This window comes from Clostridium thermobutyricum, assembly GCF_000371465.1.
GTDB lineage: Bacteria > Bacillota > Clostridia > Clostridiales > Clostridiaceae > Clostridium > Clostridium thermobutyricum.
In genome coordinates, this window is the sequence record NZ_KB850956.1 from 319,203 (window position 1) to 549,888 (window position 230,686).

Consider the following 230,686-nt stretch of genomic DNA (forward strand, 5'->3'; position numbering starts at 1 on the left):
AAGTTCCAAAAGAAAACAAAAAAGAAGAAGCTCATTCAGGATGTAATGTTCCGGGAAGAAATAAATATTATATTGAATTAAAAAGTGATAATGAAAAAATAGTTGGAGATATAATTATAAGTAAAGAGGGCGATATTAAGGTCAATAATTTTGAAAATAAATATATAAAAGAAATTAAGGACACTGGAGCTGCCAATAATTTAGAAAAATTAATACAAACAAATATAAATTTATAAGAAGAAGAGTCAAGAAAAATAAATAATTTATTTTCTTGACTCTCTTTTTACTTTAGATATGTAATTATCTAAAATAAGTGGATATTAGTATTCTTTTTCGTGAGGTAGGTTACTTAAGTTGTTGCTTTCGTCATCATCTGGAGTAGATCTTAAATATTCATCTCCATTTCTAGTAACAGAAACAACTACGTCTTTGATTTCACCGTTTTTAGCCATTCTTACGGCTTCATCAACGCTAACTACTTCACCGTTAGATAACTCGTAGCCAGAAGCATATCTTCCGTCTTTAGTCATAACTTTAGTTACGCTTTCTAAGTTTGAACTTTTTTGAGTTTTTGAATTTTTCATAAAAAACACCTCCACTTTCTACACTAATAGTATGTGGAGAACATACGTATATATACTTAGTAATTTATGGTATTAATCTGATGGTCTATTTATATTTTCGTGAGGAAGTTTACTAAAATCACAATTAGAATTTGAATCTCCTACAAGAGTAGTAAATCCTTTTTGATCAATTACAGCTTTAGCATTAGAAATTTTTTGTTCTCTAGCTAATTCTATTGCATCTGCAATTGTTAATTGTTTTCCATTAGAAAGCTCATATGCAAAAGTAACACCGTTATTAGTTAGAATTTTAGTTATTGTTAAGTCTTCCATAAAAACACCTCCATTATGATAGTTTATCAATTTAATGGAGGCTTATTCTAAATAAATATACTATTTAATATATTTCCATCTATGTCACTTGGAACTTTTCCAAGCATATTAAATATTGTTGCTCCTTCATCTATAAGCCTAATAGGTCCTATATCAAAATTCTTTTTTACATTAGGTGCTTTGCAAAAGAATATTGTTTTATAATTATCATCTTTTGGGTTATATCCATGATTTGCAATAGCATGTTTACCTTTTGTTTTTTCTATTGTATTTCCTAAATAATCATTTATAAAGTAATAATTATCATTAGCTTCAAGCATAAATGTACATTTATCACTTGCCCCAAGTTTTTTAGCTTCTTCACTAGAAATAATATTTTTGATGCAGTTATTATTTTCTTTTGAAAAATTGCAAATTAAATCATAAACCATTTTGATCTTATATTTATTTTTTACATAAACATAAGCAGAACCATCACAGAAGTTAAGATAAGCATCATATTCTTTAATAACATTTTTAGAGTTCAATTTAATTAGATCATTTTTTAAAAATAGATTATTAAGTTTAATAACATATTCTGCATCCTTGAAACTATGATCTCCTAATGCAATCAAAGTAGATGAGTCGTATATATTGTTTTCCTTTAGAAATGATATTATTTCCCCTAGTCTTTTATCATGTCTTTTTAAGGATTGAGATATATGATTACTTTTAGTACCAAAAATATGTTTATGAGTATCCGTATCTGTAAAATGAACCATAATAAAATCAGCTAAATCATTTTTTAAAACATACATTAAGGTATTAAAAGTAAAATTATCTAAATAGGGTTGTTCATAGCCTTTTCTTAAATGACTATAGAGCTTTTCTATTTTAGCTTGAAATAATGGACTTCCATTTAGAGCAGAAACCATTATTTGATTTTGCCATTTTCTATTTGGAAAAATTTCTGGGATATTTAAATCAATGCTTTTAGATTTTCCTGTAACTGGCCAAAGTAAAGTACAAGTTTTAAGTCCTTTTTCTTTTGCTATATCATAAATTGTAGATCCATTTATTTGCTTCTTATACCAAAACCAATCTGGATTTTTTCTTTCAGGTTGTATAAGAATATTATTAATTATCCAATGATTAACTGGTAATTTTCCTGTAGCTATTGAAGTATGTGCAGGATAGGTTAATGATGGATAAACAGACTCAACATTATTTGAATAACTACTGTTTTCTTTCAATTCTTTAAAGTTTGGTAATTTTATAAGATTAATAAAATCTTTATTACCAACTGCGTCAAAAGATAAAATTATAAATTTTTTTTTCAATATTTTATTCCTCCTACATAGAGTGAATTTTGCCAATATACTTATGATTTTACTCTTATTATTATGTATATAGCAACACTATTGGAACAAAATGGCTTGTATAAGTTATCAACAAGCTGAAGCTAGTTATTTCAAGGGGTTGTTGAGAAATGTGGATAAAAAGCGTGAAATTGTGGATAACTTTACAAAGTGGATAAAATTGTAAAAACAGATTGTATACACAATATAATAGGGGATAGCTTGTTCGACAAACAATATAGTGCATATTGTAGAAAAATATAATATAAGATAAAATTAATTTAAATATGATGTCGAAAAATACTAACATTATGCACAAAGTTGTGGACAAAATATGTGGATAATGTTGATAACATACAATAAGTGGTAAGTGAGGATATAATATGGAATATATTAAGGAAATAACAGAAGCGGAATTTATAAATAGACCAAATAGATTTAATGCTTTAGTTAAAATAAATGGTAAAGAAGAAATTGTTCATGTACCTAATACAGGAAGATGCAAAGAAATATTAATTCCAGGAACAAAAATATTACTTAGAAAAGAAGATAATCCAACAAGAAAAACTAAATATGATTTAATTTGCGCTTATAAAGGAGATAAATTAATAAATATTGATTCTCAAATTCCAAATAAAGTAGTTATGGAGGCTTTAATAAATAAAAAGGTAGGAAAATTAATAGAATATAATAGTATATTAAAAGAAAAAACTTTTGGGAAAAGTAGATTTGATTTTAAATTAGAAAAAGAAACAGGAGAAGAATATTATTTAGAGGTAAAAGGAGTTACTTTAGAGAATAATGGATATGCAAGCTTTCCAGATGCTCCAACAGATAGAGGAAGAAAACATCTTTTAGAATTAGTTAAAGTAAAAGAAGAAGGAAAAGGTGCTGGGGTTTTATTTCTTATACAAATGGAAGGTATAAAAGAATTTACATCTAATGATGAAAATGATCCTGCTTTTGGAGAAGCATTAAGATATGCTAAAGAAAATGGAGTTGATATTTTTGTTTATTCTTGCATTGTTAGCGAAAAGGAAATAACATTAAATAAAGAGGTAAAATTATCAATTTAACATAGATATTTAAAAATAAAAAAGAAAGGAGTGATGTTAATAAATGAAATTTAAATATTGTCCATTATGTGGAGACGAATTGGAACAAAAATATAGTTATGATGAAGGTGGAGTTCCTTATTGTAAAAAAGATGATAAAATGTTTTTTGATACTCCAAGACCTTGTATTGTAGTTGGTGTAATAAAAAATGATGAAATACTTTTATTAAAACAAAGTTATATATTTAAAGATTCTAAAGTACTTATATCAGGTTATGTAGGACAAAATGAAAGTGCTGAAGAAACTGTATATAGAGAAGTTTTAGAGGAGACTGGAATAAAAGTAAAAAATATATCGTATATTGGTTCTGATTACGTTAAAGATAAAGATTTATTAATGTTAACTTTTATAGCTATTTATAAAGAAGGGGAAATTATTAAATCAGATGAAGTTGAACATGTAGAGTGGTGTAAAATAGATTGTGCATTAGCTCAAATGAAAGAAGATTTAGTAGGAACAAAAGCAGTATCTAAGATAATGGAAATTTTAAAAAATGATATAAATTAATAGAATCATAATTTTATAAATATTATATAAGTTAAAAACAAATATACTGTAGTCTTAATAAGATAGGATTTTATAAATAATAGCCCTAAGAATTTTCTTAGGGCTAAAATATTATGTTTATAACTACAATTAATATAGTAGTATTTATACTGATTAAATGATAGATTTACGTTGTAACTTTATAAAAAGAGTATTATTATTGTAATCAATAAATGCCTCATCTATCATCATTCCTACAAGAGTTAGCTCACTATCAAACTCACATTCACCACCAAGTTGCCAATAATATTGTTCAACTTCTCTTTGTCTAGGAGTATTTAAAGCCTTGTTTAAACTTTCAAAAGCTTCTTTAGGAAAATTTTCAATTATAGCTTTTATTTCTATATAAGATATATCTTCTAAAGTTTTTATATTAACACTAATATTATTAGTATTAAAATGATAGCAATATGCCATTATTTCATTTACGATTTTTAGATTTTTTTCCGTTTTAAAATTCATCTTGTCTAACCTCTCTTTTGAATGTAGTTATTAATGGGACTAATATCATTGCTACGAGTCCACCTGCAAAACCATTATTATAAAGGTTTAGTCCACCATGTAAATATCCAACATTAACTCCTAAACAAACATGTAAGAATCCTGCAAGTATTCCTACCCAAAATCCAAATTTACCAGCTATAGGAGCTAAACATGTGCTAAATAAAATAGCAAGTATTATACTTGGGCTTGTTAAAGGGTTTATATTTATAAGAGCTGCTAAAGTAGCTCCTATTAATATGGGAGTTATATTTTTTAAATGCTTACCAAAACATCCAAATCCAATAATATTAAAGATTCCGCCAAGAGTTGGTCCATTTAAATCTCCACCTATAAGTAATAAAAATAATGTTGAGAACAAGCCTAGTATTCCCATATTTATATATGTAGTATCTCCATATAATAAATAAAAATCAGAAACAAGTTTACCAGACTGATTGGACAAATTATTAAGTTTTTTTATATTATCTTTGCCAAAATAAATTCCAACACTTATTAAATAAATTGAAATAAACATCATAAAAAAGAGCAAGAATTTATTGCTTCCAGTATGCCAAAGAAGTCTAGAATCAAAGTCAATTCCAAAAGAACGTAAGATAGACATTAGTAATGTTGCAATTAATCCACCTGCAAAACCAATATTATATAGATTGTATCCAGAATGAGCTAAAATACAGTGGCTAGCTATTGGAGTTAAAATAAAACCTGTTATTACACCAATTATGGCACCTAAAATCATTCCAAGTGGAATATTGTCATAAGTAAAACTAAGTTGACTAACAGTAGGTGCTAAAGCAGTAGATAATAACATAACAAGACTATAGTTTAGAAGTGGTTGTTTTTGATATTTAGAAAAAAGATAAACGCCAAACATGATTGGCCAAATATTCAAAAGATTTTTACCAAAAAAAGCAAAACCGGTCATTAAAAATAATGCCATTATAGTTGAACCATTTGGTTTAATTTCTAAACGTATAAGCATTAAAATACTTATGATACTAGTAATACCCGCATTAAAAAGAGCGCTTGATATTCCACCAACAGCAATATAATCTGTTATTAAAATATCAGGAGCAAGTAAAATTTTCTTTAAACCATTTAAAATTTCAGAAGGAGAACTAATTAATAAAGCAGCTATTAAAAAAAATAGATACATAACCAAAAGAATTTTATAAGGTCTAAAAAAGTTCTTTTTCTTTAGCAAAATTTTCACCTCTCAAAATTAAATTTATAATTTATACCTAAATTAATAAACTTAAAACTCAATTTTATTATATTATAATGAATATAAACTTTTCTACTAAAAAATAGAAAAAATGCTAGAAAATATTTTCAAAAATTTTAAAAAAATATATAATTAAGAATAGTAAGAAGTTTTTGGGGAGGATTAAATATGAGTAATGGTATTAAATATGTTCCAGAAGTAATGGGAGTATTAAGAAGTCATATAGTAAAGGTTCCAGATGTAATAAGAAATTGTTCTGGGATAAGAATATTTGGAAAGAGGATAAAAAGTATACTATTTTCTACAGATGTTGCAATGATAAAAAATACAAATGCGGATGCTATTATGGCAGTATATCCTTTTACTCCTCAGCCAAAAATAACAGAGGCAATAGTAACTGCTGCTGATGTTCCGGTTTTTTGCGGAGTTGGGGGAGGAATAACTCAAGGGATAAGAGTTATTAATCTTGCATTAGATGCTGAATTTAAAGGAGCTATAGGAGTTGTAGTAAATGCACCTACATCTAATGAAATTGTTAAAAATATAAAGGAAACTATAGATATACCAGTAATAGTAACAGTATGTTCAGAAGAAGAAAATATAGAAGAAAGAATAGAAAGTGGTGCAACAATTTTAAATGTATCTGGAGGAAAGGATACAATTAAAATTGTAAAAAAAATAAGAGAATCACATCCTACATTTCCTATAATAGCAACTGGAGGCCCTACTGAAGAGAGTATAAAAGAGACAATAGAAGCAGGAGCAAATGCTATAACATATACACCTCCATCAGGGGCAGATAGAATGAGTGAATTAATGGACATATATAGGGAAAGAAAGGGACAAAAATAAAACTGTTAAAATAAAACCTTTATTTAAAGGTTTTATTTTTTTATCAAATTAGTAACAAAAAATTCCTATTGAAATATTATAAAATAGATGAGATTATTATATAAATATAATCAAAAGGATAAGAAAATAAGTAAGATAGTTAAGAATTTGATATAAGTAATAAATTGTAAAAATTTATTTCAGAAAAAAGTAATAAAAAATATTGTATTTTTTTTTAAATATGATATTATATTTATAAAAAAAGTTAGAATAAAATGGAAAAAGACAAAATACAGGGTAGAGGCGCCAGTGTAAAGAGTATTTATTAGGAGCTGCAAGCTATGATTAATAAAGAAAGGTGCAATGGCCGAAGTTAGCTGACCGCAAGAAGGCTTTCTGGGTATATGTATAATATGCATATAACTGTCACATAACGTGGAGTGCTACAACTGAGTTTAGTTTTTTTAGGGATAAGTCTATCCTTTTAAGCTATACGAAGATATAAATCAATTACACGCTATTACCCGTCACAGAAATTCTGTGGCGTTTTGTTTTACTTAAAATAGTGGAGGAATGAAAAGATGAAATTATTTGGCAGCATGATTGTAGAAGAAAATGTATTAAGTGTTGGGGGAATAAAATTAAGTAAACTAGCAGATAAATATGGAACACCTTTATATGTAATGGATGAGCAATTATTAGAAGAAAATTGTAGAGAATATTATAGAAATTTTAAATGTGAAGATAAAGGTAATAAAGTTGCTTATGCTGGAAAAGCATTTTTAACTTTAGCTATGTGTAAAATAGTAGAAAAAGAAGGTTTATATCTTGATGTAGTTTCAGGAGGAGAATTATATACAGCTTATAAAGCAAATTTTCCATTAGAAAGAGTATTATTTCATGGAAATAATAAAACTTTAGATGAAATTGAACTAGGAGTTGAACTAGGAGTTGGAACTTTTGTAGTAGATAACTTTTTTGAAATTGAACATTTAAATCATATAGCAAAAGAAAAAGGAAAAATACAAAATATTTATTTAAGAATTACACCAGGGATAGAAGCTCATACTCATGAATATATAAAAACAGGACAAATAGATTCTAAATTTGGTTTTGCACCTATAGGAGACAATATAATAAATGCAATAAAGAAAGCTATAAATTTAGAAAATGTAAATCTTTTAGGACTTCATTGTCATATTGGTTCTCAGATTTTTGAAATTGAGCCATATGAAGATGCAACAGAAATAATGCTAAAACTAATAAAAAGAGTTAAAGATGAAACTGGATATTTAATAAAAGAATTAGATTTAGGTGGAGGTTTTGGAATATACTATAGTAAAGGTGATAGTCCTAGAGAAACAAAGGAATATTGTCAAGCTATATTAAATAAAGCTGATAATGTATGTAAAGAAATAGAATTAGAAATGCCTAAATTAGTAATAGAACCTGGGAGATCAATTGTTGGTAATGCAGGAATAACATTATATACAGTTGGATCAATAAAAGATATTCCTGATATAAGAAAATATGTTTCAGTAGATGGTGGAATGACAGATAATATAAGACCTGCACTATATCATGCAAATTATGAATGTGTAGTTGTAAATAGAGTTATTCATGATTCAAGAGAAACAGTAACAATATCAGGAAAATGTTGTGAATCAGGAGATATACTTCTTCAAGGAATAAAAATACCATCAGTTTTAAGTGGAGATTTATTAGCAATAATGTCAACAGGAGCATATGGATATTCAATGTCTAATAATTATAATAAAATACCAAAACCAGCTGTTGTTATGGTTAAAGGCGGTAAAGAAAAAGTTATTTGTAAAAGAGAGACATATGCTGATATATTAAGAAATGAAATATTATAGATATTAAAAAATATTAACCTAATCCTTTCATAGACAAAAATGGATAAAATTGGTAAAATGATTATAGAAAGGATTAGGTGATTTTTTATGTGGAAAAAGGTTTTGAGAGAATGGGTATTTTTAATTGCTATAGCTTATGTAATTTCACTATTAATAAATAAATTTTTAATTTTTACGGTTTTTATACCGAGTGGATCAATGATGCCTACTATAAATATTGGTGATAGATTAGTGGCAACTAGAATTCATAATTATGATAATATAAAGCATGGAGATATATTAGTTTTTAATTTTATAGAAGAAGATTCTCTTTACATAAAAAGAGTTATAGGACTTCCAGGAGATAAAATAAAAATAGATGGACAAGCTGTATATGTAAATGGAGAAAAATTAGAAGAGGAATATGTTAAATATCCAGAAGATACTTATGCAGAATATATTGTCCCAGAAAATAATTATTTCTTTTTAGGAGACAATAGAAATGATTCAAAAGATAGCAGATATTGGAATAATCCATATATAGAAGAAGAAAAAATAAAAGGAAAAGCTATTTTTAGATTTTATCCATTTGATTCTTTTGGAAAAGTAAATTAATATATAATATTATGAGCATTTAGAATGATCTAAATGCTATTTTTTTATATTGATTTAAATTATATGTTTTTATAAATGAAAATATGGGTATTATAATTAATATGGACAATGAAAAATATATTCAATAAAAAAATATAGAAAATTTTATATAAAATTAATTAAAAGTCATAAATAATAATATTACATAGTAATATAGATTGATTTTTCTATTAAGATATAATTAATTTACATAACTTTGCAAGAATTTTATGTGATTTTTATGATATACTAATAAAGAATATATGTTCAAGAAAAGTTAGGTGATGATGATAGAGAAGAACAGAGATTTATATATAATGGATAGAAAAGAAAAAGATACTTTTATTTTAGAGAATAAATATGGTAAATTTATAGAAGTTAATAGCAAATTCGTTTTTGATAACATAAAAGAAGGGGATGTTTTAGCTAAGATAAATGGTAGATATTATTTAGATAAAGCTGAAACTGAAAATAGGAGAAAAATTATAGAAAACTCCGTGGAAGGAATGTGGGTGGACGAATGAGTGAAGAGAATTTAACAAATAGACAAGAGATAGAAACTCCTAATACGCATATGAAAAGAAGTATTAGAAATAAAAATGATAAAAAATTAAAAAAAAATAATATATTTTTTGATTGGATACTACCAATATTAATAGCTGTTGCTATTGCATTTTTAATTAATAAATTTCTTATATTTAAGGTTAAAATTCCAAGTGGATCTATGGAACCTACTTTAAATGTAGGAGATAGATTATTTGTAACAAGAGTTTATGAACCTCAGAATTTAAAAGAGGGCGATATTGTGGTATTCTATTCTCAAGAACTTGGTAAAGTTTTAATTAAAAGGTTAATAGGACTGCCAGGGGACACAGTAAAGATAGTAGGAGGAAACGTATTTGTCAATGGTAAGGAGATAGATCAAAGCTATGTCAAATATCCAATGTCAACGTATCAGGAATTTAAAGTTCCACAAGGAGAATATTTCTTCTTAGGAGATAATAGAGCTAATTCTTATGACTCGAGATTTTGGAAAAATCCTTATATTCCAGCAAAGGATATAATGGGGAAAGCAGTGCTGAAAATTTATCCATTTGATGATATTGAGTTTCTGAAAAGATAGAGAAAGGTGAGGTGGAAAGATGGACCAAAAAAACAATCCAAATAAGGGGAATAAAAATTCTAATCCTAATAATATGATGAAAGGGCCAGGAAAGACCATAATTATATATATAGTAATTGCTTTAGCGCTTGTTTTATCAGCAGGATATATTAGAAATACTTCATTAAATGAAGAAATAACATATACAAAGTTCCAACAATTACTTAATCAGAAGCAAATTTCTGAAGTTACAATAACACAAGATGACTTAGTAATTACTCCAAAAGATACTAGTGAGTACAAAGGTAAATCACTTTATACACCGAATATCAATAATCCACAATTAATACAAGAATTAAAAGATGCAGGTGTAACTTTTGTTGGTAAAAATCCAACATATTCACCATTCATTAATACAATTGTAATGTATGGATTAATGTTCCTATTCTTAATATTTATGTGGAAATTCGTATTCTCAAAAATGTCTGGAAAAATGGGCGGAGGTATGATGCCATTTGGTAAGAACAATGCTAAAGTCTATATGGAAGATGAAATTGGAGTAACATTTAATGATGTTGCTGGTCAAGAGGAAGCTAAAGAATCTCTAGTAGAGGTTATAGATTACTTAAATGACCCTAAAAAATACACTGAAATAGGAGCTAAGTTACCTAAAGGAGCTCTTTTAGTAGGACCTCCAGGTACAGGTAAAACTCTTCTTGCAAAAGCAGTTGCAGGAGAAGCAAAAGTTCCATTTTTCTCAATATCAGGTTCAAGCTTCGTTGAAATGTTTGTTGGGGCTGGAGCTAAGAGAGTTAGAGAATTATTTAAAGATGCTGCTGAAAAAGCACCATGTATAATATTTATAGATGAAATTGATGCTGTTGGTAAAAGCAGAGATAGTCAATTACAAAGTAATGATGAAAGAGAACAAACTCTTAACCAATTACTAGCTGAAATGGATGGATTTGATTCAAGTAAAGCAATAGTAATTCTTGCTGCTACAAATAGACCTGAAATTCTTGATAAAGCTTTATTAAGACCAGGTAGATTTGATAGAAGAATTATAGTTGATAGACCAGATCTTCCAGGAAGAGAAGCTATACTTAAAGTTCATGCTAAAGATGTTAAATTAGCACCAGATGTAGATTTAAAAGATATAGCAAAGAGTACTCCAGGTGCTGTTGGGGCAGACCTTGCAAATATAATGAATGAAGGTGCTTTAAGAGCAGTTAGAGAAGGAAGAAAACTTGTAAGCCAAGATGACTTAAGAGAAGCAGTTGAAGATATAATTGCAGGTAAAGAAAAGAAAGATAGAATTCTTTCTAAAAAGGAAAGAGATGCTGTTGCATTCCATGAGGTTGGTCATGCTTTAGTTGCAGGTTTATTAGAGGATTCAGATCCAGTACACAAAATAACAATAGTTCCAAGAACTATGGGAGCATTAGGATATACTATGCAGCTTCCAGAAGATGAAAAATATCTTGTATCAAAAGAAGATTTATTAAATCAAATAACAGTTATGTTTGGTGGTAGAGCTGCTGAAGAAGAAGTATTTAATCTTGTATCAACAGGAGCTTCAAATGATATTGAAAGAGCTACACAAACAGCTAGAAGTATGGTAACTGTTTATGGTATGTCAGAAAGATTTGATATGATGGCTTTAGAGTCAGTTCAAAATAGATATCTAGATGGTAGAGCAGTTAGAAACTGTAGTGAACAAACTTCAACTATTATAGATGAAGAAGTATTAGCAATAGTTAAGCAATGTCACCAAAAAGCAAGAGATATCTTAAGAGAAAATAGAGATTTACTTGATAAGATAACAGGTGTTCTTCTTGAAAAAGAAACTATTTTTGGAGATGAATTCATGGAAATAGTTTATGAAAAATATCCAGAAATGAAGATTAAAAAACAAGAAAGAGATAAGAGAAGAGAAGAAGCTAAGAGACAAGTTGAAGAAGCTAAGAAAAAAGCTGAAGAGTTAAGAAAAGCTAAACTTGAAGAAATAGCTAGAAGAAATGAAGAAAAAGCTTTAGCTGCTGCTAAGGCAGAAGAAGAAGCTAGAAAAGCAAAATTTGCTCCTTTAGATGAAGCTTTAGAAAAAATGAAAATAGAAAAAGAGCTAAAAGGAGAAGATTCAGAAAAAAATGAATCAGAAATAAAACCATCATTAAACATGGAAAAAGAACAAACTTCAGAAGGAAATGAAGTTGAAGTTAAAAAAGATGATGTAAATGATGATCCTCAAAATTAAGAGGAAAAAATAAAATAATAAGGAGATAATCTAGGTGGAACAAAACATAGATTTCTTATTTGAGAGAGAACATTTAGGGGAAACCCTAAATGTTCTTAATCGTGAGATAATAAATTATATTGATAAAAGAAAATATATAACAGATTATATTATAGATTACAGAAAGAAAGTAATTGAAGAATATAGAGATGATGAAGATAAAGTACAAGAATATTTTGACCACGAAGCTTATGTAAAAGAAGAAGCTTTTAGAACTATTGATAGAAAACTAAAAGAATTTACAAAGCTTAAAGAAAGTCCTTATTTTGGAAAGATAAGCTTTATCGAAGATGGTAGTGTTCCAGAAGAGATGTATATAGGAAGATTTGGGTTAACACCGGAAGAAACTTATGAACCTGTAATAGTTGATTGGAGAGCTCCTGTAGCTTCTCTTTTCTACAAAGGTACATTAGGTTCTGCAAGCTATCAATCTCCAGGAGGAGACGTAGAAACAAATATTGTTGGAAGAAGACAAATAATAATAAAAAAAGGTGAATTAAAAGGTGTTTTTGATTCAGCATTAGATGTTAAGGATGAAATACTTCAAATGGTATTAACTAATAACTCTAGTGATAAACTTAAAGATATTGTTATGACTATCCAAGAAGAGCAAGATGAAATAATTAGAGCACCAAAAGATAAAGTTGTAGTTGTAAATGGTGTTGCAGGTTCAGGTAAGACTACAATAGCACTTCATAGGGTTTCATATCTTTTATATAATTATAGAAAGCAGTTTGGAGATAAAGTTTTAATTTTAGGTCCAAATGATATTTTTATGGACTATATAAGTGGAGTTCTTCCTTCACTAGGTGAAGATGGAATTGATAATATGACTTTTGAAGTATTTGCAATAAATGAAATAGGACTTACAGAAGAAGTTCAAGGTTTTTCATATTATATGGAAGAAGCTATGAGCGGAAATGAAATAAACTTAAGAGATTATAAAGAAAAAAGTTCAGAAGAGTTTGTAAATAAACTTGATGAAGTTGTAAAGGAAATGAATGAAAATTATTTCAATATAGAAGATGTAGTATTCTTTAATGAAACTATAATGACTAAGGAAGAAATAAAAGATTTATTCCAAAATTATTATTCTAATATGCCTTTATTTAGAAGAAGTGAAAAGATAAAAAGAATAATAATTTCTAAAATAAAAGATAAGAGAGATGAAAAAGTTTATCTTTTAAATAAAGAAATGGAAGAAAAACTTAAAGAAGTTAAAGAAGAAGATTTAATATTTGAAAAGAATAATATTGATTTCCAAAGAAGATTAAGAATAAGAGAAATTATAAGAGAAGTAATAAATGCTAGAACTGCTCTAAATAGTTGGATAACTAGAGAAGATACAATAGATATTTATAAGAGAGCAGTTAATACAAATAATTTAACTTATATGGATCTTGCAGGAATTCTTTATCTTATGATAAAGCTAGAAGGTAAGAAATCATCTAAAGAATATAAGCATGTTGTAATAGATGAAGCTCAAGACTATAGCTTTATGCAATATAGAATAATAAAAGAAATGACAGGTTGCTCAAGCATGACTATAGTTGGTGATAGCAATCAAAGACTTATAGAAACAGATGAAGAAGTTGCTATGGTAAATCTTCAAAGTATATTTGGAGATAAGGTTATAAATTATTCTTTAAATAAAAGTTATCGTTCAACTCAAGAGATAATGGAATATGCAAGTAAATTCTTACATGAAGAAAGAATAGTACCATTAGTAAGAAATGGAGAAAAAGTACTTGAAGAAGAAGTAACAACTATAGAAGACCAAGTAGAAACTATACTTTCAATAATTGAAGATTATGAAGAAGAAGGACTTGAAAGTATTGCAGTAATAACTAAAAATAAAGAGACACTAAAAGAAATATCACATAAATTAAAAGAAAAAACTAAAATTCTTACTTTTGATAGAAGTGATATAATCTATACTGGTGGAAAAGTTATAATGCCAGCTTACTATGCAAAAGGATTAGAGTTTGATGGTGTTATAATTCTAGAAGAAGAGAAACCTTCTCCAGACTTAGTTAAGTATATTATGTGTACTAGAGCATTGCATAGACTTTCTGTGATAAAGAAAAAATAAATAAAAATAAAAGCTTTCCAAAATAAAGGAAAGCTTTTATTTTTTTGATTATATTTTTAATTTCTCTAATTATAATTTTATTAAGGTTTTAATTTTAAATTAAAGATTCGATTTCTTTAATTAAATCATCATATATAGAATTTACTATATCAAAATCCATATTTTTAACGTAATATTTTTCCAAAGTATCATGAGTTAATTTTGCTTCTGCTATAAGAGATAAGCCCTTGTTTAAAAGAGTATCAAATTCATATTTATTAAAATCAATTTCTTCTTTTAGAATAGAGAGTTTATTAGTGTCGCACATATTATTTAAATTAAATGCAGTACCAGTTAAATTTAATTTATATATTTCATTTTCAGAAAATACTCCAATATTAAGTTCTGGAATTATAATATGAGATATTTTTTTAGGTAATATAGGATTATGATAATATTCTACATTATAACCATAACCAATTGCTGTATTAGCTAAATCTTCAAGTATTTCACTCTTACATAAACCAGTTTCTCCTTTGAGAATATATATAGAATCAAGATTCTTAGTTAAAGTTTCTGTGAATGAAACAACTCCATTAGGACTAAAAGCAGTTGAGAAGAGATGTCTTTCTTTTCCTAAAGGTGCAATTCTGCAATCAGGGAATATCATATCTTTTAAAGATACTTTAAACTTAAATAAAAGATTTTTATCAAGAGCTATTTTATTAAGAGATGCCCAATCTTCATAAATTATACTAGCAGCTTTAAAATATTTATAAGCTCTTTTAAAAAGATTAGAAACAACATTGTTTACAGAAATTATTTCATCTTTATATTGAGCAATTTCTTTTTCATTTAATGCAACTGCTAAATCAATTATTTTATCTACAGCGCCAGGAGTTTTAGGATCTATGCTATGTGGTGAAGTTCCATCTAGAAGTGCAACTTTTAGTTCTTTAATTAATATTCCATCTAAAGATTGGTCATCTGATGAGCAATGGAATTGTTCGATATTAAATCCTTTAGAACCAAAATAGAAAGCAACTTTCTTCATTAGAGAAGACTTACCAGTACCAGGACCACCTTTTAAGCAATAAATTTTAGTAGCATCATTTTGAGAAATTATATAATCAAAAAAAGAATGAAATCCTTCGGAGGTATTTCCGCCTAAAAACATATGACGATCAGTATTTTTTTCCATAACAATCAGCTCCTTTAATTATTTAGCAACAATACAATATATACTACAAAAAGATGAAATGTGATATTGTATAAAACTTAAATGAAAAATTATCAAACTTTATAATAAATATATTAGAAATTTAAAAAGTATTAAATAAAATGATTTTTATAAAGTATAAAATGAAGTTTAAATATAAAATTAATAAATATGCATAAAAAATTACTATATATGCATATTTTTATTTAAGTATATTGAAGTGAGTAATTAATTATATAATATACGTACAGAATATAAGTGGTGTTTTGCTAGGGAGAACAAAAATAAAAAATAGAAAAAATTTTTAAAAAAATATTGCATAAAAATTAAAACTAAGTGTATAATTATACCGAGGTAAAAAAAGGAAATTTAAATATAGCAATAGAGAATTTAGGGGGAATAAATTATGAAAAAAGGGTTTTTAAAAAAGATGATGCTATTAGGTATCACAGGAATAATGATGTTTAGCTTTGCAGGATGTGGTGCAAAAAATGATGATGGAGCTAAAGAAGGGGCAAAAACTAAATTAGAAGAAGTTAAAAATAATAAGAAATTAGTTGTTGGAATGAGTGCTGATTATGCTCCATATGAATTTCATGCAATGATTGATGGAAAAGATACTGTAGTAGGATTTGATGTAGAGTTTGCTAAAGAAGTGGCTAAAGATTTAGGAGTAGAATTAGAAATAAAAGAGATGAACTTTGAAGCTTTATTAGCAGCAATTCAATCAAATCAAATTGATATGATAATTTCAGGAATGAATCCAGATGCTGAGAGAGAAAAAGTTGTAACATTCTCAGATATTTATTATGAAGCTCAACATGGAGTTTTAGTAAATAAAAAAGATTTAGCTAAATTTGAAACAATAGAAGATTTAGAAAACGTAAAGGTGGGAGCTCAAATTGGTTCTACTCAAGAAAAGATAACTAAGGAAGTTATTAAAGCAAAGGATCCAACTCTTATGGCAGATGTAAATAACTTAATTTTAGAACTTAAAACAGGAAAAATGGATGCACTAATTACTGAAGAACCAGTAGCTAAAATGGCAATAAAGAAAAATCCAGAGATGGCATTAGCTGCAATTAAGTTTGAAGCAGATGGAGGTGGAAACGCAGTTGCAGTTAAAAAAGGTGAAACTGAATTAATAGAACAAGTTAATAAAACTATAAAAAGACTAGTTGATAGTGGAGAATTAGAAAAATATATTATAGAAGCAAATGAACTTGCTGCAGAAAATAATAAAAATTAGTTATATAAAGAAAGTAAAAATGATATGATGGATGCACTTTAAGTGCATCCTATATTAATTGTAAAAGGGTGTGAGACTAATGGGATATAGTTTTGATTTTAGCTTTTTGCAAGAATACTTTCCTGTATTTTTAGAAGGGGCTAAATTAACATTAATAATATCAGCAATTTCAGTTTTATTTGGAGCTGTAGCTGGTTCAGTATTATATTTTTTAAAGTCAGTGAACATAAAAATTTTAGGAATAAAACCTCTAAATATAATAGCATCAACATATATAGAAGTTGTACGTGGAACTCCAATGATATTACAAATAATGATGGTTTATACAGGGTCAGCATTATTTTTAGGAATAGATATGAAAGCTTTAACAGCTGCTATAATAGCAGTTTCTTTAAATTCTGCTGCATATGTAGCTGAAATAATAAGAGCTGGAATAGAAGCAGTGGATAAAGGACAAATGGAAGCTGCTAGAAGCTTAGGAATGACAAGAGGACAAGCTATGAGAATGATAATAGTGCCTCAAGCAGTGAAAAATATATTACCTGCTATAGGAAATGAATTTGTAGTTGTAATAAAAGAATCTTCAATGGCTTCAGTTATTGGTGTAAATGAATTAATGTTTAGTGCAACTATAGTAAAAGGTGCTACATTTAAGCCATTTGAACCTTTAATGGTTGTAGCAGCATTTTATTTTATTATGACATTTAGTTTAGGAAGATTAATGAAGTATATTGAAAGGAGGATGAAAGCAAGTGATATGCGTTAAAGAATTAAAAAAATCATTTGGAAATCATGAGGTTTTAAAAGGAATATCAGCAAATATAAAAAAAGGTGAAGTTGTAGTTGTAATAGGACCATCAGGTTCAGGAAAAAGCACTTTTTTACGTTGTCTAAATCTTTTAGAGGTGCCTACAAGTGGAGAAATAATATTTGAAGGAAATAATATAACTGATAAAAAAACAGATATAAATAAGATAAGAGAAAAAATGGGAATGGTATTTCAACAATTTAATCTTTTCCCACATAAAACTGTGTTAGATAATTTAACTATTGCTCAAATTAATGTAAAGAAAAAAAGTGTAGAAGATAGTAAGAAAAAAGCTTTAGAGTTATTAGAGAAAGTGGGATTAGTGGATAAAGCAAATGCTTATCCTAATTCTTTATCAGGAGGGCAAAAACAAAGGATAGCCATAGCTAGAGCTTTAGCTATGGCACCAGATGTTATGTTATTTGATGAGCCTACATCAGCTTTAGACCCAGAAATGGTAGGAGAAGTTTTATCTGTAATGAAATCTCTTGCAAATGAAGGAATGACAATGGTTATAGTAACTCATGAAATGGGATTTGCAAAGGAAGTTGGAGATAGAATTTTATTTATAGATGAAGGTATAATAATGGAAGCGGGAACACCAGAAGAAATTTTTGAAAATCCTAAAAATGAAAGAATGAAAGCATTTTTATCAAAAGTTCTATGATAACTTAAATTTAGATATTTATAAATAAAATCTTATGAGAAATTTAAAAGTAAATATAATTAATTCTAATATAAATTTTTCTAAAAAAATTATTATAATAATTTTTAGTTTTAAAGTTAAATAAAATGAGCTTTAAAGTAAAATCGTTAAGAGCACTAACAAATTAATTTTTGTTAGTGCTTATTTATTTATAAAATTTTAAATTAAATATATTTTATTTTGTCACGAAATAAAAAGTAGATTTGTTATATGAGTAGATGTACATCAAATTATAGAATGGGAGATTATAATGGGTACCAAAATAGAAAGCATTAAATTGTTTGAGAATTCGATAAGCAGTGTAAAGAAAGGTGATTTATCTGAACTAAAAAGGTTATATATAGAAGAAAGAAGAGGAATTTTCTTATTTATTTTATCTATAGTAAAAGATTATGGAGTAGCAGAAGATATTTTACATGATGTTTTTATAAAGATAATTATAAATAGTGAAAAATATAAAAGAAATACAAATGCAAAGGCGTGGATTATGACAATAGCTAGAAACCTATCTTTAAATTATTTAAATAAGAGTAAACATATAAATTTTAAAGAGAATATTGAAGTAGTAGCTAATAATGAATTACAAGAAATTGAAAGTGAAATTGAATTTTTAAGAATGATAGAACCTTTAAGTGAAATAGAAAAACAAATAATAATCCTTAGATTAAATGTAGGTTTTTCATATATACAGATAGCAAAAATTTTAGACATTTCAATTGTAAATGCTAGAGCAAAGTATTCTAGAGGAATAAAAAAGCTTAGATTAAATGAAAAGGATAGGATTTAGTATGTTTAAAAATAGAAAAAGAATTAATGAGTATAAAAAAATAAGTAATTCTGTAAGATTACCAGAATTAAAAAGTAAAGAGAAAAATTTTGAGGTTAGGAGAAAGGAAAAAATGAATAAAAAAGCTATAGCAAGTGGAATATTAGTAGCAACTATTTGTGGGGCAATATTTTTAACAAATATAGGAACTGATTTTAAAGGCATAGAAAATAATGGAGGTAGCTTAATTGTTTATGCTTCAGAAAACAATGGAGCTAATAAACAATTATTTGAAAAAGGAAAAGAAATAGCAATTAATTCAGTTTCAGTTATTACTGATGATAAAACAGGAAAGATGTATAGCGTTAAAAAAGGTGCGCAATTAAGTATTTTATCTGATGATATAAAAAGCTTAAAATTAAGTACAAATAAAGGGGAGTTCATGAATGAATTCCAATTTAATGAAACTAATATAAATAATTTTAATGAAAAATCGATTGGTGAAAAAGTAGACAGCGATAAAAAAGAAAAAATATATGATTATAATGTTTCAAAAGATGGAAAAAGTATTGAAGTAAATAATATAAACAACAAAGTATTAGGAATTGCTTGGGGTTTAAGTCCTGAAATGGAAAAAATGGATAAAAAGCAATTTGGAGAAGTAGAAATAAATATAACTGCTGAATATAAAGATGGTAAAACAGCAAATGAAACAATTGTTTTAACTTTAAATGATAAAGGAATGTTTGTAGGAAAATTAAAATAGAAAAAACACTCTATGAAATAATTAAATTCAAAAAAATATTTAATAACTTATTTTTATAAATTTTATAGATAGGTATTAAGTTAATAGGTATAAAAATAATTAATAAGTTTAATGAAAATAAAAAAAGAGTTTCTACTAATAGGTAAATTATTAGTAGAAACTTATTTTTATATTTTAAGTATAATCATGATCTATTGTAATTATACAATTATATTCTGGGTGAAGTTCTTTTATGGCTTCTATTATGTCATTTTTTAAGGCTTGTTCATCCATTATTTTTTTTAGATTTTCTGAATCAACTACAACATCAAATATAAGATTTTTTTCATCACCCTCTCCAACTATTCTAAAATCATGCATTGATTTTATTAGAGGGTTATATTTTATAATTTTTGATACTTCTGTATAAGCAACTTTTATTTCGTCATCAGAAAGACAAATTGGGTCCATATGAATTACAAGATATAGTTCAAGCTTTTGTGAAATTTCTCTTTCAGCTTTATCTATTATATTATGAATTTCCATTATATTCATATCACTTGGAATCTCAGCATGAACTGAAGCCATACATCTACCAGGACCATAATTGTGAATTATAAGGTCGTGAATTCCAGTAATATGTGGATATGAAAGTATTAAACTTTCTAATTCTTTAACTAATTCTGGATCTGGAGCTTCTCCAAGTAGTGGATTTAGAGTTTCTTTAACTAATGATACTCCTGAATATACAATTATTAACGCAACTACTACTCCAACATAACCATCAATAGGAAAATTAGTAAATTTTGAAGCTAAAAATGATATAGATACACAAGTAGAAGCAAAAACATCTCCAAGTGAATCAACAGCTGCAGCTTTTAATGCTTTAGAATCTATTTTGTTTCCTATGTATCTATTAAATCCAGCAAGCCACAGTTTAAGAAGAATAGAAACTATTAATAGAATGAAAGGTATTATTTCAAAGTCAACCTTACTAGGATTAAAAATTCTTATTGCTGAAGATTTTACAAATTCTAGTCCTACAAGGATTACTAAGAAAGAAACTATTAATGAAGATATATATTCAATTCTTCCATGCCCAAAAGGATGCTCTTTATCAGCAGGCATATTAGATAGTTTAAATCCTGCAATTGTTATTATAGATGATGCAGCGTCAGAAAGGTTATTAAAACCATCTGCAGTTATGGCAATACTTCCTGTAATTAAACCAACAGAAACTTTTATTGCTACAAGAATTAAGTTAACAACTATACCAACAGCACCACCAAGAACACCAAATTTATTTCTAACTTTTTTTTCTTTGGTGTTATTATTATCTTTAATAAAAGTGTTAACTAAAAATTTTGATAACATAAATTACTCTCCTATATTAATATATTAATATTATTCTAACGTATAAGAATATAATAATCAATTTAAAAAAGAATTAGAAATGTGGTAAAATAAGTTTAACTAGACTTAGAAATTAGGAGTGATTCACAATGGAAAAAAAATTAGCTCAAGAGTTAATAAATTTTATAGATAATAGTAAAACAGCTTTCCATGCTGCAAATGAAGTTCAAAATATGCTAGTAAAAGACGGATTTAAAGAACTTTCAGAAGGAGATAGCTGGAATCTTGAAAAAGGCGGAAAATATTTTGTTAAGAAAAATGATTCAGCTGTAATAGCTTTTGTTATAGGTAATGGAGAAATTGAAAAAGATGGATTTAGACTTATAGGAGCACATACTGATGCACCAGGATTTAAAATAAAACCTAATGCAGATATGAAAAGTGAAAATAGATATGTTAAGTTAAATACAGAAGGATATGGTGGAGCTATATTAAGTACTTGGTTTGATAGACCTCTTAGTATTGCAGGAAGAGTTACTTTAAAAGGAGAAAATCCTTTAAAACCTGTTGTAAGATTAGTAGATGTAAATAAACCAGTTCTTATAATTCCTAATTTAGCTATACACATGAACAGAAGTATTAATGAAGGATATGCTATTAATAAGCAAAAAGATACTTTACCTCTATTAGGATTTATAAATGAAAAATTTGAAAAAGACGGATATTTAATTAGTTTACTTTGTGAAAGTTTAGGAGTTAAAAAAGAAGAAATCTTAGACTTTGATCTTTTCTTATATGAATATACAAAAGGATGTTTAATGGGAATTGATGAAGAACTAATATCTATAGGAAGACTTGATGATCAATGGATGGTATTTGCTGGAGTGAGAGCTTTATTAGACAGTAAAGAAATTGATAGTACAAAAGTTATGATTTGTGTTGATAATGAAGAAATAGGAAGTTTAACTTCTCAAGGAGCTAATTCAAGCTTAATAAGAAGATTATTAGAAAGAATAGTAATATCTCAAGGAAAAGGAACAGAAGAGTTCTTTAGAGCACTAGCTAATTCAGTAATGATTTCAGCTGACCTTGCACATGCAGTTCACCCTAATTTAGGAGAAAAACATGATCCAACAAATAGACCAGTATTAGGAATGGGACCAGTATTAAAAATAGCTGCTTCAGGAAGTTATTCAACTGATTCATATTCAGGAGCAATATTTAAATCAGTATGTGAAAAAGCTGGAGTTCCAATGCAAAAATTTGTTAATAGATCAGATGTAAGAGGTGGAACAACTATAGGACCAATGTCAGCTGCTGACCTTTGTATTCCAGTAGTAGATATGGGAGCACCACTTATAGGAATGCACTCAGTAAGAGAACTTGCATCAGTTAAAGATAATTATTATACAGTAAAAGCATTTACAGAATTCTATAATTTATAAAATGTTGAAATAAAAGAAACCACTCGCTATAGAGTTAATAGCGAGTGGTTTCTTTTGTTAAAATATTTCTAAAGGAGAGATTCCATAAAAATCTCTATTCAAATTTAACATAATTTAGATAAAAATACAAGCTGTATAGGCATTAGTAAATTGAACAAGTAATAAATTTTAAGGTTATTGGTAAAACTATATCTTAGAAAATATATGATTTTTAGAGAAAGAGAGAGGTCTTCAAAATGAATGATAAAAAATTAAAAAAAGCTAAAAAAAATTTATTAAAAGATTTAAATAATGCCTATAGTTCTCTAAAGGAATCTTATAAAGTAATACAAAAAGAGATTAAACATGGTGGATTAAAAACTGGAGCAAGTGAATGGATTTTAGATAATACATATCTTTTAGAAAGGGAATTTAAATTTGTAAAAAAGAATTTACCAGAAGAATATCTTTTAGATTTACCAATAGATTTAGAAAGAAGCTATAAATTAGAAAGCAAAGAAGAAAATAGAAAAAAGAAGAAATCTAGTTGTAGTAATAAGTCTGTACTTCCTAGAGTATATACTTTAGTTAAAAAGATTATTGATACTAGAGTGCCTATAAAAGAAGAAAATTTATCAGAGTTTATTTTAGAAAAAAATGATAGTTTAATTTATGGGGAAGTTATTTCAATCCCTATTATGCTTAAAATTTGTCTTCTTATAAAAATTTGTAATGAAGTTAAAAATGTTGAAGAATTTTATAAAAGTAAAGAAGAATATAAAGATATTTTTATAAATGAAAAACTAGAAGAAGAGATTGAAAGAAGCATATCATCCCTTAGAGAGTTGGATAATGTAGATTGGACATATGTTTTTAGAAATATATCAAAACTTGAAAAAACTTTAGAAAAAGACCCTAGTGGAACATATCTTATGATGGAGGAAGAGTCAAAGGATTATTATAGACATAAAGTTGAAGATATAGCTAAGAAAAATGAATTAAACCAACATATAGTTGTTGAGGCAGCTTTAAATTTGGCTAAAAAAGCAAAAGCATCAGGAGGAGAAATTTATACTACTCATATAGGATATTATTTATGTGACGAAGGATATAAAGAGCTTTTAAATGAGTTAAAAATAACAACTATTGAAAATCCAGATTCTGAGGGAAGGTTTATTCTTTGGAATATTTTTGGAACTATCCTTTTAGCTTTAGGAGTAGTTATTTTTAGTGCTTTATTTGAATGGCCATATAATACATTAAGAGATTATATATTGAGTTTTTTTATTATCCTTTTACCTTGTAGCGAAATGATAGTTGCATGGATAAATTATAGAACTCCTAAATCACATAAATTAAATCATATTCCAAAAATTAATTTTGAAAATGGAATAGGAGAAGAAAATAGAACTGTAGTAGTAGTTCCTACAATGTTTGAATCTAAGGAAAAAATAGATAAGTTAATTAAAAATATAGAGGTAACTTATTTAGGAAATAAAGATAAAGAAGCATTTTTTGTTATTTTAGGAGATTTTGAAGATAATAAAAATGAATTTGTAGAGATAGAAGAAGAGTTAAATAACTATGGAAAAGAAAAAATAGATTATTTAAATAAAAAATACATAAAAGACATAGAAAATAGAAATGGAAAAGATATATTTTTTATGGCTACAAGAACTAGAGTTTATGATAAAAGTGAAGAGAAATACATAGGATGGGAAAGAAAAAGAGGAAAGTTAGTAGAGTTTATGAACCTATTAAGAGGTGGAACAAAAACAACCTTTAGTTTTTTCTCAGGTAATATTGAAGATATAAAATCAGCAAAATATTTGATTACTTTAGATACAGATACATTTATGAAAAGAAATACATTAAAAAGACTTGTAGGTGCAATGGCGCATCCTCTAAATAATCCAAAGGTTTCTAATGGAAAAGTAGTTAGAGGATATGGAATGTTACAACCTAAAGTTTCTATTTCTTTAGAGAGTAAAAATAAAACTTATTTTTCTAAAATATTTGCTGGAGATAGTGGAGTAGATGGGTATTCCACAGCTTACTCAGATACATATCAAGATAGATTTAAAAAAGGTTCTTTTACTGGAAAAGGAATATTACATATAAATTCATTTATGAAAACTATAACTAGAAAAATTGAAGAGGATAGTATATTAAGCCATGACTTATTAGAAGGAGAATTAAATAGGTGTGGGCTTATAACGGATTGTGAATTTATTGAAGAATATCCAAAAACATATTTTTCAAGTGTAATTAGATTACATAGGTGGGTTAGAGGAGATTGGCAACTTATAAAATGGATTTTTACTAGAGATTTAAAAGCTATATCTAAATGGAAGATATTTGATAATTTAAGAAGAAGTCTTTTATCTCCTTGGCTTTTGTTTGGATTATGGATTTCATTAACATTTCTAAATAGAGGAAAAGGTGTAGTAACTATATTATTTTTAGCAGTAATAGCACCAATTATATTTAGAGTTACAGATTTTGTGGTAACACCTAAACATAAATTAAATGGTAGTGGAAAAACTTTAGTTCAAGTATTGTTTATATTAAGTTTTATACCATATCAAACTTATATTATGTTAAGTGCAATTTTTAAAACTTTAGGTAGAGTTTTTATAACTAAAAAACATCTTTTAGAGTGGAAAGCTTCTGATATAGCTGATAGAGATGAAAAGACTACTGTAAGTTTTTATTATAGTAAAATGTGGTTTTCTGTTGTTAGTGGAATAATAACTATGATTTTAAGTTTTGTAGCTATGGAAAGTATAGCAGCTTTTACCTTTTGGTTAGGAATATTATGGATTCTATCACCATATTTAGCTTATGCGATAAGTAAAGAAGATGAAGAAGAAGTTTTAAAAACAGAAGAAATGAATTATCTTTTTAATATTGCAAAGGATACATGGAAGTATTATGACGACCTTGTAAATGAAGAAAATAAATGGCTTCCACCAGATAATTATCAAGAAGAACCTTTTAGAGGTGATGCAAAGAGAACATCTCCAACTAATATAGGGTTAGCTCTTATGGCTAATATAGTAGCTTATGATTTAAATTTTATAGGAATAAAAGATGCTGTTTATAGAATAAATAAAACTTTAAAATCAATGGATGAATTAGAAAGATGGCATGGACATTTTCTAAATTGGTATGACATTCAAAATAAAAATCCATTAATGCCAAGATATATTTCAACAGTTGATAGTGGAAATTTACTTTCTTATTTAATGATAGTAAAAGAATTTATTTTAGAAAATGCAAAAGAAGAAAATGAAACTATTGAGCTTTTAAATAAATTTATAGATGAAATGAATTTTAAGGAATTATATGATGAAAAGAAAGATTTATTTTATATAGGATATAACTTAGAAGAAGATAGTTTTGGGAAAGCACATTATGATTTGCTTGCTTCAGAAGCTAGAGTTGCTTCATTTTTAGCTATTGCTAGAGGTGAAGTTGATGAAAGTCATTGGTTTAAATTAAGAAGAGGCTGTAGAAGTATATTTATGAAAAAGACTCTACTTTCATGGAGTGGAACTATGTTTGAATATTTAATGCCTTCATTAATAATGAAAAATTTTAAAGGTAGTGTATTAGATAGTACTTATGAAGGAGTTTTATCAGCTCAGATAAATTATGGAAGAAGAAAAAAAGTTCCATTTGGGATATCAGAATCAGCTTTTTATAAATTTGATTTAGAAAAAAATTATCAATATAAAGCTTTTGGAGTTCCAAGCTTAAGAATGAAAAGAGAAGTTGAAGAAGAGATTGTTGTATCTCCATATTCTTCTTTAATGGGATTACAATTTGAAAGAGAAAAGTGTATAAAAAACTTAAGAGCTATGGAAGATGAAGGTGCTTATGGAAAATATGGATTTATTGAATCTATAGATTATACAGCTCATAGAATAAATAAACTTTTAAAAGAAGAAGTTATAAGTGAAGAAATAGAGAGTATACCTGAAAATAAAAAGAGAAAAAATGGTTTATTAATAAAAACATATATGGTACATCACTTAGGAATGTCTCTTTTAGCTTTAGATAATGTTTTAAAAAATAATATTATGATAAATAGATTCCATAATATTCCAGAAGTTAAAGCCACAGAATTACTTTTAAAAGAAAAGAAAGATAATCTATATGAAGGAGAAAGAGGAGCTTTAATTAATGAAGAGTTTAAAGTTAAGACTAACATCTTTTCTGAAAGAATAATAACAGATTCTGATATATTAGATAAAGATGTAAATATTCTTTCTAATGGAAAATATTCTGTTATGTTAAACACATTAGGAGGAGGATATTCTAAATGTGAAAATGACCTTTTATATAGATGGGGAGGAGACTTTCTTTCAGAAGAAGGTGGAGTTTTATTTTATATAAAAGATATGAAAAATGGAAATGTTCAAAGTCCAACATATTACCCATTTAATAATATAGGAGAAAAATATAAAGTTAGATTTTCATTAGAAAAAAGTGAAATACATAAGATAGAAAATTCTATAGATACAACCTTAAGGATTTTAATTTCTGGAGAAAATGATATTGAAATTAGAAAGTTAAAAATAAAAAATCTTAGAGATGAAAATTTAGAATTAGAAATTACATCTTATTTAGAGCCTATTTTAACTACTTTAGAAGGAGATTTAGCTCATACTACTTTTTCAAATCTTTTTATAGAAACAGAATTTTTAAATGGTGAAAATGTAATTATTGGTAAAAGGCGTGTTAGAAGAAAAGAAGATGATGAAAAGTACATTTTTACAACATTATTTGTATTAGATGAAGATGATGATAAAGAAAGAATACAATATGAAACAAGAAGAGAGAATTTCATTAGAAGAAATGGAACTTTTGAAAATCCAATTGGAATAGAAAAAGATTTAGAGAATGAAGCTTCAGCTCCTTTAGATCCTATTATAGCAATGAGAAGAAAATTAAGTCTTGGAAAAGGTGAAGAAAAAACTATTTGCTTAATAATAGGATATACAAAGGATAAAGGAGAAATAGTCAAAAAAATAAAAGAACATAAATCTTCAAAAGACTTAGTGAGTTTAAAAAGAAAATATAATAAAATGGCTAGTATTCTTTTAAATAAAATTTCTATAAATTCTGAAAAAGCAAATCTATATGAAAAAATACTAAAAGAAATATTGTATATAGGTGGAAACAGAAAATATAGAGAAAGCTTTATAAAAAATATAAATATGCATCAAGAAGATCTTTGGAGATATGGAATATCTGGAGATAAAAAAATTCTTTTATTAAAATATAATAAAAATAAATATTTATTAAAAGATATGGTATCACTTCATTATTATTTAGAGATAAAGGGAGTTGAATTAGACTTAATTATTTATAATAATGAAGAAACTGATTATTATAATACAAATAGAAGAGAAATAGATAGATGGATAAGAGCAATTAGAGGAGAAGAGATAAAGAATATTTTTGTTTTTAATAAAGAACAGTTAGATGAAGAATTCTTTAATTTCTTAATTGGAATTTGTTCTATTTATATTGATGAAGAAGAGGATAAGGATTTAGAAAGAAAGATAAAATTACTTCAAAGATATTCAGATTTAAATAGAGAAATAGAAAAAGATTGCAAATATCTATTACATTTAAATGATATTAAAGTTGAAGAAGAAGAGCTTGATGAAATAAAAGGTGAATTAGAAGATAGTACATCTGATAATTTAGATTTCTTTAATGGTTATGGTGGATTTAATAAAGAAGATGGTAGTTATGTTATAAAGCTAAAAAATAAAGAAAACACTCCAAGACCTTGGATTAATATTTTAAGTAATAAGAATTTTGGAACACATATTTCAGAGTCAGGTGCTAGCTATACTTGGTGTGGAAATAGTAGAGAAAATAAAATTACACCTTGGAGTAATGACTACATAAAAGATCCTATGTATGAAGGAATCTGGATGAAAGATAACACAGACCAAGATTTATTTTCTATATTTAAAAAACCTTTTGATGATGGAGAAGAATATATAGTAAATCATAACTTTGGATTTTCAACTTTTAAGCATAGACATAGATGTATAGAAGGAAGTATAACAGTATTCGTTCCAAGAAATGAAGACTTAAAACTTCAAATAATAAAGCTTAAAAATATAAGTGAAGAAGAAAAAAGTATTTCAGTATTTTATTATAATGAATTAGCAATGAGCGAAAATAAAAGAAAAGATAGTGAAAAAATTTATACAGGAATAAATGAAGAATATGCTTATGGAAAAAATCCTTATTCAAAAAGCTTTGGAAATAAAATAGCTTACTCTACTATTTTAGGAGAAGGTAAAAATTCTTACACTTGTGATATAGAAGAAGCGCAAAAAACTTTAATTGAACCATGGGAAGAAAATTTAAGTGAAAGATGTGGAGGTTCATATAGACCTTGCTTGCTTACACAAAAAAATATAGTTCTTAATATTGGAGAAGAAATTACTTTAATAGGTATATTAGGTGAAGAAGAAAGTTTTGAAGCTATAAATGAAAAAATACAAAAATATAAAAATATCGATAAAGTTTTTGAAGAATTAAATGAATTAAAAGTAGAATTAGATAATTTCCTGGGAAATATAAAAGTAAATACAGGAGATAAGTCTTTTGATTATATGATGAATGGATGGCTTTTATATCAAAATTATAATTGTAGATATTTAAGTAGAACTGCATTTTATCAATCAGGAGGAGCTTACGGATTTAGAGATCAAATGCAAGATTCTTTAGCTCTTGCTATAAGTAGGCCAGAAATACTTAGAGAGCAAATAATAAAAAATGCAAGTAGACAATATATTGAAGGTGATGTTCAGCATTGGTGGCATCCTATTGTTAACAGTGGAATTAGAACAAGATTTTCAGATGATTTACTTTGGATGCCTTATGGAGTTATAGAATATATAAGGTTAACAGGAGATAAAATCATTTTAACAGAAAAAGCTCCTTATTTAGATGATAGTCCACTAAGAGAAGGAGAAGATGAAAGGTATACTGTTGTAAATAATCTTCTTCCAGAAGACTCTATTTATAATCATTGTATAAAAGCAATCGATAAGTCATTAAAATTTGGTTCAAATGGAATTCCATTAATGGGTAGTGGAGATTGGAATGATGGAATGAGTACTGTAGGGAATAAAGGAAAAGGTGAAAGTGTTTGGCTTGGATGGTTCTTAGCTGAAATACTAAAAGAATTTATTCCTATATGTGAATATATGAATGAAGAGGAAAGAGGAAGAGAATATAAAAATATTCTAGATACTTTAGTTCAAAACATAGAGATGAATGCTTGGGATGGAGAATGGTATAGAAGAGCATTTTTTGATGATGGAACGCCTCTTGGATCAAAAGAAAATGATGAATGCTTTATAGATTCTCTTTCACAAAGTTTTTCAATTATATCTGGTCTTGGAAGTAAAGAGAGAGGAAAAAAAGCTATGGAGTCAGTTGAGAAGTATTTAGTAGATAAAGAAAATGGTCTAATAAAACTTCTTCATCCACCATTTGCAAAATCAAAACTAGAACCAGGATACATAAAAGGATATGTTCCAGGTGTTAGAGAAAATGGAGGGCAATATACTCATGCAGCTATTTGGGTTATATTAGCTTTTTCAAAACTTAGAGAAAATAATAAAGCATATGGTTTTTATAGTATGATAAATCCAATAAGCCACACAAAAACAAAAGAAGATGCAGATAAATATAAAGTTGAACCTTATGTCATGAGTGCAGATGTTTATATTAAAAAGCCTTATGAAGGAAGAGGCGGTTGGAGTTATTATACAGGAGCAGCAGGTTGGATGTATAAAGTTGGATTACAAAATATATTAGGATTCAATGTAATAGAAGGAAAAGGATATTCTATAAAACCTAATTTACCAAATTATATAGATGAGTTCTCTATAGAAATAAAAGAAGAGAAATATAAAATACATGTTAAAAGATCAAATCAAAACAAGATTATTATTAATGGTAAAGAGATAAATGGAGATATAATAGAAAAAGGACTAGGAGAGAGTTATATAGAAGTTGAGTTTAAAGAATAAACAATTTATTTTATAAATTAAATAAAAAGTAATAAAGCCAACATTAAAAACATAACATGAAAGTACTATAAAATTGTTATTTATATTAAAAAAGAGCAGTTGAAAGGATTATTAAGTCTGGAAAACTGCTCTTTTTATTTTTGAAATGGAAAATGAATATTTAGGCTAAGAAAAAATCTTAAAAAGACAAAAATAATTTATATAATAAAAAGAGCTATACAAACTATTTATATTAAAAAATAGTTTTATATAGCTCTTATTTTTTATAATTAAATTTTTTAATATGGCTCTTCAGTATAATCAAATTCAGAGTAAGAAATGTTGTTAACAGCTATAGGATCTTCAACTGGATTAGTTCCTTTTGTTTTGTATTCAGATTCATAAGCGTTAGTTAACTCTTCATCTGTTGGATCATAAGCAGTCCTAATTTCTGGTGTATAAACATTCTTTTTTTTACTTTTCATAAAAATCAACTCCTTTATATATAGTTTGTACATATAAGTTAAAATTATTCTGTAGTATTAGAAGTAAATTTTAGGGGGATTTAATTAAGTAAATAAATTAAGCCATTATATATATAATTTAAGTGATTGATTAAATACTTATTTAAATGATTAGAGACGAGAAATTAAATTTAAACATGAAAAATATAGAATAAAGATTTAAATTAAAATTTATTAGTTAAGAATAAGAAAGAAATTGGGGTTAAATTAATTATTGTGATAGGAAATTTTAATTAATTTTGGTGGTTGAAGAATAAGAGAAAATTTATAGTGATTTTCTATTATTTGCTATGTGGACATGCGAATAATATGTTGATATAATTTAAAAGTGTTCAGAAATGAAAAAAGTATTTAAATTAAATGCTTAAATACATGGTTTGCTAAAGATACGGAGGAGAGAGTAACTATGCCAATTAGAATAGCTATATTAGGTGGCCCAAGATGTGGAAAAACAACATTAATACAACAATTATATGTAGATTTAAAAATAAGAGATTTAAATGTTGGAGCAGTAACAGAATATAGTACAGATTATTTAAGAGATAAAGGTATGATAGAAAATATATCAGAACAATATGGTATATATTTAGGGCAAGCTCAAATTGAAGATTCATTAAATTGTTTTGATTATGCATTAACAGATTATGCAACATTTTTACCATATATATATGGTAGATTTATGCTTGGAAATAAAAAGAGAACTAAAAAAGAAATTGAAATATTAAAAGATTTATATGTATTAGCATTAAGGGACTTACAAAAATATGATCATATATTCTTTGTTCCAAGAGAATTTGGATATGAAAAAGATGGAGTAAGATGGCAAGACGAAGATATAGCAATTGCTATAGATAAAGCTATATTATCATTCTTAGAAGCTGAAAATGTTAACTTTACAACTATTTCAGGTTCAACAAAGGAAAGATCAGAAAAAATCCTTAAGCAAGTTGGATTAGATAAAAAAGAAATTAAGTTAGCAATAAAGGAAACAAAAGCAAATTAATTTATAATAAAAGAATATTTAAGTTTGCTTTGTATAAACTAATATTAGAATACAAATTAAAAAATGACAATTTAGTATAAAAGCTAAATTGTTATTTTTTATTTATATAAAAGTAATAAAAAAATTCTTTAAAAGGCAATTAATTCGTGATATAACTAGAATTGTAAAAAAATACTTTTAAAAAATAAGAGAGTTAAGGTGAGGAAAAGACATGATTTATGAGATTTGCGTAGGAAGTTATAAAGATGGAATAGAAGGTTTTAAAAAAGGAGCAGATAGAATAGAATTTTGTGATAACTTAATGGAAGATGGAACAACTCCTAGTTATGGAAATATAAAAAAGATAATTGAAGATGTTGATATTCCAGTAATGGTAATAATAAGACCAAGAGGTGGAAAATTTATATATTCAAAAGAAGAAATTGAAATAATGAAAATGGATATAGAAATGGTAAAAGAAGCAGGGGCTCGTGGTATAGTAATAGGAGCTTTAAATGAAACTGGAATAGATTATGACTGTATAAAAGAACTTTTATCAGTAAAAGGAGATATGGAAACTACTTTCCATATGGCATTTGATGAATTAGATACATTAGAAGAAATGAAAGAAGCTATTGATAAGTTAAGTGAACTTGGAGTAGATAGAATATTAACTAAGGGTGGAAAAAAAGATGCTCTTTATAACTGGAACACTTTAAAGAAACTTGTTGATTATGCAGGTGATAGAATAATAATAATGCCTGGTAAAGGAATAAATAAGAGCAATAGAGATTATATAATAGAAAAAACTGGTGCAAAAGAAATACATGGTACTAGAATAGTATAAGATATAAATTTTATAATAAAATAAGTTTTAAAATGCCTCTAGAAGTTACGATTAACAAAATAATTTAACTTAGGAGGTTTTTTATTTGTTTAAATGACAAAAATATTATATGGAAAAGATTCTAACTTAATTTTATTTTACAATATTGGAATGTTTTCTTTAGAGTAAAATTATAGATTATATTTTGATTAAATAGATTTTTAGAAGATTAAAATTATATTTATAACAAATATAAATTAATTTAAGGAAATTTATAAGCAATAATAAAATTTGAAAATGCAAATTTTGATAGAAGAATAATTTAAAATTTGCAATTAAATACCTAAATGTTAAGGACTTTTACATAGTGAAATACTATGATATAATGAAGAATAGTGAAAATATAAGAAGAAAATTAAACTTTATTATAAATTTAGAGCTTTAGGAGGAATAGTTTTGTCTGATTTAAGAAACGAAATAGAAAAAAGAAGAACCTTTGCCATCATATCTCACCCTGATGCTGGTAAAACAACATTAACAGAAAAATTCTTATTATATGGAGGAGCTATAAGACTTGCAGGTTCAGTTAAGGCAAGAAAAGCTTCTGCACATGCAGTTTCAGACTGGATGGAAATAGAAAAGCAAAGAGGTATTTCTGTTACTTCATCAGTAATGCAATTTAACTATGGTGGACACTGTATAAATATTCTTGATACACCAGGGCACCAAGACTTCTCAGAGGATACATACAGAACTCTTATAGCAGCTGACTCAGCAGTAATGGTAGTCGACGCAGCTAAAGGGGTGGAAGATCAAACTAGAAAGTTATTCCACGTTTGTTCATTAAGAGAAATGCCAATATTTACATTAATAAACAAAATGGATAGAGAATCACAAGATCCATTCCAATTATTAGAAGATATAGAAAATGAACTTGGAATAAAAACATATCCAATGAACTGGCCAATAGGTTCAGGTAAAGATTTCAAGGGAATATATGAAAGAGATAATAATAGAATAATAGTATTTAATGGTGGTAATCACGGTCAAAATGAAGTTGAAACTATTACAGGAGATCCAAGTGATCCTAAATTTAGAGAATTATTAGGGGAAGCTCTTCATGATAAATTAATGGAAGATATCGAATTACTTGATATAGCAGGTGATGAATTTGATATAGAAAAAGTTAGAGTTGGAGAACTTACACCAGTATTCTTTGGATCAGCTCTTACAAACTTTGGTATAGAACCATTTTTAGAGCATTTCTTAGAAATGACAACTTCACCACTTGGAAGAAATTCAAGCATAGGAGAAATAGATCCATTTGATGAAGAATTCTCAGCTTTCGTATTCAAAATTCAAGCAAATATGAATAAGGCTCATAGAGATAGAATAGCATTTATGAGAATTTGTTCAGGAAAATTTGAAAAAGGAAAAGATTATTTCCACATGCAAGAAAATAAAAAAATAAAACTTGCACAACCACAACAATTTATGGCACAAGATAGAGAAATAGTTGAAGAAGCTTATGCAGGAGATATAATTGGGGTATTTGACCCAGGAGTATTCTCAATAGGAGATACAATTTGTACACCTTCAAAGAAATTTAAATTTGAAGGAATACCAGCATTTGCACCAGAACATTATGCAAGAGTAAGACCAATAGATTCAATGAAGAGAAAACAATTCGTAAAAGGTGTTACACAGATTGCACAAGAAGGAGCTATCCAAGTATTTAAAGAATTACACATAGGTATGGAAGAAATAATAGTTGGAGTTGTTGGGGTACTACAATTTGAAGTATTAGAATACAGATTAAAGAATGAATATAATGTTGATATAAAAATGGAAAGACTTCCATATAGATTTGTAAGATGGATAGAAAATGATAGTAATATAGATGTAGATAAGTTAAATTTAACATCAGATACAAAGAAAGTTACAGACTTTAAAGATAGAAACCTATTAATATTCCAAAATACATGGGGAATTACATGGGCATTAGAGCATAATGAAGGAATTGTACTTTCAGATGTAGGTAAAGCAGAATAGAAATATTAAAAAGATAGAGAAATTCCTAAGAAATTTTAGGAATTTCTTTTTTATTTTTATGATATCAAGAAAATATATTAATTTTCTATATTAAATAAGATTTTATAATATTTTTCTGCGCTTATAAAAGACAAAAAAAGAAAAATATGTTAAAATTAATTGAATAAAATGTAAATTTAACTATTTTTTATGAAAATTATAAGGGGAGAATTTATGAAAAAGAAAAAGATTTTAAGTCTAATTATGTTAATAGCATTAGCAAGTAATGTAGTTATGTCTAATAGTATTGCATATGCTAATAACTTAGATAGTACAAGTAGTCAATTAGAAATAAAAAATGAAGATAAGAGTATTATATCTTCTCCAACAGCAACTGTAGAGCAAATGCAAAAATGGGCAAGATCTAAAGGAGCAACTGAAACTTTTATAAGTTTAGCACCTAAATACATGAAATTATATTCATCACATGGGGGGATTAATCCTATAGTTGCATATGCTCAATCAGCTCTTGAAACAGGCTATGGTAATTTTGGAGGAGTTATAAATGAAAGTTATAATAATCCATGTGGAATGAAAACTAAAGAAGGTGGAAATGACAGTGATCCTAATGCGCATCAAAAATTTGATTCATGGGAAGATGGGATTAGTGCTCATTTAGATCATTTAGCTCTTTATGCTGGATCAAATGGATATCCAAGGACAGAAACAAAAGATCCTAGACATTTTTCTTTTATTTTTGGAAGAGCTAAATCTGTATTAGGACTTTCAGGTTCATGGGCAAGTGATAAACAGTATGGAGAAAAAGTGTTAAGAATGACCAAAGAAATTGAAAAAATAGAAAAGGGAGAAAATCCAACAAAACCAGTAGAACCTAAGCCTCCAACAATACAACCAGAAAAACCTATTACACCACCAAATAATTCAGGAAATACTATAAAACCGCCAAGCAATTCAGGAAATACACAAAAAACAGGAAAAGTAACAGCAAGCGCTTTAAATGTAAGAAGTGGAGCAGGGACAAGCTATAAAGTTATAGGTTCATTAAAAAATGGTGCAACAGTGACAATACTAGAAACAAAAAATGGATGGCATAAGATAAAATATGGAAGTAGCTATGGATATGTAAGTTCAAATTATATAAAAATAAGCTCTACTAGCTCAAATGGTTCACAAAATAATTCAGGAAATACTGTAAAACCACCAAGCAATTCAGGAAGTACACAAAAAACAGGAAAAGTAACAGCAAGCGCTTTAAATGTAAGAAGTGGAGCAGGGACAAGTTATAAAGTTATAGATTCATTAAAAAATGGTGCAACAGTAGCAATAGTAGAAACAAAAAATGGTTGGTATAAGATAAAATATGGAAGCAGCTATGGATATGTAAGTTCAAATTATATAAAAATAAACTCTAATAGCTCAAATGGTTCAGGAAATACTGTAAAACCACCAAGTAATTCAGGAAGTACACAAAAAACAGGAAAAGTAATAGCTGATGTTTTAAATGTTAGGTCAGGTAGAGGAACTAATTATTCTAAAATTGGAGCAGTACGAGGTGGATCTAAAGTAATAATAGTAGAAACAAAAAATGGTTGGCATAAAATAAAATATGGTAATGGGTATGGGTATGTGTCAGCTAAATATGTAAGATAAATATTTAGATAGAGTTGAATTAGAGTAAATTTTTGGAGTTTAAATATAATTAAAATAATTAATGACATTAACATAATAATTGTGTTAGTGTCTTTTTTTATAAATTTATTAAAGTAATACATATAAAAATTATATTAGTAAATAGAAGTATATAAAATAGGAAATTTTTTATAAATGAATTACTATAAATGAAAGGATTTTTAATTTTAATTTAAAAAGTTATGAAATACTTTGGATAAATTAATAAAAATTAACAAAATGATTTAAAAAAAACTATAATATTTTGTAAAAGTAATAAAAAAGTCAAAAAATAACAATATAAATTCATTAAATATTTAAAAAAAATTAATTATATGTTACAATAATTTACGAACAATACATAAAATAGGGTGTTGAGAAAAATTAAGTTTAAATTACAACATTATGGGATGAGGTAATAAAATGAGAGAAAATTTAAGGGGAAGGGTATTAGTATTAATGTTAATAGATGCCTTATGCATTAATATAGCATTTATATTAAGTTATGTTTTTAAATATGGTTTAGGAGAAGGAATAAATGAATTTAGAAATGATATGTCGTTTATTTCTTTGGGAATAATAATTTATATAATAAGCTTAAGTTTATTCAATATGTATAAAAGTGTATGGCGAATTGCAGGAATTGATGAAGGAATAAAAGGAATAGGGGCAATTACAATTGGAACATCAATAATACTTTTATTTGCAATTTTAGGAAAAAGTATTCTTGTGGAAAATGTTATTTTATCAGGAATTATAACATTTTTATTAGTGATAGGAATTAGATTTTCATTTAGAGTAATAAGAAGAATTATTATTTATGGGCAATTAAAAATTGTTGATAGAAATGAGAGAGTAATGATAATAGGAGCAGGCTCAAGTGGAAGCTCAATTATAAATGAAATGCTTAACAATAGAAAGTTAAATATGATTCCAATTTGTATAATTGATGATAATAAAAGTAAAGTTGGAAAAGTGCTACATGGAATAAAAGTAGTTGGAACTAGAAATGAAATACAAAATGTAGTTAGAGAAGAAGGAATAACAACAATAATAATTGCTATATCTACAATAAATTCGGAAGAGAAGAGAAAAATTCTTGAAATATGTCAAAAAACAAAAGCTAAACTTAAAATTGTTCCAGGTATAAGTGAAATAATTGAAGGTAAAGTACAATCAATTCAAATGAGAGAAGTTGACATAAAAGACCTTTTGGGAAGAGAAGAAGTAAAACTAGATAAAGAAGGTATTAAAGGATATATAAAAAATAAAACAGTTCTTGTAACTGGAGGCGGAGGATCCATAGGATCAGAGCTTTGCAGACAAATAGCAAAACATAGTCCCAAAAAATTAATAATTTTAGATATATACGAAAATAATGCCTATGATATTCAAAATGAACTTAAAAGAAAATATAGTGATTTAGATTTAAGAACAATAATAGCTTCTGTAAGAGATAAAGATAGATTAAATAAAATATTTGCAGAAGAAAATATAAATGTAGTTTTCCATGCAGCAGCTCATAAGCATGTTCCTTTAATGGAAAATAATTCAGAAGAGGCAATAAAAAATAATGTTATGGGAACACTTAATGTTGCAGAATGTGCAAATGAGTACAATGTAGAAAGATTTGTTCTTATTTCAACTGACAAAGCTGTTAATCCTACTAATATAATGGGAGCAACAAAAAGACTTTGTGAAATGATAATACAAGGAATTGATAAAAAGAGTAAAACAGAATTTGTTGCAGTAAGATTTGGAAATGTACTTGGAAGCAATGGTTCTGTAATTCCATTATTTAAAAAACAAATTTCAGAAGGTGGACCAGTTACTCTTACACATAAAGAAATAACAAGATATTTTATGCTAATACCAGAAGCAGCACAACTTGTACTTCAGGCTGGAGCTTATGCAGAAGGTGGAGAAATATTTGTACTTGATATGGGAAAATCAGTAAAAATATATGATTTAGCTAAAAAGCTAATAAGACTTTCAGGATATGAGCCAGAAGAAGAAATAAAAATAGAAATAACAGGTTTAAGACCAGGAGAAAAGCTTTATGAAGAGCTTCTGATGGATGAGGAAGGATTAAAATCTACTAAAAATAAAAAAATATTTATAGGAGAACCTTCTGATATAGATTTTGAAGATTTAAAAAGAGAAATATTTATTTTAAGAGATGTTGCATTAAATAAAGATAAAGAGGCTTTAAAAGAGAAAATGAAGAGTATAGTTACTACTTATATAGAGCCTGGAGAAGAAGGAAAAGAGATTTTAGAAGATGAAGTTGCAGCAACTTGTGAAGAGGTGAAAATATGAAGAAGGTATTTGATTTAATTAGCAGTTTAATAGGATTTATATTTTTTTTACCACTATTTTTAATAATTTCTTTAATAATAAAATTATCATCTCCAGGACCAATCTTTTTTAAACAAAGAAGGATAGGAAAAGATAATGAAGAGTTTTATATATTAAAATTTAGAACAATGAGAATTGATACACCAAATGTTGCTACACATCTTTTAGAAAATCCAGATAAATATATAACTAAAATAGGAAAAGTTTTAAGAAAGACAAGCCTTGATGAATTACCACAGCTTATAAATATTATAAGAGGTGAGATGAGTGTAGTTGGACCAAGACCAGCTCTTTATAATCAATTAGATTTAAAAGAAATGAGAACTAAAAAAGGAATTCATAAATTAGTTCCAGGACTTACAGGATGGGCACAAATAAATGGAAGAGATGAAATTCCATTAAAAGAAAAAGTTGAATTAGATAAATATTATTTAGATAATAAAACATTTTTATTTGACATAAAAATAATATTTAAAACAATAATTAGTGTAGTAAAAAGTGATGGAGTACAAGAGGGGAAGAACGATGTTAAATTAGATAAAACAAAGGTGAGGCAATAACATGAAGATATTAATAACAGGAGTTTATGGAGTTGTTGGAAGTTTTTTATGTGAAAGTTTAAAGAATGAACATGAAATAATAGGGATAGGACGTAGAGATATTTATGAAAACTGTCATAAATATTATAAATGTGATATTACAGATAAAGAAGAATTGAATAAAGTTTTTGAAGAAAATAAAAATATAGATTTTATAATTCATTGTGCTGCACTTGCTCATAACAAAGGAAATGATTTATCAAAGGATAGATTTATGAAAGTAAATTATGAGGCAACAAAATATATAACAGATTTAAGTAATGAAATTTTAAATTTAAAAAATTTTATATTTATTAGCACAATATCTGTATATGGAGAAAGAATGGATAAAGAGATATATGTAGAAACAGATCAATGTTTTCCCAAAAGTCCTTATGCAGTAGCAAAGAAAAAATCAGAAGAATATATTCAAAAAAATTATAAAGGTAATTTTACTGTTTTTAGACTTGCACCAGTTTATTCAAAGGATTTTATGTTGAATATTCAAAGGAGAACAGAAGTTAAAGGGATACAATATAGAGTTGGAAAAGGAGATACAAAACTTAGTATTTGTAATATAAAGAACATCTTTTTAGCAACTGAATATGTGATAAAAAATTATAAAAAAGAAAATTCGGAAATATACAATATATCAGATAAAAAAGTTTGTAATTTTAATGATCTTATAAATTGTATAGGAAATAAAAAACTTAAGATTATAGTACCGGAAATATTAATAAAAATTATAAGTAATATAAATGAGAGAAGCATAAAAAAGCAGTTTATTTATGAAAATACAATAAAGCTTATAACTGACAATATATATTCTTCTGAAAAGTTAAATAATAAAATAGATATATCATATTCGATTGGAGACATAGATTAACATGAAAATATTAGTGGTAACTCAATATTATTGGCCAGAAGATTTTAGGATAAATGATATTTGTAAAAGTTTTATTGAACAAGGTCATAAAGTTGAAGTTTTAACAGGAATGCCTAATTATCCAGAAGGAAAAATATATGATGGATATTCAAATTTAAAAGTGAAAACTACAATAAAAGATGGGATAAAGATAATGCGAGTACCTATAACTTCAAGAGGTAAAAATAATTCATTAAAATTAGGATTAAATTATTTATCATTTATGATTACAGCGTCAATAAGAGCATTAACTTTAATACATAAGAGATATGATAGAATATTTGTTTTTCAAGTGTCACCAATAACTAGTGCAATACCAGCTTTAATATTATCAAAAATTAAAAAAATTCCTTCATATATATATATCCAAGATTTATGGCCAGAAACATTATATTCAATAGTCAATGTTTCTAATAAGAATATTAGAAATTTAATGAGAAAAATATGTAATAAAATTTATAATGGATTTGATAATCTTTTAATAGCATCAAAAGGTTATGAAGATATTTTATTAAATAATAATTTTAAAAAGGAAAAAATAAAATATTTTCCTCAGTGGGCCGAAGATTTTTATTCTAAAGTCACAGCAAAAGACATAGATGTTCCTAGAGATAATTTTGTAGTAACTTTTGCTGGAAATATAGGTAAAGCACAAAGCGTACAAACTATTATAGAAGCAGCGAATTTAGCAAAAAATTATAAAAATATACAGTGGAATATACTTGGAGACGGAAGTGAATTTGAGAATATTAGAGCTTTAGTTGAAAAATATGATATAAAGTATACTGTTAACCTTTTAGGAAGAAAGCCTTCTACTGATATGCCAAAGTATTTTTCAAAATCTGACGCACTTATAGTTACATTAGGAAATGAAGATATATTAAAAGTTACTCTACCTGCAAAAGTACAATCATATATGGCTTCTGGAAAGCCTATATTAGCGGCAATAAGCGGAGAAGGAAATAGAATATTAAAGGAAAGTAAATGTGGACTAATTTGTGAATCAGAAGACTCATATAAGCTTTTTGAAAATACAATTACATTATATAAAATGAGCAAAGAAGAACGAGAAAAAATGGGTGAAAGAGGGAAAAATTTTTTCGAAGATAATTTTACGAGAAAAAAATTATTAGAAGAATTAAGTATAATAATGAATTTAAAGTAGAGGAGAAAAATATGTTTAAAGATAAAGTACTTTTAATAACAGGGGGAACAGGTTCATTTGGAAATGCTGTTCTTGATAGATTTTTAGATACAGATATAAAAGAAATAAGAATTTTTTCAAGAGATGAAAAGAAACAAGATGATATGAGAAAAAAATATAATAATGAAAAAATTAAGTTTTTCATTGGAGATGTTAGAGATTTAGAAAGTATAAAAAATGCTATGTATGATGTAGATTATGTTTTTCATGCCGCTGCTCTTAAGCAAGTTCCATCTTGTGAATTTTTCCCGATAGAAGCAGTTAAGACTAATATTATTGGAACTGACAATGTTCTTACTGCATCTATAGAAGCAGGAGTTAAGAAAGTTATTTGTCTTTCAACTGATAAAGCAGCTTATCCTGTAAATGCTATGGGAACTTCAAAAGCAATGATGGAGAAGGTATTTATAGCAAAGGCTAGAACAGTATCACCAGAGAGAACTTTAATATGTGGAACTAGGTATGGAAATGTTATGTGTTCTAGAGGATCTGTTATTCCACTGTTCATTGAACAAATAAAAAATGGACAACCATTAACAGTTACTGATCCTAATATGACAAGATATATTATGAGTCTTGAAGAAGCAGTAGAGCTTGTAATATTTGCCTTTAAAAATGCTGAATCAGGAGATATTATGGTTCAAAAAGCTCCAGCTTGTACAGTAGGAGTTTTAGCAGAAGCGTTGAGACAATTATTTGATTCAGGAAATGAAATAAAAATAATTGGTACAAGACATGGAGAGAAGAAATATGAAACTCTTTTAACTAGAGAAGAAGCTTCAAATTCTATTGATATGGGAAATTTCTTTAGAGTTCCATCAGATAAAAGGGATTTAAATTATAATAAATATTTTAATGAAGGAAATGAAGAAATACAAAAAATAGAAGAATATAATTCTGATAATACAGAGATGTTAGATGTAGAAGGTGTTAAAGAAAAACTTCTTACACTTTCATATATAAGAGAAGAATTAAAACTATGGAGGGAAAAAAATGAAAGTTCTTGTAACTGGAGCAAAGGGATTTGTGGGGAAGAATCTAGTAGCTACATTAACAGATAATAGAGATTATGAATTAATTTTAATAGATAAAGAAAATTCAAAGGAAGAACTAAGAAAAGGCGTTATAGAAGCTGATTTTATAATTCATCTTGCAGGGGTTAATAGACCAAAAGATGAAAAAGAATTTTTTGAAGGAAATTCTGGATTGACAGAAGAAATTATTTCATATCTAAAAAAAGAAAATAAAAATACTCCAATATTAATAACATCTTCAATACAGGCTGAACTTAATAATCCTTATGGAAAAAGTAAGAAAGGTTCAGAAGAAGCACTTTTAAAGTATATGACTGAAGAATTAGCAAATATATATATATATAGATTACCAAATGTTTTTGGTAAATGGTGTAGACCAAATTATAATTCAGCAGTGGCTACATTCTGCCATAAGATTGCTAGAGATGAAGAAATATGGATATCAGATAAAAATATAGAACTTACTCTAGTTTATATAGATGATGTAGTAAAAAGTATTATAGAGACTATAGAAAATCCTAAATCTATAAAAGGCTATTTGAAAGTTGACATAGAATATAAAGCAACATTAGGAGAAATAGTTAAAAATATAAGAGAATTTAAAGAAAGTAGAAGTAACTTGAATATACCAAACACTAAAAATGAATTTATAAAAAAACTTTATAGTACTTATTTAAGTTATATTCCAGAGAATGAATTTTCATATCCATTAAAAATGAATATAGATGAAAGAGGGTCATTTACAGAATTTTTAAAATCAAAAGATAGAGGACAAGTTTCTATAAATATTTCAAAACCTGGAATAACTAAAGGAAATCACTGGCATAATACTAAAAATGAAAAATTTCTTGTTGTAAGTGGAGAAGGAATAATTAAGTTTAGAAAATATGATAGTGATAAAGTAATTGAATATAAAGTATCAGGAAAAGATTTAAGGGTTGTAGATATTCCAGTTGGATATACTCATAGCATAATAAATACTGGAACTACAGATATGGTAACAATAATGTGGGTTAATGAAATTTTTAATCCAGAGATACCGGATACTTGTTTTTTAGAAGTATAGAAAAGAGGAATTTGAGATGATAAATAAAATGAAGGTTATGACAATAGTTGGGACAAGACCAGAAATTATAAGATTAGCAGAGACTATAAAAAAATGTGATGAATATTTTGACCATGTATTAGTACATACAGGTCAAAATTGGGATTATACATTAAATGACGTATTTTTTAAAGAGCTAGAGTTAAGAGAACCAGATTATTTTTTAGGAGTTGTAGGAAAAAATCTTGGGGAAACAATGGGAAATATAATAGCAGAAAGCTATAACATACTTATAAAAGAAAAGCCAGAAGCTCTTTTAATATTAGGAGATACAAATAGTTGTTTAAGTGCAATTGCAGCTAAAAGATTAAAAATTCCGGTATTCCATATGGAAGCTGGAAATAGATGTTTTGATCAAAATGTACCTGAAGAAATAAATAGAAAAATAGTAGATGTTACAAGTGATGTTAATTTAGCATATACAGAACATGCAAGAAGATATCTTTTATCTGAAGGAATGAGAAAAGAATATACTTTTGTAACAGGTTCACCGCTGCCAGAAGTATTTCATAAATATATGGATAAGATTAATGAAAGTGATGTATTAGATAGATTAAATTTAGAAAAGAAAAAATTTATATTAGTTTCAGCTCATAGAGAAGAAAATATAGATAATGATGAAAATTTTAAAAATTTAACAGATGCATTAAATGCGATAGCAGAAAAATATGATATGCCTGTTATATATTCAACACATCCAAGAAGTTGGAAAAGAATAGAGGCTATGGGAGTTAAATTTCATAAAAATATACAACAATTAAAACCTTTTGGATTCTATGACTATAATAAACTTCAAAAAGAAAGTTTTTGTGTATTATCAGACTCAGGGTCACTTGCTGAAGAGTCAAATATAATGGGATTCCCAGCTGTATCAATAAGAACAAGTACAGAAAGACCAGAAGCTATTGATAAAGGTTCTGTGATACTTGGTGGTATAACTTTTGATAGTATAACTAGAGCTATAGAAATTATAACCAAGCAAAAAGAGATTGGAGAAGAACTTGTAAAAGTTCATGATTATACAGATATAAATGTATCAATTAAAGTTGTAAATGCTATTCAAGGATATACTGAGATAGTTAATAAGTTTATTTGGAGAAAATAAAATGAAAAAAAAGATTTTGATGATAGGACCATTTCCAGAACCAATAACAGGTATGTCATTAGCCAATAAAATGCTGTATGATGGATTAAAAAAAAATTATAATGTCCAAATTGTAGATACAGATACAGAAAAGAAAATAAATAGTGCAAAATCACAAGGTAAATTTAATTTAAAAAAAGTTATAAATAGTTTTAAACCAATATTATTAGGAATAAATAAAATTTTATTTAGTAATTTTGATGTTATATATATAACTCCAGCACAAAGTTATTTAGGGTTTATGAAGTACTCTTTATTTATAAAAATATCTAAGCGGATGAAAATACCATGTTACATACATTTTCACGGTGGATTTGTTAAGAAAATGTATGATTCTTTAAATTCAAAAAGAAAAAATAGAATAAAAAAATTATTTAATGAAACTAGTGGAGTAATAGTCCTAGGAGAATCTTTGGTATATATGCTAGATGAAATAGTACCAAAAGAAAAAGTATATGTATGCGAAAATGGAATTGAAAGCGAATTTTTGATAAAAGAGGAAGAGTTAGAAGAAAAATTGCGAAAAAAAAATGAATATATAAATATTTTATATCTTAGTAATTTAATGAAAACAAAAGGAATAATTGAATTATTAGATGCAGCTTTAATTATGAAACAGGAAAATATAAAGTTCATTTTAAATATAGCAGGGGTAATAGAAAAAGAAATAGAAAATGAGGTGAAAAATAAAATTAATTTGTTAGGTGAAAATATAAAGTATCATGGAATAGTTAAAGGGAAAGAAAAAAAAAGAACTATTGAAAAAAGCAAATATATTTTGTTTACCAACATATTATCCAAATGAAGGACAACCTATATCTATTTTAGAAGCTATGGGAAATGGAATAGCAATAGTTACAACTTATCAAGGCGGAATAATAGATATATTTAAAGATAGAATAAATGGTATTAGATGTAATGAAAGAGATGAAGTATCTATTAAAAATGCAATTGTTGAAGCTTATGATAAATATAATGAATTTTCCATTGAAAATTATAAAAAATGTAAGGAAAACTATATTTCAGGAAAGTTTGTTGAAAGAATAGAAAAAATAATTTTTTCTAAGGAGAAGTAATATGTTAGTTAGCGTAATTATACCTTGTTATAATTCAGAAAAGTATTTAAAAGATACTGTAGAATCAGTACTTATGCAAAGTTATGAAATGCTGGAAATTATATTGATTGACGATGGAAGTGAAGATAATACTTGGGACATAATTCGAGAGTTAAAGGCAAAAGATAAAAGGATTAAAGGCATTAAGCAAAACAATCAAGGAGTATCAGCAGCTAGAAATAAAGGTATAGATATTTCAAGAGGAGATTTAATAACATTTTTAGATTCAGATGATATTTATGAGAAAGATAAAGTATTAGAACAAGTAAATAAAATAAAAGAATCAGGAAAAAGAGTTTGTTATACAGGAAATAAATATGTATTTAAAAATAAAGAAATTGAGCATGTATATAATTTAGATGGAAAAATAATAGAATATTATATAGTTGATTCGGTAATGATTCATCTAAATGATTGGATGATAAAATCAGAAGTTATAAAAAATAACAATATTAGATTTAATGAAAAATTTAGATATGGAGAAGATGTTAATTTTTTTATGAAAATACTTATGTTAGAAGAAGTTATTTCAGTAAACAAACAATTAACAAAGTATTTTATAAGAAACACATCTAGTTCATTTAATTTTTCAATAAGAGAAAATAATGAAGATAATTATATATCAGATTTTAAAGGATTTATTAAAGAGAATAGGAGTTTTATATACAGTAAAAAGGAAATAGAAAAAATAGAAAGAGCATTAGATACGTTTTTACTCCCTAGAGTTATAATACAGAATATTTTGTATTGTAATAAAAAATTTTCAGAATTAAATGATTTTGAAAAAGATAGTATAAATAAATTTGAATTTAACTTAAAAAATTTAAAATCATCAATTAAATTCAAATTATTGTATCTTAAATTAAGATTAAAAATATAGTTAAATTAGGAGGAAAAAATGTTAATTTATAATTTATTGATATTAGTAATATTAATTTTTTATATATTAGATAAATATTATATATCTGAAAATAAAAGAAAATTTTTAAGAATATCAACATTTTTAACTCTATTTGTAATATCAGCATTTAGATTTTATGTAGGTACAGACTTTAAAGGATATATAGGAGTTTATAACTCTGTAATAGATGGGACTTATGTAAATTATGGATTTGAACCAGGATATGATATTTTAATGAGAATAACAAGTATATTTTCTAACAATAATAGACTGATATTTGTAGTAACTTCTTTTATTATAATAGGGGCTTTCTTCTTAACATTTGAAGATTTTTCAATAAATTATTATATTACAGTATTTTTATTTATAACAATGTATTTTTATTTTAATTCATTTAATATAATAAGACAATTTATAGCAATAGGTATAGTATTTTCATCATTAAGGTTTATTAGAAGAAGAGAATTAATGAAATTTATTATATGTATATTATTAGCAGCTATGTTTCATAAAACAGCGATCATGGCAGTAATTATATATTTTATAAGAGATATTAATTTAAGTAAAAAGAAATATTTTTTAATAACTTTAGGAAGTATTATTTTAGTGCCATTAATACCTATTTTTATGAAAATTTTGGTAATGGTTGTTCCTAAATATAAAGTTTATTTAAATTTTAGTTCTGGATCAGGATTAGGAACAACAAGTATGATAATGCTTATTATATTAGTTATAAGTATACATTTTAAAGATAAATTATTAAATAAGGATAGTTTTAATAATTTATATATAAATACAACGATGATAGCATTTATATTTCAAATATTATCAGAAGCAAATACTTTATTTACTAGAGTAAGTATGTATTTTTATATTTTTACAATAGTGTTAATTCCTCAATTAATAGATATAAGTGAGGATAAATATAAGAAAAAGATAATTATAGGGATAGTAATATTTTTTATTGTTTTCTGTAATTACTTATTAATATCAAATGTTGGAGAGGTTGTTCCTTATAGGATAAGCATATAAAATAAAAGGTTTAGATAACATATGTTTACCTAAGTATTTAACATTTAGGAGAATTGAGAGATTTATGAAAAAAATAATAGTAGATGCATATCTAGCAAAAAATTTTGGGGATGATTTATTTTTATATATTTTGTTTAAGAGGTATAGTAATTCAAATGTAATGTGGATTGTTAATACATATGATATAGATTATATTAATATTTTTAAAGAATTTAGTAATGTAAAGATAAATATTAAAAATAAATTTGAAAAAGGAATATATAAAATAAGTTGTATAAGAAATGTCTATTATAAAAATGAAGCTAAGAATGTAGATGGACTTTTAATAATTGGTGGATCTATATTTATGCAGAATAGTACATGGCAAAATCAATTTAAAAGATTTAGAGATAGATTAAATAATTATAGAAAATTAAATAAAAAAATATTTGTTTTAGGTTCAAATTTTGGACCATTTAAAGATGAAAGGTTTATAGAATACTATAGAACTATATTATCTAAGTGTGATGATGTTTGTTTTAGAGATAGTTATTCTTATAATCTTTTTAAAGATTATAAGAATATTAGATATGCGTCAGATATTGTATTTTCATTGGATGAGAAAATAGATAGTATTAACAGAGATGGTATAGGAATATCTTTAATCGAAATAAATGGGAAAAGTGAATTAGAAAAAAATAGAGAGAAATATTTAAATTATATAATTAATATGATTAATTATTTGAATTTAAAAGGGGAAAATGTAAAGTTATTATCATTTTGTACTGAGCAAGGCGATACTAATATAGCAAAAGAAGTTTACAGTAAAATAGATAATAAAGAAAAAGTTAAGGTATTGAATTATAATGGAGAAATTAAAAATTTCTTATTAGAATTATATAACTTAAAAGGTATTATAGGTACAAGGTTTCACTCTATAATATTATCTCAGGTTTTTAAACAAGGCGTATATCCAATTATATATAGTCAGAAAACAATTAATATGTTGAATGATTTAAATCTTAAAGATTATTATTTAGATTTAAATAAATTAAATGAAGAAATTAATTTAGAAGATATATTTAATATTTTAGAAAATAACAAGATAGATAATATTTATGATTTAAAAAAAGAAGGCGAGAATCAGTTTATTAAGCTTGATGAATTTATAAATAGAGAGGAAATGTATGAGGATAAAAAATAATACTTCTGTAAAATTAGGCATTATGATATCAATAACATTATTAACTCAACTAGTAATAATGATCAGAGCATCTATAATAGCATCAAAATTTGGTACTTCAATAGAATTAGATGCTTTTAATTTTGCAAATAGCATATCTATGATGATATTTAGCTTTATAGGAACTGGAGTTACTACAGTTTTAATTCCTAACTTAGGTAAAAAAGAAAAGAAAAAAGCTGTTGATATATTTATTTTAATTTTATATTTAGGAGCAACAATTTTATTATTTTTAGGATTAATTTTTAATAAGCATATTGTAGTATTATTTTCTGAAAATAATGATAAATATTTTATAGACACTGCATCAGCCGTAATGTCAATTTTATTAATTTCACAATATATAGCTTCTTTTATAGGATTAACTAATTCTATATTACAATTTCAAAATAAATTTAATAGATCTAAATTTGTAATATTTATTTCTAATATAATATTAATTATAATATTGATGTTTAATAAGGAACAAAACATATACTCATATGCAAATGCTATATTGATTTCTACTATTATAAACATATTAATTCAATTTATCCTAGTAATTATAAGTGGATTTAAAATTAAATTTCAAATTGATATTAAAGATAAAGATTTTAGAAATATGATAAGAACATTTTTACCAACTATACTTAGTACTGGATTATATCAAATATCATTAGTTATAGATACTTCAATTGCATCAGGATTAGGAGAAGGAAATATATCTATATTAAATTATTCAAATTATATAATTGGTATGATAAATATGCTATTAATAGTAAATATAACGTCATTTTTATATCCAAAGATAGCTAAAAATATAAAGAAAAATAATTATCAACAAGATTTAGTTAAATACATTTTAATAATAAATGCAATATTATCTTATATTATTATAAGTATAGTAGTTGTAGGGAAAGATGCTATAGAATTGTTATATATGAGAGGTCAATTTGAAAATAGTATTGTAAATATAGTATATATATGCACAATAATTTATATTATATCATTACCAATGTCAGCTATAAGAGATGTTATATATAAATATTTTTATGCTAATAGTGATACATATACTCCTTTTAAAAATAGCTTTCTTATTAGTGTTTTAAATATAATACTAAGTATTATATTATCTAGATACATTGGAGTATATGGAGTTGTAATAGGAACAACACTGACAAGTATAATATCACTCATATTAATAGGAAATAAATTTAAAATTATTTTCGGAATAGAATTTGATTATAAAAAGTTTTTTAGAGAAAATATAAAAATATTAATTTCAAGTTTAGGAACGATTTTAATAGTTATGTATATAAGGAAGTATTTTAAATTTGACTATAATTTAATTAATATATTAGTTTATAGCATTATATCTATTTTAATATATATATTAAATTTAATTATTTTAAAATGCAATATATTTAAGATGAAGATATAAGTGAGGGAATATTATGAAAGTAGCATACTGTGTTTTATGTCATAGAAATTCAATAATATTAGAAGAGTTAATTTATCAATTAAAAGATGAAGATATATATATACATGTTGATAAAAAATCAGATATAAATGAATTTAATTTAGATTCAAGAACAAATAATATTAAATTTTTAAATGATAGAGTAGATGTTAAATGGGGAGATTATTCAACTATATTAGCTATAATTAATTTATTAAAAGAAATAAAAGATAAAAATTATGATTATGTATTTTTATTATCTGGGGATTGTTTACCTCTAAAAGATAAAGAAAGTATAAAAAAATATTTAAGTGATAATAGAGGTAAAGAGTATTTAGGAGTAATAGATATAAATGAGGATAATATAAAAAATATTAAATATTTATATAGAGAATATGCTTTTAAAAAAAATAAAAATATATTTGAAAAAATATTTTTTAAATTTCAAAGAAAGTTTGGATTCCTAAAGACAAATAAATATTTTAAATATTTACCTTCAATAAATAAAGGGTGTCTTTGGTTTACATTAACAGGAGAATGTTGTAAATATATATTAGAATATATAGAAAAAAACCCTAAATATTTAAATGCATTTAAAGGATCTTATTGTGGAGATGAAATGTTTATACAAACTATAGTATGTAATTCAAAATTTAAAAATAGATTAAATGATATAGATTTAAATGACAATTATATGGCATTAAGATATATAGATTGGGAAACAGGACCAGACTTACCAAGAGTATTAGATGAAAGTGATTTTGAAAGAATAATAAGTAGTAATAAAAATGTACTATTTGCGAGAAAATTTAGTGAAGATATAGATATAAAAGAATATAGAGAGTTTTTAGAAGCAAATAGTAATTAAAAATCTTGATAGCTTGTTTTACTATCAAGATTTTTTTGGTAATAAAAAGATATTTTTTAGCTTGTTTAATAAATGGAATATAAATTAAAAAATAAAAATTATATTTGCTATTTATGTAAAAATAATGATTATTTAGAAAAAAATGGACTAAGTTAAGTAAATAATATAAAATATGTAATGTAAGTGTTTTAGGGGGGATAAAATGGGAAATTTAAATGAAAAAATAGCAAAAATAATTTTAGTAATATTTATTGCAGGAAACTTTTTTAATATTACAGTAAATGCAGAAGAAGTTAATAATATTCAAAGTAATATTATTAAAGAAGAAGCAAAAAAAGAAAATAACGTTTCTGATAATAATGAAGATAAAGAATTAGAAAAAGAGAAAATAATAGAAGAAAAAAAACCAGAACTTAAGGAAGATATAATAAAACCAGAAAAAGAAGAAGAGAAAAAAAATAAAAATGTGCAAAAGAAAAAAGAGATTGATTTAAAGGGGAAAAAAATAATAGAGGATAATACTTTCAAAAGTTATTCATCTAGAGCTGCTAAAAAAGAGAGAGAACCTAATGGTAATATGAGCACAGCAAACTTAATAAAAGTAAATAGTGGAGATTATTATACAGGAGATCTTACAGACTATGATTATTACTATAATGATTATGATTATTATAAGTTTACATTAGATTATGATGCAGAAGTAACATTAACTTTTTCACATAATGAAATTCCAGGAGATAGTAATAGATATTTTAATATAAATATTAGAAATTCACAAAATTTTGTTTATTTAGATAAATATTCAAGAGGGTATGATAGAAAACTTGAATATAAAATTGGCTTAAAAAAAGGAACTTATTATATAAGGATAACAGATGGATATTACTATACATCTATGAATTATAATCTTTCAGTAACTGCTACAAAAGGAAATTATGAAAAAGAAGATAATGGAGAAATGACAAAAGCAACTTTTTTAGAAAATAATCAAAAAATAACAGGTAGAATAAGTAGTTACAATGATTACGATTATTATAAATTAACAATACCTAATGATGGAGAATTAACATTAAATCTTGAAACAAAAAATTTACCTGGAGATGAATATAATTATTATCAAGTCAATCTTATGGATTCACAATTGAATAAATATATTTCAAAAAATATAAAGGGAAAAGATGGGGGATATAACGAAAAAATAGGAATAAGAAAAGGAACATATTATATACAAGTTACGTCATATAGCAATACATTAGAAGATGAAGCATATAAGATATCATATATGTTTAAAGCTAATGAAAATTATGAAGCAGAATTCAATGATACAGCGGCCACAGCCAATATTATGAAACTAAATACAAGTAAAACTGGAAAAATAAAGAGTTATTCTGACTATGATTATTTTAAAATAAATTTGAATAAGTCTGAAATATATAAACTTAATTTTTCACATCCTTTAGTTGGAAACTTTGGTAGTTATTATTGGAGAATAAAAATATTAGATTCAAAAAATAAAGAATATTTAACTATGAATTCAAAAGGAGGAGATAGTTCTCTAACAAAAGAAGTATATTTAGATGCAGGAACATATTATATAAAAATTGATAGTTATTATTATGATAATAGTGATGCTCAATATAGTATTAATTTATTTGAACAAAATGATTGGAAGAACCATTGGGCAAAGAATGAAATACAAAGTGCAATGAACAAAGGTTGGGTAGAGAAAGCAGATTTATTTAGACCGGAAGATGCTATAACTAGAGCAGAATTTGTAAAGATAGTTAATAGAGCATTTGGATTTAAAACAAAAGCATCAAATGAACCATTTATAGATGTTCAAACTAATAATTGGTATTATGATGATGTAAGAATAGCAATAAAAGCAGGGTATATAACTACAGCACAAAATAAATTTAGACCAAATGATCCAATATCTAGAGAAGAAGTTGCAGCTATAGTAACAACTATAAAGAAAAATAAAGATAATAATTTAGATAAAATAAAGAAATATAAAGATTATAATAAAGTATCTAAATGGGCATTATCTTCAGTTGAAGGAGCTATTGAAAAAGGATATATGGGACAAGGTTCATTAGAGTTTAGACCAACTGCGAATATAACTAGAGCAGAAGCTGTAGTTACGTTAAGTAGAATAAAATAATATTAATTATAAAAGGATATGATGATTATTTACCATATCCTTTTTAAATAATTTTGTAAAATAATAGGTATAAAAGGAGATATTTATGGAAGTAAATAAGTATGTTAAAAAATTTATTATTTCTTTAGTTATAACTTTAGTAGGAATAATATTAATCCATACTCAAGAAGTACAAGCTATTGATAGAAATGAATATATTAAAAAAATAGAAAATATCAATAAAAAATATAAGGGGAATAATATACAATTTTTAAATGGAATTGTAATCGATATTAATGATAAATTTGATTTAACAGAATATATAAAAGAATATATAGACGAAGAAATTATAGAAAAAGAGCTACAACAAAATAATGTTGTTTCTTTAGAGAATAAATATATTATAGCTAAAAACGAAGGAACTGAATTTATTATATTAAAAGGAAATAAGAATGTTTATGCTTTAGAAATTTTGGTTTCTGGTGAAAATAATTTAAAAAAAGAAAGAAGTACTATTGTAAATAGAGATTACTATAAAGTTTTTATAGACCCGGGACATGGAGGAGAAGATCCGGGAGCAGTAGCGAATGGAGTAAAAGAGACTGATTTAAATTTAAAAATTGCAAAAAAACTTAAAAGTAAACTTGAAAAAAAGAATATTAATGTGCAGATGACCCGAGAAAAAGAAGAAACAATTTCATTGTATGAAAGAGCAAATATGGCTAATAAATATGATGGAGATATTTTTGTTTCAATACATCAAAATTCATTTACATCTGGGAATGCCTATGGAATAGAAACATATTATCATAGAGATAAGAGTCAACATAAAAGCTATGCAGACATAATACAAAAATCATTAATAAAAAATACTAATTCTTTTGATAGAGGAATTAAGACTGCTAATTTTGTTGTATTAAGAGAAACAGTTATGCCATCAGCCTTAATAGAATGTGGATTTATTACTAATTTAAATGAAGTTAATAAGTTAAAGTCTGATGCATATCAAGAAAAAATTGCGGAAGGAGTTTCAAATGCTATATCAGAATATTTAGTAAAAAATATAACACTTACACAAGAAAAGGGTGTTTTTAAAGATACAAAAGGACATTGGGGAGAAGCAGTTATAAAGAAATTTGTTAATAAAGGATATGTAGAAGGATATAAAGATGGTACATTTAAGCCAAATTCAAATATAACAAGGGCAGAATTTATAAAAATAATAAATAGAGTTTTTAATTTTACAAGTGAAGCTGAAGAAGGATTCAGTGATGTAAATAAAAATGATTGGTTCTATAGTGAGGTTAGAAAAGCAGTTAAAGCTGGATATATAAGTATTGCTAATAAACAATTTAGACCTAATGACAATATAACTAGAGAAGAGGCAGCTGCAATAATAACTAATATAAAGAAAAATAAAGATGAAAACTTAGATAAAATAAGTAAATATGAAGATTTCAAGAAAGTTTCAAAGTGGGCTTTACCTTCAGTTGAAGGTGCTATAGAAGCTGGATATATGGGAAAAGGAAGTAAAACTTTTAGACCACAAGATAAACTTACGAGAGCGGAAGCAGTAGCATTATTAGATCCTTTAGTAAAATAAATATATAATGCTAATAACTAGAATATTACAAGTTAAATATATATTTATTAAGAATGAATTATAAAAAAACAGGATTAAATATCCTGTTTTTTTATATAAATTTCTCTATTGCTTTTGCTACACCAGCATTATCATTAGTATCTGTTATAAATTGAGCTTTTTCTTTTACTATATCTAATGCATTTCCCATAGCGACTCCAATTCCTGCATACTCTATCATAGAAAGGTCATTTTCGCTATCGCCTATACAAAGTATTTCTTCTCTTTTTATATCAAATATTTTAGCTAGTTGTTTTACTGCATTTCCTTTAGTTGTTCCAGAATTCATAATTTCAAAATTATATGGGCTAGAGCAAACAACTTCATATTTATTTAGGTTTTCAATTTCTTTTCTAGCTTTTTCAACTTCTTTTATATTTTCTTTTGAATAATCTATGCAAATAGCTTTAAGAATAGATCCTTCACAATCTTTTAAAGTATTAGTTAAATCTTTTTGTACTATAAATTTTGTTTTATCTTCTTCATTTGTAATACCTTTATTACTTATAAGATAAGCATGATTATCTATAAATTCTTCATTTGATATTGCAGTATCCCATGTATTGAAAAATAATTTTAAGTTATATTTTTTTAAAATATTATATATTTCAATTGTGTCTTCTAAAGAAAGAACACTTTCATATATTACTTCTCCAGTATTTCTATCTTTTATATATGCACCATTGGATGATATTATTGGAGCATTTATGCCAACTAATTCTCTATAAAAATTTGCAGAGGTAAAGAGTCTTCCAGTTGATATTGCAACATGTATACCTTTATCTATGGCTTTTTTTAAAGCAATTTTATTTTCGGTACTTACTGTGTGATCTGTATTTAAAAGAGTTCCATCCATGTCTGTGCAAATTAGTTTAATAGTCATTATTATTACCTCCATTGGTTAGATTAATTTTTACCTTTTGTTTTTATATATTAAGTTTAGTCTATCATTATAGATTTTATAAGTAAAGAAAGATAAAAACATAAAATTAACAAAAGGTTAATAAAATATGTATATTATGTTACAATGAGTTTGTTATAATTACTAAATTGTATTTTAGATTTAAAAAAGTGAGGGTGAAATGTACAAGGTAAGTGTTATTATACCAGTTTACAATGTTGAGGATTATTTGAGAGAAACTATAGATTCAATTATTAATCAGACAATGAAAGATTTTGAAGTTATATTTATTGATGATGGTTCAACAGACAATAGTGTTAATATAATAAAGGAATATATCAATACAAATGAAAATATGAGACTTATTTGTCAAGAGAATATGGGTCCAAGTGTTGCAAGAAATAAGGGAATTGAATTAGCTGAAGGGGAATATATTGCTTTTATGGATTCTGATGATAAGCTTCCAAAGGATTCATTAGAGTTAAGATATAATTTAGCTAAAGAGAATGAAGCCGAAGTAATAATATGTGGTACTTATAAATTTGATGAAGAGAAAAAATGGCCAATGATAAAGCATTTTTTAGAAGAGGGAGAAAAGAATATTATTAAAGATGAAGATTTATTATGGACATTAGGGCCTTGTAATAAATTATTTAAAAGTAGTTTTATAAAGGAAAGTAAATTCCCAGAAGATATAAAATATGCAGAAGATCAGGTCTTAGTATTAGAATCATATTTAAAAGCAAAAAAAATTATTGCAACTCAAAAAGTTGGTTATTATTACAGAATAAGACCAGCAAATAAAGAAGGATCTCTTACTTCTCAAATAAAAGATAAATCTCTTAATGTATTAGATCAAGTATATAAATCTTGGACAAGCACATTAGAAAATATAGATAAATATTGTACAGATGAAAAAAAGAAAAATATTCTAAAGACTAACTATTTTTCTAGACTTATAAAAATTGATATTTGGCCACCATTGAGGCATATTATAATAAGTGAAGATGAAGGTATACAATTAGAAGGTTTAGATAAGTTAGAGAAATTAATAAATACTTTAAGTTTATCTACAATAAATTCTTGTGATAATCTTTTATGGATTTTAACTGAAGCATTTATAAGAAACTATAAAAAATTAACTAAAGAAAGTAAAAAAAGATATTTAGAAATATTAAAAATTACTTATGAAAATACTAATATTAAAGGAGTAAAACTTTATATAAAGGGAATAGAGAAAAATAAATTTATATATCCTATAATTTATACATTAATAAAAAAATTTTTTAGAACTATAAAACATATAAGAGAGCACATAAAAATAATATAAATATTTAAAATAAAAAACTTCTTATGATTTTAATAATTATAAGAAGTTTTATTTTATATAAATTCAACTATTTAGTAAGCATATAGATATGGCTAAAATGTTTTTCTCAAAATTTAATATTATTACAATTTAATTAATAAATAATGAATAATAGTTCAAAATATGATATAATTTTATACAGTATAAAACTTTTTTGATAAAAACTTTTACAAGGGATGAGAAATTTTTTAGGAAAATGGGAGAGATATATGTGCAAGATAAGTATTATAATACCAGTTTATAATGTAGAAGATTATATAGAGGAGACTTTAATTTCTATAAAGAATCAAACAATGAAAGATTATGAAGTTATTTTAGTTGATGACGGCTCTACTGATAAAAGTGTACAAATAATAGAAAAGTATATTAATGAAAATATTAAATTAATAAATCAAGAAAATAGTGGTCCAAGTTGTGCTAGAAATAAAGGGATTGGATTAGCTAAAGGTGATTATATTGCGTTTATGGATTCAGATGATACTATTCCAGAGGATTCTTTAGAAATTAGATATAAGCTAGCTATTGAAAATGATGCAGAGATAGTAATAGGTGGAACTTATAAATTTGATGGAAAAGAACAATGGCCAATGCAAAATCATTTCTTATCAGAAGGACTAAAGAATATAAGAAGTGATTATGATATGTTAAAAACTTTAGGACCTTGTAATAAGCTGTTTAAAAGAAGTCTTATAGAAAATATAAGATTTCCAGAAAATATAAAGTATGCAGAAGATCAAGTTTTTGTTATGGAGGCATATCTAAAAGCTAAAAATATATATGCTTCGAAAAATGTAGTTTATTTTTATAGAGTTAGGCCAGAAGAAGCTGAAGGGTCATTAACTAAGCAAATAATTAATAAATCTGATTTTGTTATAAAACAAGTAAATGAATCTTGGAGTAGAACTTTAAAAAATATAGAAACTTACTGTAAAGATGAGTATGAAAAAGATATGCTTAGTTTAAAGTATTTTGAAAGATTATTAGATTATGATATTTGGCCACCTTTAAAAAATGCAGTTATTAGAGGAGAAGAAACTGTAAAAATAAATGCATTAAAAAATATGAATGAAATTTTAAAGGAAATAGATCCTATAATAATAAATAATTCTAGAAAATTAAGATGGATAATGGGACAAGGTATAATAAACAAATATTTGTTTTTAACTAAAAATACCAAAAAAGTATATGTAGAAATTTTGGCTGATTTTTATAATAAATTCAATTCTAATAGTAAAGAGATTTTGGAAAAAGAAAATATTCAATTATATAAGTGTTTAGAAAATGTAAGTAAAAGCAGAAGTTCTTTAAGTATATTTAAATATTTAGTAAGAAGAAGGCTGGGAAGAGTTCTTGGAAAAGTAAAAAATATTTTTAGAAGAAGTGCTAAGATATCATTTAATTTTGGAAAGATGTTATCAATGAATGAAAATTTAGTAATACTTGCTAGTAATAAGGGTGAAGAATTACAAGGAAATTTAAAGTTTATATATGATGAATTGAAAAAAGATAGTAAATATAAAATAAAGCTTTATATGAAAAATGATTCACGTAATTTTAAAGAGCTTGTAGATATGTACTTAGATTTTTCAAGAGCAAAATATATAGTTTTAGATGATTATTATAGACAAATTTATGGATTGAAATTTAGAAAAAAAGCTGAAGTTATACAAGTTTGGCATGCGTGTGGAGCTTTCAAGAAATTTGGATTTAGTTCTATAGGAAAAGGAGATGGAAATCCAAAAGAATTTGAAGAAAGAGCTCATTCAGCTTATACAAAAGTTATAACTAGTTCAAAGAATATAATTCCTAAATATGCAGAAGCATTTAATATATCAGAAAAAAATATATTACCATTAGGAGTTCCAAGAACAGATATACTTTTAGATGAAGCATATAGATTATATAAGAAAAATGATTTAGAAGAAAATTATCCAGAGATAAAAGGAAAAAAAATAATTTTATATGCGCCTACTTTTAGAGGAAATACTAAGCAAAGACAAAATTTTAAATTAGAACTAAACCCAGTACAACTTTTAAAAGGAATAGATGAAGATTATGTATTAATATTAAAACTTCATCCAAGTGTAAAAAATGGGATAAATGATGTCGTAATTCCAAAAGAATTAGAAAATAGAGTTATTAATATGGATAGCTCAACTGAAATTAATGATTTAATTATAGCATCAGAAATTGTAATAACAGATTATTCATCTGTTGTTTTTGAAGCTTCTTTATTAGAAAAGAAAATAATAATGTATGCTTATGATAAAAATGAATATTTAGCTGAAAGGGACTTCTATTATGATTATGATAGCTTTGTTCCAGGATTTATTGCAGAAAAAAATGAAGATATAATACGAATAATTAATGAAAATGAATTTGATTTAAAGAAAGTTAGAGAGTTTAGAGATAAATTTTTTGATGATTGTGATGGACAAGCTAGTAAAAGATTCGTAGAAACTATTTTCAAATAGAAACTGGAGGAAGGTTAATGTTAAAAGAAATAATAAAAGAAAATGCTAAGTATTTAAAGCAAACAATACTTATATCAAAGTTTGATTTAGTAAAATTCTATAAAGGGGCTGCCCTTGGTTATGCTTGGGCAATTATTCGCCCTATGGTTACTATAGGAGTTTATTTATTTGCATTTACAATTATAAGAAATAATCCTAGAATGGGGAATTTTCCTTATTTTCTATGGCTTATTGCAGGGCTTTGTCCTTGGTTCTTTATAAGTGATGCAATAGTTGGTGGAGCAATGTCAATTAGAACTTATAGGCATTTTGTAACTAAGATGAAATTTCCAATTTCAACTATACCAACATTTACAATACTATCAAAATTATATGTTCAATTAATGTTAGTTGGAGCTATTACAGTTGTATTTATGTTATTTGGATTTTTCCCAGATATATATTATCTTCAATTTTTAATATATATACCAATGATGTATTTATTCTTTTTAGCACTTTCATGGACACTTGCTTCATTATCAGTTATAAGTAGAGATTTTGAAAATTTAGTTAAAGCAGCTATACAAGCAATACTTTGGTTATCACCAATTTTATGGAATATAAATGATATAAAATCAAACTTTTTAAGGATTATTTTAAAGTTAAATCCAATAGGATATTTTGTTCAAGGATATAGAGATATATTCTTATATAAAAGATGGTTCTTTGAAAGTCCATATACAATATATATGATATTTGTAATAATAATTTTTGCTTTAATTGGTAGTAGAGTTTATAAAAGAACATATAAAGAATTTACTGATGTTTTATAAAGACAAGCTAAAAAGCTTTATAAGTTAGGAGATTATTATGGAAGATTATGCAGTTAGGTTCAAAAACCTTACTAAGGAATATAAATTATATAAAAATGATAAAGATAGATTTAAAGATTTGCTTTGGGGGAATAGGTATAAACCTTTTAGGGCAATAGATAATCTTACATTAGATTTGCCAAAAGGAGAGGTTATAGGAATACTTGGGAAAAATGGTTCTGGTAAATCTACAATATTAAAAATGGTTACAGGAGTTGTATATCCAACTGAAGGTGAGATTGAAGTTAATGGAAAAGTATCAGCGTTATTAGAGTTAACAGCTGGTTTTGATGGAGAGCTTACTGGAAGAGAAAATATTTTTCTAAAAGGCTATTCTATGGGAATGATAAGAAGTGAAGTTTCTAAAATATTAGAATCAGTAATAGAATTTTCAGAACTTGGAGATTACATAGATCAACCTGTAAGAATGTATTCAAGTGGAATGAAAGCAAGGCTTGGTTTTGCAATTGCAGTAAATATAGATCCAGACATATTAGTTGTAGATGAAGCATTATCAGTTGGAGATGAAATGTTTAGAGAAAAGTGCTTAAGAAGAATGGATAAGTTTAGAGATGAAGGAAAAACAATTCTTTTTGTTTCACACTCACTTCCTCAAATGAGAAATTTCTGTACAAAGGGAGCATGGTTATATCACGGAAAATTAATAGATTATGGAGAAATAGATGAAGTAGCAAATCTTTATAAACATTTTTTAAATGGGGTTTCTATAGAAGATATTATAGAAAATAAGCATAAATATAAAGATTTAGTAGAAATAAAACAAAGTCTTACAGATGTAGATATGACAGAAGAAGAAATAATATTTAAAGGATTTGTTTCTTTAGAGCCATTAAATAAAGAATATAAGATTGATAATATAACTTTAAAAGATGATGAAATTGAATATGTATATAAAGATATAGAATTAGTAAAAAGCACTGAAAAAAATGAAAATAAATATGATTATATATTTAAATTGCCATTTAATGAAATACAAAAGGGGTTCTTTAACTTTGAAATTAATATAGATGTAGATGGAGAAAAATATAATAGACAAGCTTGGTGTGCAAGTAAGTTTGGTCAATTTTTTAATAATGAGCATAATTTAGATATAACGATAAAATCAAATAGAATGAAAATAAGAAAAGAATAATAAAAGACTTGAAGCGTTATTTAGCTTCAAGTCTTCTTTTTTTATTTAAAAAAGGTTTTAATTTTAAAATTTCATTTATTCCAATAGAACTACTACAAACTAATATAGGTAATATACAAACTAAATATCTAGAACGAGCTTCCCATAATATTAAGAATAAAAATACTCCAAATATACAAATATTAAAAAGGAAACCAATTTTATTTTTAGATTTAAATAAACCTATTGAACCAATTAAAATTAAAAATAATAGTAATGAGTGACTAGCTTCTGAAAAAGAAGTAAATAAACTATTTTTATCTCCATAAATGTATGTATGAAGAAAGTTTGGTCTAATTGGCTTTCTAGATAATTTTACAGGAGCAAAATAAGTTCCATCTCCCCAAGTGTATTGTATTTTCTTATATAAGAATTTACTATATCCATCTATTCCGTAATTTTTAAGTCTAGTTTTTATAGTTTTTATATTAAATTCTTGAATTTCTTTTCTTGTTTTACCAGCCTTTTTACTTAAATCAACATCTTCTTTATTAAAACCACCGTTATCTTTAAGACCCATCATAATCCAATGTGTTGATGGAAGACCTGCATCTTTTAAAGGAACAGGAATATATTTTTGACAAGTGGAATTTATTAAAATAGATGAAACAATAAAAGAAATAAGAAAAAGTGATATAAATCTAAAAAATCCTTTTAAATTATCTATTATAAATATTGAAAAAATAGATAAAGCTATAAAACCTATTGATATATTTGTTTTAATTCCTATTCCAAAAGCTAATATAATTCCAATAAATATTGGTAAGAATATATTCTTATTTTTACTTTTAATATAAATATAAAATAATAAGAAAGCTAGTGGAAGAAAAATCATTGTCAAAGTGTCAGTATAAAAAATAGGTGTATAAGAGTAAAAAGGTGTTATTACTATAAATAAAAAAGAAGATATAGTAGCAACTCGTATATTAAATACCTTTTTAATTAATATGTAAGTTATTATTACACTAATTAAAACAACTATTATATTTATGATTACTGAACTAACAATTAAATTAAAACTAAAGTAGTAACATAGTTTATAAAATTTCATCCATAAAACTGTTATAAAAATATTATTTGGATAAAGCTTATAAAAATATGAAGAGAAAAATTCCCATTCATTAGAAGCGACTTTTGTAGCACTGTTAAAAATAGAAATCATATCCCAACTAGGGTTTACCGCAAAGAAGTATCCAAAAAATATTTGAAGTAAAATAAATATAATTAAATTAATAATTGATATTATTAAAAGACTTCTTTTACTTAAATTTTTAGTAATAAAGCATAAAAATAAAAACCCTAAACATAAAAGTAAAAATAGGAAAAATATAAATCCTTTATTAAGATTTTTATTAAAAGGATTTAAAAGAGCAAAATGAAAACAAAAACTAATTACTAATAAAAATATTACATTAAATATTATTAGTAAGGTGTTTTTTAATTTATTTGTCCTCATTATTAAAATTTATTTTATCCTTTATAATATATAATGGTCTATTTTTGCTTTCATCATAAATTCTTCCTATATATTCTCCTATTATACCTAAAGAAAGTATTTGAACTCCACCAAAGAAAGTCATAACAGAAATAAGAGATGTCCATCCAATACTAGCACTAAATACAAACTTACTTATAAGAGCGTATAAAAAAATTAAAAATGAAATAAATATAGAGAAAAAACCAAATGCTGACATAAGCTTTAATGGTTTTGATGAAAATGAAATTATACCATCGCTTGCAAACTTAATCATTTTTGATAAAGGATATTTTGTTTCTCCAGCAAATCTTTCATCACGAGTATATTCTATATATGTTTGATTAAATCCAATCCAACTAATCATTCCTCTTATAAATCTATTTTGTTCAGGCATTTCTCTAAATGCTTTTACAACTGATTTATCAATAAGTCTAAAGTCTCCAGTATCTTTAGGAATTTTTATATCAGACATTTTAGCAAGGAATCTGTAAAAATATTTAGCAGTTATAAGTTTAAATTTACTTTCTCCTTTTCTTTTTCCTCGTTTTCCATAAACAACTTCATAACCTTCGTTCCATTTATTAATCATTTGTGGGATAAGTTCAGGTGGGTCTTGAAGATCTGCATCAATAATAACTACTGCATCACCAGAACAATTAAAAAGTCCAGCAGTAACAGCAACTTGATGTCCAAAATTTCTAGCAAAGTTTATAACTTTAACTTTTTCATTTTCTTTTGAAATATCTTTTAAAATGTCTAAAGTTTTATCTGTACTCCCATCATTTATAAAAATAATTTCATAGTCAAAAGAATCAATAGATTCCATAACAGATTTTAATCTGTTATAACATTCTTGTGCTACAAGTTCCTCGAAATACATAGGAACAATGACACTAATTAAATTTTTATTCAAAAAATCACCCCATAAAATTTTTATATCAAATTAGTTTCTAAACTTTTAATATTATACCATAAATTGAAAATAACATAATAAAAGTAAATAATTTGTAATATTTAAATAAGTTTTCTAAGTTTAATATCTAAAATTAAAAAATATATTATTATTTGAAATTACTTTTTAAATAAATCTAATAGATTAATAAAAATATATTTAGATTAAAATCAAAAACACAAAAAAAATACAAAAATCATAAAAAAATTAAAAAATAAAATAAAATTAAGTAAAAAATACAAAAATATTAAAAGAATATTAAAAAATAATGAACAATATGTTATAATTCTTTGAGTAGAATAATTTAGAAGGGATGGGAATTTTTTAGATGAATGAGGAAAATATAAATATTAGTGAAATATTTCAAGTTCTAAAAATAAAGTACAAGCTTATAGTTGCAATTGTTATTGGGTTTGTCGCAGTTGCTAGTGTTTTAAGCTTTTTTGTGATTACACCGAAATATGAAGCTAAAGTTAAACTTTTTATAGGGAAAGAAGAAAGTAAAGATAATTTAGGATATAACAGTAGTGAAATTCAAATGTACCAAAAACTACTTACTACATATGCAGAAATAATTAAAACAGAAGATTTAGTTCAAGGGGCTGTAACAAAAGCTAATATTGATTTAGGAAAAATGGAAGCAAAAGATGTATTAAATAGTCTTGTTGTTACTCCAAGAAGTGATACTCAAATTTTAGAGATAGTATATAAAGATTCAAATCCACAAAGAGCAGTTGACATAGTTAACTCTATAACAAATGATTTTATAGCAAAATCAAAAAAACTTATAACAAATGGAAATGTTCAAATTATACAAAAAGCAAAAGTTCCAGAAAATCCAGTAAGTCCAAATAAAAAGTTAAATATATTAATTTCATTAGTATTAGGACTTATGGTTGGAGTGGGAATAGTTCTTCTTCTTGAATTTATGGATAATACATTTAAGAGTAAAGAAGATTTAGAAAAAGTATTAGATTTACCTGTAATTGGTGCTATACCAGAATATGATGCAGAATCTATAAGAGGAAATAATCATATTCATAATGGAAGAGCAAATAGAAAAAGTTTAAAAGGTAGTTTAGGAGGAAGAGAAAATGTTTATAGTGGATAAAAGTCCAAAATCTATTCCAGCAGAAAGTTATAGAACATTAAGAACAAATATAAAATATTCTTCCTTTGATGAAAGAGTTAAAAGAATATTAGTAACTAGTTCAGAGCCAGGAGAAGGAAAAAGTACAACAGCAGGAAATATAGCACTTTCTTTTTCTCAAGAGGATAAGAAAGTAGTTATAGTTGACTGTGATTTAAGAAAACCTACAGTTCATAAGAAATTTAATATATCTAATCAAAAAGGATTAAGTGATGCAATTATAAATAAGGAAACTATAGGCGACACAATAAAAGATTATGTTTATTCTTATAATGAAAATTTAGATATAATACCAGCAGGTAAAATACCACCTAATCCTTCAGAAATGTTAAGTTCTAGGGCAATGGAAGAGTTATTAAAAATTCTAGATAGAGAATATGATTATATTATTTTAGATAGTCCACCAGTTCATGCAGTTACTGATGCACAAATACTTTCAACAAAAGTTGATGGAGTTGTTCTTGTAGTTAGGGCTGGAAAAACAAAAAAAGAAAGTGTAGTATCAGCAAAAGCTTCACTAGATAAAGTTAATGCTAAAATAATAGGAACAGTATTAAATGGGTTAGAGCAATCAAAAGAGAAATATTATTATTACTATGGGTAAGGAGGTATAAAGGTGATAGATATACATTCACATATACTTCCAGAAATTGATGATGGGTCTAAGAGTATAGAAGATACACTAGAAATGTTACGTAATGCAGAAAGAGAAGGAACAACAGATATAGTAGCAACACCACATTATTGTATAGGATATGGAGAAGAGACTTATTCAAATGTAAAGAATATGGTAAAAGAACTAAATGAAATTCTTAAAAATGAACATATAGATATAAATGTTCATTATGGACAAGAGGTTTATTATAGTGAGAGGTTGTTAGAGGATTTAAAAGAAGGTGTCATTGGAACCATAAATGGAGGAAGATACCTTCTTATAGAATTTAATATGAGAGATTTTGAAGAAGAGTTATTTGATATAATGTATGAACTAAAAATAAAAGGTATCATACCAATTGTCGCGCATCCAGAAAGATACTCATATATCCAAAGGCACCCTAGTCTCATAAAGAGATTTGTAGAAGAGGGGTGCCTTTTTCAATTAAATTCAGGAAGTATAGAAGGACTTCACGGAAAAGAAGCTAAAAAATGTGCAGAATTATTAATTTCAAAAAAAATATATAGTTTTATAGGTTCAGATGCACACAACAATAAAAATAGAAAAACTGGGATAAGGAAAGGAATTTACGAAGCAGATAAAATTTTTAAAGGATATGAAGATATATTTATTGAAAATGGAGAAAAATTATTGAGAGATGAAGAGGTAGTTTTTGAAGGAGAACTAATAGAGAAGAAAAAGAGAAAAAAGAAGAGTGGGATTTTTTCACTTTTTATGAAATAAAAATAGGGTGGTATAAGGGGATATGAAGAAAGGAAGATTTATAAAAATATGCATTTTATTATTTATAGATATTTTATCAATTAATTTTGCATATTTAGGAAGTTTTACAGTTAGACATGGAATTATAGATGGATTTGAAATTTATAAAGACAATTTAAAAATAATGCCACTTTTTACATTAGCTTATGTAATTCCATTATATGTTTTTAAAATGTATAAAAGTGTTTGGAGGATTGCTGGAATAGATGAAGGAATAAAAGTTTTATTTTGTTCTTTAATTGGAACAGTATTAGCTTCTATATTAAGTGGATTAAGTATTCATTTAGATTTACCAATTATTCTTATGACTGGATTTATAATATTTGTTTTAGCAGTTGGAGCAAGAATGTCATTAAGAGTTATTAGAAGAATATTAGTTTATGGTGACATAAAAGGAAATGACAGAACTGAAAGAGTAATGATAATAGGAGCAGGACTTTGTGGAAGTATTGTAATAGAAGAAATGTTTAAAAACAAAGAATCTAATATGAAGCCAATATGTATTATAGATGATAATCCTACAAAGTTTGGTAAATTTATAAAAGGAATAAAAGTAGAAGGTAATAGATTTGATATTGAAAGAATAGTTAAAAAAGAAAGAATAAACACTATTATAATGGCTATTGCTTCTATTAATGCAGAAGAAAAAAGAAAAATTTTAGAAAGATGTCAAGAGACAAAAGCTAAGCTTAGAATTGTTCCTGGAATTTCTGAAATATTAGAAGATAAAGTACAAGCAACTCAAATGAGAGAGGTTGATATAAAAGACCTTTTGGGAAGAGAAGAAGTAAAACTAGATAAAGAAGGTATTAAAGGATATATAAAAAATAAAACAGTTCTTGTAACTGGAGGTGGAGGATCCATAGGATCAGAGCTTTGCAGACAAATAGCAAAACATAGTCCAAAAAAATTAATAATTTTAGATATATATGAAAATAATGCCTATGATATTCAAAATGAACTTAAAAGAAAATATAGTGATTTAGATTTAAGAACAATAATAGCTTCTGTAAGAGATAAAGATAGATTAAATAAAATATTTGCAGAAGAAAATATAAATGTAGTTTTCCATACAGCAGCTCATAAGCATGTTCCTTTAATGGAAAATAATTCAGAAGAGGCAATAAAAAATAATGTTATGGGAACACTTAATGTTGCAGAATGTGCAAATGAGTACAATGTAGAAAGATTTGTTCTTATTTCAACTGACAAAGCTGTTAATCCTACTAATATAATGGGAGCAACAAAAAGACTTTGTGAAATGATAATACAAGGAATTGATAAAAAGAGTAAAACAGAATTTGTTGCAGTAAGATTTGGAAATGTACTTGGAAGCAATGGTTCTGTAATTCCATTATTTAAAAAACAAATTTCAGAAGGTGGACCAGTTACTCTTACACATAAAGAAATAACAAGATATTTTATGCTAATACCAGAAGCAGCACAACTTGTACTTCAGGCTGGAGCTTATGCAGAAGGTGGAGAAATATTTGTACTTGATATGGGAAAATCAGTAAAGATATATGATTTAGCTAAAAAGCTAATAAGACTTTCAGGATATGAGCCAGAAGAAGAAATAAAAATAGAAATAACAGGTTTAAGACCAGGAGAAAAGCTTTATGAAGAGCTTCTGATGGATGAAGAAGGCTTAAAATCTACTAAAAATAAAAAAATATTTATAGGAGAACCTTCTGATATAGATTTTGAAGATTTAAAAAGAGAAATATTCATTTTAAGAGATGTTGCATTAAATAAAGATAAAGAGGCTTTAAAAGAGAAAATGAAAGAGATAGTTACTACTTATATAGAGCCTGGGGAAGAAGGAAAAGAGATTTTGGAAGATGAAGTTGCAGCAACTAAAATATAGAGGGGGGATAAGAAAATGAATGATATAGTAGAAAAAAAAACAAAAATATATTTATCATCTCCGCATATGGGAGGAAGTGAAAAAGAATTTATAAATGAAGCATTTGATACAAATTGGATTGCTCCTCTTGGACTAAATGTAAATAATTTTGAAAAAGAACTTTCTGATTATGTTGGATCAGAAGGGGGAGTATGTTTATCCTCGGGTACAGCAGCTATTCATATGGCACTTAAAGCAGTTGGGGTAAAGACAGGAGATTTGGTTTTTTGTTCATCTTTAACTTTTTCTGCAAGTTGTAATCCGATAATTTATGAAAATGCTATACCAGTATTTATAGATTCTGAAAAAGAATCATGGAATATGTGTCCAAAAGCTTTAGAGAAGGCTTTTATATGGGCTGAGGAAGAAAAAAAATTGCCTAAAGCAGTAATAGTAGTTCATCTTTATGGACAACCTGCTAACATGGATAAGATATTAGAAATTTGTAATAAATATAATGTTCCAATAATAGAAGATGCAGCAGAATCATTAGGGGCAATATATAAAAATAAGCAAACTGGAACATTTGGAGAGTATGGAATATTCTCTTTTAATGGAAATAAAATAATTACAACTTCAGGTGGAGGAATGCTTGTATCTGATAATTTAGAAAGATTAGAAAAAGTAAGATTTTGGTCTACACAAGCAAGAGAAAATGAAAGACATTATGAACATAAAGAACTTGGATATAACTATAGAATGAGCAATATAGTTGCAGGGATAGGAAGAGGACAGCTTAGAGTATTAGAAGAAAGAATAGAAAGGAAAAAGTGGATTTATGATTACTATAAAGAAGCATTTAAGGATATAAAAGATATACAAATGCAACCAATATGTGATGATAGAAAATCAAATTACTGGCTAAGTTGTATTACTTTAAATGAAAAATCAAAAATTAAACCACTTGATATAATAATTGCTTTAGAAAAAGAAAATATAGAAGCAAGAAATATATGGAAGCCTATGCATATGCAACCTTATTATAAGGATTTTAAATTCTTTAAATTAGGAGAGAAATCTATTTCAGAAGAGATATTCGAAAATGGATTATGTCTTCCTTCAGATAGTAAAAATACCGAAGAAGATATGGAAAGAGTAGTAAAAATAATAAGAGAGTTATTTGAATAGGTGAAAAAATGATAATAAAAAGAGTATTTGATTTATTGTTTTCGATTATAGTTTTATTATTATTAAGTCCTGTGATTCTTATAATTGCAATTTTAGTAAAACTTAACTTAGGAAGTCCAATTCTTTTTACACAAGAGCGTATTGGAAAAGATAATAAAAAATTTAAGATGTATAAATTTAGAACTATGAAAGATGCTGTGGGTAAAGATGGTAAACAACTTCCTGATAGTGAAAGACTAACTAAGTTTGGAAAGATATTAAGAAGTACGAGTTTAGATGAACTTCCAGAACTAATTAATATTGTAAAAGGGGAAATGAGTCTTATAGGACCAAGACCACTTCTTGTAGAATATCTTCCTTTATATAATGAAGAACAAATAAAAAGACACAATGTGCTTCCCGGACTTACAGGATGGGCTCAAATAAATGGAAGAAACGCGATAAGTTGGACAGAAAAATTTAAGTTAGATATTTGGTATGTAGACAATTGGAGCTTAGGACTAGATATAAAAATATTCTTTCTAACAGTTTATAAAGTTTTTAAGAGAGAAGGAATAAGTGCAGAAGGACAAGCTACTGTAGCTTATTTTGATGGAACAAATTAAGGGGTAAAGCTATGAAAAGGATAGTAATAATTGGAGCAGGCGGCTTTGGAAGAGAAGTGGCTTGGCTTATAGAAGATATAAATAAGAAAAAAAAAGAATTTGAGATACTTGGTTTTTTAGATGATAGCATTGAGAAAAAAGATGAAATTATAAATGGATATAGAGTACTTGGTGGGTTAGAAGAGATTGAATTAAAAGATGTATATTTTACATGTGCAATAGGAAATTCAAAAATAAAAAGTAATGTAGTTAAAAAAGCTATAGAAAGAAAATTAAAACCAATAAATTTAATTCATCCATCAGTTAAGACGGGAAAATATAATAAATTTGGTGAAGGTTTAATAATATGTGCGGGGACAATAATAACAGTAAATACTAATATTGAGGATTATGTAACAATAAATCTTAATTGTACTATAGGACATGATACTAAGATAGGTATGTTTACAACTATGTATCCAGGTGTGAATTTATCAGGGGAATGTGTTATTGAAAAAGGAGTTGAATTAGGAACAAATTCTACAATAATACAAGGAAAAAAAATAGGGGAAAATACTATAGTTGGAGCTGGATCAGTTGTGGTTAGAGATTTAATAGAAAATTGTATATTTGCTGGAGTCCCTGCAAAGAAGATAAAAGTTATAGATGAATGATATGAGAATAGTTTTTTTATCTAAGTATTTTGTAAAAGGAGGAACGACTACACATATGCTTACACTAGGTAAAGAGTATGTAAAAAATAATAATAGAGTTAGTTTAATAAGTGGATCTCTTAGAACTAAGGAATAGAAGAAATTAATGGAAATTTTTTTGAATGAAGGAATTGAAGTAAAATTATTAAATTTTGAAGTTGGTAAAAATGCAAATATTATAAATAGGAGTAAGGAATTATTTAAATATTTGATATCAATTCCGAAATCAATTAAATATATAAGAAAATTTAATTCGGATATAATTCATGTTCATTGGACTGTAACACAATATATAGCAAAAATATATAAATTGATATATAAAAAGCCTTTTATTACTATATTACACAAAAAAAATACTAAGAGAAGTATTTTACATCAAAAACCTGATGAAATAATATCAATAAGTCAGATTAGATGCTGAGAAAGTATACAATATGAAAAAAGAAGAAATTTATGATATATGCAATGGGATAGACGAGCATAAATTTTCAAATAAATATGTGAATTTAGAAGAAAAAATAGAAAGAAGAAAAAGTATATTATGTGAATTAGGATTAGAAGATAAATTTAATATATTACAAGGTTCATCTATAAATAAAAGAAGAGGAACTGATATCTTATTAAAAGCATGTAAGAGACTAAAAGATCAGAATAAAGATTTCAATTTAATTTTATTGGGATATGGAGATGAAATTTGGCTTAGAGAAAATATAAAAGAGTTAAATATGGAAAATAATATTAAAAAATTTAAATTTCAAGATCCTAAAAAATTTTATGAAATAGCTGATATAGTTACATTAGCGAGTAGAAAAGAAGGTTTTGTTTTAGTAGTTATAGAAGCGATGGTGATGGAAATTCCAGTAATAAGAAGTAATACAGAAGAGGCATTTGATCAAATTAAACATAGTTTAGATGGATATATATTTGAAAGTGAAAATAATTAGTAAGGATTATAAATAATGAAAATTTTATATTTACATCAATACTTTAAAACAAATGAAGATAGTGGGGGAACTAGATCATACGAATTTGCTAAATATCTTGTTAGTAAGGGACATAAAGTAAAAATAATAACTGGGGAAAAAATAAATATTGATAATATTGATGGCATTGAAATAGTTTCAACTAATACAGAGTATTCTAATAAAATGTCAAAATTAAGACGAATAATTGCATTTTTTCATTATATTTTTAATGCCATAAAAATAGGATTAAGATGTAAAGAAGTTGATTGCATATTTGCAACTTCAACACCTCTTACAATAGGACTTCCAGCTATAGTATTAAAAAAATTTAAAAAATGCAAAATGCTATTTGAAGTTAGGGATGTTTGGCCTGATGTTCCAATTGAGTTGGGATTTATAAAAAATAGAATTTTACAAAACTTACTTAAAAGATTTGAAATGAAGTGCTATAAAGAAGCATTTCATATAATAGCTTTATCAGATGGTATGAGAAAAAATATATTGAAAAAGGGTATACATGAAAGAAAAATCACAACAATAACTAATATGGCAAATTTAGATTTATTTAATATAGATAATAGACATATGGAATGTGATATAAATTTAAAAGACAAATTTATATGTATACATCCAGGTACTATGGGAATGGTAAATGGATTAGAATTTATACTAAATGTAGCTGAACTTACCAATGATGAAGACATAGTTTATCTTCTAATTGGTGAAGGAAAAGAAAAGCAAAGATTAATAAAATTAAAGGAAGAAAAGAATTTAAAAAATGTATTAATAAAAGATTCATTACCTAAAAAAGAGATAGTTAATTTAATAAAGAATAGTCATTTAGGAATAATGTGTGTATCTAATTATAAAATTTTAGAAGATAATAGTGCTAACAAATTTTTTGATTTTTTAGCTGCTGGTTTACCGATTTGTATAAATTATGGTGGATGGCAAAAAGAAGTTTTAGAAAAATCTAAAACTGGATTTAGTTGCAATTACAATGAACCAGAAAATATGGTTAAATTTATAGAAAATATTAAATTAAATAAGAGTCTATATGAAGAGTATAGTACTAATTCTAAAAAATTAGCTAATGTATATTCTGTTGATATTGCATGTAGAAAATTAGAAAGTATTTTAGAAAATAAATAAAGGGGATAAAATAATGAGTTTATATGAGGGAATTTTAAATAAAAAAGAAAAAATATCAGTTATAGGGTTAGGATATGTTGGAATGCCACTTGCAGTATCTTTTGCAAGAAAAGTTGATGTAATAGGATTTGATTTAAATAAGAATAAAGTAAATGAATACTTAAGTGGAATAGATGCTACTAAAGAAGTAGGAGATGAAGTAATAAAAAATACTACAGTTGAATTTACTTGTGATGAAAAGAAAATTAGAGACTGTAAATTTCATATAGTTGCAGTACCTACACCAATAAATGATGATAAAACACCTAATCTTAATCCGGTTATAGGCGCAAGTGAAATAGTAGGGCGAAATTTAACTAAAGGGTCTATAGTAGTTTTTGAATCAACTGTTTTTCCAGGGGTAACAGAAGAGTATTGTGTACCTATATTAGAGAAAGAATCAGGATTAAAGTGTGGACAAGACTTTAAAGTAGGATATTCACCAGAAAGAATAAATCCAGGAGATAAAGTGCATAGATTAGAAACTATAGTAAAAATAGTTTCTGGTATGGATAAAGAAACTTTAGATGATGTAGCAAAAATATATGAATTGATAATAGAAGCAGGAGTTCATAGGGCAGAGAGCATAAAAGTAGCAGAAGCAGCTAAAGTTATTGAAAATTCACAAAGAGATATAAATATAGCATTTATGAATGAACTTTCAATGGTATTTAATAGAATGGGAATTGATACAAATGCAGTTTTAGAAGCGGCAGGAACAAAATGGAATTTCATCAAATTCAAACCAGGATTAGTTGGTGGACATTGTATAGGTGTAGATCCATATTATTTAACATATAAAGGAGAACAATTAGGATATAGATCACAAATAATAAGTTCAGGTAGAAGAATAAATGATGATATGCCTAAATATGTAGTGGAAAATATAATTAAGAAATTAATTGAAGCAGATATAAAAATAAAAAATGCTAATATTGGAATATTGGGAATAACATTTAAAGAAGACTGTCCAGATACTAGAAATTCAAAAATGATTGACGTAATTTCTGAATTAACTTCATATGGAATAAATGTAAAAATTGCTGATTATGAGGCTGATAAAAAAGATGTTTTAGAGGAATATGGAATACATTTATCTAAATTTGATGATCTTAAAAATTTAGATGCATTAGTTATAGGAGTAGGTCATTCTAAATATAGAGAGTTTAAAAAAGAGGACATAGAAAAATTATTTTATGAAAAGTTTGACTTAGAAAATGAAGTAGCCGCAACAGTAGATGAATTGAATAAAAAAGTAATCGTAGATATAAAAGGTATTTTAGGAGAGGATATACGTTTATCTAATGAATATTTATATTGGAGGTTATAATGAATATTTTACAAATATGTCCAGACTATTATAACACCAAGTTATATGAAAATTTATTTTTAGAATTAAGAAAACAAGATATAAAAAATTATATCTATGTACCAACTAATAATAAGAATAGTAAAAAAATTGAAAATATAGATGGGGATGAAGCTTATTTCATCCCGTCGTTTAATAATTTTGATAGACTTTCTTTTTTTTCAAAACAAAAAAAAATAATGAAAAAATTAATTGAAGAAGTAGATATAGAAAATATAGATTTAGTTCATGCGCATACACTTTTTAGTAGTGGATATTTAGCATATAAATTAAATGAAAAATATGGAATACCATATATAGTAGCTATAAGAAATACTGATTTAAATGTATTTTTTAAGTATATGATTCATTTAAGAAGTTTAGGAATAAAAATAATGAAAAATGCTAAAAAGATAATTTTCATATCTCCTAAATATAGGGATACAATATTAGAAAAATATGTGGATAGAGAAACAATGATGAGTATAAAAGATAATATAGAAGTAATTCCAAATGGTATAGATGAGTTTTGGCATAAAAATAAGAGAAGCCAATTAAAAAAGGATAAATTTGATAAATTAAATTTAATTTATGTTGGAGAAGTTAACAAAAATAAAAATATAGTAACAACTATTAAAGCGATAGAGATTTTAAGAGAAAAAGGAATTTCAGTTCAATTTAATATTATAGGGAAAATTAGTGATACAAAAATATATGATTATATCTGTAAATTTGATTTTGTAAATTATTATAAACCTTTAAATAAAGAAGAACTTATAAAAAAATATAGGGAAAATGATATTTTTGTTATGCCATCTATAAATGAGACATTTGGGTTAGTTTATGCAGAAGCTATGAGTCAAGGAATCCCTATTATATATAGCAAGAATCAAGGATTTGATAAACAATTTATTGATGGAATAGTTGGATTTTCAGTTAATTCGTTAGATGAAAATGAGATAGTTATTGCTATTGAAAATATAATGAAAAATTATTCTAATATATCAATTAATTGTTTAGATAAAGTGAAAAAATTTAATTGGAGTGATATAGAAAAGATATATAGAAAAATATATATAAAAATATTAAATGAGATAGGAGTGAATTATGAAAGAAATATATATAAATAAAAATAATCTATATTTATTTATTATGTTAATATTGAGCATATTTCCAATAATAAATATTGCTGGATTCGGAATGCCTATTCTTTATTTATTGATACCTATTCAAGTAGTAATTATACTCCAAATAATTTTTGGAAAGAGAAAAGCTCCTTCAATATCGAAATATATTATATTAAATTTTACATTAATAATAATAGAGATTTTAATATCAACTTTTTATGGGACAGTAGATAATCTTAACAAATTTATATTTCCAACGGATATAATTCAATATATAGCTAGAATGTGTATATTTGTTTTCTTTGTAGATTTTTTATATAAACAAAAAGTAACAAGTGAAAAATTTATTAGATATACATTAATAGTATTTAATATTGGAATGCTAATAGGAGTTTTGCAATGGATAAAATGGCCAGGACGAGAGTTATTAGTTAAGTTGTATCCTTTTAAAGATGGTGTAGCTCAATTAGCACATTTAAGTAGAAATTTATCAGGAATAAGAATACATGGTATAGCACAACATGCTACATCAAATGGAGGGTTAGCTGTATTCTTTTTTATTTTTGGTTATGGAATTTATAGATATTATGGAAGTCATAAAAAGCTATCATTAGTTTTAATGGGATTATGTCTAATAAATATTTTTGCAAGTCAATCCAGAGGTGGACAAATGACTTTAGTATTTGCGTTAATATTAATGTATTTTATGGATATTTATATTACGAGAAAGAGTATAAAAAATACAGTATACATAATTATTATAATTATATTGGGATTTATAGTTTTTAAATTTATGTATGAGAATGGTAATCCTATAATAGAAAAAGCAGTATATAGATGGCAAGTTTTGTTTGAAACTAATGGTGGAGGTAGAGTAGCCCAAGCTTATTATTTTCTAAATGATATTAGAAGTATTCAAAATTTTGTATTTGGTTTATCAAAGCAAATAGTAAATTTAAGTTCTTATGCATATGGAGTTGAAATTGAGCCTATAAATATATTTGTTACTTATGGAATATTAGGATTTTTATTACATTATATATTGATAATTGTTTTACTTGTTTATATTTTTAAAAGGATTAGAAAATCTGCTGAAAATAAAGCATGTTTAGCACTTATGGTAAGTTCTTTTATAGGGCTTGTTAGCTATCAAGTTTTCTCAGTATCATATTTTTTCTTTAGAGAAATAAGAATAGGATTATTTCCATGGATCATTATTGGAGCAACAATTGGACTATATGAGTCAAAAATAAAAAATATAGTTAGTAAAAGGAGAGAAGAATGAAAAAAATAGGTTATATAGTATCAGTATTTCCATCAACAAGTGCTACATTTGTTTTAAATGAAATAATAATGTTAAAGAAAAATAATTTTAATATAAAAGTAATTTCATTAAAACGCCCTAATAATGAAGTTATACAAAGTGGAGTTGAGGATTTTTTAGATAATATAATATATGTTCCTAATGTAAAGGATGGATTAAAAGAGATTATAAAATTGATTATATATAATTTAAAATATTTAATCAAAAATCCAATTAAATATTTCAAAAATTTAAATGTTGCATTAAAAACTAAATCAAAAAATGTAATTTATGATTTTTATAGAGCTGTATATTTAAGTCAACACTTAAATATAGATGATATTGATCATATTCATTCGCAGTTTGCACATTCACCTACTAACATAGCATATTTTTTAAATGTTTTAACTAATAAAAAATACAGTTTTACGTGTCATGCAGTTGATATATTTGTAGAAAAGAATAGAGTTTTGATAGAGAAACAACTTGAAAATGCTAGCTTTGCAATAACTATTTCAAGATATAATATCGAATATATTAAAAATATTATATTTAATAAGAAATTAGTAAATAAATTTGAAATAGTTAGATGTGGTATAGATTATAATAATTTAAAAAAGATTGAAGACGGAAATATTAAGTCAAAAAATAATGTGAAAATTTTTAGTGTTGGAAGGTTTGTAGAAAAAAAAGGATTTGATTTTTTAATTGAATCACTAAAAAATATTGACAGAAAAAAAATAGATTTTGAATGTATTATAGTTGGAGATGGTCCTTTATATAATGGTATTAATGAAAAAATAATTAATTATGGATTAGAAGATAAAATAATATTATTGGGAGCTGTTAATTCTAAAGTTGTAAAAGAAAATTTAGTTAACTCTGATATATTTATATTACCTTGTGTTATAGCAGAAAATGGTGATATGGATGGAATACCAGTATCTTTAATGGAAGCTATGTCATATGAAGTTCCTACAATATCAACAAAAGTTTCAGGAATACCAGAATTAATAACGAGTCATAAAAATGGAATATTAGTTGAACCTAAGGATATAAAAGGATTAGAAGAAGCTATTGAATTTCTGATAAAAAATCCAGAGAAAAGAATTGAATATGGTAAAAATGCAAGAAAGAAAATAATAGATGAATTTGGATTGGAAGAAAACACTAATAAATTAGTACAAAAATTTAAGCAATTAATTAAATAAGTTTAATCAAAAATGAGGAAGAGAATTTTATGAAGAGAATATTAATAGTAAATGCTATACCTACAAATAATGGAGATGCTGCATTAGTTTTTGCATTAAGAGAAAAATTGATGGAGAGAGGATTTGAAGTTACAATATCAACTAAAAGATACGATACTGTAAAAAAATTATATCCGAATATAGAATGGATAAAGTCAGATGATGACTTTAATTTTATTGAATTAGTATTAAAAAAAATTATACCTGTTGATTATATTCTTAAATCTAAAATTTTATTTAATAAAAAATATAAAAATTATGATGCTATAATTTCTGCTCCAGGAGGATATGTAAACTCATACTATGGATTTTATGAAAGATTTTATTGGATGGATTTAATAAAAAAATATTATGGACCTAAGTTAATAATGTATTCTCAATCAGTAGGGCCTTTAAATGATAAGGATAAAAAGATTTTAGACAAATATATAGATAATTTTGATTTATTTATGGTTAGAGATGAAATTTCATATAAAAATGTTGAAAAATACGATAATATATTAAAAACTAATGATGCTGCATTTCTATTAGATTCTATAAATAAAAACAAAATCAATAATAAAATTGTTGGAATATCAGTTAGAGAATGGGCACATGATTCAAGAGATAAAGATATATATATAAAAATGATAAAAAATTTGGTTATAAATGTAATTGAGAAAGGGTATGAAGTCGAATTTCTATCTACTTGTCAAGGTATCGAAGGATATGTTGATGATTCGAAAATTGCTAAAGAAATATATAATTTTTTAGAAGATAAGTATAAAGAAAAAGTTAAGGTTATAGATAGATATTTTTCATTAGATGAACTAAGAAATTATTTAAATAAATTTAATTTTGTTATAGGAACTAGATTACATATGTGTATTCTGTCAATTATTTCTGGAGTTCCAGCATTTAACATTTCATACGAAGTTAAAGGAAAAGAATGTTATAAAATAATGGGCATGGAAGAATATTCAGTTGATTATAATGATAATATAGAATCTATACTTCCTAAGATAAATAAATTTATCGATAATGAAAATAAAATTAGAAAAAAATTTGAAGAGATATACGTTGAAATGCATAAAGAAGCCATAAGACATTTTGATTATATGGTGAATAATATAATAAAAAATATTTAGAAGTATGGGAGAGAGAATGGTAAATAATATAACTATAGCAACTATAATTTCTTATATATCATTAATTTTGGGAAATGTAATTTCTTTAATGTATACACCCTTTATGTTAGCTAGTTTAGGAACTGGAGAATATGGATTATTTTCTTTAACAAATACTATTATTTCATATGTATATTTATTAGATATGGGATTTAGTAATGCGGTAATAAGATATAATTCTAAATTTATAGCTGATAATGATAACGAGGGAAGAGAAAATTTAAATGGGATGTTTTTAATATTATATATTTCTATAGCTATTTTAGGTGCAATTATAGGATATATAATTTATATAAATTTAGATAGAATATTTGTAAATGGATTGACTACTAATGAAATAGATAGAATAAAAATTATGTTTATTATAGCATTAATAAATTTAGTAGTAGCTTTTCCATTAAATATATTTAATGGAATAATTATAGCACACGAAAAATTTATATATACTAAAATTTTAGGATTATTTAGAACAGTATTAAATCCATTAATAATGGTAATGGTTTTGGTTATGGGATATAAGGCAATAGGAATGCTAGTAGCATCTACTATTTTCAATATATTTCTTGGATTAGTAAACATATATTATTGTTTTATTAAATTGAAGATAAAGATAAAGTTCAAAAAATTTGATAAAGTACTCTTAATAAGTATATTTAATTTTTCATTTTTTATATTTTTAGGATTAATAGCACAAAAAATATATTGGAGTACTGATCAAGTTATATTGGGAATGTTCGTTAGCTCAACATCTATATCTATATATGCTATAGGAAGCCAATTAAATGGATATTTTAAAGTATTTTCAAATGTAATAAATAGTATGTTTTTACCGAAGTTAACAAAATTAACTGCTAAAAAATCTAGTAAAGAAGAAATAATGAGTATTTTATTAAAAGTCTCAAGAATTCAATATATAATAGCTATGTTTATATTTATAGGATTTTTATTAATTGGTAAAAGTTTTATAAAAATTTGGGTAGGAGAAGAATACTATATTTCTTACTATATAGCGTTATTTATAATGATTCCACAAATAATCTCAATAGTACAAGCTTTATTTGCAACATTATTGGAAGCAATGAATAAACATAGAGTTAAAGCTATTATATATTTAGGTGTAGCTATTTTAAATTTAATATTAACTCTAATTCTAGTAAAAGATTTTGGAGCTATTGGGTGTGCTTTAGCTACAGTATTTGGATTATTTGTAAATGCAATAATAAATAATTTATATTATTCATTAAAATTAAAATTAGATATGAAATATTATTGGAAGGAAATATTAAAATTATTTCCAAGTACGATATTAGTAATTATATCTGGATTAATTATAGTAAATTTTATTAATATTAGCACTTATTTAGATATTGCTAAATTCATAGTTTTATTTACTATTTGTTATATAGTTATTATGTGGAAAACTGGATTAAATGATATGGAAAGATCAACATTTAATAAAATATTATGTAAAATAAGAGTTAAAACTAGTATTAGCAATGAATTAAGATAAAAAATTATATATAAATAATATTAATAAGAATATATGAAATAAATTATAATTAAGTATCACAAGAGATTAATTTTAATCGAAAGTGATACTTTTTTATTTAAAAAATAATTAAAGAGAAATATATTTAGTTTAAATAATTATTAAATATATTTCTATTAATAAAGTTATTACTTGTACAAAATAGACGAATTATATTGAGTAATTTTTTGTATCAAATAAAAAAATAATTAATTAAAAAAATAATAAAAAATTTTTTCAAAAAAATCTAAATTTTTTTATCCCAAATTCATTTCTCGTAATACTTATTTATTAGAAGCACTCCTAAAGGCTCTTTGGTTGGTTATTTGTAAACTATTTGTGTTGTTTTTTGAAAGTTTTGCTTAAGCTTTTAAGCTTTGTGTTTTGTTTTTAGGTGCTTTAGGGGATTGTTTTAGAATTTATTTTATAAAAATTATAATTTAGGGGAGTGAATTTTATGAGAAAATGTATTTTAGGATTTGATCAAAAGAAGGTTATGGATGATAATTTAGAGCTTAAAGATTTGGTTTTGCTTAAGTTTATTGTTGATGGGATTAATGAAAAGTGGCTTTTAAAGAAAAGTATTGATGGTGAAAATTTTTATTGGGTTAAGATGAGTGCTATTTTAAATACTTATCCTGTTATTGGTTTGAAAACTAAGGATTCTATAAGAAGAAGGCTTAAGACTTTAGTTGAGAAGGGATATTTAAGTTATAAGCTTTACTTTAATGAAGGAAAGTATACTTTTTATAATATTACTAATCTTACTAAGGAGCTTTGTAGTTTTAGCGGAAGTTATTCTAAGGATAGAAAATATAAAAATTTAAAAAATGATAGATTTAATAAGAAAGAATTTTTATATAAAGATAAAATTTCACTAGATAAGATTGATGAAAATGCTATTAAAGAAATAGTTGATTATTTGAATTTTAAAATTGGTACTAATTATAAAAGTAATAGTAAAGGAACTATAACTTATATAACTACTCTTATTGATGAAGGTTTCAACATTAATGATTTTAAGTGTGTTATTGATAAAAAACATAAAGAATGGGCTAAAACTCCTTATGAAAAGTATTTAAGACCTTCAACTCTTTTTAAGAAACAAAATTTTGAAGAGTATTTAAATCAAAAAGAGAATCATGAAATTTTAACTCCTGATTATGAAGCTTTTGATGAGTTTTAGGAGGTGATTTTATGATAGATATGTTTAATTTAGATGCTGAAAAAGAGATTTTAAGTAATATTTTAATTGATGATAGCAACTTTCCAAAGTGTATAGATATTATAAATGAATTTGATTTTTATGATAAGAAGCATAAGATTCTTTTTAGTAAAATGAAAGAAATTTACGCAGAAGGTAAAAGAATAAATGAAATTAATTTAACTGAAGTAATTGGTAAAAAAGATGTTTTAGAAATTGGGGGAGTTAATTATATTTCTAGTTTACAAGCTTATGGTAGTGTAGCTGAAAAATCATATAATGTAGATTTAAAATCTTGCTTAAGGCTTGTAAAAGGTTATAGTGAAAAAAGATATTTAAAAAATTTACTTTGTAGAGCTGTTAATGCCATAGAAAATGGTGAGCTTAGTAATGATGTTATAAAAGAAGGAATTTATAAAGGTCTTTCAAAAAGCTTTAAGTCTAATGATAAAACTTTATCTCCAGAGGAATATTTATTTAAAGGTTTAGAAGAAATTGAAAAAAGATATGTACATGGTGGAGATATTCAAGGAATGAGAACTGGATATAAGTCTCTTGATGAAAATTTAAATGGACTTAAAAAAGGAGAGCTTGTTATTGTGGCTGGAAGACCTAGCATGGGAAAAACTGTTTTTGCTTTAAATCTTTTAGATAGACTTTCTGATAATAATTATAAAGTTCTTTTACATGAACTAGAAATGGGAGAAGAAACTATTTCTATGAGACTTTTTTCTTCAAGATTAAATATAGAAAATAAACTTCTTCAAAGTGGAAAATTATCTGAAGAACAATTTATGAGTCTTATTGATGAATATCAAAAATTGATAAAAAGAGGAAATGCTTTTATAGATTTTGGCAGTAAGCAATCTCTTTTATCTATAAGTGCAAAAGCAAAAACTATGAAACAAACAAAAGGTCTTGATGTTCTTATAATTGATTATTTAGGTCTTATGGATATTGATTTAAAAGATACTAGAACTAATGCAGTTGGGGAAATAACAAGAGGATTAAAGCTTCTGGCAAAGGAACTTAATATAAGTATTGTTCTTCTTTGTCAATTATCAAGAGCAGTAGAAGGAAGAATTGACAAAAGACCTATGTTATCAGATTTAAGAGATAGTGGAAATATAGAACAAGACGCTGATGTTGTTATTTTTACTTATAGAGAAAAATATTATGATAAAAAATTAAAAGAGGACAAGCTAGAACTTATAGTAGGGAAAAATAGAAATGGTAAAACAGGAACTATAAAATTAGATTTTTATCCTGAATATCAAAAAATAGCATAATTTAAAGAGGTTAGTATGTATAAGAAAATAGAAGGATTTTATCAAGATGCTTTAATTAAAAATGGTTTAGATATAAAAGATGTGCATATATTAAGATACATGCTTGATTTTATGGATTCTGGTATTTTAAGAAAGCGTATTATAGATGGAAAAGATTTTTATTGGATAAGAACAGATTTAATTATAGAAGATAATCCTATATTAAAAATCAATTTAAAAAACTCTATTAGAAAAAGGATTAAAAAGCTTATTGATAAAGAATTTTTAGAATATGTGAATTGTAAAAAAGGGACAAATAAAACTTTGTACAGAAGAGGAAATGCCTTAGAAAAAATTGAGGATAAAGACTATAAGATAGATTTATCAAATTTTAAAGAAGAATATTTGTTATATAAAGAAGAGGATTATTAAAGTAAAAAAGAGCTATAAAGTAGATTTTTAAATTTCTACTTTATAGCTTTTTTATATATTTATTTTTATGTTAAAGTTTTAGGATATGAAAATATTGGGGTATATAGTATGGACTGAGTAGTGATAAAAGAAATCCAATTGAAAAGGGATAATATTTTCTATAATTAAATATACGAAGTGTAAATTATAGTTAATTTTTATATAAAATGGATTGGTTTTAATATTATTTTTATTTATTTTAGATTAGACTAAAACATATTTAAAATGAACAATGTAATGTAAAAATATTGATATTATTAGATAGTATACTGATTTTTTATATATGCTATAATGCAACTGGAATTAAACTTTTAACGTTAAAAAGGTGTGGTGAATGACTACATCTTTTTTTTAGGGGGATAGAAAAAATGAAAAAGAAGAGAGGAATAATTGTTTCAATTATAGTTGTAATAGTTATTTGCATTATAGGATATGGTGTATATTCTTATGAAGCAGGTAAAAGTGAAGTAAAGAATACTTCAAATAAATCACAAGATTACACTAATGAGGTTAATTCAAATAAGAATACAACAGAAAAGGATAATAAAGATTATTCAAATAAGGAGACTAATAATAAAAATAATACATCTTCTAAAGAAGATAGTAATCAAAAAAATGTATCATCAAATAGCAAAAATGTTACACAATTAAATAATAAAAGCAGTAAATCATCAAATACTCAAAAGAGTGAATCATCAAATAATCAAATAAAGAAACTAGTAAATAATAATGATACATCTTCAAATAGTAATAGCAATAATAATAATAATGAGGCATATGAGAAGCGTCTTAAGGCTTTAAGTGGGAAATATCAAGATATGGAATCAGATTTAATTAATAAATATGGACATAATAAATATGGTTTAATAACTCCAGGTCCAGGGCCAGAAACCATAAAATTAGAAACTTCTTATTATAATGATTGGAATAATGTTCTAAATAGTGTATGGAGAGATTTAGAAGCAAATTTACCTGAAAGTCAAATGAAAAATCTAACAAAACAAGAAGTTGAATGGATAAATTCTAAAAAGGGAAAAGATATAGGCGAACAAGGACAAATGACAAGAGATAGGGCAGTATATTTATTAAAGAAATATATTTATCAAATCTCATAAACAATTGTATAATTAATTTAAAATTGAGGAATTAAAACAATATATAAAATTATTAATGTATATAATTAATTTAAAATATATAAATTTAATATTTTAGAATTCTATGAAAAAATCGATAGCAATAGTTATCGATTTTTTTTAGCTATTTTAATTTTTAAGTTAAAAATATATAATAAAGTATAATATTAATTTAATAATAATCATAGATAAATGATTTATAATATAACAAGAGATAAATTTTTATAAGGGAAGTAGATAATATGAATTATATTTTAAATTTGATACCTCAATATGGATATATATTGGTATATGCATTATTAACTGTAGAGTTAATGGGTGTACCTTTTTTACCAGGAGAAATTCTAATGGTTTATTGTGGATTCTTGGTATTTAAAGGAAAGCTTAATTTTATACTTTTATTTATCTCTGCAACCTTTGGAGTAATTTCAGGTCTTACTTCTTCATATTTAATAGGAAATAAATTAGGTTCAACCTTTTTTTATAAGCATGGTTCTAAATTTCACTTTGGACCTGATAAAATAGAAAAGGTTTCAAATCTTTTAAATAAATATGGTTTAGCTTTAATTGTATTTATATGTTTTATCCCAGGATTAAAGCATGTTATAGGATATTTTTCAGGTATGTCCTCAATGAATTTTAAAAAGTATGCAATAGGAGGATATTTAGGAGCTGGATTTTGGTCACTTACTTTTTTATGTATAGGAAATGCATTGGGAAGTAACTGGAACCAATTTCACAAATATTTATTAAAATATTTAGTTACAGGTGCAATATTAATTACTGTATTAATTTTATTATTTTATATAATAAAAATATATAGGAAAAAGATTTTTGAGTTTATAACAAAAATTATAATATTTTTGGCCAATGTATTTAAATCACTTGAAAGCTTAAGAATTTTTGTATTAATAACAACTATAGTTTGTATAGTTTGTATAGATGCTTTTATAAATATAGTTCAAGGTCTTTTAAATAATAATTTTGCTCCATTTAATGAAATTACATATTATCTAATAGAAAAAATATTTATGAGATATCCTATTTTCAGCTCTATATTTAAATTCTTAAATATATTAACTTCTGACTTTATGTATATATTAATTCCATTGCTTTTAATAATGTTTATTTTATATAAATCTACTCTTAAAGGTGTGGAAATAAAATATCTTATACTAACAGTATGTGGAGGATTTTTTATAAAATTTATACTAAATTATATAGTTAATATATTAAGTTCTAATATAGAGATATTGAGAAATTTATTAGATGGAAGATGCTTTACAGTAATAATAATATATGGCTTTACAGGATATATATTAATTAAGCATATAAATAATAATATTGTTAAAAAATCAATAGTTATTATATTTTTAGTTATAAGCTGTGCAACTGGTGTAACTAATTTATTCTTTAAGAATGATTTAAGCTCAGTATTGGCTGGATATTCTTTAGGTTCTGTTTGGTTAACATTAAATATTATATTACTTGAAATTACTAACGTACTTCCAAATTTAAAGAAAAGTGAAAAAGAGATAGTTAAGTAAAATTTTATGATAAGATGCAACATTAGTTGCATCTTTTTTATAAATAATTTAGTAAAGGTTATATAAAAAGATATTAAATTAAAATATAGTTTGTAATATGAAGTATATAAAAATAAAAGATGTAGCAATTAAGCTACATCTTTTACTTTTATTTTAATTGAAATAAATCCTAATAATATAATAAAACTTGCAATAATAAATGGAGTGCTACTATTACATAATCCACTTATAATTCCTGATAAAATTGGAGCAATAGCTGCACCAAGCCATCTTACAAAGTTATAAGCACCAGATGTTATATCTCTTCCATATGGAGAAGATGCCATTGCATAAGTAGTGAATAATGCATTGTTTAATCCAGAAACTAGTCCACTTATAATAACAATTGCAATTCTTACATATAAGTTATCTATAAAGAATAATCCTAACATAAGAATTATAAAAATAATTAAGCTATATGGTAATATTTTTGCAACTTCATATTTCTTTTCTAAAGTATGTGAAAGAATTGCAGAACCATAAGCAAGCATTAATCCCCATCCACAGAATACAAGTCCAAGAACTATTGTTGGGATTTTAAGAACAAGTGGAGTATATGCTAGTATTACAAAGAATCCATAATAATAACACATAGCGCCAATTGCTACTTTTAAAAATCTTTTTAATTTTATTAGTTTTATTAAATCTGATATTCCAGCTACATTTCTTTCTTTTTTATTTTTTGGTTCATAAACTAAAAACGTTACAAGTAAAAATGCAATAAAAATAAATAAACATGTAGCCATAAATGGTAATCTCCAAGAATAATTTCCTAAGATTCCTCCAAGTAAAGGACCTCCTGCCATTCCTAAACCAATAGCAGCTTCATACATTCCAATTGCACGGCTTGGCTCATCACTAAAAGAAATTAATAATACCATTGCAGTTGCAAAGAAAAATGCGTTTCCAAGTCCCCATCCAGCACGGAAAATTGAAAGTTCATTTATTCCACTTGAAACTGAACATAAAAATGAGAATACAGTTACTATTCCAAGTCCAATTACCATCATTTTTTTATTACCTAATTTAGTTGATATAATTCCAGATGGTATCATCATAATTGCCATTGTAAATATGTATGCTGTAAAAAGCATTTCTATTTGCCATGAATTTGCTCCAATGCTTTTAGCGATAGTTGGCAATAAAGGGTCAACTACTCCAATTCCCATAAAAGCTAAAAATGTAGCAAAAACTGTTATGTATTTAGCTCTAGCTTTTTTATTTGAATTATTCGTCATATATATTCCTCCTATTAATTTATAAATAAATATCAAAAAAATCGACAAGAGTTAGTATATCACTTTATAAATGATATATCAATAATTGATATATCAATTATTGATATAATTCTATATTTTTTTATAATAAAATACTTTTAATAAGGAAAAATTTTTATTTAAAGAGGTATATAGAGTTAAAATTTTAAGTGAAAATAAAATCTATATATAAGTTAAAAATATAAAATTATATTTTTTTAAGATAAAAAATCCCTAAGTAAAATATTTAATAATAAATACTTTACTTAGGGAATAAGCTGTCTTTAAGTGTCTTTTTATCAATCTTTTATGATAAGTTATTTAGTAATTTATTTAGTAAATTTTTAAAATTAACTATTTCTTCTTCTGAAAAATTAGCTAAATTTTCTTTTGTATTTTCATTTATTACTGGTAAAATTTCGTTATATGTAGACTTGCCTTTTTCAGTTAAATAAACAAGATATTCTCTTCTATCTATAGGTGAGCTTTCTCTTTTTATAAGTTCTTTTTTTTCTAATAAATCTAATATTCTAGTAAGAGCAGCTCTATCTTTTAAGCATCTTTCAGCTAACTCTTTTTGATTAAAACCTTCTTTAGAATAAATATGGTTAAGAACATTCCATTGTTCAGCAGTAACATCATAGTCTTTAAGTTTTTTTTGAAGCTTAAGCCTCATTAAAACTCTTGCTTTATACACCATGTTTCCAAAGCTTTCTTCATAAATATCGCTCATAAAACTATCTCTCCTTTCTGTAAGTTAAATAGTTGCATTATATAAATATTATAAAACAATTAAGAGATATATCAAATTAAATGGTATTCATAAATAAATTAATTAAAATTTATATAAAATAACCTTAATTTTTTTTAAGTTTTCTGTAATAAGAATTTAAATAATATTTTTCCTATCTTAGATATAATTAAGTTAATAACATTTTTATAACAAAAGATGAGAGGAGAGAGTTTTTATGATTATAAGAGCTTATAAAGATGAGGATTTTAAAGAAATTGAAGAGTTATATATGGATGGAAGAATGAGAGAAGTTAACACTTGTGGAATTCATAATATAATTGATTTTACTAAGGATGATATTAAATTTAAAAAATTTAATAATGGAAGAAATTTTGTTGTAGATGTTGATGGAGAAATTGCAGGATTTATATGTTTAAACTCTCCAGAAGTTTCTCTTTTGTACATAAAGAGAAATTTTACAGGAAAGGGAATTGGTAAAAAACTTCTTACTTTTGGAATTAATGAAATAAAAAAGAGTATAAAAGATGGAGAAAAAATAAGCTTAGATTTATTTAGTGAAAATTTATTAGCTAAAAGATTATATGAAAGTCTAGGTTTTGTTAAAACAAATGAATTTCCAAGAGAAGTAGATGGAAAAGTTGTACAAGTTACACATATGGAAATTATATAAAATGTTTGACTTATAAAGTTAATGATGATATTCTAAATGAGCAGTTGGTACGTAAGTGCTTACTACAGGGCTTGGTTTGTCTTTCGCCGGATTTCCAAGCCCTATTTTTATATAAAAAAATAAATATAAGATTTATTTAAAGATAAATTGCTTATAATTTAAGCTTAAATTGTTTAATAGACAGAAATATTATTACTTTGTGATTTTAAATACAAGAGAAATTTATTATTAAACTTATATATTTTCTTATCAAAAAATATCAGTATTGAATATATGTATAGTAGAGAATAAATTTACGAGGTGATAATAATGAAGTTTGCAGTAAGAGGAGGACACAACTTTAGTGTTCCAGGAGCAAGAGGAATAATTGATGAAACTACAGAGAATAGAAAGGTAAAAGATTCTGTAATTAAATATTTAAGAGCATTAGGACATGAAGTTTTAGATGTAACTTCTAAAGATACTCATAATACTGTAAGTTCTGATTTAGCTTATGGGATAGATAAAGCTAATAAGGCAAATGTAGATATGTTTATAAGCATACATTTCAATAAAGCTTATACTACTTATGATGGAGAAATAGGTACAGAAGTTCTTGTTCATGATACATCTAAGGCAAATACTGAAGCCAATTCTGTACTAAAAAAAATAGTAAGTCTTGGATTTAAAAATAGAGGAGTTAAACAAAGAAGTGAACTTAGTGAGCTTAAAAGAACCAATATGAAAGCTATGATTATTGAAGTTTGTTTTGCAGAAGCAACTAAAGATGTTGAGCTTTATAAAAAGGTTGGTTATGATGAGATAGGTAAAAAGATAGCAGAAGGTTTAGCAGGGAAAAATGTATCTTCAATTCAAAATGCACCTTCAAGTCCAATAAAGCCGAAGAATAATTGGATAGTTGATTTACAAAAAGAATTAAATATAAATTATGGAGCTAAATTAGTAGTTGATGGAATTGCTGGTCCTAAAACTTTAGCTGAATGTATTATTTTAAAAAAAGGAAGTACGGAAAAAATAGTTAAGATACTTCAAAAGAGATTAATTAGTTTAGGATTTTCATGTGGATTACTTGGTAGTGATGGTTCATTTGGAGCTGGAACTAAAAATGCAGTTATTAATTTTCAAAAATCTAAAGGTTTAAATAAAGATGGTATAGTTGGAAAAGATACTTGGAGAAAGCTATTAAATTTATAAATAATGTTAATAAAAAATATAGGAAAAAATGAATTTATAAGATTATTTATTAAAAATAAAATTAACAAATTTCATAGATGATAATTAAAAATATTTTAAAAGATGTAGTTTTTAACTGCATCTTTTTTATTTTTTTAATATGTAAATAAGGATTATTTTTAGAAAAAATAGTTAATTTTATGAAAAAACAATGTGAAAAATTTTACAAAATAATTAAAAATATGTTACAATAATGAACATAAAGTAAGAGAAGAGTGAAAAATGTAGAATTTGTTATTAACTTTTAGATAAAAGATAGGAGAAAATAATATGAAAAGATTAAAAATTTTAATTTGTATTGGATGTGTTTTAAGTTTTAATGCTACTTCTGTTTTTGCTACTGGATTAAATGTAAATAATACTACTTCAAATAAAATTGAATTATCACAAAGTATTGATGATAGAAATGATGAAAATTCTAATAAAGAAGATTCTAAGGCTGAAGAATCAAATGAATTTAAAAAGATTGAAGGAAATGTTTCACAAAATGAATTAGATGATGAAAGTTTAAAAATATCTTTAGATGACTTTTTAAATAATAAAGATAAATATTCAAATGGGCCTCAATTATATTCATCAAATGAACAAAAAACAGTTAAAGTAAATAATTCACTTAATATAATAGAAACTAATTTTAATTGGAATGGAGAACTTGATTTAACTAATAAACCTAAGAAATTAGTAATGCATCATATTGAAGCATCAAGACCAGGAAGTACTATTCCAGTTACTGATATACACAATTGGCATTTAAGTAATGGGTGGACAGGCATAGGATATCATTTTTATGTAACTAAAGATGGTAAAGTTTATAGAGGAAGACCTGAAAATGCAGTAGGAGCTCATGCAAAAGGAGTTAATGCAGAGAGTATTGGAATTGCAGTAGAAGGTAAATATGATGTAGAAAATATGCCTGAGGCACAAAAGAAAAGTGTAATAAACTTAGGAAAATATTTAACTGAAAAATATAATATAAATACAATTTTAAAACATAAGGATGTTAATCCAACTGATTGCCCAGGTAAAAATTATCCTTTTGAGTATATAAAAAATGAAATATTAAAACCAGTAGAAAAACCAGTTGAGCCTCAACCAACACCACCAGTAGAAGAGCAAAATACTAGACCAATAGTTGAAAGTGATTTAAAAGTTAAATATCAAGCACATGGACAAGATTATGCTTGGCAAAATCCAGTTTATGATGGTAAATTAGCTGGAACTACAGGTGAATGGAGAAGAATGGAAGGAATAAAAATAAACTTAGAAAATGCACCACAAGATTTAGGAATTACTTATAGAACACATTCTGCATATGACAATGGATGGAGAAGCTGGAAATCTGGTGGAGAGCTTTCAGGAACAACTGGAGAAGGAAGAAGAATGGAAGCTATCCAAATAAAATTAACAGGAAAAATGGCTAAAAATTATAATATTAAATATAGAGTTCATGTTGCAGATTATGGATGGATGCCATGGGTTAAAAATGGAGAAACAGCAGGAACTATGGGACAAGCTAGAAGAATAGAAGGAATAGAAATAAAAGTTGAATCTAGTAATGCTATTGGAGTTGAATATACTGGACATGGACAAGATTATGCTTGGCAAAAATCTAAGAGAGATGGACAATTAGCAGGAACAACTGGTCAATGGAGAAGATTAGAAGGAATAAAAATAAATTTAAAAAATGCACCAGCTGGAATGGAAATTAGATATTCAACACATTCTGCATATGATAATGGATGGAGAGCATGGAAAAAGAATGGAGAGCTTTCAGGAACAACTGGAGAAGGAAGAAGAATGGAAGCAATAAAGATTGAACTTACTGGACCAGGTTCAGAATTATATGATATAGAGTATAGAGCACATGGAGCAGATTATGGATGGCAACCTTGGGTTAAAAATGGAGCTATGGCAGGAACTATGGGTAAAGGATTAAGAATGGAAGGATTAGAAGTTAGAATAGTTAAAAAATAATATAATTAAAAAGGTGAGATTATCAAATTAAAAATCTCATCTTTTTATACCTATAAATAATTTTATTAATAGTACCTTTAAAATAAATAGTAAAATAAAATTATGATATAAAAAATTTAAATACCCAGTTTGTTGACACTATTTATTTTAAATGTTAGGCTTTAAATGATGAAAATTGAACTAATTTAGGTTTTATAAGGATTTTTATTAAATTTTCTTATAAATTAAAAGGGAAGTTTGGGTGTAAATCCCTCGCGGTCCCGCCGCTGTAATAGATGAGTTTTTCTATATTATGCCACTGTCTTAAAGATGGGAAGGTTTAGAAAATACTATGACTCTTAAGCCAGAAGACCTGCCTAAATTTTTTAAACACATTATCACTACGGAGTATAGGGAGGTGTAATTAAGAAGCTTTAATTTAATAGATTAAGGCATTTTTAGTGAACTCTTTAACTAGTGTATAGTTAAGAGTTTTTTTATTTTATTAAATTTATTTTAAAGAGTTTAAAGGAGTTTTATAATGAAAAACAAATCGATTAAGATTGTATCTTTAGTTGTTATTTTAATTTGTATTATTGGAGTTTTTGTAGCATGTAAAGATAAAAAAGAGGTAAATAATACAACACAAACAGAAACAGTTGCTAAGGAAAAAGGATATCCTGTAACAATTGATACTTATAGTTATGAGGGAAAAGTTATAAAAGAAACTTTTGATAAAGCACCTTCAAGAGTTATAACAACAAATCAAACTGCAACTGAACTTTTATTAAAACTTGGATTAGGAGATAAAATTGTTGGAACTGCTTATCTTGATAATCCAATATTACCTAGTTTAAAAGATGAATATTCAAAGCTTAAAGTTCTTTCTGCTAAATATCCAACAAAGGAACAAGCTTTAGGAGTAAATCCAGATTTTATTTTTGGATGGAGCACAGCTTTTGCACCAAAAGCTTTAGGAAGTATAGAATCATGGAATGAACGTGGAGTAAATTGTTATGTTCAAAGAGATACTGCTAAGGCAGCTAGTCCATACACTGTGAATAATTTCTTTATTGATGTTGAAAATTTAGGAAAAATATTCAATATTCAAAAAGAAACTACTAACTATGTAAATGAATTAAAAGCTGATTTAAAAGCTATTAAAGATAAAACTGATACATTAAAGAAAAAGAAAAAAGTTTTAATTCTTGAAGCACCTGAAAATGGAATGTATAGAGCATATGCTACAACAGATTTAGTTGGAGATATGGTAGCTTTAGCTGGTGGAGTTGATCTTATTAGTAAACCTGGAAGCATAAGTGCAGAAGATATTGTTAAATATAATCCAGATGCAATTATTCTTATTCATTATGGAAAAGGTGAAACTGATTCAGATAATTCATTAAAAAATGTATTTTTAGATAATAAAGCTCTTCAATCAGTTACTGCTGTAAAAGATAAAGATATAATTTTAGCTGGACTTACAGAAACTTGGGGTGGAGGAGTAAGAACAGTTCCTACAATTCAACGTTTTGCTAAAGAATTATATCCTAATTTATATAAATAAAAGGTGATATCATGATATTAAAAGATTTAAAAGGAAAAATAATATTTATTATACTTATAGGTATTCTTATATTAGTCTCTTTATTTTCAATGTCTATGGGTTCTGTAAAAATATCTTTTCGTGATATTTATGAAATACTCGGAAATAAATTATTTAATTTAAGTTTATCACCTCACATTCAGCAGTCTACTGTAGATATAATATGGCAAATAAGATTTCCAAGAGTTATTTTAGGAGCAGTTGTTGGAATAGGACTTGCTCTTTGTGGAGTTGTTATGCAAGCTACTGTGCAAAATCCATTAGCAGATCCTTATATTTTAGGAATATCTTCCGGAGGAACTTTAGGGGCAACTTTCTCTGTTTTAGTTTTTTCAGTTTATTTTTCCTCAAGTAGTATAAGTCTTTCAATATCTGTAGCAGCCTTTATTGGGGCATTACTTTCTTCAATAGTTGTATTTAAAATATCAACTATTGGAGGAAGAATGACTCCTGTAAAACTTGTTTTATCAGGAGTTGTAGTTAACTTTATTTGTACTGCTTTTTCAAGTCTTATGATATATATGTCTAATGATAATGGGGCAGTTAGAAGTATTTCAGATTGGACTATGGGAAGTTTAGCAGGAGCAACACTTAAAAATATAACTCTTCCTTTAATAAGTGTAATTTTAATTGGAGGATTTTTCTTAACTCAATCAAGAATATTAAATATAATGCTTTTAGGAGATGAATCAGCTATAACTCTTGGAGTTGACTTAAATAAATATAGAAAAATTTATCTTTTATTAACTGCTTTTTTAACAGGAATAATGGTAGCAGCTTGTGGAATAATTGGATTTGTTGGACTTGTTATACCTCACATTACTAGAAGTCTTGTTGGAACAAATCATAAGATAAATACTCCTTGTGCAATGCTTATAGGTGGAATTTTCTTAATGCTTTCTGATATTATTGCAAGAAGTCTATTAACTTCTATGGAACTTCCTATAGGAATAATAACATCAATTATAGGAGCACCATTTTTTATGTATATATTAATTAAAAAATCCTATTCTTTTGGAGGTGCATAAAATATGAAGATAGAAGCAATTGACGTATCTATTGAGTTAAATAAAAAACTTATAGTATCTAATGCAAATTTAAAATTAGAAAAAGGAAAATTTGTTGGAATAATTGGACCAAATGGAAGTGGAAAATCTACATTACTTAAAGGGATATATAGAACTAATAAAATAAAGTCAGGAAAAGTTTTAATTAATGGAAAAAATTTAAATGATATTTCTATTAAAGAATTCTCTAAAATTGTTGGAGTACTTGGTCAATTTAATAATGTAGCTTTTGATATTCCTGTATTACAAATGGTTTTAATGGGAAGAAATCCACATAAAGGGCTTCTTGAAAGTGATTCTAAAAAAGATTTAGATATAGCTTTAAAAGCTTTAGAAAAAGTAGGAATGTTAGATGCAAAGAATAAAAGTTTTTTTAATCTTTCAGGAGGAGAAAAACAAAGAGTATTATTAGCTAGAGTTTTAGCTCAGGAAGTTGATATTTTAATTTTAGATGAGCCAACAAATCATTTAGATATTCAATATCAAATTCAAATATTAAATATAGTAAAAGAATTAAAAGGAAGTGTTATAGTTGCACTTCATGATTTAAATTTAGCAGCAATGTACTGTGATTATATTTATGTTATGAATAAAGGAAATATTATAAAAGAAGGAACTCCAAAAGAAGTATTAACAAAAGAGTTTATAAAGGAAGTTTATAAAGTTGATTGTAAAGTTTATGAAGAGGAAGAATCTTTATATATAAGATTTAAAAAATAAAAAAAGCTTAATCTAGAAATTGTCTAGATTAAGCTTTTATAATATATAAATTAAAATATATATAATTTTAGTTTATATATTTTTTATTTAGTAAATAATACTTAAACTTGATTATATAATTAAGTTTAATCTATTGATAGAAAGTATTTTAAATATAATATTTTTTAACAAATTAATATGAGAACTTATAATAAATAATTGTATAGTAGATATCAATTTTGGATATTAGTTAAATGTAGAATAAAGTATTTTTAGTTTTTTAATTTACAAGTATATATTTGTAAAAAATATATATGAAAATTTTTATTTGTTAATATATAATACATAATTATGACTTAAAATAAAGTGTAAAAAAGAAAGTTTTAGAGGAGGAATTCTTTTGAAAAGGGATTTAGTTAGTGTTGTAGTTCCTATGTATTTTGAAGAATTAGTTGCTCAAGAATGTTATAACAGATTAAAAAGTGTTATGGACAATATTGAAAACATTGATTATGAGCTTATATTTATAAATGATGGAAGTACAGATAAGACTTTAGATATACTAAAGGAAATTGCAAGCAAAGATATAAAAGTAAAAGTTATAAATTTTGCAAGAAATTTTGGACATCAATCAGCTGTAACTGCTGGATTATTTAATTGTTCAGGAGATGCAGTAGTTATTATTGATGCGGATTTACAAGACCCACCAGAGCTTATTCCTAAAATGTTAGAAAAATGGAAGGAAGGCTTTGATGTTGTTTATGGAAAAAGAGGTAAAAGAAAAGGTGAAAGTAAATTTAAACTTATAACAGCTAAATATTTTTATCGTTTCTTAGGAAAAATGTCTGATGTAAAAATTCCAAAAGATACAGGAGATTTTAGACTTATTGATAAGTCAGTTGTAGAAGCATTTAGACAAATGCCAGAGCATAACAGATTTATAAGAGGAATGATTAGTTGGATAGGATTTAATCAAACTTATATAGAATATACACGTGATGAAAGATTTGCAGGAGAAACAAAATATCCTTTATCTAAGATGATTAAGTTTGCAAGTGATGGAATCATAGCTTTCTCTTCAAAACCATTAAAGCTTATGACTGGATTTGGAATATTTGCAATAGTAATTGCATTCTTAATATTTATATATGCAATAATAAGTAAAATTTTCTTCCATACTAGTTTAGGTTGGACATCATTAATGTGTGTCATGGTATTCTTTGGAGGAGTTCAACTTATATCACTAGGAATTATAGGAGAATATATTGGCAGAATATATGATGAGAGCAAGAGAAGACCTCTTTATTTAATAAAAGACAAGATAAATTTTGAAAAAATAAATGAAAAAGAATAGTAGTATTTATATAAATTAAAATAAGGGAGGTGCTTTTTTGAAAATAAATTAAAATGGTTATATAAGACTATATTTATTTTATTTTTAAATTATAAAATGAAAAATAATAAGCTTAAATTAGATGGGATACTATTAACTATATTTAATATAGTATTTATAATTTCAATTATATTTGTATCTTCTATTGTAGTTTTAAAGCCACATTACAGAGAATTAAGTGGGCAATTTACAAATGGTGGTTTTCCAACTTGGGCTATTACAGTAGGTATTATATTAGAATTATTTGTATTTCTTATAATAGCATTTATAACTAAGAAAATTGATAAACGATATTTAAAGATAATGTCCATAATTAATATTATTATATTTTTTATATTGTTAGTTGTATTTGGATTTGGTTTAACAGTAAAACCACAATGGGATTTTGGAACTGTTTATTATACTGCAATGGATAAAGTAAAACATGGAGGAAGATATTTACCAGCATATTATTATGATTGGTATCCAAATAATATTTTTATAACTATGATTTTATATTGGATATATAAAGTCTTTTATATATTTAAGATAAGTTTTTTATATGGTTCTATAGCAGTAAATATAATTCTTATATTAATTAGTGTAATTGCTACATATTTTTTAATAAAAAATATATATGGATTAAGAACAGCAACAGTATCAAGTTTCTTTTTTCTAATTTTAACACCTCTTTATGCATATGCACCAATATTTTATACTGACACTTTTACAATGTTATGTTTGCCAATAGTATATCTTTTATATAGAAAATATTTAAAAGAAAATAAGTGGATATATCTAATTTTAATGGGAATAGTAGGAGCTATTGGAGTTGGAATTAAAAATAATATTTCAATTGGTATTATTGCATTAATGATATTTGCAATATTTGAACTTAGAAACATAAAGAAAATTATAAAATTATATGCTTTTGTAGGAGTAAGCTTTTTAATTATAACTTCAATAATAACAGGAATATGTCAAGCAAATATTCCAAGACCTTTAGACGAAGCAGGACTTCCATATACTCATTGGATAATGATGGGATTAAAAGGATATGGAGCTTGGAATAAAGAAGATTTTGATGCAAGTATAAGTTTAGTTCCTAATAAACAAAAAATAGAGGCATTTAATAAAAAGGTTATAAAAGAAAGATTAGATGCATTTGGTGTAGATGGATTAATGAATCATTTACTTCTTAAAAATGAATTTACATGGGGAGACGGAACATATTTTGCAGCAAATGTACTTTCATATGATTCACTGCATAGTAAAAGCACTTTATATAAATATACAATAGGAAGTGAAAATTCAGGATTTTTACTTTTCTCTCAAGTAGGTCAAGGATTCATGTTATTAATGATTATAATAGGAAGTCTTGGAATGTTTAAGGATAAGAGAAATGTAGCAATATTATTTAATATATGTATATTTGGAATATTCTTATTCTTAATGTTATGGGAAGCTTGTCCAAGATACTTACTATGTATACTTCCAATAATGATTGCAAGTGCTAGTAATGGGCTTAATAATATAATGAATTTAGGAATTTTTAAAGAAGATAAAAAAGATTAGAATAACAGATTTATTTATAAAATTACTCAAATATTAAATTTTTTGAGTAATTTTTTTATTTTGATAAGTTAATAAAAAAATAAGTAAATAAAGATTATAACAAGTAAATTAAGTTAGAAATTTTTTTATTTAATTAATAACATTTGATTTATTAATATATAGGACATAATTATAAATTAAAATGAAGTGTAAAATAGTAAAAATTGGAGATGCTTAAACAAAATATAAAATGAGAAAATTCTCATTTTAAACAAAGAGAATTTTAATTTCTCCTTGATATTATTAACTCATGGAAATAATATTTAAGATTTTAAGGAGATATTAAGATGAATGAAGAAAAAAATAATTTAAATGAAAATGTAAAGGAAGCTGATTATATAGAATTAGGAGAAGATAAAAAAGAAGAGACTTCTACAAAAGAAAAGATAAAAAAGATAGCAAAGGAAAAGATTAAAATAACTAAGAAAAAAATTGCAGTTTTATGTACATTAGCAGTAGTTGGTTGTGGAATTGTAGGAACAGTTGCTATAGCTGATGAATTAATGGAGATGAAAGGAATTAATCCGGTAGATAATTTAAAAAGTAAAATTGAATTAAAATTTGCAAAAACACCAAACTACACTTTAGATCAAGCTAAAGAAATAGCTTTAAAAGCTGTAAATGGAACAGTAATTAAAACAAGTGAAGAAGTAGATGATGGAATAGTAGAATACAAAATATCAATAAAAGATAATAATAACTTCTTAAAAAAAGTAACTGTAAATGGAGATAATGGAGCTATAATAAAAATAAAAGATAATGTTAAAAACCAAAATGATTTTCATAACTTGAAAAATGATAAACATGATGACTAGTAGAGGGGTATTATAAACTTCTCTACTTTATTTGATAGGAGGAAAATTTATGAAAAATATCTTAATTGTAGAAGATGAAGAAAATATGATTTCATTTATTAAAATGGAACTTAAATATGAAGGATATGAAGTTAATGAAGCAACTGATGGAAGAATGGCAGTGCAAATGGCTTTGGAGAATAATTATGATTTAATTCTTTTAGATTTAATGCTTCCTGGTATAAATGGGTTAGAAGTTTGTAGACGAATAAGAAAAGAAAAAGATACATCTATTATAATGTTAACAGCAAGAGATAGTGTTATGGATAAGGTAACGGGACTTCAAACAGGAGCAGATGATTATTTAGCAAAACCTTTTGCAATTGAAGAACTTTTAGCTAGAATGGAAGTTATTTTTAGAAGAATGAAAAGTGAGGTTAAGGAAGAAATAAAATTTAAAGATATAATCTTAGATATACAAGGAAGAATAGTAAAAATAAAAGATGAAAATGTAGAGTTAACAAATACAGAATTTCAACTACTTTATACTTTATTAAAAAATAAAAATAAAGTAATGACTAGAGATATTCTTTTAGATAATGTATGGGGGTATAATTCAGAAGCTGAAACAAATGTAGTAGATGTTTATATAAGATATTTAAGAAATAAATTAGATGTAAATAATAAGGAGAAGTATATTCAAACTGTTAGAGGAGTTGGATATGTAATGAGAGAAAATGATTAAGGAGAAATATAAAAAACTTCCAATGCTTTGGAAGATAACTATAGCATCAACACTAGTTTTTATAGTTTTTATATTATTTATTGTATTTGCGCAAACAGCAGTATTTATAGATTGGTTTATAAAACATAAAAATAAATATGACATTGATTTAAGTATATTTAAAGATATGTTTGAATCCTATGGTGATTTAATTATGATAAGTGGAGTTTTGGGTATTATAATAAGTATTTTTGGTGGAATAGTTATATCAAAAGTATTCTTAAAAGATGTAAAAAAACTAACTAATACTATGGAAGAAATAAAAAGTGAAGGAAGCTTGGATAAGAGAGTTGAAATAGGTGAGGATAGAAGAGATGAATTTACTAAATTAGGATTAGTTTTTAATTCATTAATGGAGGATGTAGAAGATTCTTTCAATAGAGAAAAAAGATTTGTTCAAGATGCATCACATGAGCTTAGGACTCCTCTCACTATAATAAGAGGACATTTATCACTTTTAAATAGGTGGGGAAAAGATGATAAAGAGGTTCTAGATAAGTCTTTAAAAACTAGTTTAGAGGAAGTTGATAGACTTATATATTTAGTAAATAACTTATTAGATATGTCTAAATTAGATAATTTAAAAGAAAGTTTAAGTGGAAATTCAAATGTTAAAGAGGTCGTTAATACAGTTTTAGAGAATTTTAAAGTTATAAATCCAGAATATAATATAAATGTTCAATATAATAATATAGAGGAATTTCCAATGGATAAATTACACTTAAAGCAAATTTTAATAATATTTATAGATAATGCAATAAAATATTCAAATAAAAATAAAGATATAGATTTAATATTTGAAAAATATAATGAAAGATTTAGCTTTGAAGTAGTAGATAGGGGAATTGGAATATCAAAAGAAAATATTGATAAACTTTTTAATAGATTTTATAGAGTTGATGAATCTAGAAATAGTAAAACTGGAGGAAATGGATTAGGACTTTCTATAGGTAAAAAGTTAGTTAGTGCTTATGGAGGAAAAATATTTGTTAAAAGTGAAGAAGGTAAAGGATCAACTTTTAGAGTTATAATAGAAAAATAATAAATTAATAATTAATTTATTAAATAATAGTTGAAATTTAATTGTAAGATAATTTATATATAATAAGGTATAATAAAAGTAAGTCAAAAAATAATGAATAAAGGTGGAATTATGAATTTACTAAAGAAAAAACAAATAACATCTATATTTAAAGTACTTTTTGGAGTTATTATTTTGATTCTTTTAATTATTGGAATAAAAAGCTTTATGGGAGACTTTAATTTAAGAGTATTGGAAAAAAGCATAAGCAATATGTCGGCTTTAAGTTTCTTTTCAATAATTATTTTAGGATTAATCGCATTTGCACCTATGTGCTTATATGATTTCTTAATAAAAAGAAAAATGAATTTTAATCTTTCGATTATTAAAATATTAAAATATAGTTGGATTGTAAATGCTGTTACTATAGTTGCAGGACTTGGAGATGCAGCAGGTATAAGTCTTAGAACATATTTTTATAAAGATGAAAATAACAACAAAAAATTATTGCTAACTGAGATAACAAAGATTTCTCTTTTAAATCCATCAGGCTTATCTATTTTATCAATAGTATATTTAATATTTTATTTTAGAGGAAATAATCTATTTTCATTAGGTAATATTTGTGCAATATTATTAGCTTTATATATACCAGGAATATTAGCATATATAGCATATAAAAGTAAAAAAGAAAATAGTGTAGTTGAGGGAAGACATATATTTGGAATTGTAATTGCTTCATTTTTAGATTGGGCATTTTCAATAGGATTATTTTATTCAATTTTAGTTATCCTAGGAGTAAAAGTTAGCTTTGCAGCTTTCTTCCCAGTGTTTGTTATAGCTATGATTCTTGGAATGGTAAGTATGCTTCCAGGAGCTATTGGAGCGTTTGACCTTTCAATGCTTATAGGACTTACTTCACTTGGACTTCCAAAGGAAATATGTCTTTTAAGTGTATTTTTATATAGGTTGGTTTATTATATTGTTCCTCTTGCTATAGCAGCATTATTATTTTTACATGAATTATGGTTTAACAGAGATAAGAGAGTAAAAAAAATAATATCTTTAGTTTTTTCAAAATTAAGCTTTTTAGGTTTAAAAATTTTAGTATTTTTATCAGGAGTTTCTCTTTTAATAAGTACTGCTGTGCCTAATATAGTTTTTAAAATAAAAGAAATTAGATTTTTAAGTGCAAGCACTGAAATGCATTTTTCTAAGTTTTTAGTTATTGTAGTTGGATTTATATTAATTGTACTTGCAACTCTTATAAAAACTAGAGCAAAGAGCATATATTATTTAACATTAATAATATTATTATTAGGAACAATATTTACGGTATTAAAGTCATTTAATTATATTGCAGCTGGTTATCTTTTAATTGTATTTATAATTATTTTATTAAGTAAAAAAGAGTTTTATAGAAAAAGCTTTATTATAAGTTCAGAAGATATAATATTAAATGCAGGTTTATTATTATTATTTTGGGTTATTTATTTAATAGGAATTTATATGAATTATCCATTTAAGATTTATAAGCTTCCATTTATATTTAAGAGACTTAATTTAGTATATAGAGATTTAATAAGTTATAGTACTATAGGGCTTATAGCTGGAATATTATTCTTAGTAATAATGTATGTGTTAGGTAAAAATATGAATAAGATTCGTCATATGAGGCTGGATGAGTGTGAAGAAGAGGTAAAAGAATTTTTAAGTAAATACAATGGGACATCTCTTACACATCTTATATATTTAAATGATAAATATATATACTTATCTAAAAAATATGATGGAATGATTCAATATGCAGTAAGTTCAAATAAGCTTTTTGTATTAGGAAATCCATTAGGAGACATGAATACTATAAAAGAATTTATTGAGGAATTTTATGATTTTGCAGATATGTATGGATATATTCCAATATTCTTTGAAGTTAGTGCATCAATGTTTGAAATACTTCATGAATTTGGGTATGAATTTATGAAGCTTGGAGAAGCTGCAATAGTTAATTTAGAGGATTTTACAATTGCTGGTCAAAAGATGCAGAAGGTTAGAACTTGTTGTAATAAAATAAATAAGCTAGGTTATACTTTTGAGGTTATTGAAGAGAATATAAGCCATGAAGTATTAATGGAAATAAAAGAAGTTTCAGATATTTGGCTAAATGGTAGAAAAGAAAAAGGATTTTCTATGGGATTTTTTAATGAAGAGTATATAAAAAGAGGGCCTATAGGGTTAGTTAGAGATAACGAAGGAATATTAAAAGCTTTTGTAACTATAATGCCAACTTATGGTGAAAACAAAAAGTTATGTTCAGATCTTATGAGATTTTCTAAAAATAACCCAAGGGGAGTTATGGATTATATGTTTGTAAAAGTTATGGAATGGGGAAGAGAAAATGGATATAAATATTTTGATTTTGGTTCAGCTCCACTTTCAAATGTAGGAACATATAAATATTCATTTTTAAGTGAAAAAATAGCATTCCAATTATATATGTATGGAAAAGGAATATATTCTTTTGAAGGATTAAGAAACTTTAAAGGAAAGTATGCACATACATGGGAACCAAAATTTTTAGCATATAAAAATAGACTTTCACTTCCAATAACAACAATACAAGCAAACTTAATAGTTTCAAATTCAGAAGAAGTAAAATAAAAAGTTTAAATATAAATAGACTGTTGCAAAAAGACATACTCAAAAATAGTTTTTATATGTAAAAGTATAATACTATAAAATATGAGTATTCTTAAAATGTAGCAGTCTAATTTTATATATAATTAATTTATCAAAAATAAGGAAAAAAATGTATATTTAAAATTTTCAAGGTTCATACTTTAAATATAATTCAATAAAGAGGTGAATCTATGAAAATAAATAATAAAAAAAAGAAAAAGGGATTTACATTAATTGAAGCTGGAGCAGTTGTTTGTATAATGCTAATGCTTATGACTTTTTTTGTTCCAAAAGTAGCTGGATACATAAATGATGCAAAGAAAGCTAGTATTATGGCACAAGCTAAAACTGTAGTTTTTGCTTGGGAAACAATTAACTCAAGAGAAACACAAAAATTAGGAGCAGAAGTAACTAAAGATGGTTTAAAAAAATTTGAGAACAAATATGCGGAATACTTTGATTTATCAGAAACAAAAGGTATACATGATGAAACTGAAATAAAAACTTGCATGGAAATTATTAAAGGTTCAAACTATAGCTTTGACAATGAAGGAAAAATAGTATTAGATAAAAAGGTTTGAAAAAGTTGAGGTAAAAAATATTGGATAATAAATTTAATCTAATAGATTTCATGCAAAAAAATAAAAAGACTGTTGGAATAATTTCGATAGTAGCTATTTTTATATGCTTTACAGGTGCATATATGATTAAAGGAAAAGATACATTAGGAAATAGTTTTGATGATACAATTTTTGAAGAAGAAACTTCTAATAATGAAGAAATTAAAGAAACAATTGAAGTAAAAGAAGAAAAAATACTTGTAGATATAAAAGGTGAAATTAAAAAGCCAGGAGTTTATGAATTAAAGAAAGGTAGTATTGTTGAAGATTTAATAAAATTAGCTGGTGGAATAACAGATAAAGGAACTTTAGATACTATAAATAGAGCACAAAAGCTTAAGAAAAATGAAGCAATATTAATTCCGAATAAAGATGAATTAAAGGAAGCAAAAGCATTTAATAATACAAGTATTAAAAGTAATATAGATAATAGTTCAGAAAATGAATTAATAAATATAAATACTGCAGATTCAGATGAATTAAATAAGATAAATGGCATAGGAAAATCTAAAGCAGAAGCCATAATAAAATATAGAGAAGAAAATGGTGGCTTTAAATCTATTGAAGAAATAAAAAATGTAAGTGGAATAGGTGATGCTACCTTTGAAAAAATAAAATCTTCTATTTGTACTTAGCAATTAAATAAAAAATGACCTTTTCATTATAGAGAAGGTCATCTTTTATTTTAAATTAGTTGTAAAAGAATATTAGAGTTAAATTATATGAAACAAATTTTAATATAACATTTAATATCAAAAATTAGCTTAATTATTTTTATAATTTAGAAAGAAAACAAATATAATAAATTTAAAGAGAAATTTAAAATAAGGTAAATATAAGTTAAAAATAAAGTCATTTAAATTATGATATAATTAAAAAGCAAACATAAAATTAAAAACTATAAAAGGAGATTAATTATGCTTGAATATATATTTGATACGCAATTATTAATTGCTGGAGAAAATCTTTCAGAAGATGATATTAATGAATATATCACAAAGAATATTGAAGGAGATTGTTTACTTGCAGTTGGAGATGAAGAATTAATAAAAATACATTTCCACACAAATACTCCATGGAAAGTTCTTGAGTATTGTGCTTCATTAGGAGAAATTCATGATGTTGTTATAGAGAACATGGAAAGACAAGCAAATGGTCTTAAAGGTTAATAGAAATAAAATATAATTTATTTAAAAAAATAAAATCCAACAAGAAAATTTGTTGGATTTTTTATTTTCTAGCATAATAATGATTATGTTAGAAATTTTTTAATAAGTTTTAGAGAATTACTTTTATATTGAGAAAATTATTTTAGATTAGTTCTCAAAAATAAATTTATGTAATTCTTCTTTTTCTTCAAAAATATCAAATACTTGATAAGATATACCTTTTATAGTTTTTCCTTGTCTATGAAAATCACAAGGAAATCTATTTTCAATAAGTTTAGTTGCACCAGTATCTACAATATCTTTTCCAAGTCCTAAAAACTCAGTTGATGATATATTAGTTTTAACTAAAGGTAATAACTCTGATAAAAGAGTTGGATATTTAGCAGGAGAAGTTTTTACTATAGTAGAAAAAAGAGAATTAATAACATTTCTTTGTCTTTCAGTTCTCATTTGATCTCCTCCATCTTTTCTAATTCTTGAATAAGCTAATGCTTGAGCTCCATTAAGTTTTTGAGTTCCAGCAGAAACACCAGGAACATATTTAGTTTCTGCTTCAGTTATATTTACAGTTACTCCTCCTATTGAATCAATTATTTGAGGAAGTGTAGTAAAGTTAACAGTCATAAACTTATCTATGTCTAAATAAAAGTTATTATTTATAGTTTGAATTGCAAGTTCTGGTCCACCGAAAGCATAAGCGTGATTTATTTTATCTTTTCCACGCCCTGGAATATCAACATAAGAATCTCTCATTATAGATGAAAGCTTAAGTTTGCCATTTTTTTCATCAATTGAAAGAACCATTATTGCATCTGAACGACCATTTTGACCAACAGGTGCATCAATTCCAAATAGAGCAATATTAGTTATTTTATTTTCTTTAGCTTTTTGAGCAACTTCAGCATTAACACCTAAATTATCTTTGTCTATTTTTACAGTGTTTACTTTATTAAGAAAATAAAATATGCATCCAGCAAAAATTAAAATAAGAGTTAGTAAAGCACCAACAATACTTAAAATAATTTTTTTAGTAGTTAATTTTTTTGAATTATTTTTTTTTCTCATAAAATCCCCCTTTATCCTCAAATTTATTTTACTATAATAAAACAATATTTTACAATATATTACTTAAAATAAGTATAAAAGAAATATATATAAATATATTCTTTAATTACTTTATATGGTAAAATGAACTTTGGTATTATAAATACATATAGGGAGAGAATATTATGGGGAAAAATAAAAGAAGGAATAAAAAGAAAGCAAAAAGGTTAAGATTAATTTTATTTAGTTCTATTTTTATTTTGATTAGTGGGAGTATTTTTTACAGAGTATTAGATAAAAAAGATGAAAGTATTCTTGTAAGTGGAAATGAAATAGAAAAAGAAGATAATTTAAAAGAAGAGAAAGCTGTAAAAAAAGAAGAAATTATAATAACAGCAGCAGGAGATTGTACATTAGGAACAGATACAAATTTTAATTATTCTTCTAGTTTAAATGCTGAAGTAGCTAATTCAGGTAATGATTATGGGACTTTAATGAAAAATGTTAAAGACATTTTTGGAAAAGATGATTATACAATTGTTAATTTAGAAACTACTTTTACAGAATCAAATGATAAATTAAATAAAGGTGAAGGAAGAACATTTAATTTTAAAGGACCAAAAGAATTTGTAAATATATTAAAAGAAGGAAATATTGAAGGTGTTACAATTTCAAATAATCATATATATGATTATGGTCAAAAAGGTTTTACAGATACAGTTAATACTTTAAAGAAAGCAAATGTAGATTTTTGTGGAGAAGGATATAAAATATTAAAAGAAATAAAAGGAATAAAGGTTGCTTTTTTAGGTTATCAAGGATGGATGGAAACAGAAGAATTAAAAAGTAAAATAAAAGCAGATATAGAGGAGATGAGAGATAAAGGAGCACTTTTAGTAATTCCATATTTCCATTGGGGTATAGAAAGAGCAAATAAACCTTATAATGTTCAAGTTAATCTTGCAAAGTTTTCAATAGATAATGGAGTTGACATGGTATTAGGCTCACATCCACATGTTATACAAAGTATAGAAAATTATAAAGGTAAGATGATAGTTTATTCTTTAGGAAACTTTAGTTTTGGAGGAAATTCAAATCCAGTAGATAAAAGAACTTTTATGGTTCAAATGAAATTTAAATTTGAAGATGACAAGAATGTTGGAGCAGAATACAGAATAATTCCAGCTTCAATAAGCTCTGTTAAAAATAGAAATGATTATAGACCAACTCCATCTAAAGGAGAAGAAAAGGTAGCAATATTAAAAGAGTTAAATAATTTATCAGAAACTTTAAATGGAAAGATAAGTGATAAATTTTTTACTTTAAAATAGAAAGCTTTAATTTATTATAAAAAGAATATAATAATTTAATATTTTTACAATAATACAAAATAACTTATTTTATAAAAAAAGACTTATTTAAATAAAGTTACATTAAAAATATTTTTTTGTAAGACATTAAGTATGGATAGAACAATTATTTAAATTAAGAATAAAATTATATGATAAATGAATATATAAGTTTAAATAGGATTTATGAGTATAATTAGGGGGAAGAGAATATGGCATTTTGCAAAAGATGTGGAAATAAATTAAAAGATGGAGAGAAGTTTTGTTCAAAATGTGGTTTAGAAATTAAGAAAGTACAAGCAGTAAATGAAACTAAAAATATAGTAAGTACAGAAAAGTTGGATAAAAACATAAATGATTTAGCAGTTTCAAATAAAAACAATATAAAAGATGTACAAACAGATAACCAAAATGAAAAAATTAAAAAAGTAGAAAACTCAAAACAATATGAGGATATAGAAGATTTAAATGATATAAAAGTTGTTGAAAATAAGAAGACTAAAAATAATAATATTCAAAGAAATCCAAACATTAATAATAATTTAGTTAAAGATGAAAAAAAGAAAAGTAAAAAAGGATTAATAGCTGGAATAATAGCAGTTATTATAATAGCAAGTGGAGGATTTGTTTATAAATTTTATGATGATATTTGCTATTCAAAATATACTAAAGAAATCAAAAAAACTTCTAATGTAAAAGAAAAAATTCAATATTATGATAAAATAATAGGCTTAGAAAGATATGATAAGGTTAAAGATGACATATTAGAACTGTTTGGATCTGATAGAGTTAATTTTTCACAAATAGATAATATTGATAATTTATCAAAATCTCAAAAAGATGAACTTAAAAGAGAAGTATTAGAAAACTTTGCAAAAGATGAATATAAAAAAGGTAACTATAAACAAGCAAAAGAATTATTAGTACAAGCTAGTGCATATGGATATAACTTATATGAAAGTGTATTGTATAAAAATATAGAGGGAACTGTTGGCTTAAGTGAAGATAATATTGAAGATGTGATTAGTGAAAATAGCAACATAAATACTAGTTTTAATGATGGATATGAATATTTAATTTCTGATAGTGATGTAAGATATTTAAATAAAGATGAATTATCTATATATAATAAGGAAGAGTTAGCTTTAATAAGAAATGAAATTTATGCAAGACATGGATATATATTTAATCAAGAGCCATTTAAAAGTTATTTTAACCAAAAAGACTGGTACATTCCTAATAGCTATTTTAAAGGGTCTGATTCAGAGTTAAATGATTTTGAAAAAGAAAATGTTAAATTAATACAAAAACTTGAGAAAGAATAAAGATAAATGAAAAATATGAGAAGATTAAGTTTTGCTTTTGCATTAATAATATGTAGTTTTATATTTGTAGGATGTGGAGCATCAAATAATACAAATAAAACTTTAAATAATAATTTAGTTAATGAATCAAATGAAAACTCTTCAAAAGAATCTGAAAATGAAAAAGATAAATTAAAGAAATTAGAAGAGGATAAAAATAATTTAGAAGAAAATAAAGAAAGTATAGAAGACTTAGAAGAAAATAAAGATATTATAAATGAAGAAATAAGTTCAAAAAATAAAAATGGTATAAAAATAGTATTAGATCCAGGACATTCAAAAAATCCAGGAACTGAAAAAGAAAAGATTTCTCCAGATTCAAACGAAATGAAATTAAAAGATACATCAGGTTCAGTAGGATTAATTTCAAAAAAGAATGAATATGAAATAGCTATGGATGTGACTTTAAAATTAAAAGAGCTTTTAGAAAAAGATGGATATACTGTTGTATTAACAAAAGATAATGTAGAAAATTCTTTAAGTAGCATTGAAAGAGCAGAATTTGGAAACAGAGAAAATGCTAATTTAATGATAAGAATTCATTGTGATAGTTTTTCAAATAGTAATGCAAAAGGTGCCTCTATGCTAGTACCAAAGCAAAGAGGTTATATAACTAAAGAAATTTCAGAGAAAAGTATAGAATATGGAAAAAATATAATTGAAGAATATACAAAAAAGACAGGCTTAAATAATAAGGGACTTCAATATAGAAGTGATTTAACTGGATTTAATTGGTCTAAAATTCCTGTAGTTTTATTAGAATTAGGATTTATATCTAATCCAGAAGAAGATAAATTTTTATCTTCAGAAGAAAATATTAATACAATTGCAGAAGGAATAAAAGATGGAATAGAGAAAATAAATTTTAAATAAAATAAGAGCTATCTAAAGAATAATAACTTTAGATAGCTTTTTATTTATTACATAAATTTCGTAAATGTAGCTATTAAATCTGATAATAGCATTTTAAATGATATATAGTAAGTAAGAAGAAATCCTACTACAAAAGCAATACTATAAATATAAGGTAAAAGCTCAAAGTTTGGAGCTAAAGATTTAAATCCATTATAAAGTGTTACAATAAATATTCCATTTAAAACTAATGATACTATTAAAGAGAATGTAATAGTTACTGATAAAGTTAATGGAGATAAAATTGATGATAATAAAAGTATAAGAACTGGAAGTGTTAAAACTCTAATTAAATTTTCAAAAGTTAAATTATTTCCAGAAGTTTTAATTCCTATAAAAACTATACCTGAAATTATTGCGAATAATAAAATATAGAAAATAATATTAAACATAAATATTTTCCCAGTTGGAGCAACAGCATCAAACATAACTTCAAATTCTTTTTTGAAAGTAAGAGAATCTAAATGACTAATAGCTCTACCTTCTAAAATTGAACCTAATTGTCCAAATGAAATTAATATATTAGAAATTACTGTTTTTAAAGAAATAATATTTATTATTGGAATAAGTAATAAAGATATAATTACAAGAATTAAATTGTTTTTACTGTTTAGATTTTCTTCTAATACATGAACATAAGATGTTGGGCTTTTTAAAACTTTAAAAATAGTTTTAAAGAAGCCTTTAGCCTTTTCACTTGATATAGATACATTAATAGTATTTTCAGAAGCTTGTCCCCTTTCTTCAGCTTCTTCTTTTTTTACTTTATTCCCACAAGAAGTGCAAAATAAAGCATCATTGTCTAACTCATTACCGCATTTTGTACAAAACATAATAAATTCCCCTCTCATAAAATAGTTAAGCACCTAGATAAGTATATATATTATTAATAAAATGGTCAATAAGTTCATAAAAAAGAAACATAAAAATATATTTTTTTTAATTTGATATTTAGTAAATTAAGAAACTATAAGAAAAATATAATTTTTTTAGTAGGTTATTATATAGTTTAAAATATAGAAAAGATAAATGTAATTATATATATTTTAAGTGGAATTTAATATGAATAAATTTTAAATATTTAAGATATATGCTTTATATTAATTAAAATATAAGTGATTATTATTCTAGATATACAACATTTAAAGGAAGAATTTTTATATATTCTATTGATTATTAATAAAAATAACAAAAACTATATTTAAAACATTATATTTTAATAAATAACTTTATTAAAATAACAAAAAGTTGTTTAAATATTAATTTAAATGGGGAAAATTTAATATATAGATAAAAAGGAAAAAATGTAGTGAAAAAACCTTTTAAATAGCTTAGAACAAGGATTTTGAAGGTATTTAAGCCAAACTATAACAATACAGGAATTTTGATAATATTAAAATAACGGAGAAAATGTGCTATAATTCTATAGAACTAAAGTAATACTTTAGTTCTATTTATGTAATTTATAAAATAAATCGACAAAGGAAGATACTTTATTATTTATATGAAACACAAAAGTTACAGGGAGGACTAATTAATGAGTGAAAAATTACGTGAAGATGTTAATGTATATACTCAACATGCTAAAAGTTATGAAGTAGTTAAAAGAATATCTGATATATTTCTTTCATTAATAGGGTTAATTATTTTAAGTCCAATATTATTAATAGTGGCAATAGCTATAAAGCTTGAATCACAAGGGCCATTAATATTTTCTCAAGAGAGAGTTGGTAAAGACAGAAAAAATTTTAAGATGTATAAATTTAGAAGCATGGTAGTAAATGCTGAAGAAATAAAGAAAAAATTAAAACATAAAAATGAAATGTCAGGGCCGATGTTTAAAATGAAAGATGACCCTAGAATAACACGCGTTGGAAAGTTTATAAGAAAAACTAGTATTGATGAGCTTCCACAGCTTGTAAATGTAATAAAAGGCGATATGAGTCTTGTAGGACCAAGACCAAGCTTACCAGAAGAAGTTAAAGAATTTGAGCCATGGATGATGAAAAGATTTGAGGTAAAGCCAGGGCTTACTTGTTATTGGCAAGTTAATGGAAGAAATAAAATAGGTTTTGAAGATTGGATGAAGCTCGATATATATTATGTTAATAATAGAAGTGTTGCTGTAGATACTAAATTGATTTTTAAAACATTTTTTGTCCTGTTTGGTGATAAAAACGCACATTAGAGGTGAAATAGATGAAAAAAATTATGCATATTGTACAGTCAGCAGGGGGCGTTGAAAGATACATAGAAATGCTATTGAAAAATATGGATGAAAATTATGAGCATATTTTAGTTTGCTCATATGATTATTCAGAAGAATTTTTAAATTCTTTAAATATAAAATATAGACGTATTTCAATGGTTAGGGAATTAAGTTTCTCTAAAGATTTAAAATCTATAAGGGAAGTAAGAAAAGCTATAAAAGAATATAAACCAGATTTAATATATACACATAGCAGTAAAGGTGGAGCCATAGGTAGAATCGCAAATATTGGTTTAGTAAAAACAATATTATACAATCCTCATGGTTGGGCTTTTAATATGAGATGTGGAAATTTAAAAAAGAATATATATAAGTATATAGAAAAAATATTAGCTTTATTTACGACTAAAATTATTGTTATTTCGGAGTTCGAAAAAGAATCAGCCTTAAGAAATAAAATATGCAAAGAAGATAAAATTGAATTAATTTTCAATGGAATAGATATTGATAAGTATGAGCGTGAAAAATATGATTTCAATTTAAAAAGAAAAGATTTCAATATTGATGATGATGCTTATGTAATAGGAATGGTAGGAAGAATAAGTGCTCAAAAAGCACCAGATACTTTTATAGAGGTAGCTAGTAGAGTAGTTAAACAGATACCTAAAGCTTTTTTCATTATTGTTGGAGATGGTGATGAAAGAAAAGAGATAGAAGATCTGATTAAAAGAAAAAACTTAGAGAATAAAGTTTTAATAACTGGATGGGTTAAAAATTCTTTAGAATATATTAATTTATTTGATTTAGCAACATTATTTTCAAGATGGGAAGGGTTTGGGCTAGCAGTAGCTGAATATATGGAGTCTAAAAAACCTATTGTAGCTAGTAGAATAGATGCTATACCAAATTTAATAGCTAATGATTGTGGAATCTTAGTTGAAGTAGACAATGTTGAACAAATGACAAATTCAATAATGAAAATATATAATGACAAAGAATTTAAAGATAATATTGTTGAAAATTCTTATAAAAGAGTTAAAGAAAAATTTGATATAAAAAGAGTCGCTTTAGAGCATAAAAAATTAATTGATAGAATTATTTAAAGGGGATTTTTATGAAGATTGCAATATTAACATCTGGAGTAGCACCTGTTCCAGCTACTAAAGGAGGAGCAGTAGAAAATTTAATTCAACATATATTAGAAGTTAATGAAAAGAATAAATCTTTCCAAATTGATGTTTATAGTATTTACGATTTAAAAGCTGAAGAAGAAGCTAAAAGATATAAAAATACAAAAATTAAATATTTTAAACCAAGCTTTATTTGTAGTAATATGGATAAAGTTATTTATTTTGGAATGACTAATGTACTTAAGAAAAAAAATAATATGAAATATAGAAATATATTATGTAGATTTGAGTACATAAATAAAATAAAAAAAGAATTATATAAAAATGATTATGATAAAGTAATTTTAGAAAATCATCCTACACTTCTAATGGCTATGAAAGATAAGAATTATGAAAAATTTAAAGGTAAATATTATTACCATTTACACAATGAAGTTAATAATCTTTATGGCTGTGAAGAAATAGCTAGAAATAGTAAAAAGATTATGGGAGTTAGTAATTTTATATGTGAGAATATAAAAGAAGCTTGTAATGCTGAAGAAAATAAGCTTGTATCATTATATAATTGTATAGATATAAATAAATTTTCAAAAGATAATTATAAAGATGATATTAAGGAAATAAGAAAAAAATATAAAATTAATGAAGATGATATAGTAGCTGTTTTCAGTGGAAGACTAACTAAAGAAAAAGGAATATTTGAAACTTTACAAGCAATAAAAAAAGTTAATAATAAAAAGGTAAAACTTCTTGTTATAGGAGCTTATTTTTATGGAAGTGATATGAAGAGTGATTATTTAAATAATATAAAAGCTCTTACAGATGGTATGGAAGATAGAGTTATATTTACAGGTTATGTAGATTATAATGAAATTCCTAAAGTATATGCGGCAAGTGATTTTGCTATACTTCCATCTATGTGGAATGAGCCAGCAGGATTAACTATAATAGAAGCTATGGCTATGAGGTTACCAGTTATAACGACTATATCTGGAGGTATTCCAGAGTATGCAGATAATACATGTGCATTCTTACTTGAAAGAAATGAAAATATAGTAGATGGAATACAAGAAAAGATAGAACTTTTAGTTAATGATAAAGATTTAAGATTAGAAATGGGTTTAAAAGCAGAAGAAAAAGCTAAAATCTATAATATAGATAATTATTATAATAATTTTAAAAAGATAATTGAAGAATAGGTGAGTTACTATGAAAAATATATTAGTTTATGGATTGACTGCAACTAAAGGTGGCGTTGAAAGCTTTCTTATGAATTACTATAGAAACTTTGATTTAAATAAAGTTAATCTTCATTTTATATCAAATACAGAAGAAGCAGCTTATGAAGATGAAGTGTTAGCTTTAGGAGGAAAAGTATTTAAAGTTTGTTCTAAAAAGAAAAATCCTTTTAAGTTTAAGAGAGATTTAGAAAATATATTTAAAGAAAATAAATATGATGCTATATGGGTAAATCTTTGTAGTTTAGCTAACATAGATTATTTAAAAGTAGCTAAAAAATATGGAATAAAAGAAATCATAGTACACAGCCATAATGCAGGAAATATGTACGGAAAACTTAAATTATATTTCCATGAAAAAAATAAGAAAAATATAGATAGTTATGCAAATCATTTTTGGTCTTGTTCTAGATTAGCTTCAAAGTGGCTTTATGAAGATGAGATAATAAATAGTGATAAATTTAAAGTTATAAATAATGCAATAGATATTGAAAAGTTTGATTATAATGAAGATATTAGAGAAAAATATAGAGAAGATATGAATTTAAAAGATAAATTTGTTCTTATGAATGTTGGTAGATTTAATATCCAAAAGAATCATCACTTCTTAATAGATGTTTTTAACGAAGTTAGAAAAGAAATTAATGAAGCAAAATTACTTCTAGTTGGAGTTGGAGAATTAGAAGATGAAATAAAAGATAAAGTTTCAAAATTAGGACTTAATGATTATGTAGAGTTCTTAGGAACTAGAAATGATGTTAATAATTTAATGCAAGCTTCTGATGTATTTTTAATGCCTTCTTTATTTGAAGGATTACCAGTTTCAGCAGTTGAAGCTCAAGCATCAGGAATAAGATGTATTTTATCAGATAAAATTACAGATGAAATAAAAATAACAGATTTAGTAGAATTTTTAGATATAGATAAAGAAGATTCAGTTGATAAATGGAAAGATTTAATTAAATCAATTAAAGATAAAGGCTTAGATGATAGAAAAAGCAAAAAAGAAGATATAAAAAATTCTGGCTTTGATATAAAGAGTGAAGCAAAGAAATTAGAAGAATTTTTCTTAAATAAGATTTAAATTGAATAGAGTAAGTTGGATTAAATATGTGTGTTGCTTATAAATCCAGACTGTGGAGGTCAAAATAATGTTGAGTATAATAATACCAATATATAATACAGAAAAGTATGTAAAGGAATGTCTAGAGAGTTTATTAAATGAAAATATTGAATGTGAAATTATTCTTGTAAATGATGGGTCAACAGATGATAGTTATCTTCAAATAAAAGAATACTTAGATCGTGATAATATTAAATATTTTTATCAAGAAAATGGCGGAGTTTCAAAAGCAAGAAATTTTGGACTTTCAAAAGCTACAGGTGATTATATAATGTTTTTAGATTCTGATGACATTATAAAAAAAGGATCTTTAAAACTAATAAGTGAAAAAATAAAAAAATATAATCCAGATGGAATACTTTTTGGAAATAGAAAGTTTGATTCAAATGGTACTATAAGTATTGATAAATTAGATTTTTTAGAAGAAGATAAAATATATAACTCAGATGAAATATTGAAATATGTTTTTAATTTGAAGGTACGTGGATTTGTGAGTGATAAGATTTTTAAAAGATCTATTTGGATTGATAACAATATAAAATTTGATAATAAAAAATATTGTGAAGATTGGTATCCAATAACATTATGTATAGAAGGATCAAATAAAATAATAGCAATTAAAGATGATATACATTTTTATAGACAGCATGATGAATCTGCAATGCATACTAAAGATATGAAACTTGCAATAGGATATAATGAAGCTGTTCATGATATATTAAATAGATTTAAAAATAAAGTTAGTAATGAAAGTGTATATACTTTTAAAGGAAATACATTTGGAGAAATAATATCAGCATATAATGAGAATTATACAGGAGATTCTATATATAGTGATTTCAAAAAAGAAGGATTTTTATGTATAAACTTTAATGAAACTTTACATATACTTTTAAATTCTGAAGTTAGTAATAGAAATAAATTGGCAATTATACTTTGGAAATTAAGATTATATAGATTTATAAAAAAAGTAGCATGGAAAAAATAAGAATATTTAATAAATTGAAATTCATAATTTAATGAGTTAATTCTTTCAGAGACAAAAGAAAATTTTAAGAAAAAAGGAATGATTAGTATGGATAAGAAAATAAGGAAAGCAATAATACCTGCTGCAGGACTTGGAACTAGATTTTTACCTGCAACTAAAGCTCAACCAAAGGAAATGCTACCTATAGTTGATAAACCTACTATACAGTATATTATTGAAGAAGCTATTGCGTCTGGAATTGAAGAAATTCTAATTATAACTGGAAGAAGCAAAAAATGTATTGAAGACCATTTTGATAGAAGTGTAGAATTAGAACTTGAACTTGAAAAATCAGGAAAGCAAAGCATGCTTGATATGGTACAAGATATTTCAAATATGGTAGATATACATTATATAAGACAAAAAGAACCAAGAGGATTAGGTCATGCTATAAATTGTGCTAAAGTATTTGTTGGAGATGAGCCTTTTGCAATATTACTTGGAGATGATATTGTTTATAATGACCAAAAACCATGTTTAAAACAACTTATTGATTGTTATAATGAGTATCATACATCAGTACTTGGAGTTCAAACAGTTCCACATGAAAAAGTTAATAAGTATGGAATTGTAGATGGTACATTTGTTAAAGATAGAGTTATGAAAGTTAAAGGATTAGTAGAAAAACCAAATATAGAAGAAGCACCTTCAGATGTAGCGATATTAGGTAGATATATAGTAACTCCAAAAATATTTGAAATATTAGATAGAACTAAGCCAGGAAAAGGAAATGAAATTCAACTTACGGATGCACTTTTAGAGCTTATGAATGAAGAGGATATGTACGCATATGACTTTGAAGGAAGAAGATATGATGTTGGAGATAAATTAGGATTCTTAGAAGCAACAGTTGAGTATGCTTTAAGAAGAGAAGGATTAAAAGATAAATTTACTGATTACTTAAAAGACATATTAAAAAGTGAAGAGAAATAAGGAGTCAAATATGAAAAAATATGATTATTTAATAGTAGGAGCAGGACTTTTTGGAGCAACATTTGCTTATGAAATGAATAAAATCGGAAAAAAGTGTCTTGTTATAGATAAAAAATCACATATAGGTGGAAATGTATATTGTGAAAATATAGAAGGAATAAATGTTCATAAATATGGAGCACACATATTCCATACAAGCAATAAGGAAATATGGGATTATGTAAATAGCTTTGTTGAATTTAATAGATATACAAATTCACCAGTAGCTAACTATAAAGGAGAGCTTTATAATCTTCCATTTAATATGAATACATTTTATCAATTATGGAAAGTTAAAACTCCAGAAGAAGCTAAAAATAAAATAGAAGAGCAAAAAAAAGAAGCAAGAGTTGAAAATCCTAAAAATTTAGAAGAACAAGCTATAAGTTTAGTAGGAAAAGATATTTATGAAAAACTTATAAAAGGATATACAGAAAAACAATGGGGACAAAAAGCTACTGAGCTTCCTGCATTTATAATAAAGAGACTTCCAGTAAGATTTACTTTTGATAACAACTATTTCAATGATAAGTATCAAGGTATACCAATAGGTGGATACAATAAAATAGTTGAAAAAATGTTAGATGGAGTAGAGGTTAAATTAAATACAGATTTCTTCAAAGAAAGAAACGAATTAGAAAATATTGCAGAAAAAATAGTATTTACAGGAATGATAGATGAATATTATGACTATAAATTTGGAACTCTTGAATACAGAAGTTTAAGATTTGAAGATGAATTATTAGATGAAGAAAATCATCAAGGAAATGCAGTTATAAATTATACTGAATATGAAATTCCATATACAAGAATAATTGAACATAAACATTTTGAAGATTGTAATTCTAGTAAGACAGTTATAACAAAAGAATATCCTGCAACTTGGAAAAAAGGTGATGAACCATATTATCCAATAAATAATAATAAAAATAATGACTTATATGCTAAATATAAAGAACTAGCAGATAAAGAAAACAAAGTTATATTTGGTGGAAGACTTGGTCAATATAAGTATTTCGATATGCATAATGTAATAGAATCTGCATTAAATTGTGTAAAAGAAGAATTAAAATAGAAGGATGATATATGAATATGATTTATTTTTTAAAGGATTATCAAGAAGAGAATTTTAATGCTCTAAGTAAAGCAAGATTAGATGCTGAAAAGATAATGATTAAAAATGGATGTAAAGAATTAAATTTTTATTTAGGTGGAAGAAAAATATATTATAAATCATTTTTTAAGAGAAGAAATGAAAAGAAAAAATTAAAAAGTGGCGATACATTATTAATCCAATATCCATATTACTTTAAGTATTGGGAAAGCTTTTTTAATACTATTCAAGAATTAAGAAGTAATGGAATAAAAGTTGTTGCCTTAATACACGATATAATATGTCTTAGACCTTATGAAAAACCTATAACAATGAATGATGAAGTAAAAGTTTTTAGTCAATTAGACGGTATTATTTCTCATAATGAACATATGACTAAGTTATTAGTCGAAAGTGGAGTTAAAGTTCCAATATATAATTTAGGTATATTCGATTACTTATCAGATAAATTTGATATGGAAATTGTAGATGATTTTAAAAATATTAATATCGCAGGAAATCTAGTTATAGATAAAGCAAAATATATATATTTAAAAGAGTTAGATGATGTAAAAACTAAAATATCTCTTTATGGAGTTGGTTTTGAAAAGGAAAAAGTTCTTAATCATAAAAATAATTTAGATTATATAGGATGCTTTAAGCCAGAAGAATTAGGTAAGCATATGAAAACAGGATTTGGTTTAATATGGGATGGAGAATCATTAGATAAATGTAGTGGAATGATGGGAGAATATTTAAAGGTAAACAATCCTCATAAGACTTCAATGTATTTATCTATAGGAATGCCTGTAATTGTATGGAGCAAGAGTGCTATGAAAGATTTAGTCCTAGAAAATAATATTGGAATAGCAATAGATTCATTAAAAGAAATTGATGAGACTTTAGAAAATATAACATTTGAAAAATATAAAGAAATGGCTGAAAACTGTAGGAAATTTGGAGAAAAACTTAGAGATGGGTATTTCTTAGGTAAAGCTATAGAAAAAATAAAGTAGAATAAAGATTATATAAAGTATAAACCAAGGGGATTTTTAGATAGTATTAATCTCTTTGGTTTTATTTTGTATAAACTGAAAAAAAGTTTTGAAGAAAATAAAATAATATTAAAAAAAAGAAAAAATGTGGTATAATTCTAATTGAATTTAAAATAGTACTATTAAGGAGGAGAAATATTGCAGAATAAAGAAGTAGAGATTAAAGAGCTATTAAATATATTAAAAAGAAAATATAAAATTATATTTGGAATAACATTTTTAATTTTCATAATATCCATATTAATAAATTTTTTTGTTATGGGAATAGATTATAATGCAAAAGTAAAGTTAACTGTTGGAAATATTAATAGTGCTAAAATAGGAAAAGATAGTACAAAAATGTATCAAAGCATAATAAAATCATATTTAGGCAATGATATAGAAAGAAAAATGATAGAAAAAGCAATTGATAATTCTAAATTAAACGTTAATACAGATGATGTTATTAAAAATTTAACTATAGATCCAAGCGTTTATTCTTCAACTTTTGATATAAACTATACTAATAAAGATAAGAATCAAGCTATAGATGTAGTTGAAGCTGTAGCAGCAACTATGATAAATGATGGAACAGAATATAGTAAAAAATATGGAAATATTACAAATGTTAATATGGGAGAAAGACTATTTTGTTCTAAAAAAGCCGTAATAAATCAAAGAGCATTAAATGTTGTTCTTATAACAGGTATAGGATTTGTATTAGTGTTAGGAATTGTTTTTTTAAGAGAAATTAACAATGATAAAAATAAAATAGGTGGATTAGAAAAGTGATAAAATTAAGCGTAATAGTTCCTGTTTATAATGTTGAAAAATATGTGTTGGAATGTATAAATTCTTTATTAAATCAGTCACTAGATTCTATGGAGATAATAGTAGTAAATGATGGGTCAACAGATTCAAGCATGGAAAAAATATTAAATTTAAAAAATCCAAAAATAAAGATAATAAATCAAAAAAATAGTGGATTATCTAGTGCTAGAAATAGAGGAATAGAAGAAGCAAAAGGTGAATATATCTCTTTTGTTGATAGTGATGATTTTATAGAAAATAAAAATTCATTTGAAAATATGTATAACATAGGAATAGAAGACAATAGTGATATAGTAGTTGGAAGTTGCGTTAAATTATATGATGATGGAAGACGTGAAGAATTAAATTTTGATTTTAATATATTTAATAAAAGTCCTATGAACCCAGAAGAGTTTTTATTAAAATCTTTGAAAACAAAAAGAGTTTATGCTCCAGTGTGGTTAAGTATTTATAAAAAAGATCTTATAAATAAAAATAATTTGAGATTTATGCCAAATATTGTTCATGAAGATGAAGAATTTACACCAAGAGCATTATTATGTGCAAATAAAGTAAGTATTTACAAAGATATTTTTTATGTATATAGACAAAGAGAAGGTTCAATTATCAATTCTAAAAAAAATATTAAGTATGGAAAAGATATTTTAAAAATAGTTAGTAAGTTAAATAAAGAAGCGGATAAATTTAAAGATGAAGAACTAAAAAAATCTTTTTGCAATAGATTAAGTGCAATGGCATTGAATTCTATATATAATTATAAAATTAAAGAATTTGATAAAGAAGTATTTGATCTTTTGGACAGAGATTTTTATGGTAAAAATATAAAAATAAGAAAAAATATTTTAAAAACTAATACAACAATATTTTTCTGTATAGAAGATATTTATAGATTTTTTAGAGATATGATATCAGGAAAGGAAAATAACATATGAGAATATGTGCAGTAATTGTAACTTATAATAGGTTAGACTTGTTAAAAAGTACAATAGAAAAATTACTTAATCAAAGCTTAAAATTAGATGAGATTATTATTATAGATAATAATTGTACAGATGGAACTAGAGAATATTTAAGAGATTTGAAAGAGGAAAAAATAACACCAGTATTTTTAGATGAAAATATTGGAGGTGCTGGTGGATTTAACAAAGGTATTAAAAAGGCATATGAAAAAGGACATGATTATATCTGGATTATGGATGATGACACATTTGCTACAGAAACTGCTTTAGAAAATATGATTAATAAAATAGAAATCATAGGAGAAGATAAGATAGGTTTTTTATGTAGTAATGTTCTTTTTAAAGATAATAAAGCATGTGTTATGAATGTGCCAACAGTAAAACCAGTTTGGAATGATTATATAACAGATGGATTAGTTAGAGTGAAAAATGCATCTTTTGTATCTATGCTATTCTCAAGAAAAATAGTAAAAGAGTTTGGACTTCCAATAAAAGATTTTTTTATTTGGGGAGATGATACTGAGTATACTTTACGAATAAGTGAAAAATATGAATGCTATATGTGTATTGACAGTATAGTACATCACTACATGAAATCAAATGTAGGGGTAGATATAATAAATGGCGATACAGATAGGGTGGGAAGATATTTTTTTGAATATAGAAATAAATTTTATATGAATAAAAAAAGAGGATTTAGAGGAGTTATTTTTCATACAAAATATACTGTTAAATCTATACTTCAAATATTACTTAAAAGTAAAGAGGGGAAAGGAAAAAAGGTTAAAGTTGTTTTAAAAGGATATTTTAGTGGAATAACATTTAACCCAAGGATAGAACATGTTAAATAAGTATTATGAAAATAATTTAGATAGAAAAGAAATGCTTTTAAATATTTTAGAATATATTTTAGCAATAGTTGTTGTAATTAATAGCAACAGTGTTTGGAACTTTATGTATATTTCTAAAAAGGTAACATATGTAACTATAGTTGCACTGTATATCCTAATTATATTAAGTTTTAAAGATATTATAAGCATAAGGAAAAATTTTAAAAAGCTCATATATGTTTTTATGTTTTTAAGTATCTATAATATGGCATATGCATTATTTAGTGGAGTAAATAGAGTAAATTTTATTATAGATTTTGTTGTTATTTTAATAGGATTCTTATTATATAATTTAGGATTAATAAATAAAGGACAAAAATATAGATTTTTACTTAAAATATCAAATATAATAGTAATTCTTGCAGCTATTTCATTAATATTTTATTTTTTAGGTAGCTTAGTTCACTTAATTTATCCTAGCAATCAAATGTATTATACATGGGGTGGAGATAGATTTATTCCTAATTACTATAATATATATTATGAAACTCAAACAATACACCTTTCAGGAAGAGAGTTTATAAGAAATTCTGGAATATTTACAGAAGCGCCAATGTATTCATTTATTTTATCTATAGGACTTATGTGTGAGCTTTTTGTAAGAAAAAATTTAAATAAAATAGCAGTAGGTATACTAATAGTTACTATATTAACTACTCTATCAACTACAGGAATTTTAATTATGATGAGCTTAATATTTTTCAAAATATTAATAGTTATTAGTAAGAGTAAGTATAGAAAAATGTTATTTAGAATTATAATTCCATTATTAATTATAATAGGAGTTGTAATAGGAGGATATTTCTTAATAAATAAAATTCATCAAGTAAATGGTAAAACGGGTTCATTTTCAGTAAGAATGGATGATTTTAGAGTAGGATTTGAAGCTTGGAAATCTCATAAATTACTTGGTTGGGGATATAACCAATACGACTATGTAAGACAATACATGAATCTAGTGTTAAGAGGAACTGATATTGGTGGAAGTAGTGGATTATTAGCGTTATTGCCTGAAGGTGGATTAATGCAATTACTTATATATATTGCACCACTATTTTTATCTATTGCATATAGCATAAAGAAAAGAAAGGTAGGATATGCAATAGTTAGTGTAATATTATTTGTTTTACTAACTGTAACTAAAATACCATATAGATATATTATTATATATTTCTTATCTATTGGATGGAGTATTTTGTTTATGAATTGGGATAATACAAAAAAAGACGATAAAATTTATGAAGAGAGAAGTAATGATGAGTAAGACTGTAAGCGTAAAGAAAAATGTTTTATATAATCTAATATATCAAGTAGTGACTTTATTATTGCCATTAATTACTGTGCCATATATATCTAGAGTATTAGGACCAAATGGAGTAGGTATATCTAGTTATACAAATTCGATAGTTCAATATTTTATAATACTTGGAACAATAGGTATAAGTTTATATGGAAATAGACAAATAGCATATGTAAGGGATGATAAACATAAGTTATCCGTTACATTTTGGTCTATTACTATACTAAAGTTAATAACAACTGGAATAGCATTAATAGTTTATATATTAATATTTTCTCGAGATAATAATTATGGATTAATATATTTAATTCAAGGTATAAATATATTAGTTGCTACTGTTGATATTTCTTGGTTATATATGGGATTAGAAGATTTTAAAAAGACTGTTACAAGAAACCTATTTGTAAGAATAGTTGGAGTTATACTTATATTTATATTTGTAAAAAATATGAATGATGTAGCTTTATATGTATTTATAAATGCTGGAATGGCTTTTTTAGGGAATTTAGTTATGTGGCCATATTTGCCTAAAACAGTTTCAAAGGTTAAAATAAAATGGAAAGATATACAATACCATATAAAGCCAGCATTAGCTTTATTTATTCCTCAAATAGCTATACAAATCTATGCGGTCTTAGATAGATCAATGCTAGGAGCTTTATCTGATACAGTTCAAGTTGGTTTTTATCAACAATCTCAAAATATAGTAAAAATGGTTTTAGGATTAGTAACTTCATTAGGAGTTGTTATGCTTCCTAGAATGAGTAATGTTTTTGCAAGTGGTGATAAAGAAAAATTAAAAGAACATTTAAATAATAGTTTAATAGGTGTGTCATATGTTTCTATTCCAATGGCATTTGGGCTTGCAAGTATTTCAGAAAAGTTTGTACCATGGTTTTTTGGAAAAGGTTTTGACGAAGTAAAATATCTATTGATTATATCAGTACCTATTTTATTTTTAATAGCAATAAGTAATGTATTAGGAGTGCAATACTTATTACCTACAAATAAAAATAGAGAATTTACTATTTCAGTTACAGTAGGGGCAATAGTAAACGTAATCCTAAATTTCATATTAATACCACATTTTAAAGCTTTTGGGTCATGTGTTGCAACAGTAGTTGCTGAATTTGCTGTAACAGCTGTACAATATGCATTATTATATAAGGAAATAGATACAAAACCATTATTAAAAGCTATATTAAAATATGTTGTAGCTGGAGCTATAATGACAGTAGTTGTAGTATTCATAGGAAAATTTATGGAAGCTACATTTATAACGACAATAATCCAATCAATAGTTGGGGTAATAGTATATTTTATAGTTTTAGTTATTATTAGAGATGAAATAAATAAACTAGTGATTGAATTTGTAATAAAAAAATTAAAGAGAAACTAAGGAGTAATTATGAATAACAAGATAAAAAAAGCGATAATCCCTGCCGCAGGTCTTGGAACTAGATTTTTACCTGCAACTAAAGCTCAACCAAAGGAAATGCTTCCTATAGTTGATAAACCTACAATTCAATATATTATAGAAGAAGCAATAGCTTCTGGTATTGAAGAAATTCTAATTATAACTGGAAGAAGCAAAAAATGTATTGAAGACCATTTTGATAGAAGTATAGAATTAGAACTTGAACTTGAAAAAGCTGGAAAGCAAAGTATGCTTAACATGGTTCAAGATATTTCAAATATGGTAGATATACATTATATAAGACAAAAAGAACCAAGAGGATTAGGTCATGCTATAAACTGTGCTAAAGCATTCGTTGGGGATGAACCATTTGCAATATTACTTGGAGATGATATTGTTTATAATGATGAAAAGCCTTGCTTAAAACAACTTATTGATTGTTATAATGAATATCATACATCAGTACTTGGAGTTCAAACTGTTCCACATGATAAAGTAGATAAATATGGAATAGTAGAAGGAATTGATATAGAAAATAGAGTTATGAAAGTAAAAGGATTAGTTGAAAAACCTAATATAGATGAAGCGCCTTCAAATGTAGCAATATTAGGTAGATATATAGTAACTCCAAAAATATTTGAAATATTAGATAGAACTAAACCAGGAAAAGGAAATGAAATCCAACTTACAGATGCACTTTTAGAGCTTATGCATGAAGAAGCTATGTATGCATATAACTTTGAAGGAAGAAGATATGATGTTGGAGATAAATTAGGTTTCTTAGAAGCAACAGTTGAATATGCTTTAAGAAGAGAAGAATTAAGAGATGGATTTATGGACTATTTAAAAGAAATAGTAGGTAAATAATAATCTTTAATTACTAAAATATTAATAGAAAATAAATTCTTTTATGGATTAGGAGGTTCAATATGGATTATAAAGAAAAGCTAAACCTATGGTTAGAATCAGACATAATTGATGATGCTACTAAAGAAGAGTTAAGAGCTATAGTTGATGAAAAGGAAATAGAAGATAGATTTTATAAAGAATTAGAATTTGGTACTGGTGGATTAAGAGGAATAATTGGTGCTGGTGATAATAGATTAAACTTCTATACTGTAGGAAAAGCAACAGAAGGACTAGCTAGATATTTAAATAAAAAATATAAAGAAAATGTATCAGTTTGTATAGCTTTTGATTCAAGAAATATGTCAAAAGAATTTGCTGAAAGAGCCGCATTAGTACTAGGTGGAAATGGAATAAAGGCTTATCTTTTTGAAAGTTTAAGACCTACTCCAGAACTTTCATTTGGAGTTAGAGAGCTTAAATGTAAAGCAGGAATAGTTATTACTGCATCTCACAATCCAAAAGAATATAATGGATATAAAGTTTATGGAGATGATGGATGTCAAATAACTGATGAAGCAGCTAAAACTATAATAAATGAAATAGGTAATGTTAATTATAAAGACATCAAATTAGTCTCAAGAGAAGAAGCTTTAGAAAAAGATTTATTAAATATTATAGGTGAAGAAATAGATAATAAGTTTGTTCAAACATTAAAGGGACATACTATAAGAAAAAAATTAGTAGAAGAAAATGCTAAAGATTTAAAAATAATCTATACTCCAATTCATGGGACAGGATTAATGCCAGTTAAGAGAGTATTAACTGAATTAGGATATACAGATTTACACATAGTAGAAGAACAAGCTACACCAGATGGAAACTTCCCAACTGCACCATATCCAAACCCAGAAGATAAAAGTGTATTTAAAATAGCATTAGATATGGCTAAAACTATGAATCCAGATATAATCTTAGGAACTGATCCTGATGCAGATAGAATAGGAGCTATAGTTAAGGATTCAACTGGAGAATATAGAGTTCTTACAGGAAACCAAGTTGGGGCATTATTAACTCATTATATTTTAAGTTCATATAAAGAACTTGGAGAACTTCCTAAAAATGGAGCTGTTATAAAAACAATAGTTACAACAGAAATGGTTAGAGGAATATGTAATGAATATAATGTAGAATTATTTGATGTTCTAACTGGATTTAAATATATAGGTGAAATGATGACAAGTTTCCAAGAAACAGGTAAGAATACATTCTTATTTGGATTTGAAGAAAGCTATGGATGTCTTTTTGGAGATCATGCTAGAGATAAAGATGCTATAGTTGGAGCACAAATGGTTGCTGAAATGACTCTTTATTACAAGACAAAAAATAAGAGTCTTTATGAAGCTTATGTAGATCTTTGTGATAAATATGGTTACTTTAAAGAGGATCTTAAATCAGTAACTTTAAAAGGAAAAGAAGGAGCAGAAAAGATACAAAGCTGCTTAGAATCATTAAGAAAAAATCCTATTGAAGAAGTTAATGGAGTTAAAGTAAAAACTTTCTTCGATTATAAAGAATCAATAGAAAAAGATTTAGTATCAGGAGGAGTTAAGAAGATTAATTTACCAAAATCAAATGTTCTTAAATATATATTAACAGATGGTTCTTGGTTTGTTGTAAGACCTTCAGGAACTGAACCTAAGATAAAATTCTATCTTTCTGTTATAGGAAATTCAATAGAAGATTCAGAAGAAAAAATGAGCAAATTTAAAGCTTGTGTAAATGATAAAATTGGATTAAATTAAAAAAAAGCTATGCAATAATTGCATAGCTTTTTTTATTATTTAGATTTTTTGAAATCTCTAACAACACCTTTTTTTATTTCATACCATGATGGTAAAAGGTCTATTTGATCTAAAATAGTTTCTATTTCTCCAACAGTTTTCATTTCTTCAAGTTGTTTTGAAAATTCTTCAACTTTTGCATCTAAATCTAATCTTTTTTTAGTTTCTTTTGCTACTCTTTTTTGAAATTTATTCATAAAAAAATCCTCCTTGTAATTTAGTTTCTATATATACATTATACCATAACATAAATTTTAAAATGTATTTTATATTAAAATAGGTAAAAATATAGGAAAATAGAAACTAGAATATTTAATTTAAGCTATTAATATTATTGTTATAGCAGAATTTTAATGTTAAAATTGTAATATAATGGATTTGTTTTGGAGGGGCTATGGGGGAAAATTTATATGAGGTTTTGGAGGTTTCTAAGAAGGCGAGTTTATCTGAAATAAAAAAAGCTTATGCTAAAATGCTTAGAAAATATCCACCAGAGAAATATAGTAAAGAATTTTCAAAGATAAATTCAGCTTATGAAATATTAAGTGATAAAGAGCAGAGATATGAATATGATCAATTCAATGGATATGATAGTAATGCACAAGTAATGTTAGATGAAGGATTAAAACTAATAAAAGAAGGGGAACTACTAGAAGGGAAAAATAGACTTATTAGTTTTATAAAATTAGAAGGAGATGTTCCAAGTGTTTTACATGAACTTGGTAAAATCTATGCAGAAGAAGAAAATTATACAAAGGCATATAATATACAAAAAAAGGTTTTTGAGAAATCTAAATATTTAACTTACTCTCAAATGGAATGGATGTTATTTTATCTTTATAAATTGGATGATGAAGAGGATTTAAAATCATATTTAAAAAAAGGTATACTTAAATTTAATGATGTTAATTTATATTTTAATATAGTAGACCTATATATTGAAGATAGAAATTATGAGCAAGTTAGAGAGATTTTATTTGAAAATGTTATACCATTTTTAAATAAAAGAGGAAGTGTATATGGTTTTTGTGAGTTAGCTAAATATTTATTTAGAATAAAAGAAATTGAAAAAGGCTCAAAGTATTTAACTCAAGCTATCAATTTGGAAATAACCTCAGATAATAATGAAAAATTAGAATTAATAAAGGGAGCAATTATAGAAATATTAGATTTTGAAAATGCCAATGCAATTGTTATATGCTTAGAAGAACTAATAAGTTATATAAGAGATATAAAAAGTGAAATTTCAGAGGAAGATTATAAGAATAACTTGGGGTGGGCAACAATTATATTTTCATTAGTTAAAGAAATGGCAATTGTAGATAGAGATAACTTCCATAAAACTTTAAAGAAGTTTTTATTGGCATCAGTAAAGAAGAGTATTGCCATAGATGAAGAATTGAAAGAGAAAATGGATGAAGAATTAATCTTTTATTTAGAAAAGCTAAAAGAAGAATATAATATAGAAAAAATAAAATTTAATTTAGGTATTTTAGAGAAATTTCATAAGGAACTATATTCAATAGATGCTAAATATTTATTTGATAAATATGGAGGATTTATTCCCTATGAAGGAGAAGCAAAAAATAAAAAGACAAATGTACCTAAAAATAAGAAAAATAGAAGAAAATCTAAGAATAAAAAGAAAAAGTTAAGTTTTTTTATTTGTTTAGTAATTGTGATAATCATAGCTTTATTGAGGTTTTTATAAATAAGGAGAAGTGAGTATATGAGGGGGATAGATTTAGAGAAAGAGTTTGATTTTTATAAAGCAAAGTATTTAGATGAGAAATCTTCTATAGAGAGTATTTTATTAAGTAAAGATATAAATGATTTGTTTAAAGATATAGAAAGATTAAGAAAAAAAGAGCTAATAAAATTTGAAAGATTAGAACAATCTTATATAGATAAAATAGATAGACTTGAAATGGATAACATAAAATTAAATAAAGAAATATGTGAAAAAGATAAATCTATTAAAAAAATTTTAAATGGAATTATACAAATATTAGATGAAGTAGATGAATTCAAAGAACTTTTAGAAAAACGTAATGACTTAAAGAGTTTAAAAGCTTTTAATAAAACGTTTAAGAAGATAAATAATAAAGTAAATTATATAGGATTAGAGAGAATAAAGAGTGTTTCTGAGCAATTTAATGAAGATGTTCATTATTGTGTAGAGGTTATAGAAGGAAATGAAGAGGAAAATGAAACTATAGTAGAGGAAGTTAAAAGCGGCTATTGTTATAAGGGGAATGTAATAAGAGAAAGTCGTGTAGTTGTTATAAAAAATGAGGGGGAAATTTAGTATATGGGAAATATAATAGGAATTGATTTAGGAACCACTACTTCGGAGGTTGCATATATAAAAGATGGACAACCTGTAATTATAGGAAATGAAAAATATTGTGATGGAAATATAATGCCATCTGTAGTTACTATAAAAAAAGATGAAATAATAGTTGGAAAAAAAGCGAAAAGACAAATGCTTATAAGACCAGAAATAACAGTAAGTGAAGTAAAAAGACTTATGGGAACAAATGAAAAGATAATAATAAATGAAAAGGAATATCTACCACAACAAATATCAGCAATAATATTAAAAGAATTAAAAGAAATGGCAGAAGAGCAAATTGGAAAAGTTGATGAAGCAGTAATAACTGTTCCTGCAAATTTTAACGATATACAAAGGGCAGCTACAAAAGAAGCAGCACAAATTGCTGGATTGAAAGTAGAAAGAATTATAAATGAGCCAACATCAGCAGCTATGTATTATGGATTAGAAAATATAGGTAAAGAAGCTAAAATTTTAGTTTATGATTTAGGTGGAGGAACTTTTGATTGTACAGTTCTTGAACTTTTCTCTGGAATAATGGATGTTAAAGCAAGTAGAGGAGATAATCTTTTAGGTGGAAAAGATTTTGATAATAGAATAGAGGAATATATCTTAGAATATATATCTAAAAATACAGAAGTTAACATAGAAAAATTAAGTAAGAAAAAGAAAAGTGAAATAAAAGAAACAGCAGAAGAAGCTAAAAAAGATTTATCAGTATCTCATAGTACAGACATAATAATAAATAATTTAGGTATAGATAAAGAGGGAGAATCTATAGATGTAGAATTTGAACTTTCAAGAGATACGTTTAATAATTTAACAAAAGATCTTATAGAAAGAACAGAGGTAATAGTTGGTGAAACTCTTCTAGCATCAGGAATAACAGGTAAAGATATAGATATTGTTCTTCTTGTAGGTGGCTCAAGTAGAATGGTGGCTGTTTCAGATATGTTAAAGAAATCTTTTGGCGCTAAAATTATAAGTAGCATAAATGCTGATGAAGCAGTTGCACTTGGGGCAGCAGTTCAAGCAGGAATTAAAAATTCTAAAATAAGTTCAGAAAGTGGACTTATTGTTACAGATGTTTGTAGTTATACACTTGGAGTAGCAGTTGAAGAAAATGAATTTAGTCCAATAATAAAAAGAGATATGAAATTACCAATAGTTAAATCAGAAATTTATGTAACATCTTCTGATGATCAAGAAAGAGTAAATATAAGAGTTTATCAAGGAGAAGAAAAGCTAACTGATGATAATATGTTTGTTGGAAACTTTGTTATAGATGGAATTCCAAAGAAAAAAGCTGGAGAAGAAAAAGTAGAGGTAACTTTTGAATATGATCTAAATGGAATGCTAGATGTTTCAGTTGAAGTTTTATCAACAGGACAAAAGAAGCATAAGCTTATGGCTGTTGAGAGATTAAATGAGAAAGATATAGAAGATCTATCAAAAGATATAAATATAAAACAGAAGAATCTAACATGGAAAGATTCAGAACTTTATAATATAGTTAGTGTAAGCATATCAGTAGCTAAAGATAAATTTGAAAAGATGGACAGCAAAACTTTAGAAGATGTAAATAGTATAATATCTGAAATGAAAACTGCTATTGAAAATAAAGATAAGGATAAAGTAACAAAGTTAGATGATACTCTTACAGATATTTTATTTGATATAGATTAGGAGAGATATGACAGAAGAACTAATTTATAAATATAAAATTATAAGTTTAGATTATATAAAGAATAGAAATATAACTTTAGCAATAAAGACTTTAATAGAAGGCTTAGAAATAAATAATAGAGATGTAGACTTATTAAATATATTAGGATTATGCTTTTATAAAAAATGTCTGTTTAATGAAGCTAAGATTGTATTTGAAAGAAGTTTATCTATAACAGCCAGAAATAAAGCTAAAAGATATTTAGAGTATATTAATTCAGAAAATTTTAAATTGTTATTAGCAGATTATAATGAGGGAATAAAGGCTTTAAAGAATAGAGAATTAAATAAAGCTAAAATATCATTTGAAGATATTATAAAAAGAGAAAATGAATTAATTGAGCCGTATTGTATTTTAACTGAAATATGTATTTATGAAAATAAATATGAAGAGGCCATAGAATGGATAGAAATTCTTATGAAAAAAGATATTGGAAATGAAAAGATATTAAAGTATATTAAATTAAAAAAACAGGATTAAAAAATTTATATAAAGATATGAAGTTTTACTATTGTTCAAAAAAACTTCATATCTTTTTTTTATAATTAATTGGATATAGATTAAACCTTGGAGGAAATTATGAGTAAGAAAAAGATCACTAAAATAATAGGCGCTCTTGTTGTAATAGGAATAATTATAGGTGGAGGATATGCTATTAATCATAGAAATTTACATAAAGTAAGTAAAGATCTTGAATTGACACTTTCAAGTACACCAGAAACAATGAATCCTTTTTATGTAAGTTCAAGTAACGCTTTATTTGTTTCAGATATGTTATATGAACCAATTTATAATTTAAATAATGATGGATCAATTAATTGTGATGGATTAGCTAAAAAGATAGTACATACGAAAGATGAAAAAACTTATACAGTTACACTATATAAAGATTTAAAATGGTCTGATGGAAAGCCAGTAACAGCAAATGATTTAATATATTCATTTAATGAAATGATGAATCCTAAAAATAATATAAAATTAAGAGAGAAATTTCTTATAAATAATGAACCAATTAAGATAAAGAAAATAAATGATTTAACTGTTCAATTTGATTTGCCAGAGCCTTCTAAAGATTTTATTGGAAATTTAGCACTTTTCCATCCTATACCAGAGCATATATATAAAGGTGTAATTGATTTAAAAAATTCACCAGAAAATAATAAACATGTTACAGATGGACCTTATATGTTCCAAAGTGAAGAAAAAGGAAAAGATTTAATTCTTGTAAGAAATCCTTACTATGAAAAAAATCATTCAAAAGTGGAGAAGATTACATTTAATATAGAGCCAGAAACAAATTCAGGTATAGTTAATGTTATGGCATTTAATCTTAATAATAAAGCATTAAGCAATATAAAAGTTAGGGAAGCAATTAGTTATGCATTAAATAGAAAAGATTTATCACAGTCAAAATATGAAAATAGTAGATATATACAAAATGCATATTCAATTTTCACACCTTCAACTGAATATTATAATAATAATGTAGTAGAGTACAATCACGATTTAGACAAAGCTAAAGAATTAATGAAAGAATCAGGAGAACATGATTTAACACTAAAATTAACATATGAAGCAGGAGCTAAAGCAGCTGGAAGTGAAGCTTTAGTAGTTAAAAATAATTTAGCTAAAATAGGAATTAATGTTATGCTTCAGCCTTTAGCAGAAAATGAATTTAACAAAGAAGTTTCAAATCCTAAGAGTGGAGAATATGATTTAGCTATAACTTCATATAATGAAGGAACTAATCCAAATAATTATGCCCAATTAGTTATTACAAATGGAGCTAAGAATATTTCAGGATTTAATAATATTGAAGTAGATAGACTGTTTAAAGATGCAGAAAATACAAAGAATAAAGTAGAAAAAGAAAAATTATATAGACAAATACAAGAAATAATTGCAAGAGAAATACCAATTTATACGATAAATTATCAACAAAATATAGAAAGTATTTGTAAGGATGTATTAAAAGTTGGTATGTCAGGAATAGTTATGTAAACTATAATAAATTTAATATTAATATAAAATAACCCCCTCTAGATTTATTTAAACTAGAGGGGGTTATTTTTATTTAAATTCTATGTTTTTACGTTTATTATAATATATCATAAAGAAATAAAGTGGAATTGCAAGTATTAATCCACCAAGTCCCCAAACAATTTCTTGAAGATCTGATTGTGTAAGAATCCATACACTAACTGCCATAGCTATTATAGGAATTACAGGTCCAAATGGAATTTTAAATGAACCATCTAATTCAGGACGTTTTTTTCTTAATACTAATACTGCAAGGCAAGTCGGTAAGTATTGAGCAAATCTAGAAATTGAACTTATTAAAGCTAAATGAGTAAAACTTCCTGATAAAGCTATTGGAATAGTTATTATAGTACTAACTATTACAGAAACATAAGGAACTCCTCTTGAATCTGTTTTTGCCATAATTCTAGGGAAAAGTCCATCATTAGCTAAAGCCATTCCAAGTCTAGGTGTAAGGAAGGCTTGAGTTGCATTTATTCCTATTATTGAAACAAGTATACCAAGACTTACAAGTATTCCACCAAAAGGGCCAAGAATTTCAGAAGATGCTGTAGCAACTGGAGTAAGATCTGTTGCTAATTTAGGACCAAGAATACCAATTGAAATTGCTTGTATAAGCATATAAATAACTGATACAAGAAGCATAACAACTACAATAGCTTTAGGTATATTTTTACTTGGGCTATCCATATCTTCAGCAGCTAAAGCTATACTTTCAAATCCAGTAAAGGAGAAGAAAATTAAAAGAGCAGCTGAACCAAAAGATCCATGTGTATATGTACCATGTGGAAATACTGGAGTAAAGTTTCCACCTTTTATAAAAAATACTCCTACAGCAATGAAAATAACTAAAGGAATTAATTTACCTATAGTTGAAACATTAATTACTATTTTAGAAAGATTAACACCAGCTAAATTCATTATTGCAAGTAAAATTAAAAGACCAATAATTAATATATCTTTTGTAATTCCATGTGATGCATCAGGGAAAAATACTGAAAGAGCAGTAGTAAACCCAACAGCCATAGTTGCTGCTGCAATTATACATATTGCATATGTCATAAATCCAACTTCAAAAGCAGGGAATATTCCAAAAGCTTCTTTAGTATAAAGGTAAGGACCACCATTATTTTTGAATTTACCACCAACTTCAGCAAAACATAAAGCAATAGTAATTGCAAGAAATGCGTCAAATAAAATTACACCTAAACTAGCAGGTCCAATTAAAGCCATAGCTTTATTTGGTAATAGAAAGATACCACTTCCAACAATAGCATTGAATCCAAGAAGAACAATGCTCAGGAAACCAATTTTAGATTTTTTACTCATTAAATTACTGCTACATAAAGAGGTAATTTATGTAGCAGTATCCACCTCCTTTTTCTTCTGTTTAAAAGTATTAGCATTTAGAAATAAAATATTTAAAGAGATCTAATGTTTTAGAGTCACTAGCTGCCATTATTTCAGGATGCCATTGAACACCTAAAAGAAAAGTATCTTCATCTATTTTTTCAATTGCTTCTATAGTTCCATCAATGGACTTAGCAGTAATTTTAAAACCCTCAGCAACTTTTTTTATTCCTTGATGATGAAATGAATTTACTCTATATTCTTTCCCAAAAACATTAAAAAGATTAGAATCTTCAGTAATGTTAATTTTATGATATCCTTTATGAGGGTCACCCTTTTGAACATGGTTGATATTACATGAATCAAATTCAGAAAGATCTTGATAAAGAGTTCCACCATTAGCAACATTTAAAAGTTGATGTCCTCTACAAATACCTAAGTAAGGAATTTTAGTTTTTGTGGCCATTTCTAAAAGAGTAAATTCAAATTCATCTCTTTCATGAGAAATAATGCTAAGAAGAGGATGAGGTTCTTCACCATATCTATTAGGATCTACATCATATCCGCCAGTTATGATTAATCCATCAATTAAATCAACTTGTTCTTTAATTATATCTTTGTCTGTAGTTGCAGGAATTAATATAGGAATTCCTCCAGCCAACTTTACTGCTTCTACATATTCATTAAATATTCTTTGAACTGTAAAACCAGGAAAAGAATCATTATCTTTAGTGTTTACTATATTACAAGATATACCTATAATTTTTTTCTTCATGATTATACCTCCATTTAATTTTGTATATTATATTATATGCAATAAAGGGACTTCTCTCTAAAGTATAGAGACCCAAATTTGGGCGGTTCCACTCTACTTTAGACAAAAGTCCCTCAATGAATTTAAAATTCTAGCTATAAGGTAGCAATCCTGCCAAACTACTTAATTTCATAAGGCATACTCCATAGCGCAATAAAAAAAGTTACTAAGTTAAATCTCTCACCAAAATGATTTATTCTCTGTGACTTTTAGCTTTTTAAATCTCTATTTCAACGTATCCGACTATTCTTATCTGATTAAAAAATTTATTAAATACATTATATCAATTGAGAAATTCTTGTCAACATCAAAAAATTTAATAAAAATAAATGTTACATAATTGTAAACACATAAAAAAGAAAATATGGTAAAATGTAGCCAAAGAGTTTTTGAGGAGGGGCAATATGAATATTTGTATTATAGGAGCAGGAAATATAGGAACTTACTTAGCAAGTTTTATAGGTTTAAATGAGAATAATAAGGTATGGTTACACACTTCAAAAGTTGATATGTTTGATGGTTTTATTGACTTAATAGAAGAAGAAAAGAATTTAGAACATAGGGTTAAACTTCATAAAGTTATAGATAATTATAAAGAAGGAGTAGAAGAAGCAGACATAATTCTTGTTACATATCCTTCATTTATGTTAGAAAAAGCTTTAAACGAAATTATAAAATATATAAAACCTGGAGCAGCAATAGGTATAATTCCAGGCTTTGGTGGAGTAGAGTTTTTTAAAGAGAAATTTTTAGAAAAAGGTTGTACTTTCTTTGGTAGCCAAAGAGTTCCTTCTATTACAAGGTTAAAAGAATATGGCAAGAGTGTTTATTTAAAAGAAAGAAATCCTTTTATGAAAATAGGAGCATTTCCAAAGGAAAAATGTAGTGAAATTGCAGAGGTAATGACTAAATTAATAGATATTCCTTGTATACCTTTAGAAAGTTATTTAGCTATAACATTATCACCTTCAAATCCAATTTTTCATCCATCTAGACTTTATGAATTATTTAAAGATCATCATGATGAAAAAGTATATGATGATCATTCATTATTTTATGAAGAGTGGGGAGATTTTGCTTCAAAATGCTTAATTAATCTTGATAAAGAATTAGAAGATGTAACTAAAGCTTTAATAAATAATCCATCTAGTGAATTTGAAAGAATAAAATCTAGATTTAATATAGAGCATCCATCTGAATTAACAGAAAAAATTAGGACAGCACCAGGATTTATAGGAATAAAGACTCCAATGATAAAGTGTGAAAATGGGTTTAAACCAAATTTAGAGTCAAGATATTTTATAGAAGATTTAGAGTTTGGTACTTGTATTATAAAGGGATTTGCAGAAGTTTTAAATGTAGAAACACCTTTAACAGATGAAATAATAATGTGGGGACAAAAATTATTAAATAAAGAATATTTAATAGATGGAAAATTAATAGGGAAAGATTCAAAAAAATTATTAATTCCTAAAAATTTAAATTTAAATACAAGAGAAGATATTCTAAATTATTATAAATAAATGAAAGATGCAGAATAAAATATTCTGCGTCTTTTTTAGTTTGTAAATAAAGTGTAAAAAGCATTGTAGAGGGAGAAAATAACTTTTAATATTAATATATACAGAAGAAAGAGGGGTAACTTTAAATTGAAACGAATATTTATAGCTGCAGCAGTAACAGCAGCCATTACAGGAGCAACGGGAACATTAACAGCTCATGCAGATACTATAAATCACTCAGTAAGAGCTAATTATATAAGTAAGAAAAATAACGTACAAAATAAAGTTAACAATCAAAATACTAATAATTATTATACAACAAGACAAATTACACAACTTTCTGCTATTTATGAGTCCAATAATAATCCAGGAAGTATTTCAACAGGAAAAGGAGATTTTGGTGGGAAATCTTATGGAGCTTGGCAATTTTCAAGTAATACTGGGACTTTAGCTGAATTTATTAATTTTTTAAAAAGAGAAAATTATAGTTTTTATTTTGCATTAGTTAGAGCTGAATATAAACAAAAAGGAATACAGTATGGAAATGAATTTGATAATGTTTGGAGGGCTATAGCAAATAAATATCCAAATACATTCTATAATTTACAAATGGAATTTATAAAAGAAAATTATTATGATAAACTTGTTAGAATGTTAAGGAGAGATGGGGGATTTTCCAAAATGCTTTCAAATTTAGCAGTACAAAATGTTTTAGTTTCTACTGCAGTACAAAATGGTGTTATGGGAGCATATAAAATAATATCGCCTTTAAAATATAGAGATAATCCAAGAGATTTTATAAAAGATATATATAATAGAAGAGCACTTGTAAATGAAAAGGGAGTCTTGGTTAATTTTTATTCTTCTTCTAATTCTGTTCAACAGGCTATAAAATGGAGATTAGTAAGGGAAGAAGATACTGCACTTAGTATGTGTTAACAGAAAAATTTTTAGGAATAGTTCGGAATATATAAATTATTTTATATTAAAATGGAGCATATTTTATATGCTCCATTTTTTATGCTTGAACTAATTCTTGAGATGGTATTCTAAATATTAAATTTCCAATAATAACACTTAGTATTGTTGGAATTAACCATGAGAAACCTAAAGATGCAAGTGGAATAAAGCTTAAGTTAACAAAAGGTATAACTTGAAGAACTCCAAATATTAATGATATATAAACACCTAATCTAATAGCACGTACATTTTTTAAAAATTTACTAAATAAAGTTGTAAATATTAAAGTTATTGCTACAGGATAAAGTATATTAAGTATTGGTCCAGATATTTTTATTATTTTATCTACTCCAAGACTTCCAATAAAAATACTTATTATAGTTATACAAATAGCATTGTATTTATATTTTAATTTGCCTTTTGATATCTCTTCAAAGAAAGATGATCCAGCAGTTATTAATCCAATTGAAGTAGTTAAGCAAGCAAGTCCCATTGCAACACCAATTATTGTAGTACCAGCACTACCTAGTATTCTTTTTGAAATAAAAAGTAAAAGACTTGTATTAGTTATATCTCCACTAACTACTGATGTAGTTTGTGCACCTATAAAAGTTAATCCTCCATATACAATAGCAAGTCCAATAGCAGCAACTAAGCTAGCTTTAATAGTCATAGGAAGTAGTTTTTCTTTTGAATATCCTTTAGAAGCAATATTTTTTGAAACAATAGCAGCAAAAAGTAAAGCAGCTAATGCATCCATAGTTTGATAACCTTCTATAAGTGAATTTGAAAATACACTTGTAAATCCAGTATCTGAAACATTTCCTATTGGTAAAAATATTCCTTTAACTATTATTATTCCAAGTATTATAAGTAATGCAGGTGTTAAAAATTTTCCTATAGTATCTATGATTGAAGTTTTGCTAAATACAAAAAATAAATTTATACCAAAATAAATTAACATCCAAACAAATGGCGGTATTTGAGGTAATATTGGATGAATAGTAAGTTCATAAGTAGTTGCAGCAGTTCTTGGAATTCCAAGCATTGGACCAATTGCAATAAATAAAATTGCTGCAAAAACAATTGCAAATTTAGGTCCAATTTTTGAAGCCATTGTTTTGAAAGTTCCATCACCTTTAGTACAAGCGATTATAGCTAGCAAAGGTAAACCCACTCCAGTTAATGTAAAGCCTATTATAGCAAAGATAAAATCTTTACCTACAGCATGTCCTAAAAATGGTGGAAATATTAAGTTACCTGCACCAAAAAACATAGCGAAAAGTGCAAAGCCAACAATAAAAAAATCTCTCGTACTCTTTTTCATATAAAAAACCTCGCTTTTGTAAAAATTAATATGACATTAATATATCATCAAATATTATAAGATTCAACATAAAATACGCTTGAAATAAAATTAATATTAAAATAATAGATTATTTTTTAATACTTTACTAAAAAATATCGCATTAAAATAAAAAACTATAAAAATAGTATAAAATTTAAGGGGATAAAATGAAAAATCTATAATAATTAATTATTTTAAATAATTATATGAAAATATATATGGTATAATTAAAATGATAACGATGTTATAAGGGGGAAAAATTATGAAAGTAAAAAAGGCCATAATACCGGCAGCGGGGTTAGGAACTAGATTTTTACCAGCAACTAAAGCACAACCAAAGGAAATGTTACCAATAGTTGATAAGCCAACTATTCAATATATTATAGAAGAAGCTGTTGCATCTGGAATTGAAGAAATTCTTATAATAACAGGAAGAAATAAAAAATGTATTGAAGATCACTTTGATAAAAGTATTGAGCTTGAAATGGAATTAGAGAAGTCAGGAAAAGAAGAGCTTTTAGAGTTAGTAAAAGATATTTCAAGTATGGTTGATATTCATTATATAAGACAAAAAGAGCCAAAAGGATTAGGACATGCAATTCATTGTGCAAAAACATTTGTTGGAAATGAACCTTTTGCAGTTCTTTTAGGAGATGATGTTGTTTATAATGAAAAACCATGTTTAAAACAATTGATGGAATGTTATGAGGAATATAAAACTTCTATTTTAGGAGTTCAAACTGTATTAGAAGAAAATGTATCTAAATATGGAATAGTAAATGGAATTCATATAGAAGACAGAGTTTATAAAGTAAAAGATTTAGTTGAGAAACCAAGTGTTGAGGAAGCTCCAAGTAATATAGCCATTTTAGGAAGGTATATAATAACTCCTCAAATATTTGATATATTAGAGAATACTAAACCAGGAAAAGGTGGAGAAATTCAGCTTACTGATGCATTAAAAACTTTAATATCTCAAGAAGCAATGTATGCATATAATTTTGAGGGAAAAAGATATGATGTTGGGGATAAGCTTGGCTTCCTAGAAGCAACAATAGAATTTGCTCTAAGAAGAGAAGAATTAAGAAGTGATATGTTAGGTTATTTAGAAAATAGAAGCTGGGAAAAAGTTTTAAAATAGAAAAGAGTTTTAAAGATTAAGAGTTATGTAACTCTTAATCTTTTTTTATGAAAATAAAATTAATTTTGTAAAAAAATGATGAATGATATATAATTTAGTAGTGGATATTTTTTAAGGGGGATTGAAATGGGAAAAAGGAAGAAAAAAGATTCTACAAAAATACTAAAAAGAATTTTAATTAGTCTTATTGCAGTAATAGTACTTTTAGTTGGAGTAGGAGTTTTTTATATTTATAATGTTTTAGGAAAAATAGAAAAAACTGAGATAAATAAAGAGGATTTAGGAATTGTAAAAGAAGAAAGTGGTAAGGACATAACTAATATAGCTCTTTTTGGGGTAGATGCACCTAAAGGACAAACAGGTAGATCAGATAGTATAATGATTTTAAGTCTTGATAAAGCGCATAAGAAAATTAAATTAACTTCTATTATGAGAGATTCATATGTGAATATACCAGGAAGAGGTATGGATAAAATAAACCATGCTTATGCCTTTGGAGGACCACAACTTGCTATAAAAACGTTAAACACTAATTTTGGATTAAATATAGAGAATTTTTTAACTGTTAACTTTACATCATTACCAATAATAATAGACAAAATTGGTGGAGTAGATATAAATTTAACTAATGGAGATTTAAAATATTTAAATCAACATTTAGGTAATAAGTCAACTCCAGTAAATGGTACAGGGATTCATACTTTAGATGGTGAGCAAGCAATGGCTTATTGCAGAATAAGATATGATGGCGGAGATCAAAGAAGAACTGAGAGACATAGAACTGTATTAGAAGCAGTGTTTAAAAAAATAAAAGAAGTACCAGCTTCTAAAATTCCAGGAATAATCACAGATTTATTGACATATGTTGAAACTAATTATTCTTCAACAGAAATATTAGGATTAGGTACTAGTAATATGAGTTTATTAAATACTGATATGGTTCAATATAGACTACCTGAAGATGGTAAATATCAAGGAAAGAATATTAAAGGAGTTTATTATACAGTATTTGATATTAAAGAAACTAAAAATGATTTAAAGAAATTTATTTATGAAAATTAATATAAAAAGACTATCACTTTTGATAGTCTTTTTTGTATTAATTTGTAAAAAAATATTTAAAAGAAAATAACTATATGGTAAAATATGTATTAAAAGGGGTGGATATAATGAGAAAGAAAAAAAGAGATATGGGAAATATATACATAGGAATTTCGATACTATTATCTATCTTATTAATAGGTGGAGGAATTGTTTTTAAAGGATTAAAAAAAGGTGATGAATATAAGCCTTTAGCAGTAGAGAAAGAGGAAACAGAAGAGAACAAAGAAAAAAGAGATAATTTATTATTAGCATTTATAAAAGATAAAAGATTAGGAGGACTAAGCCTTTTAAACATAGATAAAAATGATAATAAAATAACGGGAGATAATTATCCAAAAGAATTTTTAGTAGAAAATAATGAAGAACTTATAAAATTAGAAAGATTATATACAAGTGAAAATAAATTTGAAAAAAGTATGTTACAGAAAAATTTTGAGATAGATGATTTTACTTATATAGAAGTTGATGTTGATATAATATCTAAATATATTAAATATGATGAAAATTTCATAAATAATATATTTTTAAAATCTTTAGAATTAACACAAGAAGAAAAAAGTGAATTTTATAAAGGATTTAAAATTATATATGGAAAAACTAAATTAAGTAAAGATGAATATAAGGAGTTATTAGAGAAAATAAATGAAGAAGATTTAAAAATAGAAAAAGCAGAATTTAAAACTGTAACTTTAGAATAGATTATAGATAAAAATGCTATTGAGATATTAACAGAAGAAGAAAAGAAAATAAAAATTTCTTATAGAAATGAAGATCAACTTAGGAATTATAAAGGATATATAGATATAAAAGAAAAGGAAAAAATGAAACTTGAAGAAAAAAAGGAGATTATAGAATCTACAAATAATAATTTAGATGGAACAAGCAATAATAGTAGTGTGGGAACAAGTAATGTTAATGGAGTTAATAGTAATATATCTAATTCTAATGGATCTAGCAATTCAACGAATAGGCCATCTACTAATACGAATCAAAGTGGTAATGTAACAAAGCCAAACAATAATGTAACAAAACCAAATAAGCCAAATTCAGATAAACCAACTGAAATTCCACCAACTCAAGAAGAGAATCAAAATACTAAGCCACCATCACAAAATGTAGATAAAGAAGAAACAACAACTCCACCAGATAATACGGAGTCAAGTAATACTAATGAAAATAATCAAGAATAATATAATAAATAAAAAAGAGGACATTTTATGTCCTCTTTTTTATCTTGGTATAAATCCAATTTTCTTTTGAACTTTTCTTAAAGTTTTATTTGCTACATAAGAAGCTTTTTGCGCACCATTTCTATAAATTTCTTCAAGAGCTTTTTTATCTTTTTGTAATTCAAGAGCTCTTGCTTGAATTGGGGCTAATTCTTCAATTATTGCATCTGCAACATCTTTTTTTAATTCCGCATATCCAAGATTTTCATAGTTCTTTACAATATCAAATGGATTTTCACCTTTTATTGTAGCTAATATATCTATAAGATTTTTAACACCAGGTTGTTCTTCAGTATAATTTATAACACCAACACTATCAGTTACAGCTCTAGAAATTTTCTTTCTTATAACTTCTGGAGGATCCATAACTAATATGAAAGAGTTAACATTTTCATCTGATTTAGACATTTTTTTAGTTGGTTCTTGAAGGCTCATTATTTTAGCACCTTCTTTAGGAATATATCCAGTTGGAATTTTAAATGTCTCACTATAAGCATTATTAAATCTATTTGCTAAATCACGAGCTAATTCTAAATGTTGAGTTTGGTCTTTTCCAACAGGAACAAGATCAGTTTGATATAAAAGAATATCTGCTGCCATTAATACTGGATACATGAAAAGTCCAGCACCTATTGAATCACCAAATTTTTTTGATTTATCTTTATATTGTGTCATTCTTGAAAGCTCACCAACATAAGAATTACAAGTTAAAAGCCAACCACACTCAGCATGAGCAGGTACATGTGATTGAATGAAAAGAGTATTCTTTTCTGGATCTATACCAGCTGCTAAATATATTGAAAGCAATTCTAAAGTTTTGCTTCTAAGATCTTTTGGTTTTTGAGGAACTGTTATAGCATGTAAATCAACTACACAAAAATAACAGTCATAATCTTCTTGTAATTTAACCCAGCTTTTTATAGCACCTAAGTAATTCCCAAGAGTTATGTTTCCTGAAGGTTGAATACCACTAAAAATAACTTTTTTAGCTTCTGAATTTTCCATAATTTCACTCCTTACTAGGTATTTATAATATAAATTATATGTTCCTGTAAACCCAATGTCAATTTGAAATAATACAGTAAAATAAGGTTTTTATATTCTTTTCAAATAAAAAGAAAACTTATATTTTTACCTTACATTTTCATTCTTTTATATTTAAAGAAATAAATTACATAAGTTATTAGTGGAATAACGAAAAATACCACTAAAAGTATAAATTGCAAAGGCCTAAGTAAATTAAACATAACAAATTGATTAGAGCCGATAAAATAAGATAATACAGCAATTATTACTGTATATATAGCGATAAAAACTTTTTTCCTTTTAATTTTATTTCTTAATAAAGTTATTATCCCTGTTAATGATAAGACATATTTTAAAAATAAATTACAAACAGTTCTAAGTAAGAAAAAGAAATCACCAAATTCAAGAAAATCTTCAATGTCTAATCTTTGGGCTTGATAAAATTCTGGATAATATATATTAGATGCTCTAAGTGGGCCAAAAGTTCCAATTAAAAGTACAAAAACAAATGTAACTAATATACAAATAATAAAAGTACCTAATAAGCTATTTTTTATTAAATTCTCTTTATCACGTACATATCTTAAAAAAGGAAACACTATAGCTATAGAAGAGAAAGAACCTAGTAGCATAAGTGTTGCAAAAATATTTTCCTTTGAAAGTCCATTAAATAAAATAGGTAAAAGATATTGGAAGTTTTTATATTGATAAAGCAATGTCATTAAAAATAAATTAGATACAAAAATAATGCTTATAGTTACAATTACAACTATGGATATTGTTCTAAAATTTTTACTAGCTACATATGCAGCAGGAATTATAAAAAATGCTAAGCAATACCATACTGGAGTTTCTATAAATATTGTTGTATGAATTGCACTAGATTCCACTGTAGCAGCTTCTAATGAAGTTAAAAATAATCCTGCACAAAATAGAAATAAAAAAATATTTCCAAGCAATTTAGGATAAGTATTATAAAAAACTTTCTCTAATGTTAAAGTCTTAGTTTTTAAAGATATAAACATTATTAGAAAAATAAATCCTAATAAAAGAAAGGTTGCTATTAATGCGGAGATCCAAGTATCTCTTCCATTAACTCCTATAAAAATTGAAGCATAAGTTCTAGCGCTTATTGCAGTAACCGAAAAAATAAAAAATATCAAATGTTTTGAATTTATTTTGTACATTTAAAAACTCTCCCTTTTATATAAAAAATGAATTTAAAGTTAGTATTTACAAAATAATGAATATTAAACATTTATTTAGGAATAATATTTTTAGGTGATGTAAAATGAATAATAATTTAATGAAAATCAAGAATGTTTTAGAAGGGAGTTTTGATGTTAAATATAGAGAAGTGGAAACTTCCTTAGGAAAAGCAACATTAGTGTTTGTAGATAATTTATGTAGTACACAGTTTATAAGTCAATATATTGTTTTTCCATTAAAAGAAAAAAAGTATGAATGCAGAAATATGGATGACATAATTAAAAATGTTTTAGATATAAACATAACAAATTATGTTAAAGATAAAACAGACATAGAAGATGCATTATTGCATATTGTATCTGGAGATGTAGTAATTGTTATTGAAGGATATGAAGAATTAATATATTGTGAAGCAAAAGGATTTGTTAGAAGAAGTATTTCTATACCAGTTACAGAAGCAGTGGTAAAAGGTCCAAGAGAAGGATTTAATGAGGTTTTTGTTGATAATATATCTTTATTAAGAAGGAAAATGAAAAATCCAGATCTAAAATTTGAGCCTACATATGTAGGCGAAAAAAGCCAAACAGTAGTTTGTTTAGCATACATAAAAGGAGTAGCACCAGAATCTTTAGTAGAATATGCAAGAAACACAATAAAATCATTAAAAATAGATTTCTTATTAGATACAAACTTTGTTGAAAGTAAATTTAAGACAAAAAATTCAGTTTTTGATACAGTAGGATATACTGAAAAACCAGATGAAGTTGCGGCAAAAATGATGGAAGGAAGAATTGCAGTACTTGTTGATGGAACTCCATTTGTTATAACAATACCATACTTTTTCTTAGAAAATTTCCAAATGCCAGATGATTATTATATAAATAAAACATTTGCAAATTTTACAAGAGTAATAAGATGGTTTGCTTTCTTTTTTGCAACATTTATTCCAGGTATGTATGTAGCAATAATTACATATCATTTTTCTTTAATACCTTCATTATTTGTATTTAGGTTAGCAGTATCTCGAGCTGGGGTGCCACTACCAACTGTATTAGAAGTGCTCGTAATGATGGTATCCTTCCAATTGGTTAAAGAAGCAGGATTAAGGCTACCTCAGCCTATAGGAAATGCAATGAGTATAGTTGCTGCCCTTATATTAGGAGAAGCAGCGGTTGGAGCAGGGATAGCATCAAGAATTACAATTGTAGTAATATCTTTAAGTATGCTAAGTTATTTCTTAGTCCCTAAAATGTATGGTGCATTAACCATATGGTCATTTGTTTTTGTAATTGTTGGAGGATTATTTGGATTACCAGGTTTATTCGTATTTTCAGTGGTTTTCTTAGCAAATATTGCAGATTTAGAAACAGGAGGATATCCTTATTTATTTCCAATAGGAAGTTCTGAAAGATTTAGATTTAAAGATGTTTTTTTTAGAGGAAAATTGGATAGAATTTCTAAAGAGATAATTGGGAAAGGTGAGAAAGATGAAGATAAGAAAATTGATTAAAGTTGGTATACTTTTAATTGCTATACTTCTTATGTTAGCAGGCTGTTTTAATTATAGAGATATAAATAATGTTACTTTTGTTACTAGTATGGTATTTGATTTAGATCCCATAGGAAATGTAGTAATTTATATGGATTGCGTTAGACCATATAGGGATAATAATGAAAGTTCTGATAATGGTAAAAGAATATTATATAAAGGTACAGGAAAAACAGTTTTAGAAGCATTAAGAGATGTAAATATGGCATCAAGTTATAAAATAAATGTTACACAAAATAAAGCTTTTATATTTACAGAAAAAGCTGTTAAAGAAGGAATAGATAAATTTTTAGATATTATAAATAATGACCAAGAATTTTTAGTTAAGCCTTATATATTTGCTTATTTTGGAGATGTAGAAAGATTATTAAAAGTAGCAGCAAGTGATGAAGAATATATGGGGCTTTTCATAAATGATCTTGTTAAGAAAAATAAAGCAAATTCAAGGGCAATAATTGTAAATATAAATGAATATATGACTGAAAGTGAAATTGGAGCTAATAGTGCTCTTATTGGAGCATTAGAGTTAAGAAAAGATGTAATTGATGAGAGAATAGAATTAAGTGGTGGAGTCATAATGAGGAATGATGTTATGCAAGAGAAAATAGATATTATAGATGGCTTAACATATAACATATTAGAAGATAAAGTTAACACAGGTACTTTAGAAATAGTTAATCCTCAGATGGAAGAAGGGTTTATAACCTTTGAAATATTAAAAAATAAAACTAAGACTAAAATAGAATATAATGGTGATAGAGTTTTATTAACTAAGGATGTAAATATGAAAGTTACTTTAGCAGAAGCACAGGGAAGATTTATAGTTGATAAGCAATCTTTACAACTTATAGAGGACACAACAGAATTAAGAATAAAAGAATATCTACAAGCATTCTTTGATAAATATAATAAAAAAAATATTGATATCCTTGGTGTAGAAAGAATGTTAGAAATAAAATATCCAGGTTTAGTGAAAGAAGACATATTAAGTATCTTAGATGTAGATATAAAAGTGAACTTGGATGTAGAAGGAACTAGTAATACTAGGAACAGTTATTTCTAGGTGCAAATCTTATTGAAATTAAATGTTAAAAATAGTATCATTTAAATATATCAAATAAATTGATGAACTTTATTTTAGGTGGTGGTTTTTTTTAGCTATGGATTATTATAGAGAACTGTATAATAATTTGAAAAATGAATATGAAATCTATCAAAATTATACAGAAAAAAAAATTCAACAAGTAATCAATAGGAATATAAAATTAGAGAAAGACATGGATGTTTTATCTAATATAGTACAGATAAGTCAGTACATAAATTCTTATATAAGAGATAAAAATTTGGTATCAATGATAAATGATATGATAATTGGAGTTTTAGGTGTAAAACATTCATCTATTTATACAATGAATCTTGGAAAATTAGAAATTAGAGCGAGTAGTCCAGAAGCTTGTAAAATGGAATTAACAGAAGATGAAAGAAAAAATTTTGAAGAGGGAATAGAATATATTTTCAATTCAAGCACTTATTTAAAAATTTGCCCTAGCTGTAAAACTAAAATAAAATCATCAATGGGAATGCCAATAAAATTAAGAGATAAGTTTATAGGATATATAATAGTATATCATACAATAAATTTAACTGAAGAAAATAGAATATTTTTAAGATCAATTTCTAATCAAATTGCTATAGCACTTGAAAATTCTATATTGTATATGGAGCTTAGTAATATGGCAAAAAAAGATCCTTTAATGGGAATATATAATAGAAAGTACTTTTTTCAAAAGGTAGAAGAATTTTTAGAAAAAGAAAAAGATATTGATTATGGAATAGTAATGTTAGATTTAGACAATTTTAAAAAGATAAATGATACTTTTGGACATCAATATGGTGATGAAGTATTAAAAGCTGTTGGCAGAGTAGTTATCAAAAATGCTTTGAAAACTTCTATATTTGCTAGATATGGTGGAGAAGAGTTAATATTATTTGTATATGACTTTAAAAATAAAGAAGAAGTTTATAATCGAGTTGAAACTATGAGAAAAGAAATTCAAGATAAAGACATTACATTAGGAGATATAAAATCTACTGTAACAGCAAGTTTAGGGTTAGCATTTTCTTCTAATGAAAATAGAAAATTATTAGATATAATAAATAAAGCAGATATGCTTTTATATAAAGCAAAACATAATGGAAAAAATAGAGTGGTTTGCGAAGAAAAATTTATTGAAGAAACTAATATCTTATAAAAAAATAAGGTATTAGTTTTTTATATTTTTATAAATAAATTAGAACATAAAAAAATTGGATATGAATATAAATATATAAAAGAATTTATAGGGGTTGAAAATTATGATTCAAATTTTTTGCAATGAGAGAGGTTCTGGGAAAACAAAAAAACTTATAGAAAAAGCTAATATATATGTAAGAGAAGCTAAAGGAAATATAGTATTTATTGATGATGATCATACCAATGCAAGATTTGTGGATAGAAATATTAGATTTGTATCTACTGATGACTTCCATATAAAAGGATGTAAATGTTTTTATGGATTTTTATGTGGTATACTTTCTAGTGATTATGATATTGAGCACATATATATAGATGGACTTTTAAGTATACTTAATTGTTCATTACATGAAACTAAAGATTTATTCTTAAAATTATCAAAAATATGCAATAAATATAATATTGATATGTTTATAAATATAAATAGTGAAAAGATGACTGAAATCCCTGAATTTATAGAGGAATTTGTTTAAATAAAGAATCATATTAAATTTTATAAGCCAGTTAGAAAACAGGTTTTTCTAATTGGCTTTTGATTTTTTTGGAATCTTATAATATTGCAAAATAGAAAACATGGTTATATACTATATTTATGCCTTTTAAGGGCTTAGGCAGGAGGAAGAAAGATGACTAATGTATTAGATGAGTTACTAGAACGTGGATATATAAAACAATTTACTCACGAAAAAGAAACAAGAGAATTATTAGAAAAAGAAAAAATAACATTCTATATAGGGTTTGATCCAACAGCTGATAGCTTACATGTTGGGCATTTTATTGCAATGATGTTTATGGCACATATGCAAAAAGCAGGGCATAGACCTATAGCATTATTAGGTGGAGGAACTGCTATGGTTGGTGATCCTAGTGGAAAAACTGACATGAGAAAAATGCTTACAAAAGAACAAATACAACATAATGTTGATTCAATTAAAAATCAAATGTCAAGATTTATAGATTTCTCTGATGATAAAGCTTTAATAGTTAATAATGCTGATTGGTTATTAGACTTAAACTATATTGATTTCTTAAGAGAAGTAGGTTCACATTTTACAGTTAATAAAATGTTATCAGCAGAATGCTTTAAAAAGAGACTAGCTACTGATAACGGTTTATCATTCTTAGAATTTAACTATATGTTAATGCAAGGATATGATTTCTATGTTTTAAACAAAAAATATGGATGTAAAATGGAATTAGGGGGAGATGACCAATGGTCAAACATGATTGCTGGTGTTAACCTAGTTAGAAAAAAATCACAAGAAAATGTATTTGCAATGACTTGTTCATTACTTACAAATAGCCAAGGTGAAAAAATGGGTAAAACAGTAGGAGGAGCATTATGGCTTGATCCTGAAAGAGTATCACCATTTGATTTCTATCAATATTGGAGAAATGTTGCTGATGCAGATGTATATAAATGCTTATCATTATTAACATTTGTTCCAATGGATGAAGTTAAAAAACTTTGTGCTGTAGAAGGTTCAGCTATGAATGAAGCTAAAAAAGTATTAGCTTTTGAAGTAACTAAACTTGTACATGGTGAAGAAGAAGCAAAAAAAGCAGAAGAAGCATCAAAAGCTTTATTTGCAGGTGGAGCAGATATGTCAAATGTTCCAACAGAAGAATTATCAGCTGATATGCTTGAAGGATCACTTTTAGATGCATTAGTAAGTGTTAAAATATTCCCTTCAAAATCAGAAGGAAGAAGATTAATACAACAAGGTGGAGTTACTTTAAATAATGAAAAGGTAACTGACATACAAAGATTATTAACAAGTGATGACTTTAAAGATGGATCAGCTATGCTTAAAAAAGGAAAGAAAAAATTCTTTAAATTAATAATAAAATAGTTAAATAAAGTCCTTAGAAAAATTTTTTATATAGGAATTTTTCTAAGGACTATTTTTATGTAAAAAAATAATAAAAGCTTTCGATAATTACCTATAAAGATTTAGAATATGAGGTGATAGAATGCCTGCAATTTGGAATATAAGTGGAAGTAATATAATTTCGAATAAAAAACTTTCAAGTAAATTAACTTTTAGCATTGGAGAAAAATTTACTGGGAAAATAACTAAAAAAGAAGGAAGTAAAGAAGTTACTATAAAATTAGCAGATGGATGGCAATTTAAAGCAGAAATTGATGAAGATATAGATTTAAGTGAAAAAACTGTTTTTAAGTTTAAAGTCGAAGATTTAAAAGATGGAAAATTAAAATTGAAAATAGTAAAAGAAAACAGTGCTGGTGTTGAAGATAAAAACAAAAATAATATTTTAAATAAATTTATAAAAAGTGAGGGACTATTTAAAGAGGATTTACCACTGCTTAAAGATATGATGAAAAGAGATATTCCTTTAACTAGAGATAATATAGCTAAATTTAAAGATATTATAAATTTTAATAATGAGATAAAAGAAAATCCAGATGAAATAGATAATTTCATAGATAAATTTTTATTTTCAAAAGAAATTAATAAAACTTCAAGTGAAGGCGTTAAAATAGAAAGTTTATTAAAAGATTTTATAAATGTTTTTAAAAAATTATCTAAAGAAGATATAATGTTTTTATTAGAAAATAACATAGAATTAAACAAAGAAAATATAGAAAGCTTTAATAAGCTTTTTAAAGAGGAAAATAATATAAATAAGTTAATATCAAATTTACATGAGCTTATAGAAAATAATGAGTTAAGTGAAGAAGTTAAAACAGAAATTAATAAAAACACATCAAACAATAATAAAAATTTTATTCAAAAAGAGGATTTGCTTAATAAAGAAATTGAGTTAAATAATAAAAGCGTACTAGATGATTTAGAGAAAGACATAAATGAAATTACGGAAAAGAATATAAAAGCAACTTTAAGTAAAAATGTACCATTAAACAATACTTATGGAAGTAATGAAACAAAGGGGAGTATGCTTAATATTTTAAGAACAATAGTTAAGGGCGAAAATAAAGAGATAGAAAATATAGTTAAAGATATAATTAGTTCAAAATTTGAAAATGGCGAATTAAGTAGTTCAGAAATTAAATTAGATAATATTACAAAAGATGTTTTAAAAAAAGAATTTATTGAAAAAGTAATAGATAAAAATGACAACAGAAATTTTATAGAAAAAGAAATATTATCTAAAGAGAGTGTTGAAAAAACTTTATCTAAAATAATAAATAAAGAAATAAAGCTAACAGTAAAAGAATATGAAACTATTCTAAAAGGTATAATAAAAGAATTAAATATAGAATCAGAAAGAAATATAAATAAAAAAACAGAGGTTAATGAAAAGATATTTGAAAGTTCAGTTTTAAAAGGAAAAGAAGTAGAAAAGAATATTAAATTAAAACTAAATAATATTAAAGGAATAATTAATTTAGTAAAAAATGAAGATGGAGAAGTTAAATTAAATGATAAGATAACTCAATTTGTAAGAGAGAATTCATCTGACTTCAAAATTTTTAATTCAATAAGTAAGGAATATTATTATTTAGATATTCCTGTAAATATTAGTGAAAAAGAATATCCTTGTAAGCTTATAATAAAAGATAATAGAAAAGATGATAAAAAAATAGATAAAAATAGTTTTAAAGTTGTAGTTAGCATAAAAACTAATAATATAGGAGTAATAGATAGTTATATACATTTAAATAATAGAACTCTAAATATCTTATTAAAATGTAATGATGATTTTGTTATAGTATTAGAAAAAGGAATAGAAAATTTAAAGAAATCTTTAGAAAGTATGAGTTTTGATATAAAGATATCTGTAGAGAATAAAGTAGAAGAAGTAACAATATCAAATTGCAGAAATTTCTTTTCTAATAAAGAACATAATTTCTTAGATAGAATAGTTTAAGTAAAAACAATACTATTATTATAGAATATTGCTTTATAGTATTATGAGAATATATAATAAAATCAGGTACAAAGAATTTTGGGGGAGAATTTATGCAGCAGAGAAGAAAGGCAGCAGCGTTAAAATATGAAGAAAATAATGGTGCACCTATTGTTACAGCAGCTGGAATGGGACATATAGCAGAAAAGATAATTCAAAAAGCAGATGAAAATGAGGTTCCAATAGTTTATAACAAGGAATTAACGGATTTATTATGTAATTTAGATATAGGAGATAGCATTCCAACAGAACTATATGAAGCAGTAGCCCATGTAATTGCATATGTAACAGATTTAGATAAAAAATAGAAAGGTGATTAAAATATGGCATTATATGCAATATCAGATTTGCATTTATCTTTAAATACAGATAAACCAATGGATATATTTGGAGAGAATTGGACAGCACATGACCAAAAGATAAAAGAAAACTGGTTAAAAAAAATAAAAGATGAAGATACAGTTTTAATAGCAGGAGATATATCTTGGGCTATGAAATGGGAAGAAAGTGAAGCAGATTTAAAGTGGATAGATAGTTTACCGGGAAATAAGATAATATCAAAGGGAAATCATGATTATTGGTGGGCGAGTATTACAAAATTAAATAATCTATTTAACAGAACTAAATTTCTTCAAAATAATTTTTATGTATATGAAGATTATGCTATTTGTGGAACAAGAGGATGGATAGCACCAAATGAAAAGTATACAGAACATGATGAAAAAATATATAAAAGAGAATGTATAAGACTTAAACTGTCACTAGATGCAGCAAAAAAAGAAGGATATAAAAAATTTATAGTTATGATTCATTATCCTGCAACTAATGAAAGATTTGAAGATTCAGAATTTACTAATATATTTAAAGAATATGGAGTAGAAAAGGTAATATACGGACATATACATGGATACGGACTTAAAAATATTTTAAATGGTGATAGAGATGGAATTGAATATATAATGACATCATCAGATTATTTAGAATTTGATCCTATAAAAATACTATAAAAAATGCCTAAGAAAATAATATTTCTTAGGCATTTTTTATTAAATTTAATTATATTTATTAGCCATAGATTTTATTTTAGATATTGTAGAATTCAAATTATTAACAGAAGTAGCTTGTACATCCATAGTAGATGCTATTTCTTCAGTTAAAGATGTGTTTTCTTGTGATATGGCATTTGCTTTTTCAACAGAATTAAATACTTCATTTGTTTTTTCAGAAGCTGTCACAAGATTTTTAATACATTCATCTATTTCTGTTGTAGCAGAACTTATAGATGTTTTTATATCAGAAAAATTTTGTTTTGTTACTACTATTGTGTTATGTTGAGTTTCAACAGCTTTATTACCTGTATTCATAGCAACAGAAGCTTTTAAAATATCACCTTTTATTTCTTCAAGTATAGCAGTAATACTTTGAACAGCTTGTTTAGAATTTTCGGCAAGCTTTCTAACTTCACCAGCAACTACTGAAAAACCTTTTCCTGCTTCACCTGCTCTAGCAGCTTCAATAGCAGCATTAAGTGATAAAAGGTTAGTTTGACTTGCAATTTGGCTTATAGAATCAGTTATTGAGTTAACGGATTCTAATTTATCAACTAGTGCATCAACTGTACAACTAGAAACTGAAAATGCCTCTTCTAAATCATTTAAAGAATTATCTAATTCATTTATTGAGTTTAATCCATCAGTTGCAAGTTTATCTGTATCTAATGCTTTTGCATGTGCATTAGACACATTAAAAGCTAATCCTTCCATTGATGTCTTAAAATTATTTAAAATTGTTGCAGCGTTTTCTATTTCATTACTTTGAGAAACACTAGAATTACTTAAATTAGATAAAGATGAGTTTATATCATTAAAAGAAGACGATATATTATCGGCATATGAATTTAAATTTTTTAACTCTTTAAGCATATCAGGTGGAACAGTATGCTTTTCAACAATTGTTTCTATAGTTTTTACTTCATTATTATTATCCGAAACTTTAGATGAATCGCGTGACTTTCTATTAAAAAACCCCATAAAAACCCTCCTAAATAAATAATATAAAATAATTATATCACACAAATTGTAATTTTATCCAAATATTTAGAAATATAGTTTAAACATTTTTAATTTATAAATTTTTAAGATTATATTTAGAAGTACGCGCCATTTCTTTTATTTTAGGTGAAGCGTTTATACTAGTGATAACTTGAGAAAACCATAAAATAGCATTTTTGTTATCATTTAATCTCCTGTATAAATCTCCTATTAAATATGTTAATCCATCTCTTTGTAGGCCAAAGATAGGAAAAGGATCATTATAAAAGGCCTCTAAAAAACATGCAAGTGATTTTTCTAGAAAGAAAGTTTCTAAATTTGAATCTTCTTTTAATCTATACATCCAAGCTAGTTTTAAAGTTATTATTGCTGAAATAGTAGCTCTTTTATTTATTATATTAGAAGTTATTAAGGCTAATTTATATCTTTCTATAGCATTATCAACATTTAAAATTTCAGGATAATTTTTTTTAGACCATTTTGGGCTTATATTTTCTAAAATTTTATTTTTTTGAAAATCTCTTAATTTAAAAAATTCACTTTTTAAGGAACTATAACCACAAGAATTACAAATCCATACATCATAAAAGTAAGGATTAATTGCTTTATATCTTATAAAAAAATCAGAGTCTTTAGAAATAATTCTAGGACTTTTAACTTTAACAACTTTTTGGTGAAAAGTAGAATTACATACAGGGCATATTATTTTTTTATCAAATAGATCTTTAATATAATTTTCATCCATAAATGCACCTCTCAAAAATAGCAATATTAAACATATTATACCATAATATATAGATTACTTTTATATATAAAAATTTTATACATAGTAAGTGATTTTTTGATATAATAATATAAGAAAATTGGTAGGTGGTTAAGATGGCTATAATTAATTGGAAAGGTTTTTTAGTACCTTATGAACAAGCAGTAGATGAACTAAAAGTCAAACTAAGAAGTATAAGAAAAGAATATAGAAAAAGAAATGAATATTCACCAATAGAATTTGTAACTGGAAGAGTTAAAGAAATATCAAGTATATTAGAAAAAGCAAATAAGTTTGGTATTCCTGTTGAAAGAATAAAGTTTGAAATGGAAGATATAGCAGGAATAAGAGTTATGTGTCAATTTGTTGATGATATTGATAAAGTTGTAGAGCTTTTAAGGGCAAGAAAAGATATGACAATTCTTTATGAAAAGGATTATGTTAGAAATGTAAAAGAAAGTGGATATAGAAGTTACCATATGATAATAAAATATCCGGTAAATCTTGTTGAAGGGCAAGTTGAAATATTAGCAGAATTTCAAATAAGAACACTTGCAATGAACTTTTGGGCAACTATAGAACATTCATTAAATTATAAATATAAACAACAAATACCACTAGAATTAAAACAAAAATTAAAAACAGCCGCAGATGCAGCATTTATATTAGATGAAGAAATGCTAGAAATAAAAGATGAAATAAAAGATGCACAAAAACTATTTGAAGTTAAATCAGGAATTATATCAAATATAATGAATAGTATATTAACTTTGATATCTTTAGGTAAAATTCCTGAAGCAAGTAGATATGAAAAATCATTAAATAAGCTTATTGATGATGGAGATGTTTGGGAATTAAATAATCTTTTATCTTCAATAAAAAAAGAAATAGACAAATATAAAGACTAATTATGAGACCTTGAGTAGATAGTATAAAATTAAGTGGGAAGAGAAAAATAAAATCACTTAATATAAATCTAACTATTTGAGGGCTTATTTTTTTTAGGAAATTTACTAACAAACTTGAGCAAAATAGTAAGGAATGATATAATTTAAGAAATAAAATTATATAATAATTATTATTTATTAATATTTTGAAGGTGGAATAATTATGAGTTTAGATATGAATAAAGAAATAACTAAAGAAGATTTAAGCAAAAATGGATTATTAATAAAAGATGTAAAAGAAAAAACAGAAGAACTTCAAATAATAGCTGTTAAAAATAATCCGCTTTCTGTTGAATATATTGAAAATTTATCTGAAGAAGCTGGAATACTAGCAGTTACAGCACTTTGGAACTCTCTAAAGTATATAAAAAATCCAACAGAAAAAATAATAAAAAGAGCTTTAGAGGTAAAAGGGTGGGCTATACAATATGTAGAGAATCCAACTTATGAAATGAAATTATTAGCTATAGAAAGTGATTTTGATTCTATAAGATATATTGAAAATCCTGAAGAAGAATTACAAAAGAAAGCTATAGAAAAATACTGGGGAGCTATAAAATATATAAAAAATCCAACATTAGAAAGTAAACTTTTAGCTATAACAAAAAGTGAAGAAGCTATAAATTTTATGAGCAATTATAGTTATGATGAGATAAAAGATTTTTTAAGTGCTAATATTAATGTTTTTAAATATGTACATGATTCTGTTGATATAGATATAGTTTTAGAAGTTTTAAAAGAAAAATTTGAAGATGGAACTATGACATATGAATATATGAAAAGCTATATAGATTTAGAAATGCTAGAGATGGATAAGCTAGAATTTGTTAAGACTTATGGTGATAGAAAGTCAAAAAAATTTATAGTAGATTGTGTTTTATAGAAAATTAGGAAGAGGTTAAAAAAATGAAATATTCAGATATAAAAAATGCGGTTAAACTTGTTATAAGTGTAGGAGATGTTCCTATTATTGTTGGAGAAAGTGGGATAGGAAAAACAGCTCTTGTTAGAGATTTAAGCAGAGAAATGAATGCAAAGCTTATTACTATAGATGCTAATCTTCTAAAAGAAGGGGAAATTGGTGGCTTGCCAACAGTAGAAAAAGGAAAAACTATATATGCAACTCATAATAAACTTTCTTTAGCAGCAGAAGAAGAAAGAAAAGGGAATGAAGTATTAATTTTTATAGATGAACTTAATAGATGTGATCATGCAGTTCAACAAGAGCTTATGAATATAATTTTAAATAGAGAAATAAATGGTTTTGAAATTGGAGATAAAATAAAAATAATTGCAGCAGTAAATCCATTTAGTAATGATGGTTATGGTGGAGAAGGATATGATGTTGTAGAAATGGATTTAGCGCAAAAGGATAGATTTGTTTGGCTTGATATGGAAGCTGATGTTAAAGAATGGATAAAATGGGGAATGAAAAATAATAATATTGAAGATGTAGTTATTCAATTTATTTCAACTTTCCCAGAGTATTTAAATAGTAAAAATGTTAAGGGAGATATAAAACCAAGTCCAAGAAGTTTTGAAAGAGTTTCTAAAGCTTATAGAGCTTATAAAGAAAATACAGAATTTTATACAGAAGAAGTATTTATGAATATAGTAAAAGGAAATGTTGGAACTGAAATTGCATTAGATTTTATGAGCTTTATAAAAGAAAATAAAAAACCAATGATAAATGTTTCTGACATATTTGCTTATGAAGTTTTAAATGGAGAAATAATAGATAGAATAAAGGGAGAAACTAATTCTAGACTTTATATATTAATTAAAAAAGTAATTACTTTCTTAGAATATGAGAAAGATAGAAAAGAAAAATTGAAAATATTTGGTAAGCTTTTAGAGCTTTATCCAAGAGACTTAAGACTAGGAATAATGAAAGAAATAAAAAGGGAATCTAAAAATGGAATATATGAAGAATTATTAGATACTGACGAATTTTTAAATGCTTTCTTCTCAATTTATGATTTCTAATAAGAGGTGGTAATTATGAGTTTTGATGAAAAAAGAGAGGATTTATATCATAAAGCCTTAATACTTGAAGAAAAAAAAGGAGAAGATTCTTCTTTCAATAAGGAGTTTTTTGATCTTGTATCAGATGTAGTTATATATTTAATGAAAGGTGAAAATTCTTTTTTTGGAAGCTTTATGCTTAAAATAAAAAGAAAATTAAGTTTTTCATTAACTTATCCTTTAGGAACAATTCCTTTTAAAGGAGAGTATGTGATGTATTTTAATCCAGTTTTATTTCTTCAATGTACTAAAAAAGAAATGGGAGCTTTATTTAAACATGAAATTTATCATATAATGTTTTCACATTATGAAAGAGAAAAAGAGTTAAGAAATTCTTTTTCAAAGGAAGCAGTAAATGTGGCTTTAGATGTTGCTATAAATCAATTTATAAAAGATTTACCAATGGATGCAATGAGATTAGATAGAGCAGAAAAAGAGTATAATGTAGAATTAAAAGAAGATATGCCAATTGAGTATTATGCAAAAGAAATTGATAAAAAAATAAGAAAAAGAGAAAAAAAAGAAAAAAAAGATGTTAGAAGTGATAAGGCTAAAAGAAACTTTGATATAAATACTGCTCATGATGTGTGGGAAAGCTTAGATATAAGTAGTGAATTATCTGAGAGCATAAAAGATAAAACGTTAAATGGAATAGAAAGTGAACAGGCTCCTGAAAGTATTAGAGAACTTATAAAAAATAGAGGAAAAGCAGAAGTTCCATGGCAAAGTGTACTAAAAAAACTTATTCCATCTATAGAAAAAGGATACAAAAAAACTATTACTAGAAGAGATAGAAGACAAAGTGAAAGATTAGATCTTAGAGGAAGATTAAGAGATAGAATTCCAGAAATAATAGTGGCAATTGATATAAGTGGTAGTATTTCAAAAGATGAATTTAGAAAAATATTAGTGGAGGTTATGAAAATAGCTGATACTAGAAGAGCTAAAGTAAAAATAATAGAATGTGATAATAAAATTAGAAGAGTTTACGATATAAAATCAATAAATGAAATAAAAGATAGATATGACTCTTTAGGTTCAACAGCTTTTTCACCTGTTTTTGAATATATAGCTCAAAATAAGCTTTTTAATAGACCAATTATTTATTTTACAGATGGTGTAGGCGAGAAAAATTTAAGTGTAAAAGTAAATAAAAAAAATATAATTTGGGTTCTTACTGGAGAAGATGAACTTTCTTTAGAAGATGGACCATATGTTATAAAAAAGCTTAGTTATGAGAAAAAAGAAAAGATTGATGGTGCAGAAGGAATTAGAATGTATAAAGAAGTTATGCAAGATAGAAATAGTACTTGTTTATAAAATATAGATAAAATGTTACGAATATGTTACAATTACTCCGTGGGGGGATTTTTATGAGAGGAAAATTAAATTATTTTAAGGTTGTTGTAGCAATTCTTTTAATAAGTCTTGGTGCTAATGTTTATTTAAGTATAAATCATTATATTTATAAGCAAAAAGCATCAAAAAATACATATTCGTATATGAGGGGAGTAAAAGAAAAAGTAAACTTAAATTTAGAAATTGTAAATGTTATTTTAGATAACAAATCATATACTGGTAATGAAATATTAAGTATATATGATAATTTCTCGGGAATAACTAATAAGTTAATAGAGCTTTGGGATGATTATAACTTTTATTCAGGTACAATAATAGTTAATAAAGATAAAATAGATACAGGTAATGTTTTAGAAAATGATGTTTTTTCAAGGATAGATGAATATATGAGAAATATGTTAAATAATATTATGGTAAATAATAAAGATGCTTCTTATAAATTAACTGTAAAGGAAAAAAAGGATTTTGATAAAATAAAAGAATTATTATCAGATATTAGTAATATGTTTAATGATTATGATAAAAATGAATTAAAAGGTTTAGAAAATGAAGCTAGAGAGAATGCTGTAATGAGAAATGATTATTGGATAGATATGTTAGATAAAATAAATAATATTTCTAGAAAATTTTCTGATTATAATTTCTCAAATGAAAATAAGCAGAATAGTATTATTTAATATAATAAAGACATACATAAAAGAAAATTTATGTATGTCTTTTTAGTTATTTTTTAAATCTAGGAAATAAATTTAAAGCATTTAAATAAAATATTTTATCTTTAATATCATCATTAAATCCAGAATAATTACAAATAGAATTTTCTGCAATAGAAGAGAAATTTGGAGGAGCATAATTAGCATCAGAACCAAATAGTATATGCTCATTATTTGTTGAAAGTTTTAATGATTCATAAGTTACATCATGAATAGATAAAGCTAAATCATAATAAAAATCCTTTATATATTCAGAAATATTCTTTTTAATAGAATTATATCTATCACTTATAAGCTCATCTTTAATTAATCCATTTGAATTTAATGTCTTAGCAAAATTAAAAGTATCTTCTATTCTATATTTAATATATGGAAGCGTACCTCCAGCATGAGCTAATATTATTTTAACATTAGGGAAACGTTCCATAGTACCACTTAAAATTAGATTTGTAGCAGCACGAGTTGTATTAAATACAAATTCTTCTACAAAATCAGCCATTATAAATTTAGGCCTTGGAATATCTTTAGGAGGAGTACTAGGGTGAACAAACACTACTGCATTTCTTTTATTTAATTCTTCAAAAATAGGATCAAAAATAGGATCTCCTAAAAAATGTTCACCATAATTAGATAAAAGTCCAACTCCATCAAGCTTTAAAACATCTAAAGCATATTTAATTTCATCTATAGATTCTTTAATAAATGGAAGAGGAAGAGCTGCAAAAGCTCCAAATCTATCTGGATATTTATCTATATAACTTTTTTGAATTTCATTTAATCTATGAGCTAGTTTTTGTGCTTTATTGGCATCTTTTATTGGTAATGTTACTGGTTCAGATATAGAACATATAGCTACATCAATTCCATTAGAATCCATTATTTTTAAGCTATCATAAATAGTTTTACTAGAAATTTTTAATCCAGCAGAATCATCAATTCCTAATTCATTTAATGTTTCTATATATTCATTTGGTATTATATGATGATGTATATCAAATTTCTTTATTTTATTAGACATATTAAAACCGCCTTTCATATTATTTGACTATATAATAAAATAATAATTGAGGAATTCAATAGTCAAAAAATTATATAATGTTTATTACTGAACATAAATATAAAATTTGTCTATTAATTTTGAAAATAAAGGATTAAAACGTATGGATGAAAAAATAGATATTAGAGTAAAAAAAACAAAAAGAAGTTTAATAAATGCTTTTATAGAATTAGTAAATAAAAAAAATATAAATTTAATATCAGTAAATGAAATTGTAAAGGTGGCAGAATTAAATAGAGGAACATTTTATTTGCATTATGAAAATAAAGAGGACTTTATAAATACTATTTCAAATGAAATTTTAGATGAATTTGTTATGTGGATAAAGCGTGCACAAAAAATAAATAGTATAAAAAGTGAGAAATTTAATTCAAATAAGCCGAAAGATACTTTATATGAGATGTTTAATTTTGTAGGAGAAAATCACAAATTTTTTTCTAATATGCTTGGAGAAAATGGGTCAACAGTGTTTAGAGATAAAATGCAAGAAATAATAAAGAATCGTGTATATAAAGAATTAATGCATTCTATAAAGTTAGAAGGAAAGTGCGTAGTAGATAAAGATATATTATTTGAATTTACAAGCTCATCTTGTATGGGACTTATATTGTATTGGCTAAATAATGGAAGAAAAGAATCAGTGGAATATATGGCAGAAGAACTAACAAAGATAAGCATATTAGGACCTATAAGAGCATTAGGAATAATAAAATAGATTAATTATAACAGAGATTAAAAGAGGTGTTTAAAATGGGAAAAATATTTTATTTTACATCAACAGGTAATTCATTATATGTAGGTAAAAAAATAAAAGAAAAAATAGATATAGATTTAGTATCAATTCCAAAAATAAAAGATGAAAAAGTAGTAGTTAATGAAGATATGATAGGAATAATTTTTCCACTACATTGCTTTAGTATTCCAGAGATTGTTGAAAACTTTATAAAGAGGCTAGATATAAAAGGAAATCCATATATTTTCGCTGTCCAAGTTACTGGGGGTGGAAGTTCTAATAATGGCTTCTTTACAATAGATAAAATATTAAAAAGTAAAGGACTTAAATTAAATAATTTTACTGAAATAAAATATATATCTAATTATACGAGAGCAGGAAAAAATCCAACAGAAGAAAGAGCAAAAGAGGCAATTAAAAGAGAAGAAGAAAAGTTAAATAGATTTATAGAAGATTTAATTGATAGAAAAGAAGAGAATAAAGCAGTAAATAAACAAGCTTTAAGTATGTTTATACATAATATGTGGAGATATAAATATAAAAATAAAGATAAACATTTTAATGTTAATTCTAATTGTATTTCTTGTTCTATGTGCAAAAAAATATGTCCAGTTGAAAATATAGATTTAGAAGATGGAAAACCTATATGGAAGGGCAAATGTATAGATTGTATGGCTTGTATAAATATATGTCCTGAAAAAGCTATAAATATAGGAACAAAGACAGAAAAGAAAAATAGATATAAAAATCCATATATAAATCCAAATGAATTAATTTAAAATATATGATTTAATATTTTTTATTAAGTTTTATTTTAAAGAATAGATATTGCTTATAAAAAATAAGTAAATTTTATTATTAGAAGTATATTTATATAAAGAGAATAGTTTTTAGAAAAGCAGCATTTAATATGCTGTTTTTTTTATAAAAAAATTTATTTAAGATTATAGATAATAAGAAAAGTATTTTTAGGAAAAAATAAAAAAAGTTAAAGGTAAAAAAATAAGAAAAACTTAGAAAATGAAAGAAATAATGTGATAAATTAAAGTAGTGATAAATATTAAAAATAAAAAAGAAAAACTTTCTTTGACTTTCTTTGACCTTTGATTTAATATATAAACAAGATAAGAAACAAGTAAGAGGTGAATGGATATGAACGTAGAAAAAATGACATTAAGAGTACAACAAGCTTTAAATGAAGCTAATGGAATTGCTATAAGATATAAAAGTCCACAAATAGATACAATTCATCTTTTCAGTTCTTTATTGGAACAGCAAGATGGATTAATCCCAAATATTTTAACTAAAATGGGTGTAAATGTTAAGGGATTACAAGATACAGTTAATAGAGAAATTCAAAATGGGCCAAAAGTAAGTGGGGAAGCTCAAGTTTATATAACAAGAAAAATAGAAGAAACTCTTGTAAAGGCAGAAGATTTTTCAAAGAAATTTGAAGATTCATATATAAGTGTTGAGCATTTAATGCTTGCAATGATGGAAGTAGATAAAAATGGTCCTGTAGGTCAAATTTTAAGAAATTCAGGAATAACAGAAGATAGATTTATGCAAGTATTAAAAGAAGTTCGTGGAAGTCAAAGAGTAGATACTCAAGATCCAGAAGGAACTTATGATGCTTTATCAAAATATGGTACAAATTTAAATGAACTTGTAAAAAGTCATAAGCTTGACCCTGTAATTGGTAGAGATGAAGAAATAAGAAGAGCTATTAGAATTCTTTCAAGAAGAACTAAAAATAACCCAGTATTAATTGGTGAACCTGGTGTTGGTAAAACAGCAATAGTTGAAGGGTTAGCACAAAGAATAGTTAACGGAGATGTTCCAGAAGGATTAAAAGATAAAACTATTTTCTCACTTGATATGGGTTCATTAATAGCAGGTGCAAAATATAGAGGGGAATTTGAAGAAAGATTAAAAGCTGTATTAAAAGAAGTACAAAGTAGTGAAGGTAAATTAATTCTTTTCATTGATGAAATTCATACAATAGTTGGTGCTGGTAAAACAGATGGTGCAATGGATGCAGGTAACTTAATAAAACCTCTTTTAGCAAGAGGTGAATTACACTGTATTGGTGCAACAACTTTTGATGAATATAGACAATATATAGAAAAAGATAAAGCTCTAGAAAGAAGATTCCAACCAGTAATAGTTGAAGAACCTTCAGTAGAAGATGCGATTTCAATTTTAAGAGGATTAAAAGAAAGATTTGAGATACATCATGGAATTAGAATTCATGACCAAGCTATAGTTGCAGCAGTTAAATTATCAGATAGATATATTCAAGATAGATATTTACCAGATAAAGCAATTGATTTAATTGATGAAGCTGGAGCTATGATTAGATCAGAAATTGATTCTCTTCCAACAGAATTAGATACTGTTAGAAGAAAAGTATTCCAATTAGAAGCAGAAAAAGAAGCATTAAGTAAAGAAAATGATGAAAATTCTAAGAAAAGATTAGAAGCAATAGAAAAAGAACTTGCAGAGTTTAAAGAAAAAAATGATGAAATGACTGCTAAATATGAAAAAGAAAAAGAAGCAATAACAGCAGTTAGAAATATTAAAGAGCAAATTGATAAAGCTAAAGGAGATTTAGAGCAATATCAAAGAGCTTATGATTATAATAAAGTTGCAGAAATTCAATATAGTTTAATTCCAAAACTAGAAGAAGAAATGAAAGAAAAAGAAGCTTTATTAAAACAACAATCAGAAAACTCACTTTTAAAAGAAGAAGTAACTGAAGAAGAAGTTTCTGAAGTTTTATCAAGATGGACAGGAATTCCAACTTCTAAACTTTTAGAAGGAGAAAAAGAAAAATTATTAAAACTTGATAAAGAATTAGAAGAAAGAGTAATTGGTCAAGAAGAAGCTGTTAAATCTGTTTCAAGTGCAATTTTAAGAGCAAGAGCAGGATTAAAAGATATAAATAAACCAATTGGTTCATTTATATTCTTAGGACCAACAGGAGTTGGTAAAACAGAACTTGCAAAAACTTTAGCAAGAAGTCTTTTTGATACAGAAGACAATATGATTAGAATAGATATGTCTGAATATATGGAAAAACATTCTGTATCAAGATTAGTTGGACCTCCTCCAGGATATGTTGGATATGAAGAAGGAGGACAATTAACAGAAGCTGTTAGAAGAAATCCTTATTCAGTAGTGTTATTTGATGAAATTGAAAAAGCACATCCAGATGTATTTAATATGTTCCTTCAAATATTAGATGATGGAAGACTTACAGATAATAAAGGTAAAACTGTAGACTTTAAAAATACAATAATTATAATGACTTCAAATATAGGTTCTTCAAACCTTCTTGAAAATGATGTTAAAGATGGTATAAATGAAGAAATTCGTTCAAGAGTAATGGATGAAATGAAAATGAGATTTAAACCAGAATTCTTAAACAGAGTTGATGACATTATAATGTTTAAACCATTAAATGAAGAAGGAATTGAAAGAATTATTGATATCTTTATTAAAGAAGTATCAAATAGATTAATAGATAGAAACATTCATTTAGAAATAACTGAAGCAGCTAAAAAAGTTTTAGCAAAAGAAGGTTATGATCCAATCTATGGTGCAAGACCATTAAAAAGATATATTCAAAATACAATTGAAAATATTTTAGCAAGAAAAATAATTAAAGGCGAAATAGGTTATGGTATGACAGCAGTTGTAGATATGGATGGAGAAGAATTAGTTGTAAAAGGAAAATAAAAATAAAAGCCTTACAATTTATGTAGGGCTTTTATTTTTTAATACATAAATTATAGAAAAAATGTAAAAAATATTTCTGAAAAATATATTTTTATTTAATAAATGGTTAATAAAATGAAAAAAATAAAAATATATCTTAAACTATGATACAGTTAAAAATGAGTAAATAAATATATATAAAGCACAAAAGATGAGAGGAGAGTAAAATGTCATATAAATTTTTACTAGATCTAGCATTAATTTTATTAAGCACTAAAGCGTTGGGGCTATTATCAAAAAAGTTTAACTTACCTCAAGTAGTAGGTGCACTTTTAGCTGGAATATTACTTGGGCCAGCACTTTTAAATATATTACATGAAACAGACTTCATACATAGTTTAGCAGAGCTTGGAGTTATTATATTAATGTTTACTGCAGGTCTTGAAGCTGATGTTAAAGAATTAAAAAAGACTGGAAAAGCAGCCACTATAATAGCTATTTTAGGAGTTTTTATACCACTTATAGGTGGATTTTTAGTAGCAAAAGTATTTAATACAGGAACTGGAACAAAAGCTTTAATGGAAAATATATTTATGGGAGTTATATTAACAGCTACTTCAGTAAGTATAACAGTTGAAACATTAAAAGAACTTGGAAAACTTAGTACAAAAGCTGGTAATACAATATTAGGAGCTGCTCTTATTGATGATATTTTAGGAATAATAATACTAACAGTAGTAACAAGTCTTTCAGATGCGACTGTTAATGTATATATTGTATTAGGTAAAATTGTTGCCTTTTTTGTAATTTCTATAATAGTAGGAATAATATTAAAAAAATTATTCTTAAAGTGGATAGGAAGACACGATCAAGACTTAAGAAGATTTGTAATAGGAGCTTTCGTAGTTTGTCTTTTATTCTCTTATTGTGCAGAGCACTTCTTTGGAGTTGCAGATATAACAGGAGCTTTTATAGCTGGGCTTATAATGGCAGGAACAGATAGAACACATTATATAAATTCAAGATTTGAAACTCTTTCATATATGTTTTTATCTCCAATATTTTTTGCTAGTATAGGAATTCAAGTAACACTTGGAGAGATGAATGGAAAATTAATTTTACTTACAATAGTATTATTAATAGTGGCAATATTAACTAAAGTAATTGGATGTTTAATTGGAGCAAAAATATGTAGATACACCACTAGAGAGGCTCTTCAAATTGGAACAGGAATGGTTTCGAGAGGAGAAGTTGCACTTATAGTAGCTAATAAAGGAATAATGGCAGGACTAGTTACTTCGGCAATGCTTGCGCCAATAGTAATAATGGTTGTTATAACTACTGTAATCACCCCAATTTTCCTTGAAATGGTATTTAAAGAAAAATAAAATATTAAAGTTTTAAAATAAATATTTTTAAAATTGAAAAGCTTAAGAGTAAAGGGCATTAACAAATTATTTTGTTGATGCTTTTTTATATGAATTTTTTATTTTAATGAAATAAAGTAGAAATAACTTTAGTCAAAATTAAAAAAATATTGCATAAATGAATATAGTATTTAATAAATATTTTAATTGAAGAATATAAAAATAAATATGGGGGTGAAATAATTTTAATATTAAAGAAGTTTGGACAATTTGTACTAACATTATTTTTGCTATCAATTATGGTATTTTATATGGCAAGACTTTCTCCAGGAGATCCACTTAGAGCTTATTATGGAGAAACTGTGGAAAGAATGAGCACTTATGAAAAAGAAGTAGCAACTAAAAATTTAGGATTAGATAAGCCTATCTATATTCAATATGGAAAATGGATTAAAAATGCATGTAATGGAAACTTTGGAATGTCATTTAAGTATAAGGAAAATGTAATAAATGTAATATCAGATGTTTGGATAAATACTTTTATACTTGGAGGATTGGGTTATATATTAACTTTTTTATTCGCTATATTATTAGGATTATTTTCTGCTTTAAATGAAGACAGATTAATAGATAAAATAATATGCTTTATAGGAAATATAAGTAATTGTATACCATCTTTTTGGGTATCTTTAATTTTAATTCTTATTTTTGGAGTAAATTTAAAACTATTACCAACTAGTGGAGCTTATTCAATAGGAGCAGAAGGAGATTTGTTTGATAGAATAAAACATCTAATACTACCTATAACTGTACTTATAATAAGTCATTTATGGTACTACACATATATAATAAGAAATAAAATTTTAGAAGAAATAAGAGAAGATTATGTAACTCTTTGTAAGGCGAAAGGCTTAACTAAAAAAATTATTTTGATTAAGCATTGTATAAGAAATGTTATGCCATCAATTATTAGCATAATGGCAATTTCTGTTCCGCATATTATAGGTGGAACTTATGTTGTAGAAAAAGTTTTTTCATATCCAGGACTAGGAACATTATCATTGGAAAGTGCACAATATCATGATTATAATATGCTTTTAATTTTATGCTTGATAACAGGTGCATTAGTAATACTATCTAATATGATTGGTCAATGGATAAGCTTTAATATTGATCCAAGAATGAAATATAGGGGAAAATTAGAAGATGAAATTTAGTTTAGATGATTTTAGTATAGCTGATGAAAGGTTTAGAAATGAAATCTGCAAAAAAGAGAAAATAAAAGTTAATAAAAGAATTCATATGCCAAAGATTTCAATATGTATTTTATCAATTATAACAATAGGATGTTTGTTTTCAAAATTTATAAGTCTTGATAATCCATTTCATATTTATTTAGATAGTGTGAATATAGCACCTAATAGTAAATTTTTATTCGGAACTGATACTTTAGGAAGAGATATTTTTTCAATGATATGGTATGGAGGAAAAATATCATTATTTATAGGAATATTAGCTACTTTTATTTCAACTGTTATTGGGATAATTTATGGAAGTATTTGTGGATTAGCAAATGAATATTTAGATGACTTAATGATGAGAATAGCAGAAATAATGTTAAGTATTCCATCTATATTAACAATAATGTTTATTCAAGGAATATTAGGAACTAATAATTCTATTTCAATAGCTATAGTAATTGGAGTTACAAGATGGATGAGTATAGCTAAGATGGTCAGAACAGAAGTAAGACAAATAAAAGATAGTGAGTATATTGTTGCAGCTAAAACTATGGGGGGAGGATTCTTTTATATATTAAGAGTTCATTTATTACCAAATTTTATTCCATCAATTATGTTTATGGTCATAACTAGCATAGCAACAGCAATAGGCACAGAATCTACTTTAAGTTTTTTAGGAATTGGTTTGTCAGCTGATATAGTTTCATGGGGGACAATGCTTTCATTAGCTGATAGTGCACTTTTAACTAATTCTTGGTGGATGATAGTTATACCAGGAATATTTTTAGTAGCAACTTTATTATCAATCACTAATATAGGAAATTATATTAGAAAGTTAAATAATAAAAAAGAAAATAATTTATAAGGGGAAAATTAGAAAATGAGATTTAAAAAATTAGCGGCAGTATTATTAGCGGCAAGCATTATAACAGGAGTTTTTGTTTCATGTGGAGGAGCAAAAGAAAGTGGAGAAAAAACAGGAGTTACACAAGAAAATAAAAATACTCTTGTATATGCTAGTAGTGATTATACGAGTATAAATCCAGTTTTATTTGAACATGGTGAAATAAACACATTAATTTTTGATGGATTAACTGAACATGATAAAGATAATAAAATAACTCCAGGTCTTGCAGAAAAATGGGAATGGAACGAAAAAGATAAAACATATAGATTTCATTTAAGAAAAGATGTTAAATGGCATGATGGTGAAAAGTTTGATGCAAATGATGTTAAATTTACGATACAAGCTATAAAAGATCCAAAAAATAGCTCTGAAATAGCTTCAAATTATGATGAGATAAAAGAAGTTAAAATAATAGATGATTATACAGTTGATATTATATTATCAGAACCTAATGTTGCAATTTTAGATTATTTAACTGTAGGAATAGTTCCTGAACACATATTAAAAGATAAAAATATGATAGAAAGTGAATTTAATAAAATGCCTATAGGAACAGGACCATATAAATTAGAAAAATGGGATGTAGGACAAAGTATAACTTTAGTAGAAAATAAAGAGTATTTTAAAGTTGACCCTAATATAGAAAAAATAGTATTTAAGATAGTTGATGATTCAAAAGCGAAAGTAATGCAATTAAAATCTGGTGAAGTTGATTTAGCTCAAGTAACTCCAAAAGACATAGAATTATTTAAAGGTGATGAAAAATTCCAAACTTTAGAACTATCAACAGCTGATTACAGAGGTATTTTATATAACTTTGGAGGAGGATTCTTTAAAGATAATAAAGATTTAGCAAATGCTTTAAGTTATGCAATTGATAGAAAAGGAATCTTAGATAGCGTTTTATTAGGAAAAGGAGAAGTAGCTTATTCACCAATACAAAGAGGTGACTATAATAATCCTAAAATGAATAAGTTAGAATATGACCCAGGAAAAGCAAAAGAAGAAATAGAAAAGCTTGGCTGGAAAATGGGCTCAGATAAAATATATGAAAAAGACGGTAAAAAATTAGAATTTGAAATAGTTTGTCCTCAAGGAGATCAAGTAAGAATTGATATGGCTAATATTTGTGCACAAAATTTAAAAGCTATTGGAGTAAATGCAAAAGTTTCAGTAAAAGCTGAAATAGATTGGGATAATCAAGATACTTATCTTATAGGTTGGGGAAGCCCCTTTGATCCAGATGACCATACTTATAAAGTTTTTGGAACAGATCAAAATTCAAACTATAGTGGATATTCTAATAAAGAAGTAGATAGAATTTTAAAAGAAGCAAGAAATACAGAAGATGATAATAAAAGAAAAGAATTATATAAAGAATTCCAAGAAGCAATATCAAAAGATATGCCATATACATTTATAGCATATTTAGATGCTATTTTTGTTGGAGATTCAAATATAAAAGGAATTTCTAAAGATACTGTATTAGGACATCATGGTGCAGGATTATTATGGAATGTTGAAGAGTGGACAATTGAATAAAAAATAAATGAGAAGTTGAGAGTTATTATTTAGCTCTCAACTTTAATTAAAGGAGTTCTATAATGTTAGAAATAAAAGATTTATTTATAGATATAGAAAGTCATAATGGAACAGTAAATGCAGTTAGAGGAGTATCTCTAAATGTTAAGAGAAAAGAATTATTAGCCATAGTTGGAGAGTCTGGGTGTGGAAAATCTATACTTTGTAGAAGTATAATAAAACTTTTGCCTAAAGGTGCAAATATAAAAAGTGGAGAAATTATTGTTAATGGAAAACATGTAGAAAATATGAGTGAGAAAGATGCTTATAATTTTAGAGGAAAAGATGTTGGAGTAATTTTTCAAAATCCAATGACTGCATTAAATCCAACAATAACTATAGGCAATCAAATTACAGAAGCTTTACTTGTTCATAAAAATATAAGCAAAAAAGAAGCAATAGAAGAAGCAATAAAATTAATGGAGTTAGTAGGAATAGATTATCCAAGAGAAAGATTTAATCAATATCCACATGAATTTTCTGGTGGAATGAGGCAAAGGATAGTAATCGCAATAGCGGTTAGTTGTAAACCAGAACTTGTTATAGCTGATGAACCAACAACTGCATTAGATGTTACAATACAAAAGCAAATTTTAGATTTATTAGTTCACATAAAAAGAGACCATAATTCAGCAGTAGTTTTAGTAAGTCATGATTTAGGAGTAGTTTCATCAGTTGCAGATAAAGTTGCTATTATGTATGCAGGAAAAATATTAGAGGTTGGAAAGACAAATGAAATTTTCTCTAATCCTCAGCATCCATATACAAAAGGACTTTTAAATTCACTTCCAAGTTTTAATGAAGAAAAAGAATATTTAGATACAATTGGAGGTATACCACCAAGTCTTATTAATCCATTAAAGGGAGATCCTTTTGCTGAAAGGAATAAAAAGGCTTTTAAAATAGATTTTAAGGAAGATCCACCTAAAGTAAAAATAAGTGATACACACTTTGTATATTCATGGGAAGCCTTTTATGAAAAAAATAAAGATAATATAGAATATTTAGAGGGAGAGGCTTTATAATGGATAAAAAAATTTTAGAAATAAAAAATTTAAAAAGAAATTTTAATCTTGGAAAAGATAAAATTATAAAAGCTGTTGATGATGTAAGTTTAGATATATATGAAGGAGAAATATTTGGATTAGTTGGAGAGTCAGGTTCAGGTAAAAGTACTTTAGGTAAATCAATAATAGGAATAAATAGAGATGGAGATGGAGTAATTAGATATTTAGGAAAAGAAATATCTAATAAAAAAATTTTTAGAAAAGAAAAAAAGAATATAGGACAAACTATGCAAATAATATTTCAAGATACTACTTCATCTTTAAATTCAAGAATGAAGATAAAAGATATAATTGCAGAACCTCTTGTAATACAAAGAAAATTAAGTAAGTTAGATATAAAATACAAAGTGATAGAAGTACTTTATAAAGTTGGTCTTGATGAAAGTTATTTAGAATCCTATCCATATGAATATTCTGGAGGACAAAGGCAGAGAATTAGTATAGCAAGAGCTCTTACAATGAATCCTAAATTTATTATTGCTGATGAACCTATAGCTTCTTTAGATGTTTCTATGCAAGCTCAAATAGTAAATCTTTTTAAAAAACTAAAAAAAGAAGAAAAGTTGACCTGTCTTTTTATTGCTCATGATTTATCTATGGTTAGATATATTAGTGATAGAATTGGAGTTATGAGTAAAGGAAAACTTGTAGAGGTAGGAAAAACAGAAGATATATATAATAATCCAAAGGAAGAGTATACAAAACTTTTAATTAATTCTATTCCTAAAATAAATAAAATTAATAGAGCGTAATTTTAAAGTTGTCTAATTCTAGAGTAGTAGAAATAAGGCAACTTTTTTTGAAATTATGTATAATTAATTTAAACATAAATTGATTAGGAGACGAATATGAAGAAGACAATAGGTGTGTTTGCTCATGTAGATGGTGGAAAAACAACATTTTCAGAAAGCTTACTTTATAATACAAATACAATTAGAAATAAAGGAAGAGTAGACCATAAGGATACTTTTTTAGATAGCCATTCAGTAGAAAAGGAAAGAGGAATAACAGTATTTTCAGATATAGGAATTTTTAATTATAAAGATAATAAATATTTTTTAGTAGATACTCCAGGACATGTAGACTTTTCTCCAGAAATGGAAAGAGCAATTAGTGTTTTAGATTACGCTATATTAATAGTTAGTGCAGTTGAATTAGTTCAAGGACATACAGAAACTATATGGGAGCTTTTAAAAAAATATAATGTTCCAACCTTTATATTTATAAATAAAATAGATAGAGTTGGCGCAAATATAGAAGAAGCTATAAAAGATATTCAAATGAAATTAACGAAAGATGGTCTTTATATTGAAAATTCAATAAAAGAATTAAAGGAAGACTATATAGAGTTTATTGCAGAGAGAGATGAGACTCTTTTAGAAGAATATTTAAACGGAGAATTAGAAGAAGATAAAATTATAGATGCTATTAAAAAAGAAATAAAAGAAAGAAAAGCATTTTTAATTTATAAAGGTTCAGCTCTTTTAGATGATGGGATAAAAGAATTTTTAGATGATTTTGATTTTTTAACTTATACAAAGAGAGAAGAAGGGGAATTTAAAGGAAGAGTATTTAAAATAAGATATGATGAAAAAGGAAATAGAGTAACTTTTATAAAAGCTTTATCAGGAAAAATAAAAACTAAAGAAGAGATTAAATTTAAAGTAAATGGAGAAGAAAAAAGAGAAAAAATTAATGAAATAAGAGAATATAATGGTCAAAAATATAAATTAATAAATTCAGCAGAACAAGGAGATATTTTTGGAATTGTTGGAGTACAAGACCTAAAGGCAGGAGATTCTATAGGATTTGATGAAAAATTAAATTTAAATACGACACCAGCATTAATGGTAAAAGTAATTTATGATAAAGCATTAAATCATACTGAAGTATTGAAAATTTTTAGAACTCTAGAAAGTGAAGATAGTAGTTTAAATGTTTTATGGAATGAAGAAATAAAAGAATTATCTATAAGTATAATGGGAAAAGTTCAATTAGAAGTTCTAGAGGAAATTTTAAAAGAAAGATTTAATTTAAAAGTAGAATTTGATAAACCAGAAATAATGTATAAAGAAACTATAGAAGGAACAGATTTAGGATGTGGGCATTTTGAACCTTTAGGCCACTATAGTGAAGTTCATTTAAAATTAGAAGAAGGAAAAAGGGGAAGTGGAATAGTATTTTTTAATGAATGTCATGCTGACCATTTAACAACAGGAAATCAAAATTTAATAAAGACACATATTTTTGAAAGAAAACATAAAGGAATTTTAACAGGAAGTCCAATAACAGATATGAAAATAACTCTTTTGACAGGTAGGGCTCATAATAAGCATACAAGTGGAGGAGATTTTAGAGAAGCCACAAAAAGAGCTTTAAGACAAGGATTAGAAATGGGAAAACATAGACTTTTAGAGCCATATTATTCTTTTAATATATCAATAAATGTTGAACATTTAGGAAGAGTTTTATCAGATATACAAAAGATGAATGGAAATTTTGAAGATCCAGAAAATTTAAATTCAGAAATAGTTAGAATAAAAGGAAGAGGGCCAGTAAAAACTTTTATGTACTACCCTTTAGAATTTGTAAGCTTTACAAGAGGAAAAGGAAGTTTAAATTTAATTTTTGATGGATATGATTTTTGTCATGACGAAGAAAGAGTTATAGAGGAAAAAGGATATGATAAAAATGCTGATATAGAATACACTAGTACTTCAATATTTTGTTCAAAAGGACAATCATATCTTGTAGAAGGGAAAGATGCAAGAGAGCATATGCATTGCTTAAAATAATAATATTTTTGGTAAAGTGAATTCTATGTGAAGTTTAACTGATTTTTTTATATTGATGATAAAATAAAATAAGTAAATTTTATAGGAGAACAAGTGAAATGAAAAAAGTTTTAGTAGTAGAAGATGATTTGAAAATTAGAGAACTTATAGAGGAGTTTTTAAAAGCTGAAGGGTATTTTGTAAGAGGAGCTAGTGATGGATTAGAAGGTTATTCTGTATTTAGAGAAGAAGAATTTGATTTAGTAATAACAGATATTATGATGCCAAGAATGGATGGATACGCATTAACTAATCTTATTAGAGAAGAATCAAATGTGCCTATAGTTATGCTTACAGCTTTAAATGATGAGGAAGACCAAATAAGAGCTTTTGATGAAAAAGTAGATGATTTTATTTCTAAACCATTTTCTTTTGCACTTTTAATAAAAAGGGTTGAAGCAATTTTAAGAAGATGTTCAAGAGAAGCTGGAGAAAGCTCTTTACTTCAATTTGAAAATATAACTTTAAATGAAGATACTTATAAAGCTCTTGTAGATGGTGAAGATATAGAGCTAACATTAAAAGAATTTAACATATTAAAACTACTTATTTTAAATTTTCCAACAGTTTTAAAAAGAGAAGTTTTAATGGATAAAATATGGGGATATGATTATTATGGAGATATGAGAGTTATAGACGCACATATAAAAAATTTAAGAAAAAAAATAAAGTACGATTACATAAAAACTGTAAAGGGAGTAGGGTATGTACTTGAAAAATAAATGGGAAAGTATAGGAATAAAAAAGAAGCTTTTCATAATATCAACTGGAATTGTTGTTGCAACTTCTATACTTATTTATGCAGCTTTATTTATTTTATTTCCCAGAATATATCTTCATACAAAGATATCTAATATAAAATCAGATACAGATGTTCTTATTACTAAAATGGGGGAAAATCCAAATTTTAATTATCAACAAGGAATAAATGAATATGCATATCAAAATGGTGCTATTGCAGCTCTTTTAGATTTTAAAGGAAATGTAATATATACTCCAAATAAATTTGAGAGAAATATGATACGAAGTCGTGAAATTGAAGTTGAGCCTAATAGAGATATTTTTAGGAAGAAAAAAACTGACTATGAAATTGCTATAAGTGTATATGTAAAGAGTTTAAATAAAAATTGTATTTTAAAAGTTAATATGCCCCTTAGATTTAAAGATGATATAAATAGAGTTATAATAATTATTTTTCCTATAATAGTTCTTATAACTATAGCACTTGGAGTTTTTTCTGTATTAGTATATAGCTCAGTAATAAGTAACCCACTTTTAAGTATAAATAGAGTTGCAAGGGATATAGCACAATTGAAATTTGATAATAAGCTAAAGCCAGAAGGTAATGATGAGTTTGCAGAACTTTCTAATAGTATAAATCTTATAAGTGAAAACTTAGAGAAAAATATATCTATGCTTGAAAAGGCAAATGAAAAACTTAGAAAAGATATAGAAAGAGAAAAAGAAATAGATAGAAAGAGAAGAGACTTTATAAATGCAATTTCTCATGAATTAAAAACACCTATAACAGTTATAAGTGGGCAAGTAGAAGGGATGATTTATAATATAGGTCCTTATAAAAATAGAGATAAATATTTAAAGGAAACTTTAGAAAGTGTAAATGAACTTAATTCTCTAGCACACGAAATAATAAGTTTAGCAAAAATTGAAGAAGGTGTTGGTATTCAGCTTGAAAATAAATCTATAAATGAGCTAGTAAAAGAAGTTTTAAGTGGATATGAGTATTTCATAGAAAAAGAAAAATTAAATATAAGTTTAAATGAAAAAAATCAAATATTTAGAGAAATAGATAAAGGGATAGTAAAAAAAATACTTTCAAATTTAATTGGAAACGCTGTTAAATATAGCAGAAGTTATATAGAAATAAGCATATATGAAAATGTCATAGAGATAAAAAATGATGTAATAGAAAGTATAGATGAAAAAGATATTGAAGAAATATTTACTCCTTTTTATAGAGGGGATAAATCAAGAAATAAAAAGAAACCAGGAACAGGGTTAGGATTATATATAGTAAAATCGTTAATACAGGCACATGCTGGAATGAGTTATTCAGTAAAATGTGAAGATAATATTTTTGAGTTTAGATTAAATATGGAATAGAAAAATAAAGGTAGGCCAAAAGCTTACCTTTATTTTTTTAGTACAAACTATAAGATAATAAGAATTGTGCCATTATATAAGTAATCATTATAAAAAAAGAATCTCTTTTAAAAGAGCCTTTAAATGTACTTATTGAAAGTATAGAGTCAGATAATACAAATAAAATTGCACCCAACATAGCTATAAATGAGAAACTAGTTGTATTTGTTAAAAAATAAAAAATTGATAAGGAAAGCATAAATCCAATTATAAAAATATATATGATTACTGGAATTTTAAAATTATATAAATTATGTTTTATTGTTTTATAAATAAAATAAGAAATTATAATTGGAATTAATAATGTAAATAGATAAATAAAATAAAAATTTTTAAAATTAATATTCTTAAATAACTCAACTATATAAAAAATGTGGCCAATTAAAAAAGAGAGTAATCCTATAATAAAAAAGTTAGAATTTTTAGATTTTATAAGGAAAACATCTCCTAGAAATCCAAAAAATAAAGATAAAATTATTATTGTATTTATGTCTTTACCATTAAATAAAAAATTCAAAATTAATATAGGCATTAATAAAGGTTTAGTAATATTTCTTAATTTCTGATTTTCTTTATAACATGAAATTACATGAAGTATTGATACGATTAAAAATAAAATTATCAAAGTCAAATCTCCTTACATATATGAATTTTATATTATAGATATATGTTTAAAATAAAATTTTAAATTAAATAACTAAAAATAATTTTCACCTAAAATTCAGATTACATTCAGTAGAATTACATATTAGTTTCAAAGTAAATACAGACAAGCTAGTTAATATATATTCGTAGCCTAAAAAGAGAAAGGGGAATTTGGATGAATTTTTTATCAAGAGCTTTTATAAGTACAAAAGAAAACTTAGGTAAAACAGCTCTTTTGTTTTTAGTAATGACAACAATATGTGTTTTTGTATTAGCAGGAATATCAATACAACAAGCAACAGATCAAGCGAGTAATTTAGCAAGAGAAAAATTAGGGGCAACAGTAACACTTCAACCTAATATGCAAAAACTTAGAGATGATATGAAAGAAAAGGGCGAGGGTAGATTTCAAATAAAAAATATTTCTATTCCAATGAGTGTTGTAGATCAAATTTTAAAATTAAATAATATAGTTGGATATAATTTAACTACTACAGCAACAGGAATAGCAGATGGCTTTGAGCCTATAACAAGCTCAGAAAGTTCTAGTAACTCAGATGAACAAGCACCTCCATTTAGAGAAAATAATCAAAAGGAAATGGGAAATTTAAAGATAAATGGAGTCTTAGAACAAAGCTTAACTTCAGAAGCTGAAAACGGAACTATAAAATTGGTTGAAGGTAGCGGAATAACAAAAGAAAATTTAAATCAAAATGTAGGAGTAATATCACAGACACTTGCAAGTGCTGATAGTTTAAAAGTTGGAGATACAATAAAAATAAAATCACCAATAACTAATGAAGTATATTCAATAAAAATACAAGGAATATATGAGACAACAGAAGAAATAAGTGAAATGGCAGTAAGAAATGAAGCTATGAATCCTTATAATGCAATTTATGTACCATATACATTTGCTAATGAAATGAAAGGTAGTGATTATAAAGATTCAGTAGACCAAGCGACATTTACATTAAATGATCCATTAAATGTGAATTCATTTTTAGAATCAGCTAAAAAGCTTAATATTGATTTTGACACATATATGCTTAATGCAAATAACAGAGCTTATGAAACTATGATTGGACCTATAAATAATGTAAGTTCATTTGCTAAAACAACTGTATTAATAGTTAGTATAGCAGGGGCTATTATAATGTCTTTAATAATAATACTTACTATAAAAGGAAGAAGAAGTGAAATTGGAATTATTTTATCTTTAGGGGAGAGAAAAAGAAAAATAATATCACAATTTTTAGTTGAAATGTTAATAGTTCTGATAATTTCACTGGGAGTTTCAGTTGGAATTGGAAATATTGTTAGTAATAGTATAGGAAACTCATTAGTACAAAAAGAAATTGCTGTAAATGCAGAAAATCAATCACAAAATGGATTTGGTGGAGGACGTTTTGGTAATTTTGAAGGAGGACCTAAAGGACATGAAGGTTTCAATAATGAAAAAGTAGATGTTCAACCAATTAGTTCATTGAATGTAAAGGTAAGTGGAAAAGATTTCTTAGATATGTCACTTATAGCAATACTTATAGTAATAATTTCAATAGGAATTCCAAGTGTAGGTATAATGAGACTTCAGCCAAAGGAGATATTGAGTAGACATGATTAATGAAAATATAGAAGAAAGTATTTTAGAACTAAAAAATGTTAAATATTTTTATAATAAAGATAGTATTATATTAGATGATATAAATGTGTCATTTGAAAAAGGAAACTTTTATACTATATTTGGGCCATCAGGAAGTGGAAAAACAACTCTTTTATCTTTAATTTGTGGATTAGATAAAATAAAAGATGGAGAAATAATTTATAATGGAAAAAATTTAGATAAAATAGGGCTTAGTAAATATAGAAGAGAATATGTATCAATAATTTTTCAATCATATAATTTGATAACTTATATGACTGCGCTTCAAAATGTTATATTAGGAATAGAAGTTAAAGGGGTTAAATGTAAAGATAAAAAAGATTTAGCAGTTAAGATGTTAAAAAGAGTTGGACTTATAGAAGAACAAATAAATCAAAAAGTTCTTACCTTAAGTGGGGGACAGCAGCAAAGAGTGGCTATTGCAAGAGCTTTAGTTAGTAGAACAGATCTTATAATAGCAGATGAGCCAACAGGAAACCTAGATGAAAAAACATCTAATGAAATAATAAAACTATTCAAAAATATAGTAAAAGAAGAAAATAAATGTCTTTTAATGGTTACTCATAATAATGACATTGCAAAAGAAGCAGATAAATCTTATATTTTAAAAGATAAAAAAATAAAAGAGATTACCCAATAAAATTTAATATATAGACTACAGAATAAGAGCTTGGAATATAAGCTCTTATTTTTTATTAATTATTTAAAAGAATATGATATATAATAAATTTAAATAAGTGATTAAAATGATAAATTATATTTAAAAGCTTATTTCTGTAACAAGGAGGTAATACTGAGGTAATAATTTGATGGCATAATATTAAATAATGAAAGGAGATGAATTTTATAAATTGGCTATAACATTTAAAAAAATGAATAAAAAATTTAAAGTAAAGCATAAGAGGTTAAAAAATAAAGAATTAATTTCTAATATGCAAAAAGATATAAAAACTCCATTATCTTTAATAAAGTCATATACAACTAGTATTAAAGAAGGGTTAGAAGATGGAACATTTGAAAATATAATAGCTGAAGAAATGGACAACACTTCAAAAATTGTAGAAAACTTTATCGATATTTCAAAAATCCAAATATCAGAAACTAAAAAAGAATTATTTTATATAGGAGAGTTTTTAGATAGAGTTTTAGAAAAACTTAAGGCTCAAATAGAAAGTAATGGATTAACATTAATAAAAAATTATAATGGGTTAGAAGATGAAGCTGTTTTAGCAGATAAAAGACAATTAGAAATATGTGTACATAATATTATACTTAGTAGTATAAAGTATGATAATGATAATTACATAAAAGTAGAATTAAATAAAATTAAAGATAAGACTATACTAAGTGTAAAAGAAAGATGCAAAAACTTATCAGAAATTGATTTATTAAAACATTCTTGGAAAAGATTTAATATATTTGAGAAAATAAAAACTAAATATTCATCAAAGTCTGATATGGAATTAGCTATAGTTAAAGAAATTTTGAAAAAAAATAAATTAGAATATGGTATAAGTTTAAATAATAAAGAGGTAGAGTTTTACATAGAATTTTAGAGAAAAGTCATAAGAAATTATGACTTTTTTCTTTTTATGAAAAGGAATAAAATCTTCCTTATAGAAATATATGTAACAAGTAAAGCTTATAAGGTTAAAAGGGATATAGAAGAAAAGAGAGGGAATATTATGAAAAAATTAATTATATTATTATTAATTATAATTTTAGGAGTAAGTTTATTTAAATTAGGATTTATTATAAATAAAAAAGTAGAGCTTAACAGGTACCCATATAAGTATAGTGAGGAGGTGAATCATTATAGTAGGGAATATGATCTTGATCCATTATTTGTTCTTTCAGTAATAAAAGTAGAAAGTAATTTTAATCCTGATGCTATTTCAAATAGTGGAGCAATTGGGCTTATGCAAATAACTGAAGAAACAGGTAGAGATATAGCAAAACATTTAGGAAATGAAAATTTTAGCCCAAAAGATTTATATGATCCAAAGCTAAATATAGAAATGGGTTGTTGGTATTTAAATGATTTGTTTAAAGAATTTAAAAATAGAGATTTAGTTCTTGCAGCTTATAATGGAGGAAGAGGAAATGTTCAAAAATGGCTTTATGATTTTAGATATTCATCAAATGGTGAATTAATAAATATTCCTTTTAAGGAAACACAAGATTATGTAAAAAAGGTCAATAGTGACTTAGAGGTTTATTCAAGAATATATAGTAATAAATAAAATATAAAACTTCACATAGAATTCACATAGAATTCTACATAGCTACAGATAAATAGATTATCATAAAGATGTTGAAAATTTAAAGAGCCAAAATGTTGATAATTAATTTTTCTTAGTCTTCCAATCAAAAATTAATATAAATTTTAAATGAGAAAAGTTAATCAAAAATTCCATTAGAATATTTAAGCCACACTTATTCTGATGGAATTTTTGGTTTATGTATAATTATAGATTTCTATAAAGCAATAATTTAAAATTCATTAATAAAAGAAAGTAGCTAAATTTTTCTTATTGGTTTAAAATTATATTTAATAAGAATTTTAGGAGGAAAAAATGAATTATATAAATGCAATTAAAAATTATAATCCTATAAATGAGCAAGAAGAAAAAGATAAAGAATTATTTTTATTTTGTATAAATAAATTTGAAGATATTTTAACCAGAAAAAATGTAGTTGCACACTTAACAAGCTCTGCCTTTGTAGTGAATAAAGATAGAACAAAAACATTAATGATATATCATAATATATATGATACTTGGGCTTGGACAGGTGGACATATGGATGGAATGGATGATTTAATATATGTTGCTAAAAAAGAATTAATGGAGGAGACAGGTGTTAAAAATCCAATTTTAATAACTGATGAAATAATGTCATTAGATTCTATAACTGTTAATGGACATATAAAACGTGGAGAATATGTTTCTTCTCATCTGCATTTGAACGCAGCATTTCTTTTTGAATGTGATGAAAATGAAGAATTAATAGTAAAAGAAGATGAAAATAGTGGAGTAAGATGGATAGATATAGATAAGCTTGATTCATATGTTTCTCCTAATGATAAGCATGTATTAGAAATTTATAAAAAGATTTTAAGAAAAGCAAATATTATAAATAATTTCAATTAAAGGGACAAGGTTAATTTCTTAATTAACCTGTCTTTTTTTATGGTAAAATGATTAATAGAGACTAAAGTGGACAGAATTATAAAAAAATTTTAAGGAGCGATTTTTTGAATAATATAATAGAAATTTTAAATAAATATTATGGATATAAAAGCTTTAGAAAAGGCCAAGAAGAAATAATAAATAATATAATTAATGGAAATGATGTATTGGCTATAATGCCAACAGGTGGAGGAAAATCAATATGCTATCAAGTTCCAGCTATAGCTATGGATGGACTTACAATAGTTATTTCACCTCTTATTTCACTTATGAAAGACCAAGTTGATTCTTTAAATTCTCTTGGGATAGATAGTGCATATATTAATTCAAGTTTATCTAATATAGAAATTCAAGAAGTGTATTTTAGATTAAATACAGGTGATATAAAAATACTTTATGTTGCTCCTGAAAGATTAGAAGGAGTAGAGTTTTTAAATATAATAAAATCTTTAAAAGTAAGTCAAATAGCAGTTGATGAAGCACATTGTGTTTCTCAATGGGGGCATGATTTTAGAAGTAGTTATAAAAGAATTTATAATTTTATAGAAGCTCTTCCTAAAAGACCTGTTGTAACTGCATTTACTGCAACAGCTACAAAAGAAGTTAGAGAAGATATATTAGAGAGTTTAAAATTAAGAGATGCTAAAATATTTATATCAGGATTTGATAGAGAAAATTTAAAAATAACTATTGAAAGAGGAATAAGTAAAAATATATATATTTTAGATTATATAGAAGAGAATAAAGGAGAATCAGGGCTTATTTATTGCTCTACTAGAAAAGAAGTTGATAAACTTTGTGATTTACTTAAAGCAAATGGAATAAATGCATTAAGTTATCATGCAGGGCTTTCTGATATGGAAAGAAAGAAAAATCAAGAGGATTTTATTTATGATAAAGTTGATGTTATGATTGCAACTAATGCTTTTGGTATGGGAATAGATAAACCTAATATAAGATATGTTATTCATTATAATATGCCTAAGAATATAGAAGGATATTACCAAGAGATAGGTAGAGCAGGAAGGGATGGAGAAAAATCTGAGTGTATACTTCTTTTCTCTCCAGGAGATGTTCAAACACAAAAATATATTATAGAAACAGGAACAACTAATCCATTTAGAAAAAGAAATGAACTAGAAAAATTACAAAGTATGATTGATTTAGTTTATTCAAATGGATGTTATAAAAAATATATATTAAATTATTTTGGTGAAGAAAGAGAAGAAGATTGTAATAACTGTAGTAATTGTCTTTTTGATGGAGAACTTATAGACAAAACTATAGATGCTCAAAAAGTAATTTCTTGTGTTTATAGAATGAAAAGACCTTTTGGAATAGGCGTTATAGTAGAAGTTTTAAGAGGTTCAAAAAATAAAAAGCTTATAGAACAAGGATTAGATAAGCTTACTACTTATGGAATAGTTAAAGATTACACAAAAGATGAATTAAAAGATTTTATAAATACTCTTATATCTCATGGATATATAAATTATGGAGGAGAATTTCCAGTAGTTACTCCAAATAAAAATTCATTAAAAGTAGTTAAGGGAGAAGAAAAAGTTTATTTTAAAGAAGCGAGAAAAGTTAAAAAGATCACTACTGATAATGATTTATTTGGTTTATTAAGAGGATTAAGAATGTATTTAGCAGGAGAAGAAGGGATTCCACCATATATGGTATTTGGAGATAATACATTAAAAGAAATGAGCACAAGAATGCCTTTAACAAAAGGTCAACTTTTAGATATAAGTGGTGTAGGTGAAAAGAAAGTAGAAAAATATGGTGAAAAGTTTATAGAAAAAATAAAAGAATATGTAGATGAAAAAAATATACAAGTAGATTTTAAATTTGAAAATGATATAAAATTACCAAAAGGAACAGAGAAAAAGAAAAGAAGAACTACTGAAAAAGAAAAATCTTATGAAATTTCTATAAGAATGCTTAGAGAGGGAAAATCTTTAAAAGAAGTTTCAGAAGAAAGAGGAAGTACAATAGGTACAATTTCAACTCATATTCAAACATTTTTAGGAGAAGGAAAAAATATAGATTTTAATATAAGCTTTGAAGGTTTATTTACAGATGAAGAAGAAAAAGAAATTTTAGAAGCTGGAGAAAAAGTTGGATTTAGTAAGCTTACTCCAATAAAAGAAATTGTGAACAAGAATATTTCCTATGATAAAATAAAATTAGTTATTTTAAAAAGAAGTTTAGAATAAATAAACTTAAAAATAAGTTATAATAAATGTGTTTTAATAAATGAATATAAAGACTAGAAAGAGGAATTTACGTATGATTAAAGATTCAATGTACAAAGATTATCTAAAAATATTAGAAGAAGAATTAGTTCCAGCAATGGGCTGTACAGAACCGATTGCAATAGCATACGCAAGTGCAAAAGCGAGAGAAGTCTTAGGTGAAATGCCAGAAAAAATTGAAGTTTTTTGTAGTGGGAATATTATAAAAAATGCAAAATGTGTTACTGTTCCTAATACAGGAAATCTTATAGGAATAAAAGCAAGTGCAATAATAGGAGTTTTAGCAGGAAAAGCAGATAGGGAATTAGAAGTTATAAACGAAGTTGATGAAGAGAGTATAAAAAAAGCAAAAGATTTAGTAGATGGAGACTATTGCAGAGTAAAAGTTTTAGATACTGAAATACAATTACATTTAATTGTAAAAGCATTTAGTGGAGATTCTATTAGTGAAGTTGAAATAAAATATGCTCATAATAATATATCTAGAATAACTAAAGATGGAAAAGATTTAGTTAATGTAGTTGAAGATAAGGAGAAATATTTAGGTGTATTTGTAGATAGAAGAATATTAAGTGTTGAAAAAATATATGAATTTGCTAATACAGTTGATTTAGAAGATGTAAAAGAACTTTTAGATAAACAAATAGAATATAATATATCTATTGCAGAAGAAGGGCTTAAAGGTGCATATGGAATAGGTATAGGAAAAGTAATTTTAGAAAGTTATCCAAATACTATTGAAACAAAACTTAAAGCTTATGCTGCTGCCGCATCAGAAGCTAGAATGAGTGGAAGTTCATTACCTGTTATGACAAACTCAGGGTCAGGAAATCAAGGTATGACTTCTTCAATTCCAGTTATAGTTTATTGTAAAGAAAATGGATTAACAGAAGAGCAATTATATAGAGGTCTTGTTTTTTCAAATCTTATGACAATACATCAGAAAACTGGAATAGGGAGATTATCAGCTTTCTGTGGAGCAGTAAGTGCAGGCTGTGCTAGTGGAGCTGCTATAACTTATTTAAAAGGTGGAAGTTTAGAACAAATAAGTAAAACTGTAACTAATACTCTTGCCAATATATCAGGAATAGTTTGTGATGGGGCAAAGGCTTCTTGTGCAGCAAAAATAGCAACAAGCCTTGATGCAGCAATGATGAGTCATTATTTAGCAATGGCAAATCAAGCTTATAATCCATTAACAGGAATTCTTAAAGAAGATATAGAAAGAACTATAGGAGCAGTTGGAAGACTTGGAAAAGAAGGTATGAGAGATACTGATAGAGAAATTTTAGAGATAATGTTAGAAGATTAAATAAGATAAATTATAAAATAGGACACTAACAAATTAAATTTAGTTAGTGTCCTATTTTATATAGAGATTTTTATTTTTCATTTTTGCAATTTATATATGAATTATAATTTTTGTAATAAATAAAAATAATTAAAGTATTACAATAAAGTAAAATAATGTTAGAGGTGATTAATATGGAAAGTAAATGGTTAACATGGGCAAAAGAACTTCAAAGTATAGCACAAGCAGGAGAACATTATTCAAAGGATAAATTTGATATTGAAAGATTTAATAGAATAAGGGAAATATCTGTAGAGATATTAAATGAATATACAGATATAGATAATGAAAAAATAAGAGATTTATTTTGCAATGAAAAAGGCTATCAAACTCCAAAAGTAGATGTTCGTGGAGTATTATTTAAAGATGGAAAAATACTTTTAGTACAAGAACAAATAGATAATAAATGGGCTCTTCCAGGAGGATGGGCAGAATATAATCTTTCCTTAAAAGAAAATGTTGAAAAAGAAATTTTTGAAGAGGCTGGAATTAAGGCAAAAGCAAAATCTATAATTGCAATTCATCAAAATTCTAAACATTCAGAAAGACCTAGTGCTTATGGAGTCTATAAAGTTTTTATTTTATGTGAGTATATATCAGGAGAATTTATTGAAAATATTGAAACTTTAAAAAGTGGATATTTCACATTAGAAAATTTACCAGAATTATCTTTAGGAAGAAACAATAGAAGTCAATTAGAAATGTGTTTTAATTGGATTTCAAAAGATGAAAGAGAAACACAATTTGATTAGGAGGAAATTTTATGTATGATATGCCATTATATAGACCACCAAGTGAAGCTAATAGTCTTATAATTCAAGCTACTTTAGGGTGTTCACATAATAAATGTTCATTTTGTAGTATGTATAAAGGAAAAAAGTTTACTATAAAACCACTAGAACAAATAAAAGAAGAAATTTTAGAATTTAGAAAAATATATACTTATGTACAAAGAATATTTATAGCTGATGGAGATGCTCTTATAATTCCTATGAATGATTTAAGAGAATTACTTAAATTTATAAAAAATACTTTCAAAGAATGTACTAGAGTAACTATGTATGCATCACCAAAATCAATAAGACTTAAAACAATAGATGAACTTAGAGAACTTAAAAATTTAGGTCTAGAAATGGTTTATATGGGAATAGAAAGTGGAAGTGAAGAGATTTTAAAAGATATAAATAAAGGTGCTACAAGAGATGAAATAATTCAAGCTGGTAAAAAAATAAAAGAAAGTGATATAAAACTTTCTGCAACAATTATTTCAGGGATAGGTGGAAAAGAAAAAACAAATTTACATGCAAAAGATACAGGAAGTATTATAAGTATTATAAAGCCTGATTATGTTGGAGTATTATCTCTTATGATAGAAAAAAATACCGAGATAGAGGAAAAAGTTAAAAATGGTGAATTAGAAATTTTGAGTAGCTTTGAAATTTTAAAAGAAATAAAAGAAATATTAAAAAATATAAATACAGATGAAAAAATTATTTTTAGAAGTAATCATGCCTCTAATTATGTTAGCTTAAAAGGAAATTTACCAATAGATAAAGATAGATTAATTGAAGATATAGATTGGTGTATAGAAAATTCTTATATAAAAAATGAAAAGAATAGAAGCTTATAGTTAAACTTTGAGAAATATAAAATTATATTTCTCAAAGTTTTTTTATTGATTAGAATAAAGGACATAATTATTGGGAAAGGTATGTTTGTAATAATTATGGCAATATATTCAATATTTAAATTATGAGGAGGAATCAGCTTTGAGAATTACAATGCGTGAACAAGAAAAATTAATGATTGTTGTTGCAGCTGAGGTAGCAAGAAGAAGAATGAAAAAAGGTCTTAAGCTAAATTATCCTGAATCAGTGGCATTAATAACAGATGAAATAATGGAAGGTGCTAGAGAAGGTAAAAGTGTTACTGATCTAATGGATGAAGGAAGAAAAATATTAACAAGAGATCAAGTAATGGAAGGAATTCCAGAAATGATACATACAGTTCAAGTAGAAGTAACTTTCCCTGATGGAACTAAATTAGTTACTGTACATGATCCAATTCAATAATATAAGGAGGGTAAATTATGGTACCAGGTGAAGTAATTTTAGGTGAAGGAACTATAAAATATAATGAAGGAAAAGAGGCTATTCAATTAAAGGTTACAAATACTGCAGATAGACCAATACAAGTAGGTTCACATTTTCACTTTTTTGAAGTTAATAATGGATTAAAATTTGATAGAGAAAAAGCTTACGGAAAAAGATTAGATATACCAGCTGGAACAGCAGTTAGATTTGAACCAGGAGATGAAAAAGAAGTTAATTTAATTGATATAGCAGGCGTTAGAAGAGTATATGGATTGAATAATAGAGTAGACGGATATTTAGATGAAGGGAGAAGAAAATAATGAGCTTTGAAATAGATAGAAAGCGTTATTCAGATTTATTTGGACCAACAGCTGGAGATAAAATAAGATTAGGAGATACAGATCTTTTTATAGAAATAGAAAAAGATTTAACTGTTTACGGAGATGAATGTAAGTTTGGTGGAGGAAAATCTCTAAGAGAAGGAATGGGAGAAAACTCTATTGAAACTAGAAAAAATCCAAAAGTAGTTGACTTAATAATTACAGGAGTTACAATTCTTGATTACACAGGAATTTATAAAGCTGATATTGGAATTAAAGATGGAAAAATATTAGCTATAGGAAAAGGTGGAAATCCATTAGGAATGGATGATGTAGATTTCATAGTGGGAGTTAGTACTGAAGCTTTAGCAGGAGAAGGATTAATTTTAACTGCTGGTGGAATTGACACACATGTTCACTATATTAGTCCAGATTTAGTTAGAGTTGCATTAGAAGGTGGAATAACTACTGTAGTTGGTGGAGGAACTGGGCCAAATGATGGAACAAATGCTACAACTTGTACTCCAGGTGCTTGGAATATAGAAAGAATGATAGAATCTGCTGAAGGCTTACCAATAAATATTGGATTCTTAGGAAAAGGTAGTGGAGCTAATGTAGAAGTTAATGGAGAACAAATAGAAGCTGGAGCTTGTGGATTAAAAGTTCACGAAGACTGGGGAGCTACAAAATCAGCAATAGATTATTCACTTAGAGCTGCTGATAAATATGATGTTCAAGTTTCAATCCACACTGATACTTTAAATGAGGCTGGATTTGTTGAGGATACTATAGATGCTATCCAAGGAAGAGTTATTCACACATTCCATACAGAAGGAGCTGGAGGAGGGCATGCACCAGATATCTTAAAAATGGCATCATATCCGAATGTTTTACCAGCTTCAACAAACCCAACAAAACCATATACAAAAAATACTATAGCTGAGCACTTAGATATGTTAATGGTTTGTCACCATTTAGATGCTAAAGTACCAGAAGATATAGCATTTGCTGATTCAAGAATAAGAAAACAAACTATAGCTGCTGAAGATATTCTTCATGATATGGGAATATTCAGTATGATGAGTTCAGATACAATGGCTATGGGAAGAATTGGTGAAGTTGTAACTAGAACTTGGCAAACAGCTAGTAAAATGAAAGTACAAAGAGGAACTATGGAAAATGATAAAGCTCATAGTGATAATAATAGAGTTAAGAGATATGTTGCTAAATATACAATAAACCCTGCTATAGCTCAAGGAATAAGTGAGTATGTAGGTTCAGTAGAAGAAGGAAAAGTTGCTGACTTAGTTCTTTATGAACCAGCATTCTTCGGAGTTAAACCTAAAATTGTTATTAAAGGTGGAATGATTATTAATTCAATAATGGGGGAAGCAAATGCTTCAATTCCAACTTGTCAACCAGAACTTCCAAGAGCAATGTTCGGAGCTTATGGAAAAGCAATGTCAAACACTTGTATAACATTCGTTTCTCAATATGCTTATGAACATGGAATCAAAGAAAAATTAGGATTACAAAAAGAAGTATTACCTGTTAAAGGAATAAGAAATTTAACTAAAAAAGATATGAAGCTTAATGGAGAAATGCCTAAATTAGAGGTTGATCCACAAACATATGATGTAAAAATAAATGGTGAATTAGCTACTTGTGAGCCAGCAGAAACATTACCATTAACTCAAAGATATTTCTTATTCTAATTTATATAGGAGAGGCGATTAAGATATGATTTTAGATAAGGTTTTAGGAAATATAGAAAATACTAATTTAGAAGGTGTACATATAGAAAAAATTTATTTAAATAATGAAGAAATGCTAAAAAGAATAATTAGAGTTACTTCAGATCATGGTAAGGATTATGGTATTTCCCTTTCAGATGGAAATAAATTAAAAGATGGAGATATTTTATTTAATGATGGGCATAATGCAGTAGTTATAAAATTTAATTCAGAAGATGTTTTAGTAATAAAACCAAAAGATATGAATCAAATGGGGAAAATAGCTCATGAAATTGGCAATAAACATTTGCCAGCACAATTTATAGATGAAACTATGATAATTCAATATGATTCTGTTGTTGAAGAAACTTTGAAAAAACAAAATTTAAATTATTCAAGAGAAAATATGGAGTTAAAAGAGGCATTTAGACATGTTGACTTCATGCACAGACACTAAAAATAATTTAAATATTCTTAAGATAATGCAGATATGTGATTCTAACTTCCCAATAGGATCATTTAATCATTCTTATGGAATGGAAACTTATCTTAGAGATAATAGGATAAAGGATACAGAATCATTTAGAGGTTGGATAAGAGCATTTTTTAGAAATCAATTTATATATAGTGATGGGTTTTCAATAAAACTTTTATATGAATATTTAGATAAAAAAAGCGAGAAAAAAATTTTAGAGTTAGATAGAAAAATAACAGTTCAAAGTATGGCTTTTGAAACTAGAAATGGTAATAAAATGGTAGCCAAAAGAATGTTAAATTTATTTTTAGATTTATATGATTCAAAAATTCTTGAAATTTATTTAGAAAAAATAAATAAAAAAGAAGCTTTTGGCCATCCAGCAATTGTTTTTGGAATGCTTATGTATGAATTAAAAGTTAATTTAATAGATGCTATTCAATATTACATGTATAGTACAGCTTCTACATTAATTCAAAATGCAGTAAGAACTATTCCATTAGGACAAAAAGATGGGCAAATTTTATTAAAGGAATCTTCTGAAAGTTTTTTAGAACTTAGTGAAATAATTCAAACATTAGATGAAGATATGTTTGGAGCAAATGTACCAGGAATAGAATTAGCACAAATACAACATGAAACATTAGTATTTAGATTATTCATGTCATAAAAATTTTGAAAGGTGGAAAAATTATGAGACCAATTGTTATTGGAGTTGGTGGACCAGTTGGAAGTGGGAAAACTCTTTTAATTGAGAGATTAACAAGAAAGATGAATGAGAATTATAAATGTGCAGTAATAACTAATGATATATATACAAAAGAAGATGCAAAATTTATGGTTAAAAATTCTGTATTGCCAGAAGATAGAGTAATAGGAGTAGAAACAGGTGGTTGTCCACATACTGCTATTAGAGAGGATGCATCTATGAATTTTTCAGCAATTGAAGAATTAAAAAATAAATTTGATGATTTAGATATTATATTTTTAGAAAGTGGAGGAGATAACTTAGCTGCTACATTTAGTCCAGATTTAGTAGATTTCTCAATTTATATAATAGACGTTGCACAAGGGGAAAAAATTCCTAGAAAAGCTGGGCAAGGAATGATTAAAAGTGATTTGTTTATTATAAATAAAATAGATTTAGCGCCTTATGTTGGAGCTGATTTAGATGTTATGAGAAAAGATACTTTAAATTTTAGAAAAGAAAATTCTTTTATTTTCACAAATCTAAAAACAGATGAAGGGATAAATTTAGTTATTGAATGGATACAAAAGCATTGTCTTTTAGAAGGAATATAAGCTATGGAACAAAGCATAAAAGAATTAGATGAAAAAAAATCTTTTGATGGCTATATTGATTTAGTTTTAGTTAAAAGTGGAGAAAAAACTATAACTAGTAAAAGAGCTTTTGATGGAGTTATGAGAGTTTCTCCAACTCTTCATTTAGATAGAGAAGAGATATCAACTTATTTTTTAATTCAAATAGGTGGAGGATATGTAGAAGGTGAAAGATTTTTAAATAATATTGAGCTTAAAGAAAATGCTAGAGCAATAGTTACAACTCAAGCTTCTACAAAGATATATAAATGTGAAAATAAAAAGGAAACTTATCAAAAGACTAAGGTGATTTTATCAAAAAATAGTATTTTAGAGTTTATAAATGACCCAGTTATTTTATATAAAGATGCTAAATATAAACAAGAAAATAATATTTATATAGATAAAGACGCTACTCTTATTTATTCAGATGGAATAACTTCAGGATGGTCACCAACTGGAGAAGTATTTAAATATAGTAGTGCAAAATTAAAAACAAATTTATATTATGATGGTGAACTTATGCTAATAGACAATTTAGTTATGGAACCAGAAAAATATGATGTAAATAGTATAGGATACTTAGAAGGATACTTAAATTTTGGAACTCTCTTGGTTATAAATAAAAATATAGATAAAAAATTTATAGAAAATATGAGAAAAGAATTAGAAGATGTTAGATTAGATGTTAGCTTTGGAGTATCTTCTCTAGAAATAAATGGGTTTATTCTTAGAGTTATAGGAAATTTAACACAAGATATAGAGAAGGTAGTTAACATATGTCACAACTATGTTAGAAAAGAAATTTTAAATTCAGCTGAAATATTAATCAGAAAATATTAAATTAGGAAGTGAAAATATGCTTAATGGAATAGAACATGGTAATGTAGCATTTATGATTTTATCAACAGTTTTAGTTTTTATAATGACACCAGGACTTGCATTTTTTTATGGAGGTCTTGTAGAGAAAAAAAATTCTTTAACTATAATGCTACAAGTATTTTTATCAATAGGTATAGTAACATTGATGTGGATTTTTGGAGGATTTAGTTTTGTTTTTGGAAATGATATAGGTGGAGTAATTGGCGATCCATCACAATATTTTGCATTTAATAATTTAGATTTTGTAATTAATAAACATTATGGTTTAACAATACCATTTTTATTATTCTTTATGTATCAACTTATGTTTGCAATTATAACATTACCTCTTATGACAGGTGCTATAGCAAATAGAATGAAAATAAGAGGATGGATAGTATTATTAATTTTATGGATGCTATTAGTTTACTTCCCAGTAGCTCATTGGATATGGGGAGGAGGTTTTCTTGCTAAAATGGGATTTGTAGATTTTGCAGGAGGAACTGTAATTCACATAAGTTCAGGATTTTCAGGGCTAGCTGCTATAGCTGTTTTAGGAAGTAGAGCTATAAAAAATGAAAAAGGTCCTTTTAATTTAGGATTAGTTTCTATAGGGGCTGCACTTCTTTTATTTGGATGGTTTGGATTTAATGCTGGTGGAACTTTAACAGCAGCAGAAACAGCTGCAATTGTATTTGCTAACACTGGAGTAGCTGCAGCATCAGGAATGATAGTTTGGATAATAATGTACTATATAGAAGAAAGAAGATTTTCATTTTTAGAAGCTATAATAGGGGCAGTAGCAGGACTTGCAACAATTACTCCAGCATCAGGTTATGTTTCTCCATTATCTGCAACATTAATAGGAGCATTAGCAGGAGTATTTTGTTTCTTATGTGTAAAATTTGCAAAAAAAATGAAATGGGATGATGCCTTAGATGTATGGGGAGTACATGGAATGGGTGGTTTACTTGGAACACTATTAATAGGTGTTTTTGCAAATAAATTTATAAATGGAGTTAGTGCAGGAATGAATCAGTTCTTAGTTCAATGTTTTGGTGCTTTTTTTGTAGCAATTTACTCAATTATTGTTACATTTATAATAATGAAAGTAATAGATAGAGGAAACTTTATAAGAGTAAGTAAAGAAGAACAAGAACAAGGATTAGACGAAGTCTTTTTAAAAGAAAAATATGATTTAGATTAAAATTCAGAAAGGAGATCATATTATGTTAGGAGCAGTTCTTTTATATGTTGGTTTTGTACTTATGATAAATGGAATAGGCAGACTTACAGATATAAACCCTAAATCAACAGCTATAATGAATTTATTTACAGGTGGATTATCAGTAATTGTTAATATTGGGACTCTTTTAATTGATCAAACTCAAACTCCGGCAAATTCAACAGCATTTTATGCAGCTGGAACAGGATTATTATTTGGATTTACATATTTATTCGTAGGAATTAATTCTATATTTAATCTTGATAGTAGAACATTTGCATGGTATTCATTATTTGTTGCTATAACAACAATACCAGCAGGTATTCTTCAATGGAATGAGGGTGGAATTTATAATGTACTTATGGCACTTATATGGTGGGCATGGGGAGTTCTTTGGGTTACAGGACCAATGGAAATTCTTTGGAAAAAAGATTTAGGGCATTTTGTACCTTGGTTAAGTATTTTTGAAGGTATTTTTACAGCATGGATTCCAGGATTCATGATATTAATGGGAATGTGGACTTAATTATTTTAAAATAATTATTTAAAGAGAGTAATTTGAATTCATTTTATGAATTTTGAATTACTCTTTTTATAATTAAAATAAAAATTTTACCTTATACAATAAAACTATGTTCTAATAGATGATATAATTTGAAATGAGGTGAGAATTTATGGAAAAAGATACAATTTTGGTAGTTGATGATGATAAAGAAATAGTACAATCTATTGAAATATATTTAGAAAGTGAAAACATGAATATATTAAAGGCCTATGATGGAATAGAATGTTTAAATATATTTAATAAAGAAAAAATTGATATGATAATTATAGATGTGATGATGCCTAATTTAGACGGAATTAGAACAGTAAAAAAAATAAGAGAAAACAGTAATATTCCTATTATTTTTTTATCAGCTAAAAGTGAAGAAATGGACAAGATACTTGGATTAAATATTGGAGCAGATGATTATATGACAAAGCCATTTAGTATTTTAGAATTAGTTGCTAGAATTAAATCAAATATGAGAAGATATAAGACTTTATTAGGAAAAGAAATAAAAACTGAAAAAGAAATTTTAGAAGTTAGAGGTTTAGAATTAAATATATTTTCAAAAGAATTGAAGTTAAATGGAGAAAATATAAAAATAACACCAATAGAATTTAAAATATTAAAGCTTTTAATGAGCAATTTAAATAGAGTTTTTAGTAGTGATGAAATTTATGAGAGAGTTTGGAATGAAAGATGTATTAATTCAGATACAGTAATGGTTCATATAAGAAGGATAAGAGAAAAAATTGAGGTGAATCCAAAGAATCCAATTTATTTAAAGGTGGTATGGGGTAGTGGATATAAAATTGAAAGGTAAAGATGCTCTTAAGTATGTAATTAATGGTGGATTAATAGCTATTTATTTATTATACGTATTTTGGAGTTATAGTAATAATGGAAATTTACAATATATATATTTAATTTCTAGCTTTATATTTATAGGTATTTTATCCTTAAAGATTTTTATTAAAGAAATTAGATTATTGTTTGTTGTTACTGCTTTAAATAATATAGTATCAAAAATAAATGATAATGAAATTACAATTTCACAAATAGAGAAAGAGATGAGAGAATATCCTAATTTCCTAAAAATAAAAAATACTAGCGAAGGGGTAATAAAAATAGCTAAAGGTATAAAAGAGTTAAAAAATAATATAAGAGGAAATGAAAATGAAGTTAATATTCTTATGAGTAATGTTATAAAAAATTTGGACAATCCTCTAATGGAATTAAAAAATAAAATAGAGGATTTACAAATAAATTATAATGAAAAGGATATACAAATTTTGAAAAGAAAAGAAGAAGTAGTAGAGAACTTGGTTTTAGATATTTTTACTACAGCAAAATCAATGAACTTAAATATTCCTTTAGAGCTTATAGAATGTGATTTAAATTATGTATTAAGACAAATTATAGGTGAGTTTTCCTCAACAATAGAAAATTCAACTTTAATATATGATATAGAAATAGATAAAGAAAAGTTTATGTATAAAATTGATAGTGAGAAATTTTTTGAAGTAATAAAGATTGTATTAGAAAATGCAGAAAAACATTCATTAGAAAAAAGTAGAATATATATAAAATCTAAAATTAATAATAACGGATTAAGAATAGAAATAAAAAATATTTCTAAAGAAAAATTAGATATAAAATCTAATGAAATATTTAACATAGTGAAAAATAAAAGAGATTTTTCAGTTACAGGATTACCTTTAGAGAAAAGTAAAGCTTTAATAAAATCTATGAAAGGAACATTTAATATAGAAATAGATGGAGATCTTTTTAAAGTTATTATAAATTTTAAGGGGGATAATTCTGATGATATTAAATAGTAAAAATATTTATAAGTTTTATGAAAAAATAGATTTAAAGAAGAATATGTTTGAAAAGATAGAGTTGTTTTTAGAAGATGAAAAGAAACTGGCAAATATATTAGATAAAAAGATTATCATAGAAAATAAATTTTTAATAGGATTATATTTAATTTTATTTTTAATATTTCTAAGACCGGAGATAAGTTGTAAAGTAGGTATACATCCTTATACAGTTGGAGAACTAGCAAATAAATATATATTAATAAGTATAATAATTTTAAGTATAATATCATTTGTTCAAGCAATAGTAAATAGAGAAAAAGCTATAAAAATAATTAGAAACAAAGAAGGGTACAAATTTTCATTTAATAAATTTTATTTGAAATTATTTAAAATAGTAATTATATGTTTATATTTAACTAGTTTAAATTTTATTTGGGCAGAAATTAGTACGGGATATAGTTTTTCCGATATTATGAATGGATTTGGAAAAGGAAGTAAATTGTTGCTTATAGCAAATATAATACTAATAATATTTTTAGTATGCTACAATGTTTACTATTTAATAATAGGAGGATTTATATCTTCTGGATTTAATAATTTAGGAGAAGCTATAAAAAAAGGAAAATTAGATTCTGTTAGGAAAAGTATTAGTATCGAATCAGAATCTAAAATGATTTTAGGGAGTACTTATTCTATTATATTTAAAGAGCTATCTGTATTAATTGATAAATTAGAAGAATTATCAGATAAGGAAAGTAAGACATTAGTAAACAGAACAGAAACTATAGCAAATGCATCACATGATATAAAGACACCTTTGACATCAATAAAAAATTATATATGTATATTAGAAAATAAAAATATAAAAGATTGTGATAAAGAGAAATATATAGATGTATTAAAATCTAAAATTTTAGATTTACAACATTTAATATCTAATTTAAAAATAGTAAGTGAATGTTATGAAGGAGAATTATCAGCTAAATTTGAAAGAATAAATATTAAAGAGATAATATTTAATATTCTAAAGGAATATGAATTAGAATTTATAGGAAAAAATATAGAAGTTTTAGAAAAGGATTTTGAAGAGGAAGTTTTAAATGTAGATGTAGAATTTAATAAAACTATTTTTAGAAATGTATTTTCTAATATAGGAAAATATTCTTTAAATAATTCAAGAGTATTTTTAGAAGCCAAAAAAATACGAGAAGATTATCAGGATTATTTAAAAATAAGTATAAAAAATTATTCTAAAGAAAAATTAAATATAAATCCAGAGGAATTATTTCAAAGGTTTAAAAGAGGAGATAGTTCAAGAAGTACAGAAGGAAATGGACTTGGATTAGATATTGTAAAAAATTTGTTTAAGTTGCAAAATGGAAATGTATATATAAATATAGATAGAGATAGAGATCAATTTGAATTGGTGATAAAGTATATAATATACTAAATTTAAATAATGTAATTTAGAAAAATTATAATAAACTTAAAAATATATAGTAAAATAGCACACTCATATTTTATATGGGTGTGCTATTTATTAATTTCCTTGTGTAGTTGGTGGAGTAAATACTCTAGTAGCTAATTCTTCATCTAACATATACATAGCTGCTGGATTTCCTTCAAGTCTTCTAACTTTCTTTAATATAGTTTGGAAATTATTTTCTTCTTCAACTTGTTCATCAACAAACCATTTTAAAAGGCTCATTGTTGCATGTTCTCTTTCAGCAGTTGCAATATCTGCTAATTCATAAATTCTTCTTGTAACAGTTTGTTCATGATTGAATCCAGTTTCAAAAACTTCTATTATGTTATTATATTCAACTTTAGGTTTTTCTATAGCTTCTAATTTAACCATTCCACCTTTTTGGAAGATATAATCATAAAATTTCATAGCATGAGACATTTCTTCTTGAGCTTGAACCCTAAAGAAGTTTGCCACACCACTTAAATCAACAGATTCAGCATATGCAGCCATAGCTAAATAAGTATATGATGAGTAAAATTCAAAATTAACTTGATCATTTAATGCATCTAATAATTGGTTACTTAACATTATAAAATTCCTCCTATTCAAAAATGTTCCAATTAAATTTTAACCTTTTAAAAGAATATTTTCAATCAACTATTTATAAATTATAACTTTATAATAAATTTTGAAGAAAAATAGCTAAATATGATTTAGAAATAAAGAAAAAATTATATAAAATATAAAGTTAGATTAATATATTGTAAAAAAAAATACCATTTAATAAAAAATAATGGTTATTATGTTATAATTTAAATGAAGTTAAGATTGAAAAGTTAATAATATTGTTATGAGTGTAAACGGTAGTAAATTATTAGTTCATTCAAATCTTACACATTTAAGATGATACATTAAATAAAACTAATTACAGTTATTTATAGAGTATATATAATAAAATATTATTTGAACATGATATTTTAAATTTACAGTATATATTTTATGAAATTGTTTGCGATAATTGTAATTTAGAATTCATTAAAAGTAAAAATAAATAAATTAGGGAGTAAAAGTATGGATATATTAAGGTTAACGCCTATAGAATTTATATTTATAACAATTCCAGAAAGCTTTTTATTAGTTTTTTCACTCTATGTTTTGACTAAAGCTAAATTTGATTTTAAAAGATATTTTACATCAGTTGTTTTATTATCTTTTTCTGTTTACTTAATAAGATTACTTCCAATAAGTTATGGAATACATACTATTTTAAATATAATAATTTTAGTTGGATTAGGAATAGAAATAAATAAAATAGATATGATTGATACTGTTAGAGCAGCTATTATAGCAGCAGTAGTTCTTTTCCTAAGCGAAGGCTTAGATTTAGGAATAATGAAAGTGTTTGCAGAAAATATAAATTATATATTTAATAATGAAATTTTAAAAATAATATGGGGCTTCCCATCATTAATAATATTTGTGATATTAATTTTATTAATAAAAAAATTAGGAGATAAATTTATAAATGCTAAGTGTAGAAAAAATATCGAATAAAATAGCTATAAAGTTAGCTAAAGAGACTAACGGAAATGATCAAAAGAGACAAGTCATACAATATGGAGTATTTGCAATAATTCAAATAGCTATATCTATAGGATTAGTTATTATATTTGGATTAATATTTAATGTACTAGTACCAGCTTTAATAATGTCTTTTACTATAAGCATACTTAGAAAATATTCAGGTGGAGTTCACGCAAGTACTCCTGGAATATGTTCATTTATTGGAACAATTATATGCATAATAGTGCCAATAATATTAAAATATATAAACTTAAAATTTACAGCGGTATTAATAATAGGAATAATATTATTTATAATTTCTTATTATTTAATTTATAAATTAGCACCTAGAGATAGTGAAAAAAAGAGAATAAAAAAAGAAGAAAAAAGAAAAAGATTAAAGAGAAAATCTATATATATATTAACTGTATATCTATTAATAACAGTAATTCTACTACTGATTTATAGTAATTTTAATAGACAATATATTTTAGTATATATTATAAGTATATATGCGGGAATATGTTGGCAGGTTTTTTCTATTACTAAACTTGGATATATAGTTCTTGGAAAAATAGATTTTCTTTTAAATAAATTGTTTAGCTTAGGAGGAATTTAAAATGGTAAAAACTATTAATTCAAAAATTTTATTTGCTGCTGCTGCTGTAGCAACAGTTTTCGCAGGGTTAGTTGCTTCTTCAGCTTGCTTATGGAGCTTTTATCAACCAGAAGAGCCAGAATGCTTAAGTGATAAATAGAAGTAGGTTAATACGAAAGTTTGTCTTTTATAAAGGCAAACTTTCTTGTTAAATAGAGGAATATAATATGGAAAAGAAAACAACTAATATAATGGAAATAAATGATATTGTAGCATTAGTAAAATTAGCATCATTATTATTTGCTGGAACAATAATGTTACAATGTTTCTTTGCAAAAGCAAGCGTTCAAAACAATAAATTATATGAAGAATGTAGCATAATAGGTATTGGATTTTTTATATTTTTACTTTTATTTATATATGTGATTTGGTCTTTTTCAACTTCTAAAAGACATTTAACTAAAACAAAAAATAATATTCAGATAATAGAAAATATAATATTTATGTCTATATTTTTTATTGTTATATTAATATCAGGAGGAAACACTAGTCAATATAAAGTGTTATTTCTTTTTATAATAACTACTACAACAATTCAATCAGGAATGAAAAGAGGAATAATAACTGCATTAATATCTTCTTTGATAATACTTGGCATAGATATTATGGCTATGCCTAAAGCAGAAGTTAACATTTATTTTGAAAACGACTTAATTCTTTGTGGTGTTTTCATATTAACAGCGTGGCCACTTGGATATTATGTAAAATTAGCAAATAAATCTATAAACAAACTTACTAGCTTAGCAAATGAAGATGGACTTACAGGACTATATAATCATAGATATTTTTATGACGCATTAATAAATTCAATAAAAGAGGTTGATAAAAAGAAATGTAAATTATCAGTAATATTTTTAGATATAGATTATTTTAAACAATACAATGACCTTTATGGACATCAAGAAGGAGATAATATATTAAGAGAAATAGGAAATATATTAAGTGAATATAAAAAGTTAAACTTTATTCCTGCAAGATATGGTGGAGAAGAGTTTGCAGTTATAATGCCTTTTACAGATGAGAAAAAAGCAACAGATATAGCAGAGAGTATAAGAAAAAAAATTGAAAAAAAATATTTTAAAGGTCAAGAAAATCAACCTAATGGAAATTTAACAGCTTCTATTGGTATTTCTGTTTATCCTGATAGAGCAGCAAATGAAGTTGAACTTATAAAATCAGCAGATGATGCTTTATATAAAGCTAAATTTTTTAATAAAAATAGAGTAGAAACATATACATCAATATTAGATGAAATAAAAGGGGATATTGATGAAAAAGATATTGAATTAGTAACATCTATAAAAACACTTATAAGTGTTATAAATGCAAAAGATAGATACACTTATGGGCATTCAGAAAGAGTTGTTTTTTATAGTAAAATTTTAGGTGAGGCTCTGAATTTAACTGAAGATGAAAAAAGAGAATTAAAATATGGTGCTTATATGCATGACATAGGAAAAATAAATATTCCAAAAGAAATATTAATTAAAAAGATGCCTTTAAATGATAAAGAATGGAATATGTTAAAAGAGCATCCTCAAAATGGTGTTGATATAATAGAACCAGTTAAGTCATTAAGTAGAGTAAAACCTATAATTTTGTACCATCATGAAAAATTTGATGGAACTGGATATCCAGAAGGATTAAAAGAAAATGAAATTCCTTATTTAGCAAGAATTTTGACTGTAGTTGATAGCTTTGATGCAATGACATCAAATAGACCTTATAATAAGAGAAAGACTTATTCAGAAGGAATAGAAGAGCTAAGAAAATGGAGTGGAAAACAATTTGATCCTAAAATAGTAGATGCATTTATAAAGACATTAAAAGAAAATGTTGATGAATTAAATTCATTAAGATAATTTATTTATCTCTATATTTTTTTTGAAATTAGTGATAAAATGTGATTTTAAAGATAAAAATATGGAGGTAAAAAATATGGGATTTTTATCTATAGTTCTAATAGGTGTTGGGCTTGCAATGGATGCATTTGCCGTAGCACTAGCTAAAGGAATAACATTTAAAAAATTTAATGTTAATGAAACAGTTAGTATGGCATTAACTTTTGGAATTTTCCAAGGGGCAATGATTTTAATAGGAAGATTTATTGGGGGATATTTTTATTCATTTATAGATAAATATAATAAAATAATAGTATTTTTAGTTTTTATTATATTAGGAATAAAAATGTTAATAGATTGTTTTAATAGCAATGAAGATGAAGAAGAAAAAGTACAACAATTAAATTGTAAAGAATTGTTAGCCTTAGGATTAGCTACAAGTATTGATGCGTTAGCTGTAGGAATTACATTTGCTACATATAAAGGTAATATGATTTCTCCTCCTTTAATAATAGGATTAGTAACTTTTATATTATCAGTAATTGCATCTGTATTAGGTTACATAATGGGTAAAAAAATAGATGGTCAATGGGCTGAAATAATAGGGGCTGTAATATTAATACTTTTAGGAATAAAAGTATTGTTTTAGTAAAAAGGAGATAGTAAAGACTATCTCTTTTTTAGAATATTAATTATATAAATTTTAAAAAATAAAAAAACCATCTGTATATCAGATGGTTTTATTTTACACTTCTTCCAAGAGAACTTTCTAGAATATAATACCAATCTTCATGAGAAAGATTAATATTTAAAGATGATGTAGCTTGTTTAACTCTTGAAATTTTAGAAGTTCCTACTATTGGCATTATTTTTGCAGGATGTTTCAAAAGCCAAGAATAAGCTATTTGATCTATAGAAGAAACGGAATATTTTTCTTTTAATTCATTTAATGATGCGCGAACTCTCATAGCTTGTTCACAATCATCTTTAAATAATTTTCCTCCAGCTAATGGAGACCAAGCCATTAAAGAAGAGTGGTTAATCATAGCATTATCAATAGAACCATCTTCAAAAGCACTAACAGTTAGTGGAGAAATTTCTATTTGATTAGTAACAAGTTTTCCATCATAATAGGAAGCTAAAAGATTAAATTGAGAAGGAGTAAAATTTGAAACTCCAAATTCGCGAACTTTTCCAGCTTTTTTTATTTCATTAAAAGCCTCTGCAACTTCACTTGGATCCATTAAATAATCTGGTCTATGAATTAAAACTACATCAATATTATCAACACCAAGCCTAATTAAAGAATTATCTACAGAGTTTATTATATGATCTTTAGTTGAATTATAGTGGGGTGTTTTTACATCTTTAAATAAACCTTCAATAGGAGGTTTTATACCACATTTAGTTACAATTTCTATTTTATTTCTAATAGTTTTATCTAATTTCATTGCTTCTCTTTGATAAGTTTCAGACATATATATGTCTGCTGTATCAAAAGTAGTTATTCCTAATTCTATACAATTATTCATAAATTTTAAAGTCTCAGAAGGAGTTTGTCCCCAATTACTAAGTCTCCAAAAACCTTGTATTATTCTTGAGAAGGATAAATCATCTGTTAGTTTTATTCTTTCCATTAGTAAAGCACCTCATTTCAAAATTTTACTAATTATATTGTAGCATTTTTATGTATACATTTTCAAATGGCTTTGAATTTTAAGTAGTTAAAAAAACTTATTTAATGTAAAATAAAAGATAAATAATAAAAGTAATACAAATAAAGGAATAAATAATGAATATTAGAGAATTAAAAGAAAATGAAGTAGAGTACATAATGAATTTATGGTATAAAGAAACTATAAATTGTCATTCTTTTATAAAAAAAGAATATTGGGATAATGTATATGAAGTAGTTAAAAAAGAATATATAAGTACTGCAGAAACTTATGTTTATGAGCTAAATGGAGAAATAATAGGATTTGTAAGTCTTATGGAAAAAGAATTTCTTGGAGCAATCTTTATTAAGTATGAATATCAAAATAAAGGATATGGAAAAGCTTTGATTAATTTTGTGAAAGAAAAGAGAAATAAAATTATTCTTAGAGTATATGAAAAAAATAAGAAAGCAGTAGAATTTTATAGTAGAAATAAATTTATAATTATAAATATAAAAGAAAATATTAAAATTAGTGAAAAAGAATATTTAATGCTTTGGAAAAACTAATTTTATAGAAAGTAGGAATTATGAAAGAATTTAAAAAGTATTTATACATAGTTAATTATCCAGTTTTTGAAGCAGAATTATGTATGATGGAAATGAGAGAATTATTTAATAAAGAACCAAATAATAAGATATTAATATCAGAAAGAAAATTTAATCCATCTAATAGTCCATTTATAAAAAATAGATTAGATGTAATATATGAAGAAGATTCATTAGAGCAGATTTTAGAAAATATAAAAGCTGATAATGTTTCTTTTGAAAAGTTTAAAGTTGAATATTTAAGATTAGAAACTGGAAATGTGCCTTATGAAGAAAGATTAAGAAGTGTAAGAGAAATTGGTCTTTTAGTCAATGGATTTCCTGATATACATAATCCAGAAATATCACTTGGCATAACAAAAGTTAATGAAAAATGGATGTTTGGAATAAATATTAGAAATGATTATGAGTGGCATATACATGATAGAAAACCTTGTTCATATTCAAATTCATTAAGTACAAGAGTGGCCAAGGCTATTGTAAATATAGGAACTAAGGGACATAAAGATGTAAAAGTTATTGATCCTTGCTGTGGAGTTGGTACTACAATTATAGAAGGATTATCAATGGGACTTGACATATGTGGATGCGAAATAAATCCTCAAATTGCGGCTAATGCAAAAAGAAATTTAGAATTTTTTGGATTAGAAAAAAGAGTTACTAAAGGAAGTATGCATGATTTAGAAAGTCATTATGATGTTTCTATAATAGATATTCCTTATGGACTTTTTACAAAAACAACTGAAAAAGAACAAAGAGGCATAATAAATACTGCTAGAAGAATAAGTGATAAAATGATAATAATAACATTTGAAGATATGGATGATATAATAAAAGAAGCAGGATTTAAAATATTAGATGCTTGTAAAGTTTGCAAAGGTAAATTCACAAGATATGTTTCTATATGTAAATAGAAATATTAATATAATTAAATAAAAAGTGTCTACCTTAAATTTAAGAGTAGACACTTTTTATTAATTTTCCATTCCTTTAAAAGCTCTTTTTAGAGGTTTTAATAAGAATAATACTCCAAATAGTGTACATAATGTTGATCCTAAATCAGTTTCAAAGCCTAATACAAGCCTTACAACTAAAGCATGCCCTCCAAGTCCAGTTGAAATTATAAAAGGTAAATCTATTAATGTTCCACAAATGAAAGTTAAAAAAGCACCTACAAAAGCTAAAACATATTCAGATTTGCATCTTTTATATAAGGCTGAATATATAAGTATGTATTGAGGAAATAAAACAAAATACATTATAACCCACATTCCAAATCCATATAAAAGCATAACTAAAAAACAAAATACTATAAGTGTAATATAAGCATTTTTTCTTTTAACATATACTCCATAAAGAAGTATTACAAAATTAGTTATACTAACATACATAAGCGTAGACCCAAAATAATACACTATAAAAAGTATTGCAGATAAAACTGCTATTCTAGTTATATCTTTAGCTGACAATTTAAATTACCCCGCATTATTAGTAAATACAAATTCTATTTTATCACCATTAGCAAGATTTATTTTATCAGCAGCTGGTGCTGCACCAACTTTTAAATTTAAATTTTGTGATGGAGAGTCATATGAATACATCCACCAAGGACCTTTATCCATATTTGTACTATCAACACCCATTAAGCCAGTTATAAATGGACCCCATTTAGTTTGTTCAAAAGTAACTTTTAAGTCTTTTTGGTTTGCTTTTAAGAAATCAGCAAGTGTTTTTGAATCTGTTTCAAATTTCTTATCTTTCATTAAATATTTATGATCTATTTGATTTTCTATAGTTATAGTTATAGTTTTTTCTCCTTTTTGCCCTTTAATAAGGTTATGTGAAGCAAAAACTATCCCGATAACTACTAATATAGCAACTATAGCTATAATTATCTTTGGTAAAATTGATTTTTTCATTATATAACTCCTTTAATATGATTTTGATATAAAAATTTTTTCTTGGATGTTGTTTAACCTATTAACTTCCAAAGAAAAAAGAAATAACAAATTAGTTATTAAATTAGAAAAATCTAATAAAATTTCAGGAACTTTAGTTCCGCTTTTTTTTAATAAATATAAATTTCTACAAACTCTTTTAGCAATTCCTCTTGCAACATGATATTCACAAGCTATAGGATGTCCAATTGGATAAACAAAACCAGAAATTCTATCTTTATTATAAGATTTTAATTTTGAAATTAAGTTTAATCCATATTTTATATCAGAATCAAATATAGCAAGTTTTCCTCTAATTGAGCCATTTAAATGAAGAACTTTATCCATAAGCCAAAATGTTTCTTCTTTTAAAGGTGTATTTAAAGAATAAATTCTTCCAAGTATAGAAGATAGATAATCTGTTAAAACCTCATGGTCTACAGGACCAAAATCTTCATTAAGAAATGGATAAGAAATTAAATCTATATTCTTTTTCATAAATCCTCCTTAAACTTTAATTAATATAATTTATTAATTGACAATAAGTCTTTTTTATTATAATAAAAATATAATAAAAAAGTAAAATAAAAAAATATTAATATTATAATAACAAACTCAGTATACTATACTACTATAATGAGAAAAGGAGGCGATGTTATGAAGAATTTTCATTATTCAATTAAAACAGATATCCATTTTGGTAAAGGAGCTATAGAAAACTTACCAAATGAAATAAAAAAGTATGGTAAAAAAGTTCTACTAGTGTATGGTGGAGGAAGTATACGAAAAATAGGATTATATGATAAAGTATTAGATTTATTAAATGAAAATAATATAAAATGTATAGAAATTTCAGGTGTAGAACCAAATCCAAGAATAGATACAGTAAGACGTGGAGTTAGATTTGTAAAAAGTGATAAAATAGATGTCATTCTTCCAATAGGTGGAGGAAGCACAATAGATTGTGCTAAAGCTATATCAGCAGGAAGTTTTTATGATGGAGATCCATGGGATTTAATAGTGGATTCTTCAAAAATAAAAAAAGTTCTTCCTATAATATCAGTTTTAACATTAGCAGCAACAGGATCAGAAATGGATGCAGGAGCAGTAATAAGTAATTTAGAAACACGAGAAAAATTAGGATTTGGTCATCCAGATTTAAGACCAAAAGCATCTATATTAGATCCAGAATATACTTATACAGTTCCTAAGAATCAAACAGCAGCTGGAACAGCAGATATAATGAGTCATATATTGGAAGTTTATTTTAGTAAAAATGAAGGGGCTTATTTGCAAGATAGAATGTGCGAAGCACTTTTAAAAACTTGTATACATTATGGACCAATCGCTTATAGAGATGGAGAAAACTATGAAGCTAGAGCAAATTTAATGTGGGCATCTAGTCTTGCAATAAATGGATTACTTTCAAATGGTAAGTCAGGAGCTTGGAGTGTTCATCCAATAGAACATGAATTAAGTGCCTATTATGATATAACTCATGGAGTCGGGCTTGCAATATTAACTCCAAATTGGATGGAATATGTATTAGATAATACAACTATAGAAAAATTTGTTCAGTATGGAATTAATGTATGGGATATAGATAAGAGTTTAGATAAAGAAAAGATAGCTAAAGAGTCTATAGAAAAAACTAGAGAATTTTTTAAATCATTAGAAATACCAAGTTGTTTAAAAGAAATAAATATAAATGATAAGCATTTTGAAGATATGGCAGAGCATTGTGTTAGAAAAGGAATAATAGATGGTTATAAACTATTAGATAAAGACTCAATAATACAAATATTTAAATCTTCTCTATAAATAAATTAAGAAAACAGTATCTTTTAGATAATTTGAAATATCTAGAAGATACTGTTTTTATTTTCTATAAATACCTAAAAACCCTTAGAAATGAAAAAACATTTATATGAACACTTAAGGTAAACGTTACATAACTACATAAAAAAATAAGTCTAACAATTAATAGAATGATTAAAAAAAATGGAAGAAAAAGTATTATTAAGCCTTATAATATTAATAAATAATTAAAAATATTTATAATTAATGTCCTAAATATAAAAATTACGAAATATGTAATATTTTTTATATTAATAAATTTAGACTAATATGAATAAATAATTAATGAAAAATGTATGTTTTTTTGGAATTTGAACAAATTTATTTGACAAAAAAATTAAAAGGAATATTATAAGTGTATAAGGTTCGTCCAACAAATGAACTGAAAAAGTTTTAAAAATAATTGAATATTATCTACGGGCTATAGAGAATAAGAAATTATTTTTAATAAATAGTGAAGAAAATTTATTATTGAGTAAAAGAAAACTTTTGAAATTAAAACATTTAATTGAAAAAGAAAATTTATTTACTAGGAATTATTTAAAGATTTATTAATCTAAAATTTTTATTCTTATAAATTTGTTTTATAAGGACTATATAAGATAAATTTATAAGAATCAGGTTAACATTATTAAGTATTAATACAAGCTATAATTTGTAGTGAAGTTAAGCTTTGTATTAATACGAAATGTTAACAAGTAAATAAGATAAAAATTAATTTGTAGCTAATGCTTAAATTAATTTATATATATATAATATTTAAAATTGGATATATGGTAATTTAAAATGGAGTTTTGAAGTTGTTGTAGGCTTAATAAAAACTATTTTAAATGGTCATATTATAGAAGTTTAAGGAGATGTACTAACGATGAGTGAGAGAGATGTAAACTTAAAAGCCTTATTCTTAGGGCCAAAATCAGAAAATAAAGATGTTTATACAAAACACCTTAACAGATTATTTGAAGATCACAGTGAGTGGAGAAAGAACTATCACCCAGAAGATCAACCAATAATAAAAAGAGATGATTTCAAAGCAGAAGATTTTGCTATGACTTCAGAAAAAGTTGAGGATGTATTAACTCAATTATCAATAAAATTAAGATCAAAATCATTACCATGGCATTCACCAAGATTCTTAGGACACATGAACTCAGAAACTTTAATGCCAGCAATATTAGGATACTTTGCTGCAATGTTATACAATGGAAATAACGTTGCTTACGAATCATCACCAGGTACTTCAGAAATGGAAGAAGAAGTAGGAGCTGATTTTGCTCAATTAATGGGATACAAAAATGGTTGGGGACATATCTGTGCAGATGGATCAATTGCTAACTTAGAAGCTATTTGGTATGCTAGAAACATAAAATCATTACCACTTGCAATGCAAGAAGTTGCTCCAGAATTAGTTGAAGGAAAAACTGAATGGGAATTATTAAATATGTCAACAGAAGAAATCTTAGACTTAGCTGACAAAGCTAAAGATTTCGATTTAATAAAAGAAAAATCAGCAAGAGGATGCGGACAAAAAATTGCTAAATTAGGTAAATGGTTTGTACCAAGAACTAAGCACTACTCATGGTTAAAAGCTGCTGATATAATCGGTTTAGGAACTGAAAATGTTGAAGAAGTAGATGTTAATGAATTATTCAGAATGGATGTTGAGCTTTTAGAATCTAAAATTAGAGCTAATGCTGAACAAGGAATTCCTACTTTAGGAGTTGTTGGTGTTGTTGGATCAACTGAAGAAGGTGCTGTTGATGACATACACAAAATCATAGCTTTAAGAGATAAATTAGCTAAAGAAGGAATATACTTCTATGTACACATTGATGCTGCATACGGTGGATATGCTAGATCAATATTCTTAGATGAAAACTATGATTTCATACCTCAAGATCAATTACATGCAAAATATATGGAACATGGAGTATTCTTAAATGAAGAAACTCAATGGCCATCAGATGATACTTACCAAGCTTTCAAAGCTATAAGTGAAGCTGAAACTGTAACTATTGACCCACACAAAATGGGATATATTCCTTACTCAGCTGGTGGAATAGTTATAAAAGATACAAGAATGAGAGAAGTAATCTCATACTTCGCTACTTATGTATTTGAAAAAGGAATGGATATTCCTGCATTACTTGGAGCATTCATGCTTGAAGGATCAAAAGCTGGAGCTACTGCTGCATCAGTTTGGACAGCTCACAGAACAGTTCCACTAAACATTACTGGATACGGAAAATTAATAGGAGCTGGTATTGAAGGTGCTTGGAACTTACACAAACACTTCGAAAACAAAGAATTTATGGTTAATGGTAAGAAAGTTATACTTCACACATTAGTTCAACCAGACTTCAACATGTTAGACTTCTCATTCAATGAAGAAGGAAACACTGACTTAAAAGTTATGAATAAATTAAACCATGACTTCTATGAAGAAGCTTCATATGTAAATGGTGGATTATATGATAATGACTTCATAACTTCACACACTGACTTTGCAGTTCCTGAATATGGAAACAGCCCATTCTCATATGTTGAAAGACTTGGATTCTCAAGAGCTGAATGGGATAAAGAACAAAAAGTTACTGTATTAAGAGCTTGTGTACTTTCACCATTCATAAACGATTTAGCTACATTTGATGAATACATGGAAAAAGTAGATGCAGCTATTCAAAGAAAATTAGAAAGAATATACAACAGAAAATAATTTCTGAATGATATAAATTGCTAGTACTTATGTACTAGCAATTTTTTTTTTTATGCTTTTATTCCTTTATTGTAAAAATTAGTCTTGTATAAATAAGGTTTGAAAAGAGAATACTTTTAATGAAGTAAATCTACAATAATCGACAAAGTAGATTAATTTATTACTTAAGAAAGGAAGGATCTTTATGGGAAGTGAAGAAAAGAAGCTTAGCTTGGTTCAATTAATAGGAATTACAATGGCTTTTTTTGGTACTGTAAGAAGTGTTCCTACCTTAGCAATAACAGGTTGGTCACAGATTTCTTATTTAATTGGAGCAGTTATTTTATTCGCCATCCCAATAGCTTTAATTGCAGCTGAACTTGCAACTGCATATCCAAAAGAGGGAGGACCTCAAGTTTGGGTTAAGGAAGCTTTTGGAGAAAAATTTGGATTTGTAACATCATGGCTTTTATGGGTTCAAATGTTTTTCGGAATGGTTATGATTTCATCAACAATAGGAGTTATGTTAGGATATGCTATAGGAATGCCATCACTTTCACAAAATAATTTATTTGTATTTATTTGTATTCTAATTGCATATTGGCTAGTTACTCTTCTTAACTTAAGATATGATATGGTTAAAGTTGTTGGTAACTGGGGAGCAATAATAGGAGTATATATTCCTTTTATTCTTCTTATAATTTTAGGGTTAGCTTATTTAGCTAAATTTGGAATAAATCCAAGAGGATACTTAGCTGGAGGATTTGAATTTAGAAAGATGTTCCCAGATTTTAATAGTGCAGGAACATTAACTTATTTCTCAGGAGTTATATTCATATTTGCAGGAATAGAAATTTCTTCAGTTCATGCAAATAATATTGATAATCCAAAGAGAAATTATCCTATAGCAGTTATTTTTACATTAATAATAATCATTATATTAAATTTAGTAACAGGTTTAACAATGTCAAATGCTGTTCCAAATGGAGAAATGCAATTATCTAACATATTACAACCTTTCGCAATTTATTTTGAGGGATTAGGTATGCCATCAATTTTTGTAAATATAATTGGATGGATGATAACAATAGGAATACTTGCACAATTAAGTGCTTGGGTACTTGGACCTTCAAAAGCAATGATTAAAGTTGCAGAAGAAGGATTACTACCACCAGTATTCCAAAAGAGGAATAGAAAAGGAGTTCCTATTACATTTGTAATTTTACAAGCAATAATAATTTCAATTATAGCTTTTGTATATGTAGTAGTACCAAATGTTAATAGCGCATTCCTAATAATCACAATCACAACAACAATACTTTATTGTTTGGCATATGTATTAATGATATTCTCAATAATAAAATTAAGATATAGTAAGCCTGAATTAGAAAGACCATTTAGATTAGGTGGAATGGGAACAATGTGGTTTGTAGCTATTCTTGCTTTAGTTGGTATTTTATTAACTATAATTGCAAGTTTAATACCACCATCAATACTAGGACCAGGTGAAGGTCCAGGATATATTGCATTCCAAGTAATTGCATCAGTTGTATTCTTTATAATACCATTTATAATTTATGCTGTTAAAAAAGAAAGTTGGAAAAAGAATGATCATCATAGACATTAAAAATTTGATTAATTTATTCTAAAAAAATATTAAATATAGAAGTTAATAAATTTTAGTTTTGAATTAAAGATAATTTGTTGTAAATAAAGGAGTAAAAATATGAATGATAAAACAAATGAGGATTTAAATCTTAAAGCGGTATTTTTAGGACCTAAATCTGAAAATAAAAATACATTTGAAAAATATCTTAAAATGATGTTTGAAGATCATAGTGAATGGAGAAAAAATTATCATCCAGAAGATAAAGAAATAATAAATAGAAAAGAAAAAAGGACAGAAGACTTCCAAGAATCTGTTGATAGAATGGAAGATGTTCTTAAAGAATTATCTATAAGACTTAGATCACAATCACTTCCATGGCATTCCCCAAGATTCTTAGGTCATATGAACTCAGAAACACTTATGCCAGCAATATTAGGATATTTTGGGGCTATGTTATATAATGGAAATAACGTTGCATATGAATCTTCACCAGGAACTTCACAAATGGAAGAAGAAGTTGGAGAAGATTTTGCAAAATTAATGGGATATCAAGATGATATTGGTTGGGGTCATATTTGTGCAGATGGTTCAATTGCTAACCTTGAAGCGATTTGGTATGCAAGAAATATTAAATCATTACCACTTGCTATGAAAGAAGTTGCTCCTGAATTAGTAGAAGGAAAAGATGAATGGCAACTTTTAAATATGTCAGTTAAAGAAATATTAGATTTAGTTGAAAAAGTGCCTGATAAGCTTGATGAATTAAAAGAACATTCAGCAAGAGAAGGTGTTGAAAAAATAGCTAAATTAGGTAAATGGATAATTCCACAAACTAAACATTATTCATGGCTTAAAGCAGCTGATATTATTGGAGTTGGTCTTGAAAATGTAGAAGCTATAGAAGTAAATGAAAAATTCAGAATGGATACTGAGCTTCTAGAAAAGAAAATAAGAGAATTTGCAGCACAAAAAATTCCTGTATTTGGAGTTGTAGGAGTTGTTGGTTCAACAGAAGAAGGTGCTGTTGATGATATTCACAAAATAATTGAAGTTAGAGATAGACTTGCAAAAGAAGGAATTCATTTCTATGTACATATAGATGCTGCTTATGGAGGATATGCAAGATCAATATTCTTAGATGAAGACTTTAGTTTTATTCCAAAAGATAAACTTAAAGAAAAATATAAAGAGCATGGAGTTATTTTAGATCCAAATACAAAATGGCCTGAAGATGACACTTATGAAGCATTTAAAGCTATAAGTGAAGCAGATACAGTTACTATTGACCCTCATAAGATGGGATATATTCCATATTCAGCAGGTGGAATAGTAATTAAAGATAAGAGAATGAGAGATTCAATTTCTTATTTTGCAACATATGTATTTGAAAAAGGAATGGATATTCCAGCATTACTTGGGGCATTTATGCTTGAAGGGTCAAAAGCTGGAGCAACAGCAGCTGGAGTTTGGGCAGCACATAGAACTTTACCACTTAATATTACAGGATATGGTAGACTTATAGGAGCTTCTATTGAAGGAGCAATGAATCTATATGAATATTTAAGTGATAAGAAGTTTGTTGTTGATGGAAAAGAAATAATATTACATACTCTTATAAGACCAGACTTTAATATGGTGGATTTTGCATTTAATGAAGTAGGCAATACAGACTTAGAAAAAATGAATCAATTAAACCATGATTTCTATGAAGAAGCATCATATGTTAGAGGTGGATTATATAGCAATGATTTTATTACTTCTCATACAGATTTTGCTGTTCCAGATTATGGTGACAGTCCATTTGGATATGTTAATAATATAGGAATTTCAAGAGAAGAGTGGGATAAAGTACAAAAAGTAACAGTGCTAAGAGCTTGTGTACTTTCACCTTTCTTAAATGATAAAAAAGTATTTGCAGAGTACATGGAAAAAATAGAAAAAGCAATTCAAGATAAATTACAAAAGATATATAATGACAAAAAAATAAATAAATAAAATAAAAAGGTATCAAGATTTTCTTGATACCTTTTTATACTATATTCATTATTATAGGTATTGTTATAATAGAAAAAATAGTTGTAATAAAAACACATTGAGCAGCAAATTCAGGCTTTACTTTAAAGCTACTTGCAAAAACTGAACATACAACTGCAACAGGTAATGCTTCTAATAATACACATATACTTCTTATAAATGGTGTTGCACCCAAAATTGTGGTTAAAAAGAAAATTAGTATTGGTATTAATATAAGTTTTGTAAAACTTATATAATATAGAAGCTTTTCTTTAAACATTTCCTTTAAATTTATAGAACTTAACATAGCTCCAACAATTATCATTGATAGTGGAGTAGTCATATTTCCTATGTAACTAAGAGTTGATTGTATAGGTGAAGGAAGTTCTAAATTGAAAATGATAAGAACAATTCCTAGTAAAGTAGCAATAATACCTGGACTAAAAACTATGTTTTTAATAATTTTTAATTTATTATTTTCTTCTTTATTAAATAGTATTATTCCAATACTAAATAGGAATATACAATAAGGTATTCCATAAATTGCAGTATAAAAAACACCTAATTTTCCATAAAGTCCAGCCATTATAGGATAACCCATAAAACCAGAGTTTGAAAATAAATTAGAGAATACACAAATTGCTTTATTTTCTTTAGATAATTTTAATGCTAAAAGTTTACTTAATACATAAAGGAAAATGTGTATTATAGTTGAAAAAATAAATATTAATATTGCATTATGAATAACTGAATGTGTTATTTTATAATTAAATGAAGATAGTATTAAAAAGGGAAGTGAAACTTTAATTAAAAAGTTTGACATAGATCCAATGCTTTCTTCAGAAATTATATTTTTTTTTCTAATAAAAATTCCTACAAGCATAATTAAAAATAATATAAAAACTTCTTTTATAATAGTAAAATTCAATATAAATCACCTCTTTTACTTATACAATTATATATGGAAGATATGAATTAACTTTAAATAAATAAAAAAACCTATCTAATTTAATAGATAGGTTTTAATCCGTATATTTGTAGTAGTATAGATTATAATTTTAAAAGTTATTATATTAATTAACAAGATTTCTAATTTGGTTGATTAAATTTGTTTTGGTTGATTAATTTTAATTTGGTTGATTAATTTTAATTTGGTTGATTAATTTATTTTAATTATTTTATAACAACTTTTGTAAATCCTTTTTTACCTTTTTTGATCATTGCAAATCCTTCTGCAAAATGTTCTTTATTTAAAGTAGCTGAAATATCAGTAACTTTTTCATTGTTTAATGATAAACCGTTTTGTTGTAGTAATCTTCTAGCTTCTGATTTTGAAGGAAGAACTTTAAATTCTACTAATAAGTCTATTAAGCTAGTTCCAAGTTTATCTTCTGAAAGTTCAATAGTTGGAACATTTTCTAAATCAACTCCACCATTGAATAGAGCTTCAGCAGCTTTAGCAGCTTTTTGTGCTTCTTCTTCACCGTGAACTAATTTGGTAACTTCAAATGCTAATCTTTGTTTAGCTTTATTTATTTCTGCACCTTCAACATCACATAATGATCTGATTTCATCCATTTCAACGAATGTTAATAATTTTAAGCATTTTTCAACGTCAGCATCATCGATGTTTCTCCAGTATTGGAAGAATTCAAAAGGAGATACTTTTTCAGGGTCAAGCCATAAAGCTCCGCCAACTGTTTTACCCATTTTTTCACCTTCGCTGTTTGTTAAAAGACTACAAGTCATAGCGTATACGCTCTTAGATTTTTTCTTTCTAACTAAGTCAACACCAGCAATCATATTTGACCATTGGTCGTCTCCACCTAATTCCATTTTACATCCGAACTTTTCATTTAAAACTAAGAAATCGTAAGCTTGCATTAACATGTAGTTAAATTCTAAGAATGATAAACCTCTATCAGCTTCAAATCTTCTTTTAAAACATTCAGCAGCTAACATTTTGTTTACTGTAAAATGTCCACCAACTTCTCTTAAGAAATCAATGTAGTTTAATCCTCTAAGCCAATCAGCATTATTTACTAATATTGCTTTATCATCTGAGAAATCAATAAATCTTGACATTTGTGATTTTATTGATTCAACATTGTGATGAATTTGTTCATCAGTAAGCATTTTTCTCATGTCAGTTTTTCCACTTGGATCTCCGATAGTAACAGTACCACCACCTATTAATACAATAGGTCTATGACCAGCTCTTTGCATATGAGCCATAAACATTAATGCTATGAAATGACCAACATGTAAGCTATCAGCAGTTGGATCAAATCCAATGTAGAATGTTATTTTCTCTTTACCTAATAATTCTCTAGTTTCATTTTCATGTGTGAATTGTTTAATGTATCCACGTTCTTTTAGTGTGTCTAATACGTTTTCCATAATTTTTCCTCCATTATAATTTAAATAAAATTTTAATTTTAGTCCTATCTTATTGAATATAGTTGACCTTGTTTAAATAAAGAAATATAATAGAGTTATATAAAAATGTTATTAAATTTCTTCATTTAGAATTAGTATTTGCAATGTTGTAGGAATTCTTGCAAATATTTTTCTATACTAGGTTGGGTGATTTGATTTATATACAAATATTAAGGACTAATTTAAGCAAAATCTTAATGAAGAAAATATATTCAACTAACCTGAGTGAGAAAGATGTTATTCACGAATAATTTCCGAGGTTATTCCTGAATGATTAGTTTTATTTGAAAGGTCTTCAAAAAGTTATTTTTGTAGGCTTTTTTGCTTTACACCCAACCATGTATAAAATTTAATTAAATGAGTAAGATTTACAAAAAATAATTATAATAAGAGTTTTTGCGTATAAAAAAAACTCATCCTATAACAAAGGACGAGATTATATCACGCGGTACCACCTTAATTTATTACATAAAATTTATATGTAACCTTAATAGCTTTAACGAAGCTTATCCGATAACACCTACTAATTAAAAATTAACGTTCAATGCATGACTCCAAGACGTATTCAAAGTAAATGTCCTTGCGCCTCTCATCAACCGGCAACTTTCTGTTAAGCTTAGATACTTCTACTTGCTCTTATCATTGTCTTTATTAATTATCTTTTGCAACTGCAGCAATTGTACTGCATGTGCTTATTATATATCTGAAAAAAATAATAGTCAATACTAAAAATTTTGAATGTATATTAATAAATTTAAAACATCAAAAAAGAAAAATACTCCTAAAATATTACAAATACAGGGTTTCCAAAGAGTTTTCTTAAATTTATTATTTCTTAATAAAAAGGTTCATAGAGAATAAAAATTAATAAAAAAAAGAATACTAAATAATATATTTTTAAATATATGAGTATAAAAATAAAAATATTTTTAGTTAAAATAAATTAAAACTTAAAATATAATAAATAATTTATTTGCTTTAAAAATAAATATATTTTTATTCGATTATGGAAAAGAGGTATGATAATGAAATTTTTAAGAGTTCTATTAATATTTGTTCCAATAAGTATAATAGCTAAGTTTTTTAATTTTAATGAAACTGTAATATTTATTTTAGCAGCTTTGGCAATAATTCCATTAGCTGGACTTATGGGAGAGGCTACAGAAGCTATTTCAATTTATACGGGACCAAAATTAGGAGGATTTATAAATGCAACTTTTGGAAATGCTACAGAACTTATAATATCATTTTTTGCACTTAAAAAAGGATTATTTGAAGTTGTAAAATCTTCTATAGCAGGTTCAGTTATAGGAAATGTGTTACTTGTGTTAGGTCTTAGTATTCTCGCTGGTGGAATAAAACATAAAACTCAAAAGTTTAATAAAAATATTATTGAAGTTAGCTCCAGTATGTTGTTATTTTCTGTAATTGGATTAACAATTCCTGCAATATTCACACATACTATGGATATAAATCTTTTAAATACAAAGTATGAAGGATTAAGTATTTTAGTTGGAATAATAATGATTGTAATATACATATTAAGTTTGATTTTTTCATTTTTTACACATAAAGATATATATGCGATAGAAGAAATTGGAGGTAATTCTAATCATAAAGTAGAAAAAGGATGGAGCATGTGGAAAGCTATTTTTGTTTTACTTTTAGCCACAATTGTTATTGCAGTAGAATCTGAAATTTTAGTAGGTGCTGTAGAACCTATGACGCATGCTTTAGGTCTTAGTGAATTCTTTGTAGGAATAATAATAATTCCTATAATAGGTAATGCAGCAGAACATAGTACAGCAGTTATTATGGCAATAAAAAATAAAATGGATGTTGCATTAGAAATTGCAATAGGATCAAGTTTACAAATAGTACTTTTTGTTGCACCAATTTTAATATTTTTAAGTCTACTATTTTCTCCTATGAGTATAATATTTAATGAATTTGAATTAGTGGCACTTATAGCATCAGTTTTTATAGCTAATAGAGTAGCAAATGATGGAGAATCAAATTGGCTTGAAGGAGTGCAACTTTTAGCAGTATATATAATAGTTTCAGCGGCATTTTTTATAGTTTAATAAGATAAATAAAGGAATTATATAAAAAGTTAATACTTTTTTATATAATTCCTTTTTGCTATACTTTTTATAAAAGATTAAAGAAAGTGACGTGATTAAATGGAAAAATTATATTATGTTGATGGCTATATAAAAGATTTTTTTGCAGAAGTGACGGGTGTAGAAAAAAAAGAAGATAAATATCATATAACATTAGATAAGACAGCATTTTTCCCAGGTGGAGGAGGGCAACCACATGATATAGGAACTATAGTAGGTGTTGAAGTATTAGAAGTATATGAAAAAGATGGAGAGATATATCACGTAGTAGAAAAAGAAATATTAAAAAAACATAGATTAAAATGTGAAATTAATTGGGATAGAAGATTTGATTATATGCAGCAACACTTAGCTCAGCATCTTTTGTCAGGATGCTTTTTTAAGTTATTTAATCAAAATACTGCTGGAATACATTTAGGAAAAGAGATTAGTACTATAGATATAGTAGGAAAATTAACAGAAGAACAAATAAGAAAAGCAGAAGCTTATGCAAATGAAAATATTTTTAAGAATCTAAAAGTTGAATTTTTATTTCCTGAAAGAAGAGAGTTAAAGAAGCTAGGACTTAGAAGAGATTTACCTAAAACAGATGAAAAAATAAGAGTTGTAAAAATAGAAGATTTGGATATAAATGCGTGTTGTGGAGTTCATCCTAGTAGAACAATAGAACTTCAATGTATAAAGTTAAAGAGAGCTGAAGGGCATAAAGGAAATACTAGAATTGAATATTTAGCAGGAAAAAGAGCTATAAATGATTATATAATCAAAGATAATTTTTCAAAAAAAGTTTGTAATTATTTAAGTTGTAGTGAGGACGAAGTTATAAAAGGAATTGAAAATTTAAAAGAAGATATAAAAAATCTAAAAAATCAAAATAGAGAACTTTTAGAAAAAACAAGTGATTATGAAGTAAAAGAAATTTTAAGTAAATGTGAAGTAATAAATGGGATAAAAGTATTTAAAAAAGTATATGAGAACGGAAATATTAAAAATATAAATAAAGTTATAGAAAAAATATGTTCTATAGAAAAAACACTATCATTAGTTGGGATAACTAATGGAGAGAAGGCAAATCTTATATTTGCATCCTCTAAAGATAGTGATATTGATATGGGAAGTTTATTAAAAGATTCTATAACTCTAATTGATGGGAGAGGTGGAGGAAGTAAGTTTCTAGCTCAAGGTGGAGGAAAGAACAATAATAATATAGAAAATGCCTTAGAATATGCAATTAAAAAAATAAAAAAATAATTAAAAAGGTCTTTAGTTTTACTAAAGACCTTTTTAATTACATTAATATCATTTTTCTATTTTTAAAATAGACTGGCTTCAAAGAAAGTTTTTTGCAAATTTCTAAAGCAATATTAAAGTTTGCGCCAATAGCATCATCAGTATGAGCATCAGATCCTAATGTAACATATTTTCCACCACATTTAGCATAAAGCTCATAAATATCCAAAGTAGATTTATAAACATCTTCTAAATGTAATCTTCTAGTGTTTATTTCTAAAGCTTGTCCGTTTTTAATTAAAATAGGAAAAATTTGTTTTAAATATTCCCCATGTTCAGATACATTTAAATTATTATTTTCATAATTACAATAACGACAAGGATAGTCAATATGACCTAAAGAATCAAAATTATTAAACTCAGTAATATATTTAATAACTGCATTTAAATAATTTTTAAAATAATCTTCTCTATTTAATCCTTTTTTAGAATAAGTTAAATAGATATCTTCATCATCAACAGAATGAACAGAACCTATAATATAATCAAATGGATATTTATTTGTTTTTTCAGTATTTTCTTTTACAATACTTGAACTTAATCCAACTTCAACACCTAGAAGTAAATTATCATTTCTATAGCTTGAGTATTTTTCAAAGAATTTATCTAAATCAACTCTAAATTCATTTTTTATATGATAGTTTAAGTCTAAATGATCAGTTAATATTACTCCAATTTTTAATTCTTTAGATTTTTCTATTATAGAGGAAAGTTTCATTTGGCTATCAGATGATAATTCAGTATGCATATGAGTATCAAAAATCATTGTTTGTCTCCTTAAATAAAAATTGTTTTTTATATTATAGCATAGTATTATATGAATATATTAAGTAAAGATAAAGTATACTTATATTGGAGGAAAGAATATGAAAGAACTTTTTAAAATTAAAGATCTTGTTTTTTATGAAGAAGATTTTATAGATAACATTGAAGATTATGAGGATATTATTTATATAATTCAAGATTTCGCAAATTATTTAGAATACGAAAAAATAGTTACAGCAGATGATAATGAATGTTGTAATAAAAGCAGAAATAACTACTTTATACAAATTCATGGATATATAGATGAAAATGATGAGTTTGTAACTAAAGAAGAAGTTGATAAATATAAAAATGTATTAGCAGAAAATAAATTAGATCTATTTGTAATAAGAATATTTAAGTGTGTAGACTGTGGAAAATGGCTAATTGACATATTAGAGTAATAAATTAATGGGTATGATTTTATCATACCCATTATTAAAATATATATAAATTCAAACTTATTAAGAAAAAGTTAAAAATATTGATTTTAAATTAATGATTATTATATTATATTAATAAAAGGTTGTGTATAAAATGAAAAAAAATGTGGATTTAGATAAATTGAAAGATAAAACTGCTGAATATACAAAACTTTTGAAATATCCTAATAAACTAAAATTATTAGAATTTGCAAGTAAATATAAGAAGATTTTAATTCCAATAGTATTAATTTTATGTTTATGTTTAGGATATTTTTTAGGAACACCTAAAAATAATAGTCAACAAGTTTTAAATAAACTTCAAGTAGGTTTAGAAGATGGAAATGTTAGAACTTTAAATAGCATAATAAAAGTTAATGGTAAAAAAGCAACAGGAAATGAATTAAAGCCACTAGCAAAATATTTTCAAAACAGAAGTGATAAAGTGAGTGAATTTGTAGACTTAGTAAAAAATAATGGTACATCAAAAATTATGGAACTTAAAAAAGAAAAAGGATTTTTAGGAGATAAATATTATATAAATCTTAAAACTTTTGATTTAAAGGTAAATTCTAATTTAAGTAATACAAATATAACTTTAGATGGCCAACAAATTGAACAAGGAAAAGTAGTTAAAAATTTAATTCCAGGTGAATATACTTTAGAAGGTACTGTTGATAGCAAATATGGCTTAATAAAGGAAACTGGAGAAATAGCAGTCGTAGACAATACAAATATAAATTTAGATTTAAGAGGAGATACAGTAACAGTAAAATCTCTATATAAAGACGCCACTGTATTAATAAATGGAGTTAGTTCAGGTAAAACTGTAGAACAATTTAAGGATATTGGGCCTATGCCAGTAGATGGAAGTGTATCTTTAAGTATAGAAAAACAATTTCCTTGGGGAAAAGTTGAAGGACCTAAAGTCCAATTAGAAAATAATTCAGAGGTAAACTTAACTCTTAATATGGCAAATGATGCTCTGTGGTCTGAAGTAGATAGTGTTATACAAGGATTTTATTCAAGTGTTTTTACAGCATTAAATAATGAGAGTAAAGATAGTATCACAGGGGCTTCAGATGATGCAAAAAATAAAATTTACTCTATATTAGAAAAAAACTATGTATTCTTAAAAAATGATTATAAATTAGATAATTTAACTATTGACAAAGAAAAAAGTAATTTTACTTATGAGAATGGTATGTATAAAGGAACTGTAGTATGTGATGTAAATTATACTATAAGTAAAAATATCTTTGGAATAATAGGGATTTCAAATACAAAAGAAAATAAAAAGTTTTTTACAAATGTAATTTATAAAGATGGAAAATGGATTGTTAACAATGTAGAGAATTTTTCACTTTAGAAATTAATTTAAGGGGGATTTAAATTTATGAATAAAAAAAGGCTTTGTACTATGTTATTAGCTGTTGCTATTACTACACCACTTATAAGTGATGTAGTGGCATCTGCTGATACAAAATCACAAAACCAAATTAATGCTAATAAAGAAAAAATTAATGAGCTTGAAAAGGAAAAAGAAGATCTAAAGAATGAAAAAGATAAAGAGGTTCAAAAACTTTCAAAAGTAATGAAAGAAATTGAAGAAATGACTAAAAATCTTGATAAATATCAAAGTGTTGTAGATGAATATCAAAAAAAGATAGATTCAATAACAAGTGAAATAAATGATTTAGAAAATAGAATGGCAGAAATGCAAAGGCAAATAGATAAAACAGAAGTTGATATACAGCAGAATGAAGAAGAAAAAGCGAAAAGAGAACAAATTTTAGGAGAAAGATTAAGTAGTTATTATAAAATGGATTTCCAAGCACAATTTTTACATATGCTTTTCTCAAGTGAAAGTATTGGAGATTTCTTCTCAACATTATTTAACATAGATAAAATATTAAAAACAGACAAACAACTTATAACAGAAATACAAGAATTAAATGTTCAATTAGAAAATGAAAAAAAGTCAATTATAGAAAATAGAACAAAGGTTGAAGAAGATAAAAAGAGAGTTGAAGAAAGTAGAGCAGAAGAACAAAAGCTTCAAGATAAGGCTATAGTTGAAAGAAATAAATGGCAAGCGCAAGTAGATGACTTAGAAAAGATAGAAAATGAAAAAAGAGATATTTTAAGTAAATTAGAAAACAAAGAAAAGTCAATTGAAAATCAAATCGGAGATTTAATAGATTTTAATAAAGAGCTTCAACAAAAAATTGATGGGATATTTGATAATATAGGAAATCAAGGTGGAAGTGCTCCATCTTCTAGTGGATTTATTAGACCAAGTGGATATGGAATATCAAGTAATTATGGACCAAGAAAACATCCTGTTACAGGAAATCCAAATGGATTCCATACTGGAACTGATTTTGCAGCACCTTATGGAGCAACTACAATGGCAGCTAATAGTGGAACTGTAGTATATTCAGGATGGATGAGTGGTTATGGACAAACTATTGTAATTGATCATGGTGGAGGAGTTCAAACTCTTTATGCACATTCAAGTAGTTTACTTGTGTCAAATGGACAGAAAGTACAAAGAGGACAAGCTATTGCTAAAGTTGGAAGTACTGGTATGAGTACAGGACCTCACTTACATTTTGAAGTTAGAATAAATGGAAGACATACTAATCCTATGAACTATATTAGTTAAAACATATAACATATAATTATATTGCTTGAATTGTGATATAGTTATATGTTAATTTTATTTATAAGAGAAAAACCTATACTTAAAAAGTACAGGTTTTAAAATTTATACAAATAATGTATAAAGGTTAGATTTTTGTTAAACTCTATTTAGTGGATAAAAAATAGAATTTTATATCTAATTAAAATTATACATTATGTAAATGAAGTTTAAAAGATTATAAATAAATATTAACTGCATGTTCAAAAATAAACAAAATTTATTTAAAAATAAAAATATGGTAAGATTAAAGGAGAAATTGTTATGATACATTTAGAAAAAGATACGCTTTTAAAAGATACAATGGAATATGAAGAATATACAAAAAATGAAGCTAAGCTAACAGATGAAGAAAAAAGAGCTTTAGGAATTAAAGTATGTTCTGGATGTTGCAAAAATAGAAAATAAATATTAAGTGGGAGGGAACAAATTTGGCTAAACCGAGTATATTTAGTAAAGACTACGAGAAAAAAATGAAAAAAAGAAGATTGAAAATTTTAATAAGCATAATAGTAGTCATATTTATTGCTTTAGGTCTATTTTATGAGTTTAAGCTAAAAGGTATGGATTTTAACCAAATTGTCAATAATCTTCAAGCATGGGCTAATAATGATTCTGTTTCAAATGAACATCAACAAATTAAAAATAATCAAGCTCAAAAAGAAGAAGCTAAAAATACTGTAGGAGAACAAAAACCATCTGCTCCAGTAGATTCAGATTTAGAGTTTAAGCTTTTAGATAATGAGGTTGTTAAATTTAAAGTTCAAGAGCAAGATGGAAATAAAACATTTTTAAATATAGAAACAAAAGGTTTTTATAGTAATATATCTCCAGATAAAAAAGAAGCTGTAGTAGAAGATGAAAATCAAAATATGTTTTTAGTAAATATAAATGGTGAAGTTAAGAATATAACTAAAGCAGAATATGTTTCAAGAAAAGGAGATAAATATTCAAAGGATGCTATGATACAAAAAGAAAAAGATTCTGGAGTTAATTACTTATGGGGAGTAAATCCAACTTTCATAGATAATGATACAATAGTATATATAAGCAATCTTCCTTATTTTGGTGCATCAGCGAAGAATAAATATTTATGGATATATAATATAAAAAATTCTACTTATAAAGCTATATGGAATTCAGCATCTAATTACTTAGAAATACTAGGTGCTAATGAAGGGAAAAATAATATTAATGTAAAAGTTGGAAATGTGGAATATATTTTAGATAATCAGGGAAAGCTTTTTAAAGAATAAAATAGGAAGTAAGTAACAATAAAGTTTGATAATAGGGTCTAAACTGTGTTATAATATCCTAGTTAATAAATGTGAATAAGAACTATTTTAGGAGGAATAAATAAGATGGAAGCTAAAATGGAAAAAATAGAAGCTAACGTTGTAAAATTTGAAGTAAGAGTAGAGGCAGAAAAATTTACTGCTGCTTTAAATAAAGCATTCAATAAAAACAGAAATAAATTTAACATACCAGGATTCAGAAAAGGAAAAGTATCTATGGCAATGGTTAAGAAATTCTACGGATTAGAAGTTCTTTTTGACGATGCTGTAAATACAGTAATAAGTGAAACATACCCATCAGTAATAGATGAAAATAATATAAGACCAGTTGACTTCCCATCAATAGATGTATTAGAAGTTGGTGAAGGAAAAGAATTAGTTTATACAGCTACAGTAACTGTATATCCTGAAATAGAATTAGGAGAATATAAGGGATTAGATATTAAAAAACCTGTATATGAAGTTTCAGAAGAAGAAATAGAAAACCAACTTAAAGGAATGCAAGAAAAGAGCGCTAGAGTAGAAGTTAAAGCAGAAGGATCTTCTGTTGAAAACGGAGATATAGCTGTTATAGACTTCAAAGGATTTATCGGAGATGTTGCATTTGAAGGTGGAGAAGGACATGATTATCCATTAGAAATTGGTTCAGGATCATTCATTGGAAACTTTGAAGAGCAATTAGTTGGAATGAAAGTTAATGATAGCAAAGATGTTGTTGTTACTTTCCCAGAAAACTATGGAAAAGAAGAATTAAATGGAAAAGAAGCTAAATTCGAAGTAACTGTAAAAGAAATTAAAGTTAAAGAATTACCAGCTATAGATGATGAATTTGCATCAGAAGTTTCAGAATTTGAAACTTTAGAAGCTTTAAAAGCAGATATGAGAGAAAAATTAACTGCAGCTAATGAAGAAAAAGCAAAAAGAGAATTTGAAGATGCTTTAGTAACAGCTGTTATTGAAAACTCAAAAATGGATGTTCCAGCTGTAATGATAGAAAAAGAAATAGATGCTATGGTAGCAGATCTAGAAAATAGATTAAAATATCAAGGATTAACTCTTGATCAATACATGCAATTCACTGGAAATGATACAGAAAAAATGAGATCATACATGAAAGAAAATGCTGAAAAGAAAGTTAAAGGTGAATTAGTAATCGAAGCTTTAGCTAAAGCTGAAGATATAAAAGCAACAGAAGAAGAAGTTAATGAAAAAGCTTTAGAATTAGCTAAAATGTACACTTCAGAAGACAAAGTAGAAGATATGGCTAAAATGTTAGCTACAGCTCAAAAAGCTATGATTGAAAAAGAAGTTGTAGTTGTAAAAGTAATTAAATTATTAGAAGATAACTGCAAATAATTATAAAATATAAATAAATATGTAACTTATATAATTGCCAGAGAAATTTTATTTTCTGGCAATTATTTAAAATAAAAATTAATAAGATACTTAAGATTAATATTCAAATATTTTGTTAATACTAATAGATGTTACATTTTAAGGAGGGGAAAAATATGAGTTTAGTACCAATGGTCGTAGAACAAACTAATAGAGGTGAAAGAAGTTACGACATTTTTTCAAGATTATTAAAAGATAGAATAATAATGATAAATGGAGAGATAAATGATGTTACTTCAAATTTAGTAGTAGCACAACTTTTATTCTTAGAAAGTGAAGATCCAGATAAAGACATATATATATATATAAATAGTCCAGGTGGATCAATAACTTCAGGAATGGCTATATATGATACAATGAATTATATTAAGCCAGATGTTTGCACTATATGCATAGGTATGGCTGCTTCAATGGGAGCATTCTTACTTACTTCAGGAAAAAAAGGAAAGAGATTTGCTCTTCCAAATGCTGAAATAATGATCCATCAACCTTTAGGTGGATTCCAAGGGCAAGCAACAGATATAGATATACACGCTAAAAGAATATTAAAAATAAAAGATAAATTAAATAAGATTTTAAGCGAAAATACAAATCAACCTTTAGAAAAAATAAAGGCCGATGTTGAAAGAGATTACTTCCTAGAAGCTGATGAAGCTATGGAATATGGATTAATTGACAAGGTAATTCAAAACAATGAAATTGAAAAATAGTAGTATACTTTAGTGAGGTGAATTTATGGCTAAGTATGAAGATAAAAAACAACTAAAGTGTTCTTTCTGTGGTAAAAGTCAAGAGCAGGTTAAAAGACTAATTGCTGGGCCTGGAGTGTACATTTGTGATGAATGTATAGAGTTATGTTCAGAAATCATAGAAGAAGAAATAGTGGAAAAGAAATCAGGTGTAGTACTTGAAAAATTACCAAAACCTGCTGAAATAAAGAAATATTTAGATGATTATGTTGTAGGTCAAGATAGTGCAAAGAAATCTTTATCTGTAGCAGTTTATAATCATTATAAAAGAATAAATTCAAAACAAGGTATAGATAATGAGGTAGAACTTCAAAAAAGTAATGTTTTATTATTAGGTCCAACTGGTTCTGGTAAGACACTTTTAGCTCAAACTTTAGCAAAAATATTAAATGTACCTTTTGCTATGGCTGATGCTACTACATTAACAGAAGCAGGATATGTTGGAGAAGATGTTGAAAATATACTTTTAAAACTTATACAAAATGCAGATTATGATATTGAAAAAGCCGAAAGAGGTATCATATATATTGATGAGATTGATAAGATTACTAGAAAATCAGAAAATCCATCAATAACTAGAGATGTATCAGGTGAAGGAGTTCAACAAGCTTTATTAAAAATTCTTGAAGGAACAGTAGCTTCAGTTCCACCACAAGGTGGAAGAAAACATCCACATCAAGAGCTTTTACAAATTAATACAACAAACATTCTATTTATCTGTGGAGGAGCTTTTGATGGTATAGATAAGATCATCGAAAAAAGAACAGAGAAAAGTGGAATTGGGTTTGGAGCAACTATACAATCTAAACAAGAAAAAGATTTAGGTGTATTATTAAAAGACATAATGCCTGGAGATCTACTTAAATTTGGATTAATTCCTGAATTTGTAGGAAGACTTCCTATAGTAGTTACTCTTGAATCATTAGATGAAGAGGCATTAGTTAAAATATTATCTGAACCTAAAAATG

At 25.7% G+C, this 230,686-nt stretch carries 207 protein-coding genes, 2 riboswitches and 1 other annotated feature (2 of these 210 only partly in view); of the genes, 174 read left to right on the plus strand and 33 right to left on the minus strand.

The features are described from left to right. Positions 1–236, plus strand: partial view of a hypothetical protein gene (locus HMPREF1092_RS01400; RefSeq protein ID WP_002596796.1) — the 3' portion only. Its footprint begins 220 nt before the window's first position; 236 of the gene's 456 nt are visible here — the last part of the coding sequence; its start codon lies off the left edge, out of view; its stop codon occupies positions 234–236. Between the two features lie 84 nt (positions 237–320). On the opposite strand, the gene HMPREF1092_RS01405 is transcribed toward HMPREF1092_RS01400, so the two are convergent. From HMPREF1092_RS01405 to HMPREF1092_RS01415, 3 genes are read right to left on the minus strand one after another with little or no spacing between them, the layout of a single operon-like run. Continuing rightward, positions 321–599 carry a DUF3892 domain-containing protein gene (locus tag HMPREF1092_RS01405; protein WP_242830399.1) on the minus strand — a complete coding sequence of 93 codons (279 nt, stop codon included), beginning with the start codon at positions 597–599 and terminating at the stop codon, positions 321–323. 57 nt (positions 600–656) lie between these two features. Beyond that, complete coding sequence (locus HMPREF1092_RS01410; RefSeq protein WP_002596798.1) at positions 657–896, minus strand: hypothetical protein; 240 nt, start codon at positions 894–896, stop codon at positions 657–659. Positions 897–943: 47 nt separating this feature from the next. Further along, entirely contained in the window at positions 944–2,215 is a 1,272-nt protein-coding gene (locus tag HMPREF1092_RS01415) for an alkaline phosphatase family protein (protein ID WP_002596799.1), read from the minus strand. A 401-nt stretch (positions 2,216–2,616) separates the two neighbouring features. On the opposite strand from HMPREF1092_RS01415, the gene sfsA reads away from it, so the two are divergent. Together sfsA and HMPREF1092_RS01425 are read left to right on the plus strand one after the other, a co-directional pair. Beyond that, positions 2,617–3,309, plus strand: a complete 693-nt coding sequence (gene sfsA / locus HMPREF1092_RS01420; protein WP_002596800.1) for a DNA/RNA nuclease SfsA — start codon at positions 2,617–2,619, stop codon at positions 3,307–3,309. 43 nt (positions 3,310–3,352) lie between these two features. Further along, positions 3,353–3,856, plus strand: a complete 504-nt coding sequence (locus tag HMPREF1092_RS01425; protein WP_002596801.1) for an NAD(+) diphosphatase — start codon at positions 3,353–3,355, stop codon at positions 3,854–3,856. 153 nt (positions 3,857–4,009) lie between these two features. On the opposite strand, the gene HMPREF1092_RS01430 is transcribed toward HMPREF1092_RS01425, so the two are convergent. Then, a complete protein-coding gene (locus HMPREF1092_RS01430) occupies positions 4,010–4,357 on the minus strand; it encodes a hypothetical protein (protein ID WP_002596802.1) in 348 nt (115 codons plus the stop codon). After that, positions 4,347–5,552, minus strand: coding sequence for a DUF1576 domain-containing protein (locus HMPREF1092_RS01435; protein WP_051070334.1), 1,206 nt, complete (start codon positions 5,550–5,552; stop codon positions 4,347–4,349). Before HMPREF1092_RS01435 ends, HMPREF1092_RS01430 begins: the two co-directional genes overlap by 11 nt. Positions 5,553–5,789: 237 nt before the next feature. Here HMPREF1092_RS01435 and HMPREF1092_RS01440 point away from each other — a divergent pair, with 237 nt between their 5' ends. The 7 genes from HMPREF1092_RS01440 to HMPREF1092_RS01470 all read left to right on the plus strand — a co-directional run bounded on the left by HMPREF1092_RS01440 (position 5,790) and on the right by HMPREF1092_RS01470 (position 14,428). Then, positions 5,790–6,473 carry a beta/alpha barrel domain-containing protein gene (locus HMPREF1092_RS01440; RefSeq protein ID WP_002596804.1) on the plus strand — a complete coding sequence of 228 codons (684 nt, stop codon included), beginning with the start codon at positions 5,790–5,792 and terminating at the stop codon, positions 6,471–6,473. Between the two features lie 269 nt (positions 6,474–6,742). Next, a riboswitch (Lysine riboswitch) is annotated at positions 6,743–6,906 on the plus strand. Between the two features lie 127 nt (positions 6,907–7,033). Beyond that, a complete protein-coding gene (gene lysA, locus HMPREF1092_RS01445; protein ID WP_002596805.1) occupies positions 7,034–8,329 on the plus strand; it encodes a diaminopimelate decarboxylase in 1,296 nt (431 codons plus the stop codon). An 87-nt stretch (positions 8,330–8,416) separates the two neighbouring features. After that, positions 8,417–8,923, plus strand: coding sequence for a signal peptidase I (gene lepB / locus HMPREF1092_RS01450; protein WP_002596806.1), 507 nt, complete (start codon positions 8,417–8,419; stop codon positions 8,921–8,923). Between the two features lie 335 nt (positions 8,924–9,258). Continuing rightward, a complete protein-coding gene (locus tag HMPREF1092_RS01455; RefSeq protein ID WP_158082707.1) occupies positions 9,259–9,465 on the plus strand; it encodes a DUF3006 domain-containing protein in 207 nt (68 codons plus the stop codon). Then, positions 9,462–10,064, plus strand: a complete 603-nt coding sequence (lepB, locus tag HMPREF1092_RS01460; protein WP_002596808.1) for a signal peptidase I — start codon at positions 9,462–9,464, stop codon at positions 10,062–10,064. The genes HMPREF1092_RS01455 and lepB (HMPREF1092_RS01460) overlap by 4 nt, the downstream gene beginning before the upstream one ends. Before the next feature lie 19 nt (positions 10,065–10,083). Further along, complete coding sequence (gene ftsH, locus HMPREF1092_RS01465) at positions 10,084–12,297, plus strand: ATP-dependent zinc metalloprotease FtsH (RefSeq protein WP_002596809.1); 2,214 nt, start codon at positions 10,084–10,086, stop codon at positions 12,295–12,297. A gap of 34 nt (positions 12,298–12,331) precedes the next feature. After that, positions 12,332–14,428, plus strand: a complete 2,097-nt coding sequence (locus HMPREF1092_RS01470) for a HelD family protein (protein ID WP_002596810.1) — start codon at positions 12,332–12,334, stop codon at positions 14,426–14,428. A gap of 94 nt (positions 14,429–14,522) precedes the next feature. Here HMPREF1092_RS01470 and HMPREF1092_RS01475 read toward each other — a convergent pair whose 3' ends face one another. Continuing rightward, positions 14,523–15,608, minus strand: a complete 1,086-nt coding sequence (locus tag HMPREF1092_RS01475) for a hypothetical protein (RefSeq protein ID WP_002596811.1) — start codon at positions 15,606–15,608, stop codon at positions 14,523–14,525. A gap of 424 nt (positions 15,609–16,032) precedes the next feature. Here HMPREF1092_RS01475 and HMPREF1092_RS01480 point away from each other — a divergent pair, with 424 nt between their 5' ends. The 5 genes from HMPREF1092_RS01480 to HMPREF1092_RS01500 all read left to right on the plus strand — a co-directional run bounded on the left by HMPREF1092_RS01480 (position 16,033) and on the right by HMPREF1092_RS01500 (position 19,921). Then, on the plus strand, positions 16,033–16,875 hold the full coding sequence (locus tag HMPREF1092_RS01480; RefSeq protein ID WP_002596812.1) for a transporter substrate-binding domain-containing protein: 843 nt from the start codon (positions 16,033–16,035) through the stop codon (positions 16,873–16,875). A gap of 79 nt (positions 16,876–16,954) precedes the next feature. Further along, entirely contained in the window at positions 16,955–17,641 is a 687-nt protein-coding gene (locus HMPREF1092_RS01485; protein ID WP_002596813.1) for an amino acid ABC transporter permease, read from the plus strand. Beyond that, the gene (locus HMPREF1092_RS01490) at positions 17,628–18,350 is read left to right on the plus strand and encodes an amino acid ABC transporter ATP-binding protein (protein ID WP_002596814.1); all 723 of its coding nucleotides are present in this window, start codon (positions 17,628–17,630) and stop codon (positions 18,348–18,350) included. Before HMPREF1092_RS01485 ends, HMPREF1092_RS01490 begins: the two co-directional genes overlap by 14 nt. 289 nt (positions 18,351–18,639) lie before the next feature. Further along, positions 18,640–19,176 carry an RNA polymerase sigma factor gene (locus HMPREF1092_RS01495; RefSeq protein WP_002596815.1) on the plus strand — a complete coding sequence of 179 codons (537 nt, stop codon included), beginning with the start codon at positions 18,640–18,642 and terminating at the stop codon, positions 19,174–19,176. After that, positions 19,157–19,921, plus strand: a complete 765-nt coding sequence (locus tag HMPREF1092_RS01500) for a hypothetical protein (RefSeq protein WP_207637618.1) — start codon at positions 19,157–19,159, stop codon at positions 19,919–19,921. Before HMPREF1092_RS01495 ends, HMPREF1092_RS01500 begins: the two co-directional genes overlap by 20 nt. A gap of 174 nt (positions 19,922–20,095) precedes the next feature. On the opposite strand, the gene HMPREF1092_RS01505 is transcribed toward HMPREF1092_RS01500, so the two are convergent. Then, entirely contained in the window at positions 20,096–21,274 is a 1,179-nt protein-coding gene (locus tag HMPREF1092_RS01505) for a cation diffusion facilitator family transporter (protein WP_002596817.1), read from the minus strand. Positions 21,275–21,402: 128 nt separating this feature from the next. Between HMPREF1092_RS01505 and HMPREF1092_RS01510 the strand changes: the two genes are divergently transcribed. Continuing rightward, positions 21,403–22,698 (plus strand): M18 family aminopeptidase, encoded by a 1,296-nt coding sequence (locus HMPREF1092_RS01510; RefSeq protein ID WP_002596818.1) that lies wholly within the window; start codon positions 21,403–21,405, stop codon positions 22,696–22,698. A 236-nt stretch (positions 22,699–22,934) separates the two neighbouring features. Beyond that, positions 22,935–30,752 (plus strand): GH36-type glycosyl hydrolase domain-containing protein, encoded by a 7,818-nt coding sequence (locus HMPREF1092_RS01515; protein ID WP_002596819.1) that lies wholly within the window; start codon positions 22,935–22,937, stop codon positions 30,750–30,752. A gap of 278 nt (positions 30,753–31,030) precedes the next feature. Here the strand turns inward: HMPREF1092_RS01515 and HMPREF1092_RS01520 are convergent, their stop codons facing one another. Then, positions 31,031–31,216 (minus strand): hypothetical protein, encoded by a 186-nt coding sequence (locus tag HMPREF1092_RS01520; protein WP_002596820.1) that lies wholly within the window; start codon positions 31,214–31,216, stop codon positions 31,031–31,033. Positions 31,217–31,661: 445 nt separating this feature from the next. On the opposite strand from HMPREF1092_RS01520, the gene HMPREF1092_RS01525 reads away from it, so the two are divergent. The 20 genes from HMPREF1092_RS01525 (at position 31,662) to HMPREF1092_RS16370 (ending at position 55,453) form a co-directional block, all read left to right on the plus strand. Then, entirely contained in the window at positions 31,662–32,258 is a 597-nt protein-coding gene (locus HMPREF1092_RS01525; protein WP_002596821.1) for an AAA family ATPase, read from the plus strand. Between the two features lie 211 nt (positions 32,259–32,469). Further along, positions 32,470–33,084 carry a copper homeostasis protein CutC gene (locus HMPREF1092_RS01530; protein ID WP_002596822.1) on the plus strand — a complete coding sequence of 205 codons (615 nt, stop codon included), beginning with the start codon at positions 32,470–32,472 and terminating at the stop codon, positions 33,082–33,084. Positions 33,085–33,519: 435 nt separating this feature from the next. Further along, positions 33,520–35,115: a peptide chain release factor 3 gene (locus tag HMPREF1092_RS01535; RefSeq protein WP_002596823.1), complete on the plus strand. Its 1,596-nt coding sequence runs from the start codon at positions 33,520–33,522 to the stop codon at positions 35,113–35,115. A 213-nt stretch (positions 35,116–35,328) separates the two neighbouring features. Further along, the gene (locus HMPREF1092_RS16715; RefSeq protein ID WP_002596824.1) at positions 35,329–36,765 is read left to right on the plus strand and encodes an SH3 domain-containing protein; all 1,437 of its coding nucleotides are present in this window, start codon (positions 35,329–35,331) and stop codon (positions 36,763–36,765) included. 441 nt (positions 36,766–37,206) lie between these two features. Next, the gene (locus tag HMPREF1092_RS01545; protein ID WP_002596825.1) at positions 37,207–39,102 is read left to right on the plus strand and encodes a polysaccharide biosynthesis protein; all 1,896 of its coding nucleotides are present in this window, start codon (positions 37,207–37,209) and stop codon (positions 39,100–39,102) included. Then, positions 39,099–39,701 carry a sugar transferase gene (locus HMPREF1092_RS01550; protein WP_002596826.1) on the plus strand — a complete coding sequence of 201 codons (603 nt, stop codon included), beginning with the start codon at positions 39,099–39,101 and terminating at the stop codon, positions 39,699–39,701. The genes HMPREF1092_RS01545 and HMPREF1092_RS01550 overlap by 4 nt, the downstream gene beginning before the upstream one ends. A gap of 1 nt (position 39,702) precedes the next feature. Then, entirely contained in the window at positions 39,703–40,605 is a 903-nt protein-coding gene (locus HMPREF1092_RS01555; protein ID WP_002596827.1) for an NAD-dependent epimerase/dehydratase family protein, read from the plus strand. 1 nt (position 40,606) lies between these two features. Then, complete coding sequence (locus tag HMPREF1092_RS01560) at positions 40,607–41,809, plus strand: glycosyltransferase family 4 protein (RefSeq protein WP_002596828.1); 1,203 nt, start codon at positions 40,607–40,609, stop codon at positions 41,807–41,809. An 11-nt stretch (positions 41,810–41,820) separates the two neighbouring features. Then, complete coding sequence (locus HMPREF1092_RS01565) at positions 41,821–42,909, plus strand: nucleoside-diphosphate sugar epimerase/dehydratase (protein WP_002596829.1); 1,089 nt, start codon at positions 41,821–41,823, stop codon at positions 42,907–42,909. Continuing rightward, positions 42,842–43,948 (plus strand): polysaccharide biosynthesis C-terminal domain-containing protein, encoded by a 1,107-nt coding sequence (locus HMPREF1092_RS01570; protein ID WP_040413597.1) that lies wholly within the window; start codon positions 42,842–42,844, stop codon positions 43,946–43,948. The genes HMPREF1092_RS01565 and HMPREF1092_RS01570 overlap by 68 nt, the downstream gene beginning before the upstream one ends. 16 nt (positions 43,949–43,964) lie before the next feature. Next, the gene (gene wecB, locus HMPREF1092_RS01575; protein ID WP_002596831.1) at positions 43,965–45,092 is read left to right on the plus strand and encodes a non-hydrolyzing UDP-N-acetylglucosamine 2-epimerase; all 1,128 of its coding nucleotides are present in this window, start codon (positions 43,965–43,967) and stop codon (positions 45,090–45,092) included. Between the two features lies 1 nt (position 45,093). Next, entirely contained in the window at positions 45,094–45,936 is an 843-nt protein-coding gene (locus tag HMPREF1092_RS01580; RefSeq protein WP_002596832.1) for a glycosyltransferase family protein, read from the plus strand. After that, entirely contained in the window at positions 45,890–46,207 is a 318-nt protein-coding gene (locus HMPREF1092_RS01585) for a glycosyltransferase (RefSeq protein WP_002596833.1), read from the plus strand. Before HMPREF1092_RS01580 ends, HMPREF1092_RS01585 begins: the two co-directional genes overlap by 47 nt. 1 nt (position 46,208) lies before the next feature. Next, positions 46,209–47,126, plus strand: a complete 918-nt coding sequence (locus tag HMPREF1092_RS01590) for a glycosyltransferase family 2 protein (RefSeq protein ID WP_002596834.1) — start codon at positions 46,209–46,211, stop codon at positions 47,124–47,126. Positions 47,127–47,144: 18 nt separating this feature from the next. Next, positions 47,145–48,179, plus strand: coding sequence for an EpsG family protein (locus HMPREF1092_RS01595; RefSeq protein ID WP_002596835.1), 1,035 nt, complete (start codon positions 47,145–47,147; stop codon positions 48,177–48,179). Positions 48,180–48,243: 64 nt separating this feature from the next. Next, positions 48,244–49,362 carry a polysaccharide pyruvyl transferase family protein gene (locus HMPREF1092_RS01600; RefSeq protein ID WP_002596836.1) on the plus strand — a complete coding sequence of 373 codons (1,119 nt, stop codon included), beginning with the start codon at positions 48,244–48,246 and terminating at the stop codon, positions 49,360–49,362. Then, positions 49,346–50,821 carry a murein biosynthesis integral membrane protein MurJ gene (gene murJ, locus HMPREF1092_RS01605; protein WP_002596837.1) on the plus strand — a complete coding sequence of 492 codons (1,476 nt, stop codon included), beginning with the start codon at positions 49,346–49,348 and terminating at the stop codon, positions 50,819–50,821. The genes HMPREF1092_RS01600 and murJ overlap by 17 nt, the downstream gene beginning before the upstream one ends. Positions 50,822–50,834: 13 nt before the next feature. Beyond that, complete coding sequence (locus HMPREF1092_RS16365; protein WP_002596838.1) at positions 50,835–51,707, plus strand: beta-1,6-N-acetylglucosaminyltransferase; 873 nt, start codon at positions 50,835–50,837, stop codon at positions 51,705–51,707. Between the two features lie 202 nt (positions 51,708–51,909). Beyond that, a complete protein-coding gene (locus HMPREF1092_RS01615) occupies positions 51,910–53,871 on the plus strand; it encodes an S-layer homology domain-containing protein (protein ID WP_002596839.1) in 1,962 nt (653 codons plus the stop codon). Positions 53,872–53,956: 85 nt separating this feature from the next. Next, entirely contained in the window at positions 53,957–55,453 is a 1,497-nt protein-coding gene (locus HMPREF1092_RS16370) for an N-acetylmuramoyl-L-alanine amidase (protein ID WP_002596840.1), read from the plus strand. A 91-nt stretch (positions 55,454–55,544) separates the two neighbouring features. On the opposite strand, the gene HMPREF1092_RS01625 is transcribed toward HMPREF1092_RS16370, so the two are convergent. Next, entirely contained in the window at positions 55,545–56,375 is an 831-nt protein-coding gene (locus HMPREF1092_RS01625; protein ID WP_002596841.1) for a Cof-type HAD-IIB family hydrolase, read from the minus strand. 199 nt (positions 56,376–56,574) lie between these two features. On the opposite strand from HMPREF1092_RS01625, the gene HMPREF1092_RS01630 reads away from it, so the two are divergent. From HMPREF1092_RS01630 to HMPREF1092_RS16725, 4 genes are all read left to right on the plus strand, one after another. Beyond that, on the plus strand, positions 56,575–57,723 hold the full coding sequence (locus HMPREF1092_RS01630) for a glycosyltransferase family 2 protein (protein WP_002596842.1): 1,149 nt from the start codon (positions 56,575–56,577) through the stop codon (positions 57,721–57,723). A gap of 248 nt (positions 57,724–57,971) precedes the next feature. After that, positions 57,972–60,236, plus strand: a complete 2,265-nt coding sequence (locus HMPREF1092_RS16720) for a bifunctional glycosyltransferase/CDP-glycerol:glycerophosphate glycerophosphotransferase (RefSeq protein ID WP_002596843.1) — start codon at positions 57,972–57,974, stop codon at positions 60,234–60,236. 17 nt (positions 60,237–60,253) lie between these two features. Next, positions 60,254–61,048, plus strand: a complete 795-nt coding sequence (locus HMPREF1092_RS01640) for an ABC transporter permease (protein WP_002596844.1) — start codon at positions 60,254–60,256, stop codon at positions 61,046–61,048. Between the two features lie 37 nt (positions 61,049–61,085). After that, a complete protein-coding gene (locus tag HMPREF1092_RS16725) occupies positions 61,086–62,240 on the plus strand; it encodes an ABC transporter ATP-binding protein (RefSeq protein ID WP_002596845.1) in 1,155 nt (384 codons plus the stop codon). Positions 62,241–62,256: 16 nt separating this feature from the next. Here the strand turns inward: HMPREF1092_RS16725 and HMPREF1092_RS01650 are convergent, their stop codons facing one another. Together HMPREF1092_RS01650 and HMPREF1092_RS01655 are read right to left on the minus strand one after the other, a co-directional pair. Beyond that, a complete protein-coding gene (locus tag HMPREF1092_RS01650; protein ID WP_186003702.1) occupies positions 62,257–63,441 on the minus strand; it encodes a glycosyltransferase family 39 protein in 1,185 nt (394 codons plus the stop codon). A 280-nt stretch (positions 63,442–63,721) separates the two neighbouring features. After that, positions 63,722–64,669, minus strand: coding sequence for a glycosyltransferase family 2 protein (locus HMPREF1092_RS01655; RefSeq protein ID WP_040413598.1), 948 nt, complete (start codon positions 64,667–64,669; stop codon positions 63,722–63,724). Positions 64,670–65,036: 367 nt separating this feature from the next. Between HMPREF1092_RS01655 and HMPREF1092_RS01660 the strand changes: the two genes are divergently transcribed. The 22 genes from HMPREF1092_RS01660 to HMPREF1092_RS01760 all read left to right on the plus strand — a co-directional run bounded on the left by HMPREF1092_RS01660 (position 65,037) and on the right by HMPREF1092_RS01760 (position 87,128). Further along, the gene (locus tag HMPREF1092_RS01660; RefSeq protein ID WP_002596848.1) at positions 65,037–65,819 is read left to right on the plus strand and encodes a YveK family protein; all 783 of its coding nucleotides are present in this window, start codon (positions 65,037–65,039) and stop codon (positions 65,817–65,819) included. Continuing rightward, complete coding sequence (locus HMPREF1092_RS01665) at positions 65,803–66,462, plus strand: CpsD/CapB family tyrosine-protein kinase (RefSeq protein WP_002596849.1); 660 nt, start codon at positions 65,803–65,805, stop codon at positions 66,460–66,462. Before HMPREF1092_RS01660 ends, HMPREF1092_RS01665 begins: the two co-directional genes overlap by 17 nt. Positions 66,463–66,474: 12 nt before the next feature. Continuing rightward, positions 66,475–67,257, plus strand: a complete 783-nt coding sequence (locus HMPREF1092_RS01670) for a tyrosine-protein phosphatase (protein ID WP_002596850.1) — start codon at positions 66,475–66,477, stop codon at positions 67,255–67,257. Between the two features lie 22 nt (positions 67,258–67,279). Continuing rightward, the gene (locus HMPREF1092_RS01675) at positions 67,280–69,163 is read left to right on the plus strand and encodes a polysaccharide biosynthesis protein (RefSeq protein ID WP_002596851.1); all 1,884 of its coding nucleotides are present in this window, start codon (positions 67,280–67,282) and stop codon (positions 69,161–69,163) included. Positions 69,164–69,178: 15 nt separating this feature from the next. Continuing rightward, positions 69,179–70,330 (plus strand): DegT/DnrJ/EryC1/StrS family aminotransferase, encoded by a 1,152-nt coding sequence (locus HMPREF1092_RS01680; protein ID WP_002596852.1) that lies wholly within the window; start codon positions 69,179–69,181, stop codon positions 70,328–70,330. An 8-nt stretch (positions 70,331–70,338) separates the two neighbouring features. Beyond that, positions 70,339–70,935: a sugar transferase gene (locus HMPREF1092_RS01685; RefSeq protein ID WP_002596853.1), complete on the plus strand. Its 597-nt coding sequence runs from the start codon at positions 70,339–70,341 to the stop codon at positions 70,933–70,935. Between the two features lie 11 nt (positions 70,936–70,946). After that, the gene (locus tag HMPREF1092_RS01690) at positions 70,947–71,588 is read left to right on the plus strand and encodes an acetyltransferase (RefSeq protein ID WP_002596854.1); all 642 of its coding nucleotides are present in this window, start codon (positions 70,947–70,949) and stop codon (positions 71,586–71,588) included. Continuing rightward, entirely contained in the window at positions 71,581–71,724 is a 144-nt protein-coding gene (locus HMPREF1092_RS17425; RefSeq protein WP_207637619.1) for a hypothetical protein, read from the plus strand. The genes HMPREF1092_RS01690 and HMPREF1092_RS17425 overlap by 8 nt, the downstream gene beginning before the upstream one ends. Before the next feature lie 9 nt (positions 71,725–71,733). Continuing rightward, positions 71,734–72,048 carry a glycosyltransferase family protein gene (locus HMPREF1092_RS01695; RefSeq protein ID WP_002596855.1) on the plus strand — a complete coding sequence of 105 codons (315 nt, stop codon included), beginning with the start codon at positions 71,734–71,736 and terminating at the stop codon, positions 72,046–72,048. Positions 72,049–72,061: 13 nt separating this feature from the next. Continuing rightward, the gene (locus tag HMPREF1092_RS01700) at positions 72,062–72,571 is read left to right on the plus strand and encodes a glycosyltransferase (protein WP_002596856.1); all 510 of its coding nucleotides are present in this window, start codon (positions 72,062–72,064) and stop codon (positions 72,569–72,571) included. Between the two features lie 15 nt (positions 72,572–72,586). Further along, entirely contained in the window at positions 72,587–73,744 is a 1,158-nt protein-coding gene (locus tag HMPREF1092_RS01705) for a glycosyltransferase family 4 protein (RefSeq protein WP_002596857.1), read from the plus strand. A gap of 13 nt (positions 73,745–73,757) precedes the next feature. Then, complete coding sequence (locus HMPREF1092_RS01710; protein ID WP_002596858.1) at positions 73,758–75,113, plus strand: nucleotide sugar dehydrogenase; 1,356 nt, start codon at positions 73,758–73,760, stop codon at positions 75,111–75,113. Beyond that, the gene (locus tag HMPREF1092_RS01715; protein WP_002596859.1) at positions 75,113–76,261 is read left to right on the plus strand and encodes a glycosyltransferase family 4 protein; all 1,149 of its coding nucleotides are present in this window, start codon (positions 75,113–75,115) and stop codon (positions 76,259–76,261) included. The genes HMPREF1092_RS01710 and HMPREF1092_RS01715 overlap by 1 nt, the downstream gene beginning before the upstream one ends. Then, entirely contained in the window at positions 76,239–77,543 is a 1,305-nt protein-coding gene (locus HMPREF1092_RS01720; RefSeq protein ID WP_002596860.1) for an O-antigen ligase family protein, read from the plus strand. The genes HMPREF1092_RS01715 and HMPREF1092_RS01720 overlap by 23 nt, the downstream gene beginning before the upstream one ends. Next, complete coding sequence (locus HMPREF1092_RS01725; protein ID WP_002596861.1) at positions 77,540–78,772, plus strand: glycosyltransferase; 1,233 nt, start codon at positions 77,540–77,542, stop codon at positions 78,770–78,772. The genes HMPREF1092_RS01720 and HMPREF1092_RS01725 overlap by 4 nt, the downstream gene beginning before the upstream one ends. Before the next feature lie 29 nt (positions 78,773–78,801). After that, a complete protein-coding gene (locus HMPREF1092_RS01730; protein ID WP_002596862.1) occupies positions 78,802–79,938 on the plus strand; it encodes a polysaccharide pyruvyl transferase family protein in 1,137 nt (378 codons plus the stop codon). Between the two features lie 16 nt (positions 79,939–79,954). Further along, positions 79,955–81,487 (plus strand): lipopolysaccharide biosynthesis protein, encoded by a 1,533-nt coding sequence (locus HMPREF1092_RS01735; RefSeq protein ID WP_002596863.1) that lies wholly within the window; start codon positions 79,955–79,957, stop codon positions 81,485–81,487. A gap of 475 nt (positions 81,488–81,962) precedes the next feature. Next, positions 81,963–82,691, plus strand: a complete 729-nt coding sequence (locus HMPREF1092_RS16375; RefSeq protein WP_002596864.1) for a conserved phage C-terminal domain-containing protein — start codon at positions 81,963–81,965, stop codon at positions 82,689–82,691. Positions 82,692–82,702: 11 nt separating this feature from the next. Further along, positions 82,703–83,998, plus strand: coding sequence for a replicative DNA helicase (locus HMPREF1092_RS01745; RefSeq protein WP_002596865.1), 1,296 nt, complete (start codon positions 82,703–82,705; stop codon positions 83,996–83,998). A 15-nt stretch (positions 83,999–84,013) separates the two neighbouring features. Then, positions 84,014–84,409 carry a hypothetical protein gene (locus HMPREF1092_RS01750; RefSeq protein WP_002596866.1) on the plus strand — a complete coding sequence of 132 codons (396 nt, stop codon included), beginning with the start codon at positions 84,014–84,016 and terminating at the stop codon, positions 84,407–84,409. Positions 84,410–84,816: 407 nt separating this feature from the next. Continuing rightward, positions 84,817–85,563: a hypothetical protein gene (locus tag HMPREF1092_RS01755; RefSeq protein WP_002596867.1), complete on the plus strand. Its 747-nt coding sequence runs from the start codon at positions 84,817–84,819 to the stop codon at positions 85,561–85,563. A 260-nt stretch (positions 85,564–85,823) separates the two neighbouring features. Next, the gene (locus HMPREF1092_RS01760) at positions 85,824–87,128 is read left to right on the plus strand and encodes a VTT domain-containing protein (protein ID WP_002596868.1); all 1,305 of its coding nucleotides are present in this window, start codon (positions 85,824–85,826) and stop codon (positions 87,126–87,128) included. Between the two features lie 128 nt (positions 87,129–87,256). On the opposite strand, the gene HMPREF1092_RS01765 is transcribed toward HMPREF1092_RS01760, so the two are convergent. After that, positions 87,257–88,405 carry an MFS transporter gene (locus HMPREF1092_RS01765; RefSeq protein ID WP_002596869.1) on the minus strand — a complete coding sequence of 383 codons (1,149 nt, stop codon included), beginning with the start codon at positions 88,403–88,405 and terminating at the stop codon, positions 87,257–87,259. A 325-nt stretch (positions 88,406–88,730) separates the two neighbouring features. After that, positions 88,731–89,156 carry a MarR family winged helix-turn-helix transcriptional regulator gene (locus HMPREF1092_RS01770; RefSeq protein WP_002596870.1) on the minus strand — a complete coding sequence of 142 codons (426 nt, stop codon included), beginning with the start codon at positions 89,154–89,156 and terminating at the stop codon, positions 88,731–88,733. Between the two features lie 235 nt (positions 89,157–89,391). Here HMPREF1092_RS01770 and HMPREF1092_RS01775 point away from each other — a divergent pair, with 235 nt between their 5' ends. The 15 genes from HMPREF1092_RS01775 to HMPREF1092_RS01850 all read left to right on the plus strand — a co-directional run bounded on the left by HMPREF1092_RS01775 (position 89,392) and on the right by HMPREF1092_RS01850 (position 106,458). Further along, entirely contained in the window at positions 89,392–89,847 is a 456-nt protein-coding gene (locus HMPREF1092_RS01775; protein WP_002596871.1) for a GNAT family N-acetyltransferase, read from the plus strand. A gap of 309 nt (positions 89,848–90,156) precedes the next feature. Continuing rightward, positions 90,157–91,041 (plus strand): N-acetylmuramoyl-L-alanine amidase, encoded by an 885-nt coding sequence (locus HMPREF1092_RS17050; protein WP_002596872.1) that lies wholly within the window; start codon positions 90,157–90,159, stop codon positions 91,039–91,041. Between the two features lie 309 nt (positions 91,042–91,350). After that, entirely contained in the window at positions 91,351–93,054 is a 1,704-nt protein-coding gene (locus HMPREF1092_RS16380; RefSeq protein WP_002596873.1) for an N-acetylmuramoyl-L-alanine amidase, read from the plus strand. Positions 93,055–93,224: 170 nt separating this feature from the next. Continuing rightward, positions 93,225–93,428, plus strand: a riboswitch (cobalamin riboswitch). Positions 93,429–93,574: 146 nt separating this feature from the next. Beyond that, entirely contained in the window at positions 93,575–94,600 is a 1,026-nt protein-coding gene (locus HMPREF1092_RS01795) for an ABC transporter substrate-binding protein (protein ID WP_002596874.1), read from the plus strand. Positions 94,601–94,611: 11 nt separating this feature from the next. Beyond that, complete coding sequence (locus HMPREF1092_RS01800; protein WP_002596875.1) at positions 94,612–95,667, plus strand: FecCD family ABC transporter permease; 1,056 nt, start codon at positions 94,612–94,614, stop codon at positions 95,665–95,667. Between the two features lie 3 nt (positions 95,668–95,670). Next, a complete protein-coding gene (locus HMPREF1092_RS01805; protein ID WP_002596876.1) occupies positions 95,671–96,426 on the plus strand; it encodes an ABC transporter ATP-binding protein in 756 nt (251 codons plus the stop codon). A 379-nt stretch (positions 96,427–96,805) separates the two neighbouring features. Further along, positions 96,806–97,759 (plus strand): glycosyltransferase family 2 protein, encoded by a 954-nt coding sequence (locus tag HMPREF1092_RS01810; RefSeq protein ID WP_002596877.1) that lies wholly within the window; start codon positions 96,806–96,808, stop codon positions 97,757–97,759. A 96-nt stretch (positions 97,760–97,855) separates the two neighbouring features. After that, positions 97,856–99,352, plus strand: coding sequence for a glycosyltransferase family 39 protein (locus tag HMPREF1092_RS01815; protein ID WP_002596878.1), 1,497 nt, complete (start codon positions 97,856–97,858; stop codon positions 99,350–99,352). A gap of 326 nt (positions 99,353–99,678) precedes the next feature. Beyond that, positions 99,679–100,206: a PepSY domain-containing protein gene (locus HMPREF1092_RS16385; protein WP_002596879.1), complete on the plus strand. Its 528-nt coding sequence runs from the start codon at positions 99,679–99,681 to the stop codon at positions 100,204–100,206. 49 nt (positions 100,207–100,255) lie between these two features. Then, positions 100,256–100,930, plus strand: coding sequence for a response regulator transcription factor (locus HMPREF1092_RS01825; protein WP_002596880.1), 675 nt, complete (start codon positions 100,256–100,258; stop codon positions 100,928–100,930). Continuing rightward, entirely contained in the window at positions 100,923–102,011 is a 1,089-nt protein-coding gene (locus HMPREF1092_RS01830) for a sensor histidine kinase (RefSeq protein ID WP_002596881.1), read from the plus strand. The genes HMPREF1092_RS01825 and HMPREF1092_RS01830 overlap by 8 nt, the downstream gene beginning before the upstream one ends. 111 nt (positions 102,012–102,122) lie before the next feature. Further along, positions 102,123–104,651, plus strand: a complete 2,529-nt coding sequence (mprF, locus tag HMPREF1092_RS01835) for a bifunctional lysylphosphatidylglycerol flippase/synthetase MprF (RefSeq protein ID WP_002596882.1) — start codon at positions 102,123–102,125, stop codon at positions 104,649–104,651. A 209-nt stretch (positions 104,652–104,860) separates the two neighbouring features. Next, positions 104,861–105,250, plus strand: a complete 390-nt coding sequence (locus HMPREF1092_RS16390) for a type II secretion system protein (RefSeq protein WP_002596883.1) — start codon at positions 104,861–104,863, stop codon at positions 105,248–105,250. Positions 105,251–105,270: 20 nt separating this feature from the next. Further along, positions 105,271–105,924, plus strand: a complete 654-nt coding sequence (locus HMPREF1092_RS01845) for a helix-hairpin-helix domain-containing protein (protein ID WP_002596884.1) — start codon at positions 105,271–105,273, stop codon at positions 105,922–105,924. Positions 105,925–106,206: 282 nt separating this feature from the next. Then, positions 106,207–106,458, plus strand: coding sequence for a hypothetical protein (locus HMPREF1092_RS01850; RefSeq protein ID WP_002596885.1), 252 nt, complete (start codon positions 106,207–106,209; stop codon positions 106,456–106,458). Positions 106,459–106,605: 147 nt separating this feature from the next. Here HMPREF1092_RS01850 and HMPREF1092_RS01855 read toward each other — a convergent pair whose 3' ends face one another. After that, on the minus strand, positions 106,606–107,523 hold the full coding sequence (locus HMPREF1092_RS01855; RefSeq protein WP_002596886.1) for an LCP family protein: 918 nt from the start codon (positions 107,521–107,523) through the stop codon (positions 106,606–106,608). 164 nt (positions 107,524–107,687) lie between these two features. Between HMPREF1092_RS01855 and HMPREF1092_RS01860 the strand changes: the two genes are divergently transcribed. From HMPREF1092_RS01860 to HMPREF1092_RS01870, 3 genes are all read left to right on the plus strand, one after another. Next, complete coding sequence (locus tag HMPREF1092_RS01860; protein WP_002596887.1) at positions 107,688–108,833, plus strand: CapA family protein; 1,146 nt, start codon at positions 107,688–107,690, stop codon at positions 108,831–108,833. 230 nt (positions 108,834–109,063) lie between these two features. Then, complete coding sequence (locus HMPREF1092_RS01865; protein ID WP_002596888.1) at positions 109,064–110,176, plus strand: YARHG domain-containing protein; 1,113 nt, start codon at positions 109,064–109,066, stop codon at positions 110,174–110,176. Positions 110,177–110,191: 15 nt separating this feature from the next. Beyond that, entirely contained in the window at positions 110,192–111,088 is an 897-nt protein-coding gene (locus HMPREF1092_RS01870) for an N-acetylmuramoyl-L-alanine amidase family protein (RefSeq protein ID WP_207637620.1), read from the plus strand. A gap of 47 nt (positions 111,089–111,135) precedes the next feature. Here HMPREF1092_RS01870 and HMPREF1092_RS01875 read toward each other — a convergent pair whose 3' ends face one another. Next, positions 111,136–111,960: a zinc ribbon domain-containing protein gene (locus tag HMPREF1092_RS01875; RefSeq protein ID WP_002596890.1), complete on the minus strand. Its 825-nt coding sequence runs from the start codon at positions 111,958–111,960 to the stop codon at positions 111,136–111,138. A 704-nt stretch (positions 111,961–112,664) separates the two neighbouring features. Between HMPREF1092_RS01875 and HMPREF1092_RS01880 the strand changes: the two genes are divergently transcribed. The 15 genes from HMPREF1092_RS01880 (at position 112,665) to HMPREF1092_RS01950 (ending at position 129,001) form a co-directional block, all read left to right on the plus strand. Continuing rightward, positions 112,665–113,315 carry a sugar transferase gene (locus HMPREF1092_RS01880; protein ID WP_002596891.1) on the plus strand — a complete coding sequence of 217 codons (651 nt, stop codon included), beginning with the start codon at positions 112,665–112,667 and terminating at the stop codon, positions 113,313–113,315. Between the two features lie 11 nt (positions 113,316–113,326). Next, positions 113,327–114,439, plus strand: coding sequence for a glycosyltransferase family 4 protein (locus HMPREF1092_RS01885; protein ID WP_002596892.1), 1,113 nt, complete (start codon positions 113,327–113,329; stop codon positions 114,437–114,439). 11 nt (positions 114,440–114,450) lie between these two features. Then, entirely contained in the window at positions 114,451–115,665 is a 1,215-nt protein-coding gene (locus HMPREF1092_RS01890; RefSeq protein WP_002596893.1) for a glycosyltransferase family 4 protein, read from the plus strand. Positions 115,666–115,675: 10 nt separating this feature from the next. Further along, positions 115,676–116,788 (plus strand): glycosyltransferase family 1 protein, encoded by a 1,113-nt coding sequence (locus HMPREF1092_RS01895; RefSeq protein ID WP_002596894.1) that lies wholly within the window; start codon positions 115,676–115,678, stop codon positions 116,786–116,788. Between the two features lie 67 nt (positions 116,789–116,855). Then, on the plus strand, positions 116,856–117,815 hold the full coding sequence (locus tag HMPREF1092_RS01900; RefSeq protein WP_002596895.1) for a glycosyltransferase family 2 protein: 960 nt from the start codon (positions 116,856–116,858) through the stop codon (positions 117,813–117,815). 87 nt (positions 117,816–117,902) lie between these two features. After that, positions 117,903–118,787, plus strand: a complete 885-nt coding sequence (galU, locus tag HMPREF1092_RS01905) for a UTP--glucose-1-phosphate uridylyltransferase GalU (protein ID WP_002596896.1) — start codon at positions 117,903–117,905, stop codon at positions 118,785–118,787. 10 nt (positions 118,788–118,797) lie between these two features. Beyond that, positions 118,798–119,901 (plus strand): UDP-galactopyranose mutase, encoded by a 1,104-nt coding sequence (gene glf / locus HMPREF1092_RS01910; RefSeq protein WP_002596897.1) that lies wholly within the window; start codon positions 118,798–118,800, stop codon positions 119,899–119,901. Positions 119,902–119,912: 11 nt separating this feature from the next. Further along, a complete protein-coding gene (locus HMPREF1092_RS01915) occupies positions 119,913–120,935 on the plus strand; it encodes a glycosyltransferase (RefSeq protein ID WP_002596898.1) in 1,023 nt (340 codons plus the stop codon). 177 nt (positions 120,936–121,112) lie between these two features. Next, a complete protein-coding gene (locus tag HMPREF1092_RS01920; protein ID WP_002596899.1) occupies positions 121,113–121,745 on the plus strand; it encodes a Wzz/FepE/Etk N-terminal domain-containing protein in 633 nt (210 codons plus the stop codon). After that, positions 121,742–122,716, plus strand: a complete 975-nt coding sequence (locus tag HMPREF1092_RS01925) for a glycosyltransferase (protein WP_002596900.1) — start codon at positions 121,742–121,744, stop codon at positions 122,714–122,716. The genes HMPREF1092_RS01920 and HMPREF1092_RS01925 overlap by 4 nt, the downstream gene beginning before the upstream one ends. Then, the gene (locus HMPREF1092_RS01930) at positions 122,713–123,594 is read left to right on the plus strand and encodes a glycosyltransferase family 2 protein (RefSeq protein WP_002596901.1); all 882 of its coding nucleotides are present in this window, start codon (positions 122,713–122,715) and stop codon (positions 123,592–123,594) included. The genes HMPREF1092_RS01925 and HMPREF1092_RS01930 overlap by 4 nt, the downstream gene beginning before the upstream one ends. Continuing rightward, a complete protein-coding gene (locus HMPREF1092_RS01935; protein WP_002596902.1) occupies positions 123,584–124,897 on the plus strand; it encodes an O-antigen ligase family protein in 1,314 nt (437 codons plus the stop codon). Before HMPREF1092_RS01930 ends, HMPREF1092_RS01935 begins: the two co-directional genes overlap by 11 nt. Continuing rightward, positions 124,872–126,332 (plus strand): flippase, encoded by a 1,461-nt coding sequence (locus HMPREF1092_RS01940; protein WP_242830400.1) that lies wholly within the window; start codon positions 124,872–124,874, stop codon positions 126,330–126,332. Before HMPREF1092_RS01935 ends, HMPREF1092_RS01940 begins: the two co-directional genes overlap by 26 nt. Positions 126,333–126,341: 9 nt before the next feature. Further along, positions 126,342–127,217 (plus strand): UTP--glucose-1-phosphate uridylyltransferase GalU, encoded by an 876-nt coding sequence (galU, locus tag HMPREF1092_RS01945; RefSeq protein ID WP_002596904.1) that lies wholly within the window; start codon positions 126,342–126,344, stop codon positions 127,215–127,217. A 62-nt stretch (positions 127,218–127,279) separates the two neighbouring features. Beyond that, complete coding sequence (locus HMPREF1092_RS01950; protein WP_002596905.1) at positions 127,280–129,001, plus strand: phospho-sugar mutase; 1,722 nt, start codon at positions 127,280–127,282, stop codon at positions 128,999–129,001. Positions 129,002–129,036: 35 nt separating this feature from the next. On the opposite strand, the gene HMPREF1092_RS01955 is transcribed toward HMPREF1092_RS01950, so the two are convergent. Continuing rightward, a complete protein-coding gene (locus HMPREF1092_RS01955; RefSeq protein WP_002596906.1) occupies positions 129,037–129,237 on the minus strand; it encodes a hypothetical protein in 201 nt (66 codons plus the stop codon). 197 nt (positions 129,238–129,434) lie between these two features. Here HMPREF1092_RS01955 and HMPREF1092_RS01960 point away from each other — a divergent pair, with 197 nt between their 5' ends. From HMPREF1092_RS01960 to HMPREF1092_RS01980, 5 genes are all read left to right on the plus strand, one after another. Further along, positions 129,435–130,751 carry a J domain-containing protein gene (locus HMPREF1092_RS01960; protein WP_002596907.1) on the plus strand — a complete coding sequence of 439 codons (1,317 nt, stop codon included), beginning with the start codon at positions 129,435–129,437 and terminating at the stop codon, positions 130,749–130,751. A gap of 18 nt (positions 130,752–130,769) precedes the next feature. Next, positions 130,770–131,348, plus strand: coding sequence for a nucleotide exchange factor GrpE (grpE, locus tag HMPREF1092_RS01965; protein ID WP_002596908.1), 579 nt, complete (start codon positions 130,770–130,772; stop codon positions 131,346–131,348). Between the two features lie 3 nt (positions 131,349–131,351). Beyond that, entirely contained in the window at positions 131,352–133,061 is a 1,710-nt protein-coding gene (locus tag HMPREF1092_RS01970; RefSeq protein ID WP_002596909.1) for an Hsp70 family protein, read from the plus strand. A gap of 7 nt (positions 133,062–133,068) precedes the next feature. Then, positions 133,069–133,581: a tetratricopeptide repeat protein gene (locus HMPREF1092_RS01975; protein WP_002596910.1), complete on the plus strand. Its 513-nt coding sequence runs from the start codon at positions 133,069–133,071 to the stop codon at positions 133,579–133,581. 99 nt (positions 133,582–133,680) lie between these two features. After that, the gene (locus HMPREF1092_RS01980; protein ID WP_002596911.1) at positions 133,681–135,102 is read left to right on the plus strand and encodes an ABC transporter substrate-binding protein; all 1,422 of its coding nucleotides are present in this window, start codon (positions 133,681–133,683) and stop codon (positions 135,100–135,102) included. A 69-nt stretch (positions 135,103–135,171) separates the two neighbouring features. Here HMPREF1092_RS01980 and HMPREF1092_RS01985 read toward each other — a convergent pair whose 3' ends face one another. Further along, on the minus strand, positions 135,172–136,470 hold the full coding sequence (locus HMPREF1092_RS01985; protein WP_002596912.1) for an APC family permease: 1,299 nt from the start codon (positions 136,468–136,470) through the stop codon (positions 135,172–135,174). Positions 136,471–136,540: 70 nt separating this feature from the next. Beyond that, entirely contained in the window at positions 136,541–137,266 is a 726-nt protein-coding gene (locus tag HMPREF1092_RS01990) for a gamma-glutamyl-gamma-aminobutyrate hydrolase family protein (RefSeq protein WP_002596913.1), read from the minus strand. Positions 137,267–137,709: 443 nt separating this feature from the next. On the opposite strand from HMPREF1092_RS01990, the gene HMPREF1092_RS16395 reads away from it, so the two are divergent. Both HMPREF1092_RS16395 and HMPREF1092_RS02000 read left to right on the plus strand, forming a co-directional pair. Beyond that, the gene (locus HMPREF1092_RS16395) at positions 137,710–138,828 is read left to right on the plus strand and encodes an NAD/NADP octopine/nopaline dehydrogenase family protein (RefSeq protein ID WP_002596914.1); all 1,119 of its coding nucleotides are present in this window, start codon (positions 137,710–137,712) and stop codon (positions 138,826–138,828) included. A gap of 126 nt (positions 138,829–138,954) precedes the next feature. After that, entirely contained in the window at positions 138,955–139,746 is a 792-nt protein-coding gene (locus HMPREF1092_RS02000; protein ID WP_002596915.1) for a VgrG-related protein, read from the plus strand. 79 nt (positions 139,747–139,825) lie between these two features. On the opposite strand, the gene brnQ is transcribed toward HMPREF1092_RS02000, so the two are convergent. Next, the gene (gene brnQ / locus HMPREF1092_RS02005) at positions 139,826–141,094 is read right to left on the minus strand and encodes a branched-chain amino acid transport system II carrier protein (RefSeq protein WP_002596916.1); all 1,269 of its coding nucleotides are present in this window, start codon (positions 141,092–141,094) and stop codon (positions 139,826–139,828) included. 283 nt (positions 141,095–141,377) lie between these two features. Between brnQ and galU (HMPREF1092_RS02010) the strand changes: the two genes are divergently transcribed. From galU (HMPREF1092_RS02010) to HMPREF1092_RS02025, 4 genes are all read left to right on the plus strand, one after another. Next, complete coding sequence (gene galU, locus HMPREF1092_RS02010; RefSeq protein ID WP_002596917.1) at positions 141,378–142,256, plus strand: UTP--glucose-1-phosphate uridylyltransferase GalU; 879 nt, start codon at positions 141,378–141,380, stop codon at positions 142,254–142,256. Between the two features lie 126 nt (positions 142,257–142,382). Beyond that, positions 142,383–143,318, plus strand: coding sequence for an LCP family protein (locus tag HMPREF1092_RS02015; RefSeq protein WP_002596918.1), 936 nt, complete (start codon positions 142,383–142,385; stop codon positions 143,316–143,318). A 107-nt stretch (positions 143,319–143,425) separates the two neighbouring features. Further along, entirely contained in the window at positions 143,426–144,058 is a 633-nt protein-coding gene (locus tag HMPREF1092_RS02020) for a hypothetical protein (protein ID WP_002596919.1), read from the plus strand. Positions 144,059–144,181: 123 nt separating this feature from the next. Next, positions 144,182–144,550 (plus strand): hypothetical protein, encoded by a 369-nt coding sequence (locus tag HMPREF1092_RS02025; protein ID WP_002596920.1) that lies wholly within the window; start codon positions 144,182–144,184, stop codon positions 144,548–144,550. A gap of 39 nt (positions 144,551–144,589) precedes the next feature. Here the strand turns inward: HMPREF1092_RS02025 and trpS are convergent, their stop codons facing one another. Beyond that, complete coding sequence (trpS, locus tag HMPREF1092_RS02030) at positions 144,590–145,594, minus strand: tryptophan--tRNA ligase (RefSeq protein ID WP_002596921.1); 1,005 nt, start codon at positions 145,592–145,594, stop codon at positions 144,590–144,592. 131 nt (positions 145,595–145,725) lie between these two features. Further along, positions 145,726–146,802: a GerAB/ArcD/ProY family transporter gene (locus HMPREF1092_RS02035; protein ID WP_002596922.1), complete on the minus strand. Its 1,077-nt coding sequence runs from the start codon at positions 146,800–146,802 to the stop codon at positions 145,726–145,728. 104 nt (positions 146,803–146,906) lie between these two features. Here HMPREF1092_RS02035 and HMPREF1092_RS02040 point away from each other — a divergent pair, with 104 nt between their 5' ends. From HMPREF1092_RS02040 to HMPREF1092_RS02075, 8 genes are all read left to right on the plus strand, one after another. Beyond that, positions 146,907–148,334: a spore germination protein gene (locus HMPREF1092_RS02040; protein WP_002596923.1), complete on the plus strand. Its 1,428-nt coding sequence runs from the start codon at positions 146,907–146,909 to the stop codon at positions 148,332–148,334. Further along, complete coding sequence (locus tag HMPREF1092_RS02045; RefSeq protein WP_002596924.1) at positions 148,312–149,436, plus strand: Ger(x)C family spore germination protein; 1,125 nt, start codon at positions 148,312–148,314, stop codon at positions 149,434–149,436. The genes HMPREF1092_RS02040 and HMPREF1092_RS02045 overlap by 23 nt, the downstream gene beginning before the upstream one ends. Before the next feature lie 97 nt (positions 149,437–149,533). Next, positions 149,534–150,625, plus strand: coding sequence for a sensor domain-containing diguanylate cyclase (locus HMPREF1092_RS02050; protein WP_002596925.1), 1,092 nt, complete (start codon positions 149,534–149,536; stop codon positions 150,623–150,625). 103 nt (positions 150,626–150,728) lie between these two features. Further along, positions 150,729–151,139 (plus strand): hypothetical protein, encoded by a 411-nt coding sequence (locus HMPREF1092_RS02055; RefSeq protein WP_002596926.1) that lies wholly within the window; start codon positions 150,729–150,731, stop codon positions 151,137–151,139. Between the two features lie 153 nt (positions 151,140–151,292). Then, complete coding sequence (tyrS, locus tag HMPREF1092_RS02060) at positions 151,293–152,519, plus strand: tyrosine--tRNA ligase (protein WP_002596927.1); 1,227 nt, start codon at positions 151,293–151,295, stop codon at positions 152,517–152,519. Between the two features lie 121 nt (positions 152,520–152,640). After that, on the plus strand, positions 152,641–154,521 hold the full coding sequence (locus HMPREF1092_RS02065; protein WP_002596928.1) for a ring-infected erythrocyte surface antigen domain-containing protein: 1,881 nt from the start codon (positions 152,641–152,643) through the stop codon (positions 154,519–154,521). Positions 154,522–154,613: 92 nt separating this feature from the next. Beyond that, positions 154,614–154,868 (plus strand): EscU/YscU/HrcU family type III secretion system export apparatus switch protein, encoded by a 255-nt coding sequence (locus tag HMPREF1092_RS02070; RefSeq protein WP_002596929.1) that lies wholly within the window; start codon positions 154,614–154,616, stop codon positions 154,866–154,868. Positions 154,869–154,883: 15 nt separating this feature from the next. Next, complete coding sequence (locus HMPREF1092_RS02075; protein WP_002596930.1) at positions 154,884–155,567, plus strand: metallophosphoesterase; 684 nt, start codon at positions 154,884–154,886, stop codon at positions 155,565–155,567. A gap of 45 nt (positions 155,568–155,612) precedes the next feature. Here HMPREF1092_RS02075 and HMPREF1092_RS02080 read toward each other — a convergent pair whose 3' ends face one another. After that, positions 155,613–156,590 carry a methyl-accepting chemotaxis protein gene (locus tag HMPREF1092_RS02080; protein ID WP_002596931.1) on the minus strand — a complete coding sequence of 326 codons (978 nt, stop codon included), beginning with the start codon at positions 156,588–156,590 and terminating at the stop codon, positions 155,613–155,615. 94 nt (positions 156,591–156,684) lie between these two features. Next, positions 156,685–157,356, minus strand: coding sequence for a DUF2225 domain-containing protein (locus tag HMPREF1092_RS02085; protein WP_002596932.1), 672 nt, complete (start codon positions 157,354–157,356; stop codon positions 156,685–156,687). Positions 157,357–157,490: 134 nt separating this feature from the next. On the opposite strand from HMPREF1092_RS02085, the gene yjbM reads away from it, so the two are divergent. The 5 genes from yjbM to HMPREF1092_RS02110 all read left to right on the plus strand — a co-directional run bounded on the left by yjbM (position 157,491) and on the right by HMPREF1092_RS02110 (position 162,382). After that, positions 157,491–158,282, plus strand: a complete 792-nt coding sequence (yjbM, locus tag HMPREF1092_RS02090) for a GTP diphosphokinase (protein ID WP_002596933.1) — start codon at positions 157,491–157,493, stop codon at positions 158,280–158,282. Between the two features lie 202 nt (positions 158,283–158,484). Next, positions 158,485–159,204: a hypothetical protein gene (locus tag HMPREF1092_RS02095; protein ID WP_002596934.1), complete on the plus strand. Its 720-nt coding sequence runs from the start codon at positions 158,485–158,487 to the stop codon at positions 159,202–159,204. Positions 159,205–159,227: 23 nt separating this feature from the next. Beyond that, positions 159,228–160,307, plus strand: a complete 1,080-nt coding sequence (locus HMPREF1092_RS02100) for an AAA family ATPase (RefSeq protein WP_002596935.1) — start codon at positions 159,228–159,230, stop codon at positions 160,305–160,307. A 15-nt stretch (positions 160,308–160,322) separates the two neighbouring features. Continuing rightward, positions 160,323–161,666, plus strand: coding sequence for a vWA domain-containing protein (locus HMPREF1092_RS02105; protein WP_002596936.1), 1,344 nt, complete (start codon positions 160,323–160,325; stop codon positions 161,664–161,666). A gap of 53 nt (positions 161,667–161,719) precedes the next feature. Beyond that, complete coding sequence (locus HMPREF1092_RS02110; RefSeq protein WP_002596937.1) at positions 161,720–162,382, plus strand: hypothetical protein; 663 nt, start codon at positions 161,720–161,722, stop codon at positions 162,380–162,382. Between the two features lie 46 nt (positions 162,383–162,428). Here the strand turns inward: HMPREF1092_RS02110 and HMPREF1092_RS02115 are convergent, their stop codons facing one another. Then, complete coding sequence (locus HMPREF1092_RS02115) at positions 162,429–163,436, minus strand: amidohydrolase family protein (protein ID WP_002596938.1); 1,008 nt, start codon at positions 163,434–163,436, stop codon at positions 162,429–162,431. Positions 163,437–163,578: 142 nt separating this feature from the next. On the opposite strand from HMPREF1092_RS02115, the gene HMPREF1092_RS02120 reads away from it, so the two are divergent. From HMPREF1092_RS02120 to HMPREF1092_RS02175, 12 genes are all read left to right on the plus strand, one after another. Continuing rightward, positions 163,579–164,190: a TetR/AcrR family transcriptional regulator gene (locus HMPREF1092_RS02120; RefSeq protein ID WP_002596939.1), complete on the plus strand. Its 612-nt coding sequence runs from the start codon at positions 163,579–163,581 to the stop codon at positions 164,188–164,190. Positions 164,191–164,225: 35 nt separating this feature from the next. Beyond that, the gene (locus tag HMPREF1092_RS02125) at positions 164,226–164,987 is read left to right on the plus strand and encodes an EFR1 family ferrodoxin (RefSeq protein ID WP_002596940.1); all 762 of its coding nucleotides are present in this window, start codon (positions 164,226–164,228) and stop codon (positions 164,985–164,987) included. 373 nt (positions 164,988–165,360) lie between these two features. Further along, positions 165,361–167,949: an ATP-dependent chaperone ClpB gene (gene clpB / locus HMPREF1092_RS02130; protein ID WP_002596941.1), complete on the plus strand. Its 2,589-nt coding sequence runs from the start codon at positions 165,361–165,363 to the stop codon at positions 167,947–167,949. 206 nt (positions 167,950–168,155) lie between these two features. After that, a complete protein-coding gene (locus tag HMPREF1092_RS02135; protein ID WP_002596942.1) occupies positions 168,156–169,316 on the plus strand; it encodes a cation:proton antiporter in 1,161 nt (386 codons plus the stop codon). A 227-nt stretch (positions 169,317–169,543) separates the two neighbouring features. Next, positions 169,544–170,512 (plus strand): ABC transporter permease, encoded by a 969-nt coding sequence (locus HMPREF1092_RS02140; protein ID WP_341349166.1) that lies wholly within the window; start codon positions 169,544–169,546, stop codon positions 170,510–170,512. Continuing rightward, positions 170,502–171,401 carry an ABC transporter permease gene (locus HMPREF1092_RS02145; protein ID WP_002596944.1) on the plus strand — a complete coding sequence of 300 codons (900 nt, stop codon included), beginning with the start codon at positions 170,502–170,504 and terminating at the stop codon, positions 171,399–171,401. The genes HMPREF1092_RS02140 and HMPREF1092_RS02145 overlap by 11 nt, the downstream gene beginning before the upstream one ends. Positions 171,402–171,416: 15 nt before the next feature. After that, positions 171,417–172,985, plus strand: a complete 1,569-nt coding sequence (locus HMPREF1092_RS02150) for an ABC transporter substrate-binding protein (RefSeq protein WP_002596945.1) — start codon at positions 171,417–171,419, stop codon at positions 172,983–172,985. Positions 172,986–173,047: 62 nt separating this feature from the next. Next, the gene (locus HMPREF1092_RS02155; RefSeq protein ID WP_002596946.1) at positions 173,048–174,049 is read left to right on the plus strand and encodes an ABC transporter ATP-binding protein; all 1,002 of its coding nucleotides are present in this window, start codon (positions 173,048–173,050) and stop codon (positions 174,047–174,049) included. Then, positions 174,049–174,843: an ABC transporter ATP-binding protein gene (locus HMPREF1092_RS02160; protein ID WP_002596947.1), complete on the plus strand. Its 795-nt coding sequence runs from the start codon at positions 174,049–174,051 to the stop codon at positions 174,841–174,843. Before HMPREF1092_RS02155 ends, HMPREF1092_RS02160 begins: the two co-directional genes overlap by 1 nt. Positions 174,844–174,939: 96 nt before the next feature. Continuing rightward, entirely contained in the window at positions 174,940–176,886 is a 1,947-nt protein-coding gene (locus HMPREF1092_RS02165) for an elongation factor G (RefSeq protein ID WP_002596948.1), read from the plus strand. 98 nt (positions 176,887–176,984) lie between these two features. Continuing rightward, complete coding sequence (locus HMPREF1092_RS02170; protein WP_002596949.1) at positions 176,985–177,647, plus strand: response regulator transcription factor; 663 nt, start codon at positions 176,985–176,987, stop codon at positions 177,645–177,647. Further along, on the plus strand, positions 177,637–179,049 hold the full coding sequence (locus HMPREF1092_RS02175; protein WP_186003703.1) for a sensor histidine kinase: 1,413 nt from the start codon (positions 177,637–177,639) through the stop codon (positions 179,047–179,049). Before HMPREF1092_RS02170 ends, HMPREF1092_RS02175 begins: the two co-directional genes overlap by 11 nt. A 37-nt stretch (positions 179,050–179,086) precedes the next feature. Here the strand turns inward: HMPREF1092_RS02175 and HMPREF1092_RS17795 are convergent, their stop codons facing one another. Continuing rightward, positions 179,087–179,719, minus strand: coding sequence for a lysoplasmalogenase (locus HMPREF1092_RS17795; RefSeq protein ID WP_423219187.1), 633 nt, complete (start codon positions 179,717–179,719; stop codon positions 179,087–179,089). A gap of 189 nt (positions 179,720–179,908) precedes the next feature. On the opposite strand from HMPREF1092_RS17795, the gene HMPREF1092_RS02185 reads away from it, so the two are divergent. From HMPREF1092_RS02185 to HMPREF1092_RS02285, 21 genes are all read left to right on the plus strand, one after another. After that, the gene (locus HMPREF1092_RS02185; RefSeq protein ID WP_002596952.1) at positions 179,909–181,357 is read left to right on the plus strand and encodes an ABC transporter permease; all 1,449 of its coding nucleotides are present in this window, start codon (positions 179,909–179,911) and stop codon (positions 181,355–181,357) included. After that, positions 181,350–182,036: an ABC transporter ATP-binding protein gene (locus HMPREF1092_RS02190; RefSeq protein WP_002596953.1), complete on the plus strand. Its 687-nt coding sequence runs from the start codon at positions 181,350–181,352 to the stop codon at positions 182,034–182,036. The genes HMPREF1092_RS02185 and HMPREF1092_RS02190 overlap by 8 nt, the downstream gene beginning before the upstream one ends. 232 nt (positions 182,037–182,268) lie before the next feature. Next, a complete protein-coding gene (locus HMPREF1092_RS02195; protein WP_207637621.1) occupies positions 182,269–182,952 on the plus strand; it encodes a sensor histidine kinase in 684 nt (227 codons plus the stop codon). Positions 182,953–183,081: 129 nt separating this feature from the next. Further along, positions 183,082–183,639 carry a lytic transglycosylase domain-containing protein gene (locus HMPREF1092_RS02200; protein WP_002596955.1) on the plus strand — a complete coding sequence of 186 codons (558 nt, stop codon included), beginning with the start codon at positions 183,082–183,084 and terminating at the stop codon, positions 183,637–183,639. Between the two features lie 333 nt (positions 183,640–183,972). Further along, on the plus strand, positions 183,973–184,548 hold the full coding sequence (locus tag HMPREF1092_RS02205; RefSeq protein ID WP_002596956.1) for an NUDIX hydrolase: 576 nt from the start codon (positions 183,973–183,975) through the stop codon (positions 184,546–184,548). 104 nt (positions 184,549–184,652) lie between these two features. After that, positions 184,653–186,806 (plus strand): DNA helicase RecQ, encoded by a 2,154-nt coding sequence (gene recQ / locus HMPREF1092_RS02210; RefSeq protein WP_002596957.1) that lies wholly within the window; start codon positions 184,653–184,655, stop codon positions 186,804–186,806. Positions 186,807–186,879: 73 nt separating this feature from the next. Further along, positions 186,880–188,157: an L-cysteine desulfidase family protein gene (locus HMPREF1092_RS02215; protein ID WP_002596958.1), complete on the plus strand. Its 1,278-nt coding sequence runs from the start codon at positions 186,880–186,882 to the stop codon at positions 188,155–188,157. A 173-nt stretch (positions 188,158–188,330) separates the two neighbouring features. After that, the gene (locus tag HMPREF1092_RS02220) at positions 188,331–188,948 is read left to right on the plus strand and encodes an NUDIX hydrolase (RefSeq protein WP_002596959.1); all 618 of its coding nucleotides are present in this window, start codon (positions 188,331–188,333) and stop codon (positions 188,946–188,948) included. An 11-nt stretch (positions 188,949–188,959) separates the two neighbouring features. Continuing rightward, positions 188,960–189,826, plus strand: a complete 867-nt coding sequence (locus HMPREF1092_RS02225) for a radical SAM protein (protein ID WP_002596960.1) — start codon at positions 188,960–188,962, stop codon at positions 189,824–189,826. 139 nt (positions 189,827–189,965) lie between these two features. Continuing rightward, entirely contained in the window at positions 189,966–190,268 is a 303-nt protein-coding gene (locus HMPREF1092_RS02230; protein ID WP_002596961.1) for an urease subunit gamma, read from the plus strand. Positions 190,269–190,285: 17 nt separating this feature from the next. After that, positions 190,286–190,609: an urease subunit beta gene (ureB, locus tag HMPREF1092_RS02235; RefSeq protein ID WP_002596962.1), complete on the plus strand. Its 324-nt coding sequence runs from the start codon at positions 190,286–190,288 to the stop codon at positions 190,607–190,609. Then, the gene (gene ureC, locus HMPREF1092_RS02240) at positions 190,609–192,324 is read left to right on the plus strand and encodes an urease subunit alpha (protein ID WP_002596963.1); all 1,716 of its coding nucleotides are present in this window, start codon (positions 190,609–190,611) and stop codon (positions 192,322–192,324) included. The genes ureB and ureC overlap by 1 nt, the downstream gene beginning before the upstream one ends. A gap of 25 nt (positions 192,325–192,349) precedes the next feature. After that, complete coding sequence (locus HMPREF1092_RS02245; RefSeq protein WP_002596964.1) at positions 192,350–192,799, plus strand: urease accessory protein UreE; 450 nt, start codon at positions 192,350–192,352, stop codon at positions 192,797–192,799. Continuing rightward, a complete protein-coding gene (locus HMPREF1092_RS02250; protein WP_002596965.1) occupies positions 192,774–193,487 on the plus strand; it encodes an urease accessory protein UreF in 714 nt (237 codons plus the stop codon). The genes HMPREF1092_RS02245 and HMPREF1092_RS02250 overlap by 26 nt, the downstream gene beginning before the upstream one ends. Before the next feature lie 23 nt (positions 193,488–193,510). After that, the gene (ureG, locus tag HMPREF1092_RS02255; protein ID WP_002596966.1) at positions 193,511–194,119 is read left to right on the plus strand and encodes an urease accessory protein UreG; all 609 of its coding nucleotides are present in this window, start codon (positions 193,511–193,513) and stop codon (positions 194,117–194,119) included. 3 nt (positions 194,120–194,122) lie between these two features. After that, on the plus strand, positions 194,123–194,980 hold the full coding sequence (locus HMPREF1092_RS02260) for an urease accessory protein UreD (RefSeq protein WP_002596967.1): 858 nt from the start codon (positions 194,123–194,125) through the stop codon (positions 194,978–194,980). A 16-nt stretch (positions 194,981–194,996) separates the two neighbouring features. Continuing rightward, entirely contained in the window at positions 194,997–196,205 is a 1,209-nt protein-coding gene (locus HMPREF1092_RS02265) for an ammonium transporter (RefSeq protein WP_002596968.1), read from the plus strand. A gap of 22 nt (positions 196,206–196,227) precedes the next feature. Continuing rightward, a complete protein-coding gene (locus HMPREF1092_RS02270; RefSeq protein ID WP_002596969.1) occupies positions 196,228–196,749 on the plus strand; it encodes an AmiS/UreI family transporter in 522 nt (173 codons plus the stop codon). A gap of 148 nt (positions 196,750–196,897) precedes the next feature. Beyond that, a complete protein-coding gene (locus tag HMPREF1092_RS02275) occupies positions 196,898–197,593 on the plus strand; it encodes a response regulator transcription factor (RefSeq protein WP_002596970.1) in 696 nt (231 codons plus the stop codon). Next, the gene (locus HMPREF1092_RS02280; RefSeq protein WP_002596971.1) at positions 197,571–198,608 is read left to right on the plus strand and encodes a sensor histidine kinase; all 1,038 of its coding nucleotides are present in this window, start codon (positions 197,571–197,573) and stop codon (positions 198,606–198,608) included. Before HMPREF1092_RS02275 ends, HMPREF1092_RS02280 begins: the two co-directional genes overlap by 23 nt. Continuing rightward, on the plus strand, positions 198,595–200,043 hold the full coding sequence (locus HMPREF1092_RS02285) for a sensor histidine kinase (RefSeq protein WP_002596972.1): 1,449 nt from the start codon (positions 198,595–198,597) through the stop codon (positions 200,041–200,043). The genes HMPREF1092_RS02280 and HMPREF1092_RS02285 overlap by 14 nt, the downstream gene beginning before the upstream one ends. A 90-nt stretch (positions 200,044–200,133) precedes the next feature. Here HMPREF1092_RS02285 and HMPREF1092_RS02290 read toward each other — a convergent pair whose 3' ends face one another. Continuing rightward, a complete protein-coding gene (locus HMPREF1092_RS02290; RefSeq protein ID WP_002596973.1) occupies positions 200,134–200,649 on the minus strand; it encodes a ferritin in 516 nt (171 codons plus the stop codon). Positions 200,650–201,132: 483 nt separating this feature from the next. Between HMPREF1092_RS02290 and HMPREF1092_RS02295 the strand changes: the two genes are divergently transcribed. From HMPREF1092_RS02295 to HMPREF1092_RS02315, 5 genes are all read left to right on the plus strand, one after another. Further along, positions 201,133–201,615 carry a hypothetical protein gene (locus HMPREF1092_RS02295; protein WP_002596974.1) on the plus strand — a complete coding sequence of 161 codons (483 nt, stop codon included), beginning with the start codon at positions 201,133–201,135 and terminating at the stop codon, positions 201,613–201,615. Then, entirely contained in the window at positions 201,587–202,243 is a 657-nt protein-coding gene (locus tag HMPREF1092_RS02300) for an accessory gene regulator ArgB-like protein (protein WP_002596975.1), read from the plus strand. The genes HMPREF1092_RS02295 and HMPREF1092_RS02300 overlap by 29 nt, the downstream gene beginning before the upstream one ends. Before the next feature lies 1 nt (position 202,244). After that, positions 202,245–202,382, plus strand: a complete 138-nt coding sequence (locus HMPREF1092_RS02305) for a cyclic lactone autoinducer peptide (protein WP_002596976.1) — start codon at positions 202,245–202,247, stop codon at positions 202,380–202,382. 67 nt (positions 202,383–202,449) lie between these two features. After that, on the plus strand, positions 202,450–204,144 hold the full coding sequence (locus HMPREF1092_RS02310) for a bifunctional diguanylate cyclase/phosphohydrolase (RefSeq protein WP_002596977.1): 1,695 nt from the start codon (positions 202,450–202,452) through the stop codon (positions 204,142–204,144). Positions 204,145–204,220: 76 nt separating this feature from the next. After that, positions 204,221–204,772 (plus strand): manganese efflux pump MntP, encoded by a 552-nt coding sequence (locus HMPREF1092_RS02315; protein WP_002596978.1) that lies wholly within the window; start codon positions 204,221–204,223, stop codon positions 204,770–204,772. Between the two features lie 91 nt (positions 204,773–204,863). Here the strand turns inward: HMPREF1092_RS02315 and HMPREF1092_RS02320 are convergent, their stop codons facing one another. Continuing rightward, positions 204,864–205,760 (minus strand): aldo/keto reductase, encoded by an 897-nt coding sequence (locus HMPREF1092_RS02320; protein WP_002596979.1) that lies wholly within the window; start codon positions 205,758–205,760, stop codon positions 204,864–204,866. A gap of 155 nt (positions 205,761–205,915) precedes the next feature. Here HMPREF1092_RS02320 and HMPREF1092_RS02325 point away from each other — a divergent pair, with 155 nt between their 5' ends. Together HMPREF1092_RS02325 and HMPREF1092_RS02330 are read left to right on the plus strand one after the other, a co-directional pair. Further along, complete coding sequence (locus HMPREF1092_RS02325) at positions 205,916–206,347, plus strand: N-acetyltransferase (RefSeq protein WP_002596980.1); 432 nt, start codon at positions 205,916–205,918, stop codon at positions 206,345–206,347. Positions 206,348–206,367: 20 nt separating this feature from the next. After that, complete coding sequence (locus HMPREF1092_RS02330; RefSeq protein ID WP_002596981.1) at positions 206,368–207,300, plus strand: TRM11 family SAM-dependent methyltransferase; 933 nt, start codon at positions 206,368–206,370, stop codon at positions 207,298–207,300. Positions 207,301–207,360: 60 nt separating this feature from the next. On the opposite strand, the gene HMPREF1092_RS02335 is transcribed toward HMPREF1092_RS02330, so the two are convergent. From HMPREF1092_RS02335 to HMPREF1092_RS02345, 3 genes are read right to left on the minus strand one after another with little or no spacing between them, the layout of a single operon-like run. Continuing rightward, complete coding sequence (locus tag HMPREF1092_RS02335) at positions 207,361–207,855, minus strand: hypothetical protein (RefSeq protein ID WP_002596982.1); 495 nt, start codon at positions 207,853–207,855, stop codon at positions 207,361–207,363. Between the two features lie 6 nt (positions 207,856–207,861). Continuing rightward, entirely contained in the window at positions 207,862–208,305 is a 444-nt protein-coding gene (locus HMPREF1092_RS02340) for a DUF4430 domain-containing protein (protein ID WP_002596983.1), read from the minus strand. 12 nt (positions 208,306–208,317) lie between these two features. Then, the gene (locus HMPREF1092_RS02345; protein WP_002596984.1) at positions 208,318–208,821 is read right to left on the minus strand and encodes a hypothetical protein; all 504 of its coding nucleotides are present in this window, start codon (positions 208,819–208,821) and stop codon (positions 208,318–208,320) included. 159 nt (positions 208,822–208,980) lie between these two features. On the opposite strand from HMPREF1092_RS02345, the gene HMPREF1092_RS02350 reads away from it, so the two are divergent. The 4 genes from HMPREF1092_RS02350 (at position 208,981) to tdc (HMPREF1092_RS02365) (ending at position 216,479) form a co-directional block, all read left to right on the plus strand. Further along, positions 208,981–210,144 (plus strand): iron-containing alcohol dehydrogenase, encoded by a 1,164-nt coding sequence (locus HMPREF1092_RS02350; protein ID WP_002596985.1) that lies wholly within the window; start codon positions 208,981–208,983, stop codon positions 210,142–210,144. 904 nt (positions 210,145–211,048) lie between these two features. Next, complete coding sequence (gene tdc / locus HMPREF1092_RS02355; protein WP_002596986.1) at positions 211,049–212,896, plus strand: tyrosine decarboxylase; 1,848 nt, start codon at positions 211,049–211,051, stop codon at positions 212,894–212,896. Between the two features lie 184 nt (positions 212,897–213,080). Further along, positions 213,081–214,502: a tyrosine-tyramine antiporter gene (gene tyrP / locus HMPREF1092_RS02360; protein WP_002596987.1), complete on the plus strand. Its 1,422-nt coding sequence runs from the start codon at positions 213,081–213,083 to the stop codon at positions 214,500–214,502. 99 nt (positions 214,503–214,601) lie between these two features. Beyond that, a complete protein-coding gene (tdc, locus tag HMPREF1092_RS02365) occupies positions 214,602–216,479 on the plus strand; it encodes a tyrosine decarboxylase (RefSeq protein WP_002596988.1) in 1,878 nt (625 codons plus the stop codon). Between the two features lie 34 nt (positions 216,480–216,513). Here the strand turns inward: tdc (HMPREF1092_RS02365) and HMPREF1092_RS02370 are convergent, their stop codons facing one another. Together HMPREF1092_RS02370 and tyrS (HMPREF1092_RS02375) are read right to left on the minus strand one after the other, a co-directional pair. Then, on the minus strand, positions 216,514–217,425 hold the full coding sequence (locus HMPREF1092_RS02370; RefSeq protein WP_002596989.1) for an AEC family transporter: 912 nt from the start codon (positions 217,423–217,425) through the stop codon (positions 216,514–216,516). 245 nt (positions 217,426–217,670) lie between these two features. Continuing rightward, positions 217,671–218,897 carry a tyrosine--tRNA ligase gene (gene tyrS / locus HMPREF1092_RS02375; RefSeq protein ID WP_002596990.1) on the minus strand — a complete coding sequence of 409 codons (1,227 nt, stop codon included), beginning with the start codon at positions 218,895–218,897 and terminating at the stop codon, positions 217,671–217,673. Between the two features lie 462 nt (positions 218,898–219,359). After that, positions 219,360–219,588: a binding site (T-box leader), on the minus strand. A 373-nt stretch (positions 219,589–219,961) separates the two neighbouring features. Between tyrS (HMPREF1092_RS02375) and cax the strand changes: the two genes are divergently transcribed. Together cax and HMPREF1092_RS02385 are read left to right on the plus strand one after the other, a co-directional pair. After that, a complete protein-coding gene (cax, locus tag HMPREF1092_RS02380) occupies positions 219,962–221,020 on the plus strand; it encodes a calcium/proton exchanger (RefSeq protein WP_002596991.1) in 1,059 nt (352 codons plus the stop codon). 99 nt (positions 221,021–221,119) lie between these two features. After that, positions 221,120–222,310, plus strand: coding sequence for an alanyl-tRNA editing protein (locus tag HMPREF1092_RS02385; RefSeq protein WP_002596992.1), 1,191 nt, complete (start codon positions 221,120–221,122; stop codon positions 222,308–222,310). Positions 222,311–222,347: 37 nt separating this feature from the next. Here HMPREF1092_RS02385 and HMPREF1092_RS02390 read toward each other — a convergent pair whose 3' ends face one another. Continuing rightward, entirely contained in the window at positions 222,348–223,115 is a 768-nt protein-coding gene (locus HMPREF1092_RS02390; protein ID WP_002596993.1) for a histidinol-phosphatase HisJ family protein, read from the minus strand. Between the two features lie 100 nt (positions 223,116–223,215). Here HMPREF1092_RS02390 and HMPREF1092_RS02395 point away from each other — a divergent pair, with 100 nt between their 5' ends. The 8 genes from HMPREF1092_RS02395 to clpX form a co-directional block, all read left to right on the plus strand. Further along, positions 223,216–223,557: a hypothetical protein gene (locus HMPREF1092_RS02395; RefSeq protein ID WP_002596994.1), complete on the plus strand. Its 342-nt coding sequence runs from the start codon at positions 223,216–223,218 to the stop codon at positions 223,555–223,557. Positions 223,558–223,690: 133 nt separating this feature from the next. After that, positions 223,691–224,944, plus strand: coding sequence for a TcaA 3rd/4th domain-containing protein (locus HMPREF1092_RS02400; protein WP_002596995.1), 1,254 nt, complete (start codon positions 223,691–223,693; stop codon positions 224,942–224,944). Positions 224,945–224,971: 27 nt separating this feature from the next. Further along, positions 224,972–226,243 (plus strand): murein hydrolase activator EnvC family protein, encoded by a 1,272-nt coding sequence (locus HMPREF1092_RS16400; protein WP_002596996.1) that lies wholly within the window; start codon positions 224,972–224,974, stop codon positions 226,241–226,243. 300 nt (positions 226,244–226,543) lie between these two features. Continuing rightward, positions 226,544–226,687 (plus strand): hypothetical protein, encoded by a 144-nt coding sequence (locus tag HMPREF1092_RS17055; RefSeq protein WP_002596997.1) that lies wholly within the window; start codon positions 226,544–226,546, stop codon positions 226,685–226,687. A gap of 23 nt (positions 226,688–226,710) precedes the next feature. After that, positions 226,711–227,535 carry a hypothetical protein gene (locus tag HMPREF1092_RS02410; protein ID WP_002596998.1) on the plus strand — a complete coding sequence of 275 codons (825 nt, stop codon included), beginning with the start codon at positions 226,711–226,713 and terminating at the stop codon, positions 227,533–227,535. A 105-nt stretch (positions 227,536–227,640) separates the two neighbouring features. Then, a complete protein-coding gene (gene tig / locus HMPREF1092_RS02415) occupies positions 227,641–228,930 on the plus strand; it encodes a trigger factor (RefSeq protein ID WP_002596999.1) in 1,290 nt (429 codons plus the stop codon). A 155-nt stretch (positions 228,931–229,085) separates the two neighbouring features. Continuing rightward, positions 229,086–229,679, plus strand: coding sequence for an ATP-dependent Clp endopeptidase proteolytic subunit ClpP (gene clpP, locus HMPREF1092_RS02420; protein WP_002597000.1), 594 nt, complete (start codon positions 229,086–229,088; stop codon positions 229,677–229,679). 25 nt (positions 229,680–229,704) lie between these two features. Further along, positions 229,705–230,686: the 5' portion of an ATP-dependent Clp protease ATP-binding subunit ClpX gene (gene clpX / locus HMPREF1092_RS02425; RefSeq protein WP_002597001.1), read on the plus strand. 293 nt of this gene lie beyond the right edge of the window; the window shows 982 of its 1,275 coding nt (coding positions 1–982); its start codon is at positions 229,705–229,707; its stop codon lies beyond the right edge, outside the window.

What these genes read in the sequence shown, in the direction of transcription:
- lepB (WP_002596808.1), top strand. Translation starts at nt 9,462, where the DNA reads ATGAGTGAAGAGAATTTAACAAATAGACAAGAGATAGAAACTCCTAAT.
- HMPREF1092_RS01485 (WP_002596813.1), top strand. Translation starts at nt 16,955, where the DNA reads ATGGGATATAGTTTTGATTTTAGCTTTTTGCAAGAATACTTTCCTGTA.
- HMPREF1092_RS01880 (WP_002596891.1), top strand. Translation starts at nt 112,665, where the DNA reads ATGAGTGAAAAATTACGTGAAGATGTTAATGTATATACTCAACATGCT.
- HMPREF1092_RS01590 (WP_002596834.1), top strand. Translation starts at nt 46,209, where the DNA reads ATGTTAGTTAGCGTAATTATACCTTGTTATAATTCAGAAAAGTATTTA.
- HMPREF1092_RS02220 (WP_002596959.1), top strand. Translation starts at nt 188,331, where the DNA reads ATGGAAAGTAAATGGTTAACATGGGCAAAAGAACTTCAAAGTATAGCA.
- HMPREF1092_RS01950 (WP_002596905.1), top strand. Translation starts at nt 127,280, where the DNA reads ATGGATTATAAAGAAAAGCTAAACCTATGGTTAGAATCAGACATAATT.
- HMPREF1092_RS01710 (WP_002596858.1), top strand. Translation starts at nt 73,758, where the DNA reads ATGAGTTTATATGAGGGAATTTTAAATAAAAAAGAAAAAATATCAGTT.
- HMPREF1092_RS01870 (WP_207637620.1), top strand. Translation starts at nt 110,192, where the DNA reads ATGAGAAGATTAAGTTTTGCTTTTGCATTAATAATATGTAGTTTTATA.
- HMPREF1092_RS16390 (WP_002596883.1), top strand. Translation starts at nt 104,861, where the DNA reads ATGAAAATAAATAATAAAAAAAAGAAAAAGGGATTTACATTAATTGAA.
- murJ (WP_002596837.1), top strand. Translation starts at nt 49,346, where the DNA reads ATGAGGATAAAAAATAATACTTCTGTAAAATTAGGCATTATGATATCA.
- HMPREF1092_RS16375 (WP_002596864.1), top strand. Translation starts at nt 81,963, where the DNA reads ATGAGAAAATGTATTTTAGGATTTGATCAAAAGAAGGTTATGGATGAT.
- lepB (WP_002596806.1), top strand. Translation starts at nt 8,417, where the DNA reads ATGTGGAAAAAGGTTTTGAGAGAATGGGTATTTTTAATTGCTATAGCT.
- glf (WP_002596897.1), top strand. Translation starts at nt 118,798, where the DNA reads ATGAAAAAATATGATTATTTAATAGTAGGAGCAGGACTTTTTGGAGCA.
- HMPREF1092_RS02200 (WP_002596955.1), top strand. Translation starts at nt 183,082, where the DNA reads ATGAAAAAATTAATTATATTATTATTAATTATAATTTTAGGAGTAAGT.
- HMPREF1092_RS01680 (WP_002596852.1), top strand. Translation starts at nt 69,179, where the DNA reads ATGAATGATATAGTAGAAAAAAAAACAAAAATATATTTATCATCTCCG.
- HMPREF1092_RS01525 (WP_002596821.1), top strand. Translation starts at nt 31,662, where the DNA reads ATGCCAATTAGAATAGCTATATTAGGTGGCCCAAGATGTGGAAAAACA.
- HMPREF1092_RS01815 (WP_002596878.1), top strand. Translation starts at nt 97,856, where the DNA reads ATGAAAAATAATAAGCTTAAATTAGATGGGATACTATTAACTATATTT.
- HMPREF1092_RS01915 (WP_002596898.1), top strand. Translation starts at nt 119,913, where the DNA reads ATGAATATGATTTATTTTTTAAAGGATTATCAAGAAGAGAATTTTAAT.
- tig (WP_002596999.1), top strand. Translation starts at nt 227,641, where the DNA reads ATGGAAGCTAAAATGGAAAAAATAGAAGCTAACGTTGTAAAATTTGAA.
- HMPREF1092_RS01625 (WP_002596841.1), bottom strand. Translation starts at nt 56,375, where the DNA reads ATGACTATTAAACTAATTTGCACAGACATGGATGGAACTCTTTTAAAT.
- clpB (WP_002596941.1), top strand. Translation starts at nt 165,361, where the DNA reads ATGAACGTAGAAAAAATGACATTAAGAGTACAACAAGCTTTAAATGAA.
- HMPREF1092_RS02260 (WP_002596967.1), top strand. Translation starts at nt 194,123, where the DNA reads ATGGAACAAAGCATAAAAGAATTAGATGAAAAAAAATCTTTTGATGGC.
- galU (WP_002596904.1), top strand. Translation starts at nt 126,342, where the DNA reads ATGAATAACAAGATAAAAAAAGCGATAATCCCTGCCGCAGGTCTTGGA.
- HMPREF1092_RS01970 (WP_002596909.1), top strand. Translation starts at nt 131,352, where the DNA reads ATGGGAAATATAATAGGAATTGATTTAGGAACCACTACTTCGGAGGTT.
- HMPREF1092_RS02055 (WP_002596926.1), top strand. Translation starts at nt 150,729, where the DNA reads ATGATTCAAATTTTTTGCAATGAGAGAGGTTCTGGGAAAACAAAAAAA.
- tdc (WP_002596988.1), top strand. Translation starts at nt 214,602, where the DNA reads ATGAATGATAAAACAAATGAGGATTTAAATCTTAAAGCGGTATTTTTA.
- sfsA (WP_002596800.1), top strand. Translation starts at nt 2,617, where the DNA reads ATGGAATATATTAAGGAAATAACAGAAGCGGAATTTATAAATAGACCA.
- HMPREF1092_RS02195 (WP_207637621.1), top strand. Translation starts at nt 182,269, where the DNA reads ATGAATAAAAAATTTAAAGTAAAGCATAAGAGGTTAAAAAATAAAGAA.
- HMPREF1092_RS01725 (WP_002596861.1), top strand. Translation starts at nt 77,540, where the DNA reads ATGAAAAAAATAGGTTATATAGTATCAGTATTTCCATCAACAAGTGCT.
- ftsH (WP_002596809.1), top strand. Translation starts at nt 10,084, where the DNA reads ATGGACCAAAAAAACAATCCAAATAAGGGGAATAAAAATTCTAATCCT.
- HMPREF1092_RS02265 (WP_002596968.1), top strand. Translation starts at nt 194,997, where the DNA reads ATGCTTAATGGAATAGAACATGGTAATGTAGCATTTATGATTTTATCA.
- HMPREF1092_RS01495 (WP_002596815.1), top strand. Translation starts at nt 18,640, where the DNA reads ATGGGTACCAAAATAGAAAGCATTAAATTGTTTGAGAATTCGATAAGC.
- HMPREF1092_RS16365 (WP_002596838.1), top strand. Translation starts at nt 50,835, where the DNA reads ATGAAAGTAGCATACTGTGTTTTATGTCATAGAAATTCAATAATATTA.
- tyrS (WP_002596927.1), top strand. Translation starts at nt 151,293, where the DNA reads ATGACTAATGTATTAGATGAGTTACTAGAACGTGGATATATAAAACAA.
- HMPREF1092_RS02390 (WP_002596993.1), bottom strand. Translation starts at nt 223,115, where the DNA reads ATGATTTTTGATACTCATATGCATACTGAATTATCATCTGATAGCCAA.
- HMPREF1092_RS01560 (WP_002596828.1), top strand. Translation starts at nt 40,607, where the DNA reads ATGAAAATATTAGTGGTAACTCAATATTATTGGCCAGAAGATTTTAGG.
- HMPREF1092_RS02345 (WP_002596984.1), bottom strand. Translation starts at nt 208,821, where the DNA reads ATGAAAAAGAATATAGATTTAATTTCTTATCCATTTCTTAATGAAGAT.
- HMPREF1092_RS02250 (WP_002596965.1), top strand. Translation starts at nt 192,774, where the DNA reads ATGTTGACTTCATGCACAGACACTAAAAATAATTTAAATATTCTTAAG.
- clpP (WP_002597000.1), top strand. Translation starts at nt 229,086, where the DNA reads ATGAGTTTAGTACCAATGGTCGTAGAACAAACTAATAGAGGTGAAAGA.
- HMPREF1092_RS01720 (WP_002596860.1), top strand. Translation starts at nt 76,239, where the DNA reads ATGAAAGAAATATATATAAATAAAAATAATCTATATTTATTTATTATG.
- HMPREF1092_RS02035 (WP_002596922.1), bottom strand. Translation starts at nt 146,802, where the DNA reads ATGTACAAAATAAATTCAAAACATTTGATATTTTTTATTTTTTCGGTT.
- HMPREF1092_RS02320 (WP_002596979.1), bottom strand. Translation starts at nt 205,760, where the DNA reads ATGGAAAGAATAAAACTAACAGATGATTTATCCTTCTCAAGAATAATA.
- trpS (WP_002596921.1), bottom strand. Translation starts at nt 145,594, where the DNA reads ATGGAAAATTCAGAAGCTAAAAAAGTTATTTTTAGTGGTATTCAACCT.
- HMPREF1092_RS01795 (WP_002596874.1), top strand. Translation starts at nt 93,575, where the DNA reads ATGAAAAACAAATCGATTAAGATTGTATCTTTAGTTGTTATTTTAATT.
- HMPREF1092_RS01830 (WP_002596881.1), top strand. Translation starts at nt 100,923, where the DNA reads ATGATTAAGGAGAAATATAAAAAACTTCCAATGCTTTGGAAGATAACT.
- HMPREF1092_RS16385 (WP_002596879.1), top strand. Translation starts at nt 99,679, where the DNA reads ATGAATGAAGAAAAAAATAATTTAAATGAAAATGTAAAGGAAGCTGAT.
- HMPREF1092_RS02080 (WP_002596931.1), bottom strand. Translation starts at nt 156,590, where the DNA reads ATGGGGTTTTTTAATAGAAAGTCACGCGATTCATCTAAAGTTTCGGAT.
- HMPREF1092_RS01530 (WP_002596822.1), top strand. Translation starts at nt 32,470, where the DNA reads ATGATTTATGAGATTTGCGTAGGAAGTTATAAAGATGGAATAGAAGGT.
- HMPREF1092_RS01685 (WP_002596853.1), top strand. Translation starts at nt 70,339, where the DNA reads ATGATAATAAAAAGAGTATTTGATTTATTGTTTTCGATTATAGTTTTA.
- HMPREF1092_RS02290 (WP_002596973.1), bottom strand. Translation starts at nt 200,649, where the DNA reads ATGTTAAGTAACCAATTATTAGATGCATTAAATGATCAAGTTAATTTT.
- HMPREF1092_RS01800 (WP_002596875.1), top strand. Translation starts at nt 94,612, where the DNA reads ATGATATTAAAAGATTTAAAAGGAAAAATAATATTTATTATACTTATA.
- HMPREF1092_RS02285 (WP_002596972.1), top strand. Translation starts at nt 198,595, where the DNA reads ATGATATTAAATAGTAAAAATATTTATAAGTTTTATGAAAAAATAGAT.
- HMPREF1092_RS01900 (WP_002596895.1), top strand. Translation starts at nt 116,856, where the DNA reads ATGTTGAGTATAATAATACCAATATATAATACAGAAAAGTATGTAAAG.
- HMPREF1092_RS01565 (WP_002596829.1), top strand. Translation starts at nt 41,821, where the DNA reads ATGTTTAAAGATAAAGTACTTTTAATAACAGGGGGAACAGGTTCATTT.
- HMPREF1092_RS01520 (WP_002596820.1), bottom strand. Translation starts at nt 31,216, where the DNA reads ATGAAAAGTAAAAAAAAGAATGTTTATACACCAGAAATTAGGACTGCT.
- HMPREF1092_RS01860 (WP_002596887.1), top strand. Translation starts at nt 107,688, where the DNA reads ATGGGGAAAAATAAAAGAAGGAATAAAAAGAAAGCAAAAAGGTTAAGA.
- mprF (WP_002596882.1), top strand. Translation starts at nt 102,123, where the DNA reads ATGAATTTACTAAAGAAAAAACAAATAACATCTATATTTAAAGTACTT.
- HMPREF1092_RS16720 (WP_002596843.1), top strand. Translation starts at nt 57,972, where the DNA reads ATGTGCAAGATAAGTATTATAATACCAGTTTATAATGTAGAAGATTAT.
- HMPREF1092_RS02395 (WP_002596994.1), top strand. Translation starts at nt 223,216, where the DNA reads ATGAAAGAACTTTTTAAAATTAAAGATCTTGTTTTTTATGAAGAAGAT.
- HMPREF1092_RS02215 (WP_002596958.1), top strand. Translation starts at nt 186,880, where the DNA reads ATGATTAAAGATTCAATGTACAAAGATTATCTAAAAATATTAGAAGAA.
- HMPREF1092_RS01660 (WP_002596848.1), top strand. Translation starts at nt 65,037, where the DNA reads ATGAATGAGGAAAATATAAATATTAGTGAAATATTTCAAGTTCTAAAA.
- HMPREF1092_RS01550 (WP_002596826.1), top strand. Translation starts at nt 39,099, where the DNA reads ATGAAGAAGGTATTTGATTTAATTAGCAGTTTAATAGGATTTATATTT.
- HMPREF1092_RS02110 (WP_002596937.1), top strand. Translation starts at nt 161,720, where the DNA reads ATGAGAGGAAAATTAAATTATTTTAAGGTTGTTGTAGCAATTCTTTTA.
- HMPREF1092_RS02095 (WP_002596934.1), top strand. Translation starts at nt 158,485, where the DNA reads ATGAGTTTAGATATGAATAAAGAAATAACTAAAGAAGATTTAAGCAAA.
- HMPREF1092_RS02085 (WP_002596932.1), bottom strand. Translation starts at nt 157,356, where the DNA reads ATGGATGAAAATTATATTAAAGATCTATTTGATAAAAAAATAATATGC.
- HMPREF1092_RS02025 (WP_002596920.1), top strand. Translation starts at nt 144,182, where the DNA reads ATGAAACTTGAAGAAAAAAAGGAGATTATAGAATCTACAAATAATAAT.
- HMPREF1092_RS01775 (WP_002596871.1), top strand. Translation starts at nt 89,392, where the DNA reads ATGATTATAAGAGCTTATAAAGATGAGGATTTTAAAGAAATTGAAGAG.
- HMPREF1092_RS01650 (WP_186003702.1), bottom strand. Translation starts at nt 63,441, where the DNA reads ATGATTTCTATTTTTAACAGTGCTACAAAAGTCGCTTCTAATGAATGG.
- HMPREF1092_RS01895 (WP_002596894.1), top strand. Translation starts at nt 115,676, where the DNA reads ATGAAAAATATATTAGTTTATGGATTGACTGCAACTAAAGGTGGCGTT.
- HMPREF1092_RS02310 (WP_002596977.1), top strand. Translation starts at nt 202,450, where the DNA reads ATGGAAAAGAAAACAACTAATATAATGGAAATAAATGATATTGTAGCA.
- HMPREF1092_RS01700 (WP_002596856.1), top strand. Translation starts at nt 72,062, where the DNA reads ATGAAAAAAGAAGAAATTTATGATATATGCAATGGGATAGACGAGCAT.
- HMPREF1092_RS17055 (WP_002596997.1), top strand. Translation starts at nt 226,544, where the DNA reads ATGATACATTTAGAAAAAGATACGCTTTTAAAAGATACAATGGAATAT.
- HMPREF1092_RS02315 (WP_002596978.1), top strand. Translation starts at nt 204,221, where the DNA reads ATGGGATTTTTATCTATAGTTCTAATAGGTGTTGGGCTTGCAATGGAT.
- HMPREF1092_RS01935 (WP_002596902.1), top strand. Translation starts at nt 123,584, where the DNA reads ATGTTAAATAAGTATTATGAAAATAATTTAGATAGAAAAGAAATGCTT.
- HMPREF1092_RS01435 (WP_051070334.1), bottom strand. Translation starts at nt 5,552, where the DNA reads ATGTATCTATTTTTTTTAATAGCTGCTTTATTAATTAGTTCTCCTTCT.
- HMPREF1092_RS01975 (WP_002596910.1), top strand. Translation starts at nt 133,069, where the DNA reads ATGACAGAAGAACTAATTTATAAATATAAAATTATAAGTTTAGATTAT.
- HMPREF1092_RS01510 (WP_002596818.1), top strand. Translation starts at nt 21,403, where the DNA reads ATGGAAAAAAAATTAGCTCAAGAGTTAATAAATTTTATAGATAATAGT.
- HMPREF1092_RS02245 (WP_002596964.1), top strand. Translation starts at nt 192,350, where the DNA reads ATGATTTTAGATAAGGTTTTAGGAAATATAGAAAATACTAATTTAGAA.
- HMPREF1092_RS02050 (WP_002596925.1), top strand. Translation starts at nt 149,534, where the DNA reads ATGGATTATTATAGAGAACTGTATAATAATTTGAAAAATGAATATGAA.
- HMPREF1092_RS01770 (WP_002596870.1), bottom strand. Translation starts at nt 89,156, where the DNA reads ATGAGCGATATTTATGAAGAAAGCTTTGGAAACATGGTGTATAAAGCA.
- HMPREF1092_RS01455 (WP_158082707.1), top strand. Translation starts at nt 9,259, where the DNA reads ATGGATAGAAAAGAAAAAGATACTTTTATTTTAGAGAATAAATATGGT.
- HMPREF1092_RS01515 (WP_002596819.1), top strand. Translation starts at nt 22,935, where the DNA reads ATGAATGATAAAAAATTAAAAAAAGCTAAAAAAAATTTATTAAAAGAT.
- HMPREF1092_RS01480 (WP_002596812.1), top strand. Translation starts at nt 16,033, where the DNA reads ATGAAAAAAGGGTTTTTAAAAAAGATGATGCTATTAGGTATCACAGGA.
- ureG (WP_002596966.1), top strand. Translation starts at nt 193,511, where the DNA reads ATGAGACCAATTGTTATTGGAGTTGGTGGACCAGTTGGAAGTGGGAAA.
- HMPREF1092_RS01690 (WP_002596854.1), top strand. Translation starts at nt 70,947, where the DNA reads ATGAAAAGGATAGTAATAATTGGAGCAGGCGGCTTTGGAAGAGAAGTG.
- HMPREF1092_RS01505 (WP_002596817.1), bottom strand. Translation starts at nt 21,274, where the DNA reads ATGTTATCAAAATTTTTAGTTAACACTTTTATTAAAGATAATAATAAC.
- HMPREF1092_RS17050 (WP_002596872.1), top strand. Translation starts at nt 90,157, where the DNA reads ATGAAGTTTGCAGTAAGAGGAGGACACAACTTTAGTGTTCCAGGAGCA.
- HMPREF1092_RS01665 (WP_002596849.1), top strand. Translation starts at nt 65,803, where the DNA reads ATGTTTATAGTGGATAAAAGTCCAAAATCTATTCCAGCAGAAAGTTAT.
- HMPREF1092_RS02190 (WP_002596953.1), top strand. Translation starts at nt 181,350, where the DNA reads ATGATTAATGAAAATATAGAAGAAAGTATTTTAGAACTAAAAAATGTT.
- HMPREF1092_RS16370 (WP_002596840.1), top strand. Translation starts at nt 53,957, where the DNA reads ATGGAAGTAAATAAGTATGTTAAAAAATTTATTATTTCTTTAGTTATA.
- HMPREF1092_RS02270 (WP_002596969.1), top strand. Translation starts at nt 196,228, where the DNA reads ATGTTAGGAGCAGTTCTTTTATATGTTGGTTTTGTACTTATGATAAAT.
- HMPREF1092_RS01595 (WP_002596835.1), top strand. Translation starts at nt 47,145, where the DNA reads ATGTTAATTTATAATTTATTGATATTAGTAATATTAATTTTTTATATA.
- HMPREF1092_RS02015 (WP_002596918.1), top strand. Translation starts at nt 142,383, where the DNA reads ATGGGAAAAAGGAAGAAAAAAGATTCTACAAAAATACTAAAAAGAATT.
- HMPREF1092_RS01990 (WP_002596913.1), bottom strand. Translation starts at nt 137,266, where the DNA reads ATGAAGAAAAAAATTATAGGTATATCTTGTAATATAGTAAACACTAAA.
- HMPREF1092_RS01630 (WP_002596842.1), top strand. Translation starts at nt 56,575, where the DNA reads ATGTACAAGGTAAGTGTTATTATACCAGTTTACAATGTTGAGGATTAT.
- HMPREF1092_RS01750 (WP_002596866.1), top strand. Translation starts at nt 84,014, where the DNA reads ATGTATAAGAAAATAGAAGGATTTTATCAAGATGCTTTAATTAAAAAT.
- HMPREF1092_RS16400 (WP_002596996.1), top strand. Translation starts at nt 224,972, where the DNA reads ATGAATAAAAAAAGGCTTTGTACTATGTTATTAGCTGTTGCTATTACT.
- HMPREF1092_RS02065 (WP_002596928.1), top strand. Translation starts at nt 152,641, where the DNA reads ATGCCTGCAATTTGGAATATAAGTGGAAGTAATATAATTTCGAATAAA.
- HMPREF1092_RS01955 (WP_002596906.1), bottom strand. Translation starts at nt 129,237, where the DNA reads ATGAATAAATTTCAAAAAAGAGTAGCAAAAGAAACTAAAAAAAGATTA.
- HMPREF1092_RS02145 (WP_002596944.1), top strand. Translation starts at nt 170,502, where the DNA reads ATGAAATTTAGTTTAGATGATTTTAGTATAGCTGATGAAAGGTTTAGA.
- galU (WP_002596917.1), top strand. Translation starts at nt 141,378, where the DNA reads ATGAAAGTAAAAAAGGCCATAATACCGGCAGCGGGGTTAGGAACTAGA.
- HMPREF1092_RS02045 (WP_002596924.1), top strand. Translation starts at nt 148,312, where the DNA reads ATGAAGATAAGAAAATTGATTAAAGTTGGTATACTTTTAATTGCTATA.
- HMPREF1092_RS01500 (WP_207637618.1), top strand. Translation starts at nt 19,157, where the DNA reads ATGAAAAGGATAGGATTTAGTATGTTTAAAAATAGAAAAAGAATTAAT.
- HMPREF1092_RS02105 (WP_002596936.1), top strand. Translation starts at nt 160,323, where the DNA reads ATGAGTTTTGATGAAAAAAGAGAGGATTTATATCATAAAGCCTTAATA.
- HMPREF1092_RS01885 (WP_002596892.1), top strand. Translation starts at nt 113,327, where the DNA reads ATGAAAAAAATTATGCATATTGTACAGTCAGCAGGGGGCGTTGAAAGA.
- HMPREF1092_RS01675 (WP_002596851.1), top strand. Translation starts at nt 67,280, where the DNA reads ATGAAGAAAGGAAGATTTATAAAAATATGCATTTTATTATTTATAGAT.
- HMPREF1092_RS16380 (WP_002596873.1), top strand. Translation starts at nt 91,351, where the DNA reads ATGAAAAGATTAAAAATTTTAATTTGTATTGGATGTGTTTTAAGTTTT.
- HMPREF1092_RS02020 (WP_002596919.1), top strand. Translation starts at nt 143,426, where the DNA reads ATGAGAAAGAAAAAAAGAGATATGGGAAATATATACATAGGAATTTCG.
- HMPREF1092_RS02305 (WP_002596976.1), top strand. Translation starts at nt 202,245, where the DNA reads ATGGTAAAAACTATTAATTCAAAAATTTTATTTGCTGCTGCTGCTGTA.
- HMPREF1092_RS02185 (WP_002596952.1), top strand. Translation starts at nt 179,909, where the DNA reads ATGAATTTTTTATCAAGAGCTTTTATAAGTACAAAAGAAAACTTAGGT.
- HMPREF1092_RS01850 (WP_002596885.1), top strand. Translation starts at nt 106,207, where the DNA reads ATGCTTGAATATATATTTGATACGCAATTATTAATTGCTGGAGAAAAT.
- HMPREF1092_RS01640 (WP_002596844.1), top strand. Translation starts at nt 60,254, where the DNA reads ATGTTAAAAGAAATAATAAAAGAAAATGCTAAGTATTTAAAGCAAACA.
- HMPREF1092_RS02075 (WP_002596930.1), top strand. Translation starts at nt 154,884, where the DNA reads ATGGCATTATATGCAATATCAGATTTGCATTTATCTTTAAATACAGAT.
- HMPREF1092_RS02295 (WP_002596974.1), top strand. Translation starts at nt 201,133, where the DNA reads ATGGATATATTAAGGTTAACGCCTATAGAATTTATATTTATAACAATT.
- HMPREF1092_RS01715 (WP_002596859.1), top strand. Translation starts at nt 75,113, where the DNA reads ATGAATATTTTACAAATATGTCCAGACTATTATAACACCAAGTTATAT.
- HMPREF1092_RS02385 (WP_002596992.1), top strand. Translation starts at nt 221,120, where the DNA reads ATGGAAAAATTATATTATGTTGATGGCTATATAAAAGATTTTTTTGCA.
- HMPREF1092_RS02100 (WP_002596935.1), top strand. Translation starts at nt 159,228, where the DNA reads ATGAAATATTCAGATATAAAAAATGCGGTTAAACTTGTTATAAGTGTA.
- yjbM (WP_002596933.1), top strand. Translation starts at nt 157,491, where the DNA reads ATGGCTATAATTAATTGGAAAGGTTTTTTAGTACCTTATGAACAAGCA.
- HMPREF1092_RS02150 (WP_002596945.1), top strand. Translation starts at nt 171,417, where the DNA reads ATGAGATTTAAAAAATTAGCGGCAGTATTATTAGCGGCAAGCATTATA.
- HMPREF1092_RS01960 (WP_002596907.1), top strand. Translation starts at nt 129,435, where the DNA reads ATGGGGGAAAATTTATATGAGGTTTTGGAGGTTTCTAAGAAGGCGAGT.
- HMPREF1092_RS17425 (WP_207637619.1), top strand. Translation starts at nt 71,581, where the DNA reads ATGAATGATATGAGAATAGTTTTTTTATCTAAGTATTTTGTAAAAGGA.
- HMPREF1092_RS02070 (WP_002596929.1), top strand. Translation starts at nt 154,614, where the DNA reads ATGCAGCAGAGAAGAAAGGCAGCAGCGTTAAAATATGAAGAAAATAAT.
- HMPREF1092_RS01875 (WP_002596890.1), bottom strand. Translation starts at nt 111,960, where the DNA reads ATGTTTTGTACAAAATGCGGTAATGAGTTAGACAATGATGCTTTATTT.
- HMPREF1092_RS02275 (WP_002596970.1), top strand. Translation starts at nt 196,898, where the DNA reads ATGGAAAAAGATACAATTTTGGTAGTTGATGATGATAAAGAAATAGTA.
- HMPREF1092_RS02165 (WP_002596948.1), top strand. Translation starts at nt 174,940, where the DNA reads ATGAAGAAGACAATAGGTGTGTTTGCTCATGTAGATGGTGGAAAAACA.
- HMPREF1092_RS02160 (WP_002596947.1), top strand. Translation starts at nt 174,049, where the DNA reads ATGGATAAAAAAATTTTAGAAATAAAAAATTTAAAAAGAAATTTTAAT.
- HMPREF1092_RS01865 (WP_002596888.1), top strand. Translation starts at nt 109,064, where the DNA reads ATGGCATTTTGCAAAAGATGTGGAAATAAATTAAAAGATGGAGAGAAG.
- HMPREF1092_RS16715 (WP_002596824.1), top strand. Translation starts at nt 35,329, where the DNA reads ATGAAAAAGAAAAAGATTTTAAGTCTAATTATGTTAATAGCATTAGCA.
- HMPREF1092_RS01705 (WP_002596857.1), top strand. Translation starts at nt 72,587, where the DNA reads ATGAAAATTTTATATTTACATCAATACTTTAAAACAAATGAAGATAGT.
- tdc (WP_002596986.1), top strand. Translation starts at nt 211,049, where the DNA reads ATGAGTGAGAGAGATGTAAACTTAAAAGCCTTATTCTTAGGGCCAAAA.
- HMPREF1092_RS01805 (WP_002596876.1), top strand. Translation starts at nt 95,671, where the DNA reads ATGAAGATAGAAGCAATTGACGTATCTATTGAGTTAAATAAAAAACTT.
- HMPREF1092_RS01555 (WP_002596827.1), top strand. Translation starts at nt 39,703, where the DNA reads ATGAAGATATTAATAACAGGAGTTTATGGAGTTGTTGGAAGTTTTTTA.
- HMPREF1092_RS01985 (WP_002596912.1), bottom strand. Translation starts at nt 136,470, where the DNA reads ATGAGTAAAAAATCTAAAATTGGTTTCCTGAGCATTGTTCTTCTTGGA.
- HMPREF1092_RS02350 (WP_002596985.1), top strand. Translation starts at nt 208,981, where the DNA reads ATGAAGAATTTTCATTATTCAATTAAAACAGATATCCATTTTGGTAAA.
- HMPREF1092_RS01425 (WP_002596801.1), top strand. Translation starts at nt 3,353, where the DNA reads ATGAAATTTAAATATTGTCCATTATGTGGAGACGAATTGGAACAAAAA.
- HMPREF1092_RS02135 (WP_002596942.1), top strand. Translation starts at nt 168,156, where the DNA reads ATGTCATATAAATTTTTACTAGATCTAGCATTAATTTTATTAAGCACT.
- HMPREF1092_RS02120 (WP_002596939.1), top strand. Translation starts at nt 163,579, where the DNA reads ATGGATGAAAAAATAGATATTAGAGTAAAAAAAACAAAAAGAAGTTTA.
- HMPREF1092_RS01570 (WP_040413597.1), top strand. Translation starts at nt 42,842, where the DNA reads ATGAAAGTTCTTGTAACTGGAGCAAAGGGATTTGTGGGGAAGAATCTA.
- HMPREF1092_RS02330 (WP_002596981.1), top strand. Translation starts at nt 206,368, where the DNA reads ATGAAAGAATTTAAAAAGTATTTATACATAGTTAATTATCCAGTTTTT.
- HMPREF1092_RS02300 (WP_002596975.1), top strand. Translation starts at nt 201,587, where the DNA reads ATGCTAAGTGTAGAAAAAATATCGAATAAAATAGCTATAAAGTTAGCT.
- lysA (WP_002596805.1), top strand. Translation starts at nt 7,034, where the DNA reads ATGAAATTATTTGGCAGCATGATTGTAGAAGAAAATGTATTAAGTGTT.
- HMPREF1092_RS02155 (WP_002596946.1), top strand. Translation starts at nt 173,048, where the DNA reads ATGTTAGAAATAAAAGATTTATTTATAGATATAGAAAGTCATAATGGA.
- HMPREF1092_RS02125 (WP_002596940.1), top strand. Translation starts at nt 164,226, where the DNA reads ATGGGAAAAATATTTTATTTTACATCAACAGGTAATTCATTATATGTA.
- grpE (WP_002596908.1), top strand. Translation starts at nt 130,770, where the DNA reads ATGAGGGGGATAGATTTAGAGAAAGAGTTTGATTTTTATAAAGCAAAG.
- HMPREF1092_RS01755 (WP_002596867.1), top strand. Translation starts at nt 84,817, where the DNA reads ATGAAAAAGAAGAGAGGAATAATTGTTTCAATTATAGTTGTAATAGTT.
- HMPREF1092_RS01600 (WP_002596836.1), top strand. Translation starts at nt 48,244, where the DNA reads ATGAAAAAAATAATAGTAGATGCATATCTAGCAAAAAATTTTGGGGAT.
- ureC (WP_002596963.1), top strand. Translation starts at nt 190,609, where the DNA reads ATGAGCTTTGAAATAGATAGAAAGCGTTATTCAGATTTATTTGGACCA.
- HMPREF1092_RS01615 (WP_002596839.1), top strand. Translation starts at nt 51,910, where the DNA reads ATGGGAAATTTAAATGAAAAAATAGCAAAAATAATTTTAGTAATATTT.
- HMPREF1092_RS02115 (WP_002596938.1), bottom strand. Translation starts at nt 163,436, where the DNA reads ATGTCTAATAAAATAAAGAAATTTGATATACATCATCATATAATACCA.
- HMPREF1092_RS01930 (WP_002596901.1), top strand. Translation starts at nt 122,713, where the DNA reads ATGAGAATATGTGCAGTAATTGTAACTTATAATAGGTTAGACTTGTTA.
- tyrS (WP_002596990.1), bottom strand. Translation starts at nt 218,897, where the DNA reads ATGGAAAACGTATTAGACACACTAAAAGAACGTGGATACATTAAACAA.
- HMPREF1092_RS02325 (WP_002596980.1), top strand. Translation starts at nt 205,916, where the DNA reads ATGAATATTAGAGAATTAAAAGAAAATGAAGTAGAGTACATAATGAAT.
- HMPREF1092_RS16395 (WP_002596914.1), top strand. Translation starts at nt 137,710, where the DNA reads ATGAATATTTGTATTATAGGAGCAGGAAATATAGGAACTTACTTAGCA.
- HMPREF1092_RS01760 (WP_002596868.1), top strand. Translation starts at nt 85,824, where the DNA reads ATGAATTATATTTTAAATTTGATACCTCAATATGGATATATATTGGTA.
- cax (WP_002596991.1), top strand. Translation starts at nt 219,962, where the DNA reads ATGAAATTTTTAAGAGTTCTATTAATATTTGTTCCAATAAGTATAATA.
- HMPREF1092_RS02400 (WP_002596995.1), top strand. Translation starts at nt 223,691, where the DNA reads ATGAAAAAAAATGTGGATTTAGATAAATTGAAAGATAAAACTGCTGAA.
- HMPREF1092_RS01730 (WP_002596862.1), top strand. Translation starts at nt 78,802, where the DNA reads ATGAAGAGAATATTAATAGTAAATGCTATACCTACAAATAATGGAGAT.
- HMPREF1092_RS01475 (WP_002596811.1), bottom strand. Translation starts at nt 15,608, where the DNA reads ATGGAAAAAAATACTGATCGTCATATGTTTTTAGGCGGAAATACCTCC.
- HMPREF1092_RS01410 (WP_002596798.1), bottom strand. Translation starts at nt 896, where the DNA reads ATGGAAGACTTAACAATAACTAAAATTCTAACTAATAACGGTGTTACT.
- HMPREF1092_RS01735 (WP_002596863.1), top strand. Translation starts at nt 79,955, where the DNA reads ATGGTAAATAATATAACTATAGCAACTATAATTTCTTATATATCATTA.
- HMPREF1092_RS01430 (WP_002596802.1), bottom strand. Translation starts at nt 4,357, where the DNA reads ATGAATTTTAAAACGGAAAAAAATCTAAAAATCGTAAATGAAATAATG.
- HMPREF1092_RS01765 (WP_002596869.1), bottom strand. Translation starts at nt 88,405, where the DNA reads ATGACGAATAATTCAAATAAAAAAGCTAGAGCTAAATACATAACAGTT.
- HMPREF1092_RS01890 (WP_002596893.1), top strand. Translation starts at nt 114,451, where the DNA reads ATGAAGATTGCAATATTAACATCTGGAGTAGCACCTGTTCCAGCTACT.
- HMPREF1092_RS01980 (WP_002596911.1), top strand. Translation starts at nt 133,681, where the DNA reads ATGAGTAAGAAAAAGATCACTAAAATAATAGGCGCTCTTGTTGTAATA.
- brnQ (WP_002596916.1), bottom strand. Translation starts at nt 141,094, where the DNA reads ATGAAAAAGAGTACGAGAGATTTTTTTATTGTTGGCTTTGCACTTTTC.
- HMPREF1092_RS02170 (WP_002596949.1), top strand. Translation starts at nt 176,985, where the DNA reads ATGAAAAAAGTTTTAGTAGTAGAAGATGATTTGAAAATTAGAGAACTT.
- HMPREF1092_RS02040 (WP_002596923.1), top strand. Translation starts at nt 146,907, where the DNA reads ATGAATAATAATTTAATGAAAATCAAGAATGTTTTAGAAGGGAGTTTT.
- HMPREF1092_RS01745 (WP_002596865.1), top strand. Translation starts at nt 82,703, where the DNA reads ATGATAGATATGTTTAATTTAGATGCTGAAAAAGAGATTTTAAGTAAT.
- ureB (WP_002596962.1), top strand. Translation starts at nt 190,286, where the DNA reads ATGGTACCAGGTGAAGTAATTTTAGGTGAAGGAACTATAAAATATAAT.
- HMPREF1092_RS16725 (WP_002596845.1), top strand. Translation starts at nt 61,086, where the DNA reads ATGGAAGATTATGCAGTTAGGTTCAAAAACCTTACTAAGGAATATAAA.
- galU (WP_002596896.1), top strand. Translation starts at nt 117,903, where the DNA reads ATGGATAAGAAAATAAGGAAAGCAATAATACCTGCTGCAGGACTTGGA.
- HMPREF1092_RS01440 (WP_002596804.1), top strand. Translation starts at nt 5,790, where the DNA reads ATGAGTAATGGTATTAAATATGTTCCAGAAGTAATGGGAGTATTAAGA.
- HMPREF1092_RS02225 (WP_002596960.1), top strand. Translation starts at nt 188,960, where the DNA reads ATGTATGATATGCCATTATATAGACCACCAAGTGAAGCTAATAGTCTT.
- HMPREF1092_RS01940 (WP_242830400.1), top strand. Translation starts at nt 124,872, where the DNA reads ATGAAGAGAGAAGTAATGATGAGTAAGACTGTAAGCGTAAAGAAAAAT.
- HMPREF1092_RS01695 (WP_002596855.1), top strand. Translation starts at nt 71,734, where the DNA reads ATGGAAATTTTTTTGAATGAAGGAATTGAAGTAAAATTATTAAATTTT.
- HMPREF1092_RS01545 (WP_002596825.1), top strand. Translation starts at nt 37,207, where the DNA reads ATGAGAGAAAATTTAAGGGGAAGGGTATTAGTATTAATGTTAATAGAT.
- HMPREF1092_RS02205 (WP_002596956.1), top strand. Translation starts at nt 183,973, where the DNA reads ATGAATTATATAAATGCAATTAAAAATTATAATCCTATAAATGAGCAA.
- HMPREF1092_RS01855 (WP_002596886.1), bottom strand. Translation starts at nt 107,523, where the DNA reads ATGAGAAAAAAAAATAATTCAAAAAAATTAACTACTAAAAAAATTATT.
- tyrP (WP_002596987.1), top strand. Translation starts at nt 213,081, where the DNA reads ATGGGAAGTGAAGAAAAGAAGCTTAGCTTGGTTCAATTAATAGGAATT.
- HMPREF1092_RS02340 (WP_002596983.1), bottom strand. Translation starts at nt 208,305, where the DNA reads ATGAAAAAATCAATTTTACCAAAGATAATTATAGCTATAGTTGCTATA.
- wecB (WP_002596831.1), top strand. Translation starts at nt 43,965, where the DNA reads ATGATAAATAAAATGAAGGTTATGACAATAGTTGGGACAAGACCAGAA.
- HMPREF1092_RS01580 (WP_002596832.1), top strand. Translation starts at nt 45,094, where the DNA reads ATGAAAAAAAAGATTTTGATGATAGGACCATTTCCAGAACCAATAACA.
- HMPREF1092_RS01825 (WP_002596880.1), top strand. Translation starts at nt 100,256, where the DNA reads ATGAAAAATATCTTAATTGTAGAAGATGAAGAAAATATGATTTCATTT.